This window comes from Paraburkholderia sp. GAS82 (assembly GCF_050436285.1).
GTDB lineage: Bacteria > Pseudomonadota > Gammaproteobacteria > Burkholderiales > Burkholderiaceae > Paraburkholderia > Paraburkholderia phenazinium_B.
The window spans coordinates 746,359-977,044 of record NZ_JBNDLX010000001.1 but is presented as its reverse complement, the minus strand read 5'-3'; the positions used below and the strand labels follow the sequence as shown (position 1 = coordinate 977,044).

Here is a 230,686-nt window from a genome sequence, read left to right as displayed (position 1 = left end):
CGCGTTCCGTATGGCGTCGAACACCGCCGCGAAGGCCGTCTCGCCATTCACGAGCGGCAGGTAGGTGGCCAGCGCGGGGTTGTATTCGGTGCGCTGCACGAACCATGGGGAGGTGAGCGTCGCGCTTCGCGTGCAGGAGAGCGCGAGCGGCGTGGTAGCGCTCTGCTGTTTCATGGTCAGGCGTCCGTATCAGGGTTGAGCAGCGGGTTGCGCCTGATTCAGCAGGACTGCAAAGATCAGGAGGCCGCGACGCGGAGCTTGTTTAGCTCCTGAAGGTTTTTACCCCGCACGCCATCCCAATTCGTGCGGAAAAGTCTGCAAATCGGTCGTTGAAAGTCGAGGCGCCATTCGGCAGGCTTCGCTCTTGTCCAGCGACACCCGGAAAAGCCGTGCCCACTTCCATCCCGCGTACAAACTCTCCTGATGCAATGGGGCTTAAGTTGAGAGCATCGCTGCGGGGGCACCTGCTTTCTTCTTCCCCCGTCCCCGCTAACACGCCCCCTACACCCTCGTTGGTTTGCCCTCCGCCTGAAAGGAAGAATCGGTAAACCGCAAGTAACCTCGCCGCGCGGCTTCTCACATAGACTCGGCCTCCAATATTGTTTGGGAGTGCATCCATGTCACCGCCGGTAGCCCTAGCAATTCATTCCCTGCATTCCTTCGAACTGACCGGCGATGGTCAATACCTCATGCTCAAAGGCAATCAGCCCGACAGCATCGCCCTGCACTACTCCGTCATGCATGAACTGCTGGCCGCTATTTCCAATGCTATTGGCTGGTCAGCGCGCGTGCGCGAAAAGAAAGACGACGTCAAGTTCGCCATGCCCTGCGAAGCCTGGGCCGTCGGCAAAGATAAAGGCGAGTCCTCTCATCTGCTTCTCTCGTTTCGTCTCCCCGGCGGTGCCGAGCTTTCGTTTCGCATGCATCGCGCCGACGCGCGGCACATGACCGAAGTGCTTTCGCTCGTAACGGGTCTCGCCAAAGTAGACGGCGCCCGCAATGCCCGGCTCCAGTAGCGCGGCCATATTCCTCCTTTTGTAGCAAGTTCGCGCTCGCACTTCGGCATCGGCTAATGATGTACCTGCGATCCTCCTATTGTCTGTCTCTCCTGTCAGCACGTATGAACCTTGAAACACTATCGGCCCGCCATGCAAGGGCGCTGACACTGATCGGCCTGAGCGTCACCTCCGTCTCGGCCTTCGCCGTCACGCCTTTCGTGGTGCGCGATATCCGGCTCGAAGGCCTCAAGCGGGTCGAACCGAACACCGTTTTCTCCTACCTGAGCATCAAGCAGGGTGACACTTTCACCGACGACAAGGCGTCCGCCGCGATCCGCGCGCTGTACGCAACGGGCTTCTTCAATGACGTCAGGATTTCTGCCGAGGGCGATGTCGTCGTCGTGCAGGTCGAGGAACGCCCCGCTATCGGCACGATCGATTTCTCGGGCCTCCACGAATTCGACAAGGACAACCTGAACAAGGCACTAAGCTCGGTCGGCTTGTCGCTCGGCCGCTATTACGACAAGTCGCTGGTCGACCGCGCCGAGCAGGAGCTCAAACGCCAGTACCTGACCCGCGGCTTCTATGCCGCCGAAGTCACGACCACGGTCACGCCGATCGACCGCGATCGCGTCGGTCTGCTGTTCTCGGTGATCGAAGGTCCGAGCGCGAAGATCCGCCAGGTCAACTTCATCGGCAACAAGGTGTTCAGCGACGGCACGCTGCACGACGAAATGCAGGAGTCCACGCCAAACTGGTTCTCGTGGTACTCCAAGAACGATGTGTACGCAAAAGACAAGCTGACCACCGACCTCGAAAACCTGCGCTCGTATTACCTCGACCGCGGCTACCTCGAGTTCAATATCGATTCGACCCAGGTCTCGCTGTCGCCGGACAAGAAGGACATGTACCTCACGCTCACGCTGCATGAGGGCGAGCCGTACACGATTTCGGGCATCCGTCTGTCCGGCAACCTGCTCGATCGCCAGGCAGAGCTGACGAAACTCGTCAAGATCAAACCGGGCGACCGATTTTCCGCTGCCAAGCTGAAGGCTGCCACCAAGGCCGTGGTCGACAAGCTCGGTGAATACGGTTACGCGTTCGCAACCGTGAACGCGGAGCCACAGATCGACCAGCAACACCATACAGTCGACCTGACGCTGCAGGTGGACCCGAGCCGCCGCGTATATGTGCGGAACATCAACATCGTGGGCAACACCCGCACGCGCGACGAAGTGATCCGCCGCGAAATGCGTCAACTCGAAAGCTCGTGGTTCGATTCGAGCCGCCTTGCACTGTCGAAAGACCGGATCAACCGTCTCGGCTACTTCACGGATGTCGACGTCACCACCGTGCCAGTCGAAGGCACCGCCGACGAAGTCGACATCGCCGTGAAGGTGACGGAAAAGCCGACCGGCTCCGTTACTCTCGGTCTTGGCTACGGTTCCGGCGAAGGCCCGATCATTTCGGCAGGCGTGTCGCAGGACAACGTGTTCGGTTCGGGTACGAGCCTCGCGGTGAACGTGAATACCGCGACGACGTTCCGTACGCTGACGGTCACACAGGTCGACCCATACTTCACGGTGGACGGCATCAAGCGCATTACCGACGTCTACTACCGCACTAGCGAACCGCTCTACTACTCGAACGTCACCGATACGAGTTTCCGGATCATTACGCTCGGCGCCGACCTGAAGTTCGGCGTGCCGTTCTCCGAGTCGGACATGGTCTACTTCGGCACCGGTATCGAGCAGAACCGTCTGGACGTCGATTCCACCACGCCGCAAAGCTATATCGACTACGTGAACGACTTCGGCCGCGTGTCGAACAACGTGCCGCTGACGCTTGGCTGGTCGCGCGACAATCGCGACAGCGCACTGGTGCCGAGCCGCGGCTACTTCACGCAGTTCAACGCCGAGTACGGCACGCCGATCGCCCGCACCACGTACTACAAGACCGATTTCCAGGCGCAGTATTACTACTCGTTTGCGAAAGGCTTCGTGCTGGGCCTGAACTTCCAGGGCGGTTACGGTAACGGCCTTGACGGCGAGCCGTACCCGATCTTCAAGAACTACTACGCCGGCGGTATCGGTTCGGTGCGTGGCTATGAGCCGAGTTCGCTGGGTCCACGCGATGCGACCACGGGCGATCCGATCGGCGGCTCGAAGCTGCTGGTCGGCAACATCGAACTGACCTTCCCGCTGCCGGGCACCGGCTACGACCGCACGCTGCGCATCTTCACGTTCTTCGACGGCGGCAACGTCTGGGGCACCGAAGGCAACAGCACCGGCGCCAACGGTCTGCGCTACAGCTACGGTACCGGCCTCGAATGGATTTCCCCAATCGGCCCGCTCAAGCTCGACTTCGGCTTGCCGCTCATCAAGCACGCCGGCGACCAGTACCAGAAGTTCCAGTTCCAGATCGGCACGTCGTTCTGACGTCCACGCTGTTGCACGATGGATCGCGTGTCTTCGATGCGCGATCCATGGCAATCCTGCCATCCCCACATTTCCGACAAATCGCCTTCATCACATTACATTTATGCAATGTGATGACTGCTGCCCTTACTAACAGCCTTTACTATTACGGCCTTTTACACAGCGCCTTCTTCGTAACTCCTCGCAATGTCTTTGTAGGCCGCAGGGCGCGGCAAGCGGGCCTCGGCACATTAAACTCCTGCGCATGGCTATTCAAATTCTGGTTGTCGACGATGACGCCGATCTGCGCGACCTGTTGCGCATCTATCTGGGCGAAGTAGGCTTCGAGGTCTCTGTGCTGCACGACGCGAGTTCGCTCGAGCGTCGGCTCGAACGCGAACGTCCCGATCTGATCGTCCTCGACCTGATGATGTCGGACATTGATGGCCTGACCGCGCTGCGCAAGCTGCGCGCCACCGGAGACGACATTCCGGTCATCATCCTGACTGCGAAGGCCGACCCTGCGGATAGAATCAAGGGCCTCGAACTGGGCGCGGACGATTTTCTCGCCAAGCCGTTCAATCCGCGCGAGTTGCTGGCCCGCGTGCAGGCCGTGCTGCGGCGCCGCACGCAGCCCTCGGCAGCGGCGCCCGAACTGCGCGAGCCGTTTGCCTTCGGCACCTTTACGCTCGACTTTCAGTCGCGCACGCTGATGCAACGTGGCCGCCCGCTGATGCTGGCGGATAGTGTGTTCGCGTTATTGCGCGTGTTCGTCGACAATCCGATGCATGCGCTGACCCGCGAACGCCTGATCGAGTTGCTGCACGGCCCGGAATACGACGGCACCGATCGCGGCATCGACGTGCAGGTGTGGCGCCTGCGCCGCATCCTCGAAGCCGATCCCTCCGCGCCGCGCTTCATTCAGACGGTGCGCGGCCGCGGTTATCTGTTCGTGCCCGAAGGCACGCCGCAGCCAGGGTCTTCATGAGCTGGGACTTTTCGCCGGCTTTTGCTGCCGCCTTCATCAAACAGAAAGAAAGGGATCGTTGGATGGTGACAACGCGCAGTAAACGTGGCACTTTTCCGCAGTTGTGGAAAATCTCTCTTTTTCACTTTGGCCTGCGGCCGCTAACCGGACAATTGGACCGGTTGCGCAAACGGGCACGAGTAGTTCTTTCCGGCCTCGCCCGCGTTGGCCGGGCCAGCCCCATCATCAAACGCAACACCCGTTTCCGGAGATTGATATGAGCGAAGCCGTGTCCACGCAGCCCAAGCGCTCGCGCGTCAGGTTAATCCTGTTCGTGGTCGTAGTGCTGGCGCTGGTCGCGCTCGTGGTTGTGCACATCCTCAGGCAGAAGAAACCCGCCCGAGGCGCCGCCCCGCAAGTGGTGACCGTTGCAACCGCCACCCTCGGCTCGATGCCCGTGACCTTGAGCGAACTGGGCACCGTAACGCCTACTGCAACCGTGACCGTGCTGCCGCAACTGAGCGGCTATCTGACGGAGGTGGGCTATCAGGAAGGCCAGGACGTCAAGAAAGGCCAGTTCCTCGCCCAGATCGATCCGCGTCAGTATGAGATCGACCTGCAGCAGGCTCAGGCGGCGCTCGCGAAGGACAAGGCCTCGCTCGCCCAGGCCCGCTCCGACCTCGCGCGCTTTGAACAGTTGAACGAGCACAAGTCGATCGCCGAGCAGACCTTCGTCGACCAGCAGTTCCTCGTCCAGCAGGATGAGGCCACGGTCAAATCGGATCTGGCGAACATCGCACAATTCGAGCTCGACCTCGCGTACTGCCGTATCACCGCGCCGGTTTCCGGACGCGTCGGCCTGCGTCTCGTCGATCCGGGCAACTACGTTACGGCTTCGTCCTCGCCGGGCATCGTGGTCATCACGACGATGAAGCCCACCACAGTGCAGTTCACCGTGCCGCAGGACTCGCTCGCCGCGGTGCTGCAACGCATGGGGTCGGGCGCCAGCCTGCCGGTCACCGCCTTCAGCAGCGACAACTCGAAGCAGATCGCGGTCGGCACGCTGTACGCGGCGAGCAACCAGATGGCGACGGCTACCGGGACGGTCACGTTGCGGGCTACCTTCGCCAACGACGACGAAGCGCTGTTCCCGAACGAGTTCGTGAACGTCAAGCTGCTGGTGGATACGATGCAGAACGCCGTGCTGGTGCCGACGCCGGCCGTGCAGACCGGCGCGCCTGGCGACTACGTGTATCTCGTGAATGCCAACAACACCGTCTCCGTGCATAAGGTCACGCTCGGACCGAGCGACGGCAAGAACACGGTCATCACGGCGGGGCTGTCGGCCGGCAACATCGTCGTGACGGACGGTACCGACCGGCTGAGCGACGGCGCGCCGATCAAGGCTGCGCCTGCGAGAGCCGCCTCGGGTAGCGCGGCTTCGGGCGCTGCAGCATCGGACGCCGCGGCTTCGGATTCGGCAACGGCATCAGACACGGACGCAGACTCGGCCGCGCCAGCGGCTGCCGCGAGCGGCGCGCACGGCCATCACAAGCACGGCCAGGGCGGTGCCTCGGGGGCGAGCGCCGCCTCCGCCGACGCAGCTTCGTAGACGCGGATCCACTCGCCGATGAATATCTCCCGTCTGTTTATTCTTAGACCCGTAGCCACGCTGCTGCTGATGATCGCCATGGTGCTGGTCGGCCTCGTCGCGGTACGCGTGCTGCCGGTCTCTTCGCTGCCTAACGTCGACTATCCGACCATCCAGGTGCAGACCTTCTATCCGGGCGCGAGTCCGGACGTGATGGCCACCACGGTGACCGCGCCACTCGAGGTGCAATTGGGCGAGATTCCCGGCCTGCAGCAGATGACCTCGTACAGTTCGGACGGCGCCTCGGTCATCACGCTGCAGTTCGACCTGTCGCTGAACCTGGACGTCGCCGAGCAGAACGTCCAGCAGGCCATCAACGCGGCCAACAGCTTCCTGCCAAGCGGCCTGCCCGCGCCGCCGACCTACGCCAAGGTCAATCCGGCCGACCAGCCGATCCTGACGCTCGCGGTCACCTCCAGTTCGATGTCGCTGACGCAACTCGAGGACGCCGCCAACAACCGCCTCGGCACCAAGATTTCGGAAGTCTCGGGCGTGGGTGTCGTGACGACCAGCGGCGGCAACGTGCCGGCCATCCGGGTCGAAGCCGACCCGCAGAAGCTGGCCGCTTACGGCCTGAATATCGACGATCTGCGTACCCTCCTCAGCTACGTCAACGTCAGCCAGCCGAAGGGCAATTTCGACGGTCCGGACCTCGATTACACGATCAACGGCAACGACCAGATCTCCGATCCGAAGGACTACCTGAACACGGTAATCGCCTACCAGAACGGCGCGCCGGTGTTCATGCGCGACGTCGCCCGCGTGACCTCGGCCGCCCAGGACGTCGAGCGCGGCGCCTGGTACAACGGCACGCCCGCGATCGTGCTGAACGTGCAGCGCCAGCCGGGCGCCAACGTGATCGCCACCGTCAACCAGATCATGAAGGAGTTGCCGCAGCTCGAATCGACGCTGCCGGCGGGCATGAAGGTCACGGTCGTTTCCGACAGCACGGGCGTGATCCGCTCGTCGGTCTCCGACGCCGCAATCGAACTGATACTCGCCATCGTGCTGGTGGTGGCGGTGATTTTCGTGTTCCTGCGCAACGTGCCGGCCACGCTCATCCCGAGCGTGTCGGTGCCGGTTTCGCTAATCGGCACGCTGGCCGTGATGTACCAGCTGAACTACTCGATCGACAACCTCTCGCTGATGGCGCTGATTATTGCCACCGGCTTCGTGGTCGACGATTCGATCGTGATGATCGAGAACATCGTGCGCTATCTCGAGGAGGGCAAAACCCCGCTCGAGGCCGCGCTCGAAGGCGCCGGGCAGATCGGTTTCACGATTCTCTCGCTGACCATCTCGCTGATCGCCGTGCTGATTCCGCTGCTCTTCATGGGCGGCGTGATCGGGCGCCTCTTCAGCGAATTCGCGGTCACGCTCGCGGTCACCATCGTGCTGTCGGCCGTGGTCTCGCTGACAGTCGTGCCGATGCTGTGCGCGCGGCTCTTGCGCGCCCAGGCCGAACGCCATCCGAGCCGCTTCGAGCGGATCAGCGAAGGCCTCTTCGACAAGACGCTCTCTGCCTACGACAAGGGCCTGCGCTGGGTGCTCGATCACCAGTTGCTCACGCTGGTGGTGTTCGTCCTCACCCTCGTGCTGACCGCCGTGCTGTACATCGTGATTCCGAAGGGCCTGTTCCCGGTGCAGGACGTCGGCGTCATCGAGGGCATCAGCGTGGCCGACAACTCGGTGTCCTACAAGGCGATGGTGACGCGCCAGCGCGCGCTCGCCGATCAGCTCCTGAAGGATCCCGACGTGGTCTCCCTCACCTCGTATGTGGGAATCGACGGCACCAACTCCACGCTCAACAACGGTCGCTTCCTGATCAATCTGCGCGACCACGACAAGCGCTCGGACACCGCGCAGGAGATCGCGCGGCGCCTGCAGACGGAAGTCGCCAATGTGCCCGGCATCAAGCTCTATATGCAGCCGGAACAGGATCTGACGCTCGACACGACGGTCTCGCCGAACCAGTACAGCTTCGTGCTGCGTGGACCGAGCCAGCAGGCATTCCAGAAGTACGTGCCTGAACTGATTGCGCGCCTGCAGAAGATTCCGTCGCTCGCCGATGTGCAAAGCGATATGAACACCGACGGCATGAGCGTGAACGTCGAAGTCAACCGGCAACTGGCCGCGCGTTTCGGCATCACGCCGGCGACCATCGACAACGCGCTCTACGACGCGCTGGGTCAACGGATCGTCTCGACCATCTTCCAGCAGTCGGACCAGTACCGCGTGATCCTCGTCGCCAAACCGGAATCGCTGCCTAACGTGGGGTCGCTGGGTAACCTGTACCTGCCGAGCCAGACCAGCAGCAGCGGCCAGGTGCCGTTGTCGGCCATCGCGAAGATCCAGATCGTCAAGTCGCCGCTCGTGATCAGCCATCTGGCGCAGTTCCCGTCCGTCACCATCTCGTTCAACCTCGCGAAGGACGCGTCGTTGAGCACGGCGGTGAAACAGATCCACGAGGCCGAACAGGCAGTCAATCTGCCGCCGTCGATCACCTCGTCGCTGCAGGGCGCGGCGCAGGCGTTCCAGGATTCGCTCTCGAGCGAGGTGTACCTGCTGATCGCCGCGCTGGTGGCCGTGTATATCGTGCTGGGCGTGCTGTACGAGAGCTTCATCCATCCGGTGACGATTCTCTCCACGCTGCCCTCGGCCGGGATCGGTGCGCTGCTCGCCCTGATGATCGCCGGCAGCGATCTCGACGTGATCGGCATCATCGGGATCGTGCTGCTGATCGGTATCGTCAAGAAGAACGCCATCATGATGGTGGACTTCGCACTCGATGCCGAGCGCAACCACGGCAAGCCGCCGCGCGAGGCGATCTTCCAGGCGTCGCTGCTGCGCTTCCGGCCGATCCTGATGACGACACTCGCCGCCATGCTCGGCGCGCTGCCGATGCTGCTCGGCACCGGCACGGGTTCAGAGCTGCGCCGGCCGCTGGGTCTGGCAATTATCGGCGGCCTCGCCTTAAGCCAGATTCTCACGCTCTTCACCACGCCGGTCATCTATCTGTTCTTCGACCGCATGGCCGAACGCACGCGGCGCTGGCGCAACCGCAACAAGCCGCAAGGTCCAGCCGGGGATTCGTCTGACGGTGCGCCTGCAGGTACGGCGGAGGACACGCCTTGAACATCTCGGCGTTATTCATCCAGCGGCCGGTCGCGACCACGCTTCTGGCCATCGCGATCCTGATCGCGGGGGCACTCGCCTATTTCCGGCTACCGGTCGCGCCGCTGCCGAACATCGCCTTCCCGGTGATCGTGGTGCAGGCGCAGATGGCAGGCGCGAGCCCGGAAAACATGGCCTCGACGGTGGCCGAACCGCTCGAGCGGCGGCTGGGCACGATTGCCGACGTCGAAGAGCTGACTTCGATCAGCTATGTCGGCTCGTCGATGATCGTGGTCGAGTTCGGCCTCAACCGCGACATCAACGGTGCGGCGCGCGACGTCGAAGCGGCCATCCAGGCGGCGCGTGCCGACCTGCCTACTACGCTGCGCAGCAATCCGACCTATCGCCAGTACAACCCGGCGGATTCGCCGATCATGGTGCTCGCGCTGACCTCGAACACGCTCACCAAGGCACAGCTTTACGACTCCGCGGATTCGGTGATCCAGCAGCAGCTCTCGCAGGTCAGCGGCGTGGGTCAGATCACGCTGGGCGGCGGTGCGTTGCCATCGGTGCGGGTCGAGTTGCAGCCGGGCAAGCTGAATAGCTACGGCATCGGCCTCGAAGACGTGCGCGCGGCGATTTCCGCGGCGAACGCCGATAGCGCCAAGGGCCACCTCGACGAGGGCGACCAGCGTTACGTCGTGTTGTCCAACGACCAGATTACGAAGGCGGCGCCCTACCGGGACCTTGTCGTCGCCTACCGCAACGGCTCGCCAGTGCTGCTGCGCGACGTCGCCCAGGTGAGGGACTCCAACGAAAATATCCGCAACGCCGGGCTCTACAACGGCAAGTCGGCGGTGCTGGTGATCGTTTATCCGATGCCGGGCAGCAACATCGTCAGTACCGTCGCGCAGATCCGCAACGTCCTGCCCTCGATCGAAGCGACGCTGCCGCACAGCGTCCATGTGCAGGTCGCCGTCGACCGTTCGGAGTCCGTCCGGTCCTCGGTGGCCGATACGGAGCGCACGCTGTTTATCGCCGTGCTGCTGGTGGTCGGCGTGGTGTTCATCTTCCTGCAGTCGCCGCGCGCCACGCTGGTGCCGGCGGTGGCGCTGCCGCTGTCGATCGTCGGCACCTTCGGGCCGATGTACCTGCTCGGCTACAGCATCGATAACCTGTCGCTGATGGCACTCACCATCGGCACCGGCTTCGTGGTCGACGATGCGGTGGTGGTGCTGGAAAACATCACGCGCCACCTCGAAATGGGCCTGAGTCCGAAAGAAGCCGCGCTGAAAGGCAGCGGCGAAGTAGGCTTCACCGTGATCTCGATGAGCCTCTCGCTGATCGCGGTGTTCTTGCCCATCCTGCTGATGCCGGGCATCGTCGGCCTGTTGTTCCATGAGTTCGCGGTGACGCTGTCCATCGCTATCCTGATCTCGCTCGTGATCTCGCTGACGGTCACACCGGCCATGTGCGCGTACGTGCTGAGCCGCAACAACGCCGGTCACTCGCGCGCCCGCTGGGCCGTCTGGATCGAGCGGCAATTCGACCGCTTCAAAAATGCCTACTCGCGTTCGCTCACGGCTGCACTGGACCACGCACTGCTGGTCATCCTGCTGCTGATCGGCCTGCTCGTGGCTAACGTGTTCCTGCTCAAGCTGCTGCCGGGCACCTTCTTCCCCGAACAGGACACCGGCATTCTGATCGGGCAGATCATCGCCGACCAGAGCATCTCGTTCTCGGCAATGGAGAAGAAGCTCGCCCAGTTGCAGGAGATCGTGCAGAAGGACCCGGCGGTGCAATCGGTGGCCGGCTTTACCGGCGGCCGTGCGCTGAACACCGCTAACGTGTTCGTCGAGCTCAAGCCGTTAGCGCAGCGCCATGCGACCGCCACCGAGGTGGTCAACCGCCTGCGGCCCAAGCTGAACGCGGTCTCGGGCGCGCGCCTCTTCATGCAGGCCCAGCAGGATCTGCGGATCGGCGGACGGCAGTCGGCCGCGGAATACCAGTACACGCTGACGAGCGAAGACTCCACCGCGCTGTTCGCCTGGACCCCCAAGCTCGTGACCGCACTCAGCAAGATGCGCGGCGAAGTGCTCGACGTGAACTCGGACCTGCAGCAAAACGGCCTGCAGACCTACATCAATTTCAACCGTCCCACGGCGTCGCGTTACGGTTTTGCGCCGAACCAGATCGACAATGTGCTGTATGACGCGTTTGGCCAACGAACCGTCTCGACCATCTACAACGCGCTCAATCAGTACTTCGTGGTGATGGAGGTGGCGCCGGAGTACTGGCAATATCCGCAGACGCTCAACCAGATTTACCTGAGCACGGCCGCGGGTAATGCGACCGGCACCGCGCAAACGCAAATGCCGGGCGGCACCGTCACGGGCGTGACGCAGGCGAGCGCGATCAGCTCCGCGTCGAGCACGTCGAGCACCAACTCGCTGAACTCGAACGCTGAGGCCAACGCGACCACCAACAGCATCTCGAACAGCAAGGGCGGCAGTTCGAGCGGCAGCGCGGACAGCACCGCGGCCGAAACGATGGTGCCGCTGCCCACCATGGTGACCTCCGTCAACAACCATACGTCGACCCAGGTGAACCATCAGAGCGGGCTGGTAGCCGCGACGATCTCGTTCAACCTGCCGCCCGACGGGTCGTTGAGCACGGCGCAAAAGGCGATCGACGATGCGTCGCGCGAGATCGGCATGCCGGCCAGCATCCACGGTGCATTCGCGGGCGCCGCGCAGGCGTACGCGCAATCGACGGGCACCATCCCGTTGCTGATCGTGGCGGCGCTCGGCGTGGTCTACATCGTGCTCGGTGTGCTCTACGAGAGTTCGATTCACCCGCTCACGATTCTCTCGACATTGCCCTCGGCCGGCATCGGCGCCACGCTCGCGTTGCTGATCTTCGGCACGCCGTTCTCGGTGATCGCGCTGATCGGCATCATCCTGCTGATCGGTATCGTCAAGAAAAACGGCATCATGATGGTGGACGTGGCGATCCAGTTGCAGCGCAAGGAAGGCATGACGGCCAAGGACGCGATTCACGATGCCGCAGTCGTGCGTCTGCGGCCGATCATGATGACCACCTTCGCCGCGGTGCTCGGCGCGGTGCCGCTCGCGATCGGCATCGGCCAGGGCGCGTCGCTGCGCCAACCGCTCGGTATCACGGTGATGGGCGGCCTGATCCTGAGCCAGGTATTTACGCTTTACACGACGCCGGTGATTTACCTGTACCTGGACCGCTTGCGCTCCAGACTGGTCAGGTGGTCTTCCGGACTGCCGTGGAACCGCCAGGCTGAACAGATGGGACCGCCGCGGCAATCGGGGCAAACGGATACGAAGGCATGAAGATGAAGATTTCCTGCAAACCGATCGCCGCTGCGGCGGCCCTGCTGCTTGGCGGCTGCATGGTAGGCCCGGACTATCACCGGCCGCAGGTCAACGTGCCCGCCACCTACAGCGAGCTGCCGGGCTGGACGCAAGCCCAGCCGGCCGACGCCGACGCCCCGAAGGGCGCGTGGTGGACGGGCTTTAACGACCCGCTGCTCAACGAGCTCGAACCGCAGGTGGCGGTCTCCAACCAGACCGTGGCCCAGGACTATGCGAATTATCAGGAGGCGCTGGCCGAAGTGAAGGTGGCGCGCTCGGCGCTTTTCCCGACCATCGGCGTGACCGGGTCGGGCACCCGGCAGCGTGCCTCCGCCGGTTCGACGAGTTCGAGCTTCACCCGCAGTGTGGGCAGCGGCGCGCAGATCGTGAATTCGGGCTCGCTCGAAGGCAACGTGAGCTGGGACCTTGACCTGTGGGGCTCGGTGCGCCGCACGATCGAAGAGAACTCCGCGACCGCCCAGGCGAGCGAGGCGACGCTCGCTAACGCCACGTTGTCCGAGCAGATTGCGCTCGCCACCGCGGTGATCGACCTGCGCACCAGCGATGCCAATATCGATCTGCTGCAAGCCACCGTCAAAGCCTACGAGCATTTTCTGGAAGTGGTCTCCAATCAGGACAAGTACGGCACGGTCGCCCCTTCCGATGTCGTGACCGCGCGCACGCAGCTCGAAAACGCCCGCGCGAGCCTGATTGCGCTCGGCATCGCACGAGCCCAGAACGCGCACGCGATCGCCGTGCTGGTCGGCAAGAATCCGGAAGAGCTGAACATTCCGCACAGCGCCGCAATGCCCACCTTGCCGACGGTTCCGGTCGGCGTCCCTTCGACGATCCTGCAGCGCCGGCCCGATATTGCGACCGCCGAACGCCAGATGGCCGCCGAAAATGCCACGATCGGGATAGCGGTCGCCGCGTACTACCCGACGGTGTCGCTGTCGGCGCTGGACGGCTTTACGCAGTCGCCGCTCGGCGGCTTGTTGCACGTCGCCAATTACGTCTGGTCGCTCGGCGGCAGCGCTACCGAAACGATTTTCGACGGCGGCGAGCGCAGTGGTGAAGTGGCGGCGGCGAAGGCTAACTACCAGGCGGCCGTGGCCAACTACCGCGGCACGGTGCTGACTGCATTCGAAGACGTGGAGAACGATCTGTCCGGCTTGCGGATCCTCGCGGAACAGGCCGACGCGCTGGATACTGCCGTGCGCGACGCGACCCACGGTACGGAGATCGCCTTCAACGAATACCAGGCGGGCACGGTGGATTACACGACGGTGGCCACCGCTCAGGCGACCCAGTTGGCTGACCAGCAAACCGCTCTGAGCGTGCAACAGTCGCGTCTGCTCGATGCGGCTTCGCTGATTGGCGACCTCGGCGGCGGCTGGTCGGATAGCCAGCTGCACGATCCACGCAATCCGGACAAGCCGCCGGCTCAGCCGGCTGCCGCATCGGCGGCATCGGCGCCGGCCGCGCAGACCAGTAGTGCCACTGGCCAGGGGGCTCAACCTGCGGTGCAATGAAGGCCCTGCAATAAAGCGTTTTCAATGAAAGATGGCGCCGCGGTCATATTCAAAAATATGCCGCGGCTGCCACGCCTGGCATCGTGATTGCGGAAGCGAAATGACTGCGCTAATGTGTGATGAGCCATCACGCACATCGAGCCGCCATCATGCAGAAACTGTCCTGTGTCTTAGCCCTGAATCTGACATTCGGCACGCTGGCGATGCTGCCGTTGTCCACGTTCGCTGCGCAGCCGCCATCGGCGCCGCTGCCGCTCGATCAGCTCAGACTCTTTGCCGAAGTATTCGGGCAGATCAAGCAGGAATACGTGGAACCGGTCGACGACGACAAGCTCCTGACCGCTGCGATCAAAGGCATGGTGTCAAGCCTCGATCCGCACTCGGCGTATCTCGACAAGACCGACTTCCGCGACCTGCAGGAACAGATCACGGGACGCTTTGCCGGCATCGGCATTGAAAGCGGTGCGGAAGACGGGCTCATCAAGGTCATCTCGCCGATCGAGGACACGCCCGCGTTTCGGGCCGGCATTCGCCCGGGCGATCTGATCACCAACATCGACGACAAGCCGGTCAGCGGCATGACGCCCGATCAGGCAGCGGCACTGATGCGCGGCACGCCAGGCACCAAGGTCACGCTCACGCTCTACCGCAAGAGCGAAGACCGTACATTCCCGCTCACGATTACGCGCGCGATCATCAATCTGCAAAGCGTGAAATCGGGAACGCCGGCGCCCGGCTACGCTTACGTGCGCATTACGAGCTTCCAGGAGCGCACGACCCCCGACCTCGCGGTGAAGCTCGCCGAGATCGCCCGGCAACAACCGAATCTGAAAGGTCTCGTACTCGACCTGCGCAACAACGGTGGTGGGCTCGTGCAAAGCGCGGTCGGTGTAGCGGGTGCCTTTCTGCCACGCGATTCCGTGGTGGTGACGACCAACGGCCAGGTCGAGTATTCGAAGCAGGCTTATCGCGACAGCTACACGTATTACCGCCTGCCGTCCTTCGTGAGCGATCCGCTGCAAAACGAGCCGGCGATCTTCAAGACCGTGCCGATGATCGTGCTGACCAACGCGTACACGGCGTCGGCATCGGAGATCGTGGCGGGCGCGTTGCAGGATGCGCATCGCGCGCTGATTATCGGCAAGACCACTTTCGGCAAGGGCTCGGTGCAAACCTCCGTGCCCTTGACCCAGGACACGGCCTTGCGTCTCACAACCGCTTATTACTACACGCCGAGCGGCCGCTCGATCCAGGACATCGGCATCCGTCCTGACGTTGCCGTCGACCAGTTCGCGGATGGCGATCCCGACGATGCACTCGTGACACGCGAAGCCGATTATCCGAATCATCTGGCCAATATCCAGGACCCGAACGAGAAGAAGGAACTCGAAGCGCGCGCACAGGACCGCCAGGAAGAAGTGCAGATGCTCGAAGAAAAGAGTGACAAGGAAACGCCGGAGCAACGCCAGCACGACCGCGATCGCGCGCCGGTGGAGTTCGGCTCGAGCGGCGACTTCATGCTGCAGCAGGCGCTCAATAAACTGCAGGGCAAACCGGTGCAGGAATCGAAGGCGCTGCTCGAGCGCCGCCTCGCGCAAACCGATACGCCGGCTTCGGCGGCACAACCGGCCGAGCATTGATGCTTCGCGCGCGGCGTGGCCCCGCACGGGCCTGCCGGGCGGATTTCCTTGCAGGTTCCCCGGCAAGTTGCCGGGGAAACTCCCGCCACACCGCCCCATTGTTCGCCCCATCCGTCAAATGAATTCGCCGCGAGCCCGATGATCCCGGGCCGGCGATCCACTACATTGCCTCCAGTCCCATCCTGTTCGCACCCGCGGGAATCGTCCCGCCCGGGCGCCGTTACATGGACCTCTCAAAGGAAGCAATCGTGGCCAAACTCACAGGCAAAGTAGCCGTCGTAACCGGTGCATCGAAAGGTATCGGCGCCGCCATCGCCCAGGCGCTCGCGGCAGAAGGCGCCTCGGTCGTCGTCAACTATGCATCGAGCCAGGCGGGTGCCGACAAGGTCGTCGCCGCGATCACGCAAGCCGGCGGCAAGGCAGTCGCCGTGCGTGGCGACGTTTCGAAGGCAGCGGATGCTCAAGGCATCGTCGATGCAGCCATCGAAACGTATGGACGCCTCGACGTCCTCGTCAACAACTCGGGCGTTTATGATTTCGCGCCAGTCGAACAGATCACTGAAGAGCACTTCGACAAGCACTTTAATGTCAACGTGCGCGGGCTGCTGCTGATCACGCAGGCGGCTTCGAAGCATCTCGGTGAAGGCGCCAGCATCGTCAACGTCGGCTCGGTCGTCAGCCGCATCACGCCGCCGGGCAGCGTCGTGTACACGGCCACCAAGGGCGCCGTCGATGCGATCACGGGCGTGCTGGCTCGCGAACTGGGACCGCGCAAGATTCGCGTCAATTCGGTGAATCCGGGCATGGTGGAAACTGAGGGCACGAAAGACGGCGGCATCATCGCGTCCGAAATGGCAACCGCGGTCGTGGCGCAAACGCCGCTCGGGCGTATCGGTCAGCCGGAGGATATCGCGCGGGTGGCCGTGTTCCTGGCGTCGGATGACGCTGGATGGATCACGGGCGAGACGCTGGTAGCCAGCGGCGGACTGCGCTAAGGCCGTACGGCTCCATCCGAGGCGCCGGTAGTGGCGTGGCAAGCCCATTTGCCGGTCTGAATGCCGCCGCCGCTCACTTCTCGGTAAACTACGTCCTTTTGTTTTGCGGTTCCCCGCTCGCCGTACCCTCGGCCGCGCTGCGGGCCGCCACGTATCGGACAACAGGACGTAGCGATGAAGCGAGCAGTGTTAACGGCGGCGCTGGCAATGTGCGTCGCGCAACCAGCCGCGCAGGCGGTTGCGCAAACAGTGAACGACCAATGTTTTGCCATCGGCGATATCGCCGGGCAAGTCGCCTCGTGGCGCATGCACAAAAAAACGAAAACGCAGGCGCTCGACCAGGCGGCCAAGTATTACCAGGGCAAGGCCGACCAGCAGGCGCTCAACGCCATCATCGAGCGCATCTACGGCCCGGAGGGCCAGTCCATGACGCCCGACCAGGCCAGCATGGTTTTCACGGCCGAATGCGCCAACCATCAGAAAGCCCCATCCGCCAAAGAATAAGCGCCATACCCCTGTCCGATACCGGCCGGCGCTTACCCGCGCCGCCTGTGAGGCTACCCACAATCGGCTAAGATAAGCTTATCTGCAGTCCATCCTCGGCCGCCAGCCTGTTGTCGCGGCCGCTTGCCCCACCCATCAGAGGAACCCAGCATGGCTACATCGAGCTATACCGACACCCGACTCCTGATCAACAACGAGTGGTGCGACGCCGCGAGCGGCAAGACTATCGAAGTCATCAATCCCGCCACCGGCAAGCCGATCGGCAAGGTTGCGCACGCTGGCATCGCCGATCTGGACCGGGCGCTGGAGGCCGCGCAAAAAGGCTTCGCGGCCTGGCGCAAGATTCCCGCCAACGAGCGCGCCAACACCATGCGCAAGGCCGCGGCACTGGTGCGCGAACGCGCTTCGGACATCGCCCGCCTGATGACGCAGGAGCAAGGCAAGCCGTTCGCCGAAGCCCGCATCGAAATGCTGTCCGCAGCCGACATCATCGAATGGTTCGCCGATGAAGGCCGCCGCATCTACGGCCGCGTCGTGCCGCCGCGCAATCTGGCGGCGCAGCAACTGGTCCTGAAGGAGCCGATCGGCCCGGTAGCGGCTTTCACGCCGTGGAATTTCCCGGTCAATCAGGTCGTGCGCAAGCTGAGCGCCGCCCTGACGAGCGGTTGCTCGTTCCTCGTCAAGGCGCCGGAAGAAACCCCGGCATCGCCGGCCGCGCTGCTGCAGGCGTTCGTCGAAGCCGGCGTGCCTCCGGGCACCGTGGGTCTCGTGTTCGGCGACCCGGCCGAGATTTCCAGCTACCTGATCCCGCATCCGGTGATCCGCAAGGTCACGTTCACCGGTTCGACGCCGGTCGGCAAGCAACTCGCCGCCCTCGCCGGGCAGCACATGAAGCGCGCCACCATGGAACTGGGCGGTCATGCACCGGTCATCATCGCGGCAGACGCGGACGTCGAACTGGCGGTCAAGGCAGCCGGCGCGGCGAAGTTCCGCAACGCGGGGCAGGTCTGCATCTCGCCGACGCGTTTCCTCGTGCACAACAGCATCCGCGAACAGTTCGAGCAGGCGCTCATCAAGCACGCCGAAAGCCTGAAGCTCGGTGACGGTCTGGCCGAAGGCACGACGCTCGGCCCGCTTGCCAACTCGCGCCGCCTCACGGCCATGGCCAAGGTGCTCGACAACGCCCGTGCTACCGGCGCAACGGTCGCTACTGGCGGCGAGCGCGTCGGCTCGGAAGGCAACTTCTTTGCGCCGACGGTGCTGACCAACGTTTCGCTCGAAGCCGATGTGTTCAACAACGAGCCGTTCGGCCCGGTCGCGGCGATTCGCGGCTTCGATTCGCTCGAAGACGCCATTGCCGAAGCCAACCGCCTGCCGTACGGTCTGGCTGGCTACGCGTTCACCAAGTCGTTCGCCAACGTGCATCTGCTGTCGCAACAGCTTGAAGTCGGCATGCTGTGGATCAACCAGCCCGCCACGCCGACGCCGGAAATGCCGTTCGGCGGCGTGAAGGATTCGGGCTACGGCTCCGAAGGCGGTCCGGAAGCCCTCGAAGCGTATCTGGTGACGAAGTCGGTCACTGTGATGTCGTCCTAAGCGACTCACGCGGCTTCAGCTTCAGCTCGGGAGAGCAACACGAAGCGCGAAGCATAAAACGGAGTACCGGGCGGCCCCTTCGGGGCCGCTTTTTTTTGTACGACATCTATGCCTGCTATTTTTGGAAAGATTAGCTGAGGAAGACGCAACTAAAGATATCCTCTGCCAGGCCGTTATGGCAGCAGAGAGGCGCGTTCGGGTGTTTTTGGCGAGAGGTAATCGGGCCGAAGGCCAGCGGCGAAAACACCGAAGGTGCGCATAACCTTCGCAAAACACGAACATCAGATCAAGCTTCGTCAGCCCGGCGGCCTGCCTGTCGCCGTCGGACATGACGACGCAGCGGCCGGCGTCGCAGGCATGCGTTGCTCGAATTCGAGCGCGTGATGCCAGGCGGTATCGATTCCGTGTACGCGTTTGAAAAGGACCGATGACATGCGCTGGGCCCCCCTATCCCGCTTGCGGCAGGCGCCACAAGCCGTTAGGACACCGTCGAATTCACAGTGCATGATCTGGCGCGCATGTCGCGTCTTCACCGTGCTTGTGCTGTTCCTGACCGGCTGCCTGCTGGCGGCCGCCCCTGCTACGGCCGCTGCAAGCGTGTTGCGCGTGCTGGCATGGCCTGGCTACGCGGATAGCGATGTCGTGAAAGCCTTCGAGGCCCGCTTCCATACGACGGTTGAAGTGACGCTGGTCGATTCCGACGAAGCGCTGTGGGACAAGATGCATGCGGGCGGCATGCCGCACTACGACGTGCTCGCCGCCAATACCGCGGAAATCCAGCGCTACACCCACGAGCACATGCTCGCGCCGCTCGACCTCGCGCAGCTTCCCAACACGCAGCGGCAACTGCCGCGCTTCCAGCCGCGCGGCGGTATCGAAGGCCTGAGCGTGGCCGGCAAGGTCTACGCCATTCCGTTCACGTACTCGTCGATGGGGCTGATTTACGATCGCAAGCAGATCCCGGTCGCACCGCATTCCATGGCGGAACTGTGGAATCCGCAATACCGCGGCAAGGTGCTCGATTTCAATAGCGCCCAGCATAATTTCTCGTTCACGGCGCTGGCGCTCGGCTATCCCGATCCGTTCCGGCTCACGCCCGCACAAACTCACGACATCGCCCTGAAACTGATCGATCTGCGGCGCAATCTTCTGACGTATTACAACCTGCCCGAAGAAGCGACCGCATTCTTCATCCAGCACAAGGTTGCGCTGATGTTCGGCAACTACGGCACCCAGCAGCTCGCGCAGTTGCGCCGGGCCGGCGCCGATGTGGGCTATGTGATTCCCGACGAAGGCGCCCTCGCCTGGCTCGACTGCTGGGCCATGACGAGCACCGCAGCCGATCGCCCGCTCGCCCTTGCGTGGATCAACTACATGCTCGAACCGGACGTCAGCGGGTTGCTGACGCAGCGCCAGGGCCTCGCCAATACGCTCACACCTTCGCCGGAGAGCAACGCCGATGCGCACCTGATCTGGCTGCGCCCGGTGGACGATATTCAGCAGCGCGAAACGTTGTGGAGCAAGATCGTTTCGGGCGACCTGCCGGAGGGCTTCAGATGATGCGCCCCGGCCTGACCTTCAAACTGTCGATCCTGCTCGCCTGTATCGGCGTAGTGGCGTCCGGCGCGACCGGCTACTATGCGTACCGAGCCAACCGCACGATGCTGGTAAACGAAGCCGAGCAGAATCTCCTGACTTCGACCGAGTTGCTGAGCCAGCGCTTTTCCGTGGCGCTGGGCGACGTGTCGCAGGATGCGCTCGTGCTCGCGACCTTGCCGTCGGCAGCGTCGGTCGCGCAATCCGACGACGGCTCGGGCACCAACGATGCTCGCGAACGCCTTGCCACGGTATTCGCCAGCATCATGGCGAATCACCCCGAGTACCTGCAGGTCCGGCTGATCGCGCGTCAGCGCTATGGCCTCGAACTGATCCGCTTCGACCGCGACGCGCAAAGCGCCGTGCGGGTCGCTGCAAAGGGCTTGCAGGAGAAAGGCCAGTTTGCCTATGTGTTCGACACGCTCGCGCTGCCGGCGCGCGGCATCTATGTTTCGCCGATCACGGTCAACCACGAGCACGGCGCGCATTCCGCCGAAGGCAAGGCGACGTTGCGCCTCGCCACGCCTGTCGTTGCCGCGGACGGCAAGGCGACCGGCGTCCTCGTAATCGACGTGGATCTCGCGAGCCTGCTCAAGCTGTTGCAGGTCGACTTGCCGCGCGGCTACGAGGTGTATCTCGCCAATGAGTGGGGCGATTTTCTGATGCACCCCGATGCTTCGCAGACCTTCGGTTTCGATCGCGGGCGGCGCATCCTCATGCAGGACAACTTCCCGGCCACGAAACCGCTGTTCGAGCAGTCGAAAAACAGGGTGTCGATGAACGGTCTGCTGCAACCGCATGAGGCAGCGGGCTACGTGTATGCCTTTATCCGCAGACCATTCGGCGTGGCGGACGGCAACCGCTTTATCGTGCTGGGCATCGCCAAGCCGCTCACCGACGTGCTGGCAGGCGCCACGCTGCTTGGCAACAGCATCGTGCGCATGGTGCTGGTCTCGAGCGTGCTCGCCTTTTTGCTGGCCATCCTGTTCGCACGGGCGCTCACCCAACCACTGCAGATGCTTGCGCATGCCGCCACGCATTTCTTCGCAGACCATACGATGGGCGCCCTGCCGCTTAGACGCACCGACGAAATCGGCGTGCTCGCGCGCTGCTTCGACCGGATGCGCCGGGAGATCCGTTCGCAACTCGATGTGCTCCATAACAAGCAGCATGAGCTTGTTCATCTCGCCAGTCACGATGCCTTGACCGGCCTGCCCAACCGCCTGCTGTTCACCCAGAAGCTGGAGACCGCGGTCAGCGAAGCCGCCGCTAGTGGCGAGCAACTCGCGGTGCTGTTCGTCGACCTTGATCGCTTCAAGCAGATCAACGACCAGTACGGCCATGCCGTCGGCGATCGCGTGCTCGCCAGCGTCGCGCGGCGCATCCAGCTGGTGTTATCCGATGGCGATATGGTCGCGCGCCTGGGCGGCGACGAGTTCATTGTGCTGCTCAGGGGTAGGCCCTCCACGGACGCCGCGCCCACCATCGCCGGCGACATCATCCGCGCCCTGAACGACCGGCTGCTGATCGATGGACAGTCGATGCTGGTCGGCGCAAGTATCGGCATCAGCCACTATCCGGCCGACGGCACCTCCGCCGCAGCCCTTCTGCTCAACGCCGACGCGGCGATGTACGCCGCCAAATCGGGCGAGACCGCGTCGTGGCTGCACTATCAGGACCTGCTGGAGGCACGCAGACGCGGGACCGTCGCCGAGGCCGACGACGGCGAACGCACGGACGGCGCGGACAACGCCAACGATGACCGGCTCGCGCCGGGAGTCAGGTAACGCGCACTCTGTCATGTAAGTCTGGCTGGGCTGGTGTAACGAGACCGCCAGCCGCGCTGGCCGACGCTTTCAACTTGACTTGCGACCACATATGAAGGTAGCCTTCGCAGTTATCCGCCCGGCTGAATTCGCGGCCGATCCGGACAAAACGTATCCACGCACCGGCACACCATCCCGCACATGAGCGAATCCTCCCCTGACCCCGAAGCCGCCCGCGCGCTCGCGCTGGCCAGCGAGTTACGCGTGGTCGTCGGCCGGTTGAAGCGCCGGCTGCGCGAACAGTCGCATTTCGGCGACCTGAGCTGGACCCAGGTGCGCGTGCTGTCCCGTCTGGAGAAGGAAGGCCCTGCCACCGTCACCGCTCTGGCGCGGGCCGAGGGCATCCGCCCGCAATCGATGGGCGAAGCGGTTGCCGCGCTGAAGGCGGCAGGCTTCGTCACCGGCGCCCCCGATCCCGACGACGGACGGCAAACCGTTCTGTCGCTCACCCCGGCCTGCCAGGAAGCAATCCGGACCGGCCGGGCCGCGCGCGAAGACTGGCTGTTTCGCGAGATTCGCGCCCGGCTCGCGCCGGCCGAGCAGGCGCAACTGGCAAGCGCAGTCGAACTGCTCAAACGCCTCGTCGACACCTGATCGGATCCCGTCGCTCGCCGCACGCTCTCACGGCGAGGCATCGTCCCTCCCCTCAAACAGGACGCCATCATGGCTATCACTACGCTCGACCCGAAAACCGCACTCATCGTCATCGATCTGCAAAACGGCATCGTCGGACTTCCCACCGCTCATCCGGCCGGCGAAGTCGTGAAGCAAAGCCGGGTGTTGCTCGACGCGTTCCGCGCGCACCGGCTGCCGGTCGTGCTAGTCAACGTGGCCGGCGGCGCACCAGGCCGCACCGAGCAGGCTCGCCACACGGGCGAGTTTCCCGCCGGCTGGACGGATCTCGTCGCCGAGCTGAACCCGCAACCGGAAGATCATCTCGTCACCAAGCGCACATGGGGCGCGTTCGTGGGCACCGACCTCGAGCAGTATCTCAAGGACAAGGGCGTCACCCAGGTCGTGATGGCCGGCGTGGCGACCTCAATCGGCGTTGAATCGACCGCGCGTCAGGCCTACGAGTTGGGCTTTAACGTCACGCTCGCCGTCGACGCCATGACCGACCTCAGCGCCGAGACCCACCACAATGCGATCACGCGGATTTTCCCGCGCCTCGGCGAGACCGGCACCACGGCGGAAATCGTCGCGCTGCTCGACAAGACCCGCGCATGAACACGCTTGCCACGCAGATAACGCACGCGGGTGCACGCTCACGCGGGCCAGGCTCACGCGCGCTTCGGGGATAGTCCGGTGAAAGGTACTTTCCGCTCGCTGAGCGGCTTCAATTACCGGGTCTGGGCCAGCGGAGGACTGATCTCCAACGTGGGTAGCTGGATGCAGCGCACCGCACAGGACTGGCTCGTTCTCACCGAGCTCACGCACAGGAATGCGACTGCGGTGGGCATCGTGATGGCGTTGCAGTTCGGCCCCATGCTGCTCCTGCTGCCGCTGACCGGCTATGCTGCCGACCATCTGGATCGCCGCAAACTGCTGCTGGTCACCCAGGCAACGATGGCCGCGCTGGCGCTCGGGCTCGGCGTGCTGACGCTGACCGGCCTCGTGCAGTTGTGGCAGGTGTACGTGTTCGCGTTCCTGCTTGGCTGCGTCACTGCGTTCGACTCTCCCGCGCGTCAGACCTTCGTCGCGGAACTGGTGGGAGAGGAGGATCTGTCGAACGCGGTGGCGCTCAATTCCACCTCCTTCAACGCCGGCCGGATGATCGGGCCGGCGGTCGCCGGCGTGCTGATCGCCTCGGTGGGGACGGGCTGGGTGTTCCTCATCAACGCGGCGTCGTTTGCGGCGGTGCTGTGCTCGCTGAAGATCCTGCGCGTTCACGAACTGCACCATAAGCTGAAGGCGCGCCGCGCGCGTGGGGCTTTCGTCGATGGCTTCCGTTATGTCTGGAGCCGCCCCGACCTCAGAGCGCTGTTGACGATGCTGTTTTTGATCGGCACCTTCGGGCTTAACTTTCCCATCTTTATCTCGACCATGTCGGTCACGGCGTTTCATGCCAATGCCAGCCAGTACGGACTCCTGACATCCACCATGGCAATCGGCTCGGTGGCCGGTGCGCTGCTGGCGGCACGCCGCGCGCGCCCGCGCCTCGCGCTGTTACTGGTCAGCGCTGGCCTGTTCGGCTTTGGCTGTACGCTCGCGGCATGCATGCCCACCTACGGGCTGTTCGGCGCCACGCTGGTCGTGATCGGCATGTGTACGCAAACCTTCACCACCTCGACGAATAGCCTCGTGCAACTGTCGACCGAACCCGCCATGCGTGGCCGGGTGGTGGCGATCCTGCTGGCTATCGCACTGGGCGGCACGCCGCTTGGCGCGCCGATCGTCGGCTGGGTGGCAGATCACTTCGGCCCGCGCTGGGCGCTCGGGGTGGGCGCGGCTTCCGGTTTCGGCGCTGCGCTGGTGGGACTGCATTACCTCAGGAAGTACCGCAACCTGCGCGTGCGCTTCGCCGGTGGCCGCATCCATGCGAGCGTGGATGGGATCGAAGCCGCGGGCGGGGGCGCTGCCGCGCCGTCCGCTCATTGACCTCTCGTTGACGCCTCGTTGACCTCTGCAGGCAAGGACGGCGCGTAGCCGGATTCGCGACGCGCCTCGCCTGCTCCGCCTCGCGTCGCACCCGTGGATCAACGGATCAACGGATCAACGGCCCAGATCCGGATGCCGGTTAGTGAGTTCGGTGAACCACTCGGTAAACGCACGCACCCGCGAGCTCATGCGCCGATGCGGATAGACCAGCGAAAGCGGCGTCGAAGGAATCTTGTACTCGGTCAGTATTTCCTGCAGCTCCCCGCGCTCGATCATCTCTGCCACCATGAAACGCGACGGCTGGATAATGCCGTAGCCGAGCACGCCGGCGGTAATGTAAACGGTGCCGTCGTTCACCGCCAACCCGCCTTCGAGCGTTACCTTGACCACCTCGCCATTCACTTCGTATTCGAACGGAAAAACCTTGCCGCTGCGCGCAGAGACGTAGTTGACGGCGCGATGCCCCTGGAGTTCTTCCAGCGTGGTCGGTATGCCATGTTCGGCGAGATAGGCCGGCGACGCGCAGGTGGTGATACGCGAGTTGCCGATGCGCCGCGCGACGAGGCTCGACTCTTCCAGCGCACCCATACGGATCACGCAATCGACGCCGTCCTGAATCAGATCGATATTGCGATCCGCGAGGCCCAGGCGCACGTCGATCTCGGGATACTGCCGGTAGAAATCGCCGAGCGCCGGCAACAGCAACGCCTTCGCCAGCGTCCCGGAGGTGTCGACGCGAATGGTGCCCGCCGGGCTTTGCCGCTTGTTCGACAGCGACGACTCCGCATCCGATATCTCCGAGAGAATGCCGACGCAACGTTCGTAGTACAACGCACCATCTTCGGTGACACTGACCTGCCGGGTTGTGCGGTTCAAGAGCCGCACACCGACGTGTTCCTCGAGCGCCTGGATCAGGTTGCTGACCGATCCGCGCGGCAGATCGAGCAGCTCAGCTGCCTTTGAAAAGCTGTTGGTCTCGACCACGCGGGTGAAGACTTCCATTGCCTGCAGGCGGTCCATACGGGGGCATCCTCGTCAATCACAGTTAAACAGCAGTTCTTCAGATATAGCACAGACGTTGCGTCAGTCCGCGCAACGGCGCAACAGATCGACCAGCGCGATCGGATCATACGGCTTGCGCAAGGGAATGGCGTTGGGCAACCGCTCCCGTTGTTCGGGCGTCAGCACCAGATCGTAGCCGGTCAGAAAGATCACCTGCAAGTGCGGATGATCGCGGCATGCATCGATCGCCAGATCGACTCCCGACTTGCCAGCCAGGCCGACATCGGTCAGCAGCACGTCGAACGGCCGTTCGCGCAGCACACGCATGGCTTCCACATCGCTTGCGGCCTCGACGATCTGCAGTCCGAATGTCCTGAGCAATTCGGTGGTACTCAGGCGCACCAGTTCGTCGTCTTCGACGTACAGAATGTTCAAACTATTGACGGCCTCGGTGACGTCGGCGGCGGCGTCGCCACCAGCAGCCGCTCCCGCCTCATGCACGGCGGCAATGGCTTCGTCGTGCGGCTGCCAGAACTGGTTCCGCAGCACGTGACGCACTTTGCGAGCGAGCGCCTCGTAAGTGTACGGCTTGCTCAGCAACTCGATGCCTTCGTCCAGTCTGCCGGCGTGCACGATTGCGTTGTCGGTGTAGCCCGAGGTAAACAGCACCACGATATCGGGCAAGCGCTCGCGCGCCTTGCGAGCCAGTTCGGTACTGCGCAGCGGCCCCGGCATCACCACGTCCGTAAACAGCAGATTGATCGGCACGCCGCTCTCGACGATCGCCAACGCGCTCTGTGCATCCTTGGCCTTGAGCACCGTATAGCCGAGGTCGCTCAGCATCTCGACCACCGTGCTCCGCACGTCTTCGTCGTCCTCGACTACCAGCACCGTTTCCGCACCGCCCTTCGCCGGCCCCGCATCGATCTGCGTTTCGAGGTCTTCTTCCTGACGCACACGCGGCAGATAGATGCGCACCGTCGTACCGTGACCCGGCTCGCTGTAGATCTTGACGTGGCCGCCCGACTGCTTGACGAAGCCGTACACCATGCTGAGCCCGAGACCCGTACCCTGCCCTTCAGGCTTGGTCGTGAAGAACGGCTCGAAGGCACGCTCGCGCACTTCCGGCGGCATGCCCGAACCGGTGTCGGTGAGCGCGACCATCACATACTGTCCCGGCGTCACCTCGGCATTGCGCTGTGCATAGGCGTCGTCGAGCGAGGCGTTGCCGGCTTCCATGGTGAGCTTGCCGTGTCCGCGCATCGCATCGCGCGCGTTGATAGCGAGGTTGAGCAGCGCGTTTTCGACCTGGAACGGATCGACCAGCGTATTCCACAGACCGCCCGACACCACCGTTTCGATTTCGATGCCGTCGCCGAGCGCGCGGCGGAACATATCGTCGAGACCGCGAATAAAACGGCCGAGATTGACGACTTTCGGCGCGAGCGGCTGGCGCCGCCCGAAGGCCAGCAGCTGCGAGGCCAGATTGGCGCCGCGCGCCACGCCCGCCAGCGCATTGCGCACCCGCTGCTCGGCCTTGTCGACGCCGGCCACATCCTTTGCCAGCAGTTGCAGATTGCCGCCGATCACCTGCAGCAGGTTGTTGAAATCGTGCGCTACGCCGCCGGTCAGCTTGCCGATCGACTCCATCTTCTGCGCCATGCGCAGCGCCTCTTCGGCGTGCTGCAGCGCTTCGGCGTTATCCCTCTCGGCGGTGACATCGCGCCCCACGCCGTGGATACGCTCCGAAGCCGGGTCGAGGGACAAGGTCCACGCCACCCAGCGCCACGCGCCGTCGGCGCGTTTCAGGCGAGATTCGTAACGCACCGGCACGCCTGCGCGGCGCAAACGCTCCAGTTGCGCCGTCACCATTTCGACTTCGTCGGGGTGAAGCAGATTCATGTACGAGTGCGACATTAACCAGTGCAGCGGATAGCCGAGCGTACTCTGCCACGACGGACTGATGCGTTGCAGCGTGCCGTCGAAACTCGCCACCACCAGCAGATCTTCGCTCAGTTCCCACAGACGGTCGCGATCTGCGACCGCTTCGCTCACGCGGCGCTCCAACGTTTCGTTTAACTCGCGTAAGGCACCCTCGGCTTTGGTGCGCTCGGCGATTTCCGTTTGCGCCGCCTGATAGAGCCGCGCATTGTCGATCGCTATAGCCGCCTGCGCCGCAATACCCACGACGATGCGTTCGGAGCGCGTCGTGAACACACCGGGTTCCGGATGGCCGAACAGCAAACCGCCGATTACTTCACCCGTGCGCGAAATCACCGGCGCGGCGAGGTAGCTGCGCACCGGCAGGTGGCCAGCGGGCATGCCGCGAAACGGCGCATTCCTGCCATAGCGCGGGTCCTGCGTCACATCGTCGACACGCACGATGCCCTCGCCCTTGAAGGTGGTCTCGAACAGGGCGGTAATGCGCGGCATCGGCAAACTGGCGAATGCTTCTTTCGGCGCGCCGGAGAGCGCGTACAGCATGTAGCGGCCACCGTCATCGTCCCGATTAGCCTGGCTGAACTGATCAACCTGCGCTTCGGGTGGCGACTGCACGTTATAGAAAAACGAGCCAAACGCGGCGCCCGTGAGCTCCGTCGCCGCATCGGTCACGACCTGGACGGCGCGGCCCAGGTCGAGTTCCGCCGCTACGGCTGTGCCGACGCGGTTGAGGATTTCCAGCGTGCGCGACTCTTCGCGCAGATTGCGCTCCGTCTCGCGCCGCAGCCGGGCCAGCTGCAGATTGCCTGCCACGCGCGCGACGAGTTCACGCGCCGAGAAGGGTTTGGTCAGATAGTCGTCGGCGCCGGACTCGAGGCCGTCTACGCGCGCTTCCTCCCCTGCACGGGCCGAGAGCAGCAGTACCGGCGTTTCGCGCAAGACCGGGTCGCTGCGCAGTTCGCGCAGCAGGCCGAAGCCGTCGAGCCGCGGCATCATCACGTCCGAGACGATCAGATCCGGCAGCGCCGCGCGTGCCACTTCCAGCGCTTCCTCGCCGTCGACGGCGACCTGAACCTCATGCCCTGCCTGGCCGAGAATGCGGCGCATGTAGTCTCGCAAATCGGCGTTGTCGTCGACCACCAGCACCCGCGCGGCAACCTGTCCGTCCTGCAAGGGCGCTGACGTTTCGGCGGTCTCCAGCAACGATTGCGGCTCGTCGGTGCCGATCTCGTCCAACTGGTTCGACTCGGGGATCCAGCGCCGCGCGGCATCGACATAAGCAAACGCGTGCCGGCTTAGCGCGGCCGGCGAGGTTGGTGTGGCTTCAGCCGCAGACACGGCAAGCGGGCCACCGACGGGCGGCAAGACCACCGTAAAGCAGCTGCCCACACCCGGCGTGCTGTCGACCCTGATCGTGCCGCCGTGCAGTTTGACCAGCTCCTGCACCATCGCAAGACCGATGCCGCTGCCTTCGACCGAGCGGCCCGGCGACCCCGCCACCCGGTGAAACCGCTCGAACAGGCGTGGGATCTCTTCTGGTGGAATGCCGATGCCGGTATCCGCGACGCTCATCTCGACGCTGCCGTCCCGCCCCTGCCGTAGCGAGACCTTGATCGAACCGGAAAATGTGAATTTGAACGCGTTCGACAGCAGGTTCATCACGACCTTTTCCCACATGTCGCGATCGATCTGCGCAATGATCGGCTCGCCACCCACATCCACGCCACGGTCCACTTCGAGTTGCAGCCCGACCGTTTCGATCGCGGAGCGAAACAGCGAGGCGAGTTCAGTCGTGAACGCGGCGATATCGGTCGGCTGGGGGTTGATCTGAAAACGCCCCGCTTCGATACGGGAAAAATCGAGCAGTGCGTTGACGAGCTTCAGAAGCCGCAGACCATTGCGATGCGTGATCTCGAGGAGATTGCGATCGGCCTCGCTGGTTGCATCCTGTTTGGCGAGCAGCTCTTCGAGCGGTCCCAGCATCAAGGTGAGCGGCGTGCGGAATTCGTGGCTGATGTTGGAGAAAAACGTTGTTTTAGCCCGGTCGATTTCGGACAACGCTTCGGCACGCCGGCGTTCTTCCTCGTACGCGTGAGCGTACCCGATGGCAGCGCCGATTTGCCCCGCGAGCAGGTTCAGAAACGCGTGATAGCCCTCGTCCAGCAGGCGGCAGGGGTTCACCGCAACAATCAGGACTGCCGCACGTCCCGTTTCGCCACCGGGCATGATGGGCAACGCGACCGCCTGGGTAGGCTCGAGACTCCATGGGCCGCTGGGTAATCCAGGCCCGAAGCGCCGCGCCAGGTCGCGCACCACCACCGCACCTTGCGTTCGCAGCGCTTCAGCAACGGGCCACGGCGCGTCTTCGGCCGCGCTCATCGATTCCGGCGCAGCGCGATGACCGGGCGCGATACCGCTTGCGCCCGCCAGTGTCACGTCCGCTGAGCCAGGTTCCGCGATGTACAGCAAGGCGAACGGGAGATCGCGCGGATTGCTCCGCAGCGCGCGGGCGCTCAATTCGCACGCGTCGCGCCACTGCCGTGCATCCGCAGTCGATGCGGCCAGTTCGCGCAGCAGCATCAACTGGCGTTCGCCGATGACGCGCGAGGTATCGTCGCTGTTCGCGCAGATGATGCCGCCGGCCGTGCCGTCGTCGTTCGGAATCGGGCTATACGAGAAGGTGTAGTAGGTCTCCTCCGGGAAGCCGTTGCGCTCCATGATCAGCAGCTTCTGTTCGACGAAGGTACCTTCGGCGCCCGTCAACGCGGTCTCGAGCAGTGGCGCGATGTCGCTCCAGATCTCGTGCCACACGACCGCGGTCGGCTGGCCGAGCGCCACTGGATGCTTGCCGCCGATAATCGACTTGTACGGGTCGTTGTAGAAGTACAGCAGATCGGGGCCCCAACCGATCCAGATCGGCTGGCGCGAGGTGAGCATGATGCGGATCGCGGTCTTCAGGCCTTGCGGCCAGTTTTCAGGCGCGCCGATCGAAGTCGAGGCCCAGTCGTAGGCGCGGATCAGTGCCCCCATCTCCCCGCCGCCGACCAGAAAGGTCGTGGTCAAACCAGCGCGCAATGCGTCGGTCATTGAACTGTCCGGCTTCATTAACGCAATCTCCTCGAGACGGTTGCCCGGTTGGATTGTTGTAGCTGTAATCGGTGGTCCCCAGCGATTCACGGCGGTGCGAAATTGCAATGGCTGCAACCCCGCTGCACGCAGAAATGCTTTCGCAAGATTCTCGCATGCAGAGCGCGTATTTGAGCACCAGAATACGTTTTGAACCACGCATAAACGATGCGCTCGCGGACGGCATGTTCGCACAATGCCGCGCGTGAAGTTTTCCGATACATTGAAGCCGTCCCGCAACGCAGAACGATGCACTCCGCGAGGTAAATCGTGCTGCCTGCCTCATCTGTTTCGGAGCAAAAATGACCACTCAAACCGCCTATTCCGTCACCTCGCCGACACGTGCCGAGGTGGATACGCTCACGGGGGCAACGGTTCTCGAATTCGGCACCGACTGGTGCGGCTACTGTCAGGGCGCGCAACCGGTGATCGGCGCAGCCCTCGCGGAACATCCCGCGGTGCGTCATCTGAAGATCGAGGACGGACCCGGCCGCCCACTCGGGCGATCGTTCAGGGTGAAGCTGTGGCCTACCCTGATTTTTCTTCGCGATGGCGCCGAAGTCGCACGTGTGGTGCGGCCCACCGGGGTCGAGGCGGTTGAGGAAGGATTGAATAGCCTCGTCTGACACTGTGGCGATTGACATAGTGACGTCATGATGTCACTATGTCGCACATGAAAATCGATCCCGATAGCCCCACGCCGCTGTACGCCCAGGTCGAAGCGGTGCTGGCGGCCAGCATCGCAGACGGCACCTATCCGGCCGGCAGCCGCCTACCAAACGAGGACGGCCTGATCGAGCGCTTCGGCGTGAGCCGCACCACCATCCATAAGACGGTTCAGAACCTGATCAAACGCGGCCTGATCGAAATCCGCCGCGGCAAAGGCACCTTTGTCACCCAGCCCAAAATCACCCAGGAACTGACGGAGCTGAGCGGTTTCGTCGAAGATATGCAGGCGCTTGGCCGTCACCCGAGCGCTCGCGTGCTCGACAAGCAGGTGCTGCCCGCCAGCGACACGGTGGCGCGTCACCTCGCCCTTGCGGCCGGCACGCTGGTGATGCGTATCCAGCGCGTGCGGCTCGCGGACGGCGTGCCCCTCTCGTTCGACGAAACCTGGCTGCCTAAAGACCTTGGCGAGAAAGTGATCGGCAACGATCTGGAGACCGAACCGATCTTCGCCCTGCTCGAGCAGAAATACGACACGCCACTCGTGGAAGCCGAGTACCGGCTCGAGGCTACCTGTGCAAACGAGACCGTGGCGCAGGCACTAGGTGTCGAACCTGGCAGTCCGATCTTTCTGATCGAGCGCACCTCGTACGGTGCCGGACATCAACCGGTCGATTACGAACGGCTGCATTACCGCGGCGATCAGATCCAGTTCGTGACGCGGCTTGCCCGCCGCGGCAAACGCGGCTGACGCGCGGGAGACGCCGATGGATATGAGCTTCACGCTGTGGCTCTTTGCGGTATCGCTCGGCGCGAGTGCGCTCGGCGGGATGCTCGGCATGGCGAGCGGCATTTTTATCGTGCCGGTTCTGACCATGTTCGGCCATCTCGACATTCACGTGGCGATCGGCGCGAGCATCGTCTCGGTGATCGCCTGCTCGTGTGGCGGCGCAGCGCCGTTCCTGCGCGAGCGTCTGACCAACGTACGGCTCGCGGTAGTGCTGGAGACCGCCACGACCTTGGGTGCACTGTGCGGCGTGCTGCTGGTCGGGATCGTTCCGGTGTTCGCGCTGTTTATATTGTTTGCGCTGGTTCTGCTCGTATCGGCGCGCCAGATGCTGGTACGGCGCAGCGATCCGGTCGCCGGCGCTTCGGTTACCTCTTCAATTGACGCTGCAACCGGCACTGCGGCGACAGCAGGCTGGACGGCTTCCCTTGCGCTCGATTCGAGCTATCCGGATCGTGCACTCGGCCGCGAGGTCGCCTATCGGGTGCAACGTGTGCCACTGGGCATGCTGCTGATGTACGGCGCGGGTTTGATTTCGGCGCTGCTCGGGATCGGCAGCGGTGTGCTGAAAATCCCCGCCATGGATACGGCGTTGCGCCTGCCGATCAAGGTCTCGTCGGCCACGTCCAACTTCATGATCGGCGTGACGGCGGCTGCCAGCGCCGGCGCCTGGTTTCTGCGCGGCGATATCGTCAGCGCGATTGCCGGACCGGTTGCACTCGGCTCAGTAGCGGGTGCGGTACTCGGCGCACGGGTGCTGATGCGTCTGTCGAACGACAAGCTGCGGCTGATGTTCGTCGCGATCCTGCTTGTGCTTGCGGTACAGATGCTGTTCGAAGCATTCCACGTCAAAGCCGTGAGCGGGCCGGTATGAGCGACCGTTTGCCGGCTTCGGCCACGGCCTCCCCTGCGACCTTCGCCTCGGTGATGACACCGCTCGAGCGCTGGCTCGCCGCGTTGCTAAAAAGCGGCACGTGGATAGCGTCTCTCACGATCGCCGCGGGTTTGCTTCTGCTGTTGCCGGATGTCCACACCGCATTGCATCGGTCGGCGCTGCCGCCAGGCATGCCGCTCGTCACTGCCGGCATTGCGCTGTTTATTCTCCTGCCAGTGCTGCGCCTGATCCTGATGCTCGGCGTGTTTCTGCAGCAACGCGACTATCGCTACAGCGCAATTACCGTGCTGGTTCTGCTGATCGTGGCGGCGGGCTGCGCGGTCGGCGCGCATTGGGCGTAGCCGCCGCTTCGGATCAGTTCGTCAGTGGGTCTGCGCGCTGCCTGCCGAAACCGGCAAGCGGGTCTTCGACGGATGGCCAATACCGCCTTCCTGCAGCCAGTAGCCGAGCCCCATGAAAATCGCGCCGCCCGCCAGGTTGCCGAGCGTGACAAAAATTTCGTTGTGCACAGCACCGGCCAGCGTGATGTTGTCCGGATGCTCACCGATCAGGGCGAGTGCGAACACAAACATATTGGCGACGCTGTGCTCGAAGCCGCTTGCCACGAACGCGAACACGGGCCAGAAAATCAAACCGAGTTTTGCGCCATCGTTATTGGTGCGCGCTGCCATCCAGATAGCGAGGCACACGAGCCAGTTGCACAGCAGGCCCTTGGCGAACAGCGCGAGACCCGGCGCGCTCATCTTCGCGGACACCGCCTTGAAGAAGACTTCCGAGCCATCGGTCAGCAGCACGCCGCCGCCCGCCGCATGCAGAATCGCCGCGAGCACCACCGCACCGATCAGATTGCCGATCCAGCACACCACCCATACCAGCACCATCCCGCCGACACCCGTCTCGCCGCGCAACACCGCAAACGGCATGTACATGGCCGTGCCGGTGAACAGATCCGAGCCGGCGAACACGACGATCGTCAACGCGCAGGCGAACACCGCGCCCATGATCAGATGCACATAAGCCGGATCGACATGCGAGCCGACTGAAAACATCAGGATGTCGCCGAAGCCGATATAGGCCCCGGCCATGGCCGCACCGATCAGAAAAGCGAGCGGCGAGCGCGCGATCGACGACGCCTTGTGCGCGCCGACCTTTGCGAATTTATCGATACTCTCTGCGTACATCACATGTCTCCGCGAATGGGGGATACCCTCCTCAACCGCAGAGGGTGCGTCAAACTGGCGCACATGATAGGACGAGCGAATTCGAGCTCCGTTACGGATGTAACCAGAACGGGCAGGTCTGGCGGGTGGGCCTACTGTGCTCCCGCGGCGACCCGGATTCTGTATCCCTTTTTAGCGCGGCTGCACTAGGACGGGGCAATAGCGGTGGCCGACAAACCTTGCATGCCCATCGCCAGCAGCAAACGCTCTGCGCCGATCCCGAAGCCCGCACCCTCCCGATACGCGCCGCCACCGGCCACCTGCTGCTGCGCGCCGAGTTCGGGACAGCGGATCTCGAAGCCCTCGCCATTCAGGTAGTAGCTCAGGCCCCGCTTCGCAGCGATGTCGAATGCGTAATCGAGTCCCAGCGAATCGAGAAAGCCCGCGCCTATTTCACGGCTGCGCACGAGCGCGCGCTGCGGGTTCGAACACAGGTACTCGAAGCCCAGTTGCACGAATTCGCGGTACCGTCCGGCCTGGGGCCGTTCATAGCGGTAACAGCGAGCCACGTAAAACAGCATGCGTTCCTTGCGGCGTTCGAGCAGTTCCTGACATCGCTCCTGAAAGAGCGCGGTTGCCTCGGGAATCAGGCAACAGGGCCGGCCTTTCTTGTCCGGGAAGGCCCACATCTGGCCAATGATTTCGCTGCCGCCCGCCTTCTGCACGAACGTATCCTGCGACCACAACGCAGGAACGATGGCCTCTTCCGCGCCGGCATCAATGAAGGTAGCTCCGGAAGCGGTTCTCCAGCGCACGGGCTTGCGCCGCTTCTTCACCGACGATAAAACGCGTTCCACGGATCATGGTCATGACTGAACTCCTAAGGATGATGAAATAAAAAAAAGGCGCCATAGGCGCCTTGGTCGTTTTCGCATGAGCGAGGAACTCAGTGGGTTCCAGGCTTCGCTGCTATGAGACGTAACGAACCACGGCGCAACGGACTGCTGCCGTGATGATGGTGCGACCGGAATGGAACGTTACGTGGGCTCATGTACGAGATAGTGACACACGTGTCGCGGTTTGGGAAAGCCCGAGTTGCGCCGACGCTGTCGTCCGGCGCGTCGGACGGTCTGGCTTAGCGTTCCAGATACTCGCGCAGGATTGCGCTCATGCGCCAGCGATGGTCCCGGTCGTGATCGGCGAGCTGCTCGGCCAGACGGTAGACGCCGACCTCATGACCATCAGTGCGAACCCCGACCCGCTCGAACGACGCGAGCTCGGTGGCTCGCAACTGCTCAATGAGTTTGTGACGCAACGCATTGAATTCCTGGATCGCCTGGTCGCCGTCGCGTGAATGGTAGCCGCGCTCGACCGGCCAGCCGCTGACGTCCATGGGCAGGAGAGTCGGCCGGTCTTCGTTCAGCACGCGCTCGATACGCGGTCCATACAGATCGCTTTCGCAATCTTTCAGATGCCACAGATGCTCGATCAGCGGCGAATTATCCTCGGCAGGCATGCGTACCAGCAGCTCACGCGACATGCCGGCAAACGCCTTTTCCAGAAATACCGGCATCTCGGCAAGCTGATTGAGCAGATGGAGGTGTTGCGTACTGGACATGGGGGCCCCGGAAATCGTTATGTTGTGTGTAGCGCGCCGGCACAGGCGCATCACTTCGTCATGCGTGCCCTTACTGTGTATTCGCTGTCGAGCACCGGATCGAACTCGCCATTCTCGTCGCGCGGCGCATGAAAATCCGCCGACAGCGGCTCGACCGGATAACCGCGGCGCTCCCAGGCATCGAGACCGCCCTTGAGCGCCTGGACATGGTGAATGTTCTTTCGACGCAGCTGCGCGACGATCCGCTTCGCCGTGGCTTCATTCGGGCAGACACAATACACCACGATCGGACGCCCGCGCAGTTTCTCATCGAGTTGCTCTGGCGAATCGAGATCGAGGGCACGCGCGCCCGGTATCCGATACGCTTCCTTCGCCCGCACTTCCGGAGGCCGCGCATCGAAGATAAGCGGTGGCGCGCTTGACTTCATCAGTTCGTCAAGCTGCTCGGGGCTGATGCGAATCTCCGCCAGCCAACGACGAAACTGAAACCGACGCACCCAGCGATAGCCGACAAACAGCACGGCCACCACGGCGAAAACGTCGAACACCGTGGCGCCGTTCTGGCGCACGAGCTGCACGCCTTGCGCGATCCAGTCGTGCAGCGCCGCGCCGCCGACCAGCCAGACACCCGCCCATAACGCCGCGCCCACGATGTCCCAGAACAGGAAAACACGCGCATCGATGCTGGTGGTGCCGAGCAACGGTGCGGCGATCAGGCCGATACCGGGGATGAATTTAGCCAACGCGAGAATCGGCGCGCCGTGGCGCTCCAGGATGTTGCGCGCAAGTCGCACTGCGGCGTCGAACGACAGTGAAAAGCGCACCAGCGAGTTCAGCATCCGTCTGCCACGCAAGCGGCCAGTGGTGAACCACAGGACGTCCGCCAGCACGGTGGCACATACGGCGGCGAAAAACACGCTGGAGTAGGACACTTCGCCGACGGCAGCCATGGTGCCCGCGAGAATCAGCATAGGCGCGGCCGGCACCGGCGCGCCGAGTTGCGTGATCAGCACACTCATGAAAACCACCCACGCGCACAGCGCAGGGGGAATAGCGGTCGGAAGATGCCACACGGTACGGCTCCTGCGGAAAGCGAACGCCCTGAAGAGTGCCGGGAGTGCCAGGCACAGGCGTTTGATATCCGATTCTAATCAAAATCGGCTAACCGCATCGTGCAAGTGCACAAGCCTTTGAGGCGCTAATGGCGCCTCAAAGGCTTAGCGGACCGGCCGCGCCAGCAGATCGTCAAGCAACGCGCCGTACGTCGCCACCAGTTGCCGGTCGTCTGGCAGATAGCGCGCAATCAGGCCGCGCTGCTGTTCGCGGTACCAGGATGCGTGCGCGTCGTGTGTCTCGATCGCCTCCACCACCCGGCGCGCGCCTTCGTCGGCATCGTTGCCTTCGTAGTAGTACCCAAGGTCGCGGCATAGCGAGGCGTTGTGGATCAGCGGGTAACCCTGCCAGCACACTTCAAGGTAAAAGTAGTTCAGCGGATTTTCGAGCTGATGGGAAATGACGATATCGGTGTTTTCGGCCAGAAACACCGGGGTGTCGTGCCGGCCGAGGAATACCGCCTTGTGATCGCGGACGATATCGAGCTGATTCATGAGGGCGATGAAATCGAGGCTTTCCCGCGCGATCTGCTCGGCATTCGTCACCTGCAGCAAGGCGATCCGCTCAGGACACCTGCGATAGGCGAGCTCGGCAATCAACGCCGGGTACAGGCAGAACTTCACTACGTTGATGTTCGGCTCCATCACACTCAGGCGCCGCGCGCCGTCGTGCGGCTGGTACTGACCTGCGTGCAGCAGACCTTCGACGCGCTCATCCAGAAACATCGGACTCCAGACAAACGGCACGACCCGGCCGGACTGCCGGCGCAATACCTCGAAATATGACCGGCTGATATTCGCGACCTGCGGAATGATCCAGATGTCGTCGTAGCGCTGATTGACGAACAGCGTGTCGCCCCACGCCGGCTTGCGGAACAACACCGACTCCATCGCGTGAACATATTCGAAGCCGCAGCAGTACGATACGAGCCGCACGTTGCGCTGCTTCAGGTATTCGGTTTGCGCGGCGTCGATCTGGCCGCCGAGTTCGATCAGCACATCGAGATCGTCTTTCGCCGCCTCGAACGATAGCGTGGGATAGCGGACCTGATCCCACGGCAGCGCAGCGGTAATGGCGACCGCTGTGGTGTTCACGAGCACCACCCGCGCGACCTGCGGACAATGCCGTAGCGCCTCGGCAAGAAACGCTGCATTCTGCTTGATGCCGTTATTCCACAGCGTCTCCGCCTCGTGGTGCAAGCCAATCGTGATGCCAATGCGCAGAGTGCTCATGATGGGATACCCAGATCCTAAGCGGGCGCATAAAGCGCGGCAAGCGCATTGCTGTACGTGCGCACATTGTCGTCGTTCTCGGGATCCAACCCGCGCAGGAACGCGTTTGCTGTCTGGCGGTAAGCACTGAGATGGGTATCGTGCTCGGCGAACGCCCGCTGCAAGGCGTGCCCGCCTTCCAAGCAGTCAAAGTCGTGATAGCGGTATCCGCACTCGCCGATCAGATGCGAATTGTGAATCAGTGGATAGCCGCCATACAGTGCCTCGTAGTAGACATAGTTCTGTGCATTTTCCCAGTGATGACTGACCACTACGTCGACATCGCCCGCCACTACCCGGCAAAACGGAAAGCGCCCCTCGAACGAAGTCAAACCGTGCTTCACGATGTCGAGGCTACGCGCGAAGCCATTGAAACTCACGTGCTCCTTCAGATGGAACGTGTTGTACGCCCACACATGTTCGAGCATGTCAGGATTGGAGCGATGCGCCGCCTCGCAGGACAGCAGCGGCACGAAGCTTGTTTTCACCATGCAGATGTTGGGCTCGAAGATGCCCGCGCGCCAGCGCCGCCGTCCTAGCCGATAACCGAAGCTGAGACCCTCAGGCAGGCGCGCCGCTTCGCGCTCGAGCACTAGCGGGCTCCACAGATGCGGCATCACGCGCACCGGACAGCGAAACGTACTGGCGTAATATGGCACACAGGTGTTCTCGTACTCGGGCAGCGTCCAGACCTCGTGATACGGCGCAGCTGAAATCAGGAGACCGTGCGGCTGATCGAAGATCATGCGCTCGATGTCGATCACATAGTCGTTGCCCACCCGCATCGAGACGATCTTGCCGCCGCGTTCGCGGAACGCCACCACCCATTCGCGCGCCAGTTGCGCACTCATCTCGATCATCACGTCGAGCGTCGTGGCGGCCTCGTTCATGTCGATGAGCGGCACGGGCGAATCGGCGAGAAAATTCTTCGCATCCTCGGGGCGCCCATCGCCACCACCCGCCACAAGGTATGTCGCGTCCACCAACGGCGAGCGCATCAATAGCATCACGAGAAAAATGCAGTTCTGGTAAATGCCGTTTTCCCAGACCGACTGCTCGCCCTTGCGTACGAAGATCGACACGCCGACCCGCAGCTTGCGCGGCAACCCAATTTGAACGGGTTCGAGATTCATGAGCGGCTCGCGTGAGGGGCAAACGCCGTGTCGCGGCACAGATGCAGCAGTCGGGCGGCGTACGCGTCGAGGTTGTGCTGGCTGAACGGATTAACGCTTGCGAATACACGCTGCGAGCGGGCCCGGTAATCGTCGAGACTCTCCGCGTGGTCAACCGCGGCGCGCTGCAACTGCGCCGCGCCCTCGCGCGCATCGAAGCCGCGATAGTAGTACCCCGCGTCCTTGAGCCACGGCGAGTTGTGCACCAGCGGATAATCGCCGTAGAGCGCGTCGAGGTAGCTGTAATTCTGTTCGTTCTGCCATTGATGCGACACGATGGCATCGGCATGCTGCACCATGAAGCCGACAATATCGTGCCGGCCGTGAAAGGTAGCCTTATGCTGGCGCACGAGATCCAGCGAGTTGGCGAAATACAGCATGGTGGGATGATCTTTCAGGTGCAAGGTGTTGAGCACATGCATCGCCTCAACCGTTTTGGCATCCGCGCGATAAGCCTCGTCGCAAATCAACATTGGAATGCTCGACGTCTTCACCACCGAAATGTTCGGTTCGAAAATTGCCACGCGCAGGCCGCGGCGTTTGGCGCCATCCGCTTCGATGGCTGCCGGTTCATTGGGCATCGTCTCGCGAGCTGCGAAGCCATAGCGCATGCCGAGCGCCTCGACTTCACGCATTCGCTGCCGAACAAACTGAGGATGCCAGATGAACGGCGCCTCGTGCACATCGCAACGATGCAGGAGACGCATCATCGGAGCAAATGCGCTGTCTTTCGGCAGGTGCCAGACCTCGTCGCAACGATCGGGACGCGGTGCATGAGTGGGTTTCGTAAAGATGGCGGGCTCGGCAACGCCGACATAAGGCTGGCCGCAGCAGTAGAAGACCACCTTCTTGCCGCGCGCACGCATCAGGTCGAGCCATTCGATATCGAGCGCCCCGCCCATTTCGACGATCACATCCACCTCGTCGCTGGCCTCGTGCGCCCTCATCAGGCGCAGATTGCGTGCTGCCAGGTCCACCTGCGATGGCATCACCCCCTGGTCGCCGACATCGATCAGCACTACCGATTGCACGAACGGCAAGCGCTGAAACAGCTCCGCCAGAAAGATGACGTTCTGCCCCAGGCCGTTCTGCCAGATGTTCTGACCGGTATGGGTAATGACGGAGATGCCGATGCGCATAGTCACATTTAACACATGTTGAAACGGACCCTCACCGTGGGCGAGGATCCGTTGATTCGCTCACCGTGCCGGCGGCGCCCTGGAGAGGCCGGCGCGTCAACGCCGCCGTACGCATTACCAGGAATATCCAACACCGGCGTTGACCAGCACGTGAGCGCCATCCGTTGCGCTGGCTCCCACCTTGACGATGGTGTTTTGCGTAAGCCGCGCACTGGCGCCGATGGCGATGGCACTGTATCCCGCATAGTTGCCCACCCCTGCGGCGACCTGGAAGGTCTTGCCCTGTTCCACCTGAGGCAAACCGGCCAGCGCACCCGCCATGGCGACGCCCGAATACGCTGCACGCGCCGTGTCGTTGATATTCTGCTGAACGCCTTGCAGTTGTGCAACGTTTACCGCATCGGTCGGATTGACGCCCGGCGCCACGTTGGTGATGGTCCGCTCATTGCCTGGCGAGCCCACCGATACCGAGTTCGCCTCGCTCGCCACCGAGCCCGCGCCGATCGCCACCGAATTCGGCGCTGACGCTACTGCGTTGGCGCCCACTGCGGACGAACCGGAGCCGGTTGCCTGGGACCCCGAACCCACCGCAACGCTGTTGTTCGAGCTCGCCGTCGAATTGCCGCCGATGGCAACCGACTCCGTACCTGTGGCGCTTGCTGCGCTGCCCGTCGAATTCACGGCGACATACTTGGAATTCGACGACGACCCTCCTGTTGTCGTGCCTTGCGAGATCTGCGTGACCTGGCCGCCCAGCGTGCCGATTTGCGTTTCGAGTGCGAACAACTGGCTGCCGTTGACCGCGTCGGTGCTGGTCGCGGTAATCGCCCCTGCTGCGATATTGGTCAACGCAACCGTAGAGTTTGCACCGACACCGCCGAGCGTCACGCTCGTATGCGAAGCGTTGTCGTACAGCACGGCATCGCTTGCTACCGAGGCCACTGCCTGCAACTGGCTTACGTTCACCGCATCGGTCGGCGCGGTGCCGGCGGCGACGCCGGAGAGCTGGCGTGCGCCCGCGGTGCCCGTGAAGTCGACGCTGGTACCACCCGTGTTGGCGCCTACCGTGATGGCGCCGTTGCCCGGCGCGCCGCCTACCTGCTGCACGAGGCCCACGGTGCCGTTCTGGATGCCGGTCGAAAGCGCGGTGACGCTGCTGGTGGTGGTGGTGAGGCCGGTAGACAACGACGCGACGTTACTGTTGGTTGTGTTCAGGCCCGTCGACAGCGAAGCAACATTGCTGTTGGTCGTGTTGAGGCCTGTAGACAGGGACGCTACGTTGCTATTGGTCGTGTTCAACCCCGTCGACAGCGAGGCAACGTTGCTGTTTGTCGTAGTGAGTCCGGTAGACAACGACGCGACATTGCTGTTCGTCGTGGTCAGGCCAGTGGACAAGGACACAACGCCGCTCTGTGCCGTGCTCACGCCCGTCGACAGCGAAGTGATGCTCGTCGCGGTCGAGGTGGAGAGCGAACTCAACTGACCATAGTTCACCGCGTCGGTCGGGTTCACGCCGGCGGCAACGTTGGTCAGCGTCACCGGCGTGGTCGAACCGACACCGCCCAACGTGACCTTGGTGTGGCTTGCATCGTCGTACTGGACCGAGTTTGCTACGCCTGTCGACAGCGAGGCTACGTTGCTGTTGGTGGTGGACAGACCCGTCGACAGGGAGTTGATGCCGGTCGAGGTTGAGGTCGAGAGGCTCGCTACGGCACTGTTAGTTGTACTGAGGCCGGTGGACAGCGAGGTGATGCCGGTTGAAGTCGAGCTCGACAGGCTGGCCACGTTGCTGTTCGTCGTGCTGATGCCGGTGGACAACGAGCTCAGACCGGTCGAAGTCGAAGTGGAAAGAACCGCGACCGTGCTGTTGGTGGTGCTCAGCCCCGTGGACAGCGAACCGACACCCGTCGACAACGATGCAACATTGCTGTTAGTGGTGGACAGGCCCGTCGACAGCGAGGTCACACCACTTTGTGCCGTGCTGATGCCCGTCGAAGTCGAAGTCGACAGCGAAGCCACGCTGCTGTTGGTCGTGCTCAGGCCGGTGGACAGCGAGGTCACACCACTTTGCGCCGTGCTGATGCCTGTCGAGGTCGAAGTCGACAGCGACGCCACGCTGCTGTTGGTCGTGCTCAGGCCGGTGGACAGCGAGGTCACACCACTTTGCGCCGTGCTGATGCCCGTCGAGGTCGAAGTCGACAGCGACGCCACGTTACTGTTGGTCGTGCTCAAACCTGTCGACAGGGAACCCACGCTACTGGTCGTCGAACTCAGCCCGGTCGACAACGAAGCCACGTTGCTGTTGGTCGTGCTCAAACCCGTCGACAGCGAACCCACGCCACTTTGCGCTGTGCTGATGCCGGTCGAAGTCGAGGTCGATAGCGAAGCCACATTGCTGTTCGTCGTGCTCAAACCCGTGGACAGAGAAGTCACACCACTTTGCGCGGTGCTGATGCCCGTCGAAGTCGAGGTCGACAGCGAAGCCACATTGCTGTTCGTCGTGCTCAAACCCGTGGACAACGAACTCACCGTGCTCCCCACCGAATTCACCTGGCTCGCTACCGAGTAAAGTTCGCTCCCGTTCACCGCGTCGGTACTGGTTGCCGTAATCCGCCCCGCCGCGACGTTCGTGATCTGCCGCTCCGCACCGGATGCGCCGACGCTCACGACGCTGGTGGGCGTCGCGCCAGCAAAACCGCTGAAGGTCGTCGATCCGACCGTCGCGCTGCTGGTGGGGTTCGCGGCGGACGTCACCGAACCGTAGCCCAGTGCGACATCGCCGGGATTATGAGCCACGGCAGCCGGTCCTATTGCAACGCTATTCGTCCCAAGTGCCTGCGAGTCCGCCAGCGTCGAATTGGCGTGGAAATACTTGATGCCCTGGCTGTCGAGATTGCTCAGCGCTGCACCGACGTTGTTGACCGTGCTGGTCGTACCGTTCGCGTTGTACGTCGTGTACGCGGGCGGGCTGACCGCACCGGTCGACGGGTTATAGGTGGCTCCGCCGCCCAACGCCGACGCCGTGCTGGTACCCAGGGCGTTGACGTTGGTCTGGACGGTGCTCACCCCAGTCGACAAGCTGGCGATGCCGCTGTTCGCAGTCGCGAGCCCGGTCGAGGTCGAAGTCGACAATGCCGTCACGTTGCTGGTCGTCGTGCTCAAACCGGTCGAGAGCGAGCCCACGCTGCTGGTCGTCGAACTCAGTCCCGTCGACAACGAAGCCACGTTGCTGTTGGTCGTGCTCAAACCTGTCGACAGCGAACCTACGCCGCTTTGCGCGGTGCTGATGCCCGTCGACGTCGAAGTCGACAGTGCCGTCACACTGCTGTTGGTCGTGCTCAACCCGGTCGACAAAGAGGCCACACCGCTTTGCGCCGTGCTAATCCCTGTGGAAGCCGAGGTCGACAAGGTGGTCACATTGCTGTTCGTCGTGCTCAATCCCGTCGACAGACTGGCGTCGCGGCTCACCGCCGTGCTCAGCCCCGTTGAGGTCGAAGTCGACAGCGCCGTCACATTGCTGTTGGTAGTGCTCAACCCGGTCGACAAAGAGGCCACACCGCTTTGCGCCGTGCTGATCCCCGTGGAAGCCGAGGTCGACAAGGTAGTTACATTGCTGTTCGTAGTGCTTAACCCGGTCGACAGCGAATTCACCCCGCTTTGCGCCGTGCTGATCCCCGTCGACGTCGAAGTGGATAACGAAGCGAGACTGCTCGCCGCCGTGCTCAAACCGGTCGATGTCGAGGTCGACAAACGGGTGATACTGCTCGCCGTGGTACTCATGCCAGTGCTCAACTGCGACACCGTGACCGCATCTTGCGGCGCGGAGCCGTCGGCTACATTCGTGATCCGGCGCAATGCGCTGGCGCTGCCCACCGATACCTCGGAAAGAGGCGCTGCAGTACCCGTCAGATAACCCGTGCCAGTCGGCGCGGCCGTCCCGGTCACGCTGCCTGCGCCGATCGCCACGCTGTTCGCGTAGCTGGCGCTGCTGCCCGTGCCGAGCGCAAGCGACCCGTTGCCAGCGGCGATCGAGTTGTAGCCGATCGCCGACGACGACGTCCCGCTTGAGGTCGCGCCGTCGCCGATCGCAGTTGAATTGTTGCTGCCTGCAGTGGCATACGTCCCGATCGCCGTAGCGCCCGTACCGGTTGCAGTCGATGTCGTGCCGATTGCGGTCGCACTCGCGGCGCTCGCCGTAGCGAATGTGCCGAGCGCCGTGGCCGCCACGCCCGATGCCGTCGCCGCATCGCCGAATGCTGAGGCCTGCGAAGCATTGGCAACCGTACCATTGCCGCCGATGGCGGCAGAGAACGTCGCCGTCGCGCTCGCGCCATTACCGATCGCCACCGCCTGCTGCGCTGCACGGGCACTGTAGCCAACCGCGGTCGCCTGGGTTGCCGAGCCCACCGCGCTCTGCCCCAACGCCACGGAAGATGCACCCGCCGCGGTCGCCGACTGTCCCAGGGCAACCCCGCTTGCAGCCGAACTCGTCGCGGCATAGCCGATCGCCACACCGCCCGCCGCCGTCGTCCCCGTGACCGACTGGCCGCCGATAGCAATGGAGTTCTGCCCCTGTGACACGGCCGGCGCTGTAGCGTTGGCGCCGATCGCGACCGATCCCACGCCCGAAGCCGTAGTAAAGCTGCCCGCCGCGGTGGCGTAGCTAGCCGATGATGTGGCGCCTACCCCGAATGCCGTTGCGTTCGCCGCGGTGGCGGACGTGCCGTTATTGCCAATCGCGAGCGTGTTGATCCCGCTGGCGGTGGTCTGGCCGCCGACCGCGGTCGAGTCCTGGCCAGAAGCCGTTGCCTGGGTACCGAGCGCCAACGCATCTCCGAGGTTGGCGTTGGGGTTCGAGGCGTAGGCATTTGAGCCAATCGCAATCGTCGATGCGCCGTTACCGGTCGCCGTGGCGCCCTTGCCCAACGCAATACTTCCGTAAGTTCCCGAACTGGTCGAGGCAGCCGACGCACCCGGCCCTATCGCCACCTGACCCGCGCCCGAGGCGTTGCCCCCGCCAGCCTGGTACTGCGCATGCACGGCGCTGACTCCCAGGCCGGTAGTCAGCAAGACGGCAGTGACAGCTTTCGCAATACCCGATTTATTCGGCTTGCCGCGCGCGGATGAGATTTCCGATGCCGCCACCCACGCACCGAGTGCCTCATTCCAGATACTTCTGTATGACCTGTTCATTTTCGAAACTCTCTCTCAGGTAACGCGCGACACCAACCGGACGCCCTGATATTCAGCAGACAAATTATCCGGACTCAAAGATCAAATCCCGACGCGCATAAAATTGGGATGAGCGGATTCTATGAGCTTCGGTATTGGACGATTGACAAGCAATGCAAATTCAAGCGGCGACATTTGTTAAAAATCGTCAACTCGATACGAGGAAGCTAATCTTCCTATCTTTTAAATCCAAAGGACCGGGAAATGTCAGCAAGCATCGCGCTAGTTTTGAGACATGCGAACACAATGGAACAGATCGACCCAAAGCTCCACTACATAGGGCTCTCAGCCAGCCAAATCCTAGAAATATGAATTAGCCAGACTATTAACGATGCGCACCGAGAGGAACTAAAGTTCAGGCAGAAGGAACGACATCTACAGCCAATTCATTCGGCCATATTCGATAATTATCATATCAATACGACTCAGATCTCAGCAAAAATTATCACCACGACCAGATTAAAAATGAGATAGCACGAACGCGAAAACCAATTCCCTATCTCACAAATCAGACCAGACACCGTTATGTCTTTTCTGCATTTCTCCATATTTTCACCATTTAATCCCCATGATTTAACATCATTTAAAACTTAAGCGTCTCCAGCTGTCGATTCTTGACAGTTTTCCGAAACAACCGGCTTTATGCTTGAGTCCATCAAAGCGCCGCCGCGCCCAGGCGATGTGCCGGACATGCAGTTCGCAGCGCGCGAATCTGGTTATTGCACTCTGTGTCGAACCGCTCCTTGCCGGTCAATTAACCGACACACGGGCGAGGCATTCGCCTAAGCTCTGCAGGAAGTAGCCCATACAACCCTTGAGGGCCGATTCGAGCTTGCCGCTCACTTTAGAAAGGAATGCCCTGTGGACCGCGTCGGAAGTGCCGCGTTATCCCTGTCGGGCCACGGCGCCGCGAACGAAGCGGCGCCCTCCGGCTCCGACGAAAAACTTGCGCAACGGATTCGCCGAGGCCTGCGGGCGGGCGAGTTCGGCGTTGCGTTCCAGCCGGTTGTGCACGCGCAGAGCCTCAAGCTGCTCAATGTCGAATGCCTGCTGCGCTGGCAGCATCCCGAGTATGGCCTGCTCCTGCCCGAATGCTTCGTGTCGGCCTTCGAAGACAGGGACACCGCGCGCGAGGTCAGCGAATTCATGCTGGAATCGGTGTGCCTGCAACTGGCCGAGATGCGACGGACCGGCCAGGCGTTGCCGGCGGCCGCCATCAATATCCAGCCGTCGCAATTGCTCGATGCAACGCTGGGCAGCACAGTGCGCGCGACAACCCAGCGTCACGGCATCGATCCCACACTCCTCGAGTTCGAACTGGTTGCTACCGAAGACGCGTCGACACTCTTGTCCACGCAGGAATTCACACGCTCGTTGCGGCAACTCGGCGTACGCCTCGCGCTCAACGACTTTGGTTCGGGTTATTCGCCGCTCGCCATGCTGGGCACGGTGCAGATCGACACGGTCAAACTGGCACGCGGATTTCTGACCCGCGTGCCGGCATCGCCGCGTGACTGTGTGGTGATGACCGGTTTGCTCGACATGCTCGACAAGCTCGAGATGCGGGTGGTCGTAGAAGGCGTGGAAAGCGAGGCTCAGCTACGCTGGCTCAGACAGCGTCCGAAGGTCTACGTGCAGGGCTATCACGTGGCGCGCCCACAAGCCAGGCTCGCGGATGCGCTCGCGATGAATTGAGCGGCGCGCGTGAAGCAACGCCGCACGCCAGCCAGTTCGGTCAGCTCGATGTGAAGGCGACGTACGGACCCGTGCCGCCACCGGCCGACGCCGTGCCCGTGATCCCATAGTAGACGTGACGTCCGTAGAAGAACGGCATGCCCATGTCGAACACGCTGGTCATGGAAGCGGCCATGTCGTTGAATGCATAGTTCCCCGTAGCAAATAGCGTGTTCGCATTCGCCACGTTGAAATCGACGGTCGCGGTCACGAGATTGGTCCCGGCTATAGAGACGGAACGCGACAGTGTCGTGCTCGGGATGTAGTACTTGAGCGCGCTGCTGCCAATGCTGGAGTCCTGGAAAAACAGGACGCTCGATCCCGAGTCGAAGAAGGCGTTGCTGGTATAGGTGACGCCGTTGTACGTCGCGGTAAAGTCTCCGGACAGATCGGTGCCCAGCACGGTCGCGCCGGCTCCCGCCAGCGTGTTGTTGGCCTGCGTGTCGATCCCGAAGACCAGCGTGCCGGTGGACGACACCGCCCCCGTCGAACCGACTGCAGGCATCTCCAGCACCACGCCGTTGTTATCGGCCGCGAAGAACTGCACCGGATTGCCCACCTGTTGCGCGAGCGGCTCGTTGGCCACGCCGCAGCTCGTGCCGCTGCAGGCGTAGTAGGTGCCCGCAGGGCTATTGCTCACGCATTGGCCGCCACAGTCCTGCGGGGCCACACCTACGCCGAGAATGCCGTTCGCCCCCAGATCCGTGGGTTGGGCGAGAACCGGCTGCTGCTGGCAAGCGCTCGGCGCGCTAGCCGCCAGCGTCGAATCGGACACCACCTGAATGGGCACGTTCTGGGCCACTTCGCCGGACATCTTGAGGTCGACGTTGCGCACGGTGCCCCATGTATAGCCGCTGCCGAACAACGCGCACTCGGCGATGGTGGCACCCGTCGACGTCTGCGTCTGCGCGTTCAGCGTGTTGAGGGTGCTCGACGGAATCGCCGACGCAAACAGACGCAAGCCGAACGATTCGGTGTCCACCAGCACGTTATCGATCGTCGAGCAGTTAGCGGTCGCGCCGGTGCCCGCCGTGCAGATCGTGACGCTGGCGAGCGGAGAATTCGCCCGATTGAACTGCGTGAACGAAACCACCACGGGAACCGTATTGGCAGCCGTGCTCGCAGTCGGCGTCGCGGTCGGTGTTGCCGAGCTGACGGTGTTCGTCGTGGCCGTCGTACTCGTCGCGGGGGTGGTCGTCGTTGAATTGCTGGTCGTATTGCCGGTCGCCGAAGTCGACGACGAGCCGCCGCCACCGCCGCCGCAGGCGGCAAGGCCAGCCAGAAGCGCCGCGACGAACGCGCGGGCCATGATTTGCTTCATGTTTGTCGTGTTCATTGCAGGTCGTCTGGACTGGTGCCTTGTGGGAGTGCTGCAGGCAGATAGGCCCGGCCCGTGAAATTGCCCATATGTCCGCCGGATTGCACCATCAAGCCGGGCGCCTGCACGGTGGCGGGTCCATGGCCTCCGCCTTGAGCCGCGCGCGCGGCGCTCGCGCCCTGCAGATAGGTTGGAAAGTAGCTGCCGAGCAGGCTGTTGAGCGGCGCCATCTGCGGTCCATGCCAGACGACAGCGAATACGGTGCCGGTTTGTCCGATGTATTCGCGCACGACCGTCCCGCTGGTCAGCGTGGTTTCGTTGACGGTATAAGGCACCGCTGCCGAGCTGACGTGCTGGACCAGCCGGGTCGCCTGGCCCGAACTGCTGGCCGGCCAGGTGGGTGCGCTGCCGAGTTCGGCGTGTGCGGGTATGCCGGCGGCGAGCGCCGTCATGGCGGCTACCGCGCAAAGCACGCTGGTTTTCATTGGTTCCCCCGTATTTATTCGTCGCGCGAAGGAGCGTGAATTGACATTCACGACATCACACAGGGGCAATTATTGTGGGGAGAGCGGGATTTTGATTCGCGGAAAAGAGCCGGAGATAGGGCCCTTTTGCGAGTTTGTCCGGCGAGCCGCGATGCCTTGTCCGTGGCGGCTCAGCGGGGTAATTGTCAAATCCGCGCCGGTGGCGCGCGACAGTATGGCGTCGATGGACGAACGCCGGCTTTAGCCGCTACGGGTGCGCCTTGGATGCGCCCGCAACGAATCGATTTCGTCGAGCAGATCGAGCACGAGCGCGATGCCTGGCGGATTGATCTCGAGATCGTGCGCGAGGCGGTGGGCGGTGCGCACGCGGCGCAATGCCGTGCCGCTAAAGCGCCACTCTTCGGGGCGCGCGCCTTGCGGCTCGAACGCACCTTCTGCGACCCACAGCGTCACCTCGTCTTGCGAGGCACCGCTCACGCGGCACAACTCGACGAGCGTGAACTCCATCTCTTCATTCACAATCTGACCTTCCAGATAGGTCGTCACGGACTCTTTCATGATGAGCGATCATCCATAAAAATGCGCGCGAGGGTCGAAATTGAAAGCCTGCCGCATCACGTCATAGGCGGCTGCGGCACGTTCGGTATCGGCCGGCGGCAAGACGATGTTCAGGACCACGTACAGATCGCCGGGCTGGCTCCCAGGAATGCCTTTGCCCTTGAGCCGCAAGCGCCGTCCTCCTTGCGAGCCCTTGGGCACCGTCATTTCGACGGAGCCGTCGGGCGTCGGCACGGTGATCTGCGCGCCAAGCGCCGCTTCCCAGGGCGCGACCGGCAAATCGAGCGAGACGTCGCGGCCATCGACGCGAAACCGCGGATGTTCACGAAACGCGATCTCAAGGTACAGGTCGCCCGGCGGACCGCCGCCTATCCCGGGACTGCCCTGCCCGGCAAGCCGCAAATGCTGTCCGGCACGAATGCCCTTGGGAATGGTGACATTCAGCGTGCGCGACTCCAGCGTGACATGCCCCTGCGGATCGACCCCCGGCATCTGCAGCGTGATGCCGCGCTGCGCCCCGTGGTAAGCCTCTTCGAGATCGATCAGTATCTTCGCATGGTGATCCTGGCCGCCCATCGCGGCCGCCGCCCCCTGCCGCTGATGCGCACCGCGCGCGCGGCCAAACATGGCTTCGAAGAAGTCGTCGAGATTGGCTTCGCCGCCCGCCTGATATCCGGCTTCGTCGCCCGCATAACCGCCCGCCTGACTGCCCGCCCCGCGGAACTCGAATCCCTCGTCCCAGTTCGGCGGCGGCTGGAATTCCTGGCCGTTCTGCCACTCGCTGCCCATCCGGTCATAGGCCGCCCGTTTCTCTGGATCCTTGAGCACCTCATACGCCTCGCCGACTTCCTTGAAGCGCTCCTCGCCGTCTGCCTGTTTGCTGACGTCCGGATGATATTTGCGGGCGAGCTTGCGGTAGGCACGCTTGATCTCGTCCTGGGTCGCGCTGCGCTCCACCTCCAGGGTGGCGTAATAGTCCTTGTATTTCATCTGGATAACAGCCCCTTGAAAGTGAGGACGGCTCTGCGTTCAACTGCGGCTGATTTATTACTCTATACGACTCAGGGGAAACGTGTCTGTACCACCCCTGTTTCGGTTCGATCCGCAGCGAATCCTGGAGGCAGGACCGGGCTTTGCTACTCCTTGAGTATCTACACTCGAGGAGCCGATGATGAGCGAAACCAAAGAGCGCAAGCAGCCGAAAGAGACTAAAGAGCCGGATCTCAAGCATCCGCAACCCGCCAGTCACAGCGACAACGAGAAGAGCAAATTGCCAGAGCGCGATGATGAGTCGCGGAAACAGTCACCGGCCGACCACCCTGGCAAGAAGCCAGGCGAAGGCGAGCCTTCGGTGAGTTGAACGGTCGGTTGGGCTTTGTCGTTTCACGTTGACGTTGGTGTTCTGTCTGCAAGGACCGGCAAAGCGCACGTTAAGGAAAGGGAACGCGTGAGCGCGGGCGCGGTGGCCTGCGCTGCGCGGGTTCCGCAGTCTGGACTCTCGCAGTGCTTCGTACTGCTGATTCAACCCGCCTCACTGATGCTCGTGACATAAGCGACATAAGCGGTTTTTCTTCGAAGCTGCGCCGTGATTTGCAAACGCGTATTTGTCGTTTGTCGACACCCGCGACGCTGGCTAGCATCGAGGCTCCACAGTCAGATCAGAGGAGTGTTGCCATGTCCGAGCGTGCCTCGTTCAAGCCGCGGGTCATCGAGCCCGTGGCTATCAATCAGCCCGATGGACTTGGTCTGGCAGTCGAATTGTGGCTGGCGCATCCGGTTGACGGGATCGCTGGTCGTGCCGTTCAGATTCATCTGCGCGGCGACGCGCGCATGGCGCAGGCCGAAGCCTTGCGCGATCTGCTTCATCAATTGGGAACGAACATCGTCGTAGCGTAACGAACAGGGCGCTGAGCGCCGCGCCCCTCGCCTCACCTTCATCCTGCCTCGCCGTCCCTCGCTCCGCCTTGTCTGGCGGGCTGCACGGGATTATCGGCCGATTCAAAACAGTCATTTCGAGCTATCGATACAAAGATTCGATAGTCGGGGTATACACTGCCTCCATCGACGTTGCAGACACAGCTCACCGCCCCGGTCGCGACGCCATCCTGAACTGAAATTAAACGTTAATGGAGTCCCATCATGAAGACCAAGATCATTGCTGCTCTGCTGGTTGCTGCTTCCGCTACCCTCGCTGCCCCCGCATTTGCGAGCGGCTACGGGCCGGCACCGTTCTACCGTCCGACTGTTGGCGCACCTGCTTCGCAACAAGGCCAAAGCGCGCAAACCGTTGCAGCTGAACGTGCCAACGCGAATGACAACAGCTCGTACGGCGGCGTCGCTGAACAAACTTCGCAATCGGGTTCGCGTGAACCGTCGACCGGCGCACGTTCGGTGTTCTTCAGCCATCACTAAGATGGCCGTACCGGTTTAAAGAACGTGCTACAGGCAGTCCATAAATAAATTTCGGAGGTAACACATCATGAAGTCCCTTATTCAAGCTGTTGCTATCGCTGCTGTTCTCGCTACCCCGGTGGCATCGTTTGCGCAATCGTACAGCCAGCCCGTGACGCGAGCACAAGTGCGTGCGGAACTGGTGCAGATCGAGCAGGCAGGCTATTCGCCGGCCCGTGGCCGCGACCCGTACTATCCGGAAGACGTCCAGGCCGCTGAAGCAAAGGTCGCCGCTCAAAATGGTACGGCGCAGGCTGAAACGACGAGTTATGGTCCGAGCGCAAGCGGTACGTCGCAGTCGGGTCAACGCGCTGAGCTAACGGTTAGCCCGTACTCGCCGCCGGTCTACGTTGCGCATTAATCGGGCGGTTGCATGAGATAGAGCCGGGTTGCACCGGCTCACGAATATGAAACAGGCCAGCGTCTGGCGTCCATGTGGGCCTGTTTGCAAAATCATTTCCCCGGACTCCTCCGCTGCCAAATGTCTGGTAGCTTGGCCCAGTGCTTGCGCTGGGCTTTTTTCATGTTCCAGCGCGATCCCGCAAGAATGAGCACGGATGACGCAGAGCTCGCACTATTCGGACCCCGGTTGCGGGACGCGAACCGCCAGAGTTGAAAAGATGTTGGCCAGATCCAGGTAATTCAGCCGGCCCTCGGCGACGTCAACCATGATCTCTTCGAGAGCGGGCGTCCGTTCAACTGAGAACCCTTCTAGAAACAGGTAAACCAGCGCAGACACGAGCGCCGTCCGCTTATTGGCATCGGAGAATGTATGCCCCCTCGCGATCGCTTCGGCGTACAGACCCGCAATCTCGAAAATGTCGTGAAGGCCCTCGTAATGTCGCCGAGATTCTATCCGGCCGAGCGCGCCTTCCAACGCGCCACGATTAGATCCGTGGATACCTGGTTCGTTGCCCAGGATGTAGTCGTGAATCAGCCCAACCAACTCCGGGTCGAGCGTCATCGATTGGCGAGCGCCTGAATCACCTCACGGTGCTGCTCGTATACCTTTTCAACGGCGAGCAATACCGCTTTGCGGCCTTCCACAGTATCCGTCGTTACCGTCACTGTCGGTTCTTGCGTCCGTGCTCGTGCTTTCACTTCGACACCATGGATATTCCCAGTCTTGCCTTTCGGGGTCATGTGGGTTCTCCATTCGATTTGGTTTTGTAAAAAATCTTCGTTCAGGTTTAGCGCTAATTTTACACGCAAGTTTGGGGATTTCCGCAGATCTACAAGCCCCCTTGTTTCGAGACCGCCGAAGTCGGCCAATACACCTCATGCCAGGCGAATCTCTTCCCCAGAGGGTGCGCTAACGCGTTAGGTGCTGCCGGCAGCATGCGCCAATAAAAAGCCAGCCCGAAGGCTGGCTTTTGAACAACGCTCGCATCGGCGAAGCGCCCGCGACAATCAGAGCCTGACTGCCGGCGGCACATACCGGCACTCATAGCGCTTCCTCACCGTACCGTTTTCGTCGACGCTTTCCAGATACACGTCGAACTGCCACAGCCGCGCCATATGCTTGAGCACCTCATCACTGTCGCCAGACAGATGCCGGTTGTCGCTCATGAAATGCCGCAACGTGAGACTGCGGTCGCCGCGTGTATTGACCGACCAGACCTGAATATTCGGCTCGCGGTGATGCATATCGTACTGTCGCGACAGCGCCTGGCGCACATACTGATAGCCGCTGTCATCGTGGATCGCCGAAACTTCCAGCGCGTCGCGCATATCGTCGTCCAGCACAGAGAAGAGCCGCATTTCGCGGATCAGATGCGGTGACAGATACTGCGCCACAAAGCTCTCGTCCTTGAAGTTACGCATCGCGTAGTGCAGCGCCGGCAGCCAGGGGCTTCCGGCCAGTTCCGGGAACCAGCGCCGATCCTCTTCGGTCGGGTTTTCGCAGATGCGGCGAATATCGCTCATCATCGAAAAGCCCAGCGCATACGGATTAATGCCGCTGTAATACGGCTTCGTGACCGGCGGCTGATAGACGACGTTGCTGTGCGAATGGAGGAACTCCATCATGAAGCCGTCTTCCAGCTTGCCCTGGTTGTACAGCGTGTTGAGCAGCGTGTAATGCCAGAACGTCGCCCAGCCTTCATTCATTACCTGCGTCTGACGCTGCGGGTAGAAATACTGGCCGATCTTGCGCACGATGCGAATGACCTCGCGCTCCCACGGCTCGAGTAACGGTGCATTTTTCTCCGCGAAATACAGCAGATTTTCCTGCGGCTCGGGCGGATAGCGGTCGTCGGTTTCCTCCGGCTCCGGCGTCTGCCTGTTCGGCAGCGTGCGCCACAGCTCGTTTACCTGCGACTGCAGATACGCTTCGCGTTCGCGCCGCGCCGCCGATTCCTTCTGCAACGACAGCTTTTGCGGCCGCTTATACCGGTCCACGCCGTAATTTTGCAGCGCATGGCAGGAGTCGAGCAGTTCCTCCACCCGGTCCATGCCGAACCGCTCCTCGCATTCCGCAATGTAATTCTTCGCGTAAACGAGGTAATCGATGATCGCGTGCGCATCTGTCCACAGCTTGAACAGATAGTTGCCCTTGAAGAACGAGTTATGTCCGTAGGCCGCGTGCGCGATGACGAGAGCCTGCATCGTCATCGTGTTCTCTTCCATCAGATACGCGATGCAGGGGTTTGAATTGATGACGATTTCGTAAGCCAGCCCCATCTGTCCGCGACGGTAGCTTTTTTCGGTGGACAAGAAGTGTTTGCCGAACGACCAGTGCCGGTAGTTCACCGGCATGCCGACGGATGCGTACGCATCCATCATCTGTTCAGCGCTGATGAGTTCGAGCTGGATCGGGTACACGTCCAGCTCATATTGCTCTGCAACACGGGCAATATGGGTGTCGTATTCCTCGATCAGTTCGAAGGTCCAGTCGGACGGGCACGGCAGAGGCCGTCTATCGGCTACGTTCATACGGACTTCCCTTTGCCCCTCTGAGGGCGTTCCGGTGTGTCCCCGTGCAGTTACAGCGTTGTCCAGACCCGCTCCCGCATCAGCAGCCTGCGTTTCGGCCACTGTGGCATCGGCATGCCCGGACTTCTGCTTCGGCACGCCTTTTTTGCGCGCCGGCGGATCGCCGGGCGCCTCATTCCGCAGATGTTTGGTGCTCATGAAGACGCCACCTGCTTTTCAAACAACTCCCGGAAAACAGGGTAGATGTCGGCGGCCGTTTCGACCTTCTTCATCGCCATATGCGGCTGCGACAGCGCGAGTTGCGCATATTCGAGCCACAGGTTCTGCTCTTCGGGCGTTACCTGAATATACGCAAAATAGCGCACCTTCTCGAGAATGTCATCTGAAAGGATCTTACGACACTTGGGCGAATCGTCGGTCCAGTTGTCGCCGTCGGACGCCTGCGCGCCGTAAATGTTCCATTCAGTAGGCGAATAACGCTCCTCCTGGACCTTCTTCATCAGCTCGAGCGCGCTCGATACCACCGTGCCGCCGCTTTCCGTCGAGTGGAAGAACGTATCTTCATCGACCTCTTCGGCACGCGTGTGGTGGCGAATGAACACCACTTCGATGCGTTCGTAATTGCGCTTGAGAAACAGGTACAGCAGGATGAAGAAGCGCTTCGCAAGATCCTTGCGTTGCTCGTCCATTGAACCGGACACATCCATCAGGCAGAACATCACGGCCTGACTCGATGGTTGCGGCTGCTTCACGCGGTTCACGTAACGCAGATCGAACGGGTCGATAAAGGGGATGCGCCAGATGCGTCCACGCAGATGATGGATTTCCTCTTCGAGCGCCTTGATGTCGTCGCGGCGATCTTCGGGGTCAGCCTTCATCTCTTCGAGTTGCCGCTCCATCTCGTGCAACTCGTTGACGAGCGGTGCGCCCAGCGCGATGCGCCGGCCGAGCGCGCTGCGCAGCGAACGGACCACGTCGATGTTGTTAGGCGTGCCTTCCGCCGCCCAGCCTGCGCGAATGCTCTTCCAGGTAGGGACCGCCAGCAGATGGGTCTTGACGAGACGCGGCAGTTCGAGATCGTCGAAGAAGTACTGCATGAATTCTTCGCGGCTCAGTTCGAACACGAAGTCGTCCTGACCATCGCCTTCGTTGCTGGCCTGATTGCCGCCGCCACCGCCGCCACCACCCTGGGGACGTGGAATCTTGTCGCCGCGGATATAGTCGGCGTTACCTGGATGCACCATTTCACGCTTGCCGCCGGGGCCATGCCGGAACGACGGTTCGGCAATGTCCTTGCGTGGAATCGTAATGCTCTGGGTGTTCTGGATATCCTTGATACTGCGGTCGCGCACCGCTTCCGAGACGGCACGACGGATATAGCCTTTGACGCGACGCAAGAAGCGCTCGCGGTTTGCAATACTCTTGTTCTTGCCAGCTAACCTGCGGTCGATGATTTGATGAAGCACATCCGGTCTCCCGCTATTTCATTTCGGGTGCGCGAGACGCACGTTGCGTAGCAACGTTATGTCCATGCAACCTGCGCCTCGCAAGGTGCCCGCGCAGTCTCCCTGCGCGGGCGGCACGTGCCAAGTTTCATGAGCAGATCACGATGACTTGCGCACGCGCAGATACCAGTCACACAACAGCCGCACCTGCTTGGGCGTATAGCCCTTTGCGACCATCCGGTTGACGAAGTCTTCGTGCTTGCGCTGTTCCTCTGCCGATCCTTTTGCATTGAACGAAATCACCGGCAACAGTTCCTCCGTATTCGAGAACATCTTCTTCTCGATCACGACGCGCAGCTTCTCATAGCTGATCCACGCCGGATTCTTGCCTGCGTTCGCAGCACGCGCGCGCAGCACGAAGTTGACGATCTCGTTGCGGAAGTCCTTCGGATTGCTAATCCCTGCAGGCTTCTCGATCTTCTCCAGTTCCGCATTCAGCGAGGCACGGTCGAAACTCTCGCCGGTGTCGTGATCGCGGAACTCCTGGTCCTGGATCCAGAAGTCCGCATACGTCACATAGCGATCGAAAATGTTCTGCCCGTACTCCGAATACGATTCCAGATAAGCGGTCTGAATCTCCTTGCCGATGAACTCTGCGTAGCGCGAGGCCAGTACGTCCTTGATGAAGGACAGGTACTTCTGCTCGGTTTCCGGTGGGAACTGCTCGCGCTCGATCTGCTGTTCCAGCACATACATCAGATGCACCGGATTCGCTGCGACTTCAGTGGTGTCGAAGTTGAACACGCGCGAAAGAATCTTGAACGCGAAGCGCGTCGACACACCCGTCATGCCTTCGTCCACGCCAGCGAAGTCGCGATACTCCTGGTACGACTTGGCCTTCGGATCGGTGTCCTTCAGATTCTCGCCGTCGTAGACCTGCATCTTCGAGAAGAGGCTGGAATTCTCCGGCTCGTGCAGGCGCGTCAATACCGACATCTGCGCCATCATCTTCAGGGTGCCGGGCGCGCACACCGCGCTCGAGAGCGACGAGTTGCGGATCAGCTTCTCGTAGATCTTGATCTCTTCGCCATAGCGCAAGCAATACGGTACCTTTACGACGAAAATCCGGTCGAGCAAGGCCTCATTGTTGCGGTTATTGCGGAACGCCTTCCATTCCGACTCGTTCGAGTGAGCAAGGATCACACCGTCGAACGGGATGGCGCCGAAACCTTCCGTGCCCTTGAAGTTGCCTTCCTGGGTGGCAGTCAGCAACGGGTGCAAGACCTTGATTGGCGCCTTGAACATTTCCACGAATTCGAGCAGGCCCTGATTCGCGAGGCACAGGCCACCGGAGTAGCTGTACGCATCGGCGTCGTCCTGGGCGTATTGCTCGAGCTTGCGGATGTCGACCTTACCCACCAGCGACGAAATATCCTGATTGTTTTCGTCACCCGGCTCGGTCTTGGCGATACCGATCTGCCGCAGGATCGAGGGGTAACGGCGCACGACGCGGAACTTGCGGATGTCGCCGTTATATTCATGCAGCCGTTTGACCGCCCATGGGCTGAGAATGCTCTTCAGATAGCGGCGTGGAATACCGTATTGCTCTTCAAGGATCGGACCGTCTTCATCGTAGTCGAACAGACCTAGCGGCGACTCGTTGACAGGCGAGCCCTTGATTGCATAGAACGGCACGCGCTCCATGAGTTGTTTCAGACGTTCCGCGATCGACGACTTGCCGCCGCCAACCGGGCCAAGCAAATAAAGAATCTGCTTCTTTTCTTCGAGCCCCTGGGCCGAGTGCCGGAAGTACGCAACCACCTGCTCGATCACGTCTTCCATTCCGTAGAACTCACGGAATGCGGGGTATACCTTGATGACCTTGTTCGCGAAGATACGCGACGTGCGCGGATCGTTGCGAGTGTCGATCTGTTCGGGTTCTCCGATTGCCGTCAACATGCGTTCGCCAGCTGTAGCGTACGCGGCGGGATTGTCTTTGCAGAGCGCGAGATACTCCTCGAGCGAGAGCTCATCTTCTCGCGTTTTCTCGAAGCGGGTCGCGAAACTGCTGTAGATATCCATGCTACCTCCTCGCCAAAGTCTAGACCGATGTCGTGCGCGGCGCGCTAATCGGAAACGACATCGCTCGAATTCATCCTAAACCCTTTTAAATTTTTTTTCACGGACTACGTGATGAAAATCGTGCCGTGTTGCCCTACCTACAATCCTCACTTGGAAACGCAGATTCGGTCACCTACAATCTTCGACCACGCTTCGGTCACCGCATCGACCACTGCTTCCGCCACACCCACCAGGATTGCAGACATCTCCACTGCCATGTTGCGCATTGCGTCCTGCACTTCGTCACTACATCTGCGTTACACCGCCAACACACCAGCGCAACACTAAAGCATCGAACCTGCTGCAGTCTACGCGTACAAATTTCATCGTGATGCATGTGTGAAACTTTGCATCTGTCTGCGTTCCTGCTGCCGTTGCGCTACCCGCTATCTGGTCACTTTTCCCCACAACGCGCCGTGCAGCGTTTCCGTGCACATGATTCACGCTGTGTTACATAGTTTGCCTCGCCAATGTACCGCACGGATTGCTGCTACATGCAGCACGTCAACCGTTCGTCACCGCGGTACGGTTTTCGTTCACAACGAATTGCACCTGTGTGCGCAGTCCTCGACGACCACATGCAATATCCACATCGGCTACATGGTCGGCCGCTGACATAACTGGATGTCGGCGGCGCGTGTTGCCACGTGCATAGGTGTATACGGGGATGGGGAGTGCCTGGATGCGCCCTGGGGTGGCGCCGGCACGGCACGGAATGTGACAGGATCGGCCACGAGGTGGCCAATGAACGATGCGATACGCGTCAGGTCAGTTCGATCTCGACCTCGCCGAGCCCGTCCAGGTGGCCATGCACGAGGCCGGCACGCTCGACGCGATGGGCGCCGACATAGGAGCCGGTCGTAATGGTCCATTCCGGTTCGATCGTGACGCCCGTAGCGGCGCAATGGTTGACGAACCACACCAGCAATTCGCGCGGATCGCCGACCGGATTGCCGGACGCTTCCGGCACCAGCGACTTGCCGTCGAAGGTCAGTTCCAGCTCGGGCGAGACGAAATCGAAGGTGCGCGCGAAGCCCGGATACGCCACGGGATGTCCTGTCACGAGCGCGCCATTGTTTTGCCCATCGGCCAGTTGCGCGAGCGGGGCAATATCCGGCCACTCGCTAAAGCGGCTATCGACGATTTCGATGGCCGGCAGCACTGCGCCGACCCGCGCAAGCACCTCGTCGCGCGCGTAGGCCTCGCGGCGCGGCGCGATGGACTCGCTGAAGCGAAAAGCGATCTCCAGTTCCAGTAACACGCGGAAAAAACCACTGTGGGCGATGCGGGCGGGCGACTCGAGCACGAGCGACGCGGGAATCGGAGCACCCGACGCCGCTCCGCCCGGTGCCTTCGCCCCGATTTTCCAGGCGCCGGTGGATTGCCCGAGGCCGGCGATCACAGCCTGCTGGATCGCATAGGCTGTGGCTGCGTCAGGCGGCAGGCTGTCCGGCGGCGGGGCATCGATCAGGCGGTGCTGCCTGCGCGCCTGAACGAGGCGTTGCGCGAGGTCGTGTGGCGTCATGTCGGTCCTTTCTGGCTGGCGCATTGAATGGAATAGGCAGTCGCGCCCGTCAATGTACCGGAACACAAGTCGAACCGGGTCGCTTAGTACGCTGACAATGAAAAAAGAGCACGGTTGCGCACACAACCGTGCTCTTACTGTCCATTTGCTGGGCCTTTGCCCCTTAGAACGTTTCCCAGTCCTTGTCGCTACCGGCTGCGGCAGCCAGCGCAGGCGCTCTGGCTGCCGCCGGTGCTCGCGCTGCCGCCGGGGTTGAGGTAACCGCAGGCGCGGGTGCGGCCAGAGCCACGGCCGCCTTCGGGGAGCTCGAGGCCGTCTCCGGGGCCGGCGCAGCCACGGACGCACGTGCCCGGCCGCCTGCAACCGCCTTCCGGACCACCACCGGCTTCGGCACGGCCCGGCGCGACGCCGGCTGGACTGCTGGCGCCTTGAAATCGCTCTCTTCAACCTGGAACACAGCGACGGCCGTACGCAGCTTGCCGGCCTGATCTTCGAGCGATTGAGCCGCCGCAGCCGCCTCCTCCACCAGCGCCGCGTTTTGCTGCGTCACTTCGTCCATTTGCGTGACGGCGCGCGCAACCTGCTCGATACCGCTGCTCTGTTCTTCGGAAGCAGCCGCAATTTCGCCCATGATGTCCGTGACGCGCTGCACCGCGCCAATGATCTCGGTCATCGTGCGGCCGGCCTGATCGACCAGCGCCGAGCCCGAACGCACGCGCTCCACGGAGTTGTCGATCAGTTCCTTGATTTCCTTCGCGGCCGCCGACGAGCGCTGCGCCAGATTGCGCACCTCGCCCGCCACCACCGCAAAACCACGCCCTTGCTCGCCGGCGCGGGCGGCCTCGACCGCGGCGTTGAGCGCCAGAATGTTGGTCTGGAAGGCAATACCCTCGATGATGGAAATGATGTCGGCGATCTTGTTCGAGCTCTGGTTGATGTCGCCCATCGTCCCGACCACCTGCCCGACCACCGCACTGCCCTTATTGGCGATCTCCGAGGCGTTCGCCGCCAGCGAACTCGCCTGGCGGGCGTTATCGGCGTTCTGCTTCACCGTGCTGGTCAGCTGATCCATGCTCGATGCGGTTTCCTGCAGCGCCGAGGCCTGTTCCTCCGTGCGCGAGGACAGATCGAGGTTGCCCGCGGCGATCTGGCGCGTGGCCGTCGCGATCGACTCGCTGCCGCCGCGCACCGAGCGGACCGTCTCGGTAAGGCTGCGCTGCATCCGCGCGACGCCTTCGAGCAGTTGGCCCATTTCATCGCGCGACGCCACGACCACCGGACGGCGCAGGTCGCCTGCAGCGATCGCGTCAAAATGACCGAGTGCCTCGGCAAGCGGGCGGCCGATCGCACGACTCAACGTCAGATACGAGAATAGCGCCGCCAGCAGACCGGCGATCACCGCGCCGATGCTGACGATGCGAAACATGACAAAGGTGCTCTGGGCGGCGTCGAAGCCTTGCTGGGCCTGGGTGAACTGCAGCTTGCGCAGGGCGTCGTCGGCGACGGCAAGCTGGTTGTATTTGACTTGCAGGTCCTTCGCGCCAGCCACGACCTTCGACTGGTCGGTCCCCGCCACGATCGAGGCAAACAAGTCCATTGACTGATGCAGCGTTTCGCGCTTCGCCGAGACTTCCTGCGCCTCGCGGTCTTCTTCCGCACCGCGCGGCAGATCGGAATATTTCTTCCACCAGGCGTCGGACGTGGTGCGCATCTCCCGCGCCCGCGCTATCGTGGCCGCCACTTCTGGCGTTCCGAACAGGAAGGCGGCCCGGTCGAGCGCCAGCCGTTCGCGCGCCGCATAAAGTTCGGCGTTGCCGATATCGACTGCGCTCGGCATCTGGTTAGCGAAAGTTTCGTGATCGGCGTCGTTGGCGCGGCTCATGCCTGTCAGACCAAGGACGCCGATGATCACCAGCAATGCGGCCAGAAATGCCATCGTCAGGCCGATACGCGCCTTGATGGTGATGCCCTTGTTCAACATGCCTGTTCCCTGTGACGTAACGAAGATGAGGGGGCGTCGGCGGCACCATGTATTCCGCCTTCGCCTGTCCGGCGCCTTCTGGAAACGGCGCTCTACTCTCCGTTTACGGCACCTGGGCCGCAGACTTAAAATATTTATATGGTCTGAAGAATTTGGCGGGATGGATTTGTATGAATTACAAAATGTCAGAGACGGCCGACGGCGCGGCCTGAACCGTCAGGCTGTCACACCGTCACGTCCCGCACCGGCGCCAGCGCCTTCCCAGGCCGCGGTCGATTCGCGCAAGATCAGCCGCGGCGCCAACACCCTCCGGCGCGCCGGAGAATCCTCGGCACCGGCCGCAGTGCCGGTAATTCGCTCGATCAGCGTTTGCGCCGCCATTTCGCCGAGCGCGCGCACGGACTGTCCCACCGTCGAGAGTGCGGGATAGGTGAAGCGGCCCAGCTCGATATCGTCGAAGCCGATGATCGAGCAATCGTGCGGCACGTTGATGCCGCGCTCCGCGGCGGCGCGCAAGGCGCCGATGCCCATCATGTCGTTGCCGGCGAAAATCGCGGTCGGCTGCACCGTGTCGAACAACTGGCTCGACGCGCGATAGCCGCCGGTGCCCGAAAAATCACTTTCGACAATCGCGCCCGGCGCGATATCGATGCCGCGCTCGGCCATTGCGCGAATGAAACCGTGCACGCGCATTGCGCTGACAGCCGTGGCAACCGGGCCGGTGATGCAACCGATCTTCACATGACCGAGTTCGAGCAGATGGCGCGTCGCCAGATAGGCGCCCTTTTCGTGGTCGATCTGCACCAGGTCCGCGGTAAGGCCCTCGATATTGCGGTCCACCACCACCAGCGGCTCGCGCGCATCGGCGAGCGCCTGCGCGAGCACGGCGTCGTCGCCGGCCGAGGCCACGATCAGTCCATCGATACGTTTTTCCTGCAGCACCCGCAAATAGTTACGCTGCTTGGCGGGATCGTCGTCCGAGTTGCAGAAGAACACGCAGTAGCCGTTGCGCGAACAACCGTCTTCGATGCCGCGCGCCAGTTCCGCGAAGTAGGGATTCGTGCTGTTGGGCACCACCAGACCGATCGTCGCAGTGGCGCGCGCCTTCAGTGACCGGGCGACTGCCGAGGGCACATAGTGGAGTTGCCGGATCGCATGTTCGACTTTTGCGCGCACATCGGCCGACACGGGACGCGAGTTGTTCACGACGTGTGAAACCGTCGTGAACGACACGCCTGCCACGGCCGCTACATCCTTGATGGTCGCCATAACCTGTTGCTCTCCTGCCTGTTTTTCCCGCCGGCCGTGCGACCTGCACCGCGCCGGGCGTTTGCCTCAATAACCGATCAACCTGCTGCGCTCACCAACCCTAGGCACGCTTGCGCCGGCTCCGATACGTATCCAGCACAACCGCCACGACGATCACCGCGCCGGTGATGATGCGTTTGGTCGGCTCGTTCGCGCCGATCTGCGCAAGCCCCGCCGCCAGCACCGAGATGATCAACACACCGAAGAATGTGCTGATCACCGAACCCCGGCCACCCATCAGGCTCGTACCGCCAATCACAACCGCCGCGATCACCTGCAGCTCGATGCCGTCGCCCGCGTTCGGATCGGCGGCTTCGAGCCGGGAAATCTGGAACAGCGCCGCGAGTCCCGACAACGCGCCCATCAGCGCAAACACGATGACCTTGTAAGGGCGCGGATTGACGCCCGCCAGCCTGACTGCTTCCTCATTCGTACCGATGCCCACCAGATAGCGGCCGAACACCGTGCGCGTAAGCACCAGATGCGCGATCACCATCACCGCCACCGCAATCAGGAAGGCCGGCGAAATGCCGAACGCGATCGGATTGGACAGCACGTCGAAGGCGTCGCCGATATAGGCGGTGCGCGAGTTCGTCATCTGGTAAGCGACACCGCGTGCCGCTTCGAGCACACCCAGCGAAACGATGAACGACGGAATCCGCCAGCCCACGGTTATTGCACCCGTCAACGTACCGGTCAGCGCCGCGGCCGCCACGCCGAGCAAGGCTGCCGGCAACGGCGGCCAGTGCCATTTCAGCGCCACCACGCTCACTACCGAGGCGCCCAGCGCCAGCACCGAGCCGACCGACAGGTCGATGCCGGCGATGATCAGCACGAACGTCATGCCGACCGCCATCACCACAAGGTCCGGAATCTGGTTGGCGATCGTGCTGAACGTGTCGTACGTCAGAAAGTGCGAACTGAGCACCGAAAACAGCACGATCATCGCCAGCAAGGCGCCCGCCAGCCCCAGGTAATTCGAAAAGCCGAGACGCGTGCCCGCCGGCTTGCCGCTCGCGAGCGGGGCGGACCCGTCGGTCGCGGAAGGCTTTGCCGACGTGCCTGACGCGCCGCCCTGGTTGCCGCCCGGAGGTGCCGGTCGATTCGTCATGACACACTCCCTGCTGCCTTGCCGCGCGTGAGCCCATCCACTTTGAGCAACGGCGCGCCGATCTTGCGCACGCCTAGAGCTTCGGCTTCAGTGCGCTTCGCGGACGCATACGGCGTGCCGGCGAGGCGCATCGAGCCCGTGGCCGGAAGCACGAGGCCGCCGATGATCGTCGACGACGTGCTCTTACCTGCGCCGTTTTTGCCCGTAAGCGCCAATGCCTCGCCGGCGTGCAGTGTGAGTGCAACATCGGCGAGTACGGGCTCGGCGTAGGTCTTGCCGGTTCCCGTCACAGACAGTACGGCGGGCAGTGCATCGTGGGCAGTCAATTCCATCGCGATCCTGGTTCCGGGGTTGCCTGACGGGACTTCAGACGACGACAGCCGGCTGGAGCCCGCGTTGGGCAACCACGTGTCATGCCGGCTCAAGGCAGGTACTGCGCTGGACTCGCCAACGCTCCCCGACCCGCCGCGACCGCCGACATGACGCTTATCTCTGGAATAACGGCGGCGGCGCGGCTTTCTTGAGCGTTTATTGAATTGATGTAAACCAGCGTCCGAACTGTCCGGCGGACTCGCGCCGAACCACGGCGCACTGCCTGCTGAGCCGCTCCTGCTGACGGCTTACTTCGTCACCAGATCGACCGGCGTCTCAACCACCCCGGACAATTCGGATTGCTTCTTGTGCTCGCTCAAGGCCTTGAGCGCGGTGTCGATGCCGAACACGGCCTGCTTGGCCGCGTACTGATCGGCGGTGGCAAGCACACGGCCGTCCTTCAACATTGGCCTGATGGCATCGATATCGTCGTAGCCGACCACGTACACCTTGCCCTGCTTGCCGGCCGCGCGCACGGCCGAGACCGCGCCGATCGCCATGTTGTCGTTACCGCACAGCAGTGCCTTGATGTTCGGATACTCATTGAGCATGGCCGACGCCACTGCGTTGCCCTTGTCGATTTCCCACTCGCCGGACTGCACCGAGTCGATCTTCGCGCCCACCTTCTGCATCGCCGCCTTGAAGCCCGCGGTGCGCTGCTGCGCGTTGGTAGTGGTCGAAACGCCTTCGACGATGCCGACTTCATCTCCAGACTTCAGCTTCTGCGCCAGATAGTCGCCGACCTTCTGCGCGCCCTTGGCGTTGTCGGGACCGACGAACGGCACATTCAGATCCTTCGACTTGAGCACGTCCGGGTCGAGCCGGTTGTCGATATTCACCACGATGATGCCCGCGTCTACCGCCTTCTTGACCACCGGCACCAGCGCCTTCGAATCGGCCGGCGCCAGCACGATCGCATCGACCTTCGACACGATCATCTGCTCGACGATCTGGATCTGTGCTGCCGTATCCGTTTCGTTCTTGATCCCGTTGGTGATCAAATCGAATTCGCCAGGATTGTGCTTCTGATAGTCTTTCGCGCCGTTTTCCATGGTGAGGAAGAACTCATTGGCGAGCGATTTCATGACGAGCGCCACTTTGGGCTTCCTGGCAGCCTGCGCATGAGCAGACGAAAAAGGCAGCGCGACGGAAGCGGTCAGAACGACAGCGGCCGCCAGGACGCGGCGGCGAATGCGGTGATCCATGCAAATCTCCAGGATTTATGGGCTCGCGACGAGCCGCGTTTTTAGCTACACGCAAACGTTTGCGAGGCTCATTTTCAGCGGAGTTGCCGTATGGTGTCAACGGATTGCGGTATTGCGCCGTAAAGTTGTGCCGTCGTTGTCGCAATGACTAAAACTAAACATCCGCCGCGCATCGCATCCGGGGAGGTCTTCAGAGTCTGGTTTCGCATGAGTTTCCCGCTCAGTCCACGCGTGCTGGTGACCCATCGCCCACATTCTGCGGGCGGTGGGTCGTCTATGCTGGACTGATATTGCATGCGATGCAAGCGTTAGCGGCACGCTCCGGCACACCGCTCGACGTTAAAGCCAGCCAGCCTTGCGGAAGCGCCACCACAGGAACATGTCGACGGTGAACATCACGGCGATGCAGATTGGATAACCGTACTTGTAATGCAACTCCGGGATGCTCTGGAAGTTCATGCCGTAAATGCCGGCAATCATCGTGGGCACCGCGAACAGGGCGGCAAAGGAGCCGAGACGCTTGGTGATCTCGCTCTCTGCGAGCGAGATCATGCCGAGATTCACCTGGATCGCGGTCACGACCATCTCGCGGCGCCCGTCGACGATCCGCACGGTCCGCTCGAGATGGTCGTAGATGTCGCGAAAGTACGCCTCCATTCCCGAGCATATCTGCGGAACGCGGCCGCCGGCCAGTTTGCTGATGGCTTCCTGCAACGGCGCCACATGATGCTGCAGACTCACGAGACGGCGTTTGAGCGAATACAGATCCGCGATGATCGCGCGCGATGCGGCGACGTCGTTCTTTTCGAAGATCCGGTCTTCGACCTCTTCGATTTCGGCGCCGAGTTCCTCGAGAATCGGGAAATAGCGGTCGACGATATCGTCGGCCAGCGCGTACAGCACGAAACCGGAGCCTTCCCGGAGCAGCTCCGGTTCGCGCTCGCAACGCGCGCGGACGTCGCTAAAACCGAAGCGGGTCCGGTTGCGCACCGAGAGCACGTAATTCGATCCCACGAATACATCGACCTCGCCGATCAACAGTTCGTGGTCGTCATCCATCTCCACCGTGTGCATGACGGCGAAGAGCGACTCGCCGTACTCCTCGATTTTCGGCCGCTGATGACCCAGCAAGGCATCCTCGATTGCGAGATCGTGCAGGCCGAACTCCTCTTTCATCACGGCAAGTTCGTCGGGGGAGGCGTCTTTGAGGGCAACCCAGACGAAGCATTCGGGCCGCGCGACATAGTCGCTGATGTCTTCAATCGGAATATCGGCGAGCTTGCGGCCATCCTGGTAGGCCGCGCAATTGATCAGCATGATGTCGATTACCTTGAGAACAGCGGCAGGCTGCGGCGCCGACGCGGCGCTTCACAAGGAAAGTGGCAAACCTGCGCGACTGAATGGGTGATTGGCAGCCGCCATGTTAGCCGTTTTGGCGCTCACGCATGTAAGCGAGTTGTCACCGCGGCGTGGAGCTATCGTAGGGTCATTGGTAGGGTCATTGTGCGACCCGGCGAAGCCCGATGCGGTGGTCGGCGTCGAAGGTGACCGAGGCGCGGTTGGTGTAGCGGGTATCCGCGGTCACGATGAAGCGCAGTTCGACGACCGGATCGAACTGGGTCGACACGGCAATCTTGTGGACGCCGGGGCTCAGATAGAAGACGACATGCTCGCCGTTCAGCAGGTCGGTGACCTGCTCGCCGTCCACGTAGACGAGAGCATCGCGAAAGCGCACGACGAGGTCGCGCGAGCGCTCGCGCCGTACGTCGACTGCGACAAAACCCTGGGTGGCCTCGGTGTAGCCAGATTTGACGATGCGGGATGCGGGGACCGGTTTGAAGGCCACGGGCTCGGCGGGTTCGGAGGCGCATGCGGCGAGCAAGGTCACAAGCATCAGGGCAAGACCTGTGGCTCGCCAGGTGACCAGCGGGTGCTTTGACATGATGCGTCTCCCCTTTTTTTGTCGCTGTGGCGTGTGGTGGATGCCGTTGTTTCCTCATCATAACAACGTGCCGCCATTCCGCCAGCCTGGCCGAACGGCCGATCTCGCGCCCTCTTGCGCGCCATCCGCTTCTTGTTCATGATCGTGCCATACGGGTGATTTATCGCCACACGAACCCCACCCGTCCGGGATCTCGAACAAGGAGACTGCAATGTGGTATTTCAGCTGGATTCTCGGTATCGGCGTGGCGCTGGGCTTTGGGATCATCAACGTAATGTGGCTCGAAGCCAACGACACGTTCAGCCGCGACGCAGTGCCAGGCGACCCGCTTGCCGCGCCCGCCGACACCTCGACCACGGACAAGCGTTAGTGGCGTATCTGGTTTTCATCTGCGGACATGCGGGCACCGGCAAGACGACACTTGCCAGACGCCTGATCGCACCGTTGATGCGCGCGGCTGGCAGCGCCTTCTGCCTGCTGGACAAAGACACGCTATACGGCGTCTATAGTTCTGCCGCAATGAGCCTGCTCACCCAGGACCCCAACGACCGCGACAGCCCCCTCTTCCTGCAACATTTGCGCGACCCGGAATACCGCGGATTGATCGACACCGCGCGGGACAATCTCGAACTCGGCATCAGCGCACTCGTGATCGCTCCGCTGTCACGCGAAATTCGCGAGCGCAAACTGTTCGATCGGGCCTGGCTCGGAGTTGGGGAGGATGTCGAGATTCGCGTGGTCTGGGTGCACACGGAGGAAGAGACCGCGCGTCAGCGAATCCTCGAGCGCGGCGATCCGAACGATGCCTACAAACTCGCGCATTGGGACGAATACCGGCAACGCCGTTTCATCCCGAGTGGCGAGAGTTGCGTGGGCCTGCTGATGTTTGATGCTACCGCGCCAGGCGTAGCGGATTACGACGCGCTGATCGAACGGATTCTGCGCGGATAGCACCGCACGTCACCTCATTCAAGCGCAGATGGAACTAATGAAAAAGGAGGGCGCCCCCAGGTGAACTGGGGGCGCCCTCACCGGCCTTCTGTGCGGCCTTTGCATCCTGAGCTTGCTATCTACTGCCTCTACTGCTCACGGCCCTCGGATGGCCTATGACCTTTCCGCCTCAAACCGTCGCCGTTGCGTCGAGCGACTGCCCTTCGTACAGTTGACCAAAGCGGTTAGACAGGAAGTCGCGCAGCGACACCTGCTCCTGACGCACAAACCCGCTTTGCGGCAGCTTCTTTTCGCGGAACAGATCAAGCACTGCGCACATCGCGCCCGCCGTGGTGATCTGGATCGCGCTCATCGGCACGCCGCAGACCGTCTTCGCGAAGATCTTGCGCGTGAACACTTCTTCGACCAGTTGACCATTGCGCATGCCTGTCACCGTGATGAAGACCAGCACGACGTCTTGTGCCGTCGACGGCACCGAACGGCGCATGATCGACTTCAGCGTGTCGCGGTCGCTTGCGAGGCGCAGGTCTTCGAGCAGGAACTTCATCAGTTCGCGGTGACCCGGATAGCGGACCGACTTGTAGTCGAGCATTTCCACGCGGCCGGCCAGCGTTTCGCACAACGTACCGAGACCGCCGGACGTATTGAAGGCTTCGTATTCGGTGCCGTCGAGCGAGAAGTGCTCGAGGCCTTCGAGCGGCTGCACCCATTGCGTGCGGCTGTCGCGGATTGCTTCGCACGGCTGGCAGTACTCGTTGATCAGACCGTCCACGCTCCACGTCAGGTTGTACTTCAACGCATTGGTCGGGAATTCCGGCAGCGCACCGACGCGCATCTTGACGTCGCGAATTTCCGTGAACCGGTTCGCCAGTTCATGCGCGGCGATGCCGATAAAACCAGGGGCGAGGCCGCATTGCGGCATGAAGGCGTGGTCGGACTCGTCGGCGATCGCGCGGATCGCGGTGGTGGCGCGCACGTCTTCGGTCAGATCGAAGTAATGGACGCCGGCACCCTTGGCGGCAGTGGCAACGTTTACGGCGAGGTAGTACGGCAGTGCGTTGATCAGCGCGTCGAAGCCTTGCACGGCGGCGCGCAGTGCGGCGGCGTCGGCCGAATCGACACGACGGGTCGGGATACCCTGCTCGGCGAGCTTGTCGAGCGCCTGCTGATCGCGGTCGAACGCGACGACTTCGTAGTCGCCGGTTTCACGCAGCATATGGGCAATGGTGTGGCCGATCAAACCCGCGCCAACGATGGCAACTTTCATGCGCTTCTCCTTGTTCTGTGTATGCTGTTACCAGCTTCGAAAGTGCGCCGCGCCTGGCGTTGCGCCCGGCGGGCTGAACCCTTGCGACACAGTTTAGGGAGAAGCAAAAACAGTTTATAGACTCAAAGTGCTGCGCTATGACCAGCTATTTCGACGAATTGACGATTGAATACGTCAAATTGACCAGAATACGTAAAAACGGTGTAAACGCGCCGCTCTGACTCACCCGCCAATCATCCCGCGATCGATCTTGCGCGCCAGAATGATCGACGTCGTCGTGCGCTCAACACCTTCGAGCGCGCCGATCTGATCGAGCAGATCGTTGAGCCTGTCCGGCGAATCCGCGCGCAGCCACGCCACATAATCGAACTCGCCGCTCACTGCGCACAGCAACTGCACCTCCGGCATCTTGCCGAGGCGTTTCTGCACATCCGGCCCGTGCCTCGGCGCGATGATGATGCCCACGTACGCGTAAATGCTCGCGTCGAGCACATCCTGGCCAAGCCGCACGCTATAGCCCGCAATCACGTTGGTGCGTTCGAGCCGCGCAATCCGCGCGATCACGGTGGTGCGCGCCACGCCGAGCTGGCGCGCGAGGTCCGCGACGCTTTCGCGTGCGTTGGCCTGCAGCAGCGCAACGAGGTTACGGTCGAGGTCGTCGAGTTGGTCGAGGCGCGGAGGTCTCATTAATGGCAGTCTTGTTTAAAAGCGTTGAATGGCATGCTGCGGATTATCACCGCTTACAAGCCCAGCCGTTCCATCACAAAATCAATAAAGCTCGTCAGCTTCGGTGTCGCGCGCCGGTCGCGCGGATAAATCAGATGCACAGGCATGCCCGGCGGCAAATAATCTTCGAGCACCGAAACCAGTTCGCCGCTGGCAATCTCCTTCGCCAGCAGCACTTCCGGCTGCAGCACCAGACCGAAGCCGCGCAACGCCGCCACCTTGAGCGCCTGGCCGTTGTTGGCTCGAAACCTTCCCGCTCGCAACGGATTCTCGCCCTCCGCCTCCCCGTTCCAGCGCCATGCGCCGTCGCGTCCCCAGTCCAGAAAACCAAGACATTCGTGCTGGGCGAGATCGGCCGGCGTGCGCGGCGTGCCCGCCCGCGCGAGATACTCCGGCGAGGCGCACGCCCGCATCCGGTAAGGCTTCAATGGCCGCGCCACAAAGCTCGAATCTGCTAGAGGCCCAATCCGCACCGCGGAATCGAAACTCTCTTCAACGAGGTCAGTCAGCCGGTTCGACAGGTCGAGTTCGAGACTGACGTCGGGCCACGCCGTGAGATAGTCGGTCATCGCCGGCGCGAACACCTCCACGCCGTAAGTGAGCGGCACCGTGACCTTCAGGACGCCGCGCGGCGTCGCCGTCATGGCCTCGGCGAGCGACTCGGCATCCTTCACATCCGCGAGAATGCGTCGACACTGCTCGTAGTATTGACGACCAATCTCCGTCAGACTCTGACGACGCGTGGTCCGGGTGAGAAGCCGGGCGGCTAGCCGTGTCTCGAGCGAGCGGATATGCTTGCCGACCATCGCCGACGAAATCTCATAACGCTCGGCTGCCGCCGTCAGGCTGCCCGCCTCGACCACGGCCACGAAGATCTCCATGCTGACAAATTTGTCCACCCGCTATTTCCTGTTGGTTTCGGTTGTAAGCGTTTGTCGCAACGTAGTCGCATTGTAGGGATATCGTGATACTAATAGCGAGCTTGGCAAAGCGGGCATTCCGACCGGCTCATCATCAAGACGCCCTATGCTTGACCCGCGCCTCGTCCGCGCACTGTCCGCGCTGTAACCGAATACGAACGAACATCAGGAGTTTCGATGAAAAAAGCACTGGTAATCCTGGCTTCCGCGCTCGCCATGAGCGGCGCCTTCGCACAGACCGCAGCACCGGCCTCGGCACCTGCCGCGGCGGCCGCATCAGCGGGCAAGCACGAGCGCAACGTCGAAGATCGCATCGCGTACCTGCACTCGCAGCTCAAGATCACGCCAGCGCAGGACCCGCAGTGGAGCGCGTTTGCCGATGTAATGCGCAGCAACGCGCAAACCATGGGTGATCTGTTCAAGCAGCGTCAGCAGGCGGGCGCCCAGTCGGCTATCGACGACATGAAGCAATACGCGGCAATCGCTCAGGCACACGCCGACGGCATGAAGAAGCTGGTCGACGCGTTCGAACCGCTGTACAACAGCCTCTCGCCGGATCAGAAGAAACTGGCGGATGAGACTTTCCATCAATCGCCGGGCGGCGGCAAGAAGCATAAGTAAAGCTTCGCTGTAGCGGTCCAGAGAAAGCCTGCCCTGAACGGCAGGCTTTCTGTTTTATGCTTCTGGCATCATTCGGCTTTGCGCTCGCCACAAGCGGGCTTTCGAGCCGTACGTGTGCGCGATGTGCGACCTGCAGCAAGCCAGGCCCGGCGGTCCGCACACGGCTTTAACCGCTGTCATCCAGCGTCTTACCTTTTTGGCAACCTGCTTCATGATCGAACTCAAGAACCTCGACCTGCGCTCCGATGCGGCCGCTCAACGTGTCGTCAAGGACGAAACCGTCTCCGTCGAATTTGCCGCGGGCGATGGCGAACTGATGAGCCTCGAAGGCCCGAACCGCTATGTGCGCGGCGATGCGCTGATCACCGGTTCGACCGGCGACCGCTGGGTGGTGTCACGCGATCGTTTCGATGCGAAATATCTGCCCGCCGAGGCTTCGCTCGCTCACGGCGAACCGGGTGCGTACCGCAATCGCCCCGCCGTCGTGCTGGCCCGGCAGATGACCGGGCCGTTTACGCTGGCGCGTTCCGCGGCCGGCGGCGATGTGCTGCGCGGCACGGCCGGCGACTGGGTTATGCAATACGCGCCGGGCGACTACGGCGTCGTGCAGGCGGCACGCTTTGCCAAGGTGTATCGGTTGGCCGAGTAGGCCGCGCGAGCTGGCCGCCCGCTCGCCCCATCACGCGAACTGTTCATCCAGTTCGATCGTTACCTCGCGCGGCACGGCCTCGCCGTTTGCATACTGTTCTTCAAGCGAGCCGATGGTCGCTTCGACATAAGCGCGCAACACCGCAAAACTGCGTCCGCGCTGGCGCACCGGCATGGCCCGATAGCGCGCCAGCACCGCGGGCGACATCACCACGCTCACCGTAATGCGGCGCGCCGCTGCGCCAAAGCGCATCGCGACCCAGTGGACCGCGAGGGTCGGCGTGCCATCCTCGGCCGGACGTTCGATGAACTGCGTCTGCTCGGGAAACAGGTCGCTGATGACGCGCGCCAGTTCTTCCATGTCGGGGCTCGTGCAGACGTATTGGTAGGCTTCCATGTTTGCAGACCGAAGGTTAGGAATTCGCCAGAAAGTTGCCGTCGGAGTTCAGGCAGTACGTGCCGTACGCTGGAACATTTTGACCAGCACGACCGCCACGATGATCGCCAGCAGCGCATACAGGCCATCCACGGCGTAAAGCGGAATGACTCCCACCTGGAACAACGCAGCAGGTAAACCGACCAACGCGTGTGCGACGATGGCCAGCGGCAGGATCGCGTACCAGCCGGCTCGCACACCGCGCCACATCAACACCGACAGGCCGATCTGAAGCACCAGCGCTGCCACCCGTTCGAGCAGGAAAACCCCCGCCGTCAGCGGCGACAGACTGGCGAGAACCATCTGGATGCGCATCAGCGATTCGTCCGGCAGACTGCCCAGATAGCTGTCGAGCTCGCCGCGGTTCGCCACCACCGCGAAAACGATCCACTGTATCTGCACCAGCACGCCGACTATCCACGCTTCGGCGCCGCCATGTCCGATGCCGTAACCGAGCGCTGTGCTATCGCCGGTCGAGGGCGGCACGACGGTCTTCTTGCGCATCGACACGCGGGCCGACACGGAAGGCCGGGAGGTGGTCGAACTGCTAACCGCCGCATTGGCAACGGACGCTTCGCTCGCCGAATTCGCGAGTGAATTCGGCGCAGCGGCAGCCTTGGCAGCCACGGCCCGCTGCCACATCATCTTCATGGCGATGAACCGCCCCACTTCCTCGCAGACGCCTGCGGCCAGCGCGCCATAGATCACGAACGTGAGCGGATGGGATAGCCAGGCGGCGACGGCTGCATTCTGATGCAGCACATAGCCATTCAGCGCACGCTCGATCACGCTGGCGAACAGCGCGAACACGGCAATGCCAGCGATCGCGTCGCGGGCGTTCAGCCCAAGCGGTACGCGCAGGCGGCGGTACAGGACAATCGGTAAAGCGGCGGCGAACAGCGTCGAAAGTACGAGACAGGTAAGCGTGAGCGGTGCAACGACCATGGGTTTCCTTACGATGACCGGCGCGCACCCGCTGCGCGCCGCAGCCCGAATGATCGCAGATCAGCGCGAAGTTGACTCGCGCACGATCAATTCGCCTGGCAGCAGGCAGTCGCGCACGGCCGTCTGCACGCCGTCGATGCGTTCATGGAGAAACTCCACCGCACGATAGCCGATCTGATAGGTCGGCTGACGGATCGCCGTAATGCCGGCGAATTCGGCCCATTCGGGGTCGTCGATGGATAGCAGCGCAATGCGCTCCTGCCAGCGCATGCCGTAGCGTGCATTCAGATGACGGGCGAGACAGAGCGCGACCGGGCCGTTGGCGGCGAACAGGGCAATGCGAGGCGCCGGTGCGGCCGCGGCTTGAGTGACGTGAGTTGCCCAAGTGGCGCGATCTGGCGCATCAGCCAGCGCACGGTCCAGTTCTTTGTCCAGTTCGGCCAGCGCGCCCTCCACCGCTGCCGCATCGCCGAGCTCCAGCACAACGGTCTGGCCTCGGGCCCGCGACTGAGCGTCTATCGCCGCGCGAAACGCCTCCTCGCGCAAGCGCCGCGAACTGATGCGCTCGAACGGTTGCACGACGAACCAGATATCGTCGAAACCGCGCTCGAGCAGATGACGCGTGCCCAGTTGCACCGCCGCCGTATTGTCGAGCCCGACCAGATCGGCAACGAGACCGTCTACCATGCGGTCGACCAGCACCGCGGGAATCCCGCCGTCGCCGACCGGCCGAAGAGTTTCGTCACGCACCCCAAGCGCATTGACGATCACGCCCTCCACGCGATACGTGGTGAGCAGTTGCAGATAGCGCCGCTCCATCTCTACTTCGTTGGCAGCATGGCAGATCAACGGCATGTAGCCGAGCGCATGGCACGCGGCCTCGACGCCCTGCAACACCTCCACCGAATACGGATTGGTGAGGTCCGCGATCAGCATGCCGATCAGCCGGTTGCGACCGCGCTTCAAACCGCGCGCCATCTGGTTGGGCTGATAGTCGAGCCGCTCGATCGCGGCTTCGATCCGCGCGCGCAACTCCGGCGACAGCACGCTCAGCTCGCCGTTCAGATAGCGCGAGATGCTGGTCTTGCCGGTGCCGGCCTCGCGGGCCACGTCGCTGATGGTGGCGCGGCGCGGTGCAATGGTGTGCGGGCTGCTCAAGATGCGCTCACTTGCGCAGGACGTCGCGGTTCACGACGTTGCGCGTCAACGTGCCGTCGAGCGCGGCAACGAGGTTCTCGGCGGCGTTCAACGCCATTGCGTGACGCGTCTCGTGGGTCGCCGAACCGATGTGCGGCAACGCCACCACGTTGGGCATCGACAGCAGCGGCGAATCGGCGGGGATCGGCTCGGTTTCGAACACGTCGAGTCCCGCGCCGTGGATTGTGCCGGCCCGCAGCGCCTCGATCAGCGCGGCTTCGTCGACGGTCGCGCCGCGTGAAGCGTTGATGAGGATCGCGCTCTTCTTCATCGCGCGCAGTTCGGCCGCGCCGATCAGATGTTGCGTCTCCGGAGTGAGCGGCACCTGGAGGCACACGAAATCGGAAGTCGCCAGCAGCTCGGACAGTTCGACACGGCGTGCGCCGTAAGCCTCTTCGGCTTGCGGGTTCGGGTTGCGGTTGGTGTACAGCACCGGCATGTTGAAGCCGAGCGCCGCGCGGCGCGCCACGGCGCCGCCGATCCGTCCGAGGCCGACGATGCCGAGCGTCTTGCCCTGAACCTCGACGCCATATTGCGCGGGTCCGACACCCGTCTTCCATTGGCCGGCCTTCACCCAGTCGGCAAGCTCGACGACCCGGCGAGCGGTCGCCAGAATCAACGAGAACACCGTGTCTGCAGTCGATTCGGTCAATACATCCGGCGTGTGTGCGAGCACGATACCGCGTTGCGTGAGATCGGCGACATCGAAAGCATCGAATCCAACCGAGATGGTCGACAGCGCCTTGAGCTTCGTCGCGCCTTCGATCATGGCCGGCGTGATCTTCACGCTGGCACCAATCGCGCCGTCCGCGTCCTTGAGCGCTGCGACAAACGCATCATGCTGCGCGCCATCAACCTGCACGACCTCGACATGTTTGCGCAGATACGCGAGTACGTCGTCGGGCAACGGCTTGTAGGCAATGATCTTCTTCATCAGCTTATTTTCCTTGCAATGGACTAGCGACGAGTTTGGGAGAGGCAGACGGTTGTGGCTTCACCGTCAACGTCAAAATCGTTGCGGCGACGAGCGCCGCACTCATGAATGCATACGATGCCGCGGGCGTACCGGTCGCACCGTTCAGATAACCGACCACGTACGAGCCGACGAACGACCCTAGCGCCCCCATGCCGTTGATCAACGCCATCGCGCCGCCGGCGACATTCTTCGGCAGCAGTTCCGGCACGATCGCGAAGAACGGTCCGTACGGCGCATACATGGCTGCGCCGGCGGCGACCAGCAAAGCATACGAGATCCAGAAATGCGTCGAGCCGACCGCGTACGAGGTCGCGAACGCCACCGCGCCGATTAACAGAAACGGCCAGACGAACTGCTTGCGACGGCCCAGTTTATCCGATGCCCACGATGCAGCGAGCATGGCGATGGTCGCCGCGAGATAGGGAAGCGCCGTCAGCCAGCCGGTTTCCACCATGCCGAGCGTCGAACCGTTTTTCAGAATGGACGGCAGCCAAAGCACGAAGCCGTACACGCCGATGCTCCAGCAGAAATACTGTGTGGATAACTTGATCACCGCGGACGAGCGGAACGCTTCGCCGTAATTGCGCACCGGTTTGATCGCGGCCTGTTCGGCGCGCAGGGTCTCGGCGAGCTCGTCCTTTTGCTGCTGCGTGAGCCACGATACCTGAGCCGGCCTGTCCTCGACGATAAACCACCAGCACACAGCCCAGACGATGGCCGGCGCGCCTTCCGCGATGAACATCGGGCGCCAGCCGAACGAATGCACCAGATAGCCGGACACGACCGACATCCACAACACCGTCACCGGATTGCCGAGAATCAGGAAGGTGTTGGCCCGTGAGCGCTCGCGTTTGGTGAACCAGTTGCTGATAAAAATCAGCATGGCCGGCATCACCGCCGCTTCGACTACGCCCAGCAGGAAGCGGATCGCCATCAGCGAGGGGATATTGCTGACGATCCCGGTCAAGGCTGCGCAAGTGCCCCACAGGATCAGGCTCCAGAACACCAGCTTTTTGACGCTGCGGCGCTCCGCGTAGATCGCGCCGGGGACCTGGAAGAAGAAGTAGCCGAGGAAGAACAGCGCGCCGATCAACGACGCCAGGCCCTTGCTGATGCCGAGATCCTGGTTGATCCCGGCAGCGGACGCGAAGCCGAAATTCGCGCGGTCGAGATAGGCAAGGCTGTAGGTGATGAACACGATCGGCATGATCGTCCACCAGCGGCGAAGCGCAAGCGATGAGGTCATGGATGTCTCCCGTCCCATGCAACATGGTTGCAACCTTAACCCGTTTGGATGGATGTGCCGTGCGCGTGAAGCAGCGTCTCCGGGCATCTTGTTGTTGTGCGCTACAAGTCTTAATGCTTGTACAGGTTCCAGATCAAAGCCAGTAAAGCAGACGGCGCTATTAGACGTTGTCCAGTAAGGCGGCGCCGGGTGTCGTGGCATCGGCCTGCTCGAGCAGGTCGAGCTCGGCGCGGGTCGGCAAGCCTTCGGAATCGCCAATCACCTGAATCGCCAGCGCCCCGATCCGGTTGCCGCGTACCACGGCTTCCGGCAACGGCCGCCCTTCAAGCAAGGCGCTGATCACGCCGACCGCAAAACCATCGCCCGCGCCGACCGTGTCGATCACCTTGGCGACCGGTTGCGCCTCGACCACGCCAGACTCGTCCGCCGTGCGGAAATACGCGCCACGCGCCCCGAGCTTGATGATGACGCCGCGCGCACCCCGCTCCAGATAGAAGCGCGCGATGTCTTCCGGCTTCGAATAGCCGGTAAGGATCTCACCTTCGCCGATACCGGGCAGCACCCAGTCCGCAAGTTCAGCCAACGCGTTCAAGCCCTCGACCATCGCCGCGCGCGACGCCCAGAGCGTCGGCCGCAGGTTCGGATCGAAGGAGATCGTCTTGCCTGCGCCACGCATTTCTCGCGCCAGCAACAACGCCAGTTCGCGCGACGATTCGGAAATCGCCGGTGCGACGCCCGTCAGATGCAGATGACGCGCCGGCAGCACGTAGAACGGAGCATAGTCGTCCGGAGACAGATGACTGGCCGCCGAGCCCTTGCGAAAGTATTCGATAGCCGGGTCGCTGCCGTCGTCGCTTTTCGACTTGAGCTGAAAGCCGGTGGGATAGCGATCGTCCGTGACGACGCGTTGCTGGTCGATGCGTTCGCGATGCAAGGTGTCGCGCACGTACTGACCGAACGAATCGTTGCCGACCCGGCTCATCCAGCCCACCTTGAAGCCGAGTCGGGCGAGACCGATCGCCACGTTCAGATCGGCCCCGGCGATCCGTTTGGTGAACTGGCCGACTCCGGCGAGCGGACCCGTTTCAGCAGCGACGAAGAGCGCCATGGCTTCGCCGTAGGTGATGACATCAAGCGTCGGATTCATGCGGTTTCCTAAGAAAGCCGGGACGCCGCGATGACTATTGCAACTATCGCAAAATCATCGGAGTTGCCCTGCTTTGTCCCGATTTCCTGGAAATGGAACCGGTTCCATCCAATTATACCGAAAAAGCATCCGTTGGCACGTATTCAATCCGCATCGTCCGAGGTGAGTGCCAGAAAGCGCTCGACCACGCGTGACGGCGCGCTCGCATGGGGAATCAGAATGGAAAAATGCCGCGTCAGCGGTTCCGGGCTGAGCGAGAACAGGCACAGCGCGCCACCCTCGTGACGCATCGACATCGCCGAGACGAAGCCGATCCCCATGCCCGCGCGCACCGCCTCCTTCACGCCCTCGACACCGGCGATCTCCAGCGCGACGCGCATCGGCACCCCCGCGCGGGCAAACGCCCGCTCAACGATCTGGCGCACACCGGAGCCCGCCTCGCGCAGCACAAGAGAATGCGCTCCCAGTGCCGCTAACTCTATCTGACCGGCCGCGGCGCCCGTGCCTCCAGCTACGCCCGCGGCTGCCGGTGCGGTTCCCACGCCCGCAGCCAATGCAAGCGGATGGGTCTGAGGCATGATCGCCACAATCTCATCCTGCCGCCACGAATGCACGGCGGTGTCCGGCGGCAAATCGGCGCCCACCGGCCCTTCGACCATTGCGATATCGAGCGAGGCCAGCGCACCGACGATCTCAGCGGTATTGCCGTCCGTGGTATGCAGCGTCACGTCCGGATAGCGCCGGTGAAACGCCGCGATCAGATAAGGCAGCAGATAGCTGGCCGGCGTCGTGCTCGCGCCGACCCGCAATGTGCCGCTCTCCATGCCGCGCAATGCGTCACGATAGGCATGCGCCTGCCGCCAGGTGTCGCGCAGGCGTGTCGCATAACTGGCGAGCTGCTCGCCGGCCGGCGTCAGGCGCACGCCACGGCCGTCGCGCTGATATAGCGGTTCGCCGAACTCATCCTGCAATTGACGCAGTTGCCCCGACACCGCGGGCTGCGACAGATGCAAAGCCACCGCGGCTCGACTGATGTTGCGATGCTCGGCGACGGCGGCGAAAGTTATAAGCTGATCGGGGGTCATGGCGCTTAAATATCAGTTCAACAGATAGTTTACGTCATAAATGACGATTTTTCATATTGATATATTCAAACTAGGATTAGCTCGTCCAAGCCAAACGCCCCGAAGGCGAAAATCATGTCTACCGCTCATATTCAGGCCGCTCCCGGCCAGGCGATCTCCACCACCCGCGGACAGCTCAACGGCGTCCTGTTCGTCGCCCTCTTCGCCGCTGCCGTGACCCGGCTTGCCGCGCTGCCCGCCATCGCCGGACTTGGCCTGAGTCCGTTGATCGTCGGTATCGTCGCCGGTGCGCTGTACGGCAACACCATGCGCGACGGCATGCCGGCGAGTTGGGCGGCCGGCGTCAACTTCTCGGCGCGCAAACTGTTGCGCATCGCTGTCGCCTTTTTCGGCCTGCGCGTGAGCCTGCAGGAAATTGCCCAGGTCGGTTTGCCGGGACTGGCGGAATCGGTGCTGATCGTGGTGAGTACGCTGGTCATCGGCACATGGGCCGGCATGAAGCTGATGAAGCTCGACCGCGACACGGCGTTGCTCACCGCCGCCGGCAGTGCCATCTGCGGTGCGGCCGCCGTGCTTGCCTTCGAATCGACGCTGCAGTCGAAGCCGCACAAGAGCGCCATGGCAGTCGGCAGCGTGGTGTTGTTCGGCACCCTGTCGATGTTCCTCTACCCGATCCTGTTCAAGGCCGGCTGGCTGCATCTCGACACCGTCGGCGCGGGGCTGTTCTTCGGCGGCACGATTCATGAGGTGGCACAGGTGGTGGGCGCGGCCAGTAACGTCAGCCCCGAGGCCACGCATATCGCGACCATCGTCAAGATGACACGCGTGATGCTGCTGGTGCCGGTGCTGCTCGCGATCGGCATGTGGATCAACCGTCCGGGCCGTGCCGGTGCCAGTGCTGCTAGTGCCGCTGGCGGTGCGCAGTCCTTCGCCCAGCACGCCCCGCGCAAGCTGGCAATTCCCTGGTTCGCGCTTGGCTTCCTCGGCTTCGTGGTGCTGAACTCGCTGCATGTGTTGCCCGAAGCCGCCACCCAGACGCTCAACACGCTCGATACGTTCGCGCTGACCATGGCGATGACGGCACTCGGCATCGAAACCCGCATCTCGCAGATCCGCGAAGCCGGTCCGCGAGCGCTGACGACCGGACTGATCCTGTATGTATGGCTGATCGTCGGAGGCCTCGGCATTACCTGGGCCGTCCAGCGTCTGTTTGGTTGATGCGGCTGGCAACGCCACTCGTACCTTGCAGCCAGCCCCGCCGCGTGCGGGGCTTTGCGCATTTCTGCGCACAACGCGGCGCGCTCACACGGCATACTGACTGCCTGAACAGCCGAATGAGGATCGATCGATGAGCTATGAACTCTACTATTGGGATGGCTTGCAGGGTCGCGGGGAATTCGTGCGGCTCGCGCTGGAGGAGGCAGGCGCGGATTACATCGAAGTGGCTCGCGGCGAGGAAGCCGAAGGGCTCGGCACGGCCAGGATGCTGGAGGTGATGAGCAGCAAGCGCGAGGGGCATCCGCCGTTTGCGCCGCCGTTCCTGAAAGACGGCACTCTGCTGATCTCGCAGACCGCCAATATTCTGTTCTACCTCGGCCCGAAGCTCGGTCTGGCGCCTGCCGACGAAGGCCTGCGCTACGTCGCAAACGGCTTGCAACTGACGATCGCCGACGTGGTGACTGAAGTTCACGACACCCATCATCCGCTCGCGAGCGAGCTCTACTACGAAGACCAGAAAGACGCCGCCAAAATCCGCGCCCACGATTTCATCGACAACCGGATTCCGAAGTTCATGCACTACTTCGAGCGCGTGATCCTGCAAAACACGCAGAGCGATGCACACCTGGTGGGCAACAAGCTGACCTACGTCGATCTGTCGATGTTCCAGTTGATCGACGGGCTGCACTACGCGTTCCCGCGTGCCATGAAGCGTTTCGGCGTGCACTATCCGTTGCTCGCCGGGCTGCACGACGCGGTGGCCGCGCGTCCAAACATTGCCGCCTATCTCGCTTCGGAACGGCGTCTGGCCTACAACGAATCAGGCATCTTCCGACACTATCCGGAACTCGACAAGGCCGCCCGGTGAAAATGCTGACGGCGCGGAGGATGCATCTCGTACAACGGCGCAAGCGCGCCTTGCGCCCAGCCAAAGCCGTCCTCTCGAACGTCTCCCACGACCGTCGCGCAGTGCTATTCTTGCGCGCGGTTTCCCCCCTTTCTCCCTCTATCCTGCTGCCGTCGTGCTTTCATTCCTGCTGAGGCTGCGCACCCGCGCGCAAGACATGTTCCGGCTGTCGGACGCCCATACGATGCTGGTCTGGTCGGTGGTAGTGGGTGTCGCGGGCGCGTTTGCGACGATCGCCTTCCGCGAGGCGATTTCGCTGCTGCAACTGGGCTTCGTCGGCCACTCGGGCAGCTTCGTCCAGATGGCGCGCAGCCTGCCGCTGACCGTGCGCATCTTGCTGCCCGCCGCGGGCGGCCTCATCGCCGGCTTCCTGCTGTTGATCGCACGCCGTCACGCCGACAAGAACGTCCACACCGACTATATGGAAGCCGTGGCGATCGGCGACGGCATCGTGCCGGTACGACTGAGCTTCTGGCGCAGCGTGTCGTCGCTGTTCACCATCTCCAGCGGCGGCTCGATCGGCCGCGAGGGTCCGATGGTGCAACTGGCGGCGCTCAGTGCATCGCTGATCGGCCGCTGGGTGCATTTCGACCCGCCGCGCCTGCGCCTGCTGGTAGCCTGCGGCGCGGCGGCGGGCATCACCTCCGCGTATAGCGCGCCGATTGCGGGCGCCTTCTTCGTGACCGAAATCGTGCTCGGCTCGATGGCGATGGAAAGCTTCGGGCCCGTCGTGGTCGCGGCCGTGGTCGCCAACATCACGATGCGCGAGTTCACCAGCTATCGGCCCCCCTACGAGATGCCGGCGTTTCCGCCGGTGGCGGGCCTCGAAGTGCTGCTGTTCGTCGCGCTCGGCGTGCTCTGTGGCGCCGCGGCACCGCAGTTTTTGCGCATGCTCGACATCTCCAAGGCAGGCTTTCGCAAGTTGCCCTTGCCGCTGCCGGTGAGGCTGGCGCTGGGTGGCCTGATCGTCGGTGTTCTGTCAGTGTGGTCGCCCGAGGTCTGGGGCAATGGCTATAGCGTCGTCAACTCGATCCTTCATTCACCGTGGACCTGGACGGCGCTCGTCTTCGTGCTGGTGTTCAAGCTGATCGCCACCGCCGCCACCGCCGGCTCGGGTGCGGTGGGCGGCGTGTTCACGCCGACGCTCTTCGTAGGCGCGGTGGTCGGTTCGCTGTTCGGCCTCGGCATGCATGCGCTGTGGCCGAACGGCACGTCGGCGCCCTACGCCTACACCATGGTCGGCATGGGCGCGTTCCTCGCGGGCGCCACGCAGGCACCGTTGATGGCAATCCTGATGATCTTCGAAATGACGCTCAGCTATCAGGTCGTGCTGCCGCTGATGCTGTCGTGCGTGGTCGCCTATTTCGTGGCGCGCGCGATCGGCAAAACCTCGATGTATGAGATCACGCTCGTGCGCAACCGTGAAGAGCAGGAACGGGTGCGCTTGCGCGCCACGCAGATGCGCGAGCTGATCCGCCCCGCGGAGACGGTGGTGACGCCCGCAGCGACTGTCCAGGAAATGACGCGGGTGTTCCTGGAATATCCCGTGAAGTATCTTTATGTCGCCGATGACGCCGGCGCGTTCCTCGGCGTCGTCGCGCTGAAGGACATTACGTCTGACCTGCTCGAGAAGCGCGATACCTCGTCCAAAAGCGCTTCGGACTATCTGCAGACGCACTTCGACGTGCTCACGCCCGATATGCCGCTCGGCGTCGCGTTGCAGCACTTTATGGCCTTTCAGGGCGAGCGTCTGCCGGTGATCGAGAGCCTTGCCCACCCCAAGCTGGCCGGGGTGGTCTACAAGACCTCGCTGCTCGATGCCTATTTCCGCATGAATCCCACGCGCTGAGCGGTTGCGATGCCGGTTCTCTAAACCGCTGCCGCCTGAGCATCCCGCCCTGCCGACCTGCGAACGGTTGAACGTCATCCCCGCCCTGCCTCGACGCCGCATGGCAAAGCGCGGCATACGCTCTACAATAAAAACCAGTAGCACGCCGCCTCGCGCGGCGCGGTTGAAACGCCGCGACGGACGCCCCCGGGTTCCGCGCGGCTTCGACCCGGAGTCAGCATGAGCGATCCCTCCATCGATGCGGTGCGCCGCGATCAGGCCGGCTGGATCTTCTTGCATATCGAAGGCGAGCCGTACGACCGCGGCGAGCAGCACGGTCAGTTGCTCGCCACCGAAATCCGCAATGCAATCGGCACCGCGCGCTACCTCGCGAAGTGGGATACCGGCGAAGAGTTCGATACTTTCGTCAACGCGGCCGTGGCCCAGTTCAGCCCCAAACTTGACAGCGAATTCACCGACGAGATCCAGGGCATCGCCGACGGCGCCAGGCTGCCGTTCTCCGAGGTCCTCGCATGGAACGGCTACATGGACCTGCTGCAAAGCTGGTGGCCAAGCCACGTGGCAGCCCAGCAGCCGCGACTCGGCGTCAAGCCGTGGCGCGGCAGGCGCGGCCACCATTGCAGCGCCTTCATCGCCACCGGAAACGCCACGCGCGATGGGCGCATCGTCATGGCGCACAACTCATGGGACCGCTACGCCGCGGGCGACGCCTTCAATGTGATCTTCGACATCGTGCCGGAATCCGGTCATCGCATCCTGATGCAAGGACTGCCCGGTTGCATCTCGAGTCTCACCGACTTCTGGATCAGCGCCGCCGGGCTGATGGTGACCGAAACCACCATCTCCGACTTCGTTGGCTATAACCCGGCCGGCGCGCCGGAGTTCTACCGCTCACGGCGTGCTACGCAGTATGCGAACAGTATCGGCGAGTGGTGCGAGATGTTCGCCGTGGCCAACAACGGCGGCTACGCGAATAGCTGGCTGCTCGGGGATGTCAAAACGGGCGAGATCGCCCGCTATGAACTGGGGCTGCACTACTCCGGCTTCGAAAGCACGCGGAACGGTTTCTATAGCGGCTACAACACTGCGACCGATCTGAAGATCCGCAATCAGGAGTGCGTCGGCGAAGGCGAGGATTACACGGACGTTCGCAAGAACGGCGCGCGGCGGTTGCGCTTCATGCAGCTGGAGGAACTGCATCGCGGCAAGATCGATGTCGAACTGGCCCGGCAAATGATTGCCGACCATCACGACGTGTATCTGAACCGGCCTGACAACCCGTGCTCGCGCACCATCTGCGGGCACCTGGAACTGGACGACGCGCGCTTCGGCGGCTCCGAGCTGGGGCCGTTCAACCCTTGGGGCGCCAATGACGGCAAAGTGGCGGACAGCGAGATGGCCCGCGACATGGCCTTCGAGGCCCGCTGGGGCCATCCCTGCGGTCAGCCGTTCGATGCGCAGGCGTTCATGAAACGCCATCCGCAGTGGAACTGGCTCAATGGCTACATGCAGGACCGGCCCTCATGGCCCTGGACGCGCTTTGACGTGCTGCGTTAGCCGTCCCGCTGCACAGCCCGCTCCGCGGCGCAAGATTGCGTTTTCTGCCATGATCTGACCCAGACGGCTCCTTTTCGCGGTATTGCGCGGTCTCACGCGGTTTTTGCGGCGGTTGCACGATTTGCCGTCTAAGATGGAAGGAGTGCGGCGCGTCGTAGGCGCGGTCCGCACGCGGCGTGCGCCATTCCTGCCGCCGCGGGAATGGCACAGCGCTTGCTGCAGTCTCTGCGCTGCATGTGGAAAGGAGGTCGGGCGATGAAAACCTCGACACTGATGGTCATGGTGACGCTGTCGGCTTCGTGCTTTGCAGCGCCGGTTCATACGGCGCTCGACAGCACGGCCGGTTCTGCCGTCGCACGCGCTAATGCCGCGCCTGTCGCACCGGCTGCGCCGAACGTCGGCGTCACGGACGCGAACCGTCCGCAGCAGTGGGAACACATCGCGCTGCCGAAATCGCGGCGCCTGGACCGCGGCCTCACGGGCCAGGATCAGCATCTGCAAACATAATCTGCGACAAGGAGCATGCGCATGTCCGGCTCGGGTATCCCCGGCGAATCGATCGATCTGCAGATTGCAGACGTTCTGCGTGAAGCGAAGTTTCCGGTCAACAAGGACGGACTCGTCGACCTTGCACGCGAAGCCGGCGCCAGCAACGAATTGCTGTCGATGCTCGACGGCTTGCCGGAGCAGGACTACCCGGACATCGCCTCCATCACCCCGCTGCTGGGTGGTAATTTCGGGCCCGGACTCAGCTCTTGAGCGTATGGGCATGACACCGAAGACGCGCCGCACGGACGGCGCCGACTGGATCGAGCGCGCGCCTTCGTCCGGTGGCATCGAGCGCATCGAAGCGTTCTTTCATGACGCCGCCTACGGCCTGCACCGCCACGACACCTACGCGATCGGCCGCACGCTAGCCGGCGTGCAAAGCTTCCATTACCGCCGCGGCATGTGCAACAGCGTGCCGGGCATGACGATGGTGCTGCATCCCGACGAAGCGCACGACGGCCAGGCCGGCACCGACGAAGGCTTTCGCTACCGCATGGTCTATGTCGAGCCGGCGCTGTTTCAACAGGTGCTTGGGGGGAAGCCGTTGCCGTTCATCGAAGGCGGACTGTCGGACGATCCGCGCCTGTTCTCGGCCACCGAAGGGCTGCTGCAAGCCATCGACCGCGCCCTTGATCCGCTCGAGCAGGAAGATGCCATTTACGACCTCGCCATGGCGCTCGACGCGGCCTCCGGCGCTACGCAGACAATACGCATTGCCGACTACCGGGCTGCGGAACAGGCTCGCCAGTACCTGCACGAATCGCTCGCGCAAGCCGTCACGCTGGACGAACTCGCTACGGCGAGCGGCAAGGACAAATGGAGCCTGTCGCGCAACTTCCGCGCCCTGTTTGGCACCAGCCCCCACCGCTATCTGACGATGCGTCGTCTCGACCTGGTACGCCGGCTTGCAAGCGAGGGCCGGCCGCTGGCAGATGCCTCCGCTGCCGCCGGCTTTGCCGATCAAAGCCATATGACACGGCACTTCACCAAAACGTGGGGCGTGCCGCCGTCGCGCTGGTTGAAGATGGTGAGTCAGGCAAACACCGCGGGCCACGCGTCTGGCACGGTCTTGCGACGCTAGCGTCGCGCGGGCAGCTGTTCGCACACGCCCGCGCGCGACTCACACGCCACTCATACGCACCCAAGCCACGCACATTCGTACAAGACGTTGCGGGCCGCAGGCCGTACGCTTACCTGTGCCTCTTTACACCCACAGGAACAACCGATGTCGAACGCACCAGCCCCGGCCAGCACGGCCCTCCATGCCCCCTACCGCGCGATCAATTTCGCCGAAAAACTCGCTCTCATTCACGACCAATGGCAACAGCGCGTCGTGGCGGAGATGAACGACTACCAGTTCAAGGTGGTGAAAATCGAAGGCGATTTCGTCTGGCACGAGCACGCGGAGACCGACGAGACCTTTATCGTGCTCGACGGACACTTGCGAATCGATTTCCGCGACGGCGCAGTGCATCTTTCAGCCGGCGAGATGTTTGTCGTGCCGCGCGGCAAGGAGCACAAGCCGTATGCCGAGAAGGAAGTGCAGATGCTGGTGATCGAACCGCGCGGCGTCAGGAATACCGGCGGCGAAGAGAGTGAGCGGACCGCGAAGAATGACTTATGGATTTGAGGCCGCGCGCGGCTCGCGGACATAGTAAATGTCCCACTCGTCTTCACCGGTTTTGACAAAACCGTGGCGCTGATAGAAACGGTTCGAGTCGCTGTGGCGCAGCGCGCCCAATCTGACCGGCACGCCCTGGGTATCGGCATCGGCGAGCACAGCTTCGAGCGCAACAGCGCCGACGCCCTTGCCCTGGTGAGCAGGAACGATATACAAATGAGCAAGTTGTAGATGACCGGGCTCAGGCCTGACGAGCACAAAGCCTGCCTCGACGCCATCCACGAGAATGAAACGGCACTGCGCGGGTTCGAACGACGCCAGAAACCGTTCACGGGCACGAACCGGATCAAACCGCCCGATGCGCTCGAGACTTTCGCGCATCGCTTCGATGCGGATTTGCACCAGCGTTTCGACGTCGTCGCTGGTTGTGTTGGCAAAGGCGACGTTCAACTCGTCATGCTCCCCGGATAGCGTGCGCGGACTCACCGCGGATTGGTCGCGGGCGACTGTCCGCTCCCTGCTAACCCGCAGTATCGCCTGATTATTGCCACACGCTCAAGGGCGCCGAGTCGCGCCTTTGTCCCTCCGCTGATACCGCCCCGCGTCCGCAATCCGGATGCGGCGAGCAACGCGTCCCTCTGCGTCACTGCGTCTGCCGGGCGCCTGTGTTTTCTGCGCGGTTCACAAACCCGCTGCAGTCGCCTGATCGGTCATGCGAGCCGACCGCGCTGCCTTGCGCGGGGCGCGTGCCGCAGCCGCCTTGCCGCGCTGCAAGGACGCAGCTTCATCGATGTCATCGAACTCCGGCGCGTTCGCTTCCATCTCCGCCACCGTACGCTGCATCATCTGGGCCGGACGCAGTGCTGGCTCCTGCAAGGCCGCGGGGTCGCCCGGCAGACCCGTCGACATCTGGCTGAAGTGTTCAACCAGATGATCGATAAAGGTCCGCACCTTGGCCGGCAGATGGTGACGGCTCGGATACGCAATCGTCACCTCCACCTGCGGCAGACGATAACCGGCCAGCAGCCGCACCAGACGGCCGCGTTCGAGATCGCGGCCAATCAGGTAACTCGGCAGGATGGCGATGCCCATGCCGAGCAGGGCGAACTGACGCAGCATTTCCGTGTTGTTCGCGACGATCGCATTGGTCGGACGCATCCGCACTTCGCCCTTGCCGTCGATGCTCGTGAAGACGCGCTCGTCGCCGCCGTATTCGGATGGCAACGACAGGCTCGGATGATCCTGCAGTTGCTCGGGACGGGTCGGCGTGCCGTGTTTGCGCAGATAGTCCGGCGTCGCGCACACCGTCATATGACCCGTGGTGAGACGCCGCGTGACAATACTCGCGCTACGCATCTGGCGGGCAATCAGCACGCCCACGTCGAAACCTTCTTCGACCAGATCGACATGGCGATCCACCAGCGTGACATCGGGAATGACGTTCGGATAACGCTCGGCGTACGACTGCAACACCGGCGCGAAGTTATGCAGGCCGAACACCACCGGCGCCACGATGCGCAAGGTGCCGACCGGTTCGTGATTGCGCGCCACCACCATCTGCTCGACGCCTTCGAGGTCGTCGAGGATCGGACGAACGCGCTCGAGATAGACCCGGCCCGACTCGGTCAGCGACTGGCTGCGCGTCGTGCGGTTGAGGAGGCGCGTGCCGAGACGTTCTTCGAGGTCGGCTACGTGACGGGTCACGACGGCAGTGGAAATGCCCATCGTGCTGGCAGTACGGGCGAAGCTGCCGAGTTCGGCCACTTTGACGAAAACTCGCATCGACTGCAAATGATTCATGGGGCCACTCCTGCCGCGGTTAAAGCCAAGCCAACGAACACCGACGCGGCGTAAAAACGGAGCGTCGGCGACTGCGCAAGCCAATGACTACCAGCGGGTGACATCGCACCTCGACGGCCGACCTCGTGCGTGGTTTCCCACGCCGCCAGTCGCTCGCACCAAGGCTTGCCCTACGGGTTTGATTGTATCGACCACTCATGGCCCAACCCTGTCGTGAACATGACAAAACGGTCAGGTAAATGATGCGCAGGAAATTAACCGGAGTTGCGCGCTGTTCGAAGCGCAAAGGCGGCAGCGGGGGCAAATAACGTGGCACGGGAAAATACGTGCCAGGGGAAGGCGTTTTGGTGTACGCCGGACTAGGTGAAAACCCTAGGTTGAGGTATCATTGCGGGCGAAAAGGAAGATATCGCCATGCCATACCGTTTCCAGATTTTTGAAAAGATCGCGTTTTCGTTGGTCGTTTTGTCCGCAGTCGCCTGCTCTGCCTTCATCGCCTACGAAACGGATCCCGACGTCCGCCAGGTCCTGCATGCGGGCAAAACCGCGCTGCAATGGAGCGGCGAGTATTCGTTCGTCTGCGCGTCGCCCGTGACCGACGCCTGCGCGAACTTCCCGGTGGACTGACCCACTCAGCCTGCCGCATCGCGCCCGAATACGACGCGCGCAAAGAATCCCGCCAGTACCGCCTCGGCTGCATCCGCAGAAATGTTCTGCGGATCGATCGTGCTCAGGAACTGCACGCCTTCGCACAGCCCCATCAGGCCTATCGCCAACGTTTCCGCCGGCAACAGCAACGGCGTGCCTGCACGCGCCGAAAATGCGCGAATGTATTCGCTCATATGCTCGCGCTTCTCATGCATGAATGCGTTGAATTTCGCCCGGAAGCGGCTATCGCGCGCGGCCACGAGCTTGGCCTCCATCCATAGCAGGAAGCATTTGTTGTCGTGCGGCAGGTTGCTGTAGTACGCCAGCACCTGCGCCTCCATGGTCTCGCGCGTCGCCCCTTCCTCGAAGATGCTCTCCAGTTGCGCCTGCATCTCCTCATGGTCGCGCCTGAGCAGTTCGAGGAACAGTTCGGGCTTGCTGCTGAAGTTCGAATAGAACGCCCCGCGCGTATAGCCGGCCGCCTCCGCGATGTCTTCTACACTCGTCGCGACGAACCCTTTCTTCATAAAAATAGCTTGCGCGGCATCGAGCAGCCGCTGGCGCGTCTGGTCTTTGCTCTGCTCGCGTGTGAGGCGTTGGCGTTTCATGCTGAATAGTTTATCACCGGAAAGAATTCACATACGGCTTCACATTCAGATACAGGTATGTATTAGAATGCAGTTCATCATCTGAAGCAACAGTCTATTGCACGCTCTGTTTCAAACGTGCCTTCGTTGACCAGCCGTCTGGCTTGTTCTGTTCGTTCGCTGTCTTCTGATTGGGGTAATTGTGAATCGTCCCAGTGGTCGCGCATCACATTCGATGCGCAAGCGCAGTCATCCGCGTCGCCGTTTGTCTCTCTTGTCCCCCTTGTCCACGCCGCGCCGCGCGGCATCCGCGCTCGCACTCGCCGGCCTTCTGCTGCTCGGCGCCTGCGGCCAGAAGCAGGCGGCCGCGCCCGCACCGCGTCCCGTAGTCGCGCTCGCCGTTCATGCCGACGGCAGTTCACTGTCAGCCTCGTTGCCCGGCGAAGTACAGGCTCGTTACTCGACGCCGCTGTCGTTCCGGATTGCCGGCAAGATCATCGAGCGGCATGTGCGTCTTGGCGATACCGTGAAGGTCGGCGAAGTTGTGGCCCGGCTCGACCCGGCCGACGCGCAAAAGAGCGCAGCCAGCGCGCAGGCGCAACTCGATGCGGCACAGCACAGCCTCGTCTACGCGAAGCAGCAACTGGACCGCGACCAGGCGCAGGCGCGCGAGAACCTGATCTCGGCGGCGCAACTGGAGCAGACCACCAACGCGTATGCCTCGGCGTTGTCCCAACGCGACCAGGCGGCGCAGCAGACCGCGCTGCAGAAGAACCAGTTGCAATACACCGACCTGCTCGCCGATCACGCCGGCGTGATTACCGCCGAACAGGCGCAGACCGGACAGAATGTGTCGGCCGGACAAGCCGTCTACAACCTCGCGTGGAGCGGCGATATCGACGTGGTCGTCGATGTGCCGGAAAGCACGCTCGCGGCGCTCGCGGTTGGCCAGACCGCCAAGGTCACCATGTCCGCACTGCCGGGGCGCAGCTTCAGCGCCCGCGTGCGCGAGCTATCGCCCGCGGCCGATCCGCAAAGCCGCACGTATCGTGCGAATCTCACGCTGCTCGATCCCGGCCCGGATGTGCGACTTGGGATGACCGCCGACGTCGCACTCACTTCGGGCAATACCGCGACCCAGCCCGCAACTTCGTTCATACTGCCCGCCACTGCGCTGTTCCACGACGGCACGGCGCCTGCCGTGTGGGTCGTGCATGAAGGCACCAACGTGCTGGAACTGCGCCGCGTGCAGGTAACGCGCTATGACGAGCGCACCGTCGCCATTTCCGGCGGCCTGAAAGACGGCGAACGTGTCGTGCTGCAAGGTGTCCACACGGTCACAGCTGGCGAGACGGTTCATCCGATCGCCCCGCTGCATCCCGAGGACTTCGCTTCATGAGTACTCCACATGAACATGAAGAGGGACGCTTCAACCTGTCCGCGTGGGCGCTGCGTCATCAGGCGCTCGTCGTATTCCTGATCGCGCTCGCGACCGCTTTCGGGATCCTCGCCTATACGAAGCTCGCGCAATCGGAAGACCCGCCGTTCACGTTCCGCGTGATGGTGATCCAGACCTTCTGGCCTGGAGCAACCGCGCGCCAGGTGCAGGAAGAGGTTACCGACCGCATCGGCCGCAAGCTGCAGGACACGCCGTATATCGACTTCGTGCGCAGCTATTCGCGCCCTGGCGAATCGTTGATGTTCTTCTCGATGAAAGACTCGGCGCCTGTCAAGGATGTGCCGGAAACGTGGTACCAGGTGCGCAAGAAAGTCGGTGACATCGCCGCCACGCTGCCGCAAGGCATTCAAGGGCCGTTTTTTAACGACGAATTCGGCGACGTCTACACCAACATCTACACGCTCGAAGGCGACGGTTTCTCCGCTGCACAACTGCACGACTACGCGGACGAATTGCGCACGGTGCTGCTACGCGTACCGGGCGTCGCCAAGGTCGATTATTTTGGCGATCCTAACCAGCACGTCTACATCGAGATCGCCAACACGCAGTTGACGCGTCTGAACGTGTCGCCCCAGCAGATCGCGCAGGCCATCAACTCGCAGAACAGCGTCTCGCCGGCCGGCACGCTGACCACGCTGGATGATCGCGTCTTCGTGCGCCCCACCGGCCAGTTCAAGGACGTCAACGCCCTCGCCGATACGCTGATCCGCATCAACAACCGCTCGTTCCGCCTCGGCGACATCGCGACGATCAAACGCGGCTACGACGATCCCGTATCCACGCAGATGCGGTACGGCGGCAAGGCCGTGCTCGGCATCGGCGTGACGATGCAACCGGGCGGCGACGTCATCCAGCTCGGCAAGGCGCTCGACAAACAGTCCGCTACCCTGCGCTCCTATCTGCCGGCCGGGCTCAAGCTCGTCGAAGTGTCGAGCATGCCGAATGCGGTGGCGAAATCGGTAGACGACTTCCTGGAGGCGGTTGCCGAGGCGATTGCGATCGTGCTGGTGGTGAGTCTCGTCTCGCTGGGCGTGCGCACCGGCATGGTAGTTGTGATCTCGATTCCGATCGTGCTCGCGGTCACGGCGCTGTGCATGTATCTGTTCGATATCGGCTTGCACAAGGTCTCGCTCGGCACGCTTGTGCTGGCGCTCGGCTTGCTGGTCGACGACGCGATCATCTCCGTGGAGATGATGTCGGTGAAGCTCGAACAGGGCTGGAGCCGCGCCCGTTCCGCTGCGTTTGCTTATACCAGTACTGCGTTTCCGATGCTGACCGGCACACTCGTCACGGTGTCTGGCTTCCTGCCGATCGCGCTGGCCAAATCGAGCACCGGCGAATACACGCGGTCGATCTTCGAAGTGTCGGCGATTGCCTTGATCGCGTCGTGGCTCGCCGCCGTGGTGCTGATCCCCATGCTCGGCTATCACATGCTGCCGGAGCGCAAACGTCAGGCACACGAAGCGCACGACTACGAACACGACATCTACGACACCCGCTTCTACAAGCGCCTGCGCGGCTGGATTGGCTGGTGCATCGAGCGGCGCTTCGTCGTGCTGACGATCACCGTCGCGCTGTTCGTGGTCTCGCTGTTTGGTTTTACGCTCGTCCCGCAACAGTTCTTCCCGAGTTCGGATCGCCCCGAGTTGCTGGTCGACGTCCGCCTGCCTGAAGGCGCTTCCTTCGAGGCCACCCTGCGCCAGGCACAGCGGCTCGAGAAAGCGATCGAGGGCCGTCCCGAGATCGATCATTCGGTGGACTTCGTCGGCAGCGGTGCGCCGCGCTTCTATCTGCCGCTCGACCAGCAATTACAGCAGCCGAATTTCGCACAGTTCGTGATCACCGCGAAGTCGGTCAAGGACCGTGAGAAACTCGCGCAATGGCTGGAGCCGGAGTTGCGCAACCAGTTCCCGGCTATCCGTACGCGCCTGTCGCGCCTCGAAAACGGGCCACCGGTCGGCTATCCGGTGCAGTTCCGCGTGAGCGGCGACGATATCGCCACGGTGCGCTCGATCGCCGAACGCGTCGCCACGACGATGCGCGACGACCATCGCACGACCAACGTCCAGTTCGACTGGGACGAGCCGGCCGAGCGCTCGGTGCGCTTCGAGATCGACCAGAAGAAGGCGCGTGAGCTGGGCGTCACTTCGGACGACGTATCGAGCTTCCTCGCCATGACGCTGTCCGGCTATACAGTCACGCAGTACCGTGAGCGCGACAAGCTGATTAGCGTCGATCTGCGTGCGCCGAAGACGGAGCGCGTGGATCCGGCGCAACTCGTCACGCTGGCGATGCCCACGCCCAATGGTCCGGTGCCGCTCGGTACGCTCGGTCATATGCGCTACGACCTCGAGTACGGCGTGATCTGGGAACGCGACCGCCAGCCGACCATCACGGTGCAATCGGACGTCATCGGCAACGCGCAAGGCATCGACGTGACCAATAGCGTCGACAAGGCGCTGAGCCAGATCCGCTCGACGCTGCCGGTCGGCTACCGTATCGAACTGGGCGGCTCGGTGGAGGAAAGCGAGAAAGGCCAGACCTCGATCAACGCACAAATGCCGATCATGATCATCGCCGTGCTGACGCTTCTGATGATCCAGTTGCAAAGCTTCGCTCGCGTGCTGATGGTGGTGCTGACCGCCCCGCTCGGCCTGATCGGCGTGGTCGCCACCTTGTTGCTGTTCGGTCAGCCGTTCGGCTTCGTGGCGATGCTCGGGGTGATCGCGATGTTCGGCATCATCATGCGCAACTCGGTGATTCTGGTCGATCAGATCGAGCAGGACATCGCCGCAGGTCACAAACGCTTCGATGCGATCGTCGGTGCAACCGTGCGGCGTTTCCGGCCCATTACGCTGACTGCGGCAGCAGCCGTGCTGGCGCTGATTCCGTTGCTGAGTTCGAACTTCTTCGGACCGATGGCCACCGCGCTGATGGGCGGCATCACGAGCGCCACCGTGCTGACGCTGTTCTATCTGCCCGCGCTCTACGCAACCTCGTTCAGAGTGCGCGGCGATGAACGCGAGCCGCCGGCCGCCTCGACGCAAGCGTCGCATTCGGGAAATTGACCATGACTCATTCTGTCCTCAAACGTGTCAGGCAGGCCCGCACGCTGGCGGTAGGCGGTAGCGCGCTCGCGCTCGCGGCCTGCTCGTTCGGCCCGAACGGCAACCCGCCGGCGGTGCCGCAGCCAGCCCACTACGGGGCCGAGCCGCAGCTCACCGAAACGGTGCCCGCTCAGGGCATCACCCAGCAGTTTGTAGTGGGTGCCAAGCCAGTGCCGACGTGGTGGCGTCTGTATCAATCGGACGACCTGAACGCGCTGGTCGACGAGGGTCTGCGCAACAGCCCCACCCTCGCCGCCACCGACAAGAGCCTGACCGCCGCGCGCGAGCAGTTGCGTGCGCAGGTCGGCAGTTCGATGCTGCCCACCGTCGATGCCGTAGCCCAGCCGGCCCGGCAGCGCGCGCTCGGGATTCCGGAAATCGGGCCGAACACGTTCCTGTACAACACGTTCGTCGGCGAGTTGCAGGCGCACTACACGATCGACCTGTTTGGCGCTTCGCGGCTCGCCAACGCCGCGCTCGCTTCACGGGTGAACGTGCAGGTTTTTCAACTGGAATCGGCGCGGCGCGCGCTGGCGGCCAACATCGTGACGGCGGCCATCACCTCGGCCGCACTGCATGCGCAGATCGACACGACCCAACGGCTCATTGCGCTCGCGAATGACGACGCCCGCGACACAGCACGACGCTATGCGCTCGGCGCGGTATCGCATACGGACATGCTCAATGCGCAACAGAGCGCGGCATCGTTGGCAGCCAGTTTGCCGGGGCTGCAGCAACAGTGGGTGAGCACGCGGCATGCGCTGGCAGTGCTGATCGGACGCACGCCCGATGCCGCGCCGCCGGATCTCGATCTGGCGCAGTTGCATGTGCCTGAGCAGGTGCCGGTGGTCGTGCCGTCCGAGCTGTTGCGCACGCGCCCGGACATCCAGGCCGCCGATGCTGCGGTCAAGGCCGCCGCAGCGGATGTGGGAGTGGCTACCGCACAGATGTATCCGAGCCTGTCGCTCACAGCGTCGATGGGACAAGGCGGCTTTAGCTGGCCGCTGGCGCTTTCCGGCGCGGGCGCCATCTGGGCCGTGGCGGGTTCGCTCTCCCAGCCGATCTTCCACGGCGGCGCACTGTTCGCGCAACGCCGCGCGGCAATGGCGACTTACGACGCAGCCACGGAGCAGTACAAGCAGACGGTGCTGACGGCGTTCCAGAACGTCGCCGATACGCTGGCTGCGCTTGAGCATGACGCGCAGGCACTCGACGCCTCAAACGTGGCAGCACGGGCGGCCCAGGGCATTTCGGATGAGACGGCGGCACGTTACCGTCTGGGCGCCGTGCCGGTGTCGGCTGCACGCTCGAGCGAGCAGCAGTTTCGCAACGCGCGGCTCGATGAGATCCGCTATACCGGTGCGCGATTGACCGATACCGCGGCGCTGTTTCAGGCAATGGGGACGCCGCCAGTAGATGAGGCGGGCGCGGTGGGGTCTACGGCAACAACGGGGGCGTCTGGCACGACTGGAGGAACCACAGGCGCTGCTGCGGCTCCGGCAGCGCCAATGCACTCGCCAGTCTCTGGCTCGCAGCCGTCTACCGGCCCCGTGCCAGGCTAAGCGTCAATACACCGCCGGCTCTCCCACGGGCCGGTGCTTGAAACGCTTGTGTACCCAGTAATATTGGGCCGGAATCCGCCGCACCTGGGTTTCGAGGAACTCGGTGATACGACGTGCATCGACGGTCGCATCGGCTGACGGAAAATCGCTTAGTTCTTCGAAGATTGTCAGCTTGTAGCCACGGTAATCCGGCAATACCTCGGTGACGAACGGCACGACCCGCGCATTGCCCGCCTTGGCGAGGCGCGACACCGACGTCAACGTACACGCCGGCACCCCGAAGAACGGCACGAACACCGAGTCGCGCAGACCGAAATCCATGTCGGCTGCCAGCATCACCGGCTTGCCTTCGCGCAGCACGCGCAGCGCGCGGCGCACGCTGTCGCTGCGTGGAATCATCTCGGTGCCGAAACGGCCGCGCTGGCGCTTGGCCATCGCATCGAACAGCACGTTCGACATCGGCGTGTACAGCGAAGCAACCGGATGACGTGTCGAGTACATCATGCAGCCGGCCTCGATCCCCACGAAGTGAAAACCGAGGAAAATCGTCGGCCGCGAGTGCGCTTCCGCCAGGTCGATCGCGCTTTCCACTTCGACCAGCCGCGAAATCGCCGCCGCGTTGCCGAACCACTGCGGCCCCCGCTCGACGTAACTGCGAATCACATGGCAAAAGTGCGCGCGAGCAAGGCGCTCACGCTCCTCGTCGCTCATGTCCGGAAAACAGAGTTTCAGATTGGTATGCACGACGCGGCGGCGCGTGCTCGGAATGCGATAGAGCAGCGCGCCAAGTCCGTTGCCCACGCGGGCAACCACGCCATATGGCAGGAGTGCGAACACGCGCAGCAGTCCTGTCATCAGAAAGATGAGTATTCGGCTTTTCACGAGAGGGATCCCGGTTGAGAGCGGTGAAGCAAACACTTCGTCCTGGCACGCCTGAGCGGAGGGGGCGAAGTGGCATGCGCGCGCGTCAAAACCGGGTACCGCGCTGCGCTTTGGTAAAAAAACGGGAGATCACGCGTTTCCGCGAGTCGAGAGTTTACAAATTGGGTACGCGAATACTAAACCGGATTTGACCGGACCAGGGCATCGCACGGTAGAAATTACATTACGACGTATTAGCGCGGCCCGGTGGGGGAAGATGAAGGGAAAATTGGCGCGTGTGTGAGACTCGCGAATCCGGGCGGCTCGCGCCCGGATTCGCCCGCCCCGTCAGGGTTTGTTCGATTCGAACAGGTTCATGATCTGCTGCTTTTCGCTCGACGACACATCCGGCGGCGTCATCCCCGCCGGACCGACGCCCCCGACGGCGTCGCTTGCGCCGGCCAGCGGATTGGCCGAGTCGAGGCCGATGCTGGCGACAAAACCGTTGCCCGGCGTCATGTCCGTATAGAACAGTTCGCCGTCGACGCTGGTGACGGTGTCGGGCATGGCCGGCTCGGCCTGCGGCACACCGCGCAGCGCGTGCCCCATGTAGTCGACCCAGATCGGCAAGGCGAGTTGCGCGCCGAATTCGCGGCTGCCGAGGCTCTTCGGCTGGTCGTAGCCCATCCAGGCCACCGCAACGAGCGATTGCTGGTAACCGGCGAACCAGCCGTCCTTGGCGTCGTTCGTCGTACCGGTCTTGCCCTGCAGGTCCGAACGCTTCAGCACGTTGGTGCCCGCGCCGGTACCGGCGGTCGCCACCGAGTGCAGCAGACTGTTCATGATGTACGCGTTGCGCGGGTCGATCGTGCGCGGTGCGTCGCGGCCCGCCGTGAGCGGCTGTGCCTTGGAAATCGTTACGCCACGCGGGTCCGTCACCTCGTTGATCAGATACGGATTGATCCGGTAGCCACCGTTCGCGAACACCGAATACGCACCGGCCGATTGCAGCGGCGTGACGAGGCCCGCACCGAGCGCCATCGGCAGATACGGCGGCGTCTTGTCGGCATCGAAGCCGAAACGCTGTGTCACGAAATCCTGCGCGTACTTCGTGCCGATGAACGAGAGAATGCGGATCGACACCAGGTTCTTCGATTTCTCCAGCGCGATGCGCATCGGCATCGGACCGTCCGGCTGGTCGTCGTCCTTCGGCTCCCACGGATCGCCGCCCGGGCTGCTAGGCGGGAAATAGAGCGGCGCGTCGTTGATGATCGTCGCCGGTCCGAGTCCCTTGTCGAGCGAAGCCGAATAGATAAACGGCTTGAAGCTCGAGCCCGGCTGGCGCCATGCCTGGGTGATGTGATTGAACTTGTTCTTGTTGAAATCGAAGCCGCCGATCAGCGCGCGAATCGCCCCGTCCTGCGGCGTGAGCGACACCAGCGCGCCCTCCACCTGCGGCAATTGCGTGATCTGCCAGTTGCCCTTATCGTCCGCTACAACACGGATGATCGAGCCCGGCTTGATGCGTTGCGCCGCTGTGGCGCGCGAGCCCAACGCGGCCGCCACGAACTTCAGGCCGTCGCCGTTAATGGTCGCCTCGGTGCCGTCGAGGAACTGCGCCTGCACTTCCTTCGGATTCGCCGCCGTCACCACGGCCGCGACGATCTCGCCGTTATCCGGGTGATCGGTCAGCGCGTCGTCGATGGCCTGGTCACGGTCGTCGCCCGGCGGTGGCAGGTCGACATTACCTTCCGGACCGCGATAGCCGTGACGGCGCTCATAGTCCATTACGCCCTTACGCACTGCGTGGTAAGCGGCGTCCTGATCCGCAGAATCGATCGTGGTAATCACGTTCAGACCGCGCGTATACGTTTCGTCCCTGTACTGCGCGTACATCATCTGACGGACCATTTCCGCGACATACTCGGCATGCACGCTGTACTCATTGCCGGGATTTTTGGTGCGAATCTCTTCCTTCACGGCCGCGTCGTATTGTTCCTGCGTGATGTACTTCAGATCCAGCATCCGCTTGAGAATATATTCCTGACGGATCTTCGCGCGTTTCGGATTGACCACCGGGTTATACGCCGACGGCGCCTTCGGCAAGCCAGCCAGCATTGCGCACTCCGCGAGCGACAGGTCCTTCAGATCCTTGCCGAAATACACCCGCGCCGCCGCAGAGAAACCGTACGCGCGCTCGCCCAGATAAATCTGGTTCATGTACAGCTCGAGAATCTGATCCTTCGTCAGCGCACGCTCGATCTTGTATGCGAGCAGCATTTCATACACTTTACGGGTGTAAGTCTTCTCGCTCGACAGGAAGAAGTTGCGCGCCACCTGCATCGTGATCGTACTTGCGCCCTGCGACGCGCCGCCGTGCAGCAGGTCGGCGGAGCCGGCCCGCAGAATGCCGACGAAGTCGACGCCGCCGTGCTCGTAGAAGCGATAGTCTTCGATCGCGAGCACCGCTTTTTTCATCTGATCCGGAATATCCTGGAAGCGCACGAGGTTGCGCCGCTCTTCGCCGAATTCGCCGATCAGCACGTGGTCTGCGGTGTAGACGCGCAGGGGCACCTTCGGACGGTAGTCGGTGAGTGCCTCCAGGGACGGCAACTGCGGCCCCATGACGACAAGCGCGTAGCCGATGATCAACGCACCGACGACCAGCAGGGTCGCAACGAGGCCCACGAACGTCAGCAGGATGCGCCCGACGAGCGAACGGCGCCGCGGCTCGTCGCGCGAAGCGTCATTGCGTCCTGGGTTGCGGTGGTAGGGATCCCGGTCGTCACCACCCGGAGAATTTGAGGATTGCGGTCGTTTGATGATTGGCATGACTCGAATAGATGGCGCTTGACTGCACGCCTTTATGCGGGCGGCAATTGCCGCCGCACGGCCTTACGCCCCCGGCTGGCCGCACGGCGCGCCCGGATAGGACCGACCCTAAGGGGCCCCGCGCAACGTAACAGCGCATTTTAAAGAAATCAAGCGCGGTCCAAGGTGATTTTTTTGTAAGAATTCCCTTCGGGATTCTTCTCCGAAGCGCGCTGGCGTATGGCTGCGCGGGGAAGCGCGGTTATCAACAGAAATTGTTCATAGCCCTGTGGACAAGGCCACTTGAAACGTTTCAACCCTTTGATGTCACGGGATTTTCATGCGGCGCACGTTACGCATCGGGGCAACTCGCCTTATGATGGACTCGTCGCGCGGGGAAAGCGCGGCCGCGCGCCAAATCAGGCGTTCCACGCCACAACAAGTACGCGAGCAGACTATGAACAAGCCCAGCGAACGCATCGTCGTATTCGTCACACCGGCCCAGAAACGCGCCATTGCCGCCAGCGCAGAAAAACTCGGCATCAGCGTTAGCGAACTGATGCGGCGTGCCGTGCTGAGCTTCGGCGCCACCAGCGAACAGGTCAAGGCCGCAAGCATCGTCGACAGACTGCGTGCGCCGCGCGAACCGGACGCGCTGAATGCAGCGCTGGAACGGGTCGCGCGCGGCACCCGCAACGCTCGCGCTGCCCTGCCCGCCGTGCTGAAGAAAGACAAAAAAGACGCTGCTGTGCCTGCCGGCGCGGAACCAGAAGCCGCAAGCGAGCCCCTGCTGCCGGCGGACGTGCTCGCGGCGCTGGTGCGCACGCCGGAAGAAGAACAGGCGTTGGCCGACGCCCAGGCGGTGGCGCGCGTCACCGCGGCAGAAGCCGCTGCAATTGCACACCCTGCCGACCCCGGCGGGCAGAGCGGGCAGACAGACCTGCCGCCTGTCGCTGCGCCCCGCGCGCCGCGCACGCGCGTGCGCGTTCGGATCGACACCGCGCCCGACGACGACGATCCGCGCAACGACCCCACTCCGGAAGACGGCCGCTTCGCGTGAACGGCACGGCGCCATGCCGTTGGACGCATTTCGCTTCGTCTTCACACAACGTTGAAATATTCCGCGGGCCTTTGCGCGGAATCGACGTCTGAAACTGTGTGGAACCGACTTTTTAAGGCGGTTTTAAGACATCCTATGGTGTAATCTTTGCCAGCTGCTGAGGCTGCATGGCTTGCACGAAGCCCTTTGCCCCACTGGCGCAACACAGCGGTTGAACAATTTGCGGGGCGGCTATTGCATTTCGCACGCGTGCCCCGACTTCCGCAGCGGTTGCCCGCGCAATACCGCGACGGGCAGCGTAAACTAGTGGTCACAAGTGGTCGAACGCGCCAGCTACCCAGCGCCGATTTCATTTTACGGAGGTATACATGTCGCTATTTGACAGCATCTCGCGCACGCTCAAAGGTCTCCTGAACGACGCTGCCGATTCCGTGCAGGATCCGTCGCGCGACTCGCGCCAGATCGTGCGTGAGCTCGACGAGAGCATCGCCAAGGCTGAGAACTCGCTGATCGAGATTCAGGCCCAGGTGGCCACCCAGCAAAGCAAGCGCGACGTTGCCGCCGACAAGGCGAAGAAGTACGAAGACGGCGCCAAGCGCGCGCTGCAATCGGGTGACGAAGCACTCGCCCGCGAAGCGCTCGGCGCACAGGCCACCGCCGAAACGGAACGCGATGCGCTGGCGCGAGAACTCTCGACGCTCGAGCCGTCGGTCGATCAGTTGAAGAGCCAGATCGAAGATATGCGTGGCCGGCGCAACGACCTCGCTTCACGCTCGAGCATTCTGCAGGCCAAGCAGGAAATCGCTCAGGCCAAAGATGTCGCTGCAACCGCGCTGGGTGGCATCGGCGGACGCAACCTGTCGGAAGACTTCCAGAAGCTCGAAGACAAGGTCGCGCTGTCGAATGCACGTTCCGACGCTCGCCTGAATTCCGCTGACGTGAAGAGCGGCAAGGCGCTCGACGACAAGCTCGCCGAGCTCAATCGCGGCCCGTCGGTCGAAGACCGCCTCGAAGCGTTGAAGAAGCAGTTGAACACGCCGGCCCAGTAACACGTCGTCAAGCAGTACACCGGATGTGACGCAGCGCCGGCAATCGTGCGGCGCTGCGTGTCACACCGGAGAATCGATCGACATGGAGACGGGTGTAAAGCCATCCGGTCCGACACATGAAAAAATTTCTCGCAGCCGCATTCGCGTCGCTGTTGCTGATCTCCACGGCGGCCTTCGCCGTGCCGACAGTGCAGCAGATCGAATCCGCGATGTCACAGGGCAACTGGCAGCAGGCCGATGCAGGGCTGACCGAAGTGCTGCAGGCTCATCCGGACAACGCACGTGCGCACTATCTGTACGCCCAGGTGCTCGATCGCGAAGGCCGCACGAGCGATGCTCTCGCGCAGATCCAGCAGGCCAAGACGCTCGATCCGCAAATCCGCTTCACCGACCCTACGCGCTTCGCGCAGACCGAAGCGCGCATCCGCCGCGACGCGGAACGTACCGGTGCTGCAACGGGCCACACCACCAATCCGTTCGCACAACAGAACACGGCGGTACAGCAGTCGGCCATGGCGCCGCAAGTACCTGAACGGCATGGTCCAGGCATGGGCCTATGGATCGGCATCATTGTCGTGATCGGTGCGATTGCGCTGGTGTTGCGCTGGACATTGCGCCGCGCTCGCACGCAGGACGACTCGCGCGCCGACGACGATCGCCGCGTTCAGCTCAAGCGCGCTACGGAGCTGCTTAACGCAGTGCGCTCGCTGAAGCTCGATGTGAAGCTCTCTACGTTGCCGGGACATGAAGCGCTCGCGCGCGAAGTGGAAGGCACGGAAGACCAGTTGCGCGGTGTTGTCGAAGGACTCTCCAGCGGCAAGAATCCGTTGCCGCCGTATCAGCTCGACGAACTGGAACAGCGCGTTGCCAGCCTGAAGGCGCGTGCAGAAGGCCGCCCCGATCCATACGCGGCTGCGCCTGCAGGTTCGGGCGAGTCCGCGTATGCGCGTGAAGCCGATCGTTTCGGTAATCCGCCGCAAGCGCCCTATCCTTATCCGCAGCAGCAACCGCCTCAGGTTATCGTGCAGCAAGGTGGCGGCTTTGGTGGCGGCATGGGCGGACTGCTGACCGGCGTGCTGCTCGGCGAGGCGCTCAACTCGGGTCGTGAGCGCGAAGTGATCGTCGAGGACGACGAAAGCCGGCGCCGCCGCGACGACGGCAATAACGGCAACAACGACGGCGGTCTCGATTTCGGCCAGGGATCGAACAACTGGGACGACGGCAGCGGCGGTGGCGGCGTGGATATGGGTAACGACGACTCCGGCGGCTGGAACGACACCTGATACCTGATCCAGACACGCGCGCAAGCGCAGTGCAGCTTCCCGGTTCGCTGCTGCGATTACGCGCAACATCCACGAAAAACAGGCTCCACGCATGGAGCCTGTTTTTTTATGCGCCGCCTGGGTGCGATGCGCGCGACGATGCAATCACATGCGCAGAACGCGGCTTGTGACGTTCACGCGCCAGTGGACAGCGGTTGCTGATGTTGCTCGAGCACGGTCGCGCCGGCGAACAACCTGACAATAAAGCGTTCCGAGTAATCGATCAGCGCCTCGCGATGAGCCGCTGTTGAAATGTACTCATGCGACAAATGGAACAGTTGCAGCACGACCTGCGTGCAGATTTCGTCGATCGTGGTCCGCGAGAGGGCTGGCATCAGCTTGAGTTGCACGACATCGTCGGCCATTTCAGCCGATACCTCGTGCAGGTTCGCGCGCACTGCATCGCGTAACGCCGGCGAAGTGCCGTGATACTCCGCCAGCGCGCTCAAAAACGCTTCGCGGTTATCGAGTGCGAACGCAAAAAACGCCGCGCAGGCACGACGCGGCACGCTATGCGGCTCGTCGTGCGCAGCAAGCCAGCGCTCGCGTCGCAGCATCGGCCGCAGACGCCGGCTCACCCACTCCACCGCTTCACGCGCCAGATCGTCGAGCGTATCGAAGTGCCGGTAGAACGTATTGGGATTCAAACCGGCCTCGCGCGCCACTTCACGCAAACCTAGCGACGCAAAGCTGCGGCCGCCGGCCGTCAGGCGCAGGGCCGCTTCAATCAGCCGGCGCTTGCCGGGGGCGAGATCGAGATCGGGATTGGGAGTGGCAGTGGGTTCCATGGACGACTGAAGGAAAACTCGCTTAACTCGCCAAACGCTCAAGACACGCGGGGAGCGTGCCAAAGCGCCGGTATGGAGGTCTATGTCCGCACTGTAAACGATCTTGACGTGAAGTGCACAGTTGTCTACTCTGCGGCTTGAGATGATGTAGACAAGTGTAGACAGGCACTTCTATTTTCACCTCCCGTCGGTATCAAACGAAGAATCACACAAAGAGCTGCATCGGCGCTTTCGAACTCAAATAATCAGGGAGATACGCATGGCGAGCCTCGACACCGCTTCCCACACCCAGAGCACGCCATTGGCACCCCGCTCGCTTGCCGCACGCCTCGGCATCAGCAGCGTGCCGCGCGACGAACTGCGGCAGCGCTACACGCAGCGCGGCTCGAAGTTCGTCAGGATCATGGGCGCCGACGTTCATTATGTCGACGAAGGCAGCGGCGAGTTGCTGGTGATGATTCATGGCTTCGCCTCCTCGCTGCACACCTGGGATGGCGTCGCGGACGAACTGTCGCGTAGCTATCGGGTGATCCGTCTCGACCTGCCGCCATTTGGCGTGACAGGACCGCTGCGCTCCCCGTCCGGCGAGATCGAGACGATGAACCTGCCGACTTACAGGCGCTTCATCGATACGTTCATGCAGGCGCTCGGTCTCGATACCCGCCGCGTGACGCTGATCGGCAACTCGCTCGGCGGTCTGATCTCGTGGGATTACGCGGCGCGGCATCGCGATGCGGTCGAGCGGCTCGTGCTGATCGATGCAGCAGGCTTTCCGATGAAGCTGCCGATCTACATTGGCCTCTTCAACAACGCACTGGTCCGCATGAGCGCACCGCGGTGGCTGCCCGAGCAGATTATCAAAAGCGCGGTGCGCAATGTCTACGGCGATCCGCGCAAGCTGGCGGCGCCCGTGCTGCGGCGCTATATCGAGTTCTTTCACGGAGAAGACACACGCGCGGCGATCGGCAAGATGGTGCCGACGCTCGATTTCGCCGACCTCGACACCGGCGTGCTAACAACGCTCGACGTCCCGTCGCTAGTCTTGTGGGGTGCGAAGGACCGCTGGATCCCGCCCGCTCATGCTGCTGAATTTGCGCAGCGCATTCCCGGCGCACAGGCGGTGATGTACGCGGGACTCGGCCATATCCCGATGGAAGAAGACCCGGCGCGCGTGCTGGACGATTTGCGAGCATTCCTCGCAAAGCAAACCGTGCGTACCGGGCCGGTCACGGCGTGACCGAGGTTCGCTTGAACTGGTCCAGGCACGCCGCCCGCCGGCAGGTAAAGGCGTGCGCGTGGAAACACGGCGCACGCTTCACCGCCACGCGCCTGGACACAGGCCGTCACGCATTCGCCGCGGCATATCCCGCATAAACACGCGTCGTATAGCCGAACTCGACCATGCCGTTGTGCGCAGTGCGATCGAACAGATCGCGCAATGCGACCAGTAGCGGCTCGTGATTCGGATGGCCCGCTTTGGGCGCATAGGACGACGACATCAGGCGGCCCTTGAGCCCGTCAAAATCGAGCCGCTGCAGGTTCGGGAAGCTCTCCTTGTGCGAAAACGCATCGCCGAACCACGCGGCCATCGCCGCGTCGTCGGGGTAACGCTCGGCGACTTCCGTGTAATCGACGCCGTACGCCCTGAGCAGCGCCTCATAGCCCGCGAGGAACGGCGACCCATCGAGCAGCCGGCTGTTCCAGAACAGCGCCACGTGGCCCTGCGGCCTGAGAATCCGTGCAAACTCGCGCCGTGTCGTGACGGGATCGAACCAGTGAAAGGCCTGCGCGGCGATCACCAGATCGACACTGGCGTCCTCGAGCGTGGTCGCCTCCGCGGTGCCGGCGACGCTGCGAAAGTTCTCGTAAGGTGCGAGCCATGCATTCGCGGCCTCGCGCATGGCCTGATTCGGTTCGACCGCAATCACCGGATGACCGGCGTCGAGAAAGAGCCGCGCCGAGATTCCCGTGCCCGCGCCGATATCGGCAACCTGCGCGTCCGGCGCGACACCGCAGGTCTCATGCAGGAAGCTCACCACCTCCCGCGGATAACTGGGCCGGTACTTGACGTAGTCAGCGACACGATCGGTAAAGCGCTGCGTGGAATCGGTCATGGGAGAAAACCTGTGCCGGTGGGAAAGGAGTTCTAAATTACCTCAGTTCGCGCTCGCGCGGCGGGCAAGAGCGCTCAGCCTCCGCCGCCGAGGAAGCGAAGCACATCCCAGAGAAACTTGCAGGCCAGCACGATCAGCTCCCACAACTGATAGAGCTGCTGCCAGCCGGCAAAACACGCGAAGGCATCAGGCATATTGGATCAGGCAATCGATTGGTGGCAAGGTTCAAGGCACAGTCAGCGGAGCCGCCCAGTCTGCGACGAGACCCACATCATAGCGACCCCGGGATACCCCGTATCAAGTTGCGGACCGCCGGGCCGTCATTATCGGGAGAAGACGCGGCATCCGTGCTGGATGTCCACACCGACCCGCGCCATCAAGGAGACACTCATGACGCGCTTTAGTTTTCGCCGGTCGAGCCAGGTGCCGTCGATTGTGGGCGAAATTGCCGCGCAGGCGGGCAAACTCGGCATTGAGATCTGCGACGTCTCGGGCCACGTCGAAGAAGTCGCGGCGCGGGTGCAGCATCAGGCGCAGGTGTGCCAGTCGCTGCGAGACGCTGCGGCGCAGACGATGGCGGGCAACCGCCGGATCGCAACGGCCGCGCGCGAGATGCGCGACGTCACGACCGAGGTCGCAAGCGGTGTGCAGGAGTCGCAGCAGACGTTGGAGGCATCCCTGGCGGACATCCACGGTCTCGTCGAAGGCGTGACGGTGATCGAGAGCCACATTGGTTCGCTGCGGGCTGCGATTGCACATGTGAGCAAGGTCTCCGAGGAAATTTCGCTGATCGCGCGACAGACGCATCTGCTGGCGCTCAATGCCGCAATCGAGGCAGCACGAGCCGGCGAGTCGGGCAAGAGTTTCGCGGTGGTCGCAGCGGAGGTGAAAAACCTGTCGGCCAAGACGGCGTCGGCGACGGGACAGATTGAAAGCACGCTCGCGCAACTGACCCAACAGACAGAGCAGTTGACGACGGAGGGGTCGGTGAACACAGCGCGCGCATATCGGGTGCGGGAGGGCACACGCAAGATTGGCGAGGTGGTGCATTCGACGGGCGAGGCGATTACGCAGCTCAATGCGGAGGCCACGCAGATTGCGACGTTGACGGGAGAAATCGAGAGCCGGTGCACGGGACTGGAGGCACAGGTCGTGGAGATGGCAAGCGGCGTGGAGGACTCGAGCGAAAACTTCGTGCAGGCGAAGAACCGGCTGGGCAACTTGCTGGGAGTTTCGGAGACGCTGATCGAGTTGACGGCCGCCACAGGGGTCGAGACAACGGATACGCGGTTTATTGAAGCGGTGCGGCAGACCGCGACGAAGATCGGAAAGATGTTCGAGCGCGCGGTGGCGAGTGGGGAGCTAAAGCTCGATGACCTGTTTGACCGTACGTATGTGCCGATTCCGGGGACGAATCCACCGCAGTTCACGACACGGTTTACTGCGTTCACCGATCGGGTGTTGCCTGGTGTGCAAGAGCCTTTGCTCGGGTTGGATCCACGGGTGGCGTTTTGTGCGGCAGTGGATGCGCGTGGTTATCTCCCGACGCATAACCAGAAGTTTTCTCAGCCGCAGCGCGATGATCCGGTCTGGAATGCGGCGAATTGCCGGAATCGCAGGGTGTTCGATGATCGGACCGGGCTTGCGGCTGCGACTCATACCAAGGCGTTTTTGTTGCAGACTTATCGGCGCGATATGGGGGGTGGGGAGTTTGTGCTGATGAAGGATGCATCGGCGCCCATCTACGTTAATGGGCGGCATTGGGGTGGGGTTCGGATGGGGTATAGGGTTTGATGGTTTTTGCGGATCGCACCCTCCGGTGCAGAAAAGGTGCAATCCCGGATAACGTTTCTAGCCCTGCTTATGGCCGCCGGATTGCGGCTCCGATGCTGCGGCTGAGGCCGGACTTGCCGGCGCGGCCTGTTGGGGAGTTTTATGTTTGACGGGTTGGGAATCCGCACCGTCCAGCACCAGCTCGTTGCCGCGCACCTCGATCTTCACCGGATCGGTTTTCTTCCACTGCTTCTTCGGAATCGCAAGCTTCCACACCGCGTCCTGCCCCGGCTCGCGGAAGAACGCTACCACCCCCACGAATTGCGCCGCCTCGTTCATAGGTTCGACAATACTGGCGCTCGCGTCCGGACGTAACACGACGTCCTTCGTCGCGAGCAGATCCGCCTTGAGCAGGTTCAGATCGTCAGACTGAAGTTGCACATAATTCAGCTCTCCGAAGGTCTTCGAATCCTTAAGCTGGTAGAACCTCACCACCGTCGAGAGCGACTGCCCACGGACGTCGGCATTGAGTGAGGTACGACCTTTGAGGTCCACGTTCATCGTCTTGACCTGGGTCGTGAAGGCCCATTTGGCGGCGTCGACGGTTCCGTCGCCGACTGCCTGTGCCACACCGCAGCCAGCCGTCGCCAAAGCCGACAATAACGCGATTGCCAGACTTGCGCGATGTGCCGCGCGTTTCATGTTTGCGTCCATTAAGCACATGCCCCTGTTCCTGTTGTTGTCCTTGATGCGGTTCTCTCCCCGGCGCCGTTCCAGCGGCCGAGCTGCACACGCGTGATACGCGCCGGACCGCCTGCCGATGACCAGGCCGGCGCTTCCAGTTGCGCCGTAAAACCCAGGTTCGCTTGACGCGGCTCGAGCATGGGTTTCGGCATGAGGTCGGCCCGCACATGCATCTGCAGATCCGCTTCGCTTTCGTAGCCCAGATAGAACCGCAGCAGTGCCATGACCTCACGGTGGGCGGGCTGCCCCGGCACGAGCGCCAGCACTGCTTCACGCGACGCCGGCGTGATGACGACCCGCACCGTATTCGCCCGGTCATAGAAGCCGCGGCCGAGCAGACATTGCTCACCAAGCGCGGCGGGCTCGACGTCGTCGATTTGCCGCCACACCGGGTGGAACTCCTCAACCGCAATCGAGGCGTCTGGCACGGCATGGCTCAGCACGCCTGCCAGCCCTTCTGCAGTGCGCGTTTTCTGCATGGCAAGCCCTAGCATCGATAGCAGCCGGCGTTTGTCGGCCACCTCCGGAAGCTGCTGACTCGCGGTGGAGGACGCCGGCGGTTCCCCGGCCGCAGGGAGGCGCGGAACCAAGGTGGCAATGCGCGCGGATGTACTGAATCCAAAGCCAGCGAAACTGAGCAGATAGCGCGACACCGGGTCCGTACCGTCACGCCTGAAGCCGACGGGATACCGGTATTTGCGCGCGACGCGGTAGTACTGCGTGATGACGCGGTGATGGAACAGGTCGAGAAATGCCGACAACCGCTCTGCCCCATCACGGTTCTGCGCCACCTCATCGACGAAATACGCGGGCATGCGCGCATCGACGCCATAGAGTCCGAGGAACGTCGTCACGACCGAGGGTGGCGCGGCCGGATCGTCGGTGTCGTACCGGACCGCATCGATTTCGCGCCCGGGAAAGCCCAACTGCGCGCGCGAACGGAACCGGATGGGATCGGCGGCCGGCGAGTCCGTTGTCCCGAGCGGGGGCGCATCGGGCGCGGCCAGCTCAAGCAGCTCGCAGAAACGGATGAAGTTCATCCGCGGCGCGTCGTCGAGAATCGCCGGCAGCATCGGCCGTGCTGCGGCCGCAGGCATCGTGCGTGCGTTCAAAACGGTGCCCCTTCGCCCTTCGTTTCGGGCCATTCGATGCGCTGCCCGGTGGGCTGGGTCACCAGCACGAGCCTGGTGTAAAGGTTCAGTGTTGCGTACAGCCCGAGGAACCGGTTGAGCATGCTACCGAAGAGTTCGAGATCCCCGTCGCCTGCAAAGCGACCTGCATCGAGCGTCACCGTGATTTCAACGCCGCGCATCAGGCCGCCCTTGACGAGTTTGCTGAGCGGCCGGTGCCGCACATCGGTAATAGCGTTGATGCGCCGGCTGTTGAGTTCGCCATCGGTCCAGTCGTAGAGCGCAAGCGAGCCGCGCAGGATCTCCGCGTCGAGCAGCGACAGATAGTTCGGGGCGAGGTGGGACAGCACGCGCCACTGGAACCGGTCGCCGGTGGGCGGATAGACCGGCAGGGTCGGTGCCGTGAGGTTGCGCACCGCGCCGATGCTGGTAAAGCCGCCGCGCATGCGCGTGATGCCCGCTTCGCGCAGGGCCCTGCGCGGCAGCATGCCGTTGGTCCCGGTCACCGAAAGGGACAGCGTCTCGGTGGGCAACGCGGCGGGTGTCTTCGCCTGATCCCACGCGTGGCCACCGAGCACGATCCAGGTGTCGAACCGGCCGGACGGCCCGCGCCGCATGCGGGTGTGGTAGTACCGTTCCGGCATGTCGTGACGCAGCATGCCGCCGCGATGGCGAAACGCCGCGAAAGGCACATATTCGTAGCGCCGGCCGCGCTCGAAATACTGCACGGCATCGACCGAATAGATATCGACGAGTGAGCCATGTTCGGCGCGCGCACGTACCCGGTACTCGGTTTCGTGCTGCGTGACCGTGACCGGATCGGCGCTCACCGGGAACAGATTGATGACAGGCGTGCAGTACAGGCGCACGTTGTCCGCATTGAAGCGCATGTCGTCCGGATACGGGCGATCGAGGACGATCTCGACATCGAGTGACGTCGCCGACGCGGGAATCGCCTGGATGTCGAGCCCGAGCAGATCGACAAACATGAACTTCTCGGGGAAAGTAAAATATTCGAGTAACAGCTGGTAGCCACCGAACGAGTTTTCGGCCTTTGGCCAGAGCCGTTCGTCGGCCGCGAAGCCTGCGGGTGCGGCGCGTAGTCCCGCCATCTGCATCGGCGCACCGGGCCGGTCCTCGGGCCAGCCCGGCACACGGACCTGCATCGCCACCGGTTTTGCCGTGAGCGCAGCGTAAAGGGCAAGCGCCACCGGCCGGTCCGCATTCAGATACAGGCGCAGGCGCGGCACCCGCAGCCGCTCGCGCTCGGCCTGGGTCTGGATGGCGAAACGCAAGCGGATGACGGAGCGTCCATCCTCACGTGCATAAACGCCGGCTTCGCTGAGGGCGAGCGGATACAGGTCGACCGCCTGCGTGGTGCGGTACACGCACTCGATGGCGGCATCACTCGTATTGGACTCCGTACCTCTACAAGGCGGTCACGAGCGGTCAGACCTTAAAGTCTGCCGAGATCAGGTGGTACAAGATCGACGACGCCGGCAAGGAGAAAGAGTACTTCAACACGAAGCTCGATAACGTGAAGATCGTCGCCGTGCGTCCGAAGATGCTTGACATCAAGGATCCGGACTACGAAAAGCATAACCACTTGGAGGAAGTCGAGCTGCGCTACGAGACGATTACCTGGTCGTACAAGGACGGCAACATTATCCACAAGGACACCTGGAACGAGCGTTCCTGATTCACAGGTAGTCCGGAGGCCGGTACACCGTCCCCGGTAGTCTTCGGAATTACCGGCCTTTCCTTGCCAGTCTGCCTGCGCGGACTGGCCCTTTCGGACTGGCCTTTTTATTGCGCGGGGCGCGCCGCTCCAGGCTGGCCCGCCCCTCTTCAGATGTGCGAATAGCCCAAACATGACCGTGCACAACGACCGAAACGCTTCCTTCCGCGACGCCAGCCAGCTTCTGCAGCGGCTCAATCCACACTGCGCGAAAGCGCTCGAGGCCGCGGCAAGCCTGTGCCAGACACGGCTCGCAGACGAGATTTCAGTCGAGCACTGGCTGCTCAAGCTGATCGAGGCCGGGGACGGCGATATCCCGGCCATCATGAACCATTACGAACTGAACGTTGATGCCGTGTGGGATGCACTGCTCAGGGCCATCGACCACACACCGCGTAACCTGCGCGGCCGCCCCAGCCTCTCTCCGCAACTGGCCGTTGTCATCCAGGACGCCTGGTTCCGTGCCTCTACACACGCTGAAGGCAGTGATCCGGCCATCCGTTCCGGCCATGTGCTGCAGGCCATCGTCGAGGCCCCGCATGTCCTTCGTGCGGCCAATGCCTGGCAACTGCTCTCAGTGAGCAGCGCGCAGATCGAACGCCTGCTGCCGCGCCTCGGGCCGCGAACCTGCGAGAACCAGCCAGAGATGCCGGAAGTCGTTTCCGACCCGTCCGCCGTTCCGGCCGGAGCCGATTCCGTTAATCACCCGTCAGATGGGAAAACAGCGCAGACAGCAACGCGCAATGTGGAAGGCGACGCACTCGCCCGCTTTGCAATCGACATCACCGCGAAGGCGCGCGACGGCAAGATCGATCCGGTATTCGGACGCGACCGGGAGATCCAGCAGATGGTCGATGTGCTCGCCCGGCGGCGCAAGAACAACCCGATCCTCGTCGGCGAGCCGGGTGTCGGCAAGACCGCGCTCGTCGAAGGCCTCGCGCTGCGCGTAGCCGACGGCGCCGTGCCGAACGTGATCCGTGACGTGCGTATTCTCACGCTCGATCTCGGTCTGCTGCAGGCCGGTGCGGGCGTGAAGGGCGAATTCGAGCAGCGCCTCAAAAATGTGATCGATGAAGTGCAGGCCTCGAACGTGCCGATCCTGCTTTTCATCGACGAGGCGCACACCCTGATCGGTGCGGGCAACGCAGCAGGCGGCGCCGACGCCGCCAACCTGCTCAAGCCCGCACTCGCGCGCGGCGAGCTGCGCACGATCGCCGCCACCACCTGGTCGGAATACAAGGAATACTTCGAGCGCGATGCCGCGCTCGAGCGCCGCTTCCAGATGATCAAGGTGGACGAGCCCGATGACGCGGCTGCCTGCCTGATGCTGCGGGGACTCAAGGAACGCTACGCGAAGTATCACAACGTCCACATTCGCGACGACGCACTGGTGGCCGCGGTCAGGCTCTCGCGCCGCTACATTCCCTCACGGCAGTTGCCAGACAAGGCGGTCGACCTGATCGATACGGCCGCAGCCCGTGTGCGCATGGGTCTCGAATCACCGCCTGCGGAACTGCAACGGGCACGCGCCACGCTTGCCGCGCTGGAGCTGGAGCGCACCACGCTCGAAGACGATGCGCGCGCAGGTATCGAAAGCGCGGAAGAACGTCGCGCTGCGCTCGATGCCGCGCTCACCGATGCGAAAGCACAGTTGGAGACTCTGCAGCAACGTTACGGGCACGAACTTGGGCTTGTGCAGGCGCTCCTCGAGCAGCGTGATGCCGCAGCAGCCGGCGACACCGGATCGCTGGCCCAGACGCGCGAGGCACTCGCGCGTGCGCAGGGCAAAGCGCCGCTGATCTTCGCGGACGTAGACGCCCGGGCGATCGCCCGCGTGGTCGCCGAGTGGACCGGAGTGCCGGTCGGCAACCTGCTCGAAGACGAACTGACCGGACTGCTCACGCTTGAAGAAAGCCTGGCCACCCGCGTGGTTGCTCAGGATGACGCACTTTCGGCACTCGCCGAAAGCCTGCGCACAGCGAAAGCGGGTCTAAAAAACGAGCATTCGCCGCTTGGCGTGTTCCTGCTCGCAGGACCGTCTGGAGTAGGTAAAACAGAAACGGCGCTCGCACTCGCCGATCTGCTGTTCGGGGGCGAAGCCGCACTGACGACAATCAACATGTCGGAATATCAGGAAGCCCATACGGTTTCGCAACTAAAGGGCTCACCTCCCGGTTATGTCGGTTACGGGCGTGGCGGGATCCTCACCGAAGCTGTGCGACAGCGTCCATACAGCGTCGTGCTGCTCGACGAAGTGGAGAAAGCCCATCGCGACGTGCTCGACATGTTCTATCAGGTGTTCGATCGTGGCACGATGCGCGACGGCGAAGGCCGCGAGATCGACTTCCGCAACTGCGTGATCCTGATGACCTCCAATCTCGGAAGCACGCAGATCGACGAGGCCACGGCGGAGAACCCCGGCATTTCGCAGGCAGAACTGCACGACGCGATCCACCCACAACTCGTCGCGCACTTCCAGCCCGCGCTGCTTGCCCGCTTCCAGACGCTGGTCTACCGGCCGCTCGACGCTACAGCGCTCGCATCGATTGTGCGGCTGAAGGTTGAGAAGGTCGCCGAACGTCTGCACCGTCTTTACGACATCGAGCTTACGTGCGACGACGCGTTGACCGGGGCGCTCGCGCAGCTTTGCCTCGCACGCGAATCCGGCGCACGCAATGTCGACGCGTTCCTCAACCAGCGCATCCTTCCTGCTGTTTCGCGCGAGCTTCTGACACGGATGGCTGGAGGCTCGCTACCGGTTGAGTGCCGACTGTCGATAAGCGCCGACGAAAGCCTCGTCATTGACTTCCTGGATCGCCACAACGCACCGTCTTCTGCCAACGCAACCGCTGACGATCTGGCTATGGTCACTACGTGAAGGAGTATGTGACGCCAGTCGGCCCTTCGCTGTACTTTTTGGGCCGCCTGGCTGCATGTGTGCAGCGTATTGAGCGTGAGCGTTAAGCCAAACGAAAAGACGCCGCGCAAGACAAACCCAAAAAATCAAACCGCCAAAGCCACCCTCTTCCTCTCGCTCCGCTGCATAAAATAATTTGCAACCACGACCCCAACAGTCACAAAAGCAATAAACAGCGTAGCAAGCGCGTTCATCTCAGGATTAAGCCCCAACCGAACGCGAGAAAAAACCACCAGCGGCAAAGTCGTCGACCCGGGCCCCGACAAAAACGCCGACAAAACCAGATCGTCAATAGACAAAGTAAACGACAGCAACCACCCAGCCACAAGCGCCTGCGAAATCAGCGGCAATGTAATAAAGAAAAACACCCGCAACGGCGTAGCTCCGAGATCAAGCGCCGCCTCTTCCAGCGAAGGATGCAACTCCCTCACCCGCGACTGCACAATGATCGCGACATAAGAAATACACAACATCACATGCCCGATCCAGATCGTGAGCAACCCACGCCCGGCAGGCCATCCCAGCCATTTAGCCATTTCGATGAACAGCAGCAGCAGCGAAATCCCCTGAATCACCTCGGGAATCACCAGCGGCGCATTGATCATGCCGGTGTACAAAGTGAAGCCGCGAAACCGCCCCATCCGCGCCAGCACAAACCCCGCCCATGTGCCGATAAACACCGATGCAAACGCCGTCAACAATCCAATCTGCAACGACAACCACGCCGCCGAGATTAGTTCATCATCACCCAGCAACGCCGCATACCAGCGCGTCGAAAAATGCGTCCACACGGTCACCAGTTGCGATTCGTTGAACGAATACACCACCAGGCTCACAATCGGGATGTATAGAAACAAAAACCCAATCCCGAGCGCGAAAATCTGCAAGAACCTGTTCGGCTTCATCAGCGCCTTTCCTCCAGCGCCTTCGCCTGCGCATACTGAAACAGCGCCATCGGCACCAGCAGCAGCAATACCATCGCGCAGGTCACCGCGGATGCCATCGGCCAGTCGGCATTGTCGAAGAACTCATTCCACATCACCCGGCCAATCATCAGCGTATTCGCCCCACCCAGCAATTCCGGAATCACATACTCACCCACCGCCGGAATGAACACCAGCAGACAGCCCGCAATAATCCCGTTTTTGGACAATGGCAACGTTATCTGCCAGAACGCCTTCCAGGGTTTTGCGCCAAGGTCATAAGCCGCTTCCAGCAGCGTCATGTCCATTTTCACAAGGTGCGCGTACAGCGGCATCACCAGAAACGGCAAGTACGAATACACCATGCCGATATAAACCGCGGTATTCGTATGATACAACTCGATCGGCGTATGAATCAGGCCAATCGACATCAGAAAGTTATTCAGCAAGCCGTTATTCTTCAGGATGCCGATCCATGCGTACACGCGAATCAGAAACGACGTCCAGAACGGCAGCATCACCGCCATCATCAGAATATTGCGCGTGGCCGGGTTCGAGCGAGCGATGTAATACGCCATGGGGTAGCCCAGCAACAGGCACAGCAGCGTCGACACTGCCGCCACCACCACGGAATTCACATACGTCGCAAAGTACAGGCTGTCCGTTAGCAGGAAAGCGTAGTGCGACAGGTCCAGCGCAATATGCAGCACGCCGTCCTGGAAACTCGTCAGCTCGGTGTATGGCGGAATGCCCAGCTGCAGGTCGGCGAAGCTGATCTTCACCACCAGCAGGAACGGGACAAGGAAAAACATCAGCAGCCAGATGAACGGTCCGGCCACGACGGCGGTGCGGCCAGTCAGGCCAAAGCGCCGCACCGGCCACGACGCAAATGAACTCAGCGCGCTTTTCATGACGTCAGCACCACTCCCGCGGAAGCGCTCCAGCGTACGTACACTTCGTCGCCCCACGTCGGCGATTCGATTTCGGAAAGCGCGAGGCTCGTGACGTTCGCCACCACCATCTTGCCGCTCTCGAGCTTCACGTGGTACAGCGAATAGCCGCCCATGTACGCGATATTCGTGACAACGCCCTTGCCCCAGTTGTACGCGCCCTCAGGTGGCTTGCGCGTGAGCGCGATACGCTCGGGCCGCACGGAAATCGTCAGCGGCATGCCAAGCGGCCCGGTGATGCCGTGATTCACATAGAGGCGAACCGGCAGATCGGCGGTTTCGACGAACACGTGATCCGGTTCGTCCTCGACTACCGTGCCGTCGAACAGATTGGTCGAGCCGATAAACTCGGCCGAAAAGCGGCTGTTCGGATACTCATACACTTCGTGCGGCGTGCCGAGCTGGACGATCTCGCCTTCGCTCATCACCGCGAGCCGGGCGGCCATCGTCATCGCCTCTTCCTGATCGTGGGTGACCATGATGCAGGTGACGCCAACCTTGTCGAGGATGTTGACCAGCTCGATCTGCGTGCGCTGGCGAATCTGCTTGTCGAGCGCGGACATTGGCTCGTCGAGCAGCAACAGCTTGGGCCGCTTGACGAGGCTGCGCGCCAGCGCCGCCCGCTGCTGCTGGCCGCCCGAAAGCTGATGCGGTTTGCGCTTGGCAAAGCGCCCCATCTGCACGAGATCGAGCACTGCCTGTACGCGCTCCTGCAGTTCGGCCTTCGGCACGCTCTCCTGCTTCAGGCCGAAGGCCACGTTCGCCTCGACGGTCATATGCGGAAACAGCGCATACGACTGGAACATCATGTTGACCGGCCGACGATACGGCGGCATCTGCGCGAGGTCTTCGCCGTCGATCAGGATCTTGCCCGAAGTCACGGTCTCGAGTCCCGCCAGCATGCGCAGGAGCGTGGACTTGCCGCAACCGGAACTGCCCAGCAATGCGAACAGCTCGCCCTTCTTCACCGACAGGTTGACCTGCTTGACCGCAACCGTCTCGCCAAACTTCTTGACGACATCGACGATCTGCACGAAGTTTTCCGCTGCATCGCCCGCAGCGGCATAGCTGCCCGGAGGCAGCGTGCCGGCCGCCGCCAGCACACCCGACTGGTCACTGCTCATAATGTGGTACTTCGCTCCTGCATTTGACGAACAAAGCCCCCGGTGAACGCCGGGGGCTTGGTGGACATGCCTTGCTATCGACCATTCAATCCGCAGACTTTAACGGCCGGACTTGAATTCAGTCCAGAGCCGCGTCTGCAGCCGCTGGATTTCCGGCGGCAGCGGCTTCAGCAGGAACAGCGTCTTGATGACTTCAGGCGGCGGATAGACGGCCGGATCGTTCGCCACGTCCTTGTCCACATATTTGCGCGATTCGAGGTTCGCGCTCGGGTAGTAGACCTCGTTGGTGATCGCGGCGTGGACCTGCGGCGTCTCGATGTAATTGATCCATTCGAGCGCCGCTTCCTTGTTCTTCGCGTCCTTCGGAATCGCCATCACGTCGAACCAGACCGGTGCGCCACCCTTCGGAATGTAATACTCGATCTTGTACGGCTTCTTCGCCTCGACCGCGCGGTGCTTCGCGATCACCACGTCGCCCGACCAGCCGTAGGCGAAGCAGACGTCGCCGCCGACCAGGTCGTTGATGTAGCCCGACGAGTTGAACTGCGTGATGTACGGGCGGATCTTCTTCATCATGTCGAGCGCGGCACGATAGTCCGCCGGGTTCGTGCTCATCGGATCTTTGCCGATGTAATGCAGCGCCGCCGCGAACATCTGGTCAGGCGCGTCGAGCACCGAGACGCCGCACGCCTTCAGCTTCGAAATGTTTTCGGGTTTGAACAGAATGTCCCAGTTGTCGAGCGGGACGTTCTTGCCGAGGATCTGCTGGACTTTGGTGACGTTGTAACCGAGACCCGTCGTACCGTAGGCCCACGGGTCGGCGTATTTGTTGCCCGGATCGGCGCCGGCGACGAGCGCCATCAGCGAAGGATCGAGGTATTTCTGGTTAGGCAGCTTCGATTTGTCCAACGGAGCGAAAATGCCCGCGGCAATCTGCTTGCCGGCGTAGTTGCTGGTCGGCACCACGATGTCATAGCCGGAATTGCCGGTCAGCAATTTGGCCTGCAGCGTGTCGTCGCTGTCGTAGTTGTCGTATTTGACCTGAACGCCGGTCTGCTTGGTGAAGTTCGGGATCGTGTCCTTGGCGATGTAATCGGACCAGTTATACACGTTCAATTGCGTATCTTTTGCGCCGGCCGTAAGCCACGGCGTAGCACACAGCATCAGCGCCGCGAGTTGACGCATTACCAGTTTTTTCATCCCGTTCTCCGATCCGTCAGCCTCGGCCGACCGTCCACTCCACGTGCCGCAGCGCACCGCCCGCGGCTCTCCTGAAAAACCCGAAAACTACCACTAATTATTGCGCGCTTCAAAAAAACCGCGAAGCTGTCGCGCAAAGGGTACAGCGCAGACGGTTCGCGCGGGCGCGCCAGCCTGTTCGTTCGATACAAAATTGCGCGCAATTTTAGCGGGTTATGGCCGCCTGTCCACCGGGAAAAAAAGACCGTCCGCGGGTGGTTTGCCATGCACGGGTTTCGACAGGAAGTGAAGTCTATTTGTAAGGAAGTGTGGCGCAGGGATATGACGATGCCAGGGGCGACGGTATGGAGGCACGTTCAGAGGGAATCCGCAGCATCGGTTAACATAGCTGTACCTCCCTGCTTCCCGTCCCAAGGTTTTGAATGGCTTCGAATCTCCACGCTCTTCCAGACAGCCCGTGCATCGGCGTCTGCTCTACGCTCTTCGACGAAGTCTGCAAGGGCTGCGGGCGCACAGCTACCGAGGTTTCCAACTGGGTTTTCCTGAGCGACGAGGAAAAACGCGCGGTGTGGGTGCGCATCGAACAGGAAGGCACCGCGATGCGTTTCAAATACGACAAGCTGTGACAGCGAGACGGCCCGGTTCATGACAGTTCTGCAAGAAACGGGCGCGGCATGAAAAAACGCCGGGAAACCCCGGCGTCCTCATCAGAAGCGCATCCCGACACCGAGTCCCACCACGACTGGATCGATGTCCAGCCGGCCCAGCGATGCCCCGCCGAGCGAGGCATCGGTTCTCATCCAGATTTTCTTGATGTCCGCATTGACGAACAACGACTTCGTGATCTGCACGTCGACGCCGGCCTGCACAGCCGGCCCGAAGCTGTGGTTGGTGATCGAAATCGGCTGGCCGTTCACGTTCAGCCCGTTGTTGTAGAAATACGTGTAGTTCATGCCTGCGCCGAGGTACGGCCGGATGCGCCCCTGGTGGTTGAAGTGATATTGCAACAGCAGCGTGGGCGGCAGCACGTTCACCCCGCCCAGATTGCCGAGGCTCGACGTCAGTTGATGCCGCGACGTCCCCAGAATCAGTTCGACGCCCAGATAGTCGCGGATCATGTAGGTCAGATCCAGTTCCGGCACGATCGCATTGTTGACGTTTACGTTCAGCGCCGACAAGGTGTTGTTCGTTGATACGTTCGGAATGATGCTGATGGCCCGCAAGCGCACGAGCACGTCGCCCGCGTGAATGCCGTTCATCTCGTCGCCGCTCTCAGCGCGGGCCTGAGACGCCGCGAGTCCCATGCCCAGCAGACACGATGCGATGACCGCGGCTTTGATTCGATTGCTGATGCTGTGCTTCATTCTGTTCCCCGTTTGGTTGATGATTGCGGGGATTGTCGAAGCTTGAAGCATCAGTCGCGTTGACCAGCGTCAACCGAGCGAATACGCCCATCGCCCTGCGACAGCGGGTCGCGCCGAACCGGTCAGCAGCAATTCGATCAGGTCGCGTACGCTGCGAATGGCCGTGCCAAACGGCAATGTCTCGCGGCCGCGGAAGAACAGGCCATTGGCCACATCACCGCGCAGCGCTGCGGCGAGTCGCGTATCGATACAGAAGTGTCCGAACTTTTCGATGCCGTCGCGCAGACCGCACACGCTCAGACACTCGAGCGCCGTCGGACACGCGTTCTTGAGCGTGCCGATCTTGTCGCGAATGCGTGTCTCGTTGCGCAGATAACGCATCAACCAAGGCGTTTTAACGGCGCGCGCCGGCAGCCCCGTGACGCTGACGAATTCGACGATGTCTTCAGGGGCTGCTTCAGCAAGCACACGTTTGAAGTTGGGATGCGCGTCACCCTCTTCCGTGACGGCAAACGGGGTGCCAAGCTGCACACCGTTGGCGCCCGCCGTGAGGCAGGCGCGCAAGGCCTCGTGGCTATTGATGCCGCCCGCGACGATCAACGGCACATCCCGCCGGTTCAGGCCGAGCGACGCAAACACCGGTTCCAGTTCCTCGAACACTCTCGCGAAGTCGAAGCGCCCGTCCTGCATGTCCGCCAGGTTCGTTACCCCAAGATGGCCACCGGCGTACGCGGGATGTTCGATCACGATCGCATCGGGCAAGCGCCCCTTCTTCATCCACTTCCTGAGCACGAGTGCAATGCCACGGGCGTCGGACAGAATCGGGATCAAGGCGATATCGTGGTCTCGCGTCATATCGGGCAAGTCGAGCGGCAGACCGGCACCCATGACGATCGCATCCGCGCCGCTTTCGCAGGCCACCCGCACATAATCCGCGTGCGCATTGACCGCCTTCATCACGTTGACGGCAATCATGCCGCGCCCTTCGCTCAAGGCACGGGCTGCGCCGATCTCACGCGCCAGCGCCGTGAGGTTGGCGGCCTCGAGTGTGGCGCGGTTCGGATTGACGCGGCACTCCTCGACCAGATCCGCGTGATGGTGACGCAGATCGATACTGGCGATTGTGCCGAGCGCGCCCTCGCGCGCCACGCTGCCGGCTAGCCGGTGCGCGGATACGCCAACGCCCATGCCGCCCTGCACGATCGGTAACAGCGTGCGGCCGCGGATCATCAGCGGCGCAAACGAATGAGATGGGTGCATGAGGTCTCCAGGGGAACGCTGCGCGCAATTACCGCGACATCATGTTCATGCTGACGTTATGCATCACCCACATCGTGCCGCCGATCAGAATGATCGCGGCCACCGCGGTGTAGCAAAACGCCATCACATTCCAACGTTGCCCGGACGACGTATTCAGGTGCAGGAAAAACACCAGATGAACCACGATCTGCACCAAAGCCAATACGGCTAGCGCGATCATTGCTATCTGCGGCGGGAGAACGCCGTGCACGACGAGACCAAACGACGCGGCCGTCAGCAGCACCGCCAGCACGAAACCTGCGACGTAGCCGGATACGCTGCCGTGCGATTCTTCTTCATGAAGCGATCGGGTATGAGCCATTTAGAGCACGCTCCCAAGATAAACAAACGAAAACACGCAGATCCACACGATGTCGAGAAAGTGCCAAAAGAGACTCAGGCACGCGAGACGCGTAATCTCGCGCTCCGACATCTCAGGCTTGAGGACGATCTGCACGGCCAGCACCACCATCCAGATGAGGCCCACCGTGACGTGCAAGCCGTGCGTGCCTACCAGCGTGAAAAAAGACGAGAGGAACGCGCTGCGGCTCGGCCCGGCGCCTTCAGCGATCAGGTGCGAGAACTCCTGCACTTCGAACCAGAGAAACGCCAGACCCAGCACAAAGGTGATCGCGAGCCACCCGAGCACGACACCCGACTTGCGCTTGTGCGCACCGAGCATGGCGAAGCCGTAGGTGATACTGCTCAGCAAAAGCACCGCCGTCTCCAGCGCGACGCCCGGGATATCGAACAGATCCTTTCCGGTGGGACCGCCTGCGAACTGCTGCGCCATCACGGCAAACACTGCGAACAGCGAGGCGAACAGCACGCAGTCGGTCATCAGATAGAGCCAGAACCCGAATACCGAATGGGACGGCGCGTGCTCGCTTTCCAGCTCGCCAGGTGCGGCAAGATGAGTTGTATGTGACATCAGTTGACCTCCGCAGCCGCAAGCCGCTCGTCATGCTTCGTTTCGCCTGCCCCGCCGCCCTGCTCTTCGATCCTCCGGACCGTCTCGGCGGGGATCATGTAGCCGTCGTTATCGCCGAAGCTGCGCCCGATCACCGTCGCCATGATGGCGACCAGCGCGGCCACCGCGAGCCACGTGATATGCCAGACTCCGGCGAAGCCCAGCAACAGGCTGAAGATGCCAATAAAGAGGCCTGCGCTCGTATTCGACGGCATATGAATGTCGCGGTATACCGCCACCTTGCCGAGGCCCTGCCCGGTTTCCTTCATATGCGTGAAGGCATCGAGTTCATGCACCACCGGGATCGTCGCAAAGTTGTAGACGGGCGGCGGCGACGCCGTGGCCCATTCGAGCGTTCGGCCATCCCACGGATCGCCCGTCGCATCGCGGTATTCGGGCAGCTTGCGGTTGCGCACGCTGACGATCACCTGCAGAACCTGGCAAACCACACCCAGCGCGATAAACACCACACCGCAAGCCGCGGCGATCAACCACGGATGCCACGCCGGGTTGTCGTAGTGGTTCAGACGTCGCGTCATGCCCATGAAGCCGAGCACATAGAGCGGCATGAACGATACGTAGAAACCGACAAACCACAGCCAGAACGCGGCCTTGCCGAGTTTTTCGTTCAGCTTGATGCCGAACACCTTCGGGAACCAGTAGTGAACACCGGCCAGATAACCGAACACCACACCGCCGATGATGGCGTTATGGAAGTGGGCGATCAGGAACAGGCTGTTGTGCAGGACAAAGTCCGCCCCGGGGATGGCCATCATCACGCCGGTCATGCCGCCGATCGTGAACGTAATCATGAAGCCGATCGTCCACAGCACCGGGGCGGTGAATTCGAGGCGTCCACGGTAGATCGTGAACAGCCAGTTGAACACCTTCACGCCGGTCGGGATGGCAATGACCATGGTCATAATGCCGAAGAACGCATTGACATCCGCACCCGAGCCCATCGTAAAGAAGTGATGCAGCCAGACGAGGAACGCCAGTACCGTGATCACACACGAGGCGTAAACCATCGTCCGGTAGCCGAACAGCGGCTTCTTCGCAAAGGTCGCGATGACTTCCGAATAGATGCCGAAGGCCGGCAGAACCAGAATGTAGACCTCGGGGTGACCCCAGGCCCAGATCAGGTTCAGATACATCATCGCGTTGCCGCCGCCATCATTCGTGAAGAAGTGCATGCCGAGGTAACGGTCCAGACCGAGCAGCGCGAGCGCAATGGTCAGGATCGGGAACGTCGCCATGATCAGCACGTTCGAGCACAACGCGGTCCACGTGAACACCGGCATCTTCATCAGCGACATGCCCGGTGCGCGCATCCGGATGATGGTGACAAAGAAGTTGATACCCGTGATCAACGTGCCCACGCCCGACAGTTGCAGACTCCAGATGTAGTAGTCCACCCCCACACCCGGACTGAACTGCAGTTCGGAAAGCGGCGGATACGCGAGCCAGCCAACCTGCGCAAACTCACCGATAACGAGCGACAGGTTGATCAGAATCGCGCTGATCGCGGTCATCCAGAAGCTGAGCGAGTTCAGGAACGGGAACGCGACGTCACGCGCTCCGATCTGCAGCGGCACGATCAGGTTGAACAGACCCACCATCAACGCCATCGCCATGAAGAAGATCATGATGACGCCGTGCGCCGTGAAGATCTGGTCGTAGTGATGCGGCGGCAGATAGCCCGGCGAGTGATAGGCGAGCGCCAGTTGCAGGCGCATCATGACCGCGTCCGCAAAGCCGCGCAGCAGCATCAATACCGCAACCACGATATACATGACGCCGATCCGCTTGTGATCGACGCTGGTGAGCCATTCGCTCCACAGCCATTTCCATTTGCCGAACCACGTCAACGCGCCGAGCGTGGCAAGGACGAGGACCGCCATCAGGGCGCCCGCGCCCATGATGATGGGCTGATCGAACGGAATCGCCGATAGTGTCAGTTTTCCGAACATGTGTTACCCCTTCGTACTGCAATTGCTGTTCTGCAGATCGAGAACGTTGCCGTTGTTGTACTTCGCAATGATGTTGTGGAACAGCTTCGGATCGACCGATGAGAAGTAGCGCACGGGCGCCTTCTCGCTGGGCTGCGCCACGGTGTTGTATTCGTTCATGTCGAGCCGGCCGGACGACGCCTTGACCTTCTCCACCCACGCGTTGAACTGCTCGGGATTGGTGGCGAGTGCCCGGAACTTCATGTCGGAGAAGCCCTTGCCGCTGAAGTTGGCCGACACGCCGGCATAGTCGCCCGCTTCATCAGCGACGAGATGCAACTGGGTCTGCATGCCCGCCATGGCGTAGATCTGGCTGCCCAGACGCGGAATGAAGAACGAGTTCATGACCGAGTCCGACGTGATCAGGAAATTAACGGGCGTACCCACCGGGAAGGCCAGTTGATTGACCGATGCAATGCCGAGATCCGGATAGATGAAAAGCCACTTCCAGTCGAGCGCCACGACCTCGACGTTGATCGGTTTCACCGCCGATTCGATGGGCTTGTAGGGATCGAGCTCGTGCGTGGTCTTCCACGTCAGCACCCCAAGACACAGAATGATGATGGACGGCACCGTCCAGATCACCACTTCGATCGCCGTGGAATGCGCCCATTTCGGCGCGTAGGTCGCGCCGCGGTTGCTGGCCCGGTAGCGCCAGGCGAACCAGAGGGTCATCAGAATGACCGGCACCACGACAATCAGCATCGTGTAGGTCGCTGTGCCGATCAGCGATTTTTCCGCCGCGCCAATGCTGCCTTTCGGATCGAGCACATCGAGCTTGCTGCAACCGGAAAGGCATGCAGCCAACGCGCCCCCCAGGGGTATCCATACCCTGTTGTTAAGGACTCCCTTGTTCATCATATTTGCCTGCTTTTCATTGAACCACCCCTGAAATCCGCTGCATCTTCGCAACACGCAACCCACGCAGTTAAATGCGTACGCCGCCGGATTCTACGAGTGAAAGCTCAGGCGAAATTTGATCTCCGCCAAGGAAAACGCAGAGCGGATGTCATTTTTTGTGGAGGCGGGGACGGCACGCGGGACCGAGCGGGTAAAACAGCGAGCAACGACGCGATTGCCGGCAAGCTACCGGGCATTCGTGGGGAGATAGAAGAATGGAAAACTGGGGGAGATTGAGGCGCGATCGAATCGCGTTACTGCGGGAATCGCGTTGTAACCATCATCAGATCAGGATGGCTACAACGCGAGTTACATCATGAAGCGGCAAGCGCCTCTTGCTTACTGCACGCCCTGGCTAGCCAGGAAATCCTCGTAATTGCCGCCGAAGTCGTACAGCGTGCCATCCGTGCGCACTTCGATAATCCGGTTCGCCAGCCCGCTCACAAACTCACGGTCGTGCGACACGAAAATCAGCGTGCCATCGTATTTGTCGAGCGCGATCTGCAACGATTCGATCGACTCCATGTCCATGTGGTTGGTCGGCTCGTCCATCAGCAGCACGTTGTGGCGGCCCAGCATCAGCTTGCCCCAGATCATGCGGCCCTTCTCGCCACCCGAAAGCACCTTCACCGACTTGCGGATGTCGTCCGCATTGAACAGCAGCCGGCCCAGCGTGCCGCGCACCATCTGCTCGTCGTCGCCTTCCTGGCGGTAGCCGTCGATCCAGTCCATCAGCGTGATGTCGTCCGGAAACTCTTCGTACGTGTCCTGCGGCATGTAACCGACATTCGCGTTTTCGGCCCACTTAACCGTACCGTGCTCAGTCTTGATGCCACCCTGCAGTGAACGCAGCAGCGTGGTCTTGCCGGCGCCGTTCTGGCCGATGATGGCAATGCGCTCGCCCGGCTGCACGCTGATGCTGAAGTTGCTGAAAATCGTGCGTTCGTACTTCTTCGTGATGCTGTCGGCCACCACGGCGATGTTGTGCAGCTTCTTCTCGTATTCGAAGCGGATAAACGGGTTCTGCCGCGACGAGGGCTTGAATTCCTCGATCTTGATCTTGTCGATCATCTTCAGACGGCTGGTGGCCTGGCGGGCCTTCGACTTGTTGGCCGAGAAGCGGCGTACGAAGTCCTGCAGATCGGCGACACGTTCCTTCGCCTTCGCATTGGCATTCTGCTGACGCTCGCGAGCCTGCGTGCTGGCCAGCATGTAGTCGTCGTAATTGCCCGGATAAACCTTCAGCGTGCCGTAGTCCATGTCTGCCATGTGAGTGCAGACCTGGTTCAGGAAGTGTCGATCGTGCGAGATGATGATCATCGTCGAGTTGTACTGGTTGAGCACGTCTTCCAGCCAACGGATCGAGTTGATGTCCAGGTTGTTGGTCGGCTCATCCAGCAGCAACACGTCCGGCTTCGAGAACAGCGCCTGGGCGAGCAGCACGCGCAGCTTCCAGCCAGGCGCCACGTTGCTCATCGGGCCGTTGTGGTCTTCGATCGCAATGCCGATACCGAGCAGCAGTTCGCCCGCACGCGCTTCGGCCGTGTAGCCGTCGTACTCGGCGAACTTCGCTTCGAGTTCGGCGGCGTGCATGTAGTCGTCATCTGTAGCGTCCGGATTCGCGTAGATCGCGTCGCGCTCGGTCATGGCGGCCCACATTTCCGCGTGGCCCATCATTACCACGTCGAGCACGCGCACGTCTTCGTATGCGAACTGGTCCTGGCGCAATTTGCCCAGACGCACATTCGGTTCGAGCATCACGTTGCCCGAACTCGGTTCCAGATCGCCGCCAAGAATCTTCATGAAGGTCGACTTGCCGCAGCCGTTTGCACCAATCAGGCCATAGCGGTTCCCTCCCCCGAATTTGACGGAGATGTTCTCGAAGAGGGGCTTCGGCCCGAATTGCATGGTGATATTGGCGGTAGACAGCACGGCGCGTCCTTTGAATGAATATGCGGCGAACAACCCAATATTTTAGCAGGTTATCAAGATGTTAGCCCGCGCATAGCTGCTTTTACCGCCTTCAGGGACCACTCCGTCCCAGGCATGCCATGTGCGTAACAACCCAGCAATGCGAATGGGGCACGATTGCCTATACTTTTTTCACTAACCTGAAGATGAAGGAGGAGATGATGAAAGACCACGTATACAAGCAGATCGAACTGACCGGCTCGTCTGAGAAATCGAGCGACGATGCGATTCGCACCGCCATTGCAAAAGCGTCCAAAACCCTGCGCAATCTGCATTGGTTCGAAGTGACCGAGACGCGGGGTCACATCGAAGACGACAAGGTCGTGCACTGGCAGGTGACCATCAAGGTCGGTCTGCGGATCGAATAAGTAAAAAAAGCTGCGTCCGTGAGGACGCAGCCCTTGAAAGCAGCGGTTGCTAAACCGCCGCCTTGTCGACTGTCTGCGTTGACCGGCACGCGGCGCCGGCAGTCACCCGCGTCGCACCCGCCAACGCGCGTGGCGATTACTTCGGCAAGTCGCCGTCCACGCCTTCCACATACCAGTTCAGACGCTGCAGTTCCGGATCGGCCAGCGTCTTGCCGGCCGGCACCTTCACGTTGCCCGACTGATCCTTGATCGGACCGGCGAACACATCCCACTTGCCGCTTGCGATCTGGTCGCGCTTCGTTGCGACATCCTTCAGCGCATTGGCCGGAATCGCCGACGTGTTCAGGTCATCCAGGCTGACGGCCTTCTGCGGAATGCCCCACCACACCGGATCGTTCTTCCACTTGCCATCCAGCACCTGCTGGACCACCGCCGTGTAGTACACGCCCCAGTTGCCGACCACCGAACCCAGGTGAGCGTCAGGACCGAACTTCTTCATGTCCGAATCCCAGCCGAATGCATGCACGTGCTTTTCCGAAGCCGTGGCCAGCGTGGCGCTCGAATCGGTGTTCTGCAGCAGCACGTCGGCGCCCTGGCCGATCAGCGTTTCCGCGGCCTGCTTTTCCTTGCCCGGATCGAACCAGCTATTGATCCAGATGACCTTGGTGTGGACCTTCGGATTGACCGAACGCGCGCCGAGCGTGTACGCGTTGATGTTGCGGATCACTTCGGGAATCGGCACCGAGGCCACGAAGCCGAGCGTGTTGGTCTTCGTCACGTAGCCTGCGGCGACGCCGGCGAGGTACGCGCCCTGATACATGCGCACGTCATAGGTGCCGAAGTTAGGCGCCTTCTTGTAGCCGGTGGCGTGCAGGAACACGGTGTCCGGGAAATCCTTCGCAACCTTCAGTTCGAAATCCTGATAGCCGAAGCTCGAACCGATGATGATCTTGTTGCCCTTGTTCGCCAGATCGCGGAACACGCGCTCCGAGTCGGCCGATTCCGGCACGTTCTCGACGCGGGTGACCTTGATCTTGCTGCCGAACTTGGCCTCGACTTCCTTCGAGCCCTGATCGTGCGCATAGGTCCAGCCGGCATCCCCTGGGTTGCCGAGGTAGACGAATGCGACGCCGGGCACATCGGCCGCCTGTGCCGGTTGCGTCAGCGTGACGCCGAGACTGAGCGAAAGCGTACCCAGCGCCGCGGCGGTCAGCAGATTTCTTCTCTTCATGTTTTCTCCTGTCGTGTGATTGATTCGTTCAAGCCGTGAAGCGGGTTTGTACATACTGCATATGGAGTGAATCTGAAACCTGATTTGAAACTCGAGCGCGCGTGGCGCGCTGATCCCTAGCCCGCCGCAAAGAACGGCTTGCCGAGCGAGGCTGGCGCGTTCAGGCGGATCGTGTTCGGATTGCGCGAGATCAGCACCAGCACCACGATCGTGGCGACATAGGGCAGCATCGCGAGGAACTGGGTTGGAACCGGCACGCCAATCGCCTGCGCATAAAACTGCAGGCCGGTCACTGCGCCGAACAGCAACGCGCCGATCAGGAGACGCCCCGGGCGCCACGTCGAGAACACCACCAGCGCAAGCGCGATCCAGCCGCGGCCGGAAGTGAGCTGCTCCTGCCAGAGGTGCAGATTGACGATCGAGTAGTAGCCGCCGGCCAGACCCGCCATGCCGCCGCCGAATGCAACCGCGCCGTAACGCACACCGATCACGGGAAAGCCCACCGAATGCGCCACCTGCGGCGACTCACCCACCGAGCGCAGCACGAGGCCGGCACGCGTGCGGTAGAGAAACCAGCCCACCACGGCGAACATGATGAAGGCGAGGTAATCGAGCGGCGTCAGACTGAAGAATGCGGGCCCAAGCACAGGAATCTTCGAGAGCAGAGGAATCGTCCACGTATCGATCGACGCGCGCACCGCCGCCGACGTGTACGGCTTGCCGACATAAGCCGACAAGCCAATGCCGAAGATCGTCAGCGAAAGACCGGTGGCAACCTGATTGGCCAGCATCGTCAGCGTGAGAAAGCCGAATAGCAGCGACATGGCGAGCCCGGCCGCAATCGCCGCCAGCACGCCGAGCCACGGACTACCGGTGACGGCAGTGACTGCGTAACCGCTGACGGCGCCCATCAGCATCATGCCTTCCACGCCCAGATTCAGGACCCCCGATTTCTCGGTGACGAGTTCGCCGGCGCCCGCAAACATCAGCGGAATCGCGGCGGTGACGGCGCTCGAGGTGAGCGCGCTAGCTTGTTGAATATCCATAAGACCGGGTCGGGGAAAATCAGTGGGCTTCAGTTCGCGTGAGCGGTCGTATTGCGACGGCGCACGCGGTAATTCACAAACAGGTCGGCACCCAGCAGGCAGAACAGCAGCAGCCCCTGGAACACGCCGGAAAGCGCCTGCGGCAACTGCATCGAGGTCTGCACCGCTTCACCGCCGAGGTACAGCAACGCCATCAGCAGGCTCGCCAGCACGATCCCTACAGGATGCAAGCGCCCCACGAACACGACGATGATCGCGGTGAAGCCATAGCCCGGCGACCAGGTGGCCTGCAACTGGCCAATCGGCCCGGAGATTTCGCCCATGCCCGCCAGCCCGGCGAGACCGCCGCTGATCAGAAGCGAGGTCCAGATGGTTTTCTTGTCGGAGAAGCCGGCGTAGCGCGCGGCGAGCGGAGCGAGGCCGCCCACGTTCATACGGAAGCCGGCAAAGCTCTTGCGCATGAACAGCCATACGAGCGGAATTGCGACGAGCGTGACGAAGATCGACGCATTCAGGCGCGTGCCGCGCAGGAATTTCCAGTGCCAGTCGCCGGAGAACGTCGGATACAGCGCGTCGCCGCTGAACATTTCGGAGAGCGGAAAATTCATGCCCTGCGGATCGCGCCACGGACCGCTCACCAGATAGATCAGCAACTGGGCCGCGACGTAGGTGAGCATCAGGCTCGTGAGGATTTCGTTGGTGTTGTAGCGGCTCTTCAGGAACGCGGGAATCGCCGCCCACACCATGCCACCGGCGATGCCCGCCAGCATCATGGTCGGCAGAATCCACCAGCCACTCGCCTGATCGAAATAGATCGCCACGCCGCTCGCGGCAATACCGCCGAGCAGCATCTGCCCTTCGGCGCCAATGTTCCAGACGTTGGCGCGATAGCCGATCGCGAGACCCAGTCCGATCAGGCACAAGGGCGACGCCTTGAGCAGCAGTTCGGACCAGCCGTTCACATCGGACAGCGGTTCGATAAAGAACGCGTGCATCGCCTCCAGCGGATCGCGGCCGACCAGGCCGAAAATCAGGAAGCCGAGCGCAAGCGTGAGCAGTGCGGCGATCAGCGGCACAGCGAGCTGCATCGAGCGTGAGGGCGCAGTGCGGGCTTCGAGTCGATACGGAAAAATCATAAGTCTGCGTGGGGTCGTAAGTTGAGGCGTGGGGCTGCTATAGGTGTTGTTTCGGATGTCAATCTACGTGGACTACGCCTGCCGTAAGGCCCGCAGTTGCGCCGTGATCTACGCCACACTCAGGCGTGCGCCGGTTGTCCGGGCGAAGGCGCCGCGCCCTCTTCCCGCGCGCCGAACAGGCCTGCCATCCATCGGCCGATCTCCTCGGCGTTGGTCTCGCCGGTGACGCGCACGGGCGACAGCCGGCCGCGCGCGAGCACCGCGATGCGGTCGCATATATCGAACAGCTCTTCCAGTTCTTCCGAGATCACCAGAATCGCGACGCCGCGTGCCGACAGATCGAGCAACTGCTGTCGAATGAACGCGGCGGCGCCGACGTCGACACCCCAGGTAGGCTGCGCGACCACGAGCACCTTAGGCGCCTGCAAAATCTCGCGTCCCACGATGTACTTCTGCAGATTGCCGCCCGACAGGCTCTGCGCGATTGCTTCGGTACCGCCACAACGCACATCGAAGGCATCGATGCATTTCTTCGCGAAGCTGCGCATCGCACCCGCCTTGATCCAGCCGGACTGCACCATCTTCTGGCGATGCCCCGTCAGCAGCGCATTTTCGGCAAGCGTCATGGCCGGCACTGCGCCGCGCCCCAGGCGCTCCTCCGGGACGAAGCCGAAGCCGAGCGAGCGGCGCCCGCCTGCGCCGAGTCTGCCCGCGGCCTTGCCGCAAATCGTGATCGCGTCGGCGCGCGCGCCGCGTTGCTCGCCAGAGAGCGCCGCCAGCAATTCGGCCTGGCCGTTGCCCGACACACCCGCAATGCCGAAGATTTCGCCGGCATGCACGCTGAACGAGACGTCGTCGAGCGAGGTACCGAACGGATCGTCGCTCGCCGCCGAAAGATGCTTCACGTCGAGTAGCACATCGCCCGGTGTGTGAGCGCGACGCGTGTAGTCGGGCAACGAATGCCCCACCATCAGTTGCGCCAGCGACGCGTGCGTCTCTTCGCGCGGCTTCACATGACCGGTCACGCGGCCACCGCGCATCACCGTTGCCGTGTCGCACAGTTCCTGAATCTCGTCGAGCTTATGGCTGATGTAGAGGATGCTGCAGCCTTCAGCGGCGAGACGTCTCAAGGTCTCGAACAGCTTGCGGACCGCCTGCGGCGTGAGCACCGAAGTCGGCTCGTCCATGATCAGCAGACGCGGGTTCTGCAGCAGACAACGCACGATCTCAACGCGCTGCCGTTCGCCCACTGTCAGGCTGTGCACGTGACGCTGCGGATCGATATCGAGGCCGTAATCCGCCGACACTTCGCGGATGCGTTTGGCGAGCGTCTTCAGGTCGAACGGTTCATCGAGCGCGAGCGCGATGTTCTCGCCTACCGTCAACGTCTCGAACAACGAGAAGTGCTGGAACACCATGCCGATGCCGAGCTTGCGCGCTGCGGCCGGGCTCGCGATTTCGACCGTCTGTCCTTCCCAGCGAATTTCACCGGCGTCAGGCCGCACCGCGCCGTAGATGATCTTCATCAGCGTGCTCTTGCCCGCACCGTTCTCACCGAGCACAGCGTGGATTTCACCGGGCGCGACGATCAGCGTCACGTCGTCGTTGGCGCGCACAGCCGGATATTGCTTGCTGATGCCTGCCAGCACGAGGCGCGGCACGACGGCCGGCCCACCTGCGGGGTGCGCGGCGTCGCCGTTATAAGAAGAAGAGTCGCCCATGAGTTTCCGTAATACGCCAATGACTGTCTGTTGCAACGAGGCGGCGCGCCCCGGCCGAATGCGCCGTGCCTTCGCTATATCGAAATGACGATACCTAATTCGACCCTGTCAGTCGAGCCGCCAAAATTCCCTGCAAACCCGCGCCAGCACGTGCTGTGCGGGTATCCCTCTCTTGACGCATCTTTCTGTTCATATTAAAAGTCATATACCCAAAGGCCCGTTCGATCAGCCACAACATATATTTCGGAGAAGTCATGAGCCAGCAACGCGAGGCGATCGACACATATTTATTACGCGTCTTGCACACCCTCCTGATGGAGCGCAGCGTGACGCGCGCCGCCGTCAAACTCAACCAGTCCCAGCCCGCCATCAGCGCGGCGCTGCGGCGTCTGCGCGACATCACCGGCGACCCGCTGCTGGTGCGCGGCAAGTCCGGCATGGTCCCGACCGAGTACGGGCTGCGTCTGCTCGAACCGGTGCAAAACGCCCTGCGCGAAATCGAGCGCATCAAGTTCCAGCAACACAATTTCGATCCGGCCACTTCGATCCGCTGCTACCGGATTGGCTGCCCCGATTATCTGAACGTGCTGTTCGTGCCGACCGTGGTGGAGCGCTTCCGCCAGGCGGCGCCCAACGCGACGCTTGAGTTTCACTCGCTCGGGCCGGCGTTCGACTATGAACTGGCGCTCGAGGACGGCAAGCTCGATATCGTCGTCGGCAACTGGCCGGAGCCGCCCGAGCAGCTGCATCTGTCGAACCTGTTTGTCGACCAGATCGTCTGCCTGATGAGCAACGCACATCCGTTCGCCAAGCGCGGCGGGTTGACGCTCGACCAGTATCTGAATGCTCCGCATCTTGCGCCTACTCCCTATTCGGTGGGCCAACGCGGCGCGATCGACGTGCACCTCGCGCGGGAGCGCTTAAAGCGTCATGTCGTCGTGACTCTGCCGTACTTCAACCTTGCGCCGTATGTGCTGATCAAGTCGGATCTGATCTTCACGACAACGCGGCTCTTCGCCGATTACTACGCTAAATTTCTGCCCCTTACTGTGGTGCCCGCGCCACTCGATTTCCCGCCGATGCAGTACTACCAGTTGTGGCACGAACGCGTGCATTACTCCGATGAAGTGCGTTGGTTGCGAAGCCTTGTTGCCGAGGCGACCAAGACCTTGATCGATAAACCCTGATGCTTGCCGGCCCGCGTCGCAGGACGCGGGCCAGTTGTGCGCGTTTGCATTTGCCTTCGTTCTGCGTCAGACCTGCGTTGACCGAAACAAAACCTGTCAGGCCGCAGCCTGATACAACGTCTTTGCCAACCGGTTGTGCTGCTCGATCACCGGACCCAGCTCGACAGTCGTCAACTGTCCGTCTTTCACTACGACCTTCCCGCCAATCACGCTATGCGATACCTGCGACGGCGCACAGAACACCAACGCCGCCACCGGGTCGTGCAAGGCGCCAGCAAACAAAGGCTGACGCAGGTCGAACGACACAAAATCTGCTGCCATGCCCGGCGCCAATGCACCGATATCGTCACGGTTGAGCACCTTCGCGCCGCCTAGCGTCGCGATCTCCAAAGCTTCGCGCGCCGTCATTGCATCGGGACCGAAACCGACACGCTGCAGCAACAATGCCTGACGCACTTCGGCGACCATCTGCGCGCTGTCGTTCGATGCCGAACCGTCCACACCGAGACCCACCGGCACGCCGGCCAACCGCATCCGCTTGACCGGAGCGATGCCTGAGGCGAGCCGCATGTTCGAACACGGACAATGCGCAACGCCCGTCCCAGTGCGCGCAAACAGTGCGATGCCAGCATCGTCCAGTTGCACACAGTGGGCATGCCATACGTCATGTCCCACCCAGCCCAGATCCTCCGCATACTCCGCCGGCGTCATGCCAAACTTCTCACGGCTATAAGCAATATCGTTGACGTTCTCCGCCAGATGCGTGTGCAGCGACACACCGTATTGACGCGCCAGCACCGCCGACTCGCGCATCAGATCGCGACTCACGGAAAACGGCGAACAGGGCGCGACCACCACGCGCAGCATCGCGTAACGCCCGTCGTCGTGATACGTCTCGATCAGACGCTGCGTGTCCTTCAATATGTCCGGTTCGCGCTCTACAACCGAGTCGGGCGGCAAACCGCCGTCCTTCTGTCCCACGCTCATGCTGCCGCGCGCCGCGTGAAAGCGCATGCCGATCCGGCGCGCTGCCGCAATGCTGTCGTCGAGCCGGCTCCCGTTCGGGTAGATGTACAAGTGATCGCTCGAAGTCGTGCAGCCGGACAGCATTAGCTCCGCCATCGCGGTCAGCGTCGAGACTTCGATCATCTCCGGCGTGAGGTTCGCCCACACCTTGTACAGGTTCGTCAGCCAACCGAACAATTCGGCGTCCTGCGCGGCCGGAATCGCCCGCGTCAGGCTCTGATACATGTGGTGATGCGTGTTGATCAGGCCCGGTATCACCAGGTGCCCGCGCATATCCAGTACTTCATCGGCCGTTTGCGGCAACTCTGCGGTCGGTCCGACTGCGACGATCCGGTTGTCCTCGATATACAGGCCGCCGTCGCGCAACTCGCGCCTTGCGCCATCCATCGTGACCAGCACGTCTGCGTGTTTCACCAGCATTGTCTTGCCGTGCCTGTTTGCGCCCGCTTGCGCGCCTGCCTGTTGCGTCATCGTCATTCGTTTTCTCCGCTCTGTTGCTGCCGCCGCGGTGCGCCTACGCTCAGGCCGGCCGTGACGGCGAGGCTGATGCCGGCTGTGCCGGTACGCCATACCGTGTGCAAAGTCGTTCGAATGCGATGCGGCGCACACGCTACCGTGCCGCCGCGTTCATTCGAACGCCGTTGGCCCGGTTACCCAGCGTGCTACGCCGTCTTCGGGGTGCGCGGCATTGCTGCTGCGCACAGACGTAACCTTCGACGGCCAAAATAACGCTGACAACTCACGCCGTTGCGATACCCAACCTCACGCAGCCGATATAGTGGGCTTTTTTGGCACCGGTAGGATCGGGACAAACGGTCATCCAGGTCTCGTGGCCACGGGGCAAGGGTTTGCACGGGTCTTACGGGTCATCACCACGAGTCTTACAGCAGGCTGTCATGCGCCAGGTATTATCTTTCCTATCGCTCGCGCGCGGACGGGAACATCCTTTTTACAATGGCTGCCACGGCGCTCGCTTTCATTCGCCGACGGGTATGTAGCCACTGACGTGGAGCCTCGATCCGCCGCAACGTATTCTGGATCGGGCCGCCGCCGAAACCTCACATTCACATAAGGAAAATTGCGAATGGGAAAGCTCACTACCCACGTGCTCGACACCGCAAACGGCCGTCCCGGCGCGGGCATCAAGGTCGAACTCTTTGCGCTCACCGGCGACACACGCCGTGCGCTGAAAACCACCCTCACCAATAACGACGGCCGCTGCGATCAGCCGCTGCTCGAAGGCGATGCTCTGGTCGCAGGCGAATACGAACTCGTGTTCGGCGCGGGCGACTACTTCGCTTCGATCGGCACGAAGGTGCCGGAGCCTCGCTTCGTCGATCGTGTCGTGCTGCGCTTTGGCGTGGCCGATGCCGGTGCGCACTATCACGTGCCGCTACTGGTATCGCCGTGGTCGTACAGCACGTATCGAGGCAGCTAAGGGGCACGTGCGACGCCACGGGCACAGGATGGAGAGCGGGCCAGGCTCACGCCTAACCGACTTCGCCACCGCTGCATTTCGCAGATGACTGGAGACACCTGCGAAGCGCAGCCAATGCGATCCCCCTGCCCGCAACCCGTCGCTGAGACCGATGTCGTTGAACCGATAACCCGCAATACGGCGCTGTGCGAACTGAGCGCACCGCGTCCCCTAACAGCAGTTTGCGCGAGTCGCGCATGGCAGATGAATAACCCGGCCGTCATCTTCATTGACCCGGCATCGAGCCACCGCCCGCCGCGCAGACAACGAATCAGAAGTGGAGGAGTTCATGGAAGGCTTTATCACTGACTGGCTGAACCTGGCATTGCGCTGGTTTCACGTCATCGCCGCGATCGCCTGGATCGGCGAGTCGTTTTATTTCGTCGCACTCGACAACAGCCTGAAACCACCGACGGATCCGAACCAGCGCCGGCGTGGCGTGTTCGGCGAGCTGTGGCACGTGCACGGCGGCGGCTTCTACAACATGCAGAAGTACACCGTCGCGCCGCCGGAAATGCCGGACGACCTGCATTGGTCGAAGTGGCCGTCGTACACCACCTGGTTGTCGGGCGCGAGTCTCTTCACCGTGCTGTATCTGTTCTCACCGAGCACCTACCTGATCGACACGAGCGTGATGGATATGGGCCCGGTGGTGGCCGTGTTCTCCGCGCTCGGTTTTCTCGCCGCAGGCTGGATTGTCTACGACTCGCTGTGCCGGATGCTGGGCAACAAGGACAAGGTGCTCGGTATCTGCGTCGGCATCTATGTGCTGATCGCGGCATGGCTCGCGTGCCATATCTTCGCTGGTCGTGCCGCGTACCTGATCGTCGGCGCGATGCTCGCGACCATCATGTCGGCCAACGTGTTCTTCGTGATCATTCCGGGCCAGCGCAAGATGGTCGACGCGATGCTCAAGGGCGACACGCCGAACCCGATCTACGGCAAGCGCGGCAAGCAACGCTCGGTGCACAACACGTACTTCACTTTGCCCGTGGTGTTCGCGATGCTGTCGAACCACTACGCGATGACGTACACAAACCAGTACAACTGGCTCATCCTCGCGATGATCATGATGGCCGGTGCGCTGATCCGTCAGTTCTTCGTGATGCGCCACCGTGGTCAGGTGCTGTGGTATCTGCCGCTGGTCGGGATTGCGTTCATGTTCGGCGCCCTTTTCTGGACGATGCCGAGGCCGGTGGTGCCGCAGGCGGAAGCAGCTAATGCGCCGACGCTGAAGGTCGCGGACATTGCGCCGATCCTGCAGCAACGTTGTGCCGCGTGCCACTCCGCCCATCCAACCTTGATGGGAGCCGCGCCTGCGGGGGTGATGTTCGATACGCCCGAGGAGATCTCGCAGAATGCGCAGCGCCTGTATCAGCAAGCCGTGACGCTGAAGGCGATGCCGCTCGGGAACGTGACGCATATGACTGACGACGAGCGTCAGAAGATTGCGGCGTGGTTCCAGGCTGGGGCGGAGAAGTAGTGGGTTAGTTGAGGCTGGCCGCTGCGGCGGCCGGCCGTTTCGCCTGGTGGGGTAACAGTTAGCTTAGGCAGCGGGCTTTTCGCGGGAGCGGAAAGCCCGCTTTTTCTTATGGCGCTGCCTACTGGAGTCAGGCATGAAATTATATCCCTTGGGCTACAAAAACAAGGGTTTTGGCCTATTTTGTAGCCCAAGAGATACAAAATAGAAGTTGCGATTTGTGCCTTTTGGGCTACAATAATTGCTCATTCTCGGCATTTTGATGCCTTGGGGCTACAAATGACCACGCTCGCCGATGTCTCGGACATGTTAAAGGAAGTGCGTCGCGAAGCCAGCCTATCGCAGGAAGAACTGGCACAGCGCGCCGGCGTTGCGCGCACCACCGTCGCACGAATGGAAACGCTCGCAAAAAATGACATGAGCGTATCCGTACTCGTGCGCTTACTCGAGGCAGCAGGTTACGATCTCAAGGTTGTTGCACACGGCCATGGCCGGACACTTGAAGACATCCTTGCCGAGCAGCGCGCGGCATCGGGATCTAACCCATGAAGCTTGACGTTCAGGTCCAAGGCCGGAAAGTCGCAACGCTTTTTCGCGAGCGCGACGACTATGTCCTTCAGTACGAACGGGATACAGCGCCCAGCGATTTCGTCAGCCTGACGATGCCCGTGCGACAGGAGGCGTGGCGCTGGCCACGCGACCTGCACCCGTTCTTTCGTCAGAATCTGCCCGAAGGCTATTTGCTTAATCTGATTCGGGAACAATTTGGACCCTTGCTCGACGGCACCGATCTGTCGTTACTTGCGGTGGTGGGTGCAATGGGGATCGGACGTGTCACCGTGACGCCCGAGGGCATCGAACCCGGCACCGAGTTGCAGGCATTGGATGTCAAAGATATCCTTCATGGCGACAACACGACGGAGCATTTCGCCGCGCTGGTTCGCGATTACGCGCGCGCAGCCATCTCGGGCGCTGTGCCAAAGTTCATCGCTCCGCAAAAGAGCTCGACTGACACCCCCTCTTTCGACACCCCGCTTGGCAAGCCCACCATTCGAACGAGCCGATATATTGTCAAAGGTTCGGACGAAAATACGCCGTTCCTGGGGTTCAACGAGTTCTACTCGATGCGCGTGCTAGAACGTCTCGGTGTAGCGCCTGTAGCGCACACGCAGATGTCGGACGATGGCCGGGCACTCGTCGTCGAACGCTTTGACGTGAACGCGGAAGGGTTTCCCGTGCATGGCGTCGAGGACATGTGTGGATTGCTCGGTCTGCCGCCGCATGAGAAATACAACTCGACCACAGAGAAAGTGCTGAATGTCGCGAAAGCTTATTTGCTGGACCGGAACAGCATGCGGCAACAGCTAGAACAACTAAGCTGGCATCTGCTTAGCAACTACGTGGTACGTAACGCGGATTGTCACACGAAGAACATCGCTCTTTTCTATACGTCCGTCGACGACGTCGCTTTCACGCCGGTCTACGACATTGTGACGACGCAAGCCTATCCGCGTTTCGCGGCGAACCCTCCTGGACTGCCAGTCGACGGCCGTAAGACATGGGCGGCAGGCAAGGCGCTCGAGCGTTTTTTTAATTCCCGCGTCGGCATTGCACCACCCAAATATACGGCGATGGTCGAAGCACTATGCGACTCTGCGGTATCAGTCGGCTACGAACTGATCGAGGCGGCAAAAAACGAGCCTCAATGGCGTGGGGTAGCAAAACAGATGCTGCACGCGTGGAATGAAGGCATGGAGTCGCTGCGCACCCCGAGGAAAGGCATTCTGTCTAAAAGCCTCAAGCCCGTGATCGAAGCAGCCGGCTTTTCGGCGCCAGAGCCTCCGGAAAGGTCACGCGAAATTATCGGTCAGTCGCCGTTGCTTGCTAAACGCGGACGCTCGAGAGGCTGACGTACGATGCAAAAACGCCCGAGGCTCATGCCCCGGGCGTTTTATGTTTTCTGCGACTGACGCAATCGCGCCGTATGCGTGATCTGCTACCCCATCAAACCGTTGCCACGCTCAACGCATCCTCGGTCAACCATAGCGACTCAGTGAGATCCTGCTCGTTGAGATTGAGCCCATCGCCGCCGCGATCCACGACGACGAAATCGCTCACCTCACCAAGTGCGATCAGCGGGTGATGCCACACGCCTTTCGCGTAGTTCACGCCCTGCCAGCCGCTCGTCACGAACGCACGAATCTGTGCGGCATCGAGTTCGCCGGCCGGCGCAACCACAACCAGGTACGGCTTGTCGTTCAGAGGCACAAACGCCTGGCTGCCGAGCGGATGGCGCTCGAGCATCTTCACTTCGAACGGCAGCACGCGCGGCTGACCGCGAAACAGGTTCACCAATGTGCGGCCGCCCTCGTCCGTCACATCCACTTTCGCGAGATCGTGATAACGGATCGTCGTGCCGAGGTTGATCGGAATCTGCTTCGCGCCTTCGAGTTCGATCACGTCGCCGAACGGGGCGAACGCTTCTTTCGTCAGCGGTTCGATAGCGAGCGTTTTCATTATGCGAGCGTACCCCACAGACGCAGACGCGAAACTCCGCCGTCCGGAATGATGTTAAAGCGCACGTGTGTCACCGGGCCGAGCGCCGCCACTTCGCTTTCGAAATAGTGCTGGTTGTCCATCTTCAGCTTCTGCTCGCCCAACAACACCGGCCAGAACATGGCCTGCGTGACCAACGAACTGTCGGTGCCGCCCGTCACATACGCCGCCTGGATCGAGCAGCGGTCCGGATAGTTACCCTTGAAGTGCGCAGTATCCACTTCGATTTTCCTGATCACACCCGGTTGTGCGAGGGCAACAATCGCCCAGTCGTTGCCCGGTTCGCGGCGGCGGCGCGTTTCCCAGCCGTCGCCCATGTTCACGCCACGGCCCGGCATCAGGATAGTCGACGCTGCACCGAAGTGCTGGTTGTTTGCTGCGACCAGGTAGGCACCGTTTTCCATCGCAGCCAGATCGAACTGCTCAGTGCGGCTCGCGCCGGCCCAGTCCACTTGCGGCTGGCCGTAGACGCGCAGACGTGCGATCCCGCCGTCCGGGTAGATGTTGACGCGCAGATGCGTGTACGCATTGGCGTCGCTGACTTCGTGATAGTGGTGGCTATTGCCTTGCAGTGTGGTCGACGGGACGATTTCGGTCCACTGGGTCGACTGGTTCGGCTGGCCATCCACCACGCGCGCCGCTTCCACCGAAGCCGCCGGCGGGAAGTTACCCGTGAAATGGCTCGTATCGAGGTCGAGACCTTTGATTACGCCCGGACGCGCGAGCTTCACGACGCACCAGTCGTAGCCGGAGATGCGCTTGCGGCGCGTTTCCCAGCCGTCCATCCACTTGCCGTGATCGTCGTACTTGCCAGGAATAAAGACAGCGGGTTCCGGATTCAGCATCCGTTCCTTCGGCGCGAAGAAATCGTCGCTAGCCTCGAGCGCTTGCGCGCCGAGACGCGGGTCCGCCAGGTTCACATAGCGGCGGGTGAAGTCCGGTGCGTTGGGATCGAGAATCGGGAGTGCCATCTTTGTCTTCCTCTTTAATAGTGCTAAAAAACGCTTCGGTTCGCGGGTTGCAGCGGCGCTTAAGAGAGCATGCGCTGCGTGCTGATACTGACGCGCGGTTACGCGTCGATCAGGTCGTCGAGTCTGAAGCGTGCGATACGGTAGATCTGGTCGAGGCTCGCACGCAATTCGTCGGCGCGGCTATTGTTCACGCGCGCTTCGAAGTTGGCGATGATGCCGTGGCGGTCGTACCCGCGCACCGCGAGAATGAATGGGAAGCCAAACTTCTTGCGATACGCGGCGTTGAGCGCCACCAGTCTGTCGAATTCTTCCTGCGTGCATTGCGAGAGGCCCGCTCCACTCTGTTCGCGGGTCGATTCGGCCGTCAGTTCACCGCGCACGGCAGCTTTGCCCGCGAGCTCCGGGTGGGCGTTGATCAGCGCGAGCTGCTTCGTTTCGCCTGCCGTCTCGACCGCGTTTGACATCGTGCGATGCAGCGCGTCGATGCTGGCAAAAGGCCGTTGCTCCGCTGCGAGTTCCGCCACCCAGGGCGAGTGCTCGAAAATGCCCGACAGCGCCGCGACGAACGCGTCGGTGGAAATGCTGTTGAGTTGATTCAGAGAGTATTGCATCGCCTTCATGCCGCATCCCCGCGGTGATGTTGTTGGTAAGGATGGTGCTCGCGCCAGTGCCGTGCAATATCCACACGCCGCGTCACCCAGACGCGGTCGTGCTGTTCGATATGATCGAGGAAGCGTTGCAGCGCGCGGAAGCGGCCCGGGCGGCCCAGCAGACGGCAATGCATGCCGATTGAAAGCATCTTCGGCGCTTCGTCGCCCTCTTCGTACAGCACGTCGAAAGCGTCGCGCAGATAAGTGAAGAAGTGATCGGCGGTATTGAAGCCTTGCGGGCTCGCAAAGCGCATGTCGTTGGTGTCTAGCGTGTACGGCACGATCAGTTGCGGCGATTTCGCGCCGCCGCTGACTTCGACGTCCATCCAGAACGGCAGGTCATCGCCGTAGTAATCCGAGTCGTACAGGAAGCCGCCGTATTCGGCGACGAGGCGATGCGTATTGGGACTGTCGCGGCCGGTGTACCAGCCAAGCGGACGCTCACCCGTCACGCGTTCGATCGCTTCCATGCCGAGGCGCATATGTTCCGCCTCTTTCTCCGGCGACACGTCCTGGTAATGAATCCAGCGGTAGCCATGGCAAGCAATCTCGTGCCCCAGTTCGACAAACGCACGGGCGAGATCCGGATGACGCTCGATAGCCATGCCGACTCCGAAGACCGTCAGCGGCAGGCCGCGCTTTTCGAATTCGCGCAGGATGCGCCAGACACCGGCGCGCGAGCCGTATTCGTAGATCGACTCCATGCTCATATGACGCGCCGGATAGGCTGCCGCACCGACGATCTCCGAGAGGAACTGCTCCGAGCCGGGGTCGCCGTGCAACACGCAGTTTTCGCCGCCCTCTTCATAATTGAGCACGAATTGCACCGCGACGCGTGCCCGTCCGGGCCAGTTTGCCTGCACCGGGTGGCGGCCGTAGCCGATCAGGTCACGTGGATAGTTCGAGTCGAATGGCATGGTTTGACAAATGCGTGCTGACAAAAAGGGAGTGGTGGAACTTGAAACTCACCTGAATCTCGCCGCGACGCCGGCGGAAACCGCCGAAAATGCCCGCCTGATCCGCCCAGCGTCTGGTGGAACCAGTGTAACGAAAACGTCCGGGTGCGCCCATACACCCGGCCAGATAGTGCGTGTCAGAAGGAATGTATGTGGGCGGACGGGGAGCTGACTGGCCTCGGGCGCATCAGCGCCCGAAACGTGACGGGGGCCGGATGGGATGCACCTCTGTCGGACTAAACGCTTCGAAGGCACCGTCATAGCGTTTCAGCAGCGGCCGGGCATAATCGCCGCGCTTGGCCGTGCCCAGCCGCAGCGTGACCAGGGCCTCCACCCATTTCACCGCCGCGGTCACACCTTCGACCACCGGCACGCCCAGTTCGCCCTGAATCTCCGCGCACAACTCGGCCATCCCGGCACAGCCGAGCACGATCGCCGACGAGCCGTCCTCATCGAGCGCCCGGCGGCATTCGTCGAGGATGATGCGGCGCGCTTCCGAGCCAGGCTGATCGAGTTCGAGCACGGCCACGTCGGTCGCCCGCACGTTGTTGCAGAAGCGCGTCATGCCGTAGCGCTCGGCCAGATGCCAGGCCATGCCGCAGGTACGCGCGAGCGTCGTCACGACCGAAAACGACGGTGCCAGCACGCTCGCCACGTGCATGGCCGCTTCGGCAATGCCAATCACGGGCCCACGCGCCAGCTCGCGAGCCGCATACAGACCGGGATCGCCGAAGCACGCAATCACGTAGCCGTCGCAGCCGTCGCGCTCGCCCGCCGCGACCTCGGCTAGCAGGCCTGGCGTGGCGATCGCTTCGTCATAGTAGCCTTCGATCGACGGTGGCCCCATGGTCGGGCTGACCGCGATCACCTCGGTGCCAGGCGCCACGACCTCCCTTGCACAGCGCCCCATTGCGTCGGTCATACGCTGGGTCGTGTTCGGATTGATCAGTTTGATACGCATTTCGAACTCCTGTTGCAGCACGCTTACCGGATAGTCAATGCACGGTAGAACACGGCGCCAAGCGCAGCACCGATAAACCACGAGAAATTCGCCATACCGTTCAACGACGGCACCATCACGCAGATCACCGCGATCACTGCCGCGGGCAACAATGCAGCGACGGCCTTGTAGTTCACGCCATTGCGATACCAGTAGCTACCTGTTTCGGACACGGTGTAAAGATCGTCCAGGACAATTTTCTGGCGCTTCACCAGGTAGAAGTCAACGATCAGGACACCATACAAAGGCCCGATGAAACTGCCCAGCACGTCGAGTGTGTAGTGAATCACGGCCGGGTTGTTAAACAGATTCCACGGCGTGATGAAAATCGACGCGACCGCTGCCAGCATCCCGCCCATGCGCCAGCTGATCAGACGCGGCGCGACGTTCGAGAAATCGAAGGCCGGCGAGACGAAGTTTGCCACGATATTGATCCCGATCGTCGCAATCGTAAAGGTCAACGCACCGAGAATCACCGCGGTCGGATAGTCGATCCGGCCGACCGTTTCCACCGGATCCGTAATCAGCTGGCCGAATACCGGCAGTGTAGCGGCAGTCGTCACCACGGTCACCAGCGAGAACGCAAGGAAGTTGACCGGCAGGCCCCAGAAATTGCCCTTTTTTACGCTGCGAAAGCTCTTGCCGTAGCGCGAGAAGTCGCCAAAGTTAAGCATGGGACCCGAGAAGTACGATACCACCAGCGAGATTGCCGTGATCATCACCGGCACGACTTCAAGTCCGTGATATTTGACACCGCCCAGATTGATGCCGATGTTCTGCCAGCCGGCGCGCCACACCATATAGCCCGCAAGGATGAACATCACGACGTACACGGCCGGACCCGCGAAATCGATAAACTTCTTGATCGTTTCCATGCCGTGCCAGAACACCAGTGCCTGCAGCACCCACAGCAGCATGAAGCCGCCCCAGCCGAGCGCGGACAACCCCATGAAACCATGCTGGTGCACGTCCGCATACGGCAACCATTGCGGAACAAATTTGAGCACGACGATCACGAGCGCGCTCGACGCAAGATACGTCTGAATGCCGTACCAGGCGACCGCGATCAAACCGCGAATCACCGCAGGAATGTTCGCTCCGAGCACGCCGAACGTCGCACGGCAGGCGACCGGATAGGGCACGCCGTTCTGCTGGCTCGGCTTGGCGATCAGGTTGCACAACACGTTGACGATCGTGATCCCGACCAGTAGCGCGATCAGCACCTGCCAACTCGTGAGGCCGAGCGCGAACAGACTGCCGGCGAACACGTAGCCGCCCACGCTATGCACATCCGACATCCAGAACGCGAAGATGTTGTACGCGCTCCAGGTTTGGTGGCGTAGCGGCGCCAGATCTTCGTTATACAGCCGTTCGCTGTAGCCTGCAGGCACGCCGGGATCGCCCGACGAGCCTTCGTCGCCGAAGGTCGAATTCGGAGGAATAGCAGGATTACCCGGTACCGCACTGAACTGAGCCATGACTTCTCCTTGGGTGTAGGGGGCCGTCGATTTGCCGTCGACGGGCACTGCATCTGTCACGCGCAACCTCTTCCCTGTCGGGATGGATCGTGCCCGTACGACATTCCCGCGGTTGTCCCTGTACCTGGATGCCTATTCGTTCAAATAAGCATAACTAAGTACTTATCGTTATCGCTTCGCCACTCACCGCGCACTCGCGCCGAAGCGTTCTCGCGTGCATGCGGCCCGGTTCAGGCAGCCGCGTGCAAAGCGTCTGGACGTACTTGTCCACATCGCCGGTTCGCGATGATTCGTCAGTTCAAATTCAGTGCAACGCGTGCCCCTCGCAATTCCTGCTCCGTGATGCGCGTCGATCGACGCGCACAGGCAGGCTGCCTCAGGACGGCGCGGTTTTTACCGGCCTTGCGCCAAACACTTCGTGCAGATCCGCTGCGCCGCGTGCCGGCCTGTCGAGCATCTTCAGTTCGACGCTTTGCAAGTGGCGCGACATCAAGGCCGCTGCCTCCTTCGCATCGCCGGCGTCGAGCGCGGCGAGAATCGCTTCGTGGTCTTCGAACGAGCACGGACTGCGGCCGAGCGACTCGTACAAAGCTGAAATCAAGGTCGAGCGTGCAACCAGTCCGTTCAGGCAGTTACACAGCACCGTGTTGCCGGTGAGCGACGCCAGCTCCGTGTGAAACTCACCTGAGAGCCGGATCCAGGCCGAAAAGTCACGCGTTTCGAACGCTTTGCGCTCTCGGCCGATCATGCTGCCAATGTTCTTCAGGCGGCGCGGGCCATGACCGGCGCAGATCTTCTCCACCACGGCAAGTTCGATAATGCGGCGCATCTCGAACACCTCGTGCACTTCCTGCAACGACGGACTCGCGACAAAAGCGCCGCGGTTCGGCTCGAGATCGACGAGGTGATCGGTCGCCAGCAACGCGAGCGCCTGGCGGATCGGCCCGCGCTTGACGCCAAATACTTCGCACAACTGCGCTTCTGTCAGCTTGGCTCCAGGGGCGAGTCGATGCTCGAGGATCGCAGCGCGAATACGCTCGGCGAGCGCTTCGGGTTTTGAACCATTCGCAGTGGCGGAGGATGGGGTCGACATGATGTCCGTTCCGTTATGTTGCTCATCATAGGATGGACACAATGATTGTCAACAATTTCAATATTGAATTTTCAACGATTGTGGTTTGACCTCAGGTTGGCGGACTTCTTGATCTGGCCAGAACGCCCGCCACGCTTGCTACACGCTTCTGTCTGAGGAAATCGGGCAAATTTTTAGACGAAAATTTTGTCAACAAAATCTGTCCCATCAACCCTGCTTCGCCACCACCGTCACAAGCAAAGTCAGACCGTTAGTTGCGTTATTGACGCAAAAATAAAGCGGGCAGCGCCCGCTTCACTCCCCGATGAATCATCCGTCAGCTCAGATGAGGGTACTCCGACACCGTCATCCTGAAGCCGTGCGGATCTGAGACAAGGTGCGCATCCGCGCCGACCGGCAGCGTCACCAGGTTAGGGATATGGCCGAACTCCAGGCCGGTGATCACCGGAATGCCGATCACCGAGCGCACATGCTCGATCATCGTATTCAGATCGTAGCCGTTGTCGTATTCGAACGGCTTGCCGCCCGAGAAATCGCCAATCATAAGGGCCTGTTGCCGTTCGAGAATCCCGGCCAGATGCAGTTGATAAAGCGTGCGCTCGAGCCGGAACGGCTGTTCGTTGACGTCCTCGACGAACAGGATGCCACCGTCCACCGGCGGCATATAGGGCGTGCCGACCAGCGAGGCCAACACCGCCAGATTGCCGCCCCACAGCATCCCGCTGACGTCGACCGTCTGCGCTTGAGGCACGGTGCTCGTTATCGTGAAGTTTGGCCTGGTCAGCGCCGCCCAGAAGTGCTGCATGGTGAATTCGCTCAGGTCCGGTGCGCCGAAATCACCCATCAGCATCGGACCGCCGAACGTTTTCAGCCCGGCGCGCGCCAGCAGCGCCATCTGTATGGCCGTGAAATCGCTGTGTCCTACCAACGCCACCGGCTGATCGGTGAGCCGCCGCTGCAAGCCATCGTAATCAAGGCCGTGCAGGATACGCACCGCACCGTAGCCGCCGCGCACTGCCAGCACGATGTCCGGCAGCTTGCGCGACGGGTCGGCCAAACGGTTCAACTCGGCCGCGCGCTCGCCGTCGGTGCCGGCAAAACGCTGATAACGGCGCTCCGTAGCACTGACGCCCTCCACACGATGTCCCTCTGCATGCAACCGGTGCAGAGCGCGGTGAATCGCGTCGGGATCATGTGGATAGCCTGATGGCGCGACCAGTTCGAAAGTGCGATGGGCGATCATGATCGACGCCGATGAGGGGGATGATGGATTTTAGAGCGATTCGGCAGGCGGCGGTTCGATTCTCGCGGCGTCGAGAGCGGCGCGAGCCTCGCGGGCTTCCCGCAAAGAGCGACGCCGGTCGGCAAAGAAGGACTTGAGCGCGGCGGCGCATTCGTCTTCCAGCGCGCCACCCACCACGGTCGTGTGATGATTGAGCTGCGGATTGGCAAACGCATCGACCACGCTGCCACAAGCGCCCGTCTTCGGATCGCGGGCGCCGAACACCACGCGGGCAATCCGCGCGTGCATGATCGCACCGGCACACATCAGGCAAGGCTCGAGCGTCACGTAGAGCTCGCAGCCAGGCAAACGGTAATTCTCGAGCGCCTGCGCGGCAGCGCGCAGCGCCACCATCTCGGCGTGAGCGGATGGATCGTGCGCACCGATCGGATGATTGAAACCCTTCGCAATGACCTCGTCGCCACGCACCAGCACCGCGCCGACCGGCACTTCTCCGGCCGCACGCGCTTCTTCAGCGGCAGCTTGCGCCAACTTCATGAAATGCAGATCGCGTTGCGGGAAAGAGACGGGAGCAACCGGGAGTTCGTGAGCCATCGGCGCCTGGCCGGACTCAAGGAATGCGCCGTGGGCACTCGTTGAATCATCGTGCGCGGCAGGTATAGACGTTGCGCTGGCAACAGGTTCGGGCGCATCGGATGAGGCCGCCGAACCTGCAAGCGCTGCAGTGTTCGAGAGCGGCCCGCTCACTGCGGCCCCGGCTCGCCGGAAAGTGCACCGGCCGCATCACCCGCCGCTCGCTCGGAGAGGCGTTCGGCAATCCGCCGGCAATATTCGCGCGGCAGAACCAGCGGACCACCGCGCAGCGATTCGAGCGCCATGTGCAGCGCCAGCATGCGCGCGTGAAGACGACAACGGGTGGCGCGGTCGCTGACCGCATTCAGTTCGTCCTGCAGATCGCTCAGCGCCCGCAGCTGTTCGACGGCCGGCGGCGCGAAGCCCGCATTTTTCAGGATGCGATTCGCCGCGTGCACTTCCTGAGGAACCTGAGCATCGTCCCCAAGGCCAGGCACGACGCCCGTTCCCGGCAAATCGTCGAGCTCACCGCGTGCTGCCGCGGCGGCTATACGCTGTTCAACTAATGCATCAAGCAATCTCATCTGCAGTCCACTACGTTGCGGCTCACGCATTCTATCAGCGAGGCAGGCGTAAGGGTCGACCATGAAGCTGACAATCCCCTCTGATTTTCGGATTCAGCGTATTTGAAGCGCGTATGGTGCTGCGTTAGGGTCGTGGCACCGTGGTTACCCAATCTCGAAGATTACGACTTGCTTTCGAATGACGGTATCCACGCCCATCCTTGTCATTCCATTCAGAGTTCTTATGCGCTTCACCCTGTTCAGTTCATCCCGTGCGATCCGTTCATTACATACCCTTCCCGACGCGATGCGCGCCGGATGGAATCCTATGGCAGTTGAGCGTTCGCAGCGCCGTCGAAACCGGTCGAGCCTATTGCGCGCCAGGTTAGCCGGCATCGTACTGGCCGTTTCGCTCTCGGGCTGCGGCGTCTTCTGCGGCGCTGGGGGCGGCAGCGGCGGCGGTTTCGCGGGTGCCTGCTCCACCGGAATGCGCTTCTGATCGTCTGCGTAAATTTCTGTAACGAGCGCGCGAACGGCTGTAATCTGGATCACTCGCGCGCCCTCTATCCTTCGGACGCGCAGTGGCGCATCGCCACGACGCTCATTTCGCAGGAATATGACCCGAGATCCAGAACATTCAGACGGCCACCCTGGTCCCCGTGCAGGTGCACTACTCGCAGATCCGGCACCTGCTTTCCCGCTCGATCCCGCTTCGCATCGCGCCCTCGCCGACGCCAGGCGCGCAGCCGGCGACGAGCTCGGCGCCGTCGCCCATCTGATCGCCGCCCACACGCTGGATGTCTACGCGAGCGGTTCTGCCGAGGCGAGCGCAGCGAATCTGTGCGACGTCGCCACCGGTTACTTCATGAAGGGCGATCTGGAGATCGCAGCAGCCTGGTACCAGCTTGTCCTGACGCTCGACCCGAACGTCGCGGTTGCCTGCCAGAATCTCGCCGCAATCCACGCTTCGGCTGGACACACGGCCGAGGCCGACGCGTATCGCGAACGCGCCTATCGGATGCAGCGCGTCTTCGTGGAAGAAGCGCCCGGTCAGGTGCGCCGGGTACTGGTGCTCTGCTCCGCGCGCGCCTCGGGCAACGTGCCGTTCGAGGGCTTGCTGCCGGGAGCGGTCAACTGCCGGATCAAGTACGCCATCGACTACGCCGCCGACTCGGAGGACAAACAGCTGCCGCCGTTCGATCTCGTGTTCAATGCCATCGGCGAAGCGGATATCGCAGCACCGCTCGCTGCGCGGCTCGAGCGCTTCACGTCTTGCGTCGCCCAGCCTCTGCTCAATCCGCCCGCGGCGATCGAGCGAACCGCTCGTAACCGAACCCCGACGTTGCTTGGCGGTCTGCCCGATGTGCAGATGGCAGCGTGCGCGCGTATCGACACCGCGCCATCTTCGGACGTCGCACTCGCCGGCCTGCTCGCAGATCACGGCATCGCACTGCCGGTGTTGGTCCGGCCCACCGCCACGCATGGCGGCGAAGGTCTGGTCCGCTGCAACGATCTCGCGACGCTGCAGGCGCGGCTTCACGAGAGTCAGGGCCCGCAATATCTGACCGCGTTTCGCGACACCCGCTCGGCCGACGGCTACTATCGCAAATACCGGATGATCTTCGTCGATCGCGAACCGTTCCCGTATCATCTGGCGATCTCACCGAACTGGATGGTCCACTACTTCTCCGCAGACATGGAAGGCCACGCGTGGAAGCTCGACGAAGAACGACGCTTCCTGCAGGACCCCTCCGCCGCATTGGGCCAACGCGCGCTACAAGCGATTGCGGAGATCGGCCGCCGGCTCGATCTCGACTACGGCGGCATCGACTTCACCTTGCTGCCCGGCGGCCAGGTGTTCGTCTTCGAGGCCAACGCGACAATGCTCGCCCACTATGAGCGCAGCACCGGCGCATTGGCCCACAAGAATCCCTTTGTCCAACATATCGTCGACGCATTCGAGCGGTTGATGAAGCGTCGCACGGCGGCCTGAATGAATAACGCAATGAATTTTTCCGGGGGGCCAGGCGCCCTGCCGGCCTCAGTCCTGCGCGAGACGCGCGATGCCATCGATGCGCTGCCGGAGACCGGTCTCTCGGTACTCGGCATGAGTCACCGCTCGGATTGGTTTCGCGGCGTGCTCGACGAAGCCGAGCGCAATCTACGCGCGCTGCTCAGCATCCCGGCGCACTATCACGTGCTGTTCATGCAAGGCGGCAGCAGCCTGCAATTCTCGATGTTGCCGATGAATTTCCTGCGCGCAAGCGGCCGCCACGCCGAGTACATCGTATCCGGTTACTGGAGCGCGAAGGCGCCGGTCGAAGCACGGCTCGAGGGCGATACGCGCGTGTTGTGGGATGGCCGCGCCGACGGCTATCGGCGCCTGCCTGCGGCCGAAGAACTGCAGCTCTCGCAAGACGCGGCCTACCTCCATTACGTGTCCAACGAGACCGTCGAAGGCCTCGAATTCACCGGCGCGCCAGGCTTGCCTGAAGTGCCGCTGGTGTGCGACATGTCATCCAACCTGCTGGCCGCGCCGATAGACATCGAGCGCTACGCGATGATCTATGCGCACGCGCAGAAGAACCTCGGGCCGGCTGGCGTCACGGTGGTGATCCTGCGCGACGAATTCGCCCAGCGTGCGATTACTGGCTTGCCCACCCTACTCGACTACCGCACGCATATCGCAGCGCGTTCGGTCTACAACACGCCGCCCGTCTTCGCGATCTACGTGCTGATGCTGGTGACGCGCTGGCTGCGCGACGAAGTCGGCGGCGTGGAGGCGATGGCCGCGATCAACCGCGCCAAAGCCCACGCGCTGTACGGTGCGCTCGACGCGGAGCCTGGGTTCTATCGCGTGCATGGAGAGCGGTCCTGCCGTTCGACGATGAATGTGGCGTTCCGCCTGCCCACGCCGGAGCTGGAGGCCCACTTCCTCGAAGCGGCGCGACGCGAAGGTTTTCACGGTCTCGAAGGTCACCGCTCGATCGGCGGCCTGCGCGCGTCGCTCTACAACGCCGTGTCGCTCGACGCGGTCACCGCGTTGTCGGAATGGCTCGGCGAGTTTCGCCGCCGCGAAGGTTAGGCGGTGAAGCGGGTTGCCGACAGCCATTCTGGAATGCCGACAACCCGTAACCTTCGTTCAGCTGTCAGTTAGCCGACGTATGTTGCTCGAGGTACAACGCGAAACCGTTCTGGGTCGTGGTGATCTTCTTGACGCATTCGTCGTAGTCCGAGCCCATCGCATGCTCTGGGCCGTACATGCCGCGGCATTGCGCATACAAGGTAATCGTCGCGCCGCTCCCCTTCGCCACGCGGGCGGCCGAATAGACCGCGTGACCCGAACTGCCCGGCACGTCGGACTCGATCGAGGTGGCATCCGCACGGATCACCGGCTCTTCCGAATGCTGCGTTACGTAGTTCTTCGTCAGTTGCCAGGCCTGATCGCATTGCGCCTGATCGCGACAGTTTATGGTGGCGTTGGTCTGCGCCGCATCGAGCCGGCGTTCCGAATGGGCGAAGTCGTTGTCGCGCGCCGCTTCTTTGTCGGCGGCGGACCCGCAGCCCGTCAAGGCGAGTGCAAGGAGAGCGACGGCAATGGTCGTTTTCACTGGTTGGATGTCCCGAGTCGAAGTCGACGAAGATTATAGACAAGTGCGGGACCCGGCCGCAGTTTTTGAGGATGCCTCAGGGCGCATGTTCCCGGAGCCGCGCGAGCAGGTCCGGCAATTCGCTCAAGCTGGAAATGGTGTGCCCGATGTTGAGGTCAGCCTGCGCGAACGATTGAATCACCGCCCACGGTCCGCGCCGCAGGAAGATACCTACCATCCCGGCGCGTACCGCGGGGATGACGTCGTTGTCCAACCGGTCGCCGACGTAGGCGATTTCGTGCGATGCCATGCCTTCGGCCGCCTCGATGATTTTGTCGAAAAACGCTTGTGACGGCTTCTCGACGCCCCACGTCTGCGACGATGCCACGATATCGGCAGGCACACCAAGCGAAGCTAGCGCGTCTTCGATGGCAGCCGGCTGATTCCCCGCAATGCCCACTCGCATCCCCCGAGCCTGCAGCTCTCTTAGACAAGGCACGGCGTCTGGATACAGATCAACCGCCTGAAGTGCGTAGGCTCGTCCCTCTGCCTGACGCTGCGCTTTCAGCGTGGCGAAATCGCAGCCCGGACGAACCAGTTGAAAGACCTCGCGGTGATGCTGTCCGCGATTGATCACGGCGCCCAAGGCCGCGAACAATGTCAGACGGGTGACGCCAAGGTAGTCGGCCCATTCGCCCCAATCGCGGGTCTCGTCGACCAAGGTCTCGCCGACATCGAAAAAGACTGCTTTCAGTGCCATGGGTATGTTGCTGCTGGAGGAACGAGGCTGACATAGTGGTGCATTCAGCGCTTGCTGTCGAGCGGATGCAAACCGTCCGCGGCTGGCAGCTATCCGGTTGCGGTGATACGGACTCCTTGCGGTGACGCGGGCATCACATAGGCTCACTTGGGCATGGCCGGTGTCTTACCGACGGCTGACCTGTGCAAAGCTCACCGCAATTGAGCCACGTGAGGTCATTCCGCGCGATTCGAAAACGGTTGTGTCACGATCCGCTCGCCCCAAAGGCGCATAAAGATCCGGCCGGCGCGCCCGTAGCCATTGCTGCCCTGCGCTCGTGGCAATCAGGCCTGGATCAACGTTAGCAGCGACGATGATGCCCTCCGCAGAGGTGTCGTTAATGCAGGCGTCGCTTACGCAGACGCTCTCGGTCAGAATGCGGCCGCAGGGATCGACGATCATCCCAGCTCCGGGTGCGAACTCGTTGTTACCCAGCTCAAGCCCATCGCAGAAGACGGCGAAGATGCCGTTATCCGCTGCCCGCGCGGGCAGCCAAGCACGTAACCAATCCGTCGCGTCGTGCCGTGCCCGCACACCTGCCTCACCTGCAACGTCATCAGTAGTCGTAGCGCTTGCGGTCCGATCACCAATCGCGCCGCCCGTGGCCCTCGCTGCACCCGCCTGCGCCCCGCGATGCCGCCATTGTTCCGCCGACACCGGCTGCAGGACGCGTCCCGCTCCGCGCTGCGCTGAGTAACTCCGGTGTGGCGCAACGAGCAGCGTAGCGCCCATCAGTGCGGTCATGCGCACGTTCTCGATCAGATAAGCATCGCCACCAATCAGGACTCCAACGCGAACACCCCACGCCGTATCGAAGACGGTGAAACGATCTCCGCTCACAATGCGTCGATGTTCGTATGCATGCAGCTTACGGTGGCAATGACGGACGCCACCGGGCAGGCACACCGCGTAACTATTGAACAGACGGCCATCCTGTGAGCGCTCGATGAAGCCCACGCCAGCAGCCACCCCTGTGCGCTCGACGGCATCTGCCACTGCGCCCATCATTGGCCCGTCGAGCGGTTCAGCGAGTGCTTCGAGTTCATCGCGATGCAACTTCGCGAGGCTGCCATAGCCCACAAGACAGGCCTCCGGAAACACGGCGAGGTCAACCTTGTCACGAGCCGCAAGCGCCAGCCACGCAGCGATCCGCGCGACGTTCTGCGCAGGCTCTCCGCGACGGGACCGCAATGGAATCGATGCAACGCGCAGCATGGGACTAGACGAGGATGACATCGCCACCACCTGAAAAGACAGAACGGTTCCATTGGACCGCCGGGCATTCGATAAGTAAAATGAATATTCCGATATGTTCGATTACTTTACAGAATGGAACTGAAACTGCTGCGCGCCTTTCTCACCGTGGCCGAACTGCGCCACTTCGGCCACGCCGCGGAGGTCCTGTGCGTGAGCCAACCGGCGCTTAGCAAACAGATCGTCGCGCTGGAAGACAGCCTTGGCGCACGGCTTTTCGAGCGCGGCCGGCACGGCGCCGAACTCACCACTTTCGGCGCCGGATTTCTACCCGACGCTCAGTCGCTCGTGCGCGATGCCGATGAGGTTCTCACCCGGGCGCGCGAATCGAGCAGCGGCACGCGCGGTTATTTGCGAGTCGGCCTCGGACTCTCGACCTTGACGCTCGCACCGCAACTGATTGCCGAATTCCGCCGGCAGTATCCGAAGGTCAGCGTCACATTGAACGATCTGTCGTCCGCGGAGCAAGGCAGACGGCTGCTTGCCGGCAAGCTGGACGTCGGCTTCCTGCGTTTGCCGGCAGACAGTGGCCTCGACGCCTTTCCGGTGCTGGACGAAGCGCTCGCGCTAGCGGTGCCGCAACACGCGCGCTGGAAACGCATCCCGGCCAATCTCGAGGAATTGAATGAGCAGGGGTTTATCGGCCTTGCGCGCGGCCGTGGCCCGGGACTCGCGGCGCAGATTGACCGCTGGTGCAGCGAGCATGGCTTCGTGCCGCGAGTGACCCAGCAGGCTGACGATATCCAGACCGTTCTTGCTGCGGTCGCGGCGGGAGTCGGCGCGGCGTTTCTACCCTCACGCACGCAATACCTGCTGCGCGATGCGCGTGTGCTGCCCCTACGCGGCACGGCAGCACAATGGCAGGTTGGCCTCGCGTGGCCGGCGGAACGGGATGATCCGGTAATGACGCGCTTCATTGAATTCGTGCGCGCGACCGTGAAGTACCGGGCTTGAAGCAGCAAAGCACGGCGCAACCGCGCACACTGCACACGACTAAAGCGATCCTTCCAAACGCGCTATCGCAGCACCGCCGGCCTGACCGTCTTCACCCGCTGCGAAGCACTGCGGCGAGCCATGAGCTTCTTGAACCAGATAACAAGGCCGGTCGCACTCAGCAACGCCACCATCACACCCATGAAGCTGACCAGAATGCGTCCCGGTAGTCCAAAGATGCGCCCCGAATGCAGTGAGAACTGCGCCTGCATAAAGGTATCGCCAGCGGTTCCACGACCCGGCACCGCCCCCCCGACTTCATGTCCAGTCCTCGCGTCCCAGTAGAGCCAGGCATTGCCGAGACTGCCGTCCGCATAATCACCGCCGGGTTTAAAATAGCCCACCCCGTACAGGTTGAGCGAAGCAATCTCAAACGTCGCACCGGGTTCGGCATTCAGCTTCATCCGGTGTCCGGCGGCGCTTGCCAGTTCGACAATACGCTCGCGACTCAGGGGCTTCGCGCTGGCCGGATGCGGTGCCAGCAGTTCGGGATTGGTTTCCGGTCCGGGTGTCAGTCTGGAAAAAATCGACACCACCGGACGCATGACGGGCCGTTCGAGATTCATCGAAATCGACGTCACCGCAATCACGCCCAGCAGACCCCACACCCATACCCCACCTGAGCGATGCAGGTCGAACACCAGCGCATAGCCGCCGCGGCGCACGCGAAATGCGAACGACTTGCGCCACGTCCTGAGGCTCGGAAACGCGAGCACCAACGCAATCACGCTATCGAACAGCCAGACAATGGCGACGACCCCCAGCAGCCATACGCCAATGGCAATCCCGCTACCGGTGATGGGTAAATAAAGTGTGTAGTGGAACTGATAAAGGAACGGCATCAGGTTGAGCCGCCTGAGCGACAACGCGCCCCAGTCGCGGCGGCCCTGAATGATCCCTGTCGCCGGATCCACCGCGATCTGATTGAAGCCCAGCGTATAGGGCTGACCCGTTGCGGGATCGGGCCGGCCCTCGACACGCATCAGAAGCGTTCGGCCGGGCACCACGCCCAGCGGCAGATAGGTCACATGCACGCGAGGGTCAGCGGCTTCGACACGATTCGCAAGTTCAAGCGACGACAACGCAGGCGCCGGGGAGCGCGCGTAGAAGAACCCGGGGTTCAACGCCGCATCGAGTTCCTGGTTCCATGCGATGACGGCTCCTGTAAGACCGGAGACGAACAGGAACAGCGCGGTGCCGATGCCGAACCAGCGGTGCAGGCGAACAAGTATCGGTCTCATAGACGTAACGTCGGATGCATGCGGGCGCCTTGCCGCCATGGCGCGGGCATCACCATGCCCACGCACTGCAAGGCGCCGGCCACCGCATCTAGAACTGCATCGTGGCGCTGGCCACCGCGGTACGCGTCGGCGACGGCGCAACGTAATAGCCCCACGCCGTGGTCCAGTAGCGGCGGTTGAGCAGGTTGTTGATCCCCGCGCGGAACGTCACGTCCTTGCCGGCGATCCGCGTTTCGTACTTGCCGCTCACGTCGTACGTGACGTACGACGGCACGAACTGCGTATTGGCTGCGTCGACGGCCATGCTGCCGACGTACTTGCCGCCGAACGCAAGCGTGAGCGGGCGCAGATACGACGGGTTGTATTCGATCCGGCCTGTCGCCGTGAAGCGCGGCGCGCCGTAGACGCGCTTGCCTTCGATACTCGGGTCGTCGATATCCACCGCCTTTGCGTCGAGCCACATCACGCCGCCGAGCACGCGCCACTCGTTCGTGAGTGCCAGCCAGCCGCTCGCATCGACACCGGTGTAGCGTTTCGTGCCGTCCTGCACGTAGACGTTCTCGCTGTTGGTGTAGTCGTAACCTTGATCGACACGGAACAGTGCTACATCGGCGCCCCATTTCTTGTGATCTGTCTTGAAGCCGACTTCATACTGCTTGCTGCGCAACGGCCCATACGTGGCGGGATAATTGACGTTGGTGTTCGACGACGAACCGCCCTGCTCCAGCGACTCGACATAGCTCGCATAAATTGTGGAGTACGGATCAGTTTTGAACATCAGCGCGACAGTCGGCGTGACCGGATTGGCGCTGTATTGCGATGACACCGCACTGCTCGGATCGTAGACGTTCTCGCGGAACTGCGTGTAGCGCAAACCGAGCAGCGCGGAAAAGCGCGAGGTGAACTGCACGGTGTCACTTGCATACAGCGCGGCCTGAGTCGTGCGCGACTGCCGGTAAAGATCCTCGCCGATCCCGACCTCGGCATTCGTCAGCAAGCTGCTGCTATACAGATTGCCCGTGCCGAGGCTATAGCCTTCGTTCCAGCCTGTGCTGTTGCTGTACTCGCTCGTCTGCGACTGGAAGCCCGCACCGATGACGACATCGTGTTTGATGCTGCCGGTGTCGAACTGGCCCTGCACCATCGCATCGACGTTCTGGTAGAAGTAGCGCGTCATCGCCGCATAAAGCGTGTTCGAATAGTCGCCGGCGGCATCGGTCACGTACAGCAGGCTATCGGAGTTGGTACGGTTCTCCTTGGCGAAGCGATACTTCAGGCTCGCATGCCAGTTCCCGGAGAGACGATAGTCGAGGCCCGTACCAAACGAAGCCATCTCCGTCTCGTAGTAGTTCTGCGGCTGCGTGAGGTCGTGCGTGATCGTGCTGGCGTCGGGAATGCCGAGCCCCGAGCCGAACATCAGGCCGAACAGCGTGCCGTTGGTTTTGCGCTTCTGATAGAACGCGTCGGCGCTCCACGTCAGATCCGGGGTGATACGGAAGTCGAACGCGAGCGACGCCACCTGACGGCGCACATGACCATTCGCCTCGGCGGTGTTGCCGTCCTCGTTCACCAGGTTCAGGCGGTAACCGAAGCGGTCGTCGTTGCCAAAGCGGCCGCCCAGATCGACCTTCTCGCTGAACACGCCGGCCGACTCATAGCCGACCGAAATGCTGCGATACGGCTCGTCGGTCGGCCGCTTCAATACGTAGTTGACGATCCCGCCCGGCGAGCCGAAGCCATACATGAACCCTGACAGACCTTTGAGCAGTTGCACCTGTTCGAACGGTTCGAGCGAAAGATCCGTGTCCCAGGACGGAAAGCTCTGGCCGTCCACCTTGATGCCGTTGAGCGTGTCGATCGGCAAACCGCGCACGGTGAACATCGAGTTTTCGCTGATCCGGTTGCTGCTGCTGACCGATGTGGCCGGATCGTACGCGAACAGGTCGTTCGCTGTCGTTGCCATCAGGTCCTCAGCCTCTTCGCTCGTCACGACGTGGGTAGAGAACGGCGTGTCCACCTGTTTGCGCGTGCCCAGCGCGCCGGCGCTGACGCTGTCGGATTGCGTGGCCGGGTCGACCGCGGCGGTCACGGTGACGGCGGGCAGCGTCGTGACAGCGTCCGACGCGGCGACGGTTTGCGCCCAACCGGGCGTCGACAGCGTGGAAAGCGAAAGGCCGGCGCTCGCCAACAGCGCGGCGCTGAGAAGCGACGTGGTACGGGTCGAGCCGCGGACAAACGCCAGATGGCTGGCAGTGGACAGGTTCTGCATGTTCTATTGGTCGAGCGCAGGCGCAGGCCGACGCCCATGCAGCATGACTGCGCGGGACGCAAGCGCCTGTAGCGGGTGGTTGTTAAGCGGAAACAAAAATCTAAAACGCGAATGATAATGCGAGTTATTCTCATCTGCAAGAAAAATCTTGCAGAGAGCTTTCGGAGGGTGTGATGGGAATGCCTAAAGGCAAAGGGAAGCCGGGAGGGAGGCCTGGAAAGCTGGGGGGTGCATCTTGATGTGTCTCGAAGGCCACGCAGCGCGGCCCCCATCTAGCACATCGAGTCCTTAGAACCGGTATCCCAGCCCCAGAAAAACGATCACCGGATCCGCCGTGATGCGCGTCTTGTTGGACAACACCGTCTGACCATTGGCGGCCACGGCACTGACCGTCGCGTTCGTCTTCAGAAACAGATACGTCACCGACGCAGTCGCGTACCAGTTCTTGCTGATGTTGTAAGACGCGCCCACATCGAACGCAGGGTTCCACGACGGACTGAGCGAAGCCTTGACCTGTCCGCCCGGCCCGGCAATCTGCTGCAACGCGCCGCTGAATGTCGAATTGAGATTGGTGTGCGAGTACCAGGTATAGTTTCCGCCGACGCCGACAAACGGACGCAGCTTCGTCTGCGCGTCGAAGAAGTAGTACTTGAGGAACAGGATAGGCGCCCACGACCGGGTGGTGGCGAGCGGCGCCAGATTCCCCAGATTGAGGGATGGGCCGCCGGCGCCGAACGGCGCGGCGTTGCCTTGCGCATAGAGCTGGAGCTTGGGCGGAATACCCGTCGCAAGGTCGAATGCAATATTGTCGGTGATGAAATAAGTGGTCGAGAGTTCTAGCGTGAATGTGTTATGTATCTGACCACCCGTCCCCGACGATGTGAAGTTGCCGAAAGCCGAACTGCTCTGCAACGGTGTGGCGGAAGACGGACCAAAGTCGAGCCACGCCCCGCCTACGCTAGTAATGAGGCTTCCGGCGCTTTGCGCCATCGCGCCGGAACATATCGCGCTCGAGATTAACGCAGCACATGCGATTTTTTTAAGCATATCTCCTCCATTTTATTTCGGATTACATATCAATTGTTTTACACAAAGATTTTCGCCACCGTCCAGTCGTCGCTCAGAACTGCTCGATCGGGAGACTAGTCCCGCTCGACGAACCGCTGCGAATCGCCTCCAGAAGCGCATTCGCTTTGGGCAAGACCTTGTCGGCGTAGTAGCGCGCGGTGGCGAGCTTGGCACGATGGAAGTCCGGGTCTTCGTTTGCAGTGCCTTTCCGCGAAGCAACAAGTGCTGCGCGCCCCATCTGCCATCCGCCACACACGTAGCCGGTGAGCATCAGATAGTCGACGGAACTGGCCAGCGCTGCATCGGGTTCACTCGCCAATGCTTGCAGCATCCAGGCGGTGGCACTCTCGAGCGCGTCTACACCGGTCGCAAGCACAGGGCCGATGGATGCCACTTGCGTATCCTTGCTGTGCGCGAGTTCCGCCACGGCCTGACGCATCTCCGCAATCAGGGCAGCCATCGCCGCACCGCCATCCGAGGCAAGTTTGCGGCCTGCCAGGTCGGCGGCCTGAATGCCTGTCGTGCCTTCGTAGATCGGCGCGATTCGTGCGTCACGCAGGAACTGGCATGCGCCCGTCTCTTCGATGTAACCCATCCCGCCATGCACCTGCACACCCATCGACGCAATCTCGACGCCCAACTCCGTACACCACGCCTTGAGCACCGGAATCAGAAGATCGACACGCGCCTGGCGACCGGCACGCTCACCGGCGTCGGGGTCCCGATGCGCACGGTCCATATCCGCGGCCATCACATACGCGAAAGCGCGCATCGCTTCGATCTGCGACTTCATCGTCAGCAACATGCGCTGCACGTCAGGGTGATGAACGATGGCGACCGCACCACCCGATTTGCTGCTCGCGAGCCGTCCCTGCACACGTTCCTTCGCGTATTCGCGGGCCTGCTGATAAGCGCGCTCCGCGATCGCGAGTCCCTGGATGCCCACCTTCTGGCGCGCTTCGTTCATCATCGTGAACATATGCGCGAGACCTTTGTTCTCCTGTCCTACCAGATAGCCGATCGCCCCTCCCTGGTCGCCGAAGCTCATTACGCAGGTCGGACTCGCGTGAATGCCGAGCTTGTGTTCGAGAGAGACGCAGTGCGCGTCGTTGCGCTGGCCGCTCGAGCCATCGGCATTCAGCAGGAACTTGGGTACGACAAACAGCGATATGCCGCGCACACCCTCAGGCGCATCCGGCGTGCGTGCGAGGACGAGATGAATGACGTTATCCGTCATGTCGTGATCGCCCCACGTGATAAAAATCTTCTGACCGTAGAGACGATAGTGATCGCCATCTGGCACGGCCTTCGTGCGTACCGCAGCGAGATCCGAGCCCGCCTGCGGCTCGGTCAGATTCATGGTGCCCGTCCACTCACCGCTGATGAGCTTCGGCAAATAGTGTCCCTTAAGCTCTTCCGAGCCGTGCTGCCTTAGCGCCTCGGTAGCGCCCGCAGTCAACAAAGGACACAGCGCAAACGCCATATTCGACGAATTCCACATCTCGACAGTCGCCGCATGCAGCAACTCAGGCAGCCCCTGACCGCCGAACTCCGGGTCGCCGGAGAGCCCGCTCCAGCCACCTTCGGCAAACTGCCGGTAGGCCTTTGCGAAGCCGTCCGCAGCAACGACGCCGTCCTTCGACAGTTGCGCGCCCTGCTCGTCGCCGGACCTGTTAAGCGGTGCCAGCACTTCGGTCGCGAGCTTCGCCGCCTCGTCGAGCACAGCCTCGGCCAGTTCGGGACTCACGTCCTCGAAGCCCGGCAGCGAAGACAATTCGCCGAGACCGGCCAGTTCCGTCATAACGAAGCGCATGTCGCGCAGCGGTGCAAGATAGATGCTCATCATCGTCTCCAGAGTCAGTTTTGTTGCAGCTTGTCCAGCTCACCGGACAACTCCGGCAATACCTTGAAAAGATCGCCGACGATCCAGTAGTCGGCGACCTGAAAAATCGGCGCCTCTTCGTCCTTGTTGATCGCGACGATCACCTTCGAGTCCTTCATGCCGGCCAGATGCTGGATCGCCCCCGAGATGCCGACAGCGATATAGAGTTGCGGCGCGATGACCTTGCCGGTCTGGCCCACCTGATAGTCGTTCGGCACAAAACCGGCATCCACTGCGGCGCGCGACGCGCCGACCGCCGCGCCCAGCTTGTTGGCGATGTCCTCCAGCAGTGCGAAGTTTTCGCCGGAGCCCATACCCCGGCCGCCCGAAATCACCCTCTGCGCCGCAGTCAGTTCAGGACGCTCGGAGCGGGTCAGTTGCTGGCTCACGAAACGCGAACCGGCAACCTCGCCAGCTGGTGCGAGCGATTCGATTACCGCCGTACCGTCTTCGGCAGGCGCCGCCGCAAAGGCGGTCGTGCGTACGGTGATGACCTTGATGCGGTCCGCGCTTCGCACGGTAGCCAGGACGTTGCCGGCGTAGATGGGACGCACGAATACGTCGGCGGATTCGACCGCAACGATGTCTGAGATTTGTGCAACGTCTAGCAGTGCGGCCACGCGCGGCATCGCGTTCTTCGCGGTGGTCGTGGCGGGCGCCAGCACGTGGCTGTAATCAGGCGCTATCGTCGCGATCAGAGTGGCCAGATTCTCGGCCAGCGGATGCGCGTAGTGCGGCGCGTCGGCGACCCGCACGCGCTTCACGCCGGCGATGCGTGCAGCCTGTTCGGCTACGCTCGTGCATTGCGATCCGGCGACGAGCAAATCGATCTCCTCGCCAAGACGCGCAGCAGCGGTGACGGTGTTCAAGGTCGCCGCCTTCAGCGTCTGATTGTCGTGTTCTGCAAGAACGAGTATGGACATGATTCCCTCTTCCGTTTCAGATGACGTGCGCAACGTTCTTCAGCTTGGCCACGAGTTCCGCGGCATCGGCGACCCGCATGCCCGCCTCGCGTTTCACCGGCTCTGCGAGCTTAAGCGTCGTCAGCCGCGGCGCGATGTCGACGCCGAGTGCTGCGGGCGTCACGACCTCGAGCGGCTTCTTCTTCGCCTTCATGATGTTGGGCAGCGTCGCGTAGCGTGGTGTGTTGAGCCGGAGATCGGTGGTCACGACAGCCGGCAGATCGACCTCGAGCGTCTCGAGTCCGCCGTCGATCTCGCGCGTCACGCTCGCCTTGCCTGCCTCGACGCACACCTTCGAGGCGAAGGTTGCTTGCGGCCAGCCGAGCAGCGCCGCGAGCATCTGGCCGACCTGGTTCGCGTCGTCGTCGATTGCCTGCTTGCCGAGCATCACGAGTTGCGGCTGTTCCTTGTCCACCAGTGCCTTGAGCAGCTTCGCCACGGCGAGCGGCTGCAACTCCGCGTCGGTCTGAACGAGGATGCCGCGGTCAGCGCCTGTTGCCATCGCCGTACGCAGCGTTTCCTGGCAGCCCTGCACGCCGCACGACACAACAATCACTTCCGATGCCGCGCCGGCTTCTTTCAACCGCACCGCCTCCTCCACGCTGATTTCGTCGAAGGGATTCATCGACAGCTTCACGTTCGCGATATCGACAGCGCTGCCGTCAGCCTTTACGCGGACTCTCACGTTCGCGTCGACGACGCGTTTGACGGGAACCAATACTTTCATTGCCTGCTCCGATTGGATAAAGGATTCGCTCACACCGGCCACACGAAGCGGCCGCGCAAGGTTCCGTTCTGTTCGTCTGGGATACGCGCCGCCGGCCCGGTTTGTGCGCCGCAATGCGACGGGATGCGGTATACATGTCTCCTCCCTTAGGGCGGTTGGGCGTATCATTTCGTGAGCAAAACACCGGTTCACGCGAAGCCCGCCGAGGGGCTATCACCCGTGACCGGCCGGCCTGCCGCACCGTCGTCCAGTTGTGGAACTGCGCGTCTGCTCGCTGGAATCCATAGTGTCTGAGCGCAGCGCCGTGCAAAATCCCCCATAAAGGGGAGCACAACCACGTGGATGGGGGATAGCCGCCAGGGTCAACCCGAATGCCCGGAGCAGTTGATGCACGTGACAGAAGCGACAAAAGCGATAAAAACGCTGCCCACGCACAGGCCACCTCTCGTCCTTGCAACGAAGGTTTTTCCTCCTCGCCTGCCCGCCGGCCTGATCGATCGTCCGCGCCTCGCCTCTTTTGCTGCGCAGACCGAAACGAAGCGCCTGACGGTGATCAAGGCCCCCGCTGGATTCGGCAAGACCTCGCTCGCGCTCACCTGGCTCAACGCCCTCGCAACGAGCAGCGCGCGGATCGCCTGGCTAGCGCTCGATGCCGACGATGACGAGCCCGCCCGCTACTTCAATCACCTCGCGCACGCTTTGCGGCAAGCCTGTGGCAACGTCGGCACCTCCGTGATCGGCCTGACCGCCGACGCCTCGTTTGTGCCGGCGAATTCGCTTGCGTCGACGCTGATCAACGAGCTCATTGACGTCGACGACGAGGTCTACCTTTTCATCGACGACTACCATCTGATCAGCGAGGCGCCGATTCACGAAGCGATGGCGCTCTTCATCGCCAATATGCCCTCGCAAGTCCACGTGGTGCTTTGCACACGAACCGATCCGCCATTTCCCACCGCCAGGCTGCGGGCACGAAATGACCTGCTGGAAATCGACGCATCGACCTTGCGATTCAACTTCGACGAGACGCGCCGCTTCGTTGAACGCGAATGCCCCGGCAAGCTCATCGTCGCGGACGTGAAGTCGCTATTCGCGACCACCGAAGGCTGGGCAGCGGCGCTGCGCATCTCCGCTTCGGTGCTGGCCCGGGACGATCGCCCCCGGGGTTGGCAGGCAAGTGCTCCTACCGGTGCATCGAGGCCGCTGGCAGACTACCTCGAAGATATTCTGCAATCCTTACCTTCCGGGATGTTCGAGTTCATGCTGCGTACGGCGATACTCGATCGTTTGAGCGCGCCACTGTGTGAGGCAATCACCGGCGTCAAGCCGGGCCAGGCCATGCTGGATGCCATTGTTGCGCGCCAGTTGTTGCTGGAACCGCTGGACCTGGAAGGACACTGGTTCCGCTATCACCCGCTCATGGCCGAATATCTTCAACGCCGGCTGGAGGCTCTGTACCGGGGGGAAATCGCCGAGCTGCATCGCCGCGCATGTCAATGGTATGCAGGGCAGCACCAGTGGACCGACGCAGTCAGGCATGCCATCGCGGCCGGCGCAACCGACGATGCGATTCGCCTTATGGAACACTGTGCCAAGTCCCTCCTCAAAGGAGGCGATCTCCTCACGCTGGTCGGCTGGCAGCGTCAGTTCCCAGCCGACCTGATGCGCGCACAGACCACGGTCACGCTGGCCATCGCCTGGGGCACAGTACTCGCCCTGCGCTTCGACGATGCGGTGACGATGCTGGATTCGATTGAACGCGATGCCGCCGGCAGAGGCGCCGACGAAGACTATGTCCGCTGGGAGTGCGTCGCCCTTCGCTCAGCGCTGGCAGCGTTGCAGGACGACCCGCGAACAGCGCTCACGCTCGCGCAACAATATCTGGAGCGGCCCTCGCGCGATTCGTGGACCACCAATGCGGTCTCGAACGTAGCGCGCTTCGCGCACTGGAAAGCGGGCGATTTCGAGGCCCTTCACGCCACTCCATGGATTCCCGATTCGGTCGAAGAAGACCAGCGCAGTGTATTTTCCACCGTCTATCGGCTCTGCCTGCTCGGCCATGTGGAGATGCAGCAACTGCGCCTGCCACTCGCGGCGCGCCGTTTCAACGAAGCCATGGAGCTCGCCGAGCATCATTCGGGTCCGCAGTCGATAGCCGTAGCGCTATGCGCCCCCATGGTCGCGCAATTGCTGTATGAGCAGGGGCGGCTCGATGAAGCCGAAGCGCTGCTCGTCGAACACATGCCGGTTATCGACCTTGCCGTGTTTCTCGACAGCGTGCTGATCAGCTACCGCATCCTCATCCGGATCGCCGTGGCGCGTTCCAATTTTGCGCACGCGCAGTCGCTGCTCGACGCCGGCCAGGCGCTGGGGCAGGCACGTCACTGGGACCGGCTGGTGGCTGCTGCACTCTCCGAAAGAACCCGGCTCAATCTGGCAGAAGGCAGGCTCGCCGAAGCGGGCGCGTGCGTAACGCAGTTGCGTCAGTTGGCGAGCCCTGACGCCGCATCGTCCGCTCCGGTGTCGCTGGAGATCCTGAACTACCGTGACCTCGGCGCGGCGTGCCTCGCGATTCGGCGCCAGCAAAACGCGGAGGCGATCGGGATATTGAACGTTGCGCTGGAGCGTCTCGAGCAGCTCCACGGCACTTACCTTGCGCTGCGGCTGCGGACTCTCCTCGCGCTCGCGTGGCTGAACGCAGGCGAGCGCGAGCGGGCGTTAGAGATATTTCATGACGTTGCGACAGTCGCAGCGCCTGCTGGGCTTTGCCAGTCCATCATCGATCAAGGGCCGGAGATCGGCCCACTGTTGAAGCTCGCGCGCGACAGCGTACGTACCGCAGCCAGAGCAGCGGAAATCGTGACATGGCTAGACCGACTGCTCGACAGGTGGCGAGCCCAGCACGAACCCAGTAGCCAGCCCAGGCGGGACAGCGAGCCCGAGCGCCTCAGTTCGCGAGAGCGCGGCATCGTCGAGTTGATCGCACAGGGACAGTCGAACAAGGAAATCGCGCGCACGCTCGGGATCACACCTGAAACGGTCAAGTCGCACGTCAAAAGCATCTTTACCAAACTGGACGTCGACAAACGCGCTCAGGCCGTCGCGCGCGCGCAGGCGCTCGGCCTGGTCAAACAGGGCTAGGGTACGCTCGCTCGAATTGGACACCGCCGGGCTCACCGCGAGAAAAGAAACACACATGCGTGGATCAGGACGCCCACTGTGCCGCCCACGAAGGTGCCGTTGATTCGAATGAACTGCAGGTCCCGGCCTATTTCGGCCTCGAGCTTCCCACTCACCTCCTTCGCGTCCCAGCCTTTCACGACGTCTGTGATGAGCGCCGATAACTGATGGCGGTGGCGTAGCACGAGCAGGTTGGCAATATCAAGCCACCAGGCGTTCAACTTTTTCTGAATGGATGGCTCGCTCAACACGCCTTTTCCCATGGACACGAAGGTGCTGGAAAGCATATCGCGCACGACCGAGTGTTTGCTGCCAAGATCGGCAAGCACATATGCACGGACGTGATCGAGCAGGACACCGTAATACCCGCCGTCTTCAAGATGCCGAATGCAATCGCGCAGCAACAGCCGGCCAAAGCGGCGATAGGCTGCTGAGCTCCTCATCTCGCCGGCCAGATCTTGCACCGCCACGTCGAACCGGCGCCGAAGCTCGTGCTCCGGATTCGCCACTACCTCACGCATGAGCGCGATGATACCCTCGACAAACTTGTTGACGATGTATGCATCCAGCGTCGGCAAGGTGAATTTCGAGGCCTCGCTGAACTTCGCCTTGATCAGGCCCACGTTGTTACTCAACCAGCTTTCCATGACGCTCAATCCGCGGTCCAGCAACGGCTGATGACGGTTGCCGTCGGTGAGGATATCCAGGACTTCCGCCGCCAACCGCGAGACGTCGAGCGTACGCAATTGCGGGATCACGATTCGATCGAAGAAGTGTTCGATGTCGGCTTCGTCCATATCATCGAGCAATCGCGGAAGCGAGCCTGCCACTACATCCGCGATCGTCGCGCTGTTTTCGCGTACTGCCAGCCACCCGGCCAGCGCCTGCGCCGCGTTGAAACCACTGAGCCGCCCGACGATGACTTCGGGCGTCAAAAAGTTTTCCTCGATGAAGCTGCCCAGACTCTCGGCGATGCGCTGCTGGTTCTTCGGGATGATGGCGGTGTGCGGGATCGGGATGCCGCATGGATGCCGGAACAACGCGACGACCGCATACCAGTCCGCGATCGCACCGACCGTACCCGCCTCGGCAAAAGCACGCGGCCACGCGAGCCACGGATGCGCCGTCTGCCAGGCCACGCAGGCGATCAATAGCGCGATCATCGCCGCGAGCAGACAGGTTGCCGTCGTGCGCATACGCGTCAGCCGAACGAGCTTCTCGTCCGCAGTGGCTTGGGCCGTTGCACGCCCGGCATTCCCGTCGCTCCCAGTCACACGGTTCAACTGGCCTCCTGACGCAGGAATCGTTTTACCGCCGGTGCAACTTCCCTGGCCCGCGTGATCAGGAACAGATGACCGTCATCGATCACTTGCAGCGTCGCGTTTCGAATCCTTGCTGCGAGGATCTTGGCGTTGGCGAGCGGCACGATCGGATCGTCGTTTCCATGCATGACGAGCGTCGTTTGCCGAAGCCCGCCCAGCCAGGGCAGGCTGCTCCAACCTGATGCAGCCAGCAACTGGTAGAGGTAACCGCGGCCGCGCGGCGCCTGGATATGACGGCTGTGTTCCTCGAGCAGCGCAGCGTCGTGCCGGTATGCGCCACCGTATATCTCAGCGCCGATCTGCTTCAGGTAAGACGGGTCGGTATAGCGCCGTGGCCCGACCAGTTTTGACAGTACCGACAGCCGCGCCGGCACCATGATCACGCCGGGGGACGTGGCGGCGAGAATCAACCTGCGGCAGCGTTTGGGGTAGAGGTGTGCAAACTGCTGGGCCAACGCCCCACCCCACGATACGCCGAGCACGTCGACAGGATCGGTGTACCCGAGCCGCGTCAGCAGCTTGTCGGCCAGCACGGCGAGCGTCGAGAACCGGTACGGCAGCAACGGAGCGGGCGAGCCGCCAACGCCTGGGACATCGAAAACGATGACGGTCACGTCATCCAGCGCCGCAACGAACGGCTCAACGAGTTCGAGATTCGCGCCAATGCCGTTGAACAGGAGCAGCGGCGGCGAGGCATCGCTGCCCCGCCGGACTGCAACACGCAGCAACTGGCCGTCCAGGTCGATCGTCTGGATCTGCATGGCGTCGACAAACTCCGGGCTTGTTTGTAGGTTGGTCATCCGGTGGGTTCCATGGTTAGACGGTTCGCCTGGTTACGCCTGGCTATGTTACGACGGCGGCTCGCATAAGCCCGTTCGATCACTTCGTGGGCTGCACGAGTGCTTTCAGTTCCTCCACATGCTCCGCAAAGCGCTTCGTGACGACAGCGATACTATCGGTTTGCGCGCGGTATGCCGCATCCGCGAGTTCCTGCATGTCCACGAAGGCCTTTTGCAGCGCCTTTTGAACGCCCTCTCCCGTGGCCGTTGCGGATTCGCTGCCTGGCGTCCTCAGGCGGGTCACGAGCGATTGCAGTTCGTTCATCGTCGAACGCGCGATATCGACCTGCTTTTGACCGAGCTGCTGAACACCGGCGAGCGCCGTCATATTCGCCTCGGCAAGCGCTTCGATGTCCTTACGGCGCGATTCGAGGATGGCGGCAACATCGACGCCCGGCAGCTTGAACTGCGTGATGAGCTTCGTATATTCGCCAAAAAGATTGTTAGGATGGGTTGCTGTCATGATGACTCCGTTAAGGTAGTTACAAAAAAAATGGATTTCACTATCCGGCGATGACGCCGTTTAGGGTTCCAAAACATAGGTTCCAGGGGCTTTCACACCCGCCGGATGCCGTTCGCTGCCAAGGGCTGCTGGCGCTGCCCGTCTTTCACCGGACCGGGCGACCAGCCAGTCTCTCCAGTTACCCCACCAGGTGTCCGCTTCTGGCTTTGCGCCGGCGAGCCAGGCATCGGCGTTCGCGGGTAACTCGGGGTTGAGGTAGTACTTCGACTTCGGATTGCCGGGCGGGTTGATCAGGCTCTGGATATGGCCGCTCGAACTCAGGATGAAGCGGGTGTTGCCACCAAACGTCTTCGCGGTGTTGTACACGCCCTTCCACGGCGTAATGTGATCCGTCATGCCTGCCACTACGTACTTGTCGCAGGTGACCTGGGACAGGTCGATCGGCGTGCCCAGCACCGTCAGCGCGCCCGGCTTGCTGAAAAGGTTCTGCGTGAAAATGTCGAGCAATTGCCCATGCATCTTCGCCGGCAGCCGGGTCGCATCGTTGTTCCAGTAAAGGATGTCGAAAGCTGGCGGTGCGTTGCCCAGCAGGTAGTTGTTGACCCAGTAGTTCCACACCAGATCGTTGGGCCGCATCCAGGCGAACACACGTCCCATTTCCTCGCCTGCCAGCACCCCACGCGAGGTGCTGTGCTGCTTGGCCGCCGCAATGGCCTCAGGAGTGGCGAACAGACCAAGCTGCGAATCGGCGCTGTTATCGAGCACGGCCACCATCAGCGTCGCGGCGTTGACCGTCTTGTCGCCCCGGCTCGCGAGATGTCCGAGCAAGGCCGAAATGGCCATCGCACCCGAGCAGGCGCCGTGCAGGTTGACATCGTCGCAGCCGGTGATCTCACGCACCGCCGTAATGGCTTCCACGAGTGCAGTGACATACGTGTCCAGATCCCAGTGGCTTTGAGCCGCGGTCGGATTGCGCCAGCTGACGACGAATACCTGAAGCTCGTTTTTGACCAGATAGTCGACAATGCTCTTGCCCTCGGAGAGATCGAAGATATAAAACTTGTTGATCTGAGGCGGGACGATCAGTTGCGGCCGGCCATAGACCTGCTGTGTCGTTGGCGCGTACTGGATCAACTCCAGCACCTCGTTACGAAAAACCACCGCGCCCGTGGACGTAGCGAGGTTCTTGCCCACCCCGAAAGCCGTCTTGTTGACCTGCGCGGGCATGCCGTGATTCTTGAGCAGGTCCATCATGAGGTTGTTGCAGCCATCCATCAGGCTGGCGCCACCCGTATCGACAACCTTTTTGAGCGCCGCGGGATTGCCCAGCAACGTATTCGTCGGCGATGCCGCGTCCGTGAAGAGCGACATCACAAACTTCGCACGCTCCTTGTTGGCAGGATCCAGCGCCGAGCGCTCGACGAAACCCGCAAGCGCATCGCGCCATGCGAGGTAGCCTTGCAACGTCGCACGATACATAAAGTTGTTCTGCCACGCGGCGTCGGTAAAGCGTTTGTCGCCCTTCGGCGGCGTAGCGTCGCCGCCACCCGAGAAAAGCTTCAAAACCTCGCGGGCGAAAGCCGCCTCCTGCTCCATGACCAACGCGGGTTGCCGCAGCGCCTGAGTGCCGATTTTCTGCGCGGTGGCGACGATATCGCACGCCCGCAAACCGACAAAGGGATTGGGACCCAGCATGCCCTCCGCAGCTGACGCCGCGAGTTCATCGGCCGTCTCGTTTTGCGGGCTTTGCTTCGCGTTTTTCTGCGGGCTTTCAGTGGTTTTCGCCATTTTGCTGCTCCTTCAGGAAGCGCTTGCGCCTCACCGAACGTCGTGGGTCACGCGATCAGCATCGCGAGGGTTTCTGCAATCAGGGCCGGCTTGTCTTCGCCGTCGATCTGCAGTTCGTTCATTGTCTTGATGAGGATGCGGCCGCCGCCCTTGCTCTCCGCCGACACGAGCGTCACGCGACTGCGCACACGCGCACCGGCCTTCACAGGGGTCATGAAACGCACCTTCTCGAGACCGTAGTTAAGGCCCGCGGAAGCGTCCTTTGGAACGACACCGATTTCGATCGCGAAGCCGCCAAGCAATGACAAGGTCAGATAGCCGTGTGCGATCGTTCCGCCGAACGGGCTCTCGCGCTTCGCACGTTCCTCGTCTACGTGGATCCACTGCCTGTCGCCCGTACACTCGGCGAACGCGTTGATGCGCGCCTGATCGACGACCACCCAGTTCGACACGCCTAACTCGACGCCCACGAACTCGTTGATATTGGCAACGCTGTAATTTTCCAGACTCATCTTTTGCACTCCTTGAAATTTGCTTGCCGATCAGGCGAACTGCTCGCGCAGCCACTTCTTGTTGGTCTTGCCGACGCTCGTCTTTGCCAGCGCGTCGACGAACTTCACGACCTGAGGCACCGCATATTTCGATATCTTTCCGGATGTGCTAAACGACAGGACGTGCTGCTTGATGTCGTCTTCCGTGACGGCTGCGCCTTCCTTGAGCACGACCAGAGCTACTGGCCGCTCGCCCCACTTGTCGTCCTTGATGCCGATCACCGCCACTTCCGACACACCGTCATATCGCGAGATCAGGTTTTCTATCTCCAGCGACGACACCCACTCGCCGCCCGACTTGATTACGTCCTTGAGACGGTCGGTGATCTGTACGTTGCCGGTCGAATCGACATTGGCAATATCCTGGGTATGCAGATAACCGCCGGCCCAAAGCTGCGCCGAAGCCTCCGGATTGTTCAGATAGCCCTGCGTGAGCCACGGTGCCCGCGCAACGATCTCGCCAGTGGCTACACCGTCGTGCGCGAGTTCGTCCATGTTCTCGTCGACGACGCGCAGGTCGACGAGCGGCACTGGCCGGCCGGTCTTGCAGCGCAGGCGCAGTTGCTCGTCCTCGTCGAGGTTTTCGGCGCCGGGAGGAAGTTGCGCCAGACTGAGCACCGGGCACGTTTCAGACATCCCGTATCCAACGAACACGTCAATTCCGCGATCCAGCGCCGCCTTGGCAAGGCCTTGCGGCAAAGCGCCACCTCCGATGATGATCTTCCACCGGCCCATGTCCGTCGCCTTGCCCTCCTCGCACGAGAGCAGCATGTGCAAGATCGTGCCGACGCAATGCGAGAACGTGACGTTCTCTTCACGCACGAGTCGCGCGAGCCGGTCCGGCAAATAGCGGCCGGGATAAACCTGCTTCACCCCCAGCACTGTGGCGATATACGGCATGCCCCATGCGTGGACGTGAAACATCGGGGTAAGCGGCATGTACACGTCGCCACGATGGAAACGCTGCCCCGAGACTGGGCTCGCCAGTGCCGCCATCAGCGTGAGGGTGTGCAGAACCAGTTGCCGATGCGTAAAGTAGACGCCCTTGGGAAGGCCGGTCGTACCTGTGGTGTAAAACGTCGTTGCGCGCGTGTTTTCGTCGAAGTCCGGGAACGTATAGCTCGTGCTATGCGCCGCCAGCATCGCCTCGTATTCAGCTGAAAAGGAAATGCTGTGTGCAGACGCTTCGCTGCCCGGCTCATTGATCCAGATAAAGGTGCGCACTGTTTCCAGCTGGTCCTTGATCGATTCGACGACAGGCAGAAAATCCGTGTGAACCAGCAGGACGTCAGCACCGGCGTGATTGATCGTGTAGGCAATTTCCGCCGCGGACAGACGCACGTTCACGGTCTGCAAAACCGCGCCCATCATCGGGACAGCGAAATAGCATTCGAGGTAGCGGTGACTATCCCAATCCATTACGCCGACGGTGCTGCCGTGCTGCACGCCAAGCTCGCTCAGTCCGTTGGCCAGCCGGGCGATCCGCTCGCGCAACGTTGAATAGGTCATCCGGAACTGATCCCGATAGACGATCTCCTCGTCCTGCGACTGAACAAATGGTGTGAGTAAAAGCTGTTTGATCAGCAACGGATACGCGTAGGCCGTGGAGTCTGGCGTCTTGATTTCGTCCTGCATGTGTCTCTCCTTGAGTCCCCAAATGGATTGCAGGCGACTATTGATCTATTTGTTTTTTTGGCCTGCTGTGCTAATGCGTTGGGAGAATCATGCAAGTGCCGGGACACGGGATGTACCCCCTGAATGGGGGAGTGCCGGCGAACCAGGTGGGGGAGACAGGCGGTAGATGCGGGCCTCGGGGAGGCCACGGCCCTTGCTGGGCGCGGGTTGGCGGGAAAGCAGCGGAAACGCGGCGCGCTACGGCCGCCGGCGCGCCGCCGCTCTTTTCCGTCCGCTTATACGACGAGATTCGGCAAAATCGCGTGCGCGTTCTGCCATTCGATCTTCGCGAGCGCTGCGGCACTCATCCCGGAAGCTCGCAGCCCATTGGCGGTGTCCAGCGGCGATGCGGCGGGGAAATCCGAGCCGAACAGGATCCTTTCGGGCGGCATCAGCGCCGTCAGCGACGGCAGCGAATACTGGTTCCACGCCTGTGCGGTGTCGAAGTACAGCTTCTGGATCAGCGCTATGCCACCGCCCGGTTCGGCTTTCATCAGATCCGGATCTCCCGACACCATGCGAGCGAAACGGAAAGTTAGAAACGGCACATCGCCACCGCCATGAGAAAAGATAAAGCGGATGTTAGGATAGCGAATCGTAGTGTGATTCATCAGCAGACTGGCGATGGTGCGCGAGGTCTCGGTACCATATTCCACCACGATGTCAGGCACTTTAGGCACGACATTCGTGCAGCATGCCGGCTGCAGCGGATGAACGAAGACCGTGGCCTTGCGGCGCTCGAGTTCTTCCATCACCGGCGCAAATGCCGGGTCGCCGAGATACTTCGTACCGTAGCTCGTCATCATGCCGACGCCTTGCGCCTTCAGCGTGTCGAGGCCGTACGCGATCTCGGCAAGCGTGCTGTCGATGTCGGGCAGCGGCAACGTCGTGAACATGCCGAAACGCCCCTTGTAATCCGCGACCATGCGGGCCTGAAACTCGTTGCAATCGCGAGCGAGGGCCTTCGCCTGATCATAGTCGCCGAAGAAGATACCCGGATCGCTGGTCGATACCACAGCGGTCGCAATGCCGCCCGCGTCCATCGCGTCAAGCGACTTCTGAACCGTCCACGACTGATTGAAGACCTGATTGGTGCGGCGCCCCAGCATCATCGCAAGCAGTGCGGGCGACGTGTAATGATGATGCACGTCGACGATTCGCGCCGCTGGCCTGGTCTGCTGCGCCCACACATCGCCGCTGATCGCGAGCCCCATCCCAAGCGCAGCGGCGGCGCCGAGAAAACCGCGGCGCCCAGCGCCGTGCGCGGGCAGTGCGTGATGCTGTGTGTGGGTATGCGGATGCGAGAGTCCGCAGCCGCAAGGTGGCGCGGCCGGGCGTAGATCGAGCCGGCTCCATTTTTTCAGCATATGTGTCTCCGTTGTCGGCAGGAGCTATCTATCGCTTTGGCGATTGCTCCTGTTCCATGCAACATCGTTGCGGTCGACCGCCTGATTCGCTATTGCAGCGAAGCGGCCGCTTTCAAGGCTGTCTGGCCGTCCTGCGCCGGCGACGCACCGCTGACACCCACGGCCCCCACGATCTTCCCGTCATAAACGAGTGGCTGACCACCATCGGCGGGCAGCATGTCCGGCAGTGCCAGCACATTGAGTTGTCCTGCGGCTATCCGATCCGCAAAGCCCTTGCTGGGGCCCTGAAACATCAGCGCTGTGCGAGCCTTGCCGAGCGCCATCTGCACACCTGCCAGTTGCGCGTCGTCCATGCGTACGAAAGCCAGCAGGTTACCGCCGTCGTCCACTACCGCAATCGACTGGCGCAACTGGTTACCTTTCGCCGCTGCCAACGCGGCTTCGACTATGCCTTGCGCGCCGGCTAGCGTGAGCACCTTCCTGTCTGCGACCTGGGCCTGCGCGCCATGCGCGAGCGCCAGCAGAAGCAGGAAAGACATTGTCCGATTACGCATGTTGTCTCCGTTCACCGATAGAAGCTTCGAACAGGAAAATCGGCTCTTTTCTTTCCGGAGCCTCGCACTCCTCATTGCGTCAGAGCCAGCGGCTGGCGCCGGTTGCCAATGTTCTGGAGTAGCGGCAACGCCTTCGCCAGCGCCGGATTGTCGTTGCCGATCTTCCACGCGAGGTGCAGTTCCACGAGTTTCACGGGATCAATACCGTCGATCTCGCGAAATACAATGCCTTCGTAGCACAGCCGGCTGGCGGTCTCCGGCACGAGCGCCGCACCCAGGCCCGAGCGAACCACGGCCAGCATCGAGTGGACCTGGCTCACCTGCTGACCGTATTTCGGCGTCGCGCCGACGCGGGCGAATACATGCCGAACCAGTTCATGAAAGTACTGCGCTTCGTCGGGCGAATACATCACCATCGCCCGGCCATTGAAGTCCCGCAGATGCAGCGTCTTGCGCCGCGCTAGCGGGTCCTCGAGCGGAAGCGCGGCCACCAGCGATTCGCGCGCCACGCATACACTGTCCAGATCGTCGCAATCAGGCGGCAGCCGACGCAGCAGACCGACGTCCAGCTGGCCGTTTTCCAGAGCCTCCACCTGCGAGCGGCTAACCATTTCGCGCAACTCCAGGTCGACGCCTGGCAGCGTTCGCCGCAACTGCCCCAGCATCTCCGGCAGATACTCGTAGCCGGCGGCTGCCGTGAAGCCAATCACGATCCGCCCTGCCTCACCCTGCCCAGTCCTCAGTGCCGACAGGCGCGCCCTCTCGGCAAGACGCAAAATGGCGTGCGCCTCCGGCAACAGACTGCGTCCCGCAGGCGTCAGCCGCACCATGCGGTTTGTCCGGTTAAAGAGTGACGTCCCTATGCTGTGCTCGAACAGCTGGATCTGTCTGCTCAAGGGCGGTTGCGTCATGTGCAGCCGGGCAGCCGCCCGGCCGAAGTGCAGTTCTTCCGCAACCGTCACGAAACAGCGCAATTGATTCAGATCGAACACGAACATTCTCCTTCACGTCGCCGGCGGTGCACGCGCACGACACCCGGTCACCACCTGCATCGAGTCATGCTTATTCGTCGACGATCGAATTCTTCAGGACACCGATCTTCGATATCTCGACCTCCGCCGCATCGCCCGGCTTCATCCAGAGTGGCGGCTGACGATACGCTCCCACGCCACCCGTGGTCCCGGTGATGATCACGTCACCCGGCCTTAACTCGGTGAACGTGCTGATGTACTCGATCAAGGCGGGAATGCCGAAGATCAGATCGTCTGTGGTGGCGTGCTGCACGACCTCGCCATTCAGACGCGTCGTCAAGGAAAGCAGCGAGGGATCGCCCACTTCGTCGGTCGTGACGAGCCACGGTCCGAAGCTGCCTGTGCGCGGGAAATTCTTCCCAGGTATCAACTGGCTCGTGTGTCGTTGCCAATCGCGCACGCTGCCGTCGTTGTAGCAGGAATAACCTGCCACGTAATCCAGGGCATCCGCGGCTTTCACGTGGCGCGCGTTACGGCCGATCACGACCGCAAGTTCGCCTTCGAAATCGAGCTTTTCCGATGCGCGCGGACGTACGATGGCCGCGTTGTGCGCCGTTTGCGAATCGGCGAAACGGGTGAAAATCGTCGGCTTTTCCGGCGTTTCGCGCCCCGTTTCCTTCAGGTGTTCCAGGTAGTTGATGCCGATACAGAGGATCTTTCCCGGATCGGGCACCACCGGGAGGAATTCCACATCAGCCCATGCGTGAGTCGCTTTCGCATACCGGGTGATTGTCTGGATGGCGGCGAGGCTATCAAGCGCGAGCGCCTGTTTCAGCGTTGAACCGACTTCCGAAGCGTAAGGCGCCAGATCGACGACGCCTTCATTCACTACAACGCCAAACGACTCCTTGCCTGCATGGCGAAAACTCACGAGCTTCATGCCCATCTCCTGGAAAAAATCTGTTGTGTCCGCGACCGCATCGTTGCATGCTGCCGCCCGATCGACACGCGTCGTCGAACCGACTGGCAATGCAGCGAGAAGGTCTCCTTAGAATCTGTGCATCAGACCGATGCCACCGACGACCTGGCTGCGTGACGACGCAGGCTGTGCGTTACCGCCGTCGCCAGCCGATGCCACGGCATTGACGATGTCTCCGCCGCCGTTGATGCCGAGTGTTTGACCATTTGCCCGCTGAAAGCCTTCCATGGCATAGAGGGCCGTGGCTTTCGAAAGGCTGTAGACCTGACCGAAATTGATCTGGTTATATTGCGCGGCTGACGAAATCCGGTTTGCACTGGTCGCGCGCGTATAGGCGTAACCCGCTGCGAGATCGAACGCAGGGGTCACTTTGTAATGCAACACTGCACCGAACGTGTTGAAAATGGCCGTATCGGTAAATGAAGAGCGTATGCCCGGGATGTATTGGGTATTCGAATACATCAGGGACAAGTCCCATGCCGGACTGAACGTGTAGGCACCCGCCACCGCGAAGCGCTGCTGCGCTTGCGCCGTCTGGTATCCCACGTTGATGGCCGATATGCCGATCTGGGCGCCGTTATTCGAGGTGACCGACGACGCACCAAATGCCCCGCCGCCCGACGTCGAGTTGTTGACGCGCCAGATCGCGGCTGCGGCACCGATCGGACCGTTGATGTACTGCACACCAGCGCTCCACGACGAGCCGGCGTTGAAACTTCCCGCGACACCACCGAGGGCGTATTCGCCGCTAACGGTCAAGCCGTAGAAATTCGGCGACGTGTAGACGAGTGCGTTGTTCTCGTGAAAGTCGGTGTCCGTCCCATCAATATCGCCCGGGTGTGCGGCGTAGTAACCGGTCAGCCGCGGCTCCGGACTAAATGGCTGCAGCAGGGTGTAATAGGCCGAGTATTCGCGTCCCGCCGTGAACGTGCCGTATGTCTGATTCGTCAACCCAACATAGGCGAGCCGGCTGAACCCTAACCCCGAGGTCGACTCCGCACCGGTCGCGGCACTGAAACCCTGTTCCAACGTAAAGATGGCCTGCGTTCCTCCGCCGAGATCCTCGACGCCTTTAAAGCCAAGCCGATCTGCCGCAAAGACGCCCGTCGTCATCTTGACGAGAGAGCGGCCGCCACTCGTAGAACCGAGCGTAGTTGCACTGCTCTGATATCCAATTCCGTTATCCACAATGCCATACAACGTTACTGAGCTCTGAGCGTGTGCAACATTGGCCAATATCGACGCACCTGCCGCCATCCAGACAATCTTTCTCATTTCCGTCTCCGTTTTTCGATAGTAATAAGATGACCTAATTACTCTGAAAGTCTCACTCCTGATTTCTGCTATCTAATTAGTTATACTTATTTATATATCTACTTCTTATCCCGGCAATCTGGCAAAGTAACGGCGTGACATGTATTACCTGCCAGCCGGACTTCAACACCCTCCTCTTCGTTGGCTGGCCGGCCAGCCAACGGATATTCAGACTCGACTCAAGCCTGGATGAGGCCTGAGTCGGCGCAGCATTAGCCTCGTCCGAGGAACGACGGCATTTGCGATGCCATCACGCTCACGAACTGGACATTGGCGTCGAGGCTCATATTCGCGATCAACAAAACCGTATTGCCTACATTGGCAGCGTCCATCGTCGGTTCGACAGCCGTGGTTCCGTTCGGCTGAAGCACGCCCTTGGCCATGCGGGCGGTCATCGGGGTCGCTGCGTTGCCGATGTCGACCTGAGAACTCACGATGTCGAACGCACGACCGTCCAGACCGATGCACTTGGTCAGTCCCGTGACGGCGTGTTTCGATGTCGTATAAGGCGCGGAGCCAGGCCGCGGCACGTGAGCCGACAACGAGCCGTTATTGATGATGCGGCCGCCTCGCGGAGACTGGTCCCGCATCATGCGAAATGCTGCGTTGGCGCACAGAAACATCCCGTGGATGTTCACGTCGATGACCGCCGACCACTGCTCGAAGGTCACGTCACCGAAATTGGTTGCAGGCGAACCCGTACCGGCATTGTTGAAGAGGACGTCCAGTCTGCCGAACTCCGCTGCGACCCTGGCGAAAAGTGCTTGCACCTCGTCGGGCTTCGAAACATCCGTAGGCACAACCAGGCTACTGCCGCCCGCCAGACGCGCGGTCTCTTCCAGCGCGTCCTGACGGCGCCCCGCCAGCGCCACCGAATATCCGTTCTGCAGCAGCGCCGTGGCTACCGCTCGTCCCACACCGCTGCCGGCCCCTGTGACCACCGCAAATCTGTTCGCCATACTGAATTCCCGTTTGGAAGTTGTGTTATGTCCTGTTGATCGGCTCGGGCACCATGCCCCGCCGCTCCCCAATCTAATCCGGCAGGTCCAGGTTCGACCTGATGATGATGTCTGCTGTCGTGCGGTAATGCTCCATCAGCATCTCGATCGCCCGCGCGGGCGGCCCATCGATGGCGGCGTCTATCAAGGCCTTGTGCTCCTTGGTGACATCGCGCTCTGGATACGCCAGGCTCATTGACAGGTAGCGATAGCGCGCCGCGTGGTCGGTCATCAAAGAACAAAAATCGAGCAGCCATCGCGATGGACACGTGGCGATCAGCGCCATGTGAAACTGCTTGTGCGTGTCTTCCCACGGCGCGTTCTCCTGAAACACCTCAGGATCCGCCGACCGGTTGGTACGGGACAGCCGATGGCCCGCGAGTATCAGGTCCTCTTCCCATTTAGGCGTCCTGTGAGCCAGTGCCTCTCGCAGTGCGATGGACTCGACCCAGCAACGCGTGTTGGTCAACTCGCTCAATTCGCGTCGGGAAACCTGCGCGACAAAGAAGCCCTTCTGGTCGACTTTCTGAACAAAGCCTTCGGTGACCAGCTGATTGAGTGCCTCACGTATCGGCGTGCTGGTCACGCCATAACGTTGGCTGATCTCGTCGATTAAAAGTTTGGCCGCCGGCGTCAGTTTTCCGCACAGGATGTCTTGACGCAGCACCCTATAGACCGCACTTGTGCGCGTCGAGCTCGGGGCAGCCTTGGTATTTTGCGAAGGCAACATCAAAGATCCTCGTACTGCGCGATGGTCAGGCCAGCGTTCGTGTCCGTCACGTACATCAGGCCATTACGGTCAACGAACACGTCCGCGGACTGCGTGACAGGAACGGCACCTGGCCGGATATCGACCAGTGCCTGCGGTGCACCCGGGACGAGATGGCCGACTTCGCGCGGCCTGAAAGCATTGGAGATGTCGAACACACGAACGCCCGCATTGTGCCAGGTGGCAAAGATGAGATTTTCGCTCTGAAACGCACCGGGCCTGTTCTCATGGAGGTTATGAGGTCCAAACTTGCCTCCGACCGCGCAGTAGTTGAGCTCTTCAGGCTGCGGCAGCGTCGCGATCGAGATTGGGTTGCTCGTGTCACGAACGTCGAACACCCAGGTGTGCGCGAGACCTGCAGCGCAATTGGAACTGATCGCTTCGTCCGCGACGATGGCCAACTGGCGCCCGGGCAAAGGCAGCGGCGTATGCGTGCCTCCAGCGAAAGGCGGAGAGATGACCGTGTGGCTGATCAGCTTCGGCGCAACCGGATCGGTAAGGTCGTGGATGGTCAGCCCACCATCCCGCCAGGCGCCGAACAACTTGCCGTCGGCAGGAATGGCATGGTGCAGCGCCCAACGCTTGCCCTTCGGCCAGGTCGGCGTTTCCTCCGCTTCCCGGTTCATGCCGGGCAACGCCCAATGTCCTGCGAGCGTCGGCTTCGTAGGGTCGCTTACATCGAAGATCGCCAGAACGAAATCGGTGAAGCCGTGCAAATGGGCCGAAGCGTAGGCATAGCGGCCACCCGTCCACCACAGTCGATGCAATCCAATACCCTCGACAGGGCAAAAGCCGATTTCCCGCGGATTCGACGGGTCAGCGCCAATCTCGTAGATACGCAGGCCCGCGACGAATGGCTTCTCGCGACGGTTGAAGCTGTCGTCGATGGCGTTCGTAAAATAATCCTGTTGGCTCTGATAGCGCTGCAGCGCCCACACGTTCGCACTGTTGACGGCCAGCAGAAGATTGTCGTGCAGCTGCAGATGATGCGCACGGGTGTTCGGAGCACAGGCAATGAAGTTGACGGGCTTTGGATCTTTCGGGTTGCGAACATCTATGACCGAGATGCCATCGCTGAACATGTGACCGATATAGGCATGGCCGCGGTCCACCATGATCTGGACGCCGTCCGGACGCTTACCCTGATCGGTATGGCCTAAAAACGTCACGTTCGGAGAATGCGATATCGGGTACATCGTGAACCTCATCGGGTTTAATTCCAACAACCTGTCCAGTTACTTCAGCGCGGCGCGGCCTCGTTACGCGATCGATTCCAGCGAGCGGCGGCGAGTCTCCGGTCCAATCAGATGGAGTCCCGACGCGGCGATCGCCATCAAGGCCGCGATCGTGCCGAACACGACAGGAAGACCGTAAGTATGCTGGATCATCGGGAGCGCGGGAACAAAGCCAGCGGTGGCCAACCGCCCGATACCCGCCGCCATTCCAAAGCCGGATGCACGAGCCTGGGTTGGGAAGACCTCGGACGTGAAAATCTGCATCGTGTTGCCGCCTACCTGGTAGAAGAAGATCATCAGGAAGCCAGCCGCAATCAGTTGCATATCGGTCGAAGCGTTCGCGAAGACGATGGCAAACGCGCCGGAGCACAGGAACGCGATGAACGCGGTGCGTCGTCTTCCAAACCTGTCTAGGGCGTACATCATGAAGAGACTTGCGCAAGGCGCCGCCATCGTCATGCCGAACGTGTACGAAAGCGATCTGGTAATCGTGAAGCCTTTGCTGCTCATGATATTCGGCAGCCAGGTTCCGAGACCAATCGTGACGCAGAAGAACGCACTGAAACAGACCATCGCCGCAAGCAGCCGGACCCGATAGTCCCTCCACACCACAGCGAACGGATCGGTCGTGGTCGTGATCGCGACGTCCGAAAGCTCCTCGGAAGGTGAACCAAGACCCATCTTCTTGATGATCGCCAACGCTTCCTTGCCGCGCCCTTTGGCAGCAAGCCAGCGGGGAGACTCGGGTAGTGCGAACCGAAGCACGAACAGAACGAGCGCCGCGACGCCTATCGCCCCCCAGATGCCACGCCATCCGATGGATTCGCGGAAGTAAAGCGTGACCAGAAACGCCAATGGCCAGACCAGCGCGCCACCAATGAAGTGCACCAGGGCGAGGATCCGGCCGCGAATGTCTTTTGGCGCGTATTCGCCTGCGTAGGTAAATGCCAGCGGTTGCTCGGCTCCAAGGCCGAGGCCTGCGATGAAGCGCGTGACCAGCAGCCACATGACGGTCGGCGCCAGCGCGCTAGCGATCGTGGCAAGGCCAAACAGCAGCAGATTGAACTGGTACACCGCTTTGCGTCCGAAGCGGTCAGTAAATTGGCCCTGCAAAAATGTGCCAATCGCGAGACCGAATAGTTGCGCACTTCCCACCCATCCGAGCTGCGCCTGCGTCGCGAAATGCTGCCTCAGCATGTCCGGAATGAATGAACCGTAAATCGCGTAGTCGATTACATCAATGCAATAGCCGGCAGCAACGAGTGCAACGACCTTGACATGGGTCGGCGTGATTCGCGCTCCGTCCATCGTGTCTGAAACGAAAGCCTCGACTGTTCGCATTGTCTCCTCTCTTATTTTGGAAATACTGGTTGCCCGTGGCTGGGTGGGTTTGGACGCGCGGATCACCGTGCGCCTAAGCCGCTTGCCCGCCGAGGCATGAATATTTATTGTTCAGTATTTCGCGGTTAAATGTAGCATCCAAGAATTTTAGTGTCAAAATATATTTTGCGCTTTGCATGAGCGGCGCCCTGTCGGCGTCCGTTTTGCGTGCCGTCCTTTGTCGCGTTATGGATGGCGCGGGGCAGAGCCGGGAGAGCGAAACCTGGCCGGGGGTTTTGCGCCGATCGGCGTGCCGCCCGTCATGCCACTCCGCTCGTCAGCGGCGATCTCCGATGAGCTGTTTGAGCTGGCCCAACTCCTGGTCCGTCAGATCGGACAGCGGCGTACGTACCGGGCCGGCCGGACGGCCGACAGCTTTCATGCCGGCCTTGACGATGGAGACCGCGTAGCCGGCGCGGCGGTTGCGGATCAGCGTATAGGGCAGGACGAAATCGCGCAGTTCGCGCTGGACGAAGGCGTGATCGCGGGCACGCACCGCTGCGTAGAACTTCAATGCCCACTCCGGCAGAAAATTGAAAATCGCCGATGAATAGGTCGTCACGCCCATTTCGAGGTAAGGGAGCGCGTAGGTCTCGGCTGTCGGTAAGCCGCCTACGTAGGTGAGGCGATCGCCGAGACGGTTATAGACGCGCGTCATCCGGTCGATGTCGCCGACGCCATCCTTGTAGCCAATCAGGTTCGGACATTGATCCGCGATGTGCGCCACGGCGACGTCGTCCAGCATGGCGTTTCCGCGGCTGTAGACGGTAACCCCAAGCGAGGTTGCACGGCAGACGCGAATAGCGTGCTGCGCTACGCCGGCGGAATCGCATTCGGTGAGGTAAGGCGGGAACAGCAGGATGCCGTCGGCGCCGTTGGCCTCGGCCGCCTGGGCCAACTCGATCGCTTGCGCCGTGCCGCCGCCGGCCGGCGCGACGACGGGGACCTTGCCCGCCACCTGCTCGACAGCGGCCTTGATCACGCGGCTGGTTTCGGTGGGTGTCAGCGAAAAGAATTCGCCTGTGCCGCCGGCGGCGAACAGCCCCGCGACCGGGTAGCTGGACAGCCACTCGAGGTTGCTGCGGTAAGCAGCCTCGTCGAAGCCGTGATCCTGGTCGAAATGGGTAACCGGGAAGGACAGCAGGCCTGCGCTCAATGCATCGCGCAGTTCCTCTGGTGTGTAGTGGCTCATCAGCGTGATATCTCCATCAAGAATGATGGAGACTTTAGAAAGAAGATCGATTCACGTAAATTCCAAACAGTGAATCGATTGATACCTTTCCTGGATCGATCGCTGGGGTTGGGGTGATGGCGGGTCGATGTCCGCGGGTTAGGTCAAGTCAAAAGCTATGCTGCCAGCGGCCAACGCTCCAGCGCGATATGGCGGGTACGTCCGAGCAGGCTGTGCATCAACACGAACTCGCGGACGTTCCAACTGGCGGCTTCGATGGGACGTTTATCGATCCAGGGCATGCCGTAGGCGAGCGTCACGTGTGGTGTGAATTCCGACGTGAGGTCGAATCCTGCGTTTTGCAATGCGCCTACGAGTGCGTCGTGGAGCGTGTAGAGGCCAACCAGCCCCTCAGTACCTCCAAGCACCAGCGTTCCGGGCCGAGGTTTCTTTGCGAAAGTCAAAGCATGGTCGAATTCGACGCTGAACGGTTCCATTCTGATTGACGCGGCGGCTTTGATGGCTACGTCGACCAGCTCTTGCGGCAAGCCGCCTGCGAAATTCCCAAGGTGCTGCAGCGTGACGTGCAGGCGGTTGGCCGCGTGCGGCTTGCTCTTCGGACGCATCTCTCCGCACATTTGCTGCCCGAGTTTCGCGATGCCGGCCGCGGTATTGGCGTCGGGTAGGACTGCGAAGAACAGGCCGTCTGTCGCGACAGGTGGCGCCTCTAGCCCCGGCAACCAGAGTTGACCGGCATGATGCGCCCGAGACGATAAAGCAGGCATGTCGATGAATCTCCGTTCAATGGTGCGCCACGCTTTCCTGCGCCTTTGAAGGGCGTGCCGATTGCGGCGTTTTGAGTGGCTGGCTTACGGTGGATCGCCGGGTACGCGCGCCAAATTGCGGCTCAGCGTTCCACACTACCAAGTCCGTTTTCGTGGATCGGGCGCGTTGCCCTTGATACTGTACATCCATACAGTGTTGGTGGCAACATGGAATTGTTCTGTGGTGTGCACAGCGACACAGCTTGCGATGGATGGGGGGAAATGGTCCGCTCACCTGAACGGCGAGTGAGTCTTGTCGACGGCGCAGACGGTATCTGACGAGCCACTACGCTTGCTGCGCGCGCATACCGTCAGAAAATACCGTCAAATGGAACTTAAGCCCCCCTCACTCCCACTCAATCGTCGCCGGCGGCTTCCCCGAGATGTCGTACACAACCCGGTTAATCCCTCTTACTTCATTAATAATCCGGTTCGACACATGCCCGAGCAGTTCATGCGGCAGATGCGCCCAATGCGCGGTCATGAAGTCCAGCGTCTGCACAGCGCGCAGCGCTACAACATACTCATATGTGCGCCCATCGCCCATCACCCCTACGCTTTTGACCGGCAGAAACACCGCGAACGCCTGGCTCGTCAGGTCGTACCAAGACTTGCCGGTTTCCTTGTCGATGGTGGTACGCAGGGTCTCGATGAAAATCGCGTCCGCACGGCGCAGCAGATCCGCAAACTCGCGCTTGACCTCACCCAGAATCCGCACACCCAGCCCCGGACCCGGGAACGGATGGCGATAAACCATCGCCGGCGGCAAACCGAGCTTCACGCCAAGCTCGCGCACTTCGTCCTTGAACAGTTCACGCAGCGGCTCAAGCAGCTTCAGATTCAGCGTCTCCGGCAAGCCACCCACGTTATGGTGGCTCTTGATGGTCTGCGTGGCCTTCTTTCCCTTGCCAGCCGACTCGATCACATCCGGATAGATCGTCCCCTGCGCGAGCCACTTCGCATCCGTCAACTTCCCTGCTTCCGTCTGGAACACTTCGACGAATTCCGCGCCGATGATCTTGCGCTTGGCTTCCGGATCCGTCACACCAGCGAGCTTCGCCAGGAACACTTCGCTCGCGTCGACGTGAATGACCTTCACGCCGAGGTGATCCGCAAACGTCGCCATCACCTGCTCAGCCTCGTTCAAACGCAGCAGGCCGTGATCGACGAACACACAGGTCAGTTGATCGCCAATCGCACGATGCAGCAACGCAGCCGCCACCGACGAATCCACGCCACCCGACAGCCCCAGGATCACATGCTCGTTGCCGACCTGCTCGCGAATCTTCGCAACCGCTTCGTCGACGTAATGACCCATTTCCCAATCAGGCTGCGCGGCGCAAATCGTCAGCACGAAGCGTTCGAGCATCGCGCGGCCCTGCACCGTGTGCGTGACTTCTGGGTGCCATTGCAGGCCGTAGAAATGGCGCGCTTCGTCGGCCATTGCGGCGATCGGGCACGACTCCGTGGAGGCCATCAGCTGAAATCCCGGTGGCATTTCCAGCACCTTGTCGCCGTGGCTCATCCACACTTTCAGCATGCCGTGACCTTCCGGCGTGGTGAAGTCGCTGATGCCCTCGAGCAGGCTCGTATGGTTGCGTGCCCGCACTTCGGCGTAACCGAATTCGCGCACGTGGCCATTGTCGACCTTGCCGCCGAGCTGCTCGGCCATCGCCTGCATGCCGTAGCAGATGCCGAGCACCGGCACGCCGAGTTCGAACACCGCTTGCGGCACGCGCGGCGTATCGGTCTCGGTGACCGAGCTCGGGCCGCCCGACAGGATCACGCCCTTCGGCGCGAAGTCGCGAATGAAGGCCGCATCGACGTCGTACGGATGGATTTCCGAGTACACGTTCGCCTCGCGGACGCGACGTGCAATCAGTTGGGTGACTTGCGAACCGAAGTCGAGAATCAGGATCTTGTCATGCATGGCAGCGGACGGAATAAAAGTGGACGGATAAGGAAAGCCGCGCACAAGGCGCGGCGTTGAATTCAAGACGGAATCCGGAAGCTGCGGCAGGTGGCGTGGCGCCCCGGGCCTCAGCCATGAAACGGAGGCCGTGGCGCGCCGGGCGCATCCGCAGCGGAGCTGCGCGCTTCGGCGTCGCTCGCCGAGAGCGTTCCCGGACGGTTCGCCGCAGCGAAGTCTGGCTCGACCGGATGCCCGGTGGCGGGACTGATCGGGCTGGCGGGCCTCACGACAGGCGGTGCGACGGGTTCGACCACAGGCTCAGCCCGATAGCCCACCACATCGCGTCCCCTCGCTGCATCTTTCGCAGCTTGCCTTTCAGCACGCTCGGCAGCAGCGATCTCAGCGAGACGCAGCCGTTCGCGGCGCCGTACCGTGCGAGAGAGCCGCACACCGCCCAACCCCAGCACCACCAGCACGACCCCCGTCAGCACCGCGACCAGCTGACCGAAGCCGGTCAGTTCAGGCCGGTGCATGCCGATCAGCCAGACCACCATCAGCAGGCCCGTCAGCCAGTTGACATGCCCAACGACCTTGGCGACCGTCGAGGTCAGCGCGCCGTCGATCGAGGCATGGAAGGCCAGCCACGCGAGACCGATCAGCGCAATGCCGAGGCCTTGTCCAACCAGCGTGGGCTGCGTCTGCACCAGTTGCAGCGCGTTGTACAGCGAGGTCCACGGCGTCAGCAGGAACAGCACGCCGAACGCCAGCAGGAGCAAGGCATCGATGATCAGTACAGCACGCAGCAATGGCTTCATGGGCGATTAGTCCACGTGGTAGTTAGGCGCTTCCTTGGTGATCTGCACGTCGTGAACGTGCGACTCGCGCAGGCCGGCACCGGTGATCTGCACGAATTCAGCCTTGTCGTTCATCTCGGCGATGGTGCGGCAGCCGCAGTAGCCCATGCTGGCGCGCACGCCGCCGATCAGCTGGAACAGGATCGCCGTGACCGAGCCCTTGTAGGCGACGCGGCCTTCGATGCCTTCCGGCACCAGCTTGTCGATGTTCGCGGAGTTGTCCTGGAAGTAGCGGTCTGCTGCGCCGTCCTTCATCGCGCCGACCGAACCCATGCCACGATACGACTTGTACTGGCGGCCCTGATACAGGAACACGTCGCCCGGCGATTCTTCGGTGCCGGCGAACATGCTGCCCATCATCACCGCGCTCGCACCCGCAGCCAGCGCCTTGCTGACGTCGCCCGAGAAACGCACGCCACCGTCGCCGATGACCGGCACGCCCGTGCCCTTGAGCGCTTCCGACACATTGGCGATGGCCGTGACCTGCGGCACGCCCACACCCGCGACGATACGCGTGGTGCAGATCGAGCCCGGGCCGATACCGACCTTCACGCCGTCCGCGCCGTATTCGACCAGCGCCTTGGCAGCAGCAGCCGTAGCGATGTTGCCGCCGATCACTTCCACATGCGGGAAGTTCTTCTTGACCCAGCGCACACGCTCGAGCACGCCCTTGCTGTGGCCGTGCGCGGTATCCACGACGATCACGTCCACGCCCGCCTGCACCAGCAGTTCCACGCGCTCTTCGTTGTCCTCGCCTACGCCGACCGCCGCGCCCGCGCGCAGCTTGCCGTGTTCGTCCTTACAGGCGTCCGGGTGTTCGGTCTGCTTGGTGATGTCTTTCACCGTCATCAGGCCGCGCAGTTCGAAAGAATCGTTGATGACCAGCACGCGCTCGAGACGATGGCTGTGCATCAGCGCCTTGGCTTCGGCGAGCGGCGTGCCTTCCTTGACGGTGACGAGACGATCGCGCGGCGTCATGATGTTGCGCACCGGTTCGTCCAGACGCTCTTCGAAGCGCAGGTCGCGGTTGGTGACGATGCCGATCAGTTGCGCCCCTTCGACAACCGGGAAACCAGAAATGCCATGCTGGCGCGACAGCGCAATCACGTCGCGCACCTTCATTTGCGGCGGTACGGTGATCGGATCGCGCACCACACCCGATTCGAAACGCTTCACCTTGGCCACTTCGCTAGCCTGCTCAGCCGGCGTCAGATTCTTGTGGATAATGCCCACGCCACCCATTTGCGCCATCGCAATGGCGAGACGGGCTTCGGTGACGGTGTCCATGGCGGCGGACACGAGCGGCATATTCAGGGAAATGTTGCGGGTCAGCCGGGTTTTGAGGCTGGTGTCGCGCGGCAGAACATCGGAGAAAGCCGGGACGAGGAGCACGTCATCGAACGTGAGTGCTGTTTGGATCAGACGCATGGCAAATCCTATAGGCGCAAAAGCGAATTATACGCGATACCTCCCCGGTTTTCACTGCACGAACAGCAGGTTAGCGAATTTCCGGTGATTTTCCAGGGTCTTTTGGCGAGGGAATTTCGCTTCGCCGTTCGGGTCGGGTTCGAACCAGTTTCGTTTCGCAAGACGAGTGCAGGATCGAACAAGACACCCTCGGAGAGTCACGCTATCCTGCGCGACTGTTCAGCTTTATGTCGGAGTAGTCGATGCAGCGTGGCGTGGCGTACGGCGTAATGGCCGGGGCGTTGTGGGGCGTGGTGTTTCTGGTGCCGCGGATGTTGCCCGAGTTTTCCCCGCTGCTGCTGAGCGCGGGCCGCTACACGATGTACGGCATCGTCTCGCTGGCGGCCGCCCTGCCGATGGCGCGCTCGCTCGCCGCCCGCCTGACCCGCGAGGACCTCGCGGCGCTCGTCAAGCTGGCGCTCGCCGGCAACCTGCTCTACTACATCCTGCTGGCAAGCGCGGTGCATCTGGTCGGGATGGCGCCGGCGTCGCTGATCATCGGCGTTCTGCCCGTGACGGTCACGCTGCTCGGCAGGCGCGATCACGGCGCTGCGCCGCTCGCTCGCCTCGTGTGGCCGCTGGCGATGGTCGTGGCGGGCATCGTCTGTATCAATGTGGATGTGTTTTCCATGGCCGATGGCGCGCCCGGCACGGCGGGCAGCGTCCTGAGCAAACTGGCAGGGTTGGCCTGCGCGGCAGGCGCCCTCGCCTGCTGGACCTGGTTCGCGGTCGAGAACTCCCGCTATCTGCGGCGCCAAGCTCACTACAGCGGCAACGAGTGGTCGGTACTGTGGGGCGTCGTGACCGGGGCGCTCGGCGCGGCGCTGTGGCTCCTGATCGCACTGCTGCCGTCCGGCAGTCTGCAGACCACGCTCAGCAGCGAACGCTGGCATACCTTCTGGATGCTCAATCTCGGCGTGGCGATCGGCGCCTCGTGGCTCGGCAACGGCCTGTGGAATGCCGCGGCGAAGCGCTTGCCGTTGACGCTGTCAGGTCAGATGATTGTCTTTGAAACGCTGTTTGCGCTGCTTTACGCGTTCATTTACGACCACCGGCTGCCGCGCCCGCTGGAGATGGCCGCGATCGCCTTGCTGGTGGCGGGCGTGAGCTGGTCGGTGCGGCAACATGCGGACGACGATCCGGGCGCGACGCCGCTTGAAGAGAAGGCGCAGGTGTCCGCGCATTGATTGGGCTGGCTAACCCGTGCCAGGAGCCCTGGCGCGATGACGGCGGCTGGCGCAGGTTGCTGCAGCCCTGATGCGATTGCAGTAGTTCGCGCCCCAGCCGCCCTATCGCGAATCCCTGTTCTGCCACTTGCGCCCTTCGATCGAACCTTCCTTGCGGGTCTTTTCGACACGCCGCTGGCGCGCCGCCTTCGGATCGACGATCAGCGGCCGGTAAATTTCCACGCGGTCATGATCGACGAGCACCGTATCGAGCGATTTGAGCTTGCCGAACACACCCACCTTCTGCTGCGCCAGATCGATCTGCGGAAAACGCTGCAGGATGCCGCTGGCATCGAGCGCCTGCTGCACGGTCGCTCCTTCGGGCAATTCGACGGGAATCAGCGTCTGCCCGTCGGGCAACGCGTAGCAGACTTCTATCGACAGCCGCCCGCTCATGCCTTACCGTAGCGCTGATTGGCACGCTTTACGAACGATTCGACGAAGGTGTTGGCGATATGGCTGAACACCGGGCCAATGATCTTTTCGAGGAAGATGTTGGTGAATTCGTAGTGCAGCGCGAATTCGATCTTGCAGGCATCCTCACGCAGCGCCGTAAAAAGCCAGTAGCCAGTGAACTTGCGAAACGGGCCGTCAGCGAACTCCATGTCGATGCGCTCGGGCCGCTTCATGCTGTTGCGGGTAGCGAAGTGCTGCCGGATGCCCTTGAAGTTGATGTCGATCTTCGCCTCCATGCCGTTCTCGTCCTGACGACGGATCTCGACCCCGCCGCACCAGGGCAGGAAGTTCGGGTAATCGTTGACATCGGTGACGAGGTCGAACATCTGTTCCGCCGAATGGCGTATCAACACGGTTTTCTGGACATCTGCCATAAATTGGACAGCACGTGGCAAGGGTGGACAAGCGCCGCGGGCTTTCCTTGCCCCGCTTTGCTAAAATCGTGATTTTAAACGAGTTGGGCACTTTCCATTAATGAGCATCATAGACAACAGAAAAGCCTTCTACGACTATTCGGTCGAAGAGCGCTACGAAGCAGGACTCGTGCTCGAAGGATGGGAGGTCAAGGCCTTGCGCGCCGGTCGCGGCCAGATCAAGGAAGGCTACGTCGTGATCAAGAATCACGAACTGTTCCTGATCGGCACGCACATCAGCCCGCTGCCCGAAGCGTCGACCCACATCACGCCCGACCCGGTGCGCACCCGCAAGCTGCTCCTGCATAGCGAGGAGATCAGCAAGCTGATCGGCAAGGTCGAGCAACGTGGTTATACGCTCGTGCCGCTAAACTTTCATTACAAGGGCGGCCGGGTCAAATGCGAAATCGGTCTCGCGAAGGGTAAAAAGCAGCACGACAAGCGCGAAACCGAGAAGAAACGGGACTGGGAACGGGAAAAGGCCCGCTTGATGCGTAACCCCACCTGACGTCGCGCGTGGGCCGCAATACCGTGGCTGGCAACGGGACATCTCACCCATAGAAAATGGCCCGCATACCAAGCGAGCCATTTTGCCTTGAACGGGCACTCAGTTCCCCAAATAGCGGAAACGGCCCGGCGCGCTACTACCGCACTTCAGTCGCACCCTTCCCCTTGTTCACGATGGTGAGCGCCGAGGCGATCATCGAACTCATATTCGACAGGTCACCGGGCACGATCAGCGTCGTGCCCTGCTTCGCCACGTTGGCGAACGCGTTCACGTACTGTTCGGCCACCTTCAGGTTCACCGCTTCCATGCCGCCGGTGGTCTGGATCGCCGCAGCGATCTTCTGGATCGCCTGCGAATTGGCTTCGGCCACCGCCAGAATCGCCGCAGCCTGACCCTGCGCCTGATTGATTGCCGCCTGGCGCTCGCCCTCGGACTTCTGGATCGAAGCCTCACGCCCACCCGAGGCGATATTGATCTGCTCCTGCTTGCGCCCTTCAGAAGCCGCGATCAGCGCCCGCTTCTCGCGCTCGGCGGTGATCTGCGCCTGCATGGCGTGAAGAATTTCCTTCGGCGGCGTCAGATCCTTGATTTCATAGCGCAGCACCTTCACGCCCCAGTTCGACGCCGCTTCATCGAGCGAAGAAACAATGCTGTGATTGATGAAGTCGCGCTCCTCGAACGTCTTGTCGAGTTCGAGCTTGCCGATCACCGAGCGCAGCGTGGTTTGCGACAACTGCGTAATCGCAAACACGAAGTTGCTCGAGCCATACGATGCCTTCATCGGATCGGTGACCTGGAAATACAGCACGCCATCGACCTGCAACTGGGTGTTGTCGCGCGTAATGCAAACCTGGCTCGGCACTTCGAGCGGGATTTCCTTGAGCACGTGCTTGTACGCGATGCGGTCCACGAACGGCACCACGATGCTTAGACCCGGCGTGAGCGTGGCGTGATAGCGGCCGAGCCGCTCGAGCACCCACGCGTGCTGCTGAGGCACGATCTTGATGGTCTTGGCCGCGATCATGAACACGATAACGAGCAGCACTACCGCGACGATAGTCGAATCCATACTTGTTCCCATCTGTGGTTTGACTCCGGTTTGAGTTGTTATGGTGCCGGGTGCGAATGCTTGCCCGCCACGACGATCAGGCGGCTGCCGTCGAGTGCGCTGATCTCATAGACGCGCGCGTCCTCCGGCTCACCGGGTGCGAGTTCGACGTCCCACGCGGCACCGCGATAGTTCACGCGCGCGCGCCGGTCACGCCATCCGGTCACGGCGAGCGTCTGACCGATATCAAGATTCACGTCGGGATTGCTTGCAGCGGCTTTGCGGGTCGCCCGCCGGCCAAAACGCGAGCGCCGCAACAGCAGCACCGCAGCCAATGCGACGAGCGCTGCGACCGCAAATTGCACATCGGGATTGGCGCCCGACACGCGCGCGAGACCGCCGGCCAGCAAACCCAGCGCGATCATCAACAGATAGAAGGTGCCGCTCATCAGTTCCAGCACGATAAGCACGCCCGCCCCGACCCACCAGAACAGTCCACCTGGCGCCACGTCGACCTCCACTGCGCTGCACGAGGCCGGAGCAAGTGCTAAAGCACTAACTCCGGCCGACAAAACAAAAACACCCCGGATCTACCGAGGTGTTTATAGCACGAAGCTGGTGCACTTTACCGGGCAGTGCGGTCCGCTTTGACGAACCGCACCAAACGGCTATGCGTGTTGCTTATTTTGCCGCTTCATTTCGCCGACGACCTGGCCAACGCCTGCCACGTCTCGATGATGGTATCCGGGTTCAGCGAGATCGACGCAATGCCTTCATCGGTCAGCCACTGTGCGAAATCCGGATGATCGGACGGGCCCTGGCCGCAGATACCGACATACTTGTTCAACCGCAGACACGTTTCAATCGCGCGCTTGAGCATGAACTTGACCGCCGGATCGCGTTCGTCGAAATCGACTGCCAGCAACTCCATGCCCGAGTCGCGGTCGAGACCGAGCGTCAGCTGCGTCAGGTCGTTCGAGCCGATCGAGAAACCGTCGAAGAACTGCAGGAATTCTTCGGCAAGGATCGCGTTCGACGGCACTTCGCACATCATGATCAGGCGCAGACCCTTCTCGCCACGCTTCAGGCCGAACTTGTCGAGCAGACCGACCACGCGCTCCGCCTGCTTCAGCGTGCGCACGAACGGCACCATGATCTCGACGTTGTCGAGGCCCATCTCTTCGCGCACCTTCTTCAGCGCGATACATTCCATCTGGAACGCTTCGGCGAAGTCGTCCGCGATATAACGCGAGGCGCCGCGAAAACCCAGCATCGGGTTTTCTTCGTCCGGCTCGTAGCGCGAACCGCCGATCAGCTTCTTGTACTCGTTCGACTTGAAGTCCGACAGACGCACAATGACAGGCTTCGGATAGAACGCAGCGGCGATCGTCGCGATACCTTCGGTCAGCTTGTCGACGTAGAACGCGCGCGGCGATGCGTGACCGCGTGCAACGCTTTCGACGGCCTTCTTCAGGTCCTGATCGACGTTCGGGTACTCGAGAATCGCCTTCGGGTGTACACCGATGTTGTTGTTGATGATGAACTCGAGCCGCGCCAGACCCACACCCGCGTTCGGCAGCTGGGAGAAATCGAAGGCGAGTTGCGGATTGCCGACGTTCATCATGATCTTCACCGGAATCGGCGGCAGTTCGCCGCGCTGGACTTCGGTGACTTCCGTTTCGAGCAGACCGTCGTAAATCTTGCCTTCGTCGCCTTCGGCGCACGATACGGTGACCAGCGCGCCTTCCTTCAGCAGATCGGTTGCATCGCCACAACCCACCACCGCCGGCACACCCAGTTCACGCGCGATGATGGCCGCGTGACAGGTACGGCCGCCGCGATTCGTGACGATCGCCGAAGCGCGCTTCATCACCGGTTCCCAGTTCGGGTCGGTCATGTCAGCCACCAGCACGTCGCCCGGCTGCACACGATCCATCTCCGACGGATCCTGGATCACGCGCACCGGACCCGCACCGATCTTCTGCCCGATGGCGCGACCCGTGACGATGACCTGCGACTGGCCCTTCAGCTTGAAGCGTTGTTCGGCCTTGCCGCTTGCCTGGCTCTTCACCGTTTCCGGACGTGCCTGCAGGATGAAGATCTTGCCGTCGCGGCCGTCCTTGCCCCACTCGATGTCCATCGGACGCTCGTAGTGCTTCTCGATGATCACGGCGTACTTCGCCAGTTCGATCACGTCTTCGTCGGTGATCGAAAAGCGGTTTCGCTGCTCATGCGCGACGTCGACGGTCTTCACGCGGCCCGGTTCGCCCGGCTTGGTGAACTCCATCTTGATCAGCTTCGAGCCTATCGAGCGGCGGATGATGGGATATTTGCCCTGTGCGAGCGTGGTCTTGAAGACGTAGAACTCGTCCGGATTCACCGCGCCCTGCACGACGGTTTCGCCGAGGCCGTAGCTCGAGGTGATGAACACGGCGTCCTTGAAACCGGACTCCGTATCGAGCGTGAACATCACACCGGCCGCGCCGACGTCCGAGCGCACCATGCGCTGCACGCCCGCCGACAACGCCACTTCAGCGTGAGTGAAGCCCTTATGAACGCGATAGGAGATAGCACGGTCGTTATACAGCGACGCGAACACGTGCTTCATGCGATCGAGCACGTCTTCGACGCCGACCACGTTGAGATAGCTTTCCTGCTGGCCCGCGAACGACGCGTCCGGCAAATCTTCTGCCGTAGCGGACGAACGGACGGCGAACGAAAGCTCGTCAGGCGAGCTGTTCTGGAGCGTGTCGAAGCCCGCGCGGATATCCGCCTCGAGCTTCGGCTGCAGCGGTGCATCGACGATCCACTGACGGATCTCCTTGCCCGCTTCGGCGAGCGCCTTCACGTCGTCGACGTCCAGCGTCTCCAGACGTTTGGCGATGCGCTCGGTGAGGTTGCTGTGATGGAGGAAATCGCGGAATGCCAGCGCCGTGGTGGCGAAGCCGGTCGGCACCCGAACGCCTGCCTGAGCGAGTTGACTGATCATCTCGCCCAGGGACGCGTTCTTGCCGCCCACAATCTCCACATCGGTCATCCGCAACTGCTCGAACGGAACTACATACGCCTGATCCTTTGCGACGTTAACTGCGTTAGTCATACAAGCCCCTAAGTGTGGAAGAAATACACGACTGTGCAAGTGGGCTTGGACGCGAAGCGGTCATAAGAACCGCTGAGTACCTGATAAGCCGGCAATCTCGCGTCTTGCACAACCTGTTAGATAAACAATCGCTTAATAGCGCACACGATTTGCAGAACCTTGCAGCCGGACCACGAAGCGCACCAAAAGCACGACGAAGCCAACGGTTTGACGAAATTATTCAAATTCGCCGCAAGTTATCAGCAAAAAGCGGGGCGTTGACCGGGCGATAAATGCGAGTTAGCCGCGGTTCGCCTGCAATTGCTTATCCAACAGGTTGCCGCTATTCTACCGTGCCGACTCTCAAAATGTGACAGTCGGACGAGAATTGCGCCTCGAACTGCGCGCCGCACCGATGCCCCTGTAGTTTCCGGTTAGCCACCGTACACTGGGCGCCGACGCAGCGATGTTAGATTCGAGCGTAATTTCCCGCTCACGTTCCCTGCCTACTGCCCCACTGATGCCGCCTACCGTATTCATCGTCTCCGACGGTACCGGGATCACTGCCGAAACCTTCGCGCATTCGATCCTGTCCCAGTTCGACCAGAAATTCCGCCTGGTTCGGGTTCCCTTTGTCGATTCGACCGAGAAAGCCTACGCCACGCTGGAAAAAATCAACGAAGCGGTCAAGCAGGACGGCCGCCGGCCAATCGTCTTCACGACGCTTGTCGACAGCTCGTCGAACAAAATTGTCAAAGGCTCGAATGCGCTGGTGCTGGACATGTTCCAGACCTTCGTCGAACCGCTCGAACAGGAACTGGAACTGAAGTCGAGTCACGCGATGGGCCGCGGCCACCAGAACGCGGACACCGAGGAGTATAAGAACCGCATCGAGGCGATCAATTTCTCGCTTGCCCATGACGACGGTCAGTCAAACCGCAATCTGGCCGATGCCGATGTGATCCTGGTTGGCGTGTCGCGCAGCGGCAAGACGCCGACGAGCCTGTATCTGGCGATGCAGTACGGTGTGAAGGCGGCCAACTATCCGCTGATTCCGGAAGACTTCGAACGCGGCAAGCTGCCGACGCCGTTGCTCGAACATCGCAACAAGATGTTCGGGCTGTCGATCGATCCGCAGCGGCTCTCGGAGATCCGCAACGAGCGCCGTCCGGGCAGCAAGTACGCGGCGCCGGAAAACTGCCGTTACGAGATCAACGAAGCGGAAGCGATGATGCGGCGTGAGGGGATCAAGTGGCTGTCGTCGACGCACAAGTCGATTGAAGAAATCGCGACGACGATCCTGCAGGAGATCAAGCTCGACCGGCCGGGGTATTGAGGACGGCGCAGGCAGAGCTGCGGCTTCAGGCTCGCGCCGTGAGCGTGCCCCGAGCGAGGCATGAGGTCAGTCAGCGCGCCGAGCGCTGCTGGCGGCACTGCTCGAACAGGCACACGGCGGCGGCAGCCGCCACATTCAACGATTCCATCCCGCCTGGCTGCGGAATCGTCACGCGCAACGTGACCGCGTCGCGCCACGTCTGCGACACGCCCGCGCCTTCGTTGCCCATCACCCAGGCTAGGTGGCCGGACAGGTCGCAATCGTAGATCGCTTCGGCGCCATGCGAGTCTGTAATCACCACCGGTACGCCAAGGCGTTCGATCAGCGTCTGCGGTTCGACGTCTTCGTGAATCTCCAGCAGAAAGTGCGCGCCCATCCCCGAGCGCAGCACTTTCGAAGACCACGCGTAGGCCGTCCCCGGCGCGCAAAACACCTGCTGAATCCCTGCAGCGGCGGCGCTGCGCAGAATCGAACCGACATTGCCCGCGTCCTGCACACCATCGAGCACGACACAGGTCTGCGCGACCCGTTCCGGTAACGGCGGCGCAAGTTTCTCGACCAGCAGCAGAATCCCCACCCCGTTGACCACATTCGATAGCTGGCCGAACAACGCGTCCGGCAGCGTCACGATACGGTGCTCGTCGATCCGCGAAACGATGGTCTGCGCCTCGTCGTGAAGCAAGGCGCCTTCGGTGACGACACAGGTTTCAGGTTGGCCAGCAACGTCCAGATACGCGCTCGCGAGATGGAACCCTTCGAGCAGCGCGTGGCCGCTGCGTCGCTGCTGGTGCGTCGAACCGGCCAGTGCCTTGAGGCGCTTGTAGAGCGGATTGTCCCGCGAGGTGATGGCTTTCACAGGCAGCGAAGAATCAGCTCAGCGCCCGGCACGCTCACCGACACGTTGCCCAGGCGCAGATGCGCCTCGCGCACCGGCGCGAACGAGCGGCGGTGATGTTCGCATGGCCCGTGCTCACGCAAGGCCGCCAGATGCTGTGGCGTACCGTAACCGGAATGCGCGTCGAAGCCATATACGGGAAACGTCTGATGCAACTCCAGCAGCATACGGTCACGCGTGACTTTGGCGAGAATCGACGCTGCGGAAATGGACTTTACCAGCGCGTCGCCGCCGATAATCGCCTCGCTCCGAATACTGAGCACCGGACAGCGGTTGCCGTCGATCTTTACGAGCGTCGGCGCAACCGCGAGGCCCTCGACGGCGCGCTTCATCGCCAGCATCGTCGCATGCAGGATATTGAGCGTATCGATCTCTTCGACCGACCCCGAAGCGACACAAAAAGCCAGCGCCCGGTCGACGATCTTGTCATACAGTTCATCGCGCTTTTTGGCAGTGAGCGCCTTCGAATCGTCGAGCCCGCGGATCATCGGCTTCGACGGATCGAAAATCACCGCGGCGGCCACCACCGGCCCAGCCAACGGCCCACGCCCCGCTTCATCGACGCCGCAGACAATCTCGTCCGCCGCGTTGAAGTCAAAACCCGGCTGCGCTGCCACCGCAGCGGACTTGCGCCGGGGCGCGCGCTCACCTGTCATCGACGCCCCTTGCGCGTTTCGACCACATTCGCCACCACTTCCGCGGCGCGCAGGGCAGTGTTCTGCTTCAGCACGTGATGCATTTCCGTGAAAATTTCCGTCAGCGTGCGCCGGTTGGCCTCGTCGCGCAACTGTTTCAGGGTGGCATCGGCGAGCGCTTCAGGCGTCGCGAAGTGCTGCAGGATTTCCGGCACCACGAAGCGTCCGGCCAGAATGTTCGGCAGTCCGACGTACGGCAAATAGCCTTGCCGCCGCATGATCTGACCGGTCAGCCACGGCACCTTGTAGGAAATCACCATCGGTTTCTTCAGCAACGCGGCTTCCAGCGTCACCGTGCCGCTCTTGACAAGGATCGCGTCAGCCGCCGTCATCGCCACCTGCGCCTGCCCTTCCACCAGCGTCAGCGCGAGGCCCGGACTGGCGTCCACGAGCGGCTGCAGCAATTCGCGCAACGCCGGCGTCGCCACCGGCATCACGAAGCGCACGCCCGGCTCGCGGTGCTGCATCAACTCCATCGCAGCGAAAAACGTCGGGCCGATCAGATTGATTTCCGAGCGGCGGCTGCCTGGCAGCACGGCGATCACCGGGCCGCTTTCCGGCAGGCCCAGCTTGCGGCGTGCGCCCAGCGTGTCGGGTACAAGCGGAATCTCGTCCGCGAGCGGATGGCCGACATACGAGGCCGCCACGCCGGCTTTTTCAAGCAGCGCGGTTTCAAACGGAAACACGCACAGCATATGGTCGACGGCTTTGGCGATCTTCTTGATCCGGCCGCCGCGCCATGCCCAGATGGACGGGCATACGAAGTGAACGGTCGGAATGCCGGCGTCGCGCAGCGCGTGCTCGAGGGCAAAGTTGAAATCAGGCGCGTCGACGCCGACAAACACAGTTGGCGGTTCAGCCAGCAACTGACGTTTCAGCTCGTTGCGGATGCCTAGAATCTCGGGAATGTGACGCAGCACTTCGACATAGCCACGCACCGACAGCTTTTCAATCGGCCAATGGGCGTCGAAACCCGCGGCGATCATACGCGGGCCGCCAATGCCGTAATACTGCGTATCGGCCGGCAAGTGGCTGCCGAGACCTTCCAGCAGGGAGGCAGCAAGCAGGTCGCCGGACGGTTCTCCGGCGACCATCGCAAGCCGTAGCGGACTCGGTTGCAGGACCATCGGTTAGCGGATGATGCCGCGTTGCGATGCGACCACGAAGTCGAGCAGCGCCTGCACCGGCGCGTCGCCTTCCCCGCCGGCCGAGGCCAGATCGCGCAGTTGCACCTTCGCTTCTTCAAGCGACAGGCCGTTCTTGTACAGCAGGCGGTACGCGGCACGCAGCGCCGAAATCGCATCCGCGGAAAAACCGCGCCGGCGCAGACCCTCGACGTTGATGCCATGCGGCTCGGCCTTGTTGCCGGCCGCGATGACGAACGGCGGGATGTCCTGCACAAGTGCCGACGCGCCGCCCAGCATCGAATGCGCACCGATGCGCACGTACTGGTGCACACCCGACATGCCGCCGACGATCGCATAGTCGCCGATCAGCACGTGACCGGCCATCTGCGCGTTGCTCGACAGGATCACGTTGCTGCCCACATGGCAGTCGTGGCCGATGTGCACGTACGCCATGATCCAGTTGTCGTCGCCGAGCGTGGTCACGCCCGCGTCCTGAATCGTGCCGGTGTGGATCGTGGTGAACTCGCGAATCGTGTTGCGATTGCCGATCACGAGCCGGGTCGGCTCGTCCTTGTACTTCATGTCCTGCGGCCGGCCACCGACCGATGCATAGTGGCCAATGCGGTTATCTTCGCCAATCGTCGTGTGACCTTCGATCACACTGTGCGAGCCGATCGTCGTGCCCGCGCCAATCGTGACGTTCGGACCAACAATGGCATACGGCCCGATTTCAACCGTTTCGTCGAGCTGTGCGCCCGGCTCGATGATTGCAGTGGGATGAATCCTGCTCATGCGCCCTCGCTTCTGATTCCGTTGCGTTATCCGGAGGCCAGGCGGGCGTCAGTCGCCCTACCGGCTATCCATTGCTGGCCGCTCCCACGGATGCCTGTTGCATGCACGTGCGTCAGCGGTCCAGCGTTACCAGCCATGCCTTACTGGCCGTTCGTATCCGTATGACGGACTGCGCACATCAGGTCGGCTTCCGCGGCAACCGCGCCATCCACCTCGGCGCGCGCCTTGAACTTCCAGATGCCGCGCATATGCCGCTCAAACGTTGCGTTCAGGATCAGCTGATCGCCGGGCTCCACCACGCGCTTGAAACGCGCATTGTCGATGCCGACGAACAGATACAGCGTGTTGGCCGGATCATGCGGCTCTTCCGAGAACGTCAAAAGCGCCGCGGTCTGCGCAAGCGCCTCGAGGATCAGCACACCCGGCATGACCGGACGGCTCGGGAAGTGACCCATGAAGTACGGTTCATTGATCGACACGTTCTTCAGCGCTTTGATGCTCTTGTGCGGTTCGAGTTCGAGCACCCGGTCAACGAGCAGGATCGGATAACGATGCGGCAGCAGCGTGAGAATCTTATGAATGTCGAGATTGATTTTTTCGGTGCTCATGGTGTTTCTGCTCACGCATTGACTGCGCGATGATGACTGCGGATACGGTTCAGGTGGGTTGGTAACGCGTGCTGCCGCCGCTTTCTATGACCCGGCAGCCCATCCTGCCCGGTCACCCTTCGCGACGCTTCCTGCTTGACCAGCTTGACGTGCTTGAAACCGGGCCGTTGCTGATGGCCGACCCGGCCCGCGCTCACGCCTTGTTGCCTGGCGCGTCGGCGGCCGCAGCCGCTTCCAGCGCCTTGATACGGTCACGCAGTTTATCGAGGTTGCGCAACAATGCTGCGCTCTTGTTCCAGTCGGCGTGGTTCACGGCCGGGAATGCACTCGTGTACATGCCCGGTTTCAGCAACGATTTCGACACGCCCGACTTGGCGGTGACGATCACATGATCGGCCAGTGTAACGTGTCCGGCGATACCCACCGCGCCACCGATCATGCAATGACGGCCAATCGTGGTGCTGCCGGCAATGCCCGCGCAGCCGGCAATGACCGTGTACGCGCCAATCCTGCAGTTATGACCGATCTGCACCAGGTTGTCGATCTTCACGGATTCTTCGATCACGGTATCGGCCATGGCGCCGCGGTCGATCGTTGTATTGGCGCCGATTTCGACATCGGGGCCAATCGATACAGCGCCGACCTGCGGAATCTTGACCCAGCTGCCGGTACGGGATTCGCCTTCGCCGACGAAGTCCGGCGCAAAGCCGAAGCCGTCGGAACCGATCACGGCACCGGCGTGAATGATGACACGCTCGCCAATCTTGCAGCCGTAGTACACGCTGACGTTCGGATACAGGTGCGAGCCGGCACCGATCTGCGTGTCGCGGCCGATCGCCACGTTCGCGTCCAGCCGCACGTGCTCACCGATCACCGCGCCGGCTTCCACTGTGACGTGCGGGCCGATCACCGCGCTTGCAGCGATCTGCGCCGACGGATCGATCGTCGCGCTGGCATGCACGCCCGGCACGGGCTTCGGTGAGGCCATGTCGATGAACGTCTGCGCGACTCGCGCGAAGTAAGCGTAGGGGTTGGGCGTGACGATGAAATTGCGGGCGCCGTGCAAACGGGCGCCGTGCAAACGGGCGCCGTGCAAACGGGCGCCGTGCAAGCGGGCGCCGTCGGCGCCCGCTTCGGGCGCGCCGCCTAGTTTGGCGAGATCTTCAGCGTTGATCAACACCGCACCCGCGCGGGTAGTCTCGACCTGCGACAGATATTTCGGATTGGCGAGGAACGCCAGCTGATTCGGGCCCGCCTGGTCCAACGGGGCCAGGCCGCCCACGCGGTGCGAGCGATCTCCGACTACTTCACCGCCGAACTGCTGGACGATGTCCTCGAGCGTAAATGCCATGCGTGTACTGCTCCTGCTTTTCAGTTGCCGGTTCGGTTACCGCTTCAGTTGCCGGCCGGGGCCGACGCGCCATTCGCAGACGCCGCCAAGGCTTTGAGGACCTGGTCGGTAATGTCGATGCGCGGGCTCACATACACCGCTTCCTGCACGATCAGGTCGTAGTGCTGCTGCTCGGCGATCTGCTTGATCACCTTGTTGGCGCGGTCGAGCACGGCTGCCAGTTCCTCATTGCGGCGCTGGTTCAGGTCTTCGCGGAACTCACGCTGCTTGCGCTGAAAATCGGTGTCCAGTTGCGACAGGTCGCGCTGCTTTTCCGCGCGATCGGCCGGCGCCATCGACGCGCCGTTCTTGTCCAGCGCATCCGACATCGACTTCAGCTTCTGCGCCATATCCTGCAGATCCTTGTCGCGTTTTGCGAATTCGGCCTCGAGTTTGGTCTGCGCCGCCTTCGCGGCAGCCGACTCGCGCAGGATGCGATCCGAGTTGACGGCGGCAATCCTGGCTTCCTGTCCGTGCGCCACACCCGCGCTCAAAGTCATTGACAGCGCAAAGGCGCACGTCGCAAAGGCGCACGTCACACGTTTCGAAAACATACCGGTTCGCAAAGTCATCCTCTCGATACTGTAAAAGAGGTCCGGGTTATCCCGGACCATCCAATCAGAATGCCGTTCCGAGCTGGAACTGGAATTTCTGGTACTGGTCGCCGTTGTGCCTGGTGAGCGGGAAACCCAGACTCAGTTTGAGCGGTCCGATCGGCGAGATCCACGCAAGACCGACGCCGTAACCGTAACGCAAGCCGTTCGCCCCCACGCTGTTGCCTTCATCGCCCCAGACGTTGCCTGCGTCGAGAAACGTAAACACTCGCAGGGTGCGATCATAGCCTGTGCCCGGCAAGGGGAACGTCAATTCGACGTTACCCACCAGCAGCTTCGAGCCGCCGATCGGGTCGCCTGTCGTTGCGTCGCGCGGTCCCAGAGAGCTCGGCTCATAGCCGCGCACCGTCCCGATACCGCCCGCGTAGTAATTCTTGAAGATCGGAAAAGGCTTGCCGCCGACGCCACTGCCGTAACCGCCCTGGAGATTGAAACCCAGGACGAAACCACGCGCAAACGAATAATAGTACTGCGCGCTGATGTCGGCCTTGTAATACTGCGTGCCGCCCGCCGGCGTGCCGAGTTCGGCATTCGCCTGAGTAAAGTAGCCACGACTCGGCACCAGTGCGCTGTCGCGCGCATCTCGTGTCCAGCCCGCTGTTATCGGCACGTTGTTCGACACCCGGCCGAATTGGTTCACGTAGTCGATATAGGTTTGCGGCGTGGCAGCGTCCACATCGAGCGTATTTTGCTCAACACCGGCGCCGAAATAGACCGTATCGACTTCCGAGAACGGGATACCGAACCTGACATCACCGCCCAAGGTGACGATCTTGAAGCTCGAATCCGCGGAGTAGTACAACGGTTGCTGCGTGCGATAGTAGACGTCGCTAATGCGCCTGATGCCGTCCACCGTGAAGTATGGATCGACCTGAGTGACAGTCAGCGTGCGGTAGGTCTTCGCCGTGTTGATGTTCACCCCGAGGCTCGTGCCGGAGCCAAACACGTTGTCCTGCGAAATGCCCGCCGAGAGGATCGGGCCTTCGCCCGAGCCGTAACCGACGCCGAGCGTGATCGAGCCGGTCGGCTTTTCTGTGACCTTGACGTTCACGTCCACCTGGTCTGTCGTGCCTTCGACGGGCACCGTGGTCACGTCCACGTCCGAGAAGTAGCCGAGGCGGTTCAATCGATCCTTGGACAACGCGAGGCGATTCGCATCGAACCACGAACTCTCGAACTGGCGCATTTCACGGCGCACCGCTTCGTCGCGCGTGCGAACGTTGCCGACGATGTTGACGCGGCGCACATAGACGCGCCGGCTCGGGTCCACTTGCAGCGTCAGGCCGACCGTGTGATGTTGCTGGTCGATCAGCGGCTGGGCGTTCACCGTGGCGAAGGCATAGCCATATTCACCGAGCTTGTCGATGAGCGCTTTGGTAGTGGCCTGCAGCTTCTCAGCCGAAAAAACCTCGCCGGACCTGATCTTCACTAGCGAGTCGAGTTCAGCTTCACGGTCCAGCAGATCACCGGCCAGGTGGATGCCGGAAATTGTGTACGGCTCGCCCTCATGCAGGGTGAGCGTGAGGTACATGTCTTTCCTGTCCGGCGATAGCGAGACCTGCGTCGAGTCGAACGAGAACTCGAGGTAGCCGCGATTCAGGTAGAACGAGCGAACCTTCTCGAGATCGCTGGTTAGCGTGTCTTTCGAGTACAGGTCGTTCTTCGTGTACCACGAGAACCAGTTCGGCGTGGCCTGCTGCATCTCATCGGACAGCGCGCTGTCGGTGAACGCCTTGTTGCCGATGAAGTTGATCTGGCGAATCTTTGCGCTCGGACCTTCGTCCACCGAGAACAGCAGTGCCACGCGGTCCTGGTCGATCGGCGTGACCGTTGTCTTGACTTCAGCCGCGTAGTAGCCGTGCGTGAGGTATTGACGCTTCAGTTCCTGCTCGGCCTTTTGGGCGAGCGCCATGTCGTAGAAACGGCCTTGCGACAGCCCGACCGCGCGAAGCGCCTTGCTCAGATTGTCCTTGTCGAATTCGCGCAGCCCGGAGAAGTCGATTGTGCCGATCGCCGGGCGCTCCGTCACCTGCACGATCACGACTGCGCCCTCGGTGAGGATCTTCACGTCATTGAAGAAGCCGGTCGCATACAGCGCGCGAATCGCTTCGGAGGCCTTGTCGTCAGAAAAAATATCCCCTCGCTGGATCGGCAGGTAGGCGAACACCGTGCCGGGCTCGATGCGCTGCAGCCCATCGATGCGGATGTCTTGCACCACAAACGGCGACGTAGCATGGGCAGCTAACCCATGCGCGGCTAAAGCAGCAGCGGCGACCGATTTAGGTACAAGGCGACGAGGTTTCGACAACGTACTTCCCCAATGTAAAGCTCAATCATGCTGGGCGGCCGCTCCTCGCGGGCGCCGCCGGACACGTCAAAAATGGATCAGCCGGGCCAGATCGTTGAAAAGCGCGATCGCCGACAAGGCGACGATGCAGGCCAGTCCAGCTCTCTGCAGAACGAGCTGCCAGCGGTCGGAGACCGCCTTGCCAGTTGCAGCTTCAACCAAATAATATAACAGATGCCCCCCGTCCAATACCGGAATCGGGAGCAGGTTAAGTACGCCGAGACTGATGCTAACCAGCGCCAGAAATGACAGGAATGCTGAGGGACCCAACCTTGCGCTTTTACCTGCGTAGTCGGCGATCGTGACCGGACCCGACAGGTTTTTCAACGATGCTTCGCCGGTAATCATCCGGCCGAACATGCGCACCGAGTAAGCCGCCAGATCCCAGGTGCGGCGCGCGCCCAGCTGCAGACTTTCGATCGGACCGTAACGCACCGTGATGGACGGCACCTGGGTCGCGAGTTCCGCACCGATCCGGCCGACCTCCGCGCCGCTCGCGTCGTCGTGCTGCGCGAGCGGGACCACATGGATGTCCTCGGTCTTGCCGCCCTGCTGTGCATCGCCACCCCGCGCGACCCGCAACGTGACGCTCTTGCCCGCGTGCGTCTTGATGTAGGCGATGAACGACGTGGCGTTATCGGTAGGCGTGCCGTCGATCGACAGCAGACGGTCACCGGCGGCGAGGCCCGCGCGCTGCGCCGCACTGCCGGCCTGCACGCCCGCCACGATCAGCTTGCCGCCGCCCGGCTCGAAGCCCAGATGCGACATGAAATCGTCGTCGACATCCTTCTCGGACACATCGCGCAGATCCAGCGGGAAATCGAAGGTCCCATGGCTGTCTTTGGCGCTCAGAATGATGCGGCGATGATCGAACGCCGCACCCAGCATCTTCCAGCGCAGGTCCGACCACGAACGAACCGGTTCGCTGGAGCCGGCGTCGCCATCTGCGTTGCGCACTGCGATCACCGTCTCGCCACCGTCGAAACCGGCGAGCGCAGCAGGTGTGTTCGGAGTCGGCGCAGCAACGATGGCAGCCGGTTCGCTCACGCCCGTGCCAAACACGGCGGCGAACAGCACAATGGCAAGAATGAAATTGGCGATCGGGCCAGCCGCGACAATCGCAAACCGCTTCGCGACATGCTGACGGTTGAACGCGTGCGGCAGGTCGGCGGCATCAATCGGCGCGCCCACTTCACGCTCGTCGAGCATCTTCACGTAGCCGCCCAACGGCAACGCGGCGATCGTCCATTCGGTGCCCGTCTTTGGGCTCACCCACTGAACCAGCGGCTTGCCGAAGCCGATCGAAAAGCGCAGCACTTTCACACCGCACAGGCGCGCCACGCTGTAATGGCCGTACTCATGTACCACCACCAGCACGCCTATCGCGACCGCGAAGGCGAGCACCTCGATCAGCACGTTCATATTCGCCTCACTGGACGGCACGTTCCGCGCGAAGGGCGTCTTGCGGCAAACGCTGGATAAAATCCGCCGCCGCCCGGCGCGCGGCTGCGTCGGCTTCGATCACGTCGTCGAGCGCGTGGGCGCTGCGATTGGGCAGCGCGTTCAGCACCGCGTCGACCACTTGCGCGATCGCCATAAAGCCGATCTTGCGCGACAGGAATGCATCCACGGCAACCTCGTTGGCGGCGTTCAAAGCCGCACTGGCGAGACCACCTTCGGCGAGGGCCTTCATGGCCAGCGCCAGACACGGGAAACGGGCGTAATCCGGCTTTTCGAACGACAGCGAGGCGACCTGCACCAGGTCGAGCTGCGCCACACCTGAATCGACCCGCTCGGGGAACGCGAGTGCGTGCGCGATCGGCGTGCGCATGTCGGGATTGCCAAGTTGTGCGAGCACCGAACCGTCGGCGTACGAGACCATCGAATGGATCACGCTCTGCGGATGAATCAGCACCTCGATGCGCTCGCCCGGCAGCGCGAACAGCCAGTGCGCTTCGATTACTTCGAGGCCTTTGTTCATCATCGTTGCCGAGTCGACCGAGATCTTGCGGCCCATTACCCAGTTCGGGTGCTTGCAGGCTTCATCGGGCGTCACGTTGACCAGACTGGCCGGCTCGCGCGTGCGAAACGGGCCGCCCGACGCGGTCAGGATGATCTTCGACACCCCGCCATGCAGCGCGGCTTCGCGCGGCAGGCACTGGAAAATCGCGTTGTGTTCGCTGTCGACCGGCAGCAGGACAGCGCCGTGGTCGCGCACCGCGTCCATGAAGATCGCGCCGGACATTACCAGCGCTTCCTTGTTGGCGAGCAGGATGCGCTTGCCGGCGCGCGCAGCCGCCAGGCCCGGCGCAAGTCCCGCCGCGCCGACGATGGCCGCAACAACCGTGTCGCAACCGTCGCTCTTCGAAACCTCGACGAGCGCCTGCGGGCCGTACGTTACCTCGGTCTTGCAGCCGGCTTCGCGCAGCTTCGCGGCGACTTGCGCCGCCGTGTCGCCGTCGCCGACCACGGCCACTTCGGGCCTGAAACGCAGGCATTGTTCGACGAGCTTGTCGCCGTTGCGATGCGCGGTGAGCGCATATACCGAGAAGCGCTCCGGATGACGCGCGACGACGTCGAGCGTGCTGTCTCCGATTGAGCCCGTGGAACCGAGCAGTGTCAGTCTTTTTTGCATATCTCTTTCTCTAGCCGAGCAGCAGCATGGCGAGCGGCAGCACCGGCAACAATGCGTCGATGCGGTCAAGGACGCCACCATGGCCCGGTAGCAGGCCGCTGGAATCCTTCACGCCGGCCTGACGTTTTAACATCGACTCGAACAGGTCGCCCACGACGCTGAAGGCCACCAGAATCGTCAGCGCAACCAGCGTACGGATCGCGCCAAGGCGCTCCAGCAGCGCAGAATACAGTGTCGGCTCGAATGCGTGCACCAGGATGGCTACCGTCGCGACGACCAGGACCGCCAGCCAGCCGCCGATCGCCCCTTCCCAGGTCTTACCAGGGCTGATGGCCGGCGCCAGCTTGTGCCGCCCGAACGCCTTACCCGCAAAGTATGCACCGATATCGGCCAGCCAGACGACCAGCAACAGGGACAGAACAAACGGCACGCTCCTCATCCTGGCCGCGACCAGCGCGTGCCAGCAGGCCACGAACACGACGATCCCCGCGATAAAGAGGAACAGACGCCAGGCGCCCTGCGCCAAGGTCGGCTTGCGCAGCAGCACGTACGGACCGGCCAGCACCCAGAACACCGCGGCAGCCTGAAACAGCGGTCGAGGCAGAGTCACGCCGGTGCCCAAGCGCGTGCTCGCGACGAGCGCGGCCGCCGCGACCAGCGCATAAATGACGGGACCCGTGCCCTCCACTTTCAGAAGACGCGCCCATTCCCAGGCGGCAAACACAAGCACGAACGCGATCAGCGCGCCAAACGCGCCCACCGGCGCGAACAGCGTGACCGGCAAAAACACAGCCAGCAGAACGATCGCCGTGATAACACGGGTTTTTAGCATGGAAGCGAATCGACGTTTTGCGATTGCGGCTCGAGCTGGGCGCTCGTCCGGCCGAAGCGGCGTTCGCGCTCCGCATAAGAATCGATCGCGTGGCGCAGCGCCTCGGCGTCGAAATCCGGCCAGAAGGTGTCGGTGAAATAGAACTCGGTATAGGCGAGCTGCCACAGCAGGAAGTTGCTGATGCGCTGTTCGCCGCCGGTGCGGATGAAGAGGTCGGGCTCCGGTGCGTACGCCATGGCGAGATGCTCGGCGAACGTTTCCTCGGTCACTTCGACGGCCACGCCCGCCAGCGCCGATTGCTCGGCAAGCTTGCGGGTGGCCTGCATGATGTCCCAGCGGCCACCGTAGTTGGCGGCGATGGTGAGAGTAAGACGCGTGTTGCGGGCGGTTTTGGTCTCGGCGCGGCGGATCAGATCCTGGATGCGCTTGTCGAACATCGACAGATCGCCGACCACGCGCAGGCGAATGCCGTTGGCGTGCAGCTTGCCGACTTCACGCTCGAGCGCGGTCACGAACAGGCGCATCAGGAACGACACTTCGTCGTTCGGACGGCGCCAGTTTTCGGAGCTGAAGGCGAACAGCGTCAGGTATTCGACGCCAGAGCGTGCACACGCCTCGACGGCGGCGCGCACCGCGTCGACGCCGCGCGTATGGCCGGCCACACGCGGCAGACGGCGTTGCGTTGCCCAACGGCCATTGCCGTCCATGATGATCGCGATATGTCGCGGCACCGCCGCGACATCAGGCACGCGAACGGTTGAGCTGGTATAGGTCATGGCCGTCGGGACAGTGACTGCAAAAAAAGAAGTAAAGACCTGAAGATGCTGAAGCCCGACGGCCTCAAACCGTCATGATCTCGGCTTCTTTGGTCGTCACGAGCTTGTCGATTTCAGTGACGAACTTGTCCGTGAGCTTCTGGACGTCGTCACCGGCACGACGCTCGTCGTCTTCGGAGATTTCCTTGTCTTTCACGAGCTTCTTCAGTTGCTCGTTGGCATCACGGCGCAGGTTGCGCACCGCGATCTTGGCCGTTTCGGCTTCGCTACGCGCCACCTTGGTCAGCTCGCGACGGCGTTCTTCGGTCAGCGCGGGCATCGGCACGCGGATCACGTCGCCTTGCGTAGCCGGGTTCAGGCCCAGATCGGAGTCGCGAATCGCCTTTTCGACGACCGGCACCATCTTCTTTTCCCACGGCTGCACGCCGATCGTACGCGCGTCGATCAGCGTCATGTTCGCGACCTGCGAGATCGGCACCGGCGAGCCATAATAATCGACCTGGATGTGATCGAGCAGGCCCGTGTGTGCACGGCCCGTGCGGATCTTCGACAGATCGTTCTTGAACGCGTCGATCGAGCGCTGCATTTTCTGCTCGACGCCCTTCCTGATATCAGCCACAGACATTTTTAAACCTCCGAACCTTCAAAACGGTGCGAGCCGGCCAGCGCGCGAGTAACGGCGGCCCGGGCCCGCGTTAAAGCCCACGTTATGTGAACGAGAGTTTACACGTGGACGAGCGTACCCTCGTCCTCGCCTTGCACAATGCGCTTTAGCGCACCCGGCTTGACAATCGAGAACACGCGGATCGGCAGTTTCTGGTCGCGGCACAGCGCAAAAGCCGTGGCGTCCATGACCTGCAGATTGCGGCCGATCGCCTCGTCGAAGCTGATCGTCGTGTAGCGCGTTGCCGTCGGGTCTTTCTTCGGATCGGCCGAATAGACGCCGTCCACCTTGGTGGCCTTCAGCACGACTTCCGCGCCCACTTCCGAACCGCGCAGCGCCGCTGCGGTATCTGTCGTGAAGAACGGGTTGCCGGTACCGGCCGCGAAGATAACGACCTTGCCCTCTTCCAGCTGGCGGATCGCCCGGGGGCGAATGTACGGCTCGACCACCTGATCCATGCGCAGCGCGGATTGCACGCGCGCCTCGATACCCGCATGGCGCATCGCGTCCTGCAGCGCCAGCGCGTTCATCATGGTGGCCAGCATCCCCATGTAGTCAGCCGTCGCACGGTCCATACCGGCCGCGCCGCCTGCCACGCCACGGAAAATATTGCCGCCGCCGATCACCACGGCCAGCTGCGTACCGAGCCGCACGACCTCGGCCACGTCCGCCACCATTCTTTCGATCGTTGCGCGATTGATGCCAAAGGCATCATCGCCCATCAGAGCTTCACCGGAGAGTTTGAGCAGGACGCGTTTATAGGCAGTGGGCATAGGGGTATCCAGATCGCGCAGAACAGGGCAACAACAAGGAACTAACTGTAGGGGTGAAATGCTGATTCGGGCAAGCGCCGCCAAATTGACGAACCCTGGGGTTCGCCAGCGGCGGCGGCACGGCGAGGGTCAACCCGCGCACCGCCTTGCGGCGCTGCCGACCGCGGCGAGGTCTTGCCCCACCGCGGATCCAACGGTACAGCGTGAAACTTAGGTGATGCTTATTGTTGCTTTGCAGCAGCCACTTGAGCGGCCACTTCTGCTGCGAAGTCGTCCTGCTTCTTCTCGATGCCTTCGCCGACCACGAACAGCGCGAACTTCTGCACGCTTGCGCCGGCGGCCTTCAGCATCTGTTCGATCGTCTGTTTGTCGTTCTTAACGAACGTCTGGTTCAGCAGCGACACTTCCTTCAGGTACTTCTGCACGCTGCCGTCGACCATCTTGGCGACGATTTCAGCCGGCTTGCCCGATTCTGCAGCCTTCTGTTCAGCAATGCTACGTTCCTTGGCGATCAGATCTGCCGGGACTTCGTCTGCCGACAGCGAGACCGGCTTCATGGCCGCGATGTGCATGGCGACGTCCTTGCCGACCTGCTCGTCCGCGCCGGTGTACTCGACCAGCACGCCGATACGCGTGCCGTGCAGGTACGCAGCCAGCTTGTTGGCGGTTTCGAAACGCACGAAACGGCGGATGGACAGGTTCTCGCCGATCTTGCCGACCAGCGCAAGGCGCACTGCGTCGACCGTCGAGCCTTCCAGCGGCAGGGCTGCCAGTGCAGCGACGTCGGCCGGGTTCTTGGCAGCAACCAGTTCGGCGATCTGCTTCGAGAACGCCAGGAAGTCGTCGTTCTTCGAAACGAAGTCGGTTTCGCAGTTCAGTTCGACGATCGCACCGACGTTGCCGCCGATGAACGACGCGATCACGCCTTCAGCGGTGACGCGCGAAGCGGCCTTGCTGGCCTTGTTGCCGAGCTTCACGCGCAGCAGTTCTTCAGCGCGCTCCATGTCGCCGTCGGCTTCCGTCAGCGCCTTCTTGCATTCCATCATGGGCGCGTCGGTCTTCGCGCGCAGTTCTGCAACCATGCTTGCGGTAATTGCCGCCATCATTTGCTCCTAGAGTCTGTCTTTCACACACCGCCCGCACTTCGATGCCGGCGGCAAGAATTCGTTTCCGCACAACGCGAATTTTTCTCGCACTGTACTGTAGCCAGGTGTCATGACTTAAAAAAAGGGGGCCTGTAGAAAGCCCCCTTTTTTGCCGGACACAGGGCAGCCTTACGCTTCCGAGTTGACCTCGACGAACTCGTCGCCGTCACCGCCGCGAGCAGCCTGCACCACTTCGTTGACCGCGTTTGCACGGCCTTCGAGGATCGCGTCAGCCACGCCAGCCGTGTACAGAGCGACTGCCTTGCTGGCGTCGTCGTTACCCGGGATCACGTAGTCGATGCCTTCCGGCGAGTGGTTCGTGTCGACCACGGCGATAACCGGCACGCCAAGCTTGTTGGCTTCGGTTACAGCAATCTTGTGGTAGCCGACGTCAACCACGAAAATGGCGTCCGGAATGCCGCCCATATCCTTCACGCCGCCAATCGACTTTTGCAGCTTGGCGATTTCGCGTTCGAACAGCAGCGCTTCCTTCTTGCTCATGCGTTCCGTTTCACCGGCTTCCAGCGCTGCTTCCATGTCCTTCAGGCGCTTGATCGAAACCTTCAGCGTCTTGAAGTTGGTCAGCATGCCGCCGAGCCAGCGTGCGTTGACGAACGGCATGCCCGCGCGTTGTGCCTCTTCGGCGATCGTGTCGCGCGATTGACGCTTCGTGCCGACAAACAGGATCGTGCCGCGGTTAGCTGCCAGCTGACGCACATACTTCAGTGCGTCGTTGTACATCGGCAGCGTCTTTTCGAGGTTGATGATGTGAATCTTGTTGCGATGGCCGAAAATGAAGGGGGCCATCTTCGGGTTCCAGAAGCGCGTTTGGTGGCCGAAGTGGACACCTGCTTCCAGCATTTGACGCATGGTAACTGCCATGAAAATCTCCGCTAGGGTTGGGTCTTAAGCCGGCTGCTGCATCTACCGCGCCGTCTTCGCCATATGCGAGGACCTGACGCGGCGGACACCCTGGGTGCTGCCGGCTTGCGAGTCTGCTGCCTTGAAATCCCCTGTGGCGCAGGCAACTATCGCCACAGGCAGGTCTTTTCCACAAAATAGAATAATGCGGAGCGACTTAGCCAGAGATTATAGCACGTGACTATCGGCAGACTCAACCCGACCGGTAGCCCCGAAACGGCGGGCGGGTTGCACCCGGCGGCGGGGCCGCCAGCCCTCTCAAAAGCCAGCGGGAGCCGGAATATGGTGCGATAATCTTTAAATAACCGCATTTCAGGCCCGACTCATGGCTATTACGCTCAAAAACGACCACGATATCGCGCAGATGCGCGTCGCCTGCCGCCTCGCAAGCGAAGTGCTCGACTACATTACCCCGTTCGTCACCGCCGGCATCACCACCGGCGAACTCGACCGTCTGTGCCACGAATACATGCTGAAGGAACAGGGCACGGTTCCGGCGCCGCTGAATTATCAGCCGCCCGGCTACCCGCCCTATCCGAAGGCCACCTGCATTTCCGTCAACGACGTGATCTGCCACGGCATCCCGGGCGACAAGACGCTGAAGAACGGCGACGCGCTGAATATCGACATCACCGTCATTAAGGAAGGCTACTTCGGCGACACGAGCCGCATGTTTATCGTCGGCGAAGGTTCGATTCTGGCCAAACGCCTCGTGCAGACCACCTTCGAGTGCATGTGGCTCGGCATCGACCAGGTCCGGCCTGGCGCCCATCTCGGCGACATTGGCTATGCGATCCAGCGGCACGCTGAAGGTCAAGGCTACAGCGTAGTGCGCGAATATTGCGGCCACGGGATCAGCACGGTGTTTCACGAAGATCCGCAGATCCTGCACTACGGCCGTCCGGGCACAGGCTTCGAGCTGCAGGCGGGCATGATCTTCACGATCGAGCCGATGATCAACGCGGGCCGCCGCGACATCCGCACCATGCCGGATCAGTGGACTGTGAAGACCAAGGACCGCAGCCTGTCCGCGCAGTGGGAACATACGGTGCTCGTGACCGAAAGCGGTTACGACGTGCTGACCGTATCGGCCGGCACCCCGGCGCGTCCGCCGGTTGTCGCCTCCGCCACCACGGCCTGACCGCCCCTCGTTCCCACTCACGCGCGCCCATGAGCAGTGTTCCAGCCGTCGCCCCTTCCGATGCCACATCGCTCAAAGCCGACTACAAGGTGGCCAAAGCCAGGCTGCTGGATCGCTTCAGGCTGGCAACCAACGTCGAATCGTTGATGGCCGCCCTCGCGCGCACCACGGACGAGTCGCTGCGCGCCGCATGGAACGCCTGCGACCTGCCGCCGTCCCTCGCCCTGCTGGCGGTAGGCGGGTACGGACGCGGCGAACTGGCGCCGCATTCGGACATCGACATTCTTGTCTTGCTGCCCGATCAGCCGATCGCGCATCTCGAAGCACGCATCGAGCGCTTTATCAGCCTCGCGTGGGATCTCGGACTCGAACTCGGCAGCAGCGTGCGCTCCGTCTCGCAGTGCCTCGAAGAGGCGGCCAATGACGTCACCGTGCGCACCTCGTTGCTGGAAGCGCGCCGTATTACCGGCAGCAGCGCGCTATTCGATGAATTCGCGCAACGTTATCGGGAGGCGCTCGATCCACGCGCGTTCTTCCAGGCGAAAGTGCTGGAGATGCGCCAGCGGCATGCCAAATTCCAGGACACGCCCTACGCGCTCGAGCCGAACATCAAGGAAAGCCCCGGCGGCCTGCGCGATCTGCAACTGATCCTGTGGGTGACCCAGGCGGCTGGCTTCGGCAGCAGCTGGCAGGAACTGGAAACGCGCGGCCTGATTACCGAGCGCGAAGCTCGCGAACTCGAGCGCAACGAGGGTTTTCTGAAGGCGCTACGCGCCCGCCTGCACGTGATTGCGGGACGGCGCCAGGACATTCTGGTGTTCGACCTGCAGACGGCAGTGGCCGAAAGCTTCGGCTACAAACCGACCGCCACCAAGCGCGCCAGCGAGCAGTTGATGCGCCGCTACTACTGGGCTGCCAAGGCAGTCACCCAGTTGTCGACGATCCTGATCCAGAATATCGAAGCGCAACTGTTCCCGAACACGAGTGGTATCACACGAGTTCTTTCGGAGCGTTTCGTCGAGAAACAGGGCATGCTCGAAATCGCCCGCGACGACGTGTTCGAACGCGAGCCGAACGCGATCCTCGAAGCATTTCTGCTCTACGAGCAAACGCCTGGGGTGAAGGGTCTGTCGGCGCGCACGCTGCGCGCGATCTACAACGCGCGCGACGCGATGGATCAGCACTGGCGCCGCGATCCGGAAAACCGGCATCTGTTCATGGAAATTCTGAAGCAGCCCGCCGGCATCACGCACGCGCTGCGGTTGATGAACCAGACTAGCGTCCTCGGGCGCTATCTGCTGAATTTCCGCCGTATCGTCGGGCAGATGCAGCATGACCTGTATCACGTCTACACGGTGGACCAGCATATCCTGATGGTGCTGCGCAACCTGCGCCGCTTCGCGATTGCGGAACATGCTCACGAATACCCGTTCTGCAGCCAGCTGATCGCCAACTTCGAGCGTCCGTGGGTGCTGTACGTGGCGGCGCTGTTCCACGACATCGCCAAGGGCCGCGGCGGCGACCACTCTACGCTCGGCATGGCCGACGCGCGGCGCTTTTGCCGCGAACACGGCATCGAAAACGGCGATGGCGATCTGGTGGTGTGGCTGGTCCAGCACCACCTGACGATGAGCCAGGTCGCGCAGAAGCAGGACACGAGCGACCCTGAAGTCATCAAGCGCTTTGCGGAGCAGGTGGGCACCGAACGGCGTCTGACGGCGCTGTACCTGCTGACCGTCGCCGATATTCGCGGCACCAGTCCGAAGGTCTGGAATGGCTGGAAAGGCAAGCTGCTCGAAGACCTGTACCGGGCCACGCTTGCGGTGCTCGGCGGCGCACGCCCTGATGCGCACTCCGAACTGAAATCGCGTCAGGAGGAGGCGCTTGCGCTGCTGCGGCTCGAAACGGTACCGGAGAACGCGCACCAGGCGCTGTGGGACAAGCTGGACGTCGGCTATTTTCTGCGTCACGACGCGGCGGATATCGCGTGGCAAACGCGTGTGCTGTACCGTCATGTCGAGACGCCTACGCCGATCGTCCGCGCGCGTCCGTCGCCAGTCGGCGAAGCCCTTCAGGTGCTGGTTTATGTGAAGGACCGCCCTGACCTCTTTGCCGGTATTTGCGCGTACTTCGACAAGAACGGCCTGTCGGTGCTCGACGCTCGCGTCAGCACGACCCGGCACGGCTACGCGCTGGATAATTTTATTGTCCAGCACACCGAAGAAGACGTGCATTATCGTGACATCGCCAATCTGGTGGAACAGGAACTGACCGCACGCCTCACGGCGGACGGCACCCTGCTGCCGGATCCGTCGAAGGGGCGCCTGTCGCGCCTGTCGCGGACCTTCCCTGTGACGCCGCGGGTCGACCTTCGGGCCGACGAACGCGGCCAGTACTACATCCTGTCCGTGTCGGCGAACGACCGGCCAGGCCTTCTTTATTCGATCGCGCGCGTGCTGGCCGAGCACCAGGTCGGCGTCCAATCGGCGCGGATCAATACGCTCGGCGAACGCGTAGAGGACGTGTTCCTGCTGGATGGACGCGGCCTCTCGGACAACCGCCTGCAAATTCAGGTCGAGACCGAACTGCTGCGCGCGATCGCAGTGTGAGATTTCATGCGAGTCAAATTGACAGCCAAGCATCCGCGGTCGGCTTCGTCCGAACGCGCCCCTGTTCGCTCGGGTAGTACGACCGCGCGTAAGCCGACGCGCCCTGCCGGGCCTCGGCCCGCCACGCCGGCCACCGGTGGGCGGGAAGCCAAACCGGCTGGGGCCGGTAAGCGTCCGGCGGGTAAGTCTGAGGGTTTTTCGGGCGGCGCTGAGCGCACGCAAGGTGGCGCGCGGCCGCCGCGTGCTGAAGGCTCTTTTTCGCGAGATCGCGATGCGGGGGCTGGTGGCGCTGCACGGCGTACGTCGTCGGATCGGCCGCCGCGGCGTGATGGTGATGCGGGTGCGCCGCGACGGCTTGACGGGGAGCGCGCAGAGCGTGCGCCGCGCAAGTTCGACGGTGAACGGACCGAACGCCCGCCGCGCAAGTTTGACGGTGAGCGTACCGAACGCCCGCCGCGCAAGTTCGACGGCGAGCGCACCGAACGCCCGCCGCGCAAGTTCGACGGCGAGCGCACCGAACGCCCGCCGCGCAAGTTCGACGGCGAGCGCACCGAACGCCCACCGCGCAGTTTCGCAGCGGGTGAGCGAAGCGAGCGAGCGCCTCGTCGCGAAGGTCCCGACGGCGCGCCGCGCCGTTCTGAGGGTGACCGCGTGCCGCGCCGCGCTGAAGGCGAGCGGCCAGCACGCTTCGCCCGCGACGAAGGCACCGGCCGCCCGGCATTTGGCGCACCGCGTGGCCCTCGCAGCGCAGACGATGCCCGCCGCCCAACCGGCCCGCGCGCCGGCGGCAGCTTCAACACCGGTCCGCGTGGAGAACGCCCGGGACACAACGAACGTGGAGAGTCGCGTGAACGTGGCACGTCCGAGCGCCCGCGCTTTGGCGCAGGCCGCAGCGGTTCCGACGAGCGCCGCACGTTCGAGCGGGCACCGCGCGACGAAAGCGCACGCCGAAGCACACCAGGTGGCCGCGAAGGTCGCCCGGCTTCCAGTGAGCGCAATCTTTCCGCGCGTGGCGAGCGTTCGTTCGCCACGCCCGTCAAGCGTGCGTACGGAGATCGCACCGAACGCGCGCCGCGCGAGGATCGTGGAGCACGAGCACCTGCCGCACGCGGGTTTGGCGATCGGCCGCCACGCGCAGAACATTCGGAGCGTCCGCCGCGCGCCGGCAAACCAGCGCGCCCCGAGCGCAGCGAAGGATCCGCTCCGCCCCCGGCCACCGCGCATCGCCGCGATCGCGACGATGCGCCCGGCACGTTACGGCTGTCGAAGCTGATGTCGGAGCTTGGGCTGTGTTCTCGCCGCGAAGCGGACGAGTGGATTGAAAACGGCTGGGTGCGCGTCGATGGTGAAAAAATCGACACGCTCGGCTCCAAGGTCCGCCCGGACCAGCGCATCGAGATCGACCCGGCCGCGCAGGCGATTCAGGCACGCCTCGTCACGATCCTCATCCATAAGCCGGTTGGCTATGTCTCGGGTCAGGCGGAAGACGGCTACCAGCCGGCCGTCACGCTCGTTACACCGGAAAACCGCTGGGAAGCCGACAACTCGGATATCCGTTTCTCGGTATCGCATCTGCGTCAGCTTGCTCCGGCGGGCCGGCTCGACATCGACTCCACCGGCCTGCTGGTACTGACCCAGGACGGCCGGATCGCGAAACGGCTGATCGGCGGGCATTCGGAGGTCGAGAAGGAGTATCTGGTGCGCGTGACCTACGGCGACATGACGACCGAGATCGACAAGCACTTCCCCCTCGAAAGCCTCGAGTTGCTGCGTCACGGTCTGGAACTCGACGACGTGCCGCTCAAGCCAGCCAAAGTTAGCTGGCAGAACGGCGAACAGTTGCGCTTCGTGCTGCGTGAAGGCAAGAAACGTCAGATCCGGCGCATGTGCGAGCTGGTCGGCCTGGAAGTAGTCGGCCTCAAACGCGTGCGTATGGGCAGCGTGCCGCTCGGTGCGTTGCCGCCGGGGCAATGGCGCTACCTGGCACACGACGAGTCGTTCTGAGTCTGATCGTGTAGCCCTGTGACGGGCCGGCCGCCGCACGCGTCGAGCGCTGTGCCGAGGTGCGCTGTAAGCACCCATCCGGCCGATGTGAAAAAGCCCACGCAAATGCGTGGGCTTTCTTTTTCTATCAAGGTGTTCGAACGCTCGGAGGCTTCACGGCCACCCTTCGCGCTCAGTCGTCGCTATTCGGATCCAGATCCGGAAACAACACTTCCGTGAAGCCGAACTTCGCGAAATCGTTGATCCGCATCGGGTAGAGCTTGCCGATCAGGTGATCGCACTCGTGCTGGACGACGCGGGCATGGAAGCCTTCGGCGACACGGTCTATCGGATTGCCGAACTGGTCGAAGCCGTGATAGCGGATCATCGAAAAACGGCTGACGGCGCCGCGCAGACCCGGTACCGAAAGGCAGCCTTCCCAACCCTCTTCCATATCCTGCGACACCGGGGTAATGGTCGGATTGATCAATACCGTTTCAGGCACCGGCGGCGCATCCGGATAGCGCTCGTTGTGTCCAAAGCCGAAAATCACGACCTGCAGATCGACCCCGATCTGCGGCGCAGCGAGCCCCGCGCCATTGGCGTCGTGCATGGTCTCGAACATGTCCTTGATGAGGGCATGCAGGTCGGGCGTGTCGAAGTGGTCGACCGGAGCGGCGATGCGCAAAAGACGCGGATCGCCCATCTTGAGAATTTCGCGGATCATGTTATCTGCCCCTCCAGGAGCTTACGCATACCATCTTCGTCGAGGACCGGGATGCCGAGTTCCTCAGCTTTCACAAGTTTGCTGCCTGCCTCGGCGCCAGCGACGACGTAATCGGTTTTCTTCGACACCGAACCGGCCACCTTGGCGCCCGCTGCTTCAAGCATTTCCTTGGCTTCTTCACGGGCCAGCGTCGGTAAAGTGCCCGTCAGCACAATCGTCTTGCCCGCCAGCAAGCCTTGTGGCGCCTTCGGCGCCGGCGGCCCTTCCGGCCACGTCACCTTGCCCGGCGCGCGCAACTGCTCGATCACCGTCCGGTTGTGCTCTTCGGCGAAAAACTGATGAATCGACTCGGCCACCACCGGTCCTACATCATTCACTTCCAGTAGTTCCTCGACCGTGGCGTTCATGATTGGATCGAGCGAACCGAAGTGCTTTGCCAGATCCTTAGCCGTCGATTCGCCCACCTGACGAATTCCGAGCGCGTAAAGGAAGCGTCCAAGGGTGGTGTGCTTGGCTTTTTCGAGCGAGTCGAGCAGGTTCTGCGCGGACTTTTCGGCGAAGCGGTCGAGCTCGGCCAACGTCGCAAAACCGAGATTGAACAGATCAGCCGGCGTACGCACGAGCTTCAGTTCGACCAGTTGGTCGATGATCTTCTCGCCGAGCCCGTCGATATCCAGCGCGCGGCGTTGCGCGAAATGCCACAGGGCCTGCTTGCGCTGCGCCGGACAAAACAGGCCGCCCGTGCAGCGGGCGATTGCCTCGTCAGGCAAACGTTCGATGGCCGAGCCGCAAATTGGGCACTGCGTGGGCATCACAAACTCAGTGGCGTCCGCCGGACGCCGGTCCATGAGCGCGCTCACCACTTCCGGGATCACGTCGCCGGCGCGCCGCACGATCACGGTATCGCCGATGCGGATATCTTTGCGGCGCACTTCGTCTTCGTTGTGCAACGTGGCATTCGTCACCGTCGCGCCGCCGACGAACACCGGCTCGAGACGTGCCACCGGCGTGATCGCTCCCGTACGGCCAACCTGCACGTCGATCGCCAGCAGCTTCGTCAGCGCTTCCTGGGCCGGAAACTTGTGCGCGAGCGCAAAGCGTGGAGCGCGCGAGACGAAGCCGAGTACGTCCTGCTCGTCGCGGGCGTTGACCTTGTACACCACGCCGTCGATATCGTACGGTAGCCCGTCGCGCTTCTCGCCCACCTTATGGAAGAACCCCAGCAGCCCCTCCACGCCCTCCACCACCGCTCGCTCGCTGTTGACCGGCAAGCCCATTTCGCCATACCAATCGAGCAGCGCGCTATGGGTAGCCGGCATCGGCTCGCCGTCGAGCACACCGATTCCATAGGCGAAGAAAGACAGCGGGCGCTGCGCCGTGATCTTCGAATCGAGCTGGCGCAAACTGCCGGCCGCGGCGTTACGCGGGTTGGCAAATTCCTTGAGACCGGCCGCACGTTGCCGCTCGTTGAGACGTTCGAAATCGCGCTTGAACATCAGCACTTCGCCGCGCACGTCGAGCACCTTCGGCACACGCTTACCTTTGAGGGTCAACGGAATGGACCGGATCGTGCGGACATTGCCGGTCACGTCTTCGCCGGTCGTGCCGTCACCGCGCGTGGAAGCCTGCACGAAGTGCCCGTCCACATAGCGCAGCGAAATGGCCAGGCCGTCGAACTTGAGCTCGCAGGCGTAACTGACCGGCGTTTTGCCGAGCGCATCGGCAATGCGTTTGTCGAACGCCGCGATGTCTTCGTCGGCAAAGCCATTGTTCAGCGAGAGCATCGGCTGGTCGTGCAGGACCGGTTCGAAGCCGCTCGCGGCCTCGCCGCCGACGCGCTGGGTAGGCGAGTCCGGTGTGATCAGATCCGGATGCTCCGTCTCGATCTGTTGAAGCTCCTTGAAGAGCTTGTCGTATTCCGCGTCCGGCAGATCCGGCTGGTCGAGTACGTAGTACGCGTAGTTCGCGCGTTCGAGTTCCGCGCGCAACCACGCAGCACGCTTGGCCGGGCTGCTCGTTGCTGGGTCAGGGACGGTGGTTCGGGCCATGCTTTGAGAAGATCCGCCGGTGAAATTCAGACTTCAGATTATCTCAGGAACCGCACGTCGTGGACATTGGCCGGATGGCCAGTTTCGTACGCCGCCTCACCGATCGTGGGCTAGCCCTGGCCAAACGGCTAACGTGCGCTGTGTTGCATTGACACTCGAGGAGCGGAATGCGACTGTAAGCGCACGAGCCACATGCCGCTCCGGCATATCCACCGAAGGACAACCATGACGGGTTTTACTGTGATCAGACGTGGTCTCGGGCGGCTGGCCTCGTTCGCCATGTCGCTTTGCATTGCACTATGCGTCTGGCACGCCGCGCCCGCGTGCGCGCTCGAACAGGTCGTCACCGTCCCACTAGCGGACAGCGCGACGATCTCATACCTGCTAACGCAAAAGGACGACAGTCACCCCGACTGGGTTCTCGTCATGTTCGCGGGCGGCGACGGGGCATTGCAACTGGCGCAGGCGAGCGACGGCACTATCAGGCTGGGTCTGAAGAAAAACTTCCTCGTGCGAGCGCGCACCTTGCTGGTCGACGACCGCTTTGCCACTGCACTGGTCGATGCGCCGTCCGACCAGCCTGGCGGCTACTCCGACAGCTTCCGCGCGTCGCCGCGCCATGCACAGGACCTCGCGCGTGTCGCGGCTGACCTGCGCACGCGCTTTCCGCAGGCGAAACTCGTGCTCGTCGGCACAAGTCGGGGGACGATTTCTTCGGCGTTTGTCGGCCGGGCGCTGCCCGATACCTGGGACGCTGTCGTCCATACCTCGACGCTAAGCAGTCCAGCGCGTGGTCAGGCGCTGCCGCTGGCCGGCTTCAACTACGGCGAGATCCACGCTCGCCAGCTCTTCGTGCATCACGTCGACGACGGCTGCTATCTCTGTTCGTTCAGTGCAGCGAAGCGTATCGCGGACGATGGTCATGATTTCATCGCTGTCAGCGGCGGAAACGCACGCGGCAACCCATGCGAGGCAATGGGCCATCACGGTTTCAATGGACAGGATGAAGCGGTGGTCGCCGCGATCAAGGCTTGGATCAGCGGCGGCGCATGGCCGAAGGAGGTCGACTGAAGCAGGGCGCGCGCGACGCTGGCGAGATCGGCATACGCAGCTTTTATCGTGGCGTCGAAGGGGCGCCAGCACAGTCGAGGCGCCTACTATTGCGCGGACCCAACTGCCGCAACCGCCAACAGCCTACTGGCTAAACAACCGCCTCGTGGCCGGCGAACCCGCCGGAATCCCAGCTTGCTCCAGCTTGGCGTACAGCGTCATCAACTGCTTCTCAATCGCCAGCAACGACGTTTCCGGCAGCGGACGGCGCCCATCGTCCACCACCCGGCCGCCAATCCGCTCCGACAGCGACTTGGCGTAGTCGCACATCAGCCGGAACGGCAGGATGTCTTCATCGGCCACCGGCACGTCGAGCACCAGCGTGATCATCTGGCCGCCCTTGTAGGTGAGGTCGTCGCGCAGGAAGTTGGTATCGCCGAACTGCAGCATGAACACCGGGCTTTGCCGGGCGTCGAGCTTGACGAAACGCGTGCCGTCGCGCGAAAGCAGCAGGCCGTCCTGCGAAGCCACGGCCTGCACATAGTTCGCCGACCACGGCGCCCCGTCCGACAGCACGTTGATCGACAGTTGCGCATCGCATTGGGCGGCGAAACCGTCCAGCTCGCGGGCCATCGCCACCGTTTCCATCATGTCGGGGAATTCGGGAGCCGCGTCGATGGCATCGGCAAACTGCTGCACGCCCGTGACGAACTCGGAAAACTCCAGTTCGTTCAGCGGACCACTGCGGTTGGCCAGTTGCGCGGCTGCACGCAGTTCTTCGTAGCGCACGCCGTTCTGCAGCAGTTCCCATGCGCCGCCGCCTTCCGGCTTGCCCTCAATATGCACCGGCTTGCTGCCCGCACGGCGCAGACGTTGCGCAAGCGGAATCACCTTGTCGCCTGCCAGCGGACCGGCGAGACGAATCGGCACGATGCAATCAATGCGCCGATCCACGATCGCAGGCGGTGCAGAAGAGATCGTCGTCGCGGCCGGCATAATCGGCTCAGCAGGCTCGTCGGCACCAGCGGGCACGCCCTCGCTTTGCGGCTCGGGGAAACCATTCGGCGTAGTCGTCTCGGCCTGGATATCCGCGGGGGTGTCGAGCGGCGGCGCCGTGCCGAAGGTAGGTTCGACGCGCGACCCGGTATCGGTCGCGTCATCCGACACGGGCTCGCGGCGAGTGGTCGGCCGGGCCGGTTCGATGAACGGGCTTTGTTCTTCCTGGTCTTCGCGTGCAAAGGCCTCGGCAGTATCGGCCGGCATCGGCCGCGGCATCCGGCGGCGCACCTTCGCGCCTTGCCATGCGTTGTAGACCACCACGCCCCCGACCACCACGGCACCCGCGCCGATCAAACCGAGTGTCAACTCGTCCATGCATGCTCCATCAGCAATTCTTCTGTTTGCGCGGCGTCTGAGCCTGCGCCGCGCGGCAAGCTTGCCGCAGCGGGGGCGCAGGCTCGCGCCGTCCGTATCAAACGATATTCTGGGCGAAACCGGCGGCCGTTTCCATGTCGACCGCGACGATCCGCGACACACCCTGCTCCTGCATCGTCACGCCGATCAGTTGCTGGGCCATTTCCATCGCGATCTTGTTGTGCGAGATGAACAGGAACTGGGTCTTGTCCGACATCGCGCGCACGAGATTGGCAAAGCGCTCCGTGTTGGCGTCGTCGAGCGGCGCGTCCACTTCGTCGAGCAGACAGAACGGCGCCGGATTCAACTGGAACATCGCGAACACGAGTGCCGTCGCGGTCAGCGCTTTCTCGCCGCCCGACAGCAAGTGAATCGTCGAGTTCTTCTTGCCCGGCGGTTGCGCCATGACCTGCACGCCGGCGTCGAGGATTTCGTCGCCGGTCATGATCAGCTTGGCCTGGCCACCGCCGAACAGGCGCGGGAACAGTTCGCCGAAATGCTGGTTGACCTGATCGAAGGTGCCCTGCAGCAGCGTGCGGGTTTCCTGATCGATCTTGTGAATCGCGTCTTCCAGCGTTTCGATTGCGCTGTTCAGGTCAGCCGACTGCGCATCGAGGAAGCTCTTGCGCTCGGTAGCGGCCTTCAGTTCGTCGAGCGCGGCCATATTCACCGGACCCAGCGAAGCGATCGCGTTGTTCAGCCGCGTGACTTCGCCTTGCAGGTAGGACGGCTTCATGTCCGGTGTCAGCCTGGCCTGCAATTCGGCCTCGTCGACACCTGCTGCGGCGAGCTGTTCGATGAACTGCTCGGCGTTCAAGCGCGCGGCCTGTTCCTTCAACTGCAGCTCGGTAATGCGGTCGCGCAGCGGCTGCAGCGCCCGTTCTGCCGTGAGACGCGTCTCGTCGGCAGCGCGCAGCTTGGCGGTCAGGTCGTCCAACTCAAGCCGCGCGGCATGCAGCGCCTCTTCCTTGACCGCCCGGATCTCCAGCGCGCCTTGCAGACCCGTATGCGCGGTCTGCTCATTAATCGTTTCGAGCTCGGCCCGCGCGTCTTCGAGCGATGCGGCAACCCGTTCGCTCTGCTCGTGCGCCACCTGAATGCTGCGCTTGAGTTCGTCGATGCGGTTCGCCATATTGCGCGCGGCAAAGCGTGCATCGGTGGCAGCCCGATCAAGATCGCGAGACTGCGCTCGCGCAGCCGTCAGTTCTTCATCGAGTGCTTCGAAGGCCAACTGGTTGTCTTCGAAGCGCGCCTGCAATTCGGCCAGTTCGGCGTCGTGACGTTCGAAGTTCGCTTCCGACTCGCCGCGCAAGGCGCGCTGCTCGTCGATCTGTGCGGTGATCTCTTCGAGCTCTTCGCGAATCTGCGTGCTGCGCTGCATGTAGCGCTCATGCGCCTGGGTGAGCTTCAGCACATCCATCTGCAGCGCGTGCACGCGCTGGGTCGCGCGCTCGGCCTGCTGGCGCACGTCCGTCAAGGTTTGCGATGCCTGCGTGTGAGCCGCCTCGGCGCGAATCGCCGCCGTCTTGGCTTCGTCCGCGAGCAGCCCCTGGGCGCGCACCTGGCGCGTCAGATTTTCGATTTCCTGCTGACGGGCCAGCATGCCGGCCTGCTCGGAATCGGCAGCATAGAGTTGCACGCCGACGCGCGTCACCACATGACCCGCCTTGACGACGAACGAGCCGCCTTCCGGCAACTGCGAACGCAGCGAGAGCGCCTGGGCAAGATCGTCGGCAACAAAAGCGAGACCCAGCCAGTCGTTCAACACCGCACGCAGACCCGCGTCGTCAATGCGCACCAGCGACAGCAGCGGCCGCAAGGCAGGCGGCGTCGTGACCGGCGCTCCAGCTGCCGGCGGTGCGTAAAAGGCGAGCTTGGCGGGCGGCGCATCGGTCGCGAAGGCCTTGACCCAGTCGAGATTCGACACTTCCAGCGCAGCGAGACGCTCGCGCAACACCGATTCCAGCGCCGTTTCCCAGCCTGCTTCAACGTGCAGCTTCTTCCACAGCCGCGGCAGACCGTTCAGCTCATGCTTCTCGAGCCACGGCTGGATCTTGCCTTCGGTCTGGACGTTTTCCTGCAACTGCTTGAGCGCAGCAAGGCGCGCGTCGAGCTGATGAATCTGCGCCGTTTCCGACTGCACGCGCTCCTGGGCGCTGCGCCGTTCGCCGTCGAGGCGCGGCAGCGTTTCCTGGGCATCGGCGAGGCGCGCCTGGGCGTCGTTAAGAATCTCTTCGTGCTCGGCCAACTGCATGCGCAGCTCTTCGAGCTGGGTTTCGTCCGGCGCGTCGAGACCGCCCGCTTCCAGCTTCAACCGCTCATGACGCTGCTGCAACTGCTGCAGTTGCTGGTCGGCATTGCGCTGATGCGCGGCCTCCAGTTTGAGCGCCTGCTCGGTCTGTGCAATGCCGCCGCGCTCTTCGTTCAGCTGCGTCTGCGCATCGCGCCAACGGGCTTCGAGAGCGGGCATCGCGTCGTGCTTCGCAGCAGCTTCGTCTTCGGCAAGCGCGGCCTTTTCTTCCGCCACCGCCAGTTGTTCCGCAGCGTCTTCGAGGTCGTCCTGGGCCTTCTGGGCCTGCGACTGCCACTGCTCGCGCTGCGCGTTCAGCGCGGCGATCTGCGCCTGGACGCGGTTGCGCGATTCGACGATGAACTTGATCTCGGCCTCGAGCCGGCTCACTTCGGCGTTCGCCTCGTAGAGTGCACCTTGCGCGCCCTGCATCGCATCGCTCGCCGAATAGTGCGCCACACGCAGCGTTTCCAGCTGCGCTTCGACTTCGCGCAGCTTCGCGGTTTGGGCTTCGAGGTCGATCTGCGCCTGTTCGATGGCGCGTTGCTGGCGTTCCTGCTCGCCGCCGGCTTCGTTCTTGCGCAGCAGCCACAAGAGGCGCTGCTTCATTTCGCCGTCGGCCTGCAGTTCCTTGAACTTCGTCGCGACAACCGCCTGGCCTTCGAGCTTTTCGAGGTTCGTGCCGAGTTCACGGACGATGTCCTCCACCCGCGTCAGATTCTCACGCGTGTCGTGCAGACGGCTCTCAGTCTCGCGGCGGCGTTCCTTGTACTTCGAGACGCCCGCGGCTTCTTCGAGGAACACGCGCAGCTCTTCAGGCTTCGCCTCGATCAGGCGCGCAATCATGCCCTGCCCGATGATGGCGTACGCCCGCGGCCCGAGACCGGTGCCGAGGAAGATGTCCTGGATGTCGCGGCGGCGCGCCGGCAGGTTGTTGATGTAGTAGCTCGAAGTGCCGTCGCGTGTCAGGACGCGCTTGACGGCGATTTCGGCATACTGCCCCCACTGGCCGGCGGCACGGCCGTCGGCGTTGTCGAACACGAGTTCGACGCTGGCGCGGCTGCCCGGCTTGCGCGCAGTAGAGCCGTTGAAGATCACGTCCTGCATCGACTCGCCGCGCAGTTCGGAAGCGCGCGATTCGCCGAGCACCCAGCGCACGGCGTCGATGATGTTGGACTTGCCGCAACCATTGGGACCGACCACGCCGACAAGCTGGCCCGGAACCTGGAAATGCGTGGGATCGACGAATGACTTGAAGCCAGCGAGTTTGATCGAGGTCAGACGCACGGCGATATCGCTGATTGAAAAGGGAAAATAAAGGTGGATCGCAAGGGCCGCGCGTGCCGTTCCCAGCCACTGCGAAACGACCCACACGAACCCCGCGATACGGGCGCCGCGCACGCCCGGCAAGGCGCGCGACGGCAAGCAGGGGCAATCATACCATCGCGCGTGAGCGGTCCTGGCGCTTAGGGTCGAGCTTAGTGCGATGCACCCAACTCGACAACGCCGACGCCAGCACGATGCACGCGCCGCCCGCCCATTCGCGCGGCCCGGGGGTCTCGCCGGCAAAGAGCCACGCAGACAGCGCCGTCACCACGATTTCGAACAGCATGATGATCGATGCGCGGTTCGCCGGGATGCGCGCCATGCCGTATTGCACCAGCATGTTATTGGACGCCAACAGGAAACCGAGGCCCAGCACCAGCAAGGCCGCCACGCCCAGGTGCGCGCCGGTGGGCGGCGCAGGCATCGCCTCGAATAACGACGCGCAGGCGCCGAAGATGGCAGCACCGCCGAAAATCGTCGCGGTGCGCATTTCCGCCTTCATCCCGGGCAGCACACGGCTCGTCTTGAGAATCAACACATTGCTCATGGCAAAGCCCATACCGCCGGCGAGGCCACCCCATTCGGCCAGATTCGCCGGCACCGGCAAACCCAGTTGGGGCGACCACAGCATGGTCATCGCGCCCGCCAGCGATAGCGCCGCAAGCGCAGCACCGGTCCACGTCAGGCGTTCATGCAGGATGAAATGTGCGAACAGCGCGGTCCACGCTGGGGTGAGGTAGAAGAGCAGCAGCACGCGCATGACCTGGCCGTGGATCGAACCCCAGACGAAACCGAGGTTCGTGACACCGGCGGCCAGCGCTAGTGCGGGCAGCAGCCAATGCCAGCGGACTGTGCGGATGGCGCGGTGGCGTACCAGCAGCACGAACAGGCAGCCGGCGCCGCTTGTGAGCGCGCTGGCGGCCGTGCCGGTCACTCCCAGCGAAGCCAGCATGCGCAGCGGGTACCAGATCATGCCCCAAACGGACGCGCCCAGCATGATGGCGAGCGCCGGCCAACTCGTGCGAATCCAGTTGCTCATCGCGCGGCGCTCCTGCTTCTGCTCGCGCTCCGGCTCTGGCGTGGGCCGTTCGAGCACTGAACGGCGGCGGCCGGACGTCCTGCAAGACCCGATCTGTCCTCAACCGGGAGCGGCCTTGCCACCTGGGCGGACACCTGACCTGCCGCCTCGTAC

General features: G+C 62.2%; 192 protein-coding genes and 4 pseudogenes (1 of these 196 cut by a window edge). 67 read left to right on the top strand and 129 right to left on the bottom strand.

The window, feature by feature from the left end; all coding sequences use genetic code 11:
- On the bottom strand, positions 1-174 hold the beginning of the coding sequence (locus tag P3T17_RS04280; RefSeq protein WP_429404890.1) for a phospholipase D-like domain-containing protein. The gene continues 1,833 nt to the left of window position 1, outside the view; only the first 174 of its 2,007 coding nucleotides appear in the window; it begins with the start codon at positions 172-174; its stop codon lies beyond the left edge, outside the window.
- 443 nt (positions 175-617) lie between these two features.
- Between P3T17_RS04280 and P3T17_RS04275 the strand changes: the two genes are divergently transcribed.
- The 17 genes from P3T17_RS04275 to P3T17_RS04195 all read left to right on the top strand — a co-directional run bounded on the left by P3T17_RS04275 (position 618) and on the right by P3T17_RS04195 (position 24,817).
- The gene (locus P3T17_RS04275) at positions 618-1,016 is read left to right on the top strand and encodes a hypothetical protein (RefSeq protein WP_429404888.1); all 399 of its coding nucleotides are present in this window, start codon (positions 618-620) and stop codon (positions 1,014-1,016) included.
- Positions 1,017-1,120: 104 nt separating this feature from the next.
- Complete coding sequence (bamA, locus tag P3T17_RS04270) at positions 1,121-3,436, top strand: outer membrane protein assembly factor BamA (RefSeq protein ID WP_429404886.1); 2,316 nt, start codon at positions 1,121-1,123, stop codon at positions 3,434-3,436.
- 244 nt (positions 3,437-3,680) lie between these two features.
- Positions 3,681-4,403 carry a response regulator gene (locus tag P3T17_RS04265; RefSeq protein WP_074264456.1) on the top strand — a complete coding sequence of 241 codons (723 nt, stop codon included), beginning with the start codon at positions 3,681-3,683 and terminating at the stop codon, positions 4,401-4,403.
- Positions 4,400-4,663 (top strand): hypothetical protein, encoded by a 264-nt coding sequence (locus P3T17_RS04260; RefSeq protein WP_429404884.1) that lies wholly within the window; start codon positions 4,400-4,402, stop codon positions 4,661-4,663. The genes P3T17_RS04265 and P3T17_RS04260 overlap by 4 nt, the downstream gene beginning before the upstream one ends.
- Complete coding sequence (locus P3T17_RS04255) at positions 4,660-5,994, top strand: efflux RND transporter periplasmic adaptor subunit (protein WP_429404882.1); 1,335 nt, start codon at positions 4,660-4,662, stop codon at positions 5,992-5,994. The genes P3T17_RS04260 and P3T17_RS04255 overlap by 4 nt, the downstream gene beginning before the upstream one ends.
- 18 nt (positions 5,995-6,012) lie before the next feature.
- Positions 6,013-9,168 (top strand): efflux RND transporter permease subunit, encoded by a 3,156-nt coding sequence (locus tag P3T17_RS04250; protein WP_429404880.1) that lies wholly within the window; start codon positions 6,013-6,015, stop codon positions 9,166-9,168.
- Positions 9,165-12,509, top strand: coding sequence for an efflux RND transporter permease subunit (locus P3T17_RS04245; RefSeq protein ID WP_429404879.1), 3,345 nt, complete (start codon positions 9,165-9,167; stop codon positions 12,507-12,509). The genes P3T17_RS04250 and P3T17_RS04245 overlap by 4 nt, the downstream gene beginning before the upstream one ends.
- A complete protein-coding gene (locus P3T17_RS04240) occupies positions 12,506-14,062 on the top strand; it encodes an efflux transporter outer membrane subunit (protein ID WP_429404877.1) in 1,557 nt (518 codons plus the stop codon). The genes P3T17_RS04245 and P3T17_RS04240 overlap by 4 nt, the downstream gene beginning before the upstream one ends.
- A gap of 149 nt (positions 14,063-14,211) precedes the next feature.
- Positions 14,212-15,702 (top strand): S41 family peptidase, encoded by a 1,491-nt coding sequence (locus P3T17_RS04235; RefSeq protein WP_143787506.1) that lies wholly within the window; start codon positions 14,212-14,214, stop codon positions 15,700-15,702.
- A gap of 248 nt (positions 15,703-15,950) precedes the next feature.
- A complete protein-coding gene (locus tag P3T17_RS04230) occupies positions 15,951-16,697 on the top strand; it encodes a glucose 1-dehydrogenase (RefSeq protein WP_074266047.1) in 747 nt (248 codons plus the stop codon).
- Between the two features lie 174 nt (positions 16,698-16,871).
- Entirely contained in the window at positions 16,872-17,201 is a 330-nt protein-coding gene (locus tag P3T17_RS04225) for a hypothetical protein (protein ID WP_429404874.1), read from the top strand.
- A gap of 150 nt (positions 17,202-17,351) precedes the next feature.
- Positions 17,352-18,797, top strand: coding sequence for an NAD-dependent succinate-semialdehyde dehydrogenase (locus tag P3T17_RS04220; RefSeq protein WP_429404873.1), 1,446 nt, complete (start codon positions 17,352-17,354; stop codon positions 18,795-18,797).
- Between the two features lie 504 nt (positions 18,798-19,301).
- Entirely contained in the window at positions 19,302-20,357 is a 1,056-nt protein-coding gene (locus P3T17_RS04215) for an extracellular solute-binding protein (RefSeq protein WP_429404871.1), read from the top strand.
- Positions 20,354-22,180: a diguanylate cyclase domain-containing protein gene (locus P3T17_RS04210; RefSeq protein ID WP_429404869.1), complete on the top strand. Its 1,827-nt coding sequence runs from the start codon at positions 20,354-20,356 to the stop codon at positions 22,178-22,180. Before P3T17_RS04215 ends, P3T17_RS04210 begins: the two co-directional genes overlap by 4 nt.
- Before the next feature lie 180 nt (positions 22,181-22,360).
- Entirely contained in the window at positions 22,361-22,813 is a 453-nt protein-coding gene (locus tag P3T17_RS04205; RefSeq protein ID WP_429404867.1) for a MarR family winged helix-turn-helix transcriptional regulator, read from the top strand.
- Positions 22,814-22,882: 69 nt separating this feature from the next.
- Positions 22,883-23,446: an isochorismatase family protein gene (locus tag P3T17_RS04200; protein WP_429404866.1), complete on the top strand. Its 564-nt coding sequence runs from the start codon at positions 22,883-22,885 to the stop codon at positions 23,444-23,446.
- Between the two features lie 78 nt (positions 23,447-23,524).
- Entirely contained in the window at positions 23,525-24,817 is a 1,293-nt protein-coding gene (locus P3T17_RS04195) for an MFS transporter (protein ID WP_429404864.1), read from the top strand.
- Between the two features lie 114 nt (positions 24,818-24,931).
- Here the strand turns inward: P3T17_RS04195 and P3T17_RS04190 are convergent, their stop codons facing one another.
- Together P3T17_RS04190 and P3T17_RS04185 are read right to left on the bottom strand one after the other, a co-directional pair.
- Positions 24,932-25,837 carry a LysR substrate-binding domain-containing protein gene (locus tag P3T17_RS04190; protein ID WP_429404862.1) on the bottom strand — a complete coding sequence of 302 codons (906 nt, stop codon included), beginning with the start codon at positions 25,835-25,837 and terminating at the stop codon, positions 24,932-24,934.
- 63 nt (positions 25,838-25,900) lie between these two features.
- Positions 25,901-30,865, bottom strand: a complete 4,965-nt coding sequence (locus P3T17_RS04185; RefSeq protein WP_429404861.1) for a response regulator — start codon at positions 30,863-30,865, stop codon at positions 25,901-25,903.
- Positions 30,866-31,188: 323 nt separating this feature from the next.
- Between P3T17_RS04185 and P3T17_RS04180 the strand changes: the two genes are divergently transcribed.
- From P3T17_RS04180 to P3T17_RS04165, 4 genes are read left to right on the top strand one after another with little or no spacing between them, the layout of a single operon-like run.
- Positions 31,189-31,512 (top strand): thioredoxin family protein, encoded by a 324-nt coding sequence (locus P3T17_RS04180; RefSeq protein WP_074264445.1) that lies wholly within the window; start codon positions 31,189-31,191, stop codon positions 31,510-31,512.
- A gap of 38 nt (positions 31,513-31,550) precedes the next feature.
- Positions 31,551-32,303 carry a GntR family transcriptional regulator gene (locus P3T17_RS04175; RefSeq protein WP_429404859.1) on the top strand — a complete coding sequence of 251 codons (753 nt, stop codon included), beginning with the start codon at positions 31,551-31,553 and terminating at the stop codon, positions 32,301-32,303.
- 16 nt (positions 32,304-32,319) lie between these two features.
- Positions 32,320-33,213 carry a sulfite exporter TauE/SafE family protein gene (locus tag P3T17_RS04170; protein WP_429404857.1) on the top strand — a complete coding sequence of 298 codons (894 nt, stop codon included), beginning with the start codon at positions 32,320-32,322 and terminating at the stop codon, positions 33,211-33,213.
- Positions 33,210-33,575: a DUF1634 domain-containing protein gene (locus P3T17_RS04165; protein ID WP_429404855.1), complete on the top strand. Its 366-nt coding sequence runs from the start codon at positions 33,210-33,212 to the stop codon at positions 33,573-33,575. The genes P3T17_RS04170 and P3T17_RS04165 overlap by 4 nt, the downstream gene beginning before the upstream one ends.
- Positions 33,576-33,596: 21 nt before the next feature.
- On the opposite strand, the gene P3T17_RS04160 is transcribed toward P3T17_RS04165, so the two are convergent.
- From P3T17_RS04160 to P3T17_RS04125, 8 genes are all read right to left on the bottom strand, one after another.
- On the bottom strand, positions 33,597-34,415 hold the full coding sequence (locus tag P3T17_RS04160; protein ID WP_074264443.1) for a formate/nitrite transporter family protein: 819 nt from the start codon (positions 34,413-34,415) through the stop codon (positions 33,597-33,599).
- A 185-nt stretch (positions 34,416-34,600) separates the two neighbouring features.
- Complete coding sequence (locus tag P3T17_RS04155; RefSeq protein ID WP_217272803.1) at positions 34,601-35,251, bottom strand: ATP phosphoribosyltransferase regulatory subunit; 651 nt, start codon at positions 35,249-35,251, stop codon at positions 34,601-34,603.
- Positions 35,252-35,529: 278 nt separating this feature from the next.
- The gene (locus P3T17_RS04150; protein WP_429287039.1) at positions 35,530-36,012 is read right to left on the bottom strand and encodes a DinB family protein; all 483 of its coding nucleotides are present in this window, start codon (positions 36,010-36,012) and stop codon (positions 35,530-35,532) included.
- A gap of 50 nt (positions 36,013-36,062) precedes the next feature.
- A complete protein-coding gene (locus P3T17_RS04145; RefSeq protein WP_429287040.1) occupies positions 36,063-37,085 on the bottom strand; it encodes a DedA family protein/thiosulfate sulfurtransferase GlpE in 1,023 nt (340 codons plus the stop codon).
- Between the two features lie 144 nt (positions 37,086-37,229).
- On the bottom strand, positions 37,230-38,357 hold the full coding sequence (locus tag P3T17_RS04140; protein WP_429404854.1) for a DUF2827 domain-containing protein: 1,128 nt from the start codon (positions 38,355-38,357) through the stop codon (positions 37,230-37,232).
- A 17-nt stretch (positions 38,358-38,374) separates the two neighbouring features.
- Complete coding sequence (locus tag P3T17_RS04135; protein WP_429404852.1) at positions 38,375-39,529, bottom strand: DUF2827 domain-containing protein; 1,155 nt, start codon at positions 39,527-39,529, stop codon at positions 38,375-38,377.
- The gene (locus P3T17_RS04130; protein WP_429405504.1) at positions 39,526-40,707 is read right to left on the bottom strand and encodes a DUF2827 domain-containing protein; all 1,182 of its coding nucleotides are present in this window, start codon (positions 40,705-40,707) and stop codon (positions 39,526-39,528) included. Before P3T17_RS04130 ends, P3T17_RS04135 begins: the two co-directional genes overlap by 4 nt.
- Before the next feature lie 114 nt (positions 40,708-40,821).
- Positions 40,822-45,900 (bottom strand): YadA-like family protein, encoded by a 5,079-nt coding sequence (locus tag P3T17_RS04125; RefSeq protein ID WP_429404850.1) that lies wholly within the window; start codon positions 45,898-45,900, stop codon positions 40,822-40,824.
- Positions 45,901-46,800: 900 nt separating this feature from the next.
- Here P3T17_RS04125 and P3T17_RS04120 point away from each other — a divergent pair.
- On the top strand, positions 46,801-47,634 hold the full coding sequence (locus P3T17_RS04120; RefSeq protein WP_074264436.1) for an EAL domain-containing protein: 834 nt from the start codon (positions 46,801-46,803) through the stop codon (positions 47,632-47,634).
- Positions 47,635-47,674: 40 nt separating this feature from the next.
- Here the strand turns inward: P3T17_RS04120 and P3T17_RS04115 are convergent, their stop codons facing one another.
- The 4 genes from P3T17_RS04115 to P3T17_RS04100 all read right to left on the bottom strand — a co-directional run bounded on the left by P3T17_RS04115 (position 47,675) and on the right by P3T17_RS04100 (position 51,024).
- Positions 47,675-49,009, bottom strand: a complete 1,335-nt coding sequence (locus tag P3T17_RS04115; RefSeq protein ID WP_429404848.1) for a DUF3443 family protein — start codon at positions 49,007-49,009, stop codon at positions 47,675-47,677.
- Positions 49,006-49,476 (bottom strand): DUF2844 domain-containing protein, encoded by a 471-nt coding sequence (locus P3T17_RS04110; RefSeq protein WP_429404846.1) that lies wholly within the window; start codon positions 49,474-49,476, stop codon positions 49,006-49,008. Before P3T17_RS04110 ends, P3T17_RS04115 begins: the two co-directional genes overlap by 4 nt.
- Before the next feature lie 240 nt (positions 49,477-49,716).
- Positions 49,717-50,034 (bottom strand): chaperone modulator CbpM, encoded by a 318-nt coding sequence (locus P3T17_RS04105; protein WP_074264434.1) that lies wholly within the window; start codon positions 50,032-50,034, stop codon positions 49,717-49,719.
- Between the two features lie 9 nt (positions 50,035-50,043).
- A complete protein-coding gene (locus P3T17_RS04100) occupies positions 50,044-51,024 on the bottom strand; it encodes a DnaJ C-terminal domain-containing protein (protein WP_429404844.1) in 981 nt (326 codons plus the stop codon).
- Between the two features lie 181 nt (positions 51,025-51,205).
- Between P3T17_RS04100 and P3T17_RS04095 the strand changes: the two genes are divergently transcribed.
- The 4 genes from P3T17_RS04095 (at position 51,206) to P3T17_RS04080 (ending at position 52,846) form a co-directional block, all read left to right on the top strand.
- Positions 51,206-51,394, top strand: a complete 189-nt coding sequence (locus tag P3T17_RS04095) for a hypothetical protein (RefSeq protein WP_429405502.1) — start codon at positions 51,206-51,208, stop codon at positions 51,392-51,394.
- 314 nt (positions 51,395-51,708) lie between these two features.
- Positions 51,709-51,930, top strand: coding sequence for a hypothetical protein (locus P3T17_RS04090; RefSeq protein ID WP_074264431.1), 222 nt, complete (start codon positions 51,709-51,711; stop codon positions 51,928-51,930).
- 243 nt (positions 51,931-52,173) lie between these two features.
- A complete protein-coding gene (locus tag P3T17_RS04085) occupies positions 52,174-52,446 on the top strand; it encodes a hypothetical protein (protein ID WP_429287046.1) in 273 nt (90 codons plus the stop codon).
- 67 nt (positions 52,447-52,513) lie between these two features.
- A complete protein-coding gene (locus P3T17_RS04080; RefSeq protein ID WP_429404842.1) occupies positions 52,514-52,846 on the top strand; it encodes a DUF4148 domain-containing protein in 333 nt (110 codons plus the stop codon).
- Between the two features lie 213 nt (positions 52,847-53,059).
- Here the strand turns inward: P3T17_RS04080 and P3T17_RS04075 are convergent, their stop codons facing one another.
- From P3T17_RS04075 to P3T17_RS04015, 13 genes and pseudogenes are all read right to left on the bottom strand, one after another.
- A complete protein-coding gene (locus P3T17_RS04075; protein WP_074264428.1) occupies positions 53,060-53,449 on the bottom strand; it encodes a type II toxin-antitoxin system death-on-curing family toxin in 390 nt (129 codons plus the stop codon).
- On the bottom strand, positions 53,446-53,757 hold the full coding sequence (locus P3T17_RS04070; RefSeq protein ID WP_143787502.1) for a hypothetical protein: 312 nt from the start codon (positions 53,755-53,757) through the stop codon (positions 53,446-53,448). The genes P3T17_RS04075 and P3T17_RS04070 overlap by 4 nt, the downstream gene beginning before the upstream one ends.
- A 138-nt stretch (positions 53,758-53,895) precedes the next feature.
- The gene (locus P3T17_RS04065) at positions 53,896-55,617 is read right to left on the bottom strand and encodes a SpoVR family protein (RefSeq protein WP_074264426.1); all 1,722 of its coding nucleotides are present in this window, start codon (positions 55,615-55,617) and stop codon (positions 53,896-53,898) included.
- Complete coding sequence (locus P3T17_RS04060) at positions 55,614-56,885, bottom strand: YeaH/YhbH family protein (protein WP_074264425.1); 1,272 nt, start codon at positions 56,883-56,885, stop codon at positions 55,614-55,616. Before P3T17_RS04060 ends, P3T17_RS04065 begins: the two co-directional genes overlap by 4 nt.
- 138 nt (positions 56,886-57,023) lie before the next feature.
- Complete coding sequence (locus tag P3T17_RS04055) at positions 57,024-58,946, bottom strand: PrkA family serine protein kinase (protein WP_074264424.1); 1,923 nt, start codon at positions 58,944-58,946, stop codon at positions 57,024-57,026.
- Between the two features lie 802 nt (positions 58,947-59,748).
- Positions 59,749-60,510 carry a 2-keto-4-pentenoate hydratase gene (locus tag P3T17_RS04050; RefSeq protein WP_074264423.1) on the bottom strand — a complete coding sequence of 254 codons (762 nt, stop codon included), beginning with the start codon at positions 60,508-60,510 and terminating at the stop codon, positions 59,749-59,751.
- Between the two features lie 163 nt (positions 60,511-60,673).
- Positions 60,674-62,491: a methyl-accepting chemotaxis protein gene (locus P3T17_RS04045; RefSeq protein ID WP_429404841.1), complete on the bottom strand. Its 1,818-nt coding sequence runs from the start codon at positions 62,489-62,491 to the stop codon at positions 60,674-60,676.
- Positions 62,492-62,707: 216 nt separating this feature from the next.
- Positions 62,708-63,760 carry a LacI family DNA-binding transcriptional regulator gene (locus P3T17_RS04040; protein WP_074264422.1) on the bottom strand — a complete coding sequence of 351 codons (1,053 nt, stop codon included), beginning with the start codon at positions 63,758-63,760 and terminating at the stop codon, positions 62,708-62,710.
- A gap of 100 nt (positions 63,761-63,860) precedes the next feature.
- Entirely contained in the window at positions 63,861-64,910 is a 1,050-nt protein-coding gene (locus tag P3T17_RS04035; RefSeq protein WP_429287049.1) for an ABC transporter permease, read from the bottom strand.
- Between the two features lie 59 nt (positions 64,911-64,969).
- Positions 64,970-65,242, bottom strand: a pseudogene (locus tag P3T17_RS04030) (ATP-binding cassette domain-containing protein); the annotation flags it as partial.
- A 288-nt stretch (positions 65,243-65,530) separates the two neighbouring features.
- Entirely contained in the window at positions 65,531-66,487 is a 957-nt protein-coding gene (locus P3T17_RS04025; RefSeq protein ID WP_429404839.1) for a sugar ABC transporter substrate-binding protein, read from the bottom strand.
- Positions 66,488-66,826: 339 nt separating this feature from the next.
- Positions 66,827-67,804, bottom strand: a complete 978-nt coding sequence (gene corA / locus P3T17_RS04020; RefSeq protein WP_074264419.1) for a magnesium/cobalt transporter CorA — start codon at positions 67,802-67,804, stop codon at positions 66,827-66,829.
- Positions 67,805-67,985: 181 nt separating this feature from the next.
- Positions 67,986-68,429: a hypothetical protein gene (locus tag P3T17_RS04015; protein WP_429404838.1), complete on the bottom strand. Its 444-nt coding sequence runs from the start codon at positions 68,427-68,429 to the stop codon at positions 67,986-67,988.
- A gap of 211 nt (positions 68,430-68,640) precedes the next feature.
- On the opposite strand from P3T17_RS04015, the gene cydX reads away from it, so the two are divergent.
- Both cydX and P3T17_RS04005 read left to right on the top strand, forming a co-directional pair.
- Positions 68,641-68,799 (top strand): cytochrome bd-I oxidase subunit CydX, encoded by a 159-nt coding sequence (gene cydX, locus P3T17_RS04010; protein WP_074264417.1) that lies wholly within the window; start codon positions 68,641-68,643, stop codon positions 68,797-68,799.
- On the top strand, positions 68,799-69,380 hold the full coding sequence (locus P3T17_RS04005) for an AAA family ATPase (RefSeq protein WP_074264416.1): 582 nt from the start codon (positions 68,799-68,801) through the stop codon (positions 69,378-69,380). The genes cydX and P3T17_RS04005 overlap by 1 nt, the downstream gene beginning before the upstream one ends.
- Positions 69,381-69,549: 169 nt before the next feature.
- On the opposite strand, the gene P3T17_RS04000 is transcribed toward P3T17_RS04005, so the two are convergent.
- From P3T17_RS04000 to P3T17_RS03990, 3 genes are all read right to left on the bottom strand, one after another.
- On the bottom strand, positions 69,550-70,647 hold the full coding sequence (locus P3T17_RS04000) for a saccharopine dehydrogenase family protein (RefSeq protein ID WP_074264415.1): 1,098 nt from the start codon (positions 70,645-70,647) through the stop codon (positions 69,550-69,552).
- Between the two features lie 222 nt (positions 70,648-70,869).
- A complete protein-coding gene (locus P3T17_RS03995; RefSeq protein ID WP_074264414.1) occupies positions 70,870-71,334 on the bottom strand; it encodes an Lrp/AsnC family transcriptional regulator in 465 nt (154 codons plus the stop codon).
- Positions 71,335-71,387: 53 nt separating this feature from the next.
- Positions 71,388-72,272, bottom strand: coding sequence for a LysR family transcriptional regulator (locus tag P3T17_RS03990; protein ID WP_429404836.1), 885 nt, complete (start codon positions 72,270-72,272; stop codon positions 71,388-71,390).
- Positions 72,273-72,470: 198 nt separating this feature from the next.
- Here P3T17_RS03990 and P3T17_RS03985 point away from each other — a divergent pair, with 198 nt between their 5' ends.
- Together P3T17_RS03985 and P3T17_RS03980 are read left to right on the top strand one after the other, a co-directional pair.
- On the top strand, positions 72,471-72,914 hold the full coding sequence (locus P3T17_RS03985; RefSeq protein WP_429404834.1) for a Spy/CpxP family protein refolding chaperone: 444 nt from the start codon (positions 72,471-72,473) through the stop codon (positions 72,912-72,914).
- A 211-nt stretch (positions 72,915-73,125) separates the two neighbouring features.
- Complete coding sequence (locus tag P3T17_RS03980) at positions 73,126-73,563, top strand: PGDYG domain-containing protein (protein WP_429404832.1); 438 nt, start codon at positions 73,126-73,128, stop codon at positions 73,561-73,563.
- Between the two features lie 30 nt (positions 73,564-73,593).
- Here the strand turns inward: P3T17_RS03980 and P3T17_RS03975 are convergent, their stop codons facing one another.
- From P3T17_RS03975 to P3T17_RS03945, 7 genes are all read right to left on the bottom strand, one after another.
- Positions 73,594-73,959 (bottom strand): DUF3022 domain-containing protein, encoded by a 366-nt coding sequence (locus P3T17_RS03975; protein ID WP_074264411.1) that lies wholly within the window; start codon positions 73,957-73,959, stop codon positions 73,594-73,596.
- A gap of 48 nt (positions 73,960-74,007) precedes the next feature.
- Positions 74,008-74,943, bottom strand: coding sequence for a YhfC family intramembrane metalloprotease (locus P3T17_RS03970; protein ID WP_074264410.1), 936 nt, complete (start codon positions 74,941-74,943; stop codon positions 74,008-74,010).
- 60 nt (positions 74,944-75,003) lie between these two features.
- The gene (locus P3T17_RS03965) at positions 75,004-76,101 is read right to left on the bottom strand and encodes a LacI family DNA-binding transcriptional regulator (protein ID WP_074264409.1); all 1,098 of its coding nucleotides are present in this window, start codon (positions 76,099-76,101) and stop codon (positions 75,004-75,006) included.
- Between the two features lie 7 nt (positions 76,102-76,108).
- Complete coding sequence (locus P3T17_RS03960) at positions 76,109-77,074, bottom strand: 2-hydroxyacid dehydrogenase (RefSeq protein WP_429404830.1); 966 nt, start codon at positions 77,072-77,074, stop codon at positions 76,109-76,111.
- Between the two features lie 4 nt (positions 77,075-77,078).
- Positions 77,079-78,362, bottom strand: coding sequence for an MFS transporter (locus P3T17_RS03955; RefSeq protein WP_429404828.1), 1,284 nt, complete (start codon positions 78,360-78,362; stop codon positions 77,079-77,081).
- 160 nt (positions 78,363-78,522) lie between these two features.
- On the bottom strand, positions 78,523-79,509 hold the full coding sequence (locus P3T17_RS03950; RefSeq protein ID WP_429404826.1) for a sugar kinase: 987 nt from the start codon (positions 79,507-79,509) through the stop codon (positions 78,523-78,525).
- A gap of 143 nt (positions 79,510-79,652) precedes the next feature.
- A complete protein-coding gene (locus P3T17_RS03945) occupies positions 79,653-80,594 on the bottom strand; it encodes a LysR family transcriptional regulator (protein ID WP_429404824.1) in 942 nt (313 codons plus the stop codon).
- Positions 80,595-80,708: 114 nt separating this feature from the next.
- Here P3T17_RS03945 and P3T17_RS03940 point away from each other — a divergent pair, with 114 nt between their 5' ends.
- The 8 genes from P3T17_RS03940 to P3T17_RS03905 all read left to right on the top strand — a co-directional run bounded on the left by P3T17_RS03940 (position 80,709) and on the right by P3T17_RS03905 (position 88,304).
- Positions 80,709-81,812, top strand: coding sequence for a YeiH family protein (locus tag P3T17_RS03940; protein WP_429404822.1), 1,104 nt, complete (start codon positions 80,709-80,711; stop codon positions 81,810-81,812).
- A 130-nt stretch (positions 81,813-81,942) separates the two neighbouring features.
- Positions 81,943-82,680 carry a glutathione S-transferase gene (locus tag P3T17_RS03935; RefSeq protein WP_074264403.1) on the top strand — a complete coding sequence of 246 codons (738 nt, stop codon included), beginning with the start codon at positions 81,943-81,945 and terminating at the stop codon, positions 82,678-82,680.
- Between the two features lie 154 nt (positions 82,681-82,834).
- Positions 82,835-84,568, top strand: a complete 1,734-nt coding sequence (locus tag P3T17_RS03930; RefSeq protein WP_429404820.1) for a ClcB-like voltage-gated chloride channel protein — start codon at positions 82,835-82,837, stop codon at positions 84,566-84,568.
- A 219-nt stretch (positions 84,569-84,787) separates the two neighbouring features.
- The gene (locus P3T17_RS03925; protein WP_074264401.1) at positions 84,788-86,125 is read left to right on the top strand and encodes a C45 family autoproteolytic acyltransferase/hydolase; all 1,338 of its coding nucleotides are present in this window, start codon (positions 84,788-84,790) and stop codon (positions 86,123-86,125) included.
- Positions 86,126-86,380: 255 nt separating this feature from the next.
- Entirely contained in the window at positions 86,381-86,632 is a 252-nt protein-coding gene (locus P3T17_RS03920) for a hypothetical protein (RefSeq protein ID WP_429287061.1), read from the top strand.
- Positions 86,633-86,653: 21 nt separating this feature from the next.
- Entirely contained in the window at positions 86,654-86,884 is a 231-nt protein-coding gene (locus tag P3T17_RS03915; RefSeq protein WP_074264399.1) for a DUF2795 domain-containing protein, read from the top strand.
- A 10-nt stretch (positions 86,885-86,894) separates the two neighbouring features.
- The gene (locus P3T17_RS03910) at positions 86,895-87,755 is read left to right on the top strand and encodes an AraC family ligand binding domain-containing protein (RefSeq protein WP_429404818.1); all 861 of its coding nucleotides are present in this window, start codon (positions 86,895-86,897) and stop codon (positions 87,753-87,755) included.
- Between the two features lie 144 nt (positions 87,756-87,899).
- Positions 87,900-88,304, top strand: coding sequence for a cupin domain-containing protein (locus P3T17_RS03905; protein WP_429404816.1), 405 nt, complete (start codon positions 87,900-87,902; stop codon positions 88,302-88,304).
- On the opposite strand, the gene P3T17_RS03900 is transcribed toward P3T17_RS03905, so the two are convergent.
- Positions 88,293-88,745, bottom strand: coding sequence for a GNAT family N-acetyltransferase (locus tag P3T17_RS03900; RefSeq protein WP_429405500.1), 453 nt, complete (start codon positions 88,743-88,745; stop codon positions 88,293-88,295). The genes P3T17_RS03905 and P3T17_RS03900 overlap by 12 nt on opposite strands.
- 455 nt (positions 88,746-89,200) lie before the next feature.
- Positions 89,201-90,095: pseudogene (locus P3T17_RS03895) on the bottom strand (LysR family transcriptional regulator); the annotation flags it as partial.
- A 414-nt stretch (positions 90,096-90,509) separates the two neighbouring features.
- On the opposite strand from P3T17_RS03895, the gene P3T17_RS03890 reads away from it, so the two are divergent.
- Positions 90,510-90,722 carry a hypothetical protein gene (locus tag P3T17_RS03890; RefSeq protein ID WP_074264394.1) on the top strand — a complete coding sequence of 71 codons (213 nt, stop codon included), beginning with the start codon at positions 90,510-90,512 and terminating at the stop codon, positions 90,720-90,722.
- 5 nt (positions 90,723-90,727) lie between these two features.
- On the opposite strand, the gene P3T17_RS03885 is transcribed toward P3T17_RS03890, so the two are convergent.
- Entirely contained in the window at positions 90,728-91,351 is a 624-nt protein-coding gene (locus tag P3T17_RS03885; protein ID WP_074264393.1) for a TetR/AcrR family transcriptional regulator, read from the bottom strand.
- Between the two features lie 214 nt (positions 91,352-91,565).
- Here P3T17_RS03885 and P3T17_RS03880 point away from each other — a divergent pair, with 214 nt between their 5' ends.
- The 3 genes from P3T17_RS03880 to P3T17_RS03870 are packed head-to-tail and all read left to right on the top strand — an operon-like array spanning position 91,566 to position 97,458.
- The gene (locus tag P3T17_RS03880; RefSeq protein WP_429404814.1) at positions 91,566-92,729 is read left to right on the top strand and encodes an efflux RND transporter periplasmic adaptor subunit; all 1,164 of its coding nucleotides are present in this window, start codon (positions 91,566-91,568) and stop codon (positions 92,727-92,729) included.
- Positions 92,726-95,857: an efflux RND transporter permease subunit gene (locus tag P3T17_RS03875; RefSeq protein WP_074264391.1), complete on the top strand. Its 3,132-nt coding sequence runs from the start codon at positions 92,726-92,728 to the stop codon at positions 95,855-95,857. Before P3T17_RS03880 ends, P3T17_RS03875 begins: the two co-directional genes overlap by 4 nt.
- A gap of 2 nt (positions 95,858-95,859) precedes the next feature.
- Positions 95,860-97,458 carry an efflux transporter outer membrane subunit gene (locus P3T17_RS03870; protein ID WP_429404812.1) on the top strand — a complete coding sequence of 533 codons (1,599 nt, stop codon included), beginning with the start codon at positions 95,860-95,862 and terminating at the stop codon, positions 97,456-97,458.
- Positions 97,459-97,461: 3 nt separating this feature from the next.
- Here P3T17_RS03870 and P3T17_RS03865 read toward each other — a convergent pair whose 3' ends face one another.
- Entirely contained in the window at positions 97,462-98,340 is an 879-nt protein-coding gene (locus P3T17_RS03865; protein ID WP_074264389.1) for a lipid A biosynthesis lauroyl acyltransferase, read from the bottom strand.
- A 327-nt stretch (positions 98,341-98,667) separates the two neighbouring features.
- Entirely contained in the window at positions 98,668-101,151 is a 2,484-nt protein-coding gene (locus P3T17_RS03860; protein WP_429404810.1) for a penicillin-binding protein 1A, read from the bottom strand.
- 436 nt (positions 101,152-101,587) lie between these two features.
- Between P3T17_RS03860 and P3T17_RS03855 the strand changes: the two genes are divergently transcribed.
- The 3 genes from P3T17_RS03855 to P3T17_RS03845 all read left to right on the top strand — a co-directional run bounded on the left by P3T17_RS03855 (position 101,588) and on the right by P3T17_RS03845 (position 104,522).
- Positions 101,588-102,190 (top strand): plasmid mobilization protein, encoded by a 603-nt coding sequence (locus P3T17_RS03855; RefSeq protein ID WP_429404808.1) that lies wholly within the window; start codon positions 101,588-101,590, stop codon positions 102,188-102,190.
- 368 nt (positions 102,191-102,558) lie between these two features.
- Positions 102,559-103,239, top strand: coding sequence for a PspA/IM30 family protein (locus P3T17_RS03850; RefSeq protein WP_074264386.1), 681 nt, complete (start codon positions 102,559-102,561; stop codon positions 103,237-103,239).
- Between the two features lie 116 nt (positions 103,240-103,355).
- Positions 103,356-104,522: a tetratricopeptide repeat protein gene (locus P3T17_RS03845; protein WP_429404806.1), complete on the top strand. Its 1,167-nt coding sequence runs from the start codon at positions 103,356-103,358 to the stop codon at positions 104,520-104,522.
- Between the two features lie 173 nt (positions 104,523-104,695).
- Here P3T17_RS03845 and P3T17_RS03840 read toward each other — a convergent pair whose 3' ends face one another.
- Complete coding sequence (locus P3T17_RS03840) at positions 104,696-105,349, bottom strand: TetR family transcriptional regulator (RefSeq protein WP_429404804.1); 654 nt, start codon at positions 105,347-105,349, stop codon at positions 104,696-104,698.
- A gap of 259 nt (positions 105,350-105,608) precedes the next feature.
- Between P3T17_RS03840 and P3T17_RS03835 the strand changes: the two genes are divergently transcribed.
- The gene (locus P3T17_RS03835; RefSeq protein ID WP_429404802.1) at positions 105,609-106,586 is read left to right on the top strand and encodes an alpha/beta fold hydrolase; all 978 of its coding nucleotides are present in this window, start codon (positions 105,609-105,611) and stop codon (positions 106,584-106,586) included.
- Positions 106,587-106,692: 106 nt separating this feature from the next.
- On the opposite strand, the gene P3T17_RS03830 is transcribed toward P3T17_RS03835, so the two are convergent.
- On the bottom strand, positions 106,693-107,463 hold the full coding sequence (locus P3T17_RS03830; RefSeq protein WP_429404801.1) for a class I SAM-dependent methyltransferase: 771 nt from the start codon (positions 107,461-107,463) through the stop codon (positions 106,693-106,695).
- 390 nt (positions 107,464-107,853) lie between these two features.
- On the opposite strand from P3T17_RS03830, the gene P3T17_RS03825 reads away from it, so the two are divergent.
- Entirely contained in the window at positions 107,854-109,257 is a 1,404-nt protein-coding gene (locus P3T17_RS03825) for a methyl-accepting chemotaxis protein (RefSeq protein ID WP_429404799.1), read from the top strand.
- A gap of 57 nt (positions 109,258-109,314) precedes the next feature.
- Here the strand turns inward: P3T17_RS03825 and tssJ are convergent, their stop codons facing one another.
- The 3 genes and pseudogenes from tssJ to tssF form a co-directional block, all read right to left on the bottom strand.
- Positions 109,315-109,938, bottom strand: coding sequence for a type VI secretion system lipoprotein TssJ (tssJ, locus tag P3T17_RS03820; protein ID WP_429404797.1), 624 nt, complete (start codon positions 109,936-109,938; stop codon positions 109,315-109,317).
- A gap of 11 nt (positions 109,939-109,949) precedes the next feature.
- The gene (gene tssG / locus P3T17_RS03815; RefSeq protein WP_429405498.1) at positions 109,950-111,053 is read right to left on the bottom strand and encodes a type VI secretion system baseplate subunit TssG; all 1,104 of its coding nucleotides are present in this window, start codon (positions 111,051-111,053) and stop codon (positions 109,950-109,952) included.
- Positions 111,054-111,088: 35 nt separating this feature from the next.
- Positions 111,089-112,510: pseudogene (gene tssF / locus P3T17_RS03810) on the bottom strand (type VI secretion system baseplate subunit TssF); the annotation flags it as partial.
- 17 nt (positions 112,511-112,527) lie between these two features.
- Here tssF and tssD point away from each other — a divergent pair.
- Both tssD and tssH read left to right on the top strand, forming a co-directional pair.
- Positions 112,528-112,809, top strand: a pseudogene (tssD, locus tag P3T17_RS03805) (type VI secretion system tube protein TssD); the annotation flags it as partial.
- Positions 112,810-112,981: 172 nt separating this feature from the next.
- Complete coding sequence (gene tssH / locus P3T17_RS03800; protein WP_429404794.1) at positions 112,982-115,726, top strand: type VI secretion system ATPase TssH; 2,745 nt, start codon at positions 112,982-112,984, stop codon at positions 115,724-115,726.
- A 125-nt stretch (positions 115,727-115,851) separates the two neighbouring features.
- On the opposite strand, the gene P3T17_RS03795 is transcribed toward tssH, so the two are convergent.
- The 4 genes from P3T17_RS03795 to P3T17_RS03780 all read right to left on the bottom strand — a co-directional run bounded on the left by P3T17_RS03795 (position 115,852) and on the right by P3T17_RS03780 (position 119,962).
- Positions 115,852-116,670 (bottom strand): ABC transporter permease subunit, encoded by an 819-nt coding sequence (locus tag P3T17_RS03795; RefSeq protein WP_074264359.1) that lies wholly within the window; start codon positions 116,668-116,670, stop codon positions 115,852-115,854.
- Positions 116,670-117,599 (bottom strand): ABC transporter permease subunit, encoded by a 930-nt coding sequence (locus P3T17_RS03790; RefSeq protein WP_074264358.1) that lies wholly within the window; start codon positions 117,597-117,599, stop codon positions 116,670-116,672. Before P3T17_RS03790 ends, P3T17_RS03795 begins: the two co-directional genes overlap by 1 nt.
- Complete coding sequence (locus P3T17_RS03785; protein WP_074264357.1) at positions 117,596-118,762, bottom strand: ABC transporter ATP-binding protein; 1,167 nt, start codon at positions 118,760-118,762, stop codon at positions 117,596-117,598. Before P3T17_RS03785 ends, P3T17_RS03790 begins: the two co-directional genes overlap by 4 nt.
- Positions 118,763-118,861: 99 nt before the next feature.
- Entirely contained in the window at positions 118,862-119,962 is a 1,101-nt protein-coding gene (locus P3T17_RS03780; RefSeq protein ID WP_429404792.1) for a polyamine ABC transporter substrate-binding protein, read from the bottom strand.
- A 422-nt stretch (positions 119,963-120,384) separates the two neighbouring features.
- Here P3T17_RS03780 and P3T17_RS03775 point away from each other — a divergent pair, with 422 nt between their 5' ends.
- A complete protein-coding gene (locus P3T17_RS03775) occupies positions 120,385-120,588 on the top strand; it encodes a DUF1289 domain-containing protein (RefSeq protein ID WP_074264355.1) in 204 nt (67 codons plus the stop codon).
- Positions 120,589-120,669: 81 nt separating this feature from the next.
- Here the strand turns inward: P3T17_RS03775 and P3T17_RS03770 are convergent, their stop codons facing one another.
- The 7 genes from P3T17_RS03770 to P3T17_RS03740 all read right to left on the bottom strand — a co-directional run bounded on the left by P3T17_RS03770 (position 120,670) and on the right by P3T17_RS03740 (position 128,436).
- Positions 120,670-121,326 (bottom strand): OmpW/AlkL family protein, encoded by a 657-nt coding sequence (locus P3T17_RS03770; protein ID WP_429404790.1) that lies wholly within the window; start codon positions 121,324-121,326, stop codon positions 120,670-120,672.
- Positions 121,327-121,395: 69 nt separating this feature from the next.
- Complete coding sequence (locus P3T17_RS03765) at positions 121,396-122,586, bottom strand: NAD(P)H-dependent flavin oxidoreductase (protein WP_429404788.1); 1,191 nt, start codon at positions 122,584-122,586, stop codon at positions 121,396-121,398.
- Positions 122,587-122,614: 28 nt separating this feature from the next.
- The gene (cyoD, locus tag P3T17_RS03760) at positions 122,615-122,947 is read right to left on the bottom strand and encodes a cytochrome o ubiquinol oxidase subunit IV (protein ID WP_429404786.1); all 333 of its coding nucleotides are present in this window, start codon (positions 122,945-122,947) and stop codon (positions 122,615-122,617) included.
- Entirely contained in the window at positions 122,948-123,556 is a 609-nt protein-coding gene (gene cyoC, locus P3T17_RS03755) for a cytochrome o ubiquinol oxidase subunit III (protein WP_429404784.1), read from the bottom strand. It abuts the gene before it with no gap.
- Positions 123,556-125,565 carry a cytochrome o ubiquinol oxidase subunit I gene (gene cyoB / locus P3T17_RS03750; protein ID WP_429404782.1) on the bottom strand — a complete coding sequence of 670 codons (2,010 nt, stop codon included), beginning with the start codon at positions 125,563-125,565 and terminating at the stop codon, positions 123,556-123,558. The genes cyoC and cyoB overlap by 1 nt, the downstream gene beginning before the upstream one ends.
- A 3-nt stretch (positions 125,566-125,568) precedes the next feature.
- Entirely contained in the window at positions 125,569-126,462 is an 894-nt protein-coding gene (cyoA, locus tag P3T17_RS03745) for a ubiquinol oxidase subunit II (protein WP_429405496.1), read from the bottom strand.
- Positions 126,463-126,843: 381 nt separating this feature from the next.
- Positions 126,844-128,436 (bottom strand): ABC-F family ATPase, encoded by a 1,593-nt coding sequence (locus P3T17_RS03740; protein ID WP_074266035.1) that lies wholly within the window; start codon positions 128,434-128,436, stop codon positions 126,844-126,846.
- A 200-nt stretch (positions 128,437-128,636) separates the two neighbouring features.
- Here P3T17_RS03740 and P3T17_RS03735 point away from each other — a divergent pair, with 200 nt between their 5' ends.
- Positions 128,637-128,843, top strand: coding sequence for a dodecin (locus tag P3T17_RS03735; protein WP_074264349.1), 207 nt, complete (start codon positions 128,637-128,639; stop codon positions 128,841-128,843).
- A gap of 136 nt (positions 128,844-128,979) precedes the next feature.
- Here the strand turns inward: P3T17_RS03735 and P3T17_RS03730 are convergent, their stop codons facing one another.
- From P3T17_RS03730 to P3T17_RS03715, 4 genes are all read right to left on the bottom strand, one after another.
- Positions 128,980-130,074, bottom strand: a complete 1,095-nt coding sequence (locus P3T17_RS03730; protein ID WP_074264348.1) for a BMP family ABC transporter substrate-binding protein — start codon at positions 130,072-130,074, stop codon at positions 128,980-128,982.
- 116 nt (positions 130,075-130,190) lie between these two features.
- On the bottom strand, positions 130,191-131,120 hold the full coding sequence (locus tag P3T17_RS03725) for an ABC transporter permease (RefSeq protein ID WP_074264347.1): 930 nt from the start codon (positions 131,118-131,120) through the stop codon (positions 130,191-130,193).
- Positions 131,121-131,149: 29 nt separating this feature from the next.
- Positions 131,150-132,256 (bottom strand): ABC transporter permease, encoded by a 1,107-nt coding sequence (locus tag P3T17_RS03720; RefSeq protein ID WP_429404780.1) that lies wholly within the window; start codon positions 132,254-132,256, stop codon positions 131,150-131,152.
- A 119-nt stretch (positions 132,257-132,375) separates the two neighbouring features.
- Positions 132,376-133,977 (bottom strand): ABC transporter ATP-binding protein, encoded by a 1,602-nt coding sequence (locus P3T17_RS03715; RefSeq protein ID WP_074264345.1) that lies wholly within the window; start codon positions 133,975-133,977, stop codon positions 132,376-132,378.
- 254 nt (positions 133,978-134,231) lie between these two features.
- Here P3T17_RS03715 and P3T17_RS03710 point away from each other — a divergent pair, with 254 nt between their 5' ends.
- The gene (locus tag P3T17_RS03710) at positions 134,232-135,164 is read left to right on the top strand and encodes a LysR substrate-binding domain-containing protein (protein WP_012433318.1); all 933 of its coding nucleotides are present in this window, start codon (positions 134,232-134,234) and stop codon (positions 135,162-135,164) included.
- A 96-nt stretch (positions 135,165-135,260) separates the two neighbouring features.
- Here the strand turns inward: P3T17_RS03710 and P3T17_RS03705 are convergent, their stop codons facing one another.
- Entirely contained in the window at positions 135,261-136,667 is a 1,407-nt protein-coding gene (locus P3T17_RS03705) for an 8-oxoguanine deaminase (RefSeq protein ID WP_429404778.1), read from the bottom strand.
- A 607-nt stretch (positions 136,668-137,274) separates the two neighbouring features.
- On the opposite strand from P3T17_RS03705, the gene uraH reads away from it, so the two are divergent.
- The 4 genes from uraH to P3T17_RS03685 all read left to right on the top strand — a co-directional run bounded on the left by uraH (position 137,275) and on the right by P3T17_RS03685 (position 141,057).
- Positions 137,275-137,628, top strand: a complete 354-nt coding sequence (gene uraH, locus P3T17_RS03700; protein WP_429404776.1) for a hydroxyisourate hydrolase — start codon at positions 137,275-137,277, stop codon at positions 137,626-137,628.
- A 328-nt stretch (positions 137,629-137,956) separates the two neighbouring features.
- A complete protein-coding gene (locus P3T17_RS03695) occupies positions 137,957-139,150 on the top strand; it encodes a urate hydroxylase PuuD (RefSeq protein WP_074264342.1) in 1,194 nt (397 codons plus the stop codon).
- 276 nt (positions 139,151-139,426) lie between these two features.
- Positions 139,427-139,696, top strand: a complete 270-nt coding sequence (locus tag P3T17_RS03690) for a helix-turn-helix transcriptional regulator (protein WP_074264341.1) — start codon at positions 139,427-139,429, stop codon at positions 139,694-139,696.
- A complete protein-coding gene (locus P3T17_RS03685) occupies positions 139,693-141,057 on the top strand; it encodes a type II toxin-antitoxin system HipA family toxin (RefSeq protein ID WP_429404774.1) in 1,365 nt (454 codons plus the stop codon). Before P3T17_RS03690 ends, P3T17_RS03685 begins: the two co-directional genes overlap by 4 nt.
- Before the next feature lie 94 nt (positions 141,058-141,151).
- On the opposite strand, the gene P3T17_RS03680 is transcribed toward P3T17_RS03685, so the two are convergent.
- The 10 genes from P3T17_RS03680 to P3T17_RS03635 form a co-directional block, all read right to left on the bottom strand.
- Positions 141,152-141,664, bottom strand: coding sequence for an ureidoglycolate lyase (locus P3T17_RS03680; RefSeq protein ID WP_429404772.1), 513 nt, complete (start codon positions 141,662-141,664; stop codon positions 141,152-141,154).
- Positions 141,664-142,674, bottom strand: a complete 1,011-nt coding sequence (alc, locus tag P3T17_RS03675) for an allantoicase (protein WP_429404770.1) — start codon at positions 142,672-142,674, stop codon at positions 141,664-141,666. The genes P3T17_RS03680 and alc overlap by 1 nt, the downstream gene beginning before the upstream one ends.
- Before the next feature lie 98 nt (positions 142,675-142,772).
- Positions 142,773-143,294 carry a 2-oxo-4-hydroxy-4-carboxy-5-ureidoimidazoline decarboxylase gene (uraD, locus tag P3T17_RS03670; RefSeq protein ID WP_429287085.1) on the bottom strand — a complete coding sequence of 174 codons (522 nt, stop codon included), beginning with the start codon at positions 143,292-143,294 and terminating at the stop codon, positions 142,773-142,775.
- The gene (gene puuE / locus P3T17_RS03665) at positions 143,291-144,241 is read right to left on the bottom strand and encodes an allantoinase PuuE (RefSeq protein WP_429404768.1); all 951 of its coding nucleotides are present in this window, start codon (positions 144,239-144,241) and stop codon (positions 143,291-143,293) included. Before puuE ends, uraD begins: the two co-directional genes overlap by 4 nt.
- 226 nt (positions 144,242-144,467) lie before the next feature.
- Positions 144,468-145,241 carry an aspartate/glutamate racemase family protein gene (locus P3T17_RS03660; RefSeq protein ID WP_429404766.1) on the bottom strand — a complete coding sequence of 258 codons (774 nt, stop codon included), beginning with the start codon at positions 145,239-145,241 and terminating at the stop codon, positions 144,468-144,470.
- 23 nt (positions 145,242-145,264) lie between these two features.
- Positions 145,265-146,758, bottom strand: a complete 1,494-nt coding sequence (locus tag P3T17_RS03655; RefSeq protein ID WP_074264334.1) for an NCS1 family nucleobase:cation symporter-1 — start codon at positions 146,756-146,758, stop codon at positions 145,265-145,267.
- 376 nt (positions 146,759-147,134) lie between these two features.
- Positions 147,135-147,851, bottom strand: a complete 717-nt coding sequence (locus tag P3T17_RS03650) for a GntR family transcriptional regulator (protein ID WP_429404764.1) — start codon at positions 147,849-147,851, stop codon at positions 147,135-147,137.
- 316 nt (positions 147,852-148,167) lie between these two features.
- Positions 148,168-149,094, bottom strand: a complete 927-nt coding sequence (ldcA, locus tag P3T17_RS03645; protein ID WP_429404762.1) for a muramoyltetrapeptide carboxypeptidase — start codon at positions 149,092-149,094, stop codon at positions 148,168-148,170.
- A gap of 30 nt (positions 149,095-149,124) precedes the next feature.
- On the bottom strand, positions 149,125-149,688 hold the full coding sequence (gene tadA, locus P3T17_RS03640; protein ID WP_429404760.1) for a tRNA adenosine(34) deaminase TadA: 564 nt from the start codon (positions 149,686-149,688) through the stop codon (positions 149,125-149,127).
- Positions 149,689-149,837: 149 nt separating this feature from the next.
- Complete coding sequence (locus P3T17_RS03635; RefSeq protein WP_429404758.1) at positions 149,838-150,251, bottom strand: DnaJ family domain-containing protein; 414 nt, start codon at positions 150,249-150,251, stop codon at positions 149,838-149,840.
- A 595-nt stretch (positions 150,252-150,846) separates the two neighbouring features.
- Here P3T17_RS03635 and P3T17_RS03630 point away from each other — a divergent pair.
- Together P3T17_RS03630 and P3T17_RS03625 are read left to right on the top strand one after the other, a co-directional pair.
- Entirely contained in the window at positions 150,847-152,223 is a 1,377-nt protein-coding gene (locus P3T17_RS03630) for a hypothetical protein (protein WP_429404756.1), read from the top strand.
- The gene (locus tag P3T17_RS03625) at positions 152,224-153,315 is read left to right on the top strand and encodes a phosphoserine transaminase (RefSeq protein WP_429404754.1); all 1,092 of its coding nucleotides are present in this window, start codon (positions 152,224-152,226) and stop codon (positions 153,313-153,315) included.
- Positions 153,316-153,379: 64 nt separating this feature from the next.
- On the opposite strand, the gene P3T17_RS03620 is transcribed toward P3T17_RS03625, so the two are convergent.
- From P3T17_RS03620 to P3T17_RS03610, 3 genes are all read right to left on the bottom strand, one after another.
- The gene (locus tag P3T17_RS03620; RefSeq protein ID WP_429287093.1) at positions 153,380-153,841 is read right to left on the bottom strand and encodes a hypothetical protein; all 462 of its coding nucleotides are present in this window, start codon (positions 153,839-153,841) and stop codon (positions 153,380-153,382) included.
- Positions 153,842-153,917: 76 nt separating this feature from the next.
- Positions 153,918-154,580: an HAD family hydrolase gene (locus P3T17_RS03615; RefSeq protein WP_429404752.1), complete on the bottom strand. Its 663-nt coding sequence runs from the start codon at positions 154,578-154,580 to the stop codon at positions 153,918-153,920.
- 165 nt (positions 154,581-154,745) lie between these two features.
- Entirely contained in the window at positions 154,746-155,855 is a 1,110-nt protein-coding gene (locus P3T17_RS03610; RefSeq protein ID WP_429404751.1) for a nitrilase-related carbon-nitrogen hydrolase, read from the bottom strand.
- Between the two features lie 93 nt (positions 155,856-155,948).
- On the opposite strand from P3T17_RS03610, the gene P3T17_RS03605 reads away from it, so the two are divergent.
- Positions 155,949-156,827 carry a LysR family transcriptional regulator gene (locus tag P3T17_RS03605; RefSeq protein WP_429404749.1) on the top strand — a complete coding sequence of 293 codons (879 nt, stop codon included), beginning with the start codon at positions 155,949-155,951 and terminating at the stop codon, positions 156,825-156,827.
- 62 nt (positions 156,828-156,889) lie between these two features.
- On the opposite strand, the gene P3T17_RS03600 is transcribed toward P3T17_RS03605, so the two are convergent.
- The 6 genes from P3T17_RS03600 to P3T17_RS03575 form a co-directional block, all read right to left on the bottom strand.
- Positions 156,890-158,107, bottom strand: coding sequence for a PepSY-associated TM helix domain-containing protein (locus tag P3T17_RS03600; RefSeq protein ID WP_429404747.1), 1,218 nt, complete (start codon positions 158,105-158,107; stop codon positions 156,890-156,892).
- Between the two features lie 88 nt (positions 158,108-158,195).
- Complete coding sequence (locus tag P3T17_RS03595) at positions 158,196-160,376, bottom strand: TonB-dependent siderophore receptor (protein ID WP_429404746.1); 2,181 nt, start codon at positions 160,374-160,376, stop codon at positions 158,196-158,198.
- A 288-nt stretch (positions 160,377-160,664) separates the two neighbouring features.
- A complete protein-coding gene (locus tag P3T17_RS03590) occupies positions 160,665-161,423 on the bottom strand; it encodes an OmpW/AlkL family protein (RefSeq protein WP_429404744.1) in 759 nt (252 codons plus the stop codon).
- A 73-nt stretch (positions 161,424-161,496) separates the two neighbouring features.
- Positions 161,497-163,287: an acyl-CoA dehydrogenase C-terminal domain-containing protein gene (locus tag P3T17_RS03585; protein ID WP_429404742.1), complete on the bottom strand. Its 1,791-nt coding sequence runs from the start codon at positions 163,285-163,287 to the stop codon at positions 161,497-161,499.
- A gap of 14 nt (positions 163,288-163,301) precedes the next feature.
- Positions 163,302-164,249: an electron transfer flavoprotein subunit alpha/FixB family protein gene (locus P3T17_RS03580; protein ID WP_429404740.1), complete on the bottom strand. Its 948-nt coding sequence runs from the start codon at positions 164,247-164,249 to the stop codon at positions 163,302-163,304.
- A gap of 16 nt (positions 164,250-164,265) precedes the next feature.
- On the bottom strand, positions 164,266-165,015 hold the full coding sequence (locus tag P3T17_RS03575) for an electron transfer flavoprotein subunit beta/FixA family protein (protein ID WP_429287102.1): 750 nt from the start codon (positions 165,013-165,015) through the stop codon (positions 164,266-164,268).
- Positions 165,016-165,402: 387 nt separating this feature from the next.
- Between P3T17_RS03575 and P3T17_RS03570 the strand changes: the two genes are divergently transcribed.
- Positions 165,403-168,156, top strand: coding sequence for a LuxR C-terminal-related transcriptional regulator (locus tag P3T17_RS03570; protein ID WP_429404738.1), 2,754 nt, complete (start codon positions 165,403-165,405; stop codon positions 168,154-168,156).
- A gap of 32 nt (positions 168,157-168,188) precedes the next feature.
- On the opposite strand, the gene P3T17_RS03565 is transcribed toward P3T17_RS03570, so the two are convergent.
- From P3T17_RS03565 to guaB, 20 genes are all read right to left on the bottom strand, one after another.
- The gene (locus tag P3T17_RS03565; protein ID WP_429404736.1) at positions 168,189-169,358 is read right to left on the bottom strand and encodes a DUF445 domain-containing protein; all 1,170 of its coding nucleotides are present in this window, start codon (positions 169,356-169,358) and stop codon (positions 168,189-168,191) included.
- A gap of 116 nt (positions 169,359-169,474) precedes the next feature.
- Positions 169,475-170,317 (bottom strand): poly(3-hydroxyalkanoate) depolymerase, encoded by an 843-nt coding sequence (phaZ, locus tag P3T17_RS03560; protein ID WP_429287104.1) that lies wholly within the window; start codon positions 170,315-170,317, stop codon positions 169,475-169,477.
- Between the two features lie 79 nt (positions 170,318-170,396).
- Complete coding sequence (locus P3T17_RS03555) at positions 170,397-170,819, bottom strand: phasin family protein (protein ID WP_429287105.1); 423 nt, start codon at positions 170,817-170,819, stop codon at positions 170,397-170,399.
- 60 nt (positions 170,820-170,879) lie between these two features.
- A complete protein-coding gene (locus P3T17_RS03550) occupies positions 170,880-172,607 on the bottom strand; it encodes an alpha/beta fold hydrolase (RefSeq protein ID WP_429404734.1) in 1,728 nt (575 codons plus the stop codon).
- Positions 172,608-172,654: 47 nt separating this feature from the next.
- Positions 172,655-173,119: a MaoC family dehydratase gene (locus tag P3T17_RS03545; protein WP_429404732.1), complete on the bottom strand. Its 465-nt coding sequence runs from the start codon at positions 173,117-173,119 to the stop codon at positions 172,655-172,657.
- A gap of 30 nt (positions 173,120-173,149) precedes the next feature.
- A complete protein-coding gene (locus P3T17_RS03540) occupies positions 173,150-174,793 on the bottom strand; it encodes a fatty acid--CoA ligase (protein ID WP_429404730.1) in 1,644 nt (547 codons plus the stop codon).
- A 275-nt stretch (positions 174,794-175,068) separates the two neighbouring features.
- Positions 175,069-176,199 carry an amidohydrolase family protein gene (locus tag P3T17_RS03535; protein ID WP_429404729.1) on the bottom strand — a complete coding sequence of 377 codons (1,131 nt, stop codon included), beginning with the start codon at positions 176,197-176,199 and terminating at the stop codon, positions 175,069-175,071.
- A gap of 89 nt (positions 176,200-176,288) precedes the next feature.
- Positions 176,289-176,753 carry a GlcG/HbpS family heme-binding protein gene (locus P3T17_RS03530; protein ID WP_167379383.1) on the bottom strand — a complete coding sequence of 155 codons (465 nt, stop codon included), beginning with the start codon at positions 176,751-176,753 and terminating at the stop codon, positions 176,289-176,291.
- Positions 176,754-176,824: 71 nt separating this feature from the next.
- Positions 176,825-177,745 (bottom strand): LysR family transcriptional regulator, encoded by a 921-nt coding sequence (locus tag P3T17_RS03525; RefSeq protein ID WP_074266031.1) that lies wholly within the window; start codon positions 177,743-177,745, stop codon positions 176,825-176,827.
- A gap of 70 nt (positions 177,746-177,815) precedes the next feature.
- Complete coding sequence (locus P3T17_RS03520) at positions 177,816-178,664, bottom strand: fumarylacetoacetate hydrolase family protein (RefSeq protein WP_429404726.1); 849 nt, start codon at positions 178,662-178,664, stop codon at positions 177,816-177,818.
- A 108-nt stretch (positions 178,665-178,772) separates the two neighbouring features.
- A complete protein-coding gene (locus P3T17_RS03515) occupies positions 178,773-179,978 on the bottom strand; it encodes a porin (protein WP_429404724.1) in 1,206 nt (401 codons plus the stop codon).
- A 251-nt stretch (positions 179,979-180,229) separates the two neighbouring features.
- Positions 180,230-180,976, bottom strand: coding sequence for an SDR family oxidoreductase (locus tag P3T17_RS03510; RefSeq protein ID WP_074264308.1), 747 nt, complete (start codon positions 180,974-180,976; stop codon positions 180,230-180,232).
- Between the two features lie 73 nt (positions 180,977-181,049).
- A complete protein-coding gene (locus P3T17_RS03505; RefSeq protein WP_074264307.1) occupies positions 181,050-181,745 on the bottom strand; it encodes a GntR family transcriptional regulator in 696 nt (231 codons plus the stop codon).
- Positions 181,745-182,980 carry an LVIVD repeat-containing protein gene (locus P3T17_RS03500; RefSeq protein ID WP_429404722.1) on the bottom strand — a complete coding sequence of 412 codons (1,236 nt, stop codon included), beginning with the start codon at positions 182,978-182,980 and terminating at the stop codon, positions 181,745-181,747. The genes P3T17_RS03505 and P3T17_RS03500 overlap by 1 nt, the downstream gene beginning before the upstream one ends.
- A 63-nt stretch (positions 182,981-183,043) precedes the next feature.
- Positions 183,044-184,360 carry an MFS transporter gene (locus tag P3T17_RS03495; protein WP_429404719.1) on the bottom strand — a complete coding sequence of 439 codons (1,317 nt, stop codon included), beginning with the start codon at positions 184,358-184,360 and terminating at the stop codon, positions 183,044-183,046.
- Positions 184,361-184,676: 316 nt separating this feature from the next.
- On the bottom strand, positions 184,677-185,591 hold the full coding sequence (gene kdgD, locus P3T17_RS03490; protein ID WP_429404717.1) for a 5-dehydro-4-deoxyglucarate dehydratase: 915 nt from the start codon (positions 185,589-185,591) through the stop codon (positions 184,677-184,679).
- Between the two features lie 155 nt (positions 185,592-185,746).
- Positions 185,747-186,355: a 2'-5' RNA ligase family protein gene (locus tag P3T17_RS03485; protein WP_429404715.1), complete on the bottom strand. Its 609-nt coding sequence runs from the start codon at positions 186,353-186,355 to the stop codon at positions 185,747-185,749.
- A gap of 385 nt (positions 186,356-186,740) precedes the next feature.
- On the bottom strand, positions 186,741-188,324 hold the full coding sequence (gene guaA, locus P3T17_RS03480) for a glutamine-hydrolyzing GMP synthase (RefSeq protein WP_429405494.1): 1,584 nt from the start codon (positions 188,322-188,324) through the stop codon (positions 186,741-186,743).
- Positions 188,325-188,434: 110 nt separating this feature from the next.
- Positions 188,435-189,121 (bottom strand): hypothetical protein, encoded by a 687-nt coding sequence (locus P3T17_RS03475; protein ID WP_074264302.1) that lies wholly within the window; start codon positions 189,119-189,121, stop codon positions 188,435-188,437.
- Positions 189,122-189,127: 6 nt separating this feature from the next.
- The gene (guaB, locus tag P3T17_RS03470) at positions 189,128-190,588 is read right to left on the bottom strand and encodes an IMP dehydrogenase (protein ID WP_074264301.1); all 1,461 of its coding nucleotides are present in this window, start codon (positions 190,586-190,588) and stop codon (positions 189,128-189,130) included.
- A gap of 242 nt (positions 190,589-190,830) precedes the next feature.
- On the opposite strand from guaB, the gene P3T17_RS03465 reads away from it, so the two are divergent.
- Positions 190,831-191,814 (top strand): DMT family transporter, encoded by a 984-nt coding sequence (locus tag P3T17_RS03465; RefSeq protein WP_429404713.1) that lies wholly within the window; start codon positions 190,831-190,833, stop codon positions 191,812-191,814.
- Between the two features lie 102 nt (positions 191,815-191,916).
- Here the strand turns inward: P3T17_RS03465 and P3T17_RS03460 are convergent, their stop codons facing one another.
- Entirely contained in the window at positions 191,917-192,249 is a 333-nt protein-coding gene (locus P3T17_RS03460) for an RnfH family protein (RefSeq protein ID WP_429404711.1), read from the bottom strand.
- On the bottom strand, positions 192,246-192,683 hold the full coding sequence (locus P3T17_RS03455) for a type II toxin-antitoxin system RatA family toxin (RefSeq protein WP_074264298.1): 438 nt from the start codon (positions 192,681-192,683) through the stop codon (positions 192,246-192,248). The genes P3T17_RS03460 and P3T17_RS03455 overlap by 4 nt, the downstream gene beginning before the upstream one ends.
- 100 nt (positions 192,684-192,783) lie before the next feature.
- Here P3T17_RS03455 and smpB point away from each other — a divergent pair, with 100 nt between their 5' ends.
- Positions 192,784-193,230, top strand: a complete 447-nt coding sequence (gene smpB, locus P3T17_RS03450; protein WP_074264297.1) for an SsrA-binding protein SmpB — start codon at positions 192,784-192,786, stop codon at positions 193,228-193,230.
- Between the two features lie 136 nt (positions 193,231-193,366).
- Here the strand turns inward: smpB and P3T17_RS03445 are convergent, their stop codons facing one another.
- From P3T17_RS03445 to ppsA, 3 genes are all read right to left on the bottom strand, one after another.
- Entirely contained in the window at positions 193,367-194,299 is a 933-nt protein-coding gene (locus tag P3T17_RS03445) for an SPFH domain-containing protein (protein ID WP_074264296.1), read from the bottom strand.
- Between the two features lie 38 nt (positions 194,300-194,337).
- On the bottom strand, positions 194,338-194,787 hold the full coding sequence (locus P3T17_RS03440) for an NfeD family protein (protein ID WP_429404709.1): 450 nt from the start codon (positions 194,785-194,787) through the stop codon (positions 194,338-194,340).
- Between the two features lie 185 nt (positions 194,788-194,972).
- Positions 194,973-197,378 carry a phosphoenolpyruvate synthase gene (gene ppsA, locus P3T17_RS03435; RefSeq protein WP_074264295.1) on the bottom strand — a complete coding sequence of 802 codons (2,406 nt, stop codon included), beginning with the start codon at positions 197,376-197,378 and terminating at the stop codon, positions 194,973-194,975.
- A 499-nt stretch (positions 197,379-197,877) separates the two neighbouring features.
- Between ppsA and ppsR the strand changes: the two genes are divergently transcribed.
- Positions 197,878-198,693: a posphoenolpyruvate synthetase regulatory kinase/phosphorylase PpsR gene (gene ppsR / locus P3T17_RS03430; protein WP_429404708.1), complete on the top strand. Its 816-nt coding sequence runs from the start codon at positions 197,878-197,880 to the stop codon at positions 198,691-198,693.
- Between the two features lie 70 nt (positions 198,694-198,763).
- On the opposite strand, the gene P3T17_RS03425 is transcribed toward ppsR, so the two are convergent.
- The 16 genes from P3T17_RS03425 to rpsB form a co-directional block, all read right to left on the bottom strand.
- Entirely contained in the window at positions 198,764-199,549 is a 786-nt protein-coding gene (locus P3T17_RS03425) for a TrmH family RNA methyltransferase (RefSeq protein ID WP_074264293.1), read from the bottom strand.
- Entirely contained in the window at positions 199,546-200,244 is a 699-nt protein-coding gene (gene rnhB, locus P3T17_RS03420) for a ribonuclease HII (protein WP_429404706.1), read from the bottom strand. The genes P3T17_RS03425 and rnhB overlap by 4 nt, the downstream gene beginning before the upstream one ends.
- Positions 200,241-201,410, bottom strand: coding sequence for a lipid-A-disaccharide synthase (gene lpxB, locus P3T17_RS03415; RefSeq protein ID WP_074264291.1), 1,170 nt, complete (start codon positions 201,408-201,410; stop codon positions 200,241-200,243). Before lpxB ends, rnhB begins: the two co-directional genes overlap by 4 nt.
- A gap of 3 nt (positions 201,411-201,413) precedes the next feature.
- On the bottom strand, positions 201,414-202,202 hold the full coding sequence (gene lpxA, locus P3T17_RS03410) for an acyl-ACP--UDP-N-acetylglucosamine O-acyltransferase (protein ID WP_429404704.1): 789 nt from the start codon (positions 202,200-202,202) through the stop codon (positions 201,414-201,416).
- Between the two features lie 140 nt (positions 202,203-202,342).
- On the bottom strand, positions 202,343-202,810 hold the full coding sequence (fabZ, locus tag P3T17_RS03405) for a 3-hydroxyacyl-ACP dehydratase FabZ (protein ID WP_074264289.1): 468 nt from the start codon (positions 202,808-202,810) through the stop codon (positions 202,343-202,345).
- Positions 202,811-203,003: 193 nt separating this feature from the next.
- Positions 203,004-204,161, bottom strand: a complete 1,158-nt coding sequence (lpxD, locus tag P3T17_RS03400) for a UDP-3-O-(3-hydroxymyristoyl)glucosamine N-acyltransferase (RefSeq protein WP_429404702.1) — start codon at positions 204,159-204,161, stop codon at positions 203,004-203,006.
- Between the two features lie 44 nt (positions 204,162-204,205).
- Entirely contained in the window at positions 204,206-204,772 is a 567-nt protein-coding gene (locus P3T17_RS03395) for an OmpH family outer membrane protein (RefSeq protein ID WP_429404700.1), read from the bottom strand.
- Positions 204,773-204,818: 46 nt separating this feature from the next.
- Positions 204,819-207,122: an outer membrane protein assembly factor BamA gene (gene bamA, locus P3T17_RS03390; protein ID WP_429404699.1), complete on the bottom strand. Its 2,304-nt coding sequence runs from the start codon at positions 207,120-207,122 to the stop codon at positions 204,819-204,821.
- A 66-nt stretch (positions 207,123-207,188) separates the two neighbouring features.
- Positions 207,189-208,583 (bottom strand): RIP metalloprotease RseP, encoded by a 1,395-nt coding sequence (gene rseP / locus P3T17_RS03385; RefSeq protein ID WP_429404697.1) that lies wholly within the window; start codon positions 208,581-208,583, stop codon positions 207,189-207,191.
- A 7-nt stretch (positions 208,584-208,590) separates the two neighbouring features.
- Positions 208,591-209,796: a 1-deoxy-D-xylulose-5-phosphate reductoisomerase gene (locus P3T17_RS03380; protein ID WP_429404695.1), complete on the bottom strand. Its 1,206-nt coding sequence runs from the start codon at positions 209,794-209,796 to the stop codon at positions 208,591-208,593.
- A 10-nt stretch (positions 209,797-209,806) separates the two neighbouring features.
- A complete protein-coding gene (locus tag P3T17_RS03375) occupies positions 209,807-210,628 on the bottom strand; it encodes a phosphatidate cytidylyltransferase (protein ID WP_429404693.1) in 822 nt (273 codons plus the stop codon).
- Positions 210,622-211,404 (bottom strand): isoprenyl transferase, encoded by a 783-nt coding sequence (locus P3T17_RS03370; protein ID WP_074264282.1) that lies wholly within the window; start codon positions 211,402-211,404, stop codon positions 210,622-210,624. The genes P3T17_RS03375 and P3T17_RS03370 overlap by 7 nt, the downstream gene beginning before the upstream one ends.
- Positions 211,405-211,468: 64 nt before the next feature.
- Positions 211,469-212,029: a ribosome recycling factor gene (gene frr / locus P3T17_RS03365; protein ID WP_074264281.1), complete on the bottom strand. Its 561-nt coding sequence runs from the start codon at positions 212,027-212,029 to the stop codon at positions 211,469-211,471.
- A gap of 98 nt (positions 212,030-212,127) precedes the next feature.
- Positions 212,128-212,841 (bottom strand): UMP kinase, encoded by a 714-nt coding sequence (gene pyrH / locus P3T17_RS03360; protein WP_074264280.1) that lies wholly within the window; start codon positions 212,839-212,841, stop codon positions 212,128-212,130.
- A gap of 221 nt (positions 212,842-213,062) precedes the next feature.
- Complete coding sequence (gene tsf, locus P3T17_RS03355) at positions 213,063-213,944, bottom strand: translation elongation factor Ts (protein WP_074264279.1); 882 nt, start codon at positions 213,942-213,944, stop codon at positions 213,063-213,065.
- Positions 213,945-214,115: 171 nt separating this feature from the next.
- A complete protein-coding gene (gene rpsB / locus P3T17_RS03350) occupies positions 214,116-214,868 on the bottom strand; it encodes a 30S ribosomal protein S2 (RefSeq protein WP_074264278.1) in 753 nt (250 codons plus the stop codon).
- Positions 214,869-215,232: 364 nt separating this feature from the next.
- On the opposite strand from rpsB, the gene map reads away from it, so the two are divergent.
- Genes map through P3T17_RS03335 form a run of 3 tightly spaced genes read left to right on the top strand, consistent with a single transcriptional unit; the run spans position 215,233 to position 220,661 of the window.
- Positions 215,233-216,048 (top strand): type I methionyl aminopeptidase, encoded by an 816-nt coding sequence (gene map, locus P3T17_RS03345; RefSeq protein WP_074264277.1) that lies wholly within the window; start codon positions 215,233-215,235, stop codon positions 216,046-216,048.
- A gap of 29 nt (positions 216,049-216,077) precedes the next feature.
- Complete coding sequence (locus P3T17_RS03340; RefSeq protein ID WP_429404691.1) at positions 216,078-218,657, top strand: [protein-PII] uridylyltransferase; 2,580 nt, start codon at positions 216,078-216,080, stop codon at positions 218,655-218,657.
- A 6-nt stretch (positions 218,658-218,663) separates the two neighbouring features.
- The gene (locus tag P3T17_RS03335; RefSeq protein WP_429404689.1) at positions 218,664-220,661 is read left to right on the top strand and encodes a pseudouridine synthase; all 1,998 of its coding nucleotides are present in this window, start codon (positions 218,664-218,666) and stop codon (positions 220,659-220,661) included.
- A 172-nt stretch (positions 220,662-220,833) separates the two neighbouring features.
- On the opposite strand, the gene def is transcribed toward P3T17_RS03335, so the two are convergent.
- Positions 220,834-221,367: a peptide deformylase gene (gene def / locus P3T17_RS03330; protein ID WP_074264274.1), complete on the bottom strand. Its 534-nt coding sequence runs from the start codon at positions 221,365-221,367 to the stop codon at positions 220,834-220,836.
- Positions 221,364-223,415: an NAD-dependent DNA ligase LigA gene (gene ligA / locus P3T17_RS03325; RefSeq protein ID WP_429404687.1), complete on the bottom strand. Its 2,052-nt coding sequence runs from the start codon at positions 223,413-223,415 to the stop codon at positions 221,364-221,366. Before ligA ends, def begins: the two co-directional genes overlap by 4 nt.
- Before the next feature lie 225 nt (positions 223,416-223,640).
- Between ligA and P3T17_RS03320 the strand changes: the two genes are divergently transcribed.
- Positions 223,641-224,486, top strand: coding sequence for a hypothetical protein (locus P3T17_RS03320; RefSeq protein WP_429404685.1), 846 nt, complete (start codon positions 223,641-223,643; stop codon positions 224,484-224,486).
- Between the two features lie 123 nt (positions 224,487-224,609).
- Here the strand turns inward: P3T17_RS03320 and P3T17_RS03315 are convergent, their stop codons facing one another.
- From P3T17_RS03315 to P3T17_RS03305, 3 genes are all read right to left on the bottom strand, one after another.
- Positions 224,610-225,839, bottom strand: a complete 1,230-nt coding sequence (locus P3T17_RS03315) for a cell division protein ZipA C-terminal FtsZ-binding domain-containing protein (RefSeq protein ID WP_429404683.1) — start codon at positions 225,837-225,839, stop codon at positions 224,610-224,612.
- Between the two features lie 97 nt (positions 225,840-225,936).
- Positions 225,937-229,455, bottom strand: a complete 3,519-nt coding sequence (gene smc / locus P3T17_RS03310; protein ID WP_429405492.1) for a chromosome segregation protein SMC — start codon at positions 229,453-229,455, stop codon at positions 225,937-225,939.
- 148 nt (positions 229,456-229,603) lie between these two features.
- On the bottom strand, positions 229,604-230,533 hold the full coding sequence (locus P3T17_RS03305) for a DMT family transporter (protein WP_429404681.1): 930 nt from the start codon (positions 230,531-230,533) through the stop codon (positions 229,604-229,606).
- Positions 230,534-230,686 lie beyond the last annotated feature (153 nt).

Excerpts from the sequence above, each read along its gene's own strand:
- P3T17_RS04275 (WP_429404888.1), top strand. The coding sequence starts at position 618 with ATGTCACCGCCGGTAGCCCTAGCAATTCATTCCCTGCATTCCTTCGAA.
- bamA (WP_429404886.1), top strand. The coding sequence starts at position 1,121 with ATGAACCTTGAAACACTATCGGCCCGCCATGCAAGGGCGCTGACACTG.
- P3T17_RS04265 (WP_074264456.1), top strand. The coding sequence starts at position 3,681 with ATGGCTATTCAAATTCTGGTTGTCGACGATGACGCCGATCTGCGCGAC.
- P3T17_RS04260 (WP_429404884.1), top strand. The coding sequence starts at position 4,400 with ATGAGCTGGGACTTTTCGCCGGCTTTTGCTGCCGCCTTCATCAAACAG.
- P3T17_RS04255 (WP_429404882.1), top strand. The coding sequence starts at position 4,660 with ATGAGCGAAGCCGTGTCCACGCAGCCCAAGCGCTCGCGCGTCAGGTTA.
- P3T17_RS04250 (WP_429404880.1), top strand. The coding sequence starts at position 6,013 with ATGAATATCTCCCGTCTGTTTATTCTTAGACCCGTAGCCACGCTGCTG.
- P3T17_RS04240 (WP_429404877.1), top strand. The coding sequence starts at position 12,506 with ATGAAGATGAAGATTTCCTGCAAACCGATCGCCGCTGCGGCGGCCCTG.
- P3T17_RS04235 (WP_143787506.1), top strand. The coding sequence starts at position 14,212 with ATGCAGAAACTGTCCTGTGTCTTAGCCCTGAATCTGACATTCGGCACG.
- P3T17_RS04225 (WP_429404874.1), top strand. The coding sequence starts at position 16,872 with ATGAAGCGAGCAGTGTTAACGGCGGCGCTGGCAATGTGCGTCGCGCAA.
- P3T17_RS04220 (WP_429404873.1), top strand. The coding sequence starts at position 17,352 with ATGGCTACATCGAGCTATACCGACACCCGACTCCTGATCAACAACGAG.
- P3T17_RS04215 (WP_429404871.1), top strand. The coding sequence starts at position 19,302 with ATGATCTGGCGCGCATGTCGCGTCTTCACCGTGCTTGTGCTGTTCCTG.
- P3T17_RS04210 (WP_429404869.1), top strand. The coding sequence starts at position 20,354 with ATGATGCGCCCCGGCCTGACCTTCAAACTGTCGATCCTGCTCGCCTGT.
- P3T17_RS04205 (WP_429404867.1), top strand. The coding sequence starts at position 22,361 with ATGAGCGAATCCTCCCCTGACCCCGAAGCCGCCCGCGCGCTCGCGCTG.
- P3T17_RS04200 (WP_429404866.1), top strand. The coding sequence starts at position 22,883 with ATGGCTATCACTACGCTCGACCCGAAAACCGCACTCATCGTCATCGAT.
- P3T17_RS04190 (WP_429404862.1), bottom strand. The coding sequence starts at position 25,837 with ATGGACCGCCTGCAGGCAATGGAAGTCTTCACCCGCGTGGTCGAGACC.
- P3T17_RS04185 (WP_429404861.1), bottom strand. The coding sequence starts at position 30,865 with ATGAAGCCGGACAGTTCAATGACCGACGCATTGCGCGCTGGTTTGACC.
- P3T17_RS04180 (WP_074264445.1), top strand. The coding sequence starts at position 31,189 with ATGACCACTCAAACCGCCTATTCCGTCACCTCGCCGACACGTGCCGAG.
- P3T17_RS04175 (WP_429404859.1), top strand. The coding sequence starts at position 31,551 with ATGTCGCACATGAAAATCGATCCCGATAGCCCCACGCCGCTGTACGCC.
- P3T17_RS04170 (WP_429404857.1), top strand. The coding sequence starts at position 32,320 with ATGGATATGAGCTTCACGCTGTGGCTCTTTGCGGTATCGCTCGGCGCG.
- P3T17_RS04165 (WP_429404855.1), top strand. The coding sequence starts at position 33,210 with ATGAGCGACCGTTTGCCGGCTTCGGCCACGGCCTCCCCTGCGACCTTC.
- P3T17_RS04160 (WP_074264443.1), bottom strand. The coding sequence starts at position 34,415 with ATGTACGCAGAGAGTATCGATAAATTCGCAAAGGTCGGCGCGCACAAG.
- P3T17_RS04150 (WP_429287039.1), bottom strand. The coding sequence starts at position 36,012 with ATGTCCAGTACGCAACACCTCCATCTGCTCAATCAGCTTGCCGAGATG.
- P3T17_RS04140 (WP_429404854.1), bottom strand. The coding sequence starts at position 38,357 with ATGAGCACTCTGCGCATTGGCATCACGATTGGCTTGCACCACGAGGCG.
- P3T17_RS04135 (WP_429404852.1), bottom strand. The coding sequence starts at position 39,529 with ATGAATCTCGAACCCGTTCAAATTGGGTTGCCGCGCAAGCTGCGGGTC.
- P3T17_RS04130 (WP_429405504.1), bottom strand. The coding sequence starts at position 40,707 with ATGCGCATCGGCATCTCCGTCATTACCCATACCGGTCAGAACATCTGG.
- P3T17_RS04125 (WP_429404850.1), bottom strand. The coding sequence starts at position 45,900 with ATGAACAGGTCATACAGAAGTATCTGGAATGAGGCACTCGGTGCGTGG.
- P3T17_RS04115 (WP_429404848.1), bottom strand. The coding sequence starts at position 49,009 with ATGAACACGACAAACATGAAGCAAATCATGGCCCGCGCGTTCGTCGCG.
- P3T17_RS04110 (WP_429404846.1), bottom strand. The coding sequence starts at position 49,476 with ATGAAAACCAGCGTGCTTTGCGCGGTAGCCGCCATGACGGCGCTCGCC.
- P3T17_RS04105 (WP_074264434.1), bottom strand. The coding sequence starts at position 50,034 with ATGAAAGAGTCCGTGACGACCTATCTGGAAGGTCAGATTGTGAATGAA.
- P3T17_RS04100 (WP_429404844.1), bottom strand. The coding sequence starts at position 51,024 with ATGAAATACAAGGACTATTACGCCACCCTGGAGGTGGAGCGCAGCGCG.
- P3T17_RS04095 (WP_429405502.1), top strand. The coding sequence starts at position 51,206 with ATGAGCGAAACCAAAGAGCGCAAGCAGCCGAAAGAGACTAAAGAGCCG.
- P3T17_RS04090 (WP_074264431.1), top strand. The coding sequence starts at position 51,709 with ATGTCCGAGCGTGCCTCGTTCAAGCCGCGGGTCATCGAGCCCGTGGCT.
- P3T17_RS04085 (WP_429287046.1), top strand. The coding sequence starts at position 52,174 with ATGAAGACCAAGATCATTGCTGCTCTGCTGGTTGCTGCTTCCGCTACC.
- P3T17_RS04080 (WP_429404842.1), top strand. The coding sequence starts at position 52,514 with ATGAAGTCCCTTATTCAAGCTGTTGCTATCGCTGCTGTTCTCGCTACC.
- P3T17_RS04075 (WP_074264428.1), bottom strand. The coding sequence starts at position 53,449 with ATGACGCTCGACCCGGAGTTGGTTGGGCTGATTCACGACTACATCCTG.
- P3T17_RS04065 (WP_074264426.1), bottom strand. The coding sequence starts at position 55,617 with ATGAGCACCAAACATCTGCGGAATGAGGCGCCCGGCGATCCGCCGGCG.
- P3T17_RS04055 (WP_074264424.1), bottom strand. The coding sequence starts at position 58,946 with ATGGATATCTACAGCAGTTTCGCGACCCGCTTCGAGAAAACGCGAGAA.
- P3T17_RS04050 (WP_074264423.1), bottom strand. The coding sequence starts at position 60,510 with ATGACGCCACACGACCTCGCGCAACGCCTCGTTCAGGCGCGCAGGCAG.
- P3T17_RS04045 (WP_429404841.1), bottom strand. The coding sequence starts at position 62,491 with ATGTTGAACAAGGGCATCACCATCAAGGCGCGTATCGGCCTGACGATG.
- P3T17_RS04040 (WP_074264422.1), bottom strand. The coding sequence starts at position 63,760 with ATGGCGACCATCAAGGATGTAGCGGCCGTGGCAGGCGTGTCGTTCACG.
- P3T17_RS04035 (WP_429287049.1), bottom strand. The coding sequence starts at position 64,910 with ATGACGAATCGACCGGCACCTCCGGGCGGCAACCAGGGCGGCGCGTCA.
- P3T17_RS04025 (WP_429404839.1), bottom strand. The coding sequence starts at position 66,487 with ATGGATCACCGCATTCGCCGCCGCGTCCTGGCGGCCGCTGTCGTTCTG.
- corA (WP_074264419.1), bottom strand. The coding sequence starts at position 67,804 with ATGCTGATCAATTGCGCGGCCTACCAGGATGGCCGCAAGCTCGCCGAT.
- P3T17_RS04015 (WP_429404838.1), bottom strand. The coding sequence starts at position 68,429 with ATGTCAAAGCACCCGCTGGTCACCTGGCGAGCCACAGGTCTTGCCCTG.
- cydX (WP_074264417.1), top strand. The coding sequence starts at position 68,641 with ATGTGGTATTTCAGCTGGATTCTCGGTATCGGCGTGGCGCTGGGCTTT.
- P3T17_RS04000 (WP_074264415.1), bottom strand. The coding sequence starts at position 70,647 with ATGAAAGTTGCCATCGTTGGCGCGGGTTTGATCGGCCACACCATTGCC.
- P3T17_RS03995 (WP_074264414.1), bottom strand. The coding sequence starts at position 71,334 with ATGAGACCTCCGCGCCTCGACCAACTCGACGACCTCGACCGTAACCTC.
- P3T17_RS03985 (WP_429404834.1), top strand. The coding sequence starts at position 72,471 with ATGAAAAAAGCACTGGTAATCCTGGCTTCCGCGCTCGCCATGAGCGGC.
- P3T17_RS03980 (WP_429404832.1), top strand. The coding sequence starts at position 73,126 with ATGATCGAACTCAAGAACCTCGACCTGCGCTCCGATGCGGCCGCTCAA.
- P3T17_RS03975 (WP_074264411.1), bottom strand. The coding sequence starts at position 73,959 with ATGGAAGCCTACCAATACGTCTGCACGAGCCCCGACATGGAAGAACTG.
- P3T17_RS03970 (WP_074264410.1), bottom strand. The coding sequence starts at position 74,943 with ATGGTCGTTGCACCGCTCACGCTTACCTGTCTCGTACTTTCGACGCTG.
- P3T17_RS03960 (WP_429404830.1), bottom strand. The coding sequence starts at position 77,074 with ATGAAGAAGATCATTGCCTACAAGCCGTTGCCCGACGACGTACTCGCG.
- P3T17_RS03955 (WP_429404828.1), bottom strand. The coding sequence starts at position 78,362 with ATGACCTCATCGCTTGCGCTTCGCCGCTGGTGGACGATCATGCCGATC.
- P3T17_RS03950 (WP_429404826.1), bottom strand. The coding sequence starts at position 79,509 with ATGAATCCGACGCTTGATGTCATCACCTACGGCGAAGCCATGGCGCTC.
- P3T17_RS03945 (WP_429404824.1), bottom strand. The coding sequence starts at position 80,594 with ATGACCCCCGATCAGCTTATAACTTTCGCCGCCGTCGCCGAGCATCGC.
- P3T17_RS03940 (WP_429404822.1), top strand. The coding sequence starts at position 80,709 with ATGTCTACCGCTCATATTCAGGCCGCTCCCGGCCAGGCGATCTCCACC.
- P3T17_RS03935 (WP_074264403.1), top strand. The coding sequence starts at position 81,943 with ATGAGCTATGAACTCTACTATTGGGATGGCTTGCAGGGTCGCGGGGAA.
- P3T17_RS03925 (WP_074264401.1), top strand. The coding sequence starts at position 84,788 with ATGAGCGATCCCTCCATCGATGCGGTGCGCCGCGATCAGGCCGGCTGG.
- P3T17_RS03920 (WP_429287061.1), top strand. The coding sequence starts at position 86,381 with ATGAAAACCTCGACACTGATGGTCATGGTGACGCTGTCGGCTTCGTGC.
- P3T17_RS03915 (WP_074264399.1), top strand. The coding sequence starts at position 86,654 with ATGTCCGGCTCGGGTATCCCCGGCGAATCGATCGATCTGCAGATTGCA.
- P3T17_RS03910 (WP_429404818.1), top strand. The coding sequence starts at position 86,895 with ATGACACCGAAGACGCGCCGCACGGACGGCGCCGACTGGATCGAGCGC.
- P3T17_RS03905 (WP_429404816.1), top strand. The coding sequence starts at position 87,900 with ATGTCGAACGCACCAGCCCCGGCCAGCACGGCCCTCCATGCCCCCTAC.
- P3T17_RS03890 (WP_074264394.1), top strand. The coding sequence starts at position 90,510 with ATGCCATACCGTTTCCAGATTTTTGAAAAGATCGCGTTTTCGTTGGTC.
- P3T17_RS03885 (WP_074264393.1), bottom strand. The coding sequence starts at position 91,351 with ATGAAACGCCAACGCCTCACACGCGAGCAGAGCAAAGACCAGACGCGC.
- P3T17_RS03880 (WP_429404814.1), top strand. The coding sequence starts at position 91,566 with ATGCGCAAGCGCAGTCATCCGCGTCGCCGTTTGTCTCTCTTGTCCCCC.
- P3T17_RS03875 (WP_074264391.1), top strand. The coding sequence starts at position 92,726 with ATGAGTACTCCACATGAACATGAAGAGGGACGCTTCAACCTGTCCGCG.
- P3T17_RS03870 (WP_429404812.1), top strand. The coding sequence starts at position 95,860 with ATGACTCATTCTGTCCTCAAACGTGTCAGGCAGGCCCGCACGCTGGCG.
- P3T17_RS03860 (WP_429404810.1), bottom strand. The coding sequence starts at position 101,151 with ATGCCAATCATCAAACGACCGCAATCCTCAAATTCTCCGGGTGGTGAC.
- P3T17_RS03855 (WP_429404808.1), top strand. The coding sequence starts at position 101,588 with ATGAACAAGCCCAGCGAACGCATCGTCGTATTCGTCACACCGGCCCAG.
- P3T17_RS03850 (WP_074264386.1), top strand. The coding sequence starts at position 102,559 with ATGTCGCTATTTGACAGCATCTCGCGCACGCTCAAAGGTCTCCTGAAC.
- P3T17_RS03845 (WP_429404806.1), top strand. The coding sequence starts at position 103,356 with ATGAAAAAATTTCTCGCAGCCGCATTCGCGTCGCTGTTGCTGATCTCC.
- P3T17_RS03840 (WP_429404804.1), bottom strand. The coding sequence starts at position 105,349 with ATGGAACCCACTGCCACTCCCAATCCCGATCTCGATCTCGCCCCCGGC.
- P3T17_RS03835 (WP_429404802.1), top strand. The coding sequence starts at position 105,609 with ATGGCGAGCCTCGACACCGCTTCCCACACCCAGAGCACGCCATTGGCA.
- P3T17_RS03830 (WP_429404801.1), bottom strand. The coding sequence starts at position 107,463 with ATGACCGATTCCACGCAGCGCTTTACCGATCGTGTCGCTGACTACGTC.
- P3T17_RS03825 (WP_429404799.1), top strand. The coding sequence starts at position 107,854 with ATGACGCGCTTTAGTTTTCGCCGGTCGAGCCAGGTGCCGTCGATTGTG.
- tssJ (WP_429404797.1), bottom strand. The coding sequence starts at position 109,938 with ATGAAACGCGCGGCACATCGCGCAAGTCTGGCAATCGCGTTATTGTCG.
- tssG (WP_429405498.1), bottom strand. The coding sequence starts at position 111,053 with ATGCTGCCGGCGATTCTCGACGACGCGCCGCGGATGAACTTCATCCGT.
- tssH (WP_429404794.1), top strand. The coding sequence starts at position 112,982 with ATGACCGTGCACAACGACCGAAACGCTTCCTTCCGCGACGCCAGCCAG.
- P3T17_RS03795 (WP_074264359.1), bottom strand. The coding sequence starts at position 116,670 with ATGAAGCCGAACAGGTTCTTGCAGATTTTCGCGCTCGGGATTGGGTTT.
- P3T17_RS03790 (WP_074264358.1), bottom strand. The coding sequence starts at position 117,599 with ATGAAAAGCGCGCTGAGTTCATTTGCGTCGTGGCCGGTGCGGCGCTTT.
- P3T17_RS03785 (WP_074264357.1), bottom strand. The coding sequence starts at position 118,762 with ATGAGCAGTGACCAGTCGGGTGTGCTGGCGGCGGCCGGCACGCTGCCT.
- P3T17_RS03780 (WP_429404792.1), bottom strand. The coding sequence starts at position 119,962 with ATGAAAAAACTGGTAATGCGTCAACTCGCGGCGCTGATGCTGTGTGCT.
- P3T17_RS03775 (WP_074264355.1), top strand. The coding sequence starts at position 120,385 with ATGGCTTCGAATCTCCACGCTCTTCCAGACAGCCCGTGCATCGGCGTC.
- P3T17_RS03770 (WP_429404790.1), bottom strand. The coding sequence starts at position 121,326 with ATGAAGCACAGCATCAGCAATCGAATCAAAGCCGCGGTCATCGCATCG.
- P3T17_RS03765 (WP_429404788.1), bottom strand. The coding sequence starts at position 122,586 with ATGCACCCATCTCATTCGTTTGCGCCGCTGATGATCCGCGGCCGCACG.
- cyoD (WP_429404786.1), bottom strand. The coding sequence starts at position 122,947 with ATGGCTCATACCCGATCGCTTCATGAAGAAGAATCGCACGGCAGCGTA.
- cyoC (WP_429404784.1), bottom strand. The coding sequence starts at position 123,556 with ATGTCACATACAACTCATCTTGCCGCACCTGGCGAGCTGGAAAGCGAG.
- cyoB (WP_429404782.1), bottom strand. The coding sequence starts at position 125,565 with ATGTTCGGAAAACTGACACTATCGGCGATTCCGTTCGATCAGCCCATC.
- cyoA (WP_429405496.1), bottom strand. The coding sequence starts at position 126,462 with ATGAACAAGGGAGTCCTTAACAACAGGGTATGGATACCCCTGGGGGGC.
- P3T17_RS03735 (WP_074264349.1), top strand. The coding sequence starts at position 128,637 with ATGAAAGACCACGTATACAAGCAGATCGAACTGACCGGCTCGTCTGAG.
- P3T17_RS03730 (WP_074264348.1), bottom strand. The coding sequence starts at position 130,074 with ATGAAGAGAAGAAATCTGCTGACCGCCGCGGCGCTGGGTACGCTTTCG.
- P3T17_RS03725 (WP_074264347.1), bottom strand. The coding sequence starts at position 131,120 with ATGGATATTCAACAAGCTAGCGCGCTCACCTCGAGCGCCGTCACCGCC.
- P3T17_RS03720 (WP_429404780.1), bottom strand. The coding sequence starts at position 132,256 with ATGATTTTTCCGTATCGACTCGAAGCCCGCACTGCGCCCTCACGCTCG.
- P3T17_RS03715 (WP_074264345.1), bottom strand. The coding sequence starts at position 133,977 with ATGGGCGACTCTTCTTCTTATAACGGCGACGCCGCGCACCCCGCAGGT.
- P3T17_RS03710 (WP_012433318.1), top strand. The coding sequence starts at position 134,232 with ATGAGCCAGCAACGCGAGGCGATCGACACATATTTATTACGCGTCTTG.
- P3T17_RS03705 (WP_429404778.1), bottom strand. The coding sequence starts at position 136,667 with ATGACGATGACGCAACAGGCAGGCGCGCAAGCGGGCGCAAACAGGCAC.
- uraH (WP_429404776.1), top strand. The coding sequence starts at position 137,275 with ATGGGAAAGCTCACTACCCACGTGCTCGACACCGCAAACGGCCGTCCC.
- P3T17_RS03695 (WP_074264342.1), top strand. The coding sequence starts at position 137,957 with ATGGAAGGCTTTATCACTGACTGGCTGAACCTGGCATTGCGCTGGTTT.
- P3T17_RS03690 (WP_074264341.1), top strand. The coding sequence starts at position 139,427 with ATGACCACGCTCGCCGATGTCTCGGACATGTTAAAGGAAGTGCGTCGC.
- P3T17_RS03685 (WP_429404774.1), top strand. The coding sequence starts at position 139,693 with ATGAAGCTTGACGTTCAGGTCCAAGGCCGGAAAGTCGCAACGCTTTTT.
- P3T17_RS03680 (WP_429404772.1), bottom strand. The coding sequence starts at position 141,664 with ATGAAAACGCTCGCTATCGAACCGCTGACGAAAGAAGCGTTCGCCCCG.
- alc (WP_429404770.1), bottom strand. The coding sequence starts at position 142,674 with ATGGCACTCCCGATTCTCGATCCCAACGCACCGGACTTCACCCGCCGC.
- uraD (WP_429287085.1), bottom strand. The coding sequence starts at position 143,294 with ATGAAGGCGATGCAATACTCTCTGAATCAACTCAACAGCATTTCCACC.
- puuE (WP_429404768.1), bottom strand. The coding sequence starts at position 144,241 with ATGCCATTCGACTCGAACTATCCACGTGACCTGATCGGCTACGGCCGC.
- P3T17_RS03660 (WP_429404766.1), bottom strand. The coding sequence starts at position 145,241 with ATGCGTATCAAACTGATCAATCCGAACACGACCCAGCGTATGACCGAC.
- P3T17_RS03655 (WP_074264334.1), bottom strand. The coding sequence starts at position 146,758 with ATGGCTCAGTTCAGTGCGGTACCGGGTAATCCTGCTATTCCTCCGAAT.
- P3T17_RS03650 (WP_429404764.1), bottom strand. The coding sequence starts at position 147,851 with ATGTCGACCCCATCCTCCGCCACTGCGAATGGTTCAAAACCCGAAGCG.
- ldcA (WP_429404762.1), bottom strand. The coding sequence starts at position 149,094 with ATGATCGCCCATCGCACTTTCGAACTGGTCGCGCCATCAGGCTATCCA.
- tadA (WP_429404760.1), bottom strand. The coding sequence starts at position 149,688 with ATGGCTCACGAACTCCCGGTTGCTCCCGTCTCTTTCCCGCAACGCGAT.
- P3T17_RS03635 (WP_429404758.1), bottom strand. The coding sequence starts at position 150,251 with ATGAGATTGCTTGATGCATTAGTTGAACAGCGTATAGCCGCCGCGGCA.
- P3T17_RS03630 (WP_429404756.1), top strand. The coding sequence starts at position 150,847 with ATGACCCGAGATCCAGAACATTCAGACGGCCACCCTGGTCCCCGTGCA.
- P3T17_RS03625 (WP_429404754.1), top strand. The coding sequence starts at position 152,224 with ATGAATAACGCAATGAATTTTTCCGGGGGGCCAGGCGCCCTGCCGGCC.
- P3T17_RS03615 (WP_429404752.1), bottom strand. The coding sequence starts at position 154,580 with ATGGCACTGAAAGCAGTCTTTTTCGATGTCGGCGAGACCTTGGTCGAC.
- P3T17_RS03610 (WP_429404751.1), bottom strand. The coding sequence starts at position 155,855 with ATGTCATCCTCGTCTAGTCCCATGCTGCGCGTTGCATCGATTCCATTG.
- P3T17_RS03605 (WP_429404749.1), top strand. The coding sequence starts at position 155,949 with ATGGAACTGAAACTGCTGCGCGCCTTTCTCACCGTGGCCGAACTGCGC.
- P3T17_RS03600 (WP_429404747.1), bottom strand. The coding sequence starts at position 158,107 with ATGAGACCGATACTTGTTCGCCTGCACCGCTGGTTCGGCATCGGCACC.
- P3T17_RS03595 (WP_429404746.1), bottom strand. The coding sequence starts at position 160,376 with ATGCAGAACCTGTCCACTGCCAGCCATCTGGCGTTTGTCCGCGGCTCG.
- P3T17_RS03590 (WP_429404744.1), bottom strand. The coding sequence starts at position 161,423 with ATGCTTAAAAAAATCGCATGTGCTGCGTTAATCTCGAGCGCGATATGT.
- P3T17_RS03585 (WP_429404742.1), bottom strand. The coding sequence starts at position 163,287 with ATGAGCATCTATCTTGCACCGCTGCGCGACATGCGCTTCGTTATGACG.
- P3T17_RS03580 (WP_429404740.1), bottom strand. The coding sequence starts at position 164,249 with ATGTCCATACTCGTTCTTGCAGAACACGACAATCAGACGCTGAAGGCG.
- P3T17_RS03575 (WP_429287102.1), bottom strand. The coding sequence starts at position 165,015 with ATGAAAGTATTGGTTCCCGTCAAACGCGTCGTCGACGCGAACGTGAGA.
- P3T17_RS03570 (WP_429404738.1), top strand. The coding sequence starts at position 165,403 with ATGCACGTGACAGAAGCGACAAAAGCGATAAAAACGCTGCCCACGCAC.
- P3T17_RS03565 (WP_429404736.1), bottom strand. The coding sequence starts at position 169,358 with ATGATCGCGCTATTGATCGCCTGCGTGGCCTGGCAGACGGCGCATCCG.
- phaZ (WP_429287104.1), bottom strand. The coding sequence starts at position 170,317 with ATGACCAACCTACAAACAAGCCCGGAGTTTGTCGACGCCATGCAGATC.
- P3T17_RS03555 (WP_429287105.1), bottom strand. The coding sequence starts at position 170,819 with ATGACAGCAACCCATCCTAACAATCTTTTTGGCGAATATACGAAGCTC.
- P3T17_RS03550 (WP_429404734.1), bottom strand. The coding sequence starts at position 172,607 with ATGGCGAAAACCACTGAAAGCCCGCAGAAAAACGCGAAGCAAAGCCCG.
- P3T17_RS03545 (WP_429404732.1), bottom strand. The coding sequence starts at position 173,119 with ATGAGTCTGGAAAATTACAGCGTTGCCAATATCAACGAGTTCGTGGGC.
- P3T17_RS03540 (WP_429404730.1), bottom strand. The coding sequence starts at position 174,793 with ATGCAGGACGAAATCAAGACGCCAGACTCCACGGCCTACGCGTATCCG.
- P3T17_RS03535 (WP_429404729.1), bottom strand. The coding sequence starts at position 176,199 with ATGCTGAAAAAATGGAGCCGGCTCGATCTACGCCCGGCCGCGCCACCT.
- P3T17_RS03530 (WP_167379383.1), bottom strand. The coding sequence starts at position 176,753 with ATGCGTAATCGGACAATGTCTTTCCTGCTTCTGCTGGCGCTCGCGCAT.
- P3T17_RS03520 (WP_429404726.1), bottom strand. The coding sequence starts at position 178,664 with ATGAAGCTCGTGAGTTTTCGCCATGCAGGCAAGGAGTCGTTTGGCGTT.
- P3T17_RS03515 (WP_429404724.1), bottom strand. The coding sequence starts at position 179,978 with ATGAGAAAGATTGTCTGGATGGCGGCAGGTGCGTCGATATTGGCCAAT.
- P3T17_RS03510 (WP_074264308.1), bottom strand. The coding sequence starts at position 180,976 with ATGGCGAACAGATTTGCGGTGGTCACAGGGGCCGGCAGCGGTGTGGGA.
- P3T17_RS03505 (WP_074264307.1), bottom strand. The coding sequence starts at position 181,745 with ATGTTGCCTTCGCAAAATACCAAGGCTGCCCCGAGCTCGACGCGCACA.
- P3T17_RS03500 (WP_429404722.1), bottom strand. The coding sequence starts at position 182,980 with ATGTACCCGATATCGCATTCTCCGAACGTGACGTTTTTAGGCCATACC.
- P3T17_RS03495 (WP_429404719.1), bottom strand. The coding sequence starts at position 184,360 with ATGCGAACAGTCGAGGCTTTCGTTTCAGACACGATGGACGGAGCGCGA.
- kdgD (WP_429404717.1), bottom strand. The coding sequence starts at position 185,591 with ATGAGCCACTACACACCAGAGGAACTGCGCGATGCATTGAGCGCAGGC.
- P3T17_RS03485 (WP_429404715.1), bottom strand. The coding sequence starts at position 186,355 with ATGCCTGCTTTATCGTCTCGGGCGCATCATGCCGGTCAACTCTGGTTG.
- guaA (WP_429405494.1), bottom strand. The coding sequence starts at position 188,324 with ATGCATGACAAGATCCTGATTCTCGACTTCGGTTCGCAAGTCACCCAA.
- P3T17_RS03475 (WP_074264302.1), bottom strand. The coding sequence starts at position 189,121 with ATGAAGCCATTGCTGCGTGCTGTACTGATCATCGATGCCTTGCTCCTG.
- guaB (WP_074264301.1), bottom strand. The coding sequence starts at position 190,588 with ATGCGTCTGATCCAAACAGCACTCACGTTCGATGACGTGCTCCTCGTC.
- P3T17_RS03465 (WP_429404713.1), top strand. The coding sequence starts at position 190,831 with ATGCAGCGTGGCGTGGCGTACGGCGTAATGGCCGGGGCGTTGTGGGGC.
- P3T17_RS03460 (WP_429404711.1), bottom strand. The coding sequence starts at position 192,249 with ATGAGCGGGCGGCTGTCGATAGAAGTCTGCTACGCGTTGCCCGACGGG.
- P3T17_RS03455 (WP_074264298.1), bottom strand. The coding sequence starts at position 192,683 with ATGGCAGATGTCCAGAAAACCGTGTTGATACGCCATTCGGCGGAACAG.
- smpB (WP_074264297.1), top strand. The coding sequence starts at position 192,784 with ATGAGCATCATAGACAACAGAAAAGCCTTCTACGACTATTCGGTCGAA.
- P3T17_RS03445 (WP_074264296.1), bottom strand. The coding sequence starts at position 194,299 with ATGGATTCGACTATCGTCGCGGTAGTGCTGCTCGTTATCGTGTTCATG.
- ppsA (WP_074264295.1), bottom strand. The coding sequence starts at position 197,378 with ATGACTAACGCAGTTAACGTCGCAAAGGATCAGGCGTATGTAGTTCCG.
- ppsR (WP_429404708.1), top strand. The coding sequence starts at position 197,878 with ATGCCGCCTACCGTATTCATCGTCTCCGACGGTACCGGGATCACTGCC.
- rnhB (WP_429404706.1), bottom strand. The coding sequence starts at position 200,244 with ATGACAGGTGAGCGCGCGCCCCGGCGCAAGTCCGCTGCGGTGGCAGCG.
- lpxB (WP_074264291.1), bottom strand. The coding sequence starts at position 201,410 with ATGGTCCTGCAACCGAGTCCGCTACGGCTTGCGATGGTCGCCGGAGAA.
- lpxA (WP_429404704.1), bottom strand. The coding sequence starts at position 202,202 with ATGAGCAGGATTCATCCCACTGCAATCATCGAGCCGGGCGCACAGCTC.
- fabZ (WP_074264289.1), bottom strand. The coding sequence starts at position 202,810 with ATGAGCACCGAAAAAATCAATCTCGACATTCATAAGATTCTCACGCTG.
- lpxD (WP_429404702.1), bottom strand. The coding sequence starts at position 204,161 with ATGGCATTTACGCTCGAGGACATCGTCCAGCAGTTCGGCGGTGAAGTA.
- P3T17_RS03395 (WP_429404700.1), bottom strand. The coding sequence starts at position 204,772 with ATGACTTTGCGAACCGGTATGTTTTCGAAACGTGTGACGTGCGCCTTT.
- rseP (WP_429404697.1), bottom strand. The coding sequence starts at position 208,583 with ATGAACGTGCTGATCGAGGTGCTCGCCTTCGCGGTCGCGATAGGCGTG.
- P3T17_RS03380 (WP_429404695.1), bottom strand. The coding sequence starts at position 209,796 with ATGCAAAAAAGACTGACACTGCTCGGTTCCACGGGCTCAATCGGAGAC.
- P3T17_RS03375 (WP_429404693.1), bottom strand. The coding sequence starts at position 210,628 with ATGCTAAAAACCCGTGTTATCACGGCGATCGTTCTGCTGGCTGTGTTT.
- P3T17_RS03370 (WP_074264282.1), bottom strand. The coding sequence starts at position 211,404 with ATGACCTATACCAGCTCAACCGTTCGCGTGCCTGATGTCGCGGCGGTG.
- frr (WP_074264281.1), bottom strand. The coding sequence starts at position 212,029 with ATGTCTGTGGCTGATATCAGGAAGGGCGTCGAGCAGAAAATGCAGCGC.
- pyrH (WP_074264280.1), bottom strand. The coding sequence starts at position 212,841 with ATGCCCACTGCCTATAAACGCGTCCTGCTCAAACTCTCCGGTGAAGCT.
- tsf (WP_074264279.1), bottom strand. The coding sequence starts at position 213,944 with ATGGCGGCAATTACCGCAAGCATGGTTGCAGAACTGCGCGCGAAGACC.
- rpsB (WP_074264278.1), bottom strand. The coding sequence starts at position 214,868 with ATGGCAGTTACCATGCGTCAAATGCTGGAAGCAGGTGTCCACTTCGGC.
- map (WP_074264277.1), top strand. The coding sequence starts at position 215,233 with ATGGCTATTACGCTCAAAAACGACCACGATATCGCGCAGATGCGCGTC.
- P3T17_RS03340 (WP_429404691.1), top strand. The coding sequence starts at position 216,078 with ATGAGCAGTGTTCCAGCCGTCGCCCCTTCCGATGCCACATCGCTCAAA.
- P3T17_RS03335 (WP_429404689.1), top strand. The coding sequence starts at position 218,664 with ATGCGAGTCAAATTGACAGCCAAGCATCCGCGGTCGGCTTCGTCCGAA.
- def (WP_074264274.1), bottom strand. The coding sequence starts at position 221,367 with ATGATCCGCGAAATTCTCAAGATGGGCGATCCGCGTCTTTTGCGCATC.
- ligA (WP_429404687.1), bottom strand. The coding sequence starts at position 223,415 with ATGGCCCGAACCACCGTCCCTGACCCAGCAACGAGCAGCCCGGCCAAG.
- P3T17_RS03320 (WP_429404685.1), top strand. The coding sequence starts at position 223,641 with ATGACGGGTTTTACTGTGATCAGACGTGGTCTCGGGCGGCTGGCCTCG.
- P3T17_RS03315 (WP_429404683.1), bottom strand. The coding sequence starts at position 225,839 with ATGGACGAGTTGACACTCGGTTTGATCGGCGCGGGTGCCGTGGTGGTC.
- P3T17_RS03305 (WP_429404681.1), bottom strand. The coding sequence starts at position 230,533 with ATGAGCAACTGGATTCGCACGAGTTGGCCGGCGCTCGCCATCATGCTG.